Raw genomic sequence first — 225,825 nt, 5'->3', positions numbered from 1 at the left:
AATGGCTGAGCGTCGGTGTCGGCGGGCTGTCCGGCGAGTTGCATGTCACGGAACGCTTGCCGCTGCCGAAGCGACCGACTGTGGAGTCCGTCGGCAAGGTGTTCAGCGAAGCGCTGACATTGTTGCGCGACTGGACGCGGCGGCGGCGCATCAGGCTGGCGCAGATCGGCGTGACTGTTCCCGGCCTCGGACGCTTGAGCATCTCGGGCAATCCGATCATTCCCTGCGACGTCGACGACATCAGCGACATGCTCGGCGAGATGTTTGCCGGCGTGCCCGTCGAATTCACCAATTCGGTCGTGGGGCATGCCACGTTCCATCGCTGCCGAACGAAGGACTATCCGTTCAGTGGCGCGCATCTGTTCGTCTTTGTCGGGCAGGGCGTCGCGGGTGCATGGATGGACGATGCCGTCGAGGGCGATGCGCTACAGCCGATCGAACTCGGCCACATGGTGTTCGGCACGGAGGGGCCACGTTGCCGCTGCGGCCATCACGGCTGCGTCGAGGCTTATACGTCGCATCCGGCGTTGGCCGAGCTCCTTGGTGTTTCCGAAGCCAAATTGCTGCAGCTCGGCAACGACTGGGTGAACACAATTCGGATCTCGTCACCCGTGCGCGGGGAGTTGCGGCAACGGTTGTTCCGGCTGGGGCTTGCGATCGGGAATACGTTGAACGTGAAGCCATGCCGCGGCGTTGCCATCAGCGGCTGGCCGTCGCTGCTGTCCGAGGATGATCGGAACGCCGTGGTCGATGGGATCGATGCGTGCCTGCTGGGCGGGCGCAAGCTGGCGCAGGTGTCGCTCGCCTTCGTGCCGCCTTCGACCGGCAATGATCCAAACGCGGCGCTGGCCTTCGCCGCTTTCTGCCTCGCCAGCCGCGGCGGCATGCCGGCCGCGGCAACGGAGGCTGCCTGAGATAGCTGCGCGGCGCTCGCGCAAGATCGTTCACACCGGGAGGAACTTGCCATGCCAGTCACGACAACAAGGCGTCAACTGCTCGCTGGATCCGCTGCTGCGCTTGCACTGCCGGCCTTTGCCCGCGCCCAAAGCGCGGTCAAACCGCGCCTGACCGCGATCTCGCAATGGTCCGCAGGCAGCGATGGCGCGGCGATTACCGCGCTCGGCAAGAAATTCGAGGAGAAGGGTGGCGTCTGGCAGCATTCGCCCGTCCCCGGCTTCACCACCGAGATGATGAACAAGCTGCGCGCCCAGATCATCGCCGGCGATCCGCCGGCCTGTTCGCAACTCAAGGGGCCGGAGATCGCGGCCTGGTCGAAGATTGCCCCGACCGTCGATCTCGACGCGGTCGTTGCTGCCGCCGGTTACGAAAAGGTCGTCGCGCCGGATCTCGCAAAATTGCACAAGCCCGCGGGCAAGTGGATCGCGCTGCCGCTGCAGATCTATAGCACCAACATGCTGTTCCTCTCCAAGCGCGCGATGGACAAGGCCAAGGCTGACAAGATCCCCGTTACCTGGGCTGATTTCAACGAACTTGCCGAGAAGATGAAGGCGGGCGGCGTCGCCTATCCCGTCGCCAACGGCGGCACCCGCCCGGACGATGGGCAAAAGTTCGAGGCCGCGCTCGCCGGCATCAGCCCGACCGTGTACCGCACAGCGATCATGAACCTCGACACGAAGGCCCTGCAGGGTCCCGAGATCAAGGCTGCGTTCGCGCAGGTGCGCAAGATCGCCGACTGGATGGACCCCAACGTCGGCGCCCAACACTTTTCGACCAACCTGAAGCGCTTCATCGAGGCCGACATGGGCATGATGATCATGGGCGGCTGGGCGCAGGGTGTGTTGCGCAACGCCGGCTTCAAGTTCGAAGACTTCATCATTGCGCCTGGCCCGAGCGACAATGGCAAGCCGGTCTTCCTGTTGAATGCCGATGCCTTCATCTTCTGGCAGCGCAAGGAGGCTGATCTGCAAGCCGGCCAGACGCTGATGGCCCAGCTCGTGATGGATCCGGCGATCCAGACGATGTATTCGCAGATCACGGGGTCGATCCCCGTGCGCACCGATGTCGATCTGTCCGGTGAGGGCTGGTCGGACGGCCAACGGCGGACCGCAGCAGCCCTGAAGGACGCGATCGCCAGCAATCAGGCCGTCCTCAGCCTTGCGCACAACATGGCGCAGGAGAACGGTCTGACCGCAGCGATGATCGACGTGATCACCGAGTACGTGAAGAACAAGACGATCAAGCCGGAGCAGGCGGCCACACGCCTCGCCGAGGCCGTCGAGAGCGCACGGTGACCTTCGCCGTCTCGACAGCAACGCGGCCGGCGACCTCTGACATGGTCCGCCGGCTGCCCGAATATCTGATGATCTGGGTGCCGCTGCTGCTATCGGCCGCGCACCTCATTGCGTTTTCGCTCTGGACGATCTGGATATCGTTCACACCCTCCACGCTGGTCCCGGTCTCGGGCTGGGTGGGTTTGCGCAACTACAATGTGGTCATCGCGAGCCGGAACTGGCAGATCGCCTTCGACAACCTGCTGCTGTTCGGCAGCGCCTTCGTGCTGCTCAGTCTGGTGACCGGCCTCGTCCTCGCTATCCTGCTCGATCAGCGCATTCGCGGCGAGAACGTGCTGCGATCGATCTTTCTCTATCCCCTTGCGGTGTCGTTCGTCGTCACCGGCACGGTCTGGAGCTGGCTGCTCAATCCCGGCCTCGGAATCCAGAAGCTGGTCCACGATCTCGGCTGGATCTCCTTCCGGTTCGACTGGCTGATTGACCGCGACATGGCGATCTGGACGATCGTCATCGCTGCGATCTGGCAATCGTCCGGCTTTGCCATGGCTCTCTTCCTCGCCGGCCTTCGCTCCGTCGATGCCGACCTGATCAAGGCCGCGCAGATCGACGGCGCCGGACCGATCCGGATGTACCGGCGCGTCATCCTGCCGACGCTTTGGCCGATCACCATCACCGTCATCGTCATCCAGCTGCAGTTCGCGATTTCGACCTTCGACCTCGTCCGCGCGCTCACCAATGGCGGGCCCGGTATCGCGACCCAGCTGCCGGCGCTCGTCGTCTACGACCTGATGTTCCAGCGCAGCTTGCTCGGACGGGGAGCGGCAGCGGCAGTCCTCATGCTGCTCATTCTTCTCGCGGTGCTGCTGCCCTATGCAGCGTGGCGATACGTCCAGCGACGGCGGGCCATCCATGCGTGACCGCACCTTCGCACCAAGCCGGATCCTGATCTATCTCTTCGTGTCGCTGATCGCCGCAGCATGGCTCGCGCCACTGGCCGTTGTCGTGCTGAATTCGCTCCGCACCAACGAGGAGATCGCGCAGGGGTCGATGATCGGCTGGCCGCAACATGTGGCCTGGGGCAACTACGTCGCCGCCTGGAGTGGCTTTTGCGTCGCCGAGACCTGCGCCGGTATCCGCCCGTACATGCTGAACTCCGCGCTGGTGACGATTCCCGCGACTGTTTTCTCGACCCTGCTTGGTGCGGTCGCGGGTTACGCGGTGTCGCTCTGGCGCTTTCGCGGCGATAGCTGGATTTACGGGATCGTCACGCTCGGAATCTTTCTTCCGCAGCAGATGCGTTTGCTGCCCTGGACCATCGTGTTGCGCGACACCGGCCTGATGAACACGCTGACGGGCCTGGTCGTGATCCACACGATCCAGGGGCTGTCCTTTACCACCTTGTTCTGCCGAAACTACTACGTCGCCATTCCGCAGGAGTTGATCAGAGCCGCGCGCATCGATGGCGCAGGGTTCTTTCGCATCTTCTGGCGCATCATCCTGCCGCTCTCGCCGCCGATCCTGGTCGTCACCGTGATCTGGCAATTCACGCATATCTGGAACGAGTTCCTGTACGGCGTGACATTCACCACCGGCCAGCAGCAGCCGGTCACCGCGGCGCTGATCGCGCTCTCCGCCGCGGTCGCCGATATCCCGCAGCATGGCGTGCAGAGCGCCGCCGTGATGATCGCAGCGCTGCCCACCTTGCTGATCTACCTTCTCGGCGGCAGGTATTTTGTGCGCGGCCTGACCGCAGGAGCCGTGAAATGATGGGGTTACCATGGCCGCGTTGAGCATTCGCGCTTTGTCGAAGCGCTACGCCAATCTCGAGGTGCTGAAGGGCATCGATCTCGACATCGAGAGCGGCGAGTTCACCGTGCTGGTCGGGCCGTCCGGCTGCGGCAAGTCCACGCTGCTCAACATCGTGGCCGGGCTCGATCAGGCCAGCGCGGGCACGATCGAGATCGGTGGCCGCGTCGTCAACGACGTCCCGCCGAAGGATCGCGACATCGCGATGGTGTTCCAGTCCTACGCGCTCTATCCGTCGATGACGGTGCGGCAGAACATCACCTTCGGCATGGAGTGCCGACACGTGCCGAAAGCCGAGCAGGAGAAGGCGGTCGCGAATGTCGCACGCCTGCTGCAGATCGAGCCGCTGCTCGGACGCAAGCCGTCGCAGCTGTCCGGCGGCCAGCGCCAGCGCGTCGCGATGGGCCGCGCGCTGGTCCGCGATCCGCTGCTGTTCCTGTTCGACGAGCCGCTCTCCAATCTCGATGCCAAGCTGCGCGTGGAGATGCGGATGGAGATCAAGCGGCTGCATCAGCGCATCGGCTCGACCATCGTCTATGTCACCCACGACCAGATCGAGGCGATGACGATGGCAACAAGGATCGCGGTGATGCATCACGGCAGCGTGCAGCAATTCGCCGATCCCGACACGGTCTACCGCTATCCCGCCAACCTGTTCGTCGCGCGCTTCATGGGATCGCCGCCGATGAACACGATGAAGGCGCGGCTCGAAGCCGGCGATGGTGGACCGGTGGTCGTCATCGGCGCCGGACGGCCGGATGAGGTCCGGCTGCGTCTGCATGGATATGACGCGGCGGTTGGCCATGTTGGCCGCGAGGTGGTGATGGGCATCCGGCCGGAATGCGTCGTCGAAGGCGGCCGCGTGTTTTCCGGTGCGGCGGGGGCGCCGATCGTGGTCGACGCGCCGGTCGAGATGGTCGAGCCCACGGGTGCGGAGACCATCGTGTCGTTGCGGCTTGGCGGCGAGCCGGTGCTCGCCCGCATCTCGCCGGACATCCGCCCGACGCCGGGCGCCACTGCGCCGTTTGCGCTGGATACCCGCCGCATCTGCCTGTTCGATCCTGACACGGAGCGCCTGATCGCATGACCGAAACCAGCTATTCCGGCCTTGCCGGCAAGGTGGTGTTGATCACCGGCGGCGCCAGCGGCATCGGCGCAGCCTTCGTCCGCGCGTTCGCAGCGCAAGGGACGCGCGTCGGTTTCCTCGACATCGACGCCGAAGCCGGTGAGGCGCTGGTGAAGGAGGTCGCCGCCACGTCGGACACCGCGCCATTGTTCGTGCCCTGCGATCTGCTCGATATCGATGCGCTGCGCGCTGCGATCGCGACAGTCCACAAATCGCTGGGTGACGCGGCGGTCCTCGTCAACAACGCAGCCAACGATCAGCGCCAGGTGCTGGCCGAGGTGACGCCGGCCGAGTTCGACTGGATGATCGGCGTCAATTTCAAGCATGTATTCTTCGCCGCCCAGGCCGTGGTGCCGCAGATGCAGGCGCGCGGCGGCGGCTCGATCATCAACATGTCCTCGATCGCCTGGATGCGCGGCGCACCGGGGCTGCCGGCCTATGCGGCGGCGAAGGCGGCGATCGTCGGCTTCACGAACTCGCTCGCCCGCCTGGTCGGGCCCGACCGCATCCGCGTCAACGCCATTGCGCCGGGCATGGTGATCACCGAGCGGCAGCGCCGGCTGTGGTATCCGGACGAGAAGGCGATTGCCGAGCTGCGGACGCGGCAGATGATTCCCGACGCGGTGACGCCTGAGGATATCGCGCGCATGGCGCTGTTCCTGGCCTCCGATGACAGCCAGCGCATCACGCGGCAATGTTTTCAGGTCGATGCCGGGCTTGGCTAGCTAGCCGTCAATCATTAGGCTTCCCGAGAAGGCAAAAGGAACTTGGACAGCCCCATGGTCGAACCGTTTCCCCTGATCGAGATCTCCGGTACGCCGCACGAGCGCGGACGCCAGTATGGCCGCAAGGCCGCTGACCGCATCCGCAAGGGCACGTCGCATTACTTTGCGCAGCTGAAGGAGCTCTCGCTGGATGCGAAGGGCGTCGCCGAGCTGGTGCGGGATTATCTACCTGTCATCGAGGCGTTCGAGCCCACCTATATCGAGGAAATGCGCGGCATCGCGGAAGGAGCGGATATTCCGTTCGAGGATGTCGCGCTGCTCAACGCCCGTACCGAGATCATCAAGCTCGCCAAACCCGAGGTGCGTGCGCGGCTGAAGACGCCGGATGAGCCCGATGGTTGCACCGGCATCGTCGCACTGCCGAAGGCGACCGCCAGCGGCCGGCTGATCCACGCCCAGAACTGGGACTGGAAGCGTGAATGCGCGGAGACGGCGGTGGTGCTGAAGGTTCGGCGCGACGACGGCCCCGATCTCATGACCTTCACCGAGGCCGGCGCGCTCGGCCGCTGCGGCTTCAATGCGGTGGGCATTGCGATCACGGCAAACTATCTGCAAAGTGACCGCGACTATCGCCAGGTCGGGGTGCCACTGGCGCTGATCCGCCGCAAGGTGCTCGAGCAGGAGCACGTCGCGCTGGCCATGCGCGCGGTCTATTGCACCAAGAAATCTGCCGCCAACAATATGATCGTCAGCCACCGCGAAGGCGTCGCGATCGATTTCGAATGTGCGCCGGATGAGACCTTTCAGGTGCATCCGCAGAACGGCCTGCTGGTTCACGCCAATCACTTCGTCAGCCCGGTTGCGCTCGGCAAATTGAAGGACACGGGCGTTGCCGAGACGCCCGATAGTCTCTATCGCGACATCCGCGTGCGCGATCTCGTGCAGCCACATATCGGCGCCATCAGCTTCGATACGGTCAAGACCGCGCTGTTCGACGATTTCGCCTATCCCTGGTCGGTCTGCCGCCCGCCGCGCCGCAATCTCAGCAACAATCTCAGCGCCACCGTCGCGATGATCCTGATGGAGCCGGCGAGCGGCCTGATGGAAGTGGCGCCGCTGCCGGCGATCAATCGCGAGTTCACCAGCTATCGGCTGGACGTCGAGCCACGTCGCACGGCGTAAAGTTTCACAACGACGTCTGGTCCTTAAGCGCTGGCTCGATCCCGCAACGCGATGGCGCTGCCTCTCCGAGTTCTGTGCGGCGGGCATCGCGCGTCGAGGAGATCGAGGCGATGTATCGCGAGCGATGCCTGATCACGCTGACGCTGTATCCGTTCGTTTGAGCGTTCAGGCCTCTCGTTCGATGTGCGCGCGGATTGCATTCGCGCCATCGTCAATCCATCCGTGATCGCGTGCCTTTCGGACCATGTCGGCATAGGCCGTCTCCCATGCGCCCTCGGTGGGACGACCGGGCAGGGCCGGAACCAGCGCAATGGGAACGAGGGCGTTGCCGTCATCGACGACAATGATGTTGGTTTTCTTGAGTGAGTCGACGCTGGCTGCGCCCTTCAGCAGAACCTTGAACTTGCGGAAATCGTACGGCTCCGTCAGCCGCATATCGCCTTCCGCCGTACACTCGATGATCATTGCGCTCCATCCTTGCCGCGGTCAGGGCTGCGGCAACGTCCGCAGCGCGCCCTGGAAATTGACCAGGGGGCCGCCATCGCCGCCGCGCGTCGCCACGATCCGGCCGATGAACAGACCATGTGTGCCGACCATTTGGTGATGATGCAGCACGCATTCCATCGCGCCGATGCCGCTATCGAGCAGGGGCACGCCGAGCATGCCCTGATCCCAACTGGCTGTCGAGAAGCGCTCGAGGCCTTTGACGCCATCGCGGCCGGCGAAATGCAGGGCGAGATCCTGCTGTTCGCTGCCGAGCAGGCTGACGCCAAAACGGCCATTGGCGAGGATCGCGTCGTGCGTCTCCGATGTGGCGTTGATGCCGACCAGCAGGCAGGGCGGGTCCATGCACAGCGAGGTGACGGAGCTGACCGTCAAGCCCCGTCGCGCCGCGCCAACGCCGGTTGCCACGATGGCGACACCGCTGGCCAGGTTTCGCATGGCCTGGCGAAACTCTGCCGCCTCCACCGAACGGATTTCGGCCATTTGCGACGAATGGAAGCCCATGGCTTGTACCTCCGGCACGCGATGTCCGTACGTTGGCCTATGCCGACACGGCTTCGCCGGCCGCCCTGGATGCCGTGGGCCGGCTATCGCGCAATTCCTTCCGGATCGCCGGGATGATCTTGCTGCCCCACAGCTCGATCTGCTTGAGCATGGTGCGCTGGTCGAAATCGCCGAGCTGGGTCTGCATGGCGATGTGCGAGGGCTTGAGGATGCTGATCTCCTCCAGCATGCGGTCGATCACCTGGTTGACGCTGCCGACCGGCAGGTTCTTGCGCATCGTCTCCAGCGACATGTCGTTCGGTCCGGCCTCCTCCTTGATCAGGTAGCCGTCGTCGCTCTGGGCGCGCCGGAACTTCAGGCTCTCGGAGAGCCGGCGCTGGAAGCGCGCATTGTCGAGATAGGACGTAATCTCGTTTTCATTGTCGCTGGCATAGCCGCAGCGCAGGAAGCCGAAGCCGACGTCGTCGATCGATCGGCCTTCCTTGGCGGCGATGCCTTCGAGCCGCTCGCGCAGCGCCTTGATCGCGTCGGTGCCGTTGAGGAGCGCGGTCACGAACAGATTGTGGTTGTCGCGGATCGCCCGGCCGAGCGTCTCGGCATGTCCGGATGTGACCCAGATCGGCGGCATCGGCTTCTGCACGGTGCGCACGGCAATGGCCGTCGGCGGGATCTGCAGATGTTGGCCGGAATAGGAGAAGACATGCTCCTTCATGCCGGCCTCGAGGACGTCGTAGTATTCCGCGAACAGCGAATGCGAGTCCTTGAGATCGACGCCGAAGCGGTCGAACTCGAACTGCTGGTAGCCCGAGCCGATGCCGAGATCGAGCCGGCCGTTTGACACCGTATCCGCAAAGCCGATCTCGCCGAGCAGCCGCGCCGGATGATACAGCGGCAGCACGCAGACCGCGGTGCCGAGGCGGATGCGCTTGGTGAGGCCGGCGCAGTGCGCCACCATCATCAGCGGTGACGGGCACAGGCTGTAATTGTTGAAATGATGCTCGGCGTACCAGGCGGTATCGAAGCCGGCGGCTTCCGCGGTGACGGTCTGTTCGACCGCGTTGTTGATCACCTGCTGCGAGGTCTGATGATAGCCGCGCTGCTGCGCCAGGATGAAGACGCCGAATTCCATGGGATATGCCTCCGCCAGATTGACCGCTTTTGCCGGGCCGCGTTGAGCAGACGTTACGGCCTTGAGGTTTTTCGAACAATTGGCGTAATCTGAGCATCTCTTTTGCAAAATCTGAAAAGATCGATGAATCGCCTCCAGGCCATGGAATTGTTCGTCTCGACCGTCCGCGAGGGCAGTTTCTCCGCGGCCGGGCGCCGTGCCGGGCTCTCGCCGGCTTCGGTGTCGCGCTACATCGGCGAGCTCGAGACGCAGCTCGGCGTGCAGTTGTTCAACCGCAGCACCCGCCATCTCGGCCTGACCGAGGCCGGAAAGATCTTTTTCCAGCGCACCGAGCAGGTGCTGCACGGCATCGAGGATGCTGAGGCGGCGGCGCTCGCGCTGCAGAGCACGCCGCGTGGAACGCTGCGGGTGCATTCGCGAACGCTGTTCGGTATCAAGGTGCTGTCGCCGCTGATCCCGCAGTTCCAGAAGCTCTATCCGGAGCTGAAGGTCGAACTGCGGCTGTCGGAGCGGCGCGTCCAGCTGCGCGAAGAGGAATTCGACATCGATTTCCAGATCGCGGCGCCCAGGGATCCCGGCCTGATGCAGCGTCGGCTGGTGCGAAGCGAACGCATCCTGGTGGCGTCACGGGATTACGTTGCACGGATGCCCAAGCTGCGCGGGCCCGACGATCTCGCGGGCCACAATTGCCTGACCTACTGGATGGGGCCGGAGGACGTCGTCTGGAAGTTCATGCGCAACAGCCGGCTGCGCGAGATCGTCGTGCCGTCCTCGTTCAGCAGCAACAACGGCATCATTCTGTGCGACCTTGCGGTGCGCGGGCACGGCATCGCGCTGCTCGACGACTACACGGTCGCGGATGAGGTGAAGAGCGGGCGGCTGGTGCGGCTCTTGCCGGGCTTCCGCGTCACCAACTCGACGTTCGACGAGGGCATCTACGCCACGTTCCAGCAGAGCAGCTATCTGCCGGAAAAGATCAGGGTGTTCGTCGACTACATGGCCGAGAGCGTGCCGCGGCTGATCAAGCGATCCGCCTAGGTTCAGCGTGGGCCAAACCTGTGGGCCGGCAATCCCTTCACGCCGAGGTCCTCGATGGCGAACAATCCGCCGGCATCCGGGCTCTCGTCGAACAGATGCGTGCTGCGCGAGATCGACGTCACGTAGAGCACATCGAGGTCGGGGCCGCCGAAGGTCACGCTGGTGGGGTGGCGGACCGGCAGCTCGATGGTGCGGACTTTCGTTCCGTCGGGCGCAAGCCGGGCAATCGCGCCGATCCGCACCAGCACGGTCCAGAGATAACCTTCGGCATCGATCGTCGCGCCGTCGCCGCCCGAGCCATGCGCGTCCATCTCGGCGAAGACGCGCTTGTTCGTGAGCGGGCCGTCGCGGTGATAGTCGTAAGCCCAGATCATGCGCCGCGCGGTATCGGCGAGGTAGAAGGTCCTGCCGTCGGGACTGAAGCAGGGACCGTTGGTCACGACGAGATCGGACTCGATCTGCTCGATCGTATCAGCTGCGTCGATGCGGTAGAGGCCGCCGAGCGGCTTTTCGTCCTTGGCCAATCCGCCCTGCATGGTGCCGGCGAGAAAGCGCCCGAACGGATCGGCTTTGCCGTCGTTCAGGCGGAGCAGGGGATGATCGAGGCCGATCGAGGGACCCGTGCTCAGTTCCCGTGTGCTGAAATTGTAGTGCGCAAAGCCGTGACGCAGCGCCAGCACGGCGCTGTGGTCGCGCGCCAGCGCGAGCGATCCGATCGGTGCGGGTACCGGAAATTCCTCGATTGCCCCGGTCGCAGGCGACAGCTTTCGGATCAATCCCGCAAGCGAATCGATCCAGTAGAGCGACTGAGCCTGATCGTCCCAGACCGGGCTCTCGCCGAGCTGGTCGGTGGTCGTGCCGATCCGGCGGATGCGCGGCAGCGCGTTCATTGGAGCACCTCGTTGATCCCTTCAGAGCGGGCTTGACCGATTGGTAGGCGAAAACCTACGTTCATTTTGACATGATGCTCAGTATTCGGCCGGCGCAGGCGTCCGGCCAGATTTGCGGGTTCGATGGTTGAATTGTCGACGACACGGGACGGGGTCGCCAACCAGGCGGAGGCGTCCGATCGCGTCCTGCAGATCCTGGCCGAGGCCGGGCGGCTGTTCGCCACCAAGGGCTTTGACGGCACCTCGATGCGCGACATCGCGGTGGCCTGTGGCATCTCGAAATCGCTGCTCTATCATCACTTCTCCAACAAGGACGAGATCTACGCGCGGGTTGCGGTCGGCTCCACGCTGGAACTGTATCTGTTCGTGCGCGATCGGATTCCCGACGGGCCGCCGTCCGAGAGGATTCGCGCCTTCATGGTCGCCACCGCAGAGTATTTCCGGCGCTATCGCTGGGCGTGGATCGCCTCCACCACCGCGTTCTGGAACGATCCCGACCGTCACCGGCAGAAGGAGCGGATGACGCGTCGCGACCGGTTCGAGAATTTTCTGCGTGGGCTGATCCAGGAGGCGATCGACGCCGGGGAGATTCGGAACGTCGACGTTCCCATGACCGGGCGGTTGATCCTGTCGTCGCTGAACTGGATGCATCGCTGGTACAATCCCAACAAATCGGCGACCCCCGAGCAGATCGCCGACATCTTCTTTGACATGGTGTTCAACGGGCTGCGCAACGACGGCTCCGCGGGCCTGCCACCGACCGTCGAGACACCCAAGTCGCCCCGGCGAAAGGCGCGTTAGGCGCCTGTCGTCAGTCGAGCGCGATGTGCTGTGCCGTGATCACCGGCCCCCACAGCGCTGCGTCCTTGGTCAGCTGCGTATCCAGCAGTTGCGGCGGCCCGAGGTCGGCCTGCAGGCCGTCGATCTCGAGCTGCTTGGCGATCTCGGGCTTTTGCATCGCGGCGTTGGCGGCGGCATTCAGCCGCTCGATGGCGTCGCGCGGCGTGCCGGCCGGCGCGTGCAGTGCCGTCCAGAACGAGGCAGAAAGCTCCGGATAACCTGACTCGGCAAACGTCGGGACATCAGGCAGGTTCGGCATCCGCTTGTCGGAGGAGACAGCAAGCAGGCGCAGCTTGCCGGCCTTGACGTGCTCGATCACGGCGGCGGGGGTCGCAAAGTTGAGGTCGCATTCGCCCGACAGCAGTTCCATCACCGATGCCGGATTGTTGCGATAGGCGACGTCGGTGACGGCAAAACCCATCGATTTTCCCATCATGATCCCGAACAAATGTGTCACGCTGCCGGGCCCCAGCGTGGCATAGAACATCGGCTTGTCGCGGCCCTTGGCGTAGCTGACAAAGCTCTTCATGTCGGTGACCGGCATCTTCGCATTCACGGTCAGCGAGAGCGGGCCGTTGCAGAGCATCGCGACGGATGCGAAATCCGCAAGCTTGTAGGGCAGGTTCTTGCGCAGCAGCACGTTGAGCGAGATCGGGCCGGTGCCGCCGGCGAGCAGCACCGAGCCGTCCTTTGCCGCGCGCGCCACGTATTGCGATCCGACGATGCCGTTGGCGCCCGGCTTGTTGTCGACCAGCACGGGTTGATCCAGCGCCTCCGACATGCCCTTGGCGATCGAACGCATCATGCTGTCGATCGAGCCGCCGCTCGCATAGGGCACGATGATGAAGACGGTCTGCGACGAGCGCGCGCGCACGATCGCAGGTGCAGCAAACGGCGCGACGACGGCGCCGGCTGCGAGCGTCATCGCTTGACGTCGGCTGAGTGGGGCCATGGCAGTTCCTCCGGATATCTCTTGTCGAGTTGGCCGAAATCTATGTCCTGACCGATCGGTCAGTCAACAGGGCAAAATTCGCAGCTATTGCCAGATCACGAGCTTGGTGTTATCAGCGCATCGACTGACCGATCGGTCAGGCAGTCAGACGCCGTCGCACCGAGGTCGAAAACAGCAAGATCAAGCAAGAGCCAGGAGGAAGCCATGTCCGATGACATCGTGACGCTCGAAGTATCCGACCACATCGCAATCGTGACGCTGAATCGTCCTCCGGTGAACGCGCTCAATCGTGCGATGCGCGACCGCATCGTCGCCGTGTTCGATCATATTTCCGAGCGCAGCGATGTGCGCGTCGCGATCCTCACCGGCAACGGCAAGGTGTTCTGCAGCGGCGCCGACCTGAAGGATCGCCCCGACCCGTCGAAGGTCGGCGCATTCCACGATCACAACCGCATCACCCGCGAGACCGGCAATTGCATCCGCGAATGCTCCAAGCCGGTGATCGCCGCGATCAACGGCGTCGCGCTCGGTGCCGGCCTCGGCCTGATGGCGTCCTGCGACATCTTCTATGCGTCCGAAGAGGCCGTGTTCGGCATGCCCGAGATCAACGTCGGCCTCGCCGGTGGTGCGGCGATGCTCAACACGCTGTTCGGCAAGTCGCTGATGCGTCGCATGTTCTTCACCGGCGTGCGGATTCCCGCGGCCGAGCTCTACCGCCTCGGCATCATCGAGGCCTGCACCAGCAAGGAAGATCTCATGCCCGAGGCCATGAAGGTCGCGCGCGAGATCGCCGCCAAGAGCCCGATTGCGATGGAGTATGCCAAGAACGCGGCCAACATGGTCGAGCTGATGCCGCCGCGCGACGCCTATCGCTTCGAGCAGAACATTACCATGGCGCTGTCGAAGACCGAGGACGCCAAGGAAGCGCGCATGGCCTTCCTGGAGAAGCGTGCGCCGGTGTTCAAGGGGCGCTGACGATGCGGCCAGGAGAGGGTCTCGACGCGTTGATGGCGCCGCGTTCGATCGCGATCATCGGCGCGTCGCAGGATGCGACCAAGATCGGCGGCCGGCCGGTCGATCTGCTGCGGCGCTACGGCTATGCGGGCAAGATCTATCCCGTGAACCCGAAGGCGGAATTGGTTCAGGGGCTTCAGGCCTACGCGTCGGTGGGCGCGCTGCCTGAAGCGCCCGATCTTGCGATCATCGCCGTCGATGCCGAGCGGGCGCCAGAGGCGATCGAGCAGTGCGCCGATCGCGGCGTGCGCAGCGTCGTCGTGTTCTCCTCCGGCTTTGCCGAGCTAGGCGAGCAGGGCCGCGCCATGCAGGACCGGCTGCAGGCTGCCGCACGCCGCACCGGCATGCGGCTGCTCGGTCCGAACTGCCTCGGCGCCGTCAGCATTCCCGAAAAGGCCATCGCGACGTTCTCGATCGTGCTCGAGCACAGCATGCCAAAGGCAGGCTCGCTCGGCATCGTGTCGCAGAGCGGCAATCTCGGCAGCTACACCATGCGTATGGCGAGCGATCGCGGCGCCGGCATCAGCCGCTTCATGACGACGGGCAATGAATGCGACATCGACATTGCCGATGGCATTGCCTGGCTGGCCCAGGATCCCGCCACAAAAGTCATCCTGTGCTGCTTCGAGGCTTGCCGCGACGCCGGCCGGCTGATCGCCGCGCTGACTGAGGCGCGCGATGCCGGAAAGCCGGTAATTGCACTCAAGGTCGGCACCTCGGAGGCGGGGCAGGCCGCCGCCGCGTCCCACACCGGAGCCATGGCGGGATCGGACGCGGTGTTTGACGCGCTGTTGGCTCGTTACGGCGCGGTGCGGGTGCGCAGCATCGAGGAACTGATCGATCTCGGTCATGCCGCGTCCATCCTGTTGCCGGATCGGCTGCCGAAGGGGCCGCGCCTTGCGGTCGTGACGGCATCGGGCGGCTTTGGCGTGCTGCTGGCCGATGCCGCACAGGCTGTCGGGCTTTCGCTGCCGGAATTGAGCGAAGCGACCCAGCGCGCGATCCTCGAGCTGGTGCCATTCGCGTCCGCGCGCAATCCGGTCGATGCCACCGCGCAGATGTCGAGCCGGCCCGACATGCTGCAGAAGATATTGTCGGCGGTCGTCGCTGACGACCGCACCGATGTGATCGTGCTGCCGTTGCCGTTCTCGCTGCACATGCCGCGCTTGCGCTCCGTCTACATAGAAACGTTGCGGCATATCCGCGCGCAGTATCCCGACCGTCCCGTCATCCTCTGCGTCGAAGGCCCGCCGGACGCGCTCGCCGAACTGCACGCGATGGGTTATCCAACGATTCCGAGCTTCGACGGCTGCTGCGCCATCGTCGCATCGTTGGCGCGCTTGCAGGCGCTGGCGACTGCGCCGAGGGAGGCAAGTCAGTCTGTCATCGCGAAGGCCACGCCGCTCGCGGCCGATGCCTTCCGGCACGAGCTTGGTGCCAAACGCGCGCTGGCGGAAGCCGGCATCCCTGTGCTCGCCGAGCAACTGGTGTCGGATGCCGATGCCGCGGCGCATGCCGCGCGACAGATCGGCTTTCCCGTGGTGTTGAAGATCGCGTCGCCCGATCTGCCGCACAAGACGGAGGTCGGCGGTGTTGCCGTCGGCCTGCGCTCCGAGGACGAGGTGCGGCAGGCTCATGCCCAAATGCTGGCGCGTGTCGCCGACAAGGCGCCGCGCGCGGCGATCGATGGCGTGATCGTCGCGCCGATGGCGCAGGGCTTGTCCGAGCTGCTCCTCGGCAGCCGGATCGATCCGGTGTTCGGTCCGGTCGTGATGGTCGGCCTCGGCGGAATCTTTGCCGAGATCATGCAGGATACCGCCGTGCAAATGGCGCCGGTCAGCGAGACCCAGGCGATGGTAATGCTGAAATCGCTGAAGGCGTTCGCCGTCCTCGACGGAGCGCGCGGCCGGCGGCGCACCGACCTCAAGGTCGCTGCGCAGACGATTGCCGCGTTGTCGCGCTTTGCCGTCGCGCATGCCGATACCGTGTCGGAAATCGACATCAATCCGCTGCTGCTGAAGGCGGACGGCGAGGGCGCCGTCGCGCTCGACGCGCTGCTGATCCCGCACGCGGGCAAGGCACTTGAACACCACTGAAGACATCAACCAACAAGAACCGCGAAGCCGGCCTAACATTGCAGGAGGAACTCGTGACGAAGCTCAATAGAAGTCTGCTCAATATCGCCGTGATGCTGGGGGCACTGCTGGTTCTGGCAACGCCGCTGCGCGCGCAAGTGTCCGGCGACGTGATCAAGATCGGCATCATGAACGACCAGAACGGTCCCTATGCCGACAATTGCGGTCCGGGCGCGGTGGCCTCGGCGAAGCTCGCGGTCGCTGATTTCGGCGGCGCCGTCAACGGCAAGAAGATCGAGCTCGTCGTCGCCGACGACCAGAACAAGCCCGATGTCGGCGTCGCCATTGCGCTGCGCTGGCTCGACAACGAGGGCGTCGATGCCATCGTCGGCTGCTCGGCCTCGTCGATTGCGCTCGGCGTGCAGGACATCATGAAGCAGCGGAAGAAGCCTTACATGCTGGCGGGTACCGCAGGCTCGTTCTTCACCAACGACAAGTGCTCGCCGATGACCACGCAGTGGATGGTGGACACCTATGCGCAGCCGAAGGCGACGGTGAAGGCGCTATTGTCGCAGGGCGTCGACACCTGGTTCTTCCTGACCGTCGACTACGCCTTCGGCAAGGGCTGGCAGGCCGATGCGACGAACTTCATCAAGGCCGGCGGCGGCAAGGTGGTGGGATCGGTGCTGCATCCGCTCAACACGTCGGATTTCTCCTCGTTCCTGCTGACCGCGCAAGCGAGTGGTGCGAAGGCGATCGCGCTGGCCAATTCCGGTTCGGACTTCGGCAACGCGATCAAGCAGGCGCAGGAGTTCGGCCTGTCGCAGAAGCAACTGCTGGTGCCGCTGGGACTCATGATCAACCAGGCGCAGGGGATCGGGCTCCGCGACCTGCAGAACGTGCGCCTGACGACGCCCTTCTATTGGGACCTGAATCCCGAGACGCGCGCCTTCGCCAAGCGTTTCAGCGAAGCATCCAACGGCCAGATCCTCAATGAGGCCAAGTCCGCCACCTACAGCGCCATCACGCATTACCTGAAGGCGATCGCTGCGACCGGAACGGACGATGGCGAGGCCGTGATGAAGCAGATGAAGAAGACGCCGATCAACGATTTCGAGATGAAGGACGTCAGCATCCGCGCCGACGGACAGGTGATGCGACCGCTCCTTGTGGCCCGCATCAAGACGCCGGCCGAGTCGAAATACGCCTTCGACTATTACGAGATCACGGGAACCATTGCTCCCGAGGATGCGTGGCGTCCGGCTTCGGAGAGCGCCTGCGATCTGCTCAAGACGCAGTGATCGGAGAGAGAAGGGCGTCCGGCCGACGCATGGCCGGCGCCCACGATTCAGCCAAAGCGAGACATCGACGATGACAGTCATTGAAACAGAGGCGCCTGCAGCAGCCGCGGCCGGAGAGCTTTCCGGTGAGGCCTATCGGGTGACGATGCGTCGCTGGCTGCGTGCCAATCTGCCGGCGAGCTTCCGCAGCGACAGCGTGGCGTTCTCACAGCCAAGCCTGCAGGAGCAGATCGCCTGGGAGGCGGCGATGTATCGCGCTGGCCTTGCCGGCATCACCTGGCCGAAGGCCTATGGTGGCCACTGTCGCACCCTGCGCGAGCACCTGATCGCCAACCAGGAGATCGGCGCGCTCGCGATGCCCGAGAGCGTTAATTCGATCGGCAAGGAGCTTGCCGGTCCGATCATCCTCGCCGTCGGCACCGAGGAGCAGAAGCATCGCTTCCTGCCGGCGATCCTCGAGATGCGCGACATCTGGTGCCAGGGCTTTTCCGAGCCGGAGGCCGGCTCGGATTTGGCGGGCCTGCGGACCCGTGCGACACGCGACGGTGATGTCTGGCGGATCAACGGCCAGAAGATCTGGACCAGCGGTGCCTATCGCGCCCAGCGTTGCCTGGTGCTGGCGCGAACCGGTCCGCTGGAGGACCGCCATCGCGGCCTTGCGATGTTCGCGGTGCGCCTCGATGCCAAGGGCGTCCGCGTGCGCCCGATCAAGTCGATCGACGATCGCGAAAGCTTTTGCGAAGTGTTCTTCGACGACGTCGAGGTGCTGCAATCGGATACGCTCGGCGCGCCCGATGAAGGCTGGAACGCGGCGATCCGCGTGCTCGAGATCGAGCGGGCGACCAACCGCATGTATCGGTCGTGGCGGTTCGAGAACGAGCTGCGCCATTTGATCTCGGCCTGCAAGAGCGATCCGGCACTGGCGCAACTGGTCGCGAACCCGCGTTACGAGGCCAGGATCGGCGAGGTCGTGGTCGATATCGAGGTGCTGAAGGCGCATGTCGAGACCGCGGTCGACGCGCTGGCCAACGGCGACAAGATCGGTGCGCGCGGCAGTCTCGCGAAACTGCATTGGAGCGAGGCGCATCAGCGCTTTGCTGCGCTCGCGCTTGAGCTGTTGTCGCAAGCGTCGTTGCCGCACCTTCCGGCCGTGCAGGTGGCGCGACGCCGCTTCGAGGCGATCTATCTGGCGGCGCGTGCAGAGACGATCTATGCCGGCACCACTGAAATTCAGCTCGGCATCATCGCCGACCGAATCCTGCAGCTTTCGAAAGGCAAGTGATGACGACATTGATCGGCGAAGGGTTGCAGCCAGGCGAGTTCGCGGTCACCGCGTCGCGCGCGGTGGCGGATTGCGGAGCGTTGACGCCGCGCGAGCAGGCGAAACACCTCGCCAATGACGGATTGCTCGGCGTGATTGCCTCGCAGGAGGTCGGCGGACTGGATTTGCCGCTGGCCTTTGCCGTTCCGGTGGTCGCTGCCGCGGGCTCGGGCCTGCTCGGCTTTCCGCTGATGGAGGCGCTGCTGCTCGGGCAGGCGCTGCAGGACGCGCTGCCGCGCGCGGCGGAGGCCGTCGTGTCCGGCGACATGCTGGCGACGATCGCCTGGCAGGGCAGCGTGAGCGCCGAGCGCGAAGGTGAATCCATCGTGCTCAATGGCTGCGTCGCGCGTGCGGCCTGTGCCCGCGATGCGGATACGCTCCTGGTGCGGCTCAACACCGGCGGCGCAGTGCTGGTGCCGGCCGATAGCGAGGGGATGGTCATCGAAGATGCTGTGGGTCTCGATCTGACAGTGCCTGAACACCCGGTTCGCTTGCAGGGCGTGACCGTCGCGGCGGCAAGTGTGCTGCCTGAGAGCACCTGGACCGCTCTGTGCGCTGGCGCGAACGTGCTGCGCGCCGCCGCCATCCTCGGCTCGGCCGAGACGTGCCTCGCAATGGCGCAGGAACATGCCTCGACGCGCCGCCAGTTCGGCCGCGCGCTGTCCTACAACCAGGCTCTCCGTCATTCGCTGGCGCGGCAGAAGCTCGCGCTCGAAGGCATCAGGCATGCGATCACGCGCAGCGTCGGCGACGATGCTGGACCGCTCGAGCGCGATTCCGTGTTTCTCGCCGCGGCCACGTTTGGCTGCGCCATCAGCGAGGGCGCGCTGCAGGTTCACGGCGGCATGGGATTCACCTGGGACGTGCCCGTGCATCGCCATCTCCGCCGTGTCCGCGCCTTGCAGGCGCAGGGGAACGCCAGCGATATGCTGGCAGCGCTCGGCCGCCGCACCGTGGCTGCCATCGCTCCGGCAACTGATATTGCCGCGTCGGCATAGGGAAGGGAAACAACAATGACTGATGCCAAGGACAAGCCGCTCGCGGGTCGTGTCGCGCTGGTCACCGGCGCCGGCAATGGAATCGGGCGCGCGACCGCCATGCTGCTGGCCTCGCGCGGCGCCATCGTCGGCGTCAACGATCTCAAGCCCGAGTTCGTCGCCGGCACCGTCGACGCCATCACGGCGACCGGCGGCGAGGCCGTCGCGATCACACAGAATGTCGCGAGCCGCGACGGCATGCGGACGGCGGTGCTCGGCTTTGCCGAGCGGCAGGGGCGGCTCGACATCCTCGTCAACAACGCGGCCTGGGTCCGCTACCAGTCGGTGCCCGACATCGCGCCCGAGACCGTGGATCGAATGCTCGACATCGGCTTCAAGGCGATCATCTGGGGCATCCAGGCCGCGGCCGAGGCGATGGATGCCGAGCGCGGCGGCGCGATCGTCAACGTCGCGTCGGTCGCGGGATTGATCTCGGCAAAGAACAGCATCGTCTATAGCGGCATCAAGGCCGGCGTCATGGGCATTACGCGTGCCGCGGCGGCCGAGCTCGGCGAGCGCAAGATCCGTGTCAACGCGGTGGCGCCTTCGGCGATCCCGACCGAGGGCACGATGCGCAACCGCAACGCCGAGCTCGATGCGCGCCGCATCGCGCGCACGCCGCTCGGGCGGCTCGGCACGGTGGACGATATCGCAAGAGCAATCGCCTTCCTCGTCGGCGACGATAGCGGCTTCATCTCGGCACAGGTGCTGACGCTCGACGGCGGGATGATGCTGACCAACATCGCCTAGGCCGCATGGCGGGGACCGGTTGTGACGCGGGCGGAACGGCAGGCTGAACTGAGCGGATTTGTCGTCCTCATCACCGGAGCTGCAGCCGGGATTGGTTGGGCGGCCGCGCGGCGGTTCGCCGCGCAAGGCGCCCGGGTGCTGATCGCCGACATCGATGCCGACAAGGCGGCAAGCCGCGCGCGTGAGCTCGGCGCAGCCCATGCCTCCTTCGGCGTCGACATGGCGCAGCCGGAGCAGGTGGCCGAGATGGTGCGGGCCTGCGTCAGTCGCCTCGGCGGCCTCGACGTGCTCGTCAACAATGCCGGACGGACCGATACCGATGGGCTCGGCGTGGTGGACCAGCCGGTGTCCACCTTCGAAAATCTCGTCGCGGTCAATCTGCGCGGCAGCCTCAATGCCGCGGAGCAGGCGGCCGCGGTGATGCGGCGCTCCGGCGGTGGCGCCATCGTCAACGTCGCATCCGGCGCGGCATTGCGGCCGGTGCCGTTTCGCAACGGCTATAGCGCCTCCAAGGCGGGCGTGCTCGCGATGACGCGGCATCATGCCTGCGCCTGGGCGCGCGATGGGATCAGGGTCAATGCAGTTGCGCCCGGCTACACGCGCACCGAGCTCGTCGAAGCGCTGATCGGGCGTGGCCGCATCGACCCCGCCGCCGTAGCCCGACGCATTCCGCTTGGTCGCATGGCGGCGCCCGAGGAGATCGCGGCGGCCATCGCATTTCTCGCATCGCCTCGTATATCGTCGATCACCGGCGCGACGTTTCTCGTCGACGGCGGCTCGCTGCTTGGCAGCTTCGGCCCCACGGGAGAAACCAACAGTCGCGCGGCGCCGGCCGGCAAGCCGGCCTACGTCGTCATTGGCGCCTGCGGTCCGATCGGCCGGGCGATGGTCGAACGGCTGTCTGCGGAAGACGCGACGGTTGTGGCACTCGACGCCGATGGCAGGCAGATGGCGGCGCTTGCCGCCGAGGTGGCCGAATGCCACGCGCTCCCTGTCGATATCTTGGACGAGTACGCCATGGCGCAGGCGCTTGCCAATGTCGCGCGCCGCTTCGGTCGTATCGATGGTGTTGCAAATGCGGTGGGCGCCGACGCGGTGATCTCGGGCAAATCTGATGAAGCGCTGGCCGATCATCTGACGGGCGCAGTCCGTGTCGCAAGGACGGCCGGACCCATCCTTCGGCAGCAGGGGTTTGGCACGCTCGTCAATCTGACATCGATTGGCGGGGAGGTTGCCTTTGGCGACAACGTCGAGGCCGCAGCCAGTGCGGGGGCGGTCACGATGCTCACGCGCACATTGGCGTGTGAATGGAGTGGCCACGGCATTCGCGTCAACGCCATCGCGGCAGGACCGATCGACGCGACCGCACACGCGGTCCGCCGGATGCCGCTGGGCCGCGCCGTATCGGCGCAGGACATCGCCGAGACTGCGGCGTTTCTGCTCAGCGCCGAGGCCGGATATGTCACCGGCAGCGTGATCACCGTCGATGGTGGACTCAGCGTTCATGCGGGTCCCGATTGCTCCGTTGCAGGATATGCGACATGACCCTCACCGCCGAAGAGCAAGCCCTCAAGCAAGAGTTCATCCGCGCCCGCGGCTACTGGCGGCCATGGACGGAAGGGCTGCTGCGGCTCGATCCGGAATTCCTTGCGACCTATGCCCGCTATGGCGGCTATCCCGCCGAGACCGGGCCGCTGTCGCGCAAAATGTGCGAACTGATCTATGTGGCGCTGGATGGCTCGGCGACGCATCTGTTCCGCTCCGGGCTCGCGCTCCACATGCAACTGGCGCTTGAGCAGGGCGCGACCGCGCAAGAGATCGTCGACGTTCTCAGGCTCGCCACGGCGCAAGGGCTCGACGGCTGCAATCTCGGCATCGGCCTCCTCGCCGAGGAATTGGCGCTGGCGGGTGGGGATGCGGATCAGGCGCCGCTCTCGCGTGAACAGACCGCGCTTCGCGACGCCTATGTCGCGCTGTTCGGGGACTGGCCCGACTTCTGCGAGCTGTGGCTGCGCGCCGATCCCGGCTATTTCGCGGTGATGCTCGACCTCCTCACGGTGGGGGATAAGGCCGGCGGTCTCGACGAGCGGTCGCGCTGCCTGATCTCGCTGGCGCTGAATGGATGCTTCACCGCGCTCAATCCGCACGGCCTTCGCCTGCAGATCCGGCGCGCCTTGCGGCTTGGAATCGACAGGCGTGAGATCCTCCAGGTTCTGCAGATGACGGCGCATCTCGGCGTTCACGCCTGCTCCATCGGCGTGCCTGTCCTGATGGATGCGATCGATCCGGCGGCGGGCAAATCGGCTGCGGTCGGATAGCAGGGAGGCGAGGCGATGACGAAGCTCACCATCCGGGACCAGCGCGCCTTCGCTGCGGGTGCATTGTTTCTCGCCTTTGCGATCTTCTTCTTCGTGACGGCGTTGAACTATCCGGCCGGCAGTGCCGCGCGGATGGGGCCCGGTTATTTCCCGCGCCTGCTGGCGATTGTGCTCGCCGTCATCGGTCTCGCCGTGATGCTTGGGGCGGTGCGGCCCACGGCGCAGCGGCAAGCCTTGCAGCGTTGGGACATCAAAGGCCTCGCCTGGGTCACGGGCTCGGTGGCCCTGTTTGCCCTTCTGCTGTTTCCGCTCGGTCTGGTCGGCGCGCTGTTTGTCCTGATCGTGGTGTCGAGCAGGGCCAGCCCCGAATTCACCTGGACCGGCGCGCTCGTCAACGCGGCCGTCCTGATCGCACTGTGCCTCGTCGTGTTCGTCTACGGCCTCGGCCTGCAGCTTCCGGTCTGGCCGGCGCTGTTCAATTGAAGGCGTGATCCGATGGATCTGTTTCATAACCTGGCGATTGGATTCTCCACCGCGGCCCAACCGGCCAATCTGCTCTACGCTTTCTTCGGCTGCCTGCTGGGCACGCTGATCGGCGTGCTGCCGGGCCTCGGTCCGCTCGCCACCATCGCGATGCTGCTGCCCATCACCTACGCGCTGCAGCCGGACTCGGCGCTGATCATGCTCGCCGGCATCTATTACGGCGCGCAATATGGCGGCTCGACCACGGCCATCGTGGTCAATCTGCCCGGTGAGTCCTCCTCCGTCGTCACCACGATCGACGGCTACCAGATGGCGAAGCAGGGGAGGGCTGGCGTCGCGCTGTCGACGGCGGCGATCGGCTCGTTCTTTGCGGGATGCGTAGCGACGCTGGCGTTGGCGGCGCTGGCTGGGCCATTGACGGCTGCAGCGTTGCTGTTCGGACCGAAGGAATTCTTTGCGCTGATGATCCTCGGCCTCATCCTTGCATCGGTATTGTCCAGCGGGCCCTTCATCGAAGGCATCGGCATGGTCGTGCTTGGCATGCTGCTGAGCCTCGTCGGCACCGACCTCAGCACGGGGACGCAGCGCTTCGCGTTCGGCATTCCGCAACTGTTCGACGGTCTCGATTTTGTGCCGCTGGCGATGGGCATCTTTGGTTTCGCGGAGATCGTCAAGAACCTCGAGCAGGACGACAAGCTGTCGCTGGTGACGCAGAAGATCGCCAATCTGTTTCCGACGCGGGAGGATTTCCGGCGCATGGTCCCGGCCATGTTGCGCGGCACGGCGCTCGGCACGCTGCTGGGCGTGCTGCCCGGCGGCGGCGCGGTGCTGTCGTCGTTTGCCTCCTACACGCTGGAGAAGAAGCTGTCGAAGCACCCCGAGCAGTTCGGCAAGGGCGCGATCGAAGGCGTTGCCGGTCCGGAGTCCGCCAACAACGCGGGCGCGCAGACCTCCTTCATTCCGCTGCTCACGCTCGGCGTGCCCTCTAACGTCGTGATGGCGCTGATGGTCGGCGCGATGAACATCCACAACATCCAGCCGGGTCCGGAGGTGATGACCAAGAATCCGACCCTGTTCTGGGGCCTGATCGCTTCGATGTGGGTCGGCAATCTGATGCTCTTGATCCTCAACCTGCCGCTGGTCGGATTGTGGGTGAAACTGCTCACCATTCCCTATCGCTATCTGTTCCCGGCGATCATGGTGTTCTGCTCGATCGGCGTCTATTCGATCAATAGCGGGACGTTCGAGGTGTACGAGGCGGCGATCTTCTGCGTGTTCGGCTATGTCCTGATCAAGCTGCAATTGCCGGCCGCGCCGCTGCTGCTGGGCCTGGTGCTCGGGCCTGCGATCGAGGAGAATTTCCGCCGCGCCATGGTGCTGTCGCGCGGCGACGTCAGCGTGTTCCTGACCTCGCCCTTGTCGGCGGGGCTGCTGGCCGCAGCCGTGATCGCGATCGTCCTGATCATGCTGCCGACGATCCGGTCGCGGCGGGAGGAGGCGCTGCAGGAGTAGGCACCGCCCGTCGGGCGTCAGACCTCTGTGTCGCCCGCTTTGACCGACCTGGCAGCCTGCCGCAGCACATTCAGATAGCGGCTGGCGTTTTGCTTGATCCGTTCGGCGACGCCGCCAAGGCCGAGAGCGACGGGTTGATTCTGAATTGTGATCGGGAGCAGGACGCAGATCGTCGCCCCGCCGAGCATCGGGACGTTCTCCGCCGAGCAGTGGCCTTTGCCGCGGATCGCACGAATCTGCCGGATCATGTCCGCAGGCTTGACCCTGTCTGCGGCGTTCGGTGTCGCGATGTTGGCACGGCGTACGATGGTGTCGAGCTTGTCGTCGGACATCGTCGACATCAACAGCCAGCCAAGGGCCGATTGCGTCAGCGGCCGTAATGTTCCCTCGTCGACGTGGAAGCGCAGCGGTTGGGTCGACTGGATGATCTTGACGTATTGCAGATACACGTCGTTGGTCGTGCCGATTGAAACGGCTTCGCCGGTTGCGGCATGGACGTCCCGCATCGCCTCCAGCACGCGGCTGTTGCCGAACAGCGATTTCGGAATCCAGTCGCCGAGCGACGTCACCTTCGGGGTCGGGAAATACACCTTCGTCCTGCGGTCGAAATTCAGGTAGCCGAGGCCGACCAGCGTCTTGAGCAGAACCGTTGCGCTGGAGGGCGGATAGCCCAGCGCCTCGCCGATCTCCGACATTGCGCGCGGCTGCCGCTCGTGCATGAAGAATTCGAGGATTTCGATGGCGCGCAGCGCCGATTTCACGGTCGATCCGGCCGCGGAAATCGAGGCGGATGTCGTCAGCCGCGATGGCAATCGATCCTCCCTCTATTGCCCCTGGGCAGCCGCAAATTCACGGATGTGAAATTCAGCTTCACATATGAAGATTTGTTGGTTGCCTGCCACTGCACATGAGATGGTCGCCCTCGTCAAGGGAGGGCCGATCCGCCAATGGCGGATCGAGCCGGAGCTGCAAAGGGCTCTGAAATGACCATACCGCACGAGAAAGTCGCGGAGCTGCTCGATCGAGAGGCGATCCGCGATTGCATCTACCGCTATTGCCGCGGCGTCGATCGCGCCGATGAAGCCGCGCTGCGCGGCGCTTACTGGCCGGATGCCACCGACCAGCACGGTCCGTATTCGGGGCCGGTCGAAGGCTTCTTCGAATGGGCCAAGGGCATCTTCAAGACCGATGCGCGCAACGTCCACACGGTCGGCAATATCCTGATCGAATTCACCGCGCCCGCGGAAGCGGTCGTCGAAACCTACTTCTTCGCCTTGCAGCGCGGGCCTGGAAAGGACGGCCGCGTCCGCCAGTTCCTGATCGCCGGCCGCTACTGCGACGTCTTCCAGCAGCGCGGCGGCGAGTGGCGCGTGGCGCGCCGCATCGTCGCCTACGACTGGGTGGACGAGCAGGTGGCTGCGACCGAATCCGAGGCGGTTCGCTTTGGTCCGCGGCTGCCATTGGGCGGGCGATATCCCGACGATCCCATCTATCAATTTCTCCGCCGGAAATAGATCGAGCCACGAGGACATGCCGAGATGAGCAACGCAGATGTGAAGGGGAAGCGCCTCGACGTGGTCGTCGTCGGTGCCGGTTTTGGCGGTCTCTATGCCGTCTACAAGTTTCGCGAGATGGGCCTGAAGATCGCGGCTTTCGAAGCCGGCGGCGATGTCGGCGGCGTCTGGTACTGGAACCGCTATCCCGGCGCGCGGGTCGATCTGCCGAGCATCGACTACAGCTATTCGTTCTCGCCCGAGGTCGAGCAGGAATGGACCTGGTCGGAGGAGTTCGCCGCGCAGCCGGAGCTGCTCGCCTATTTCAACTTCGTCGCCGACCGCCTCGATCTGCGCAAGCACTATCAGTTCAACACGCGCATCGTGCGCGCCGTCTGGGACGAGACGCGCAAGCTCTGGAGCGTGACGACGGACCGCGGCGAGACGGTCGAGGCGACCTATTGCGTGATGGCGACCGGACCGCTCTCGGTGCCCCGGGATCCCGAGATTCCCGGCATCGAACGCTACGCCGGCGAGCTGCTGCGGGCCGGCCGCTGGCCGCATCATCCCGTCAGCTATGAAGGCAAGCGCGTCGGCGTGATCGGCACCGGATCGACCGGCATCCAGATCGTGCAGGAGGTCGGCCGGCAGGCGCGCGAGCTGTTCGTGTTCCAGCGCACGCCGAGCTTCACCATGCCGATGCGCAACCAGAAGCTCGATCCCGACTTCGTGGCTGAGGTCAAGCGCAACTATGTCGGCATCCGCGAGGCCGCGCGCAACAGTCCGAATGGCGGCGTGCGGCCGTGGACGACGCGTGCCTTCTTCAGCGTGACGCCGTCGCGCCGCCGCGACCTGCTCGAGGATGCCTGGAAGTCCGGCGGGCTCGCGATGCTCGGCACCTTCACCGATCTCCTGAGCAACGAAGAGGCCAATGGGCATGTTGCCGATTTCGTGCGTGGCAAGATCGACGAGGTCGTTGCGGATCCCGACACGGCGGAGAAGCTGAAGCCGCGCGACTATCCGATCTTTGCACGTCGCCCATGCCTGGACACCGGGTACTATGAGACATTCAACCAGCCGAATGTGCATCTGATGGATTGTACGACCGATCCGATCGTGGAGATCACGGCGCGTGGCGTGCGGACGGAGTCGGGCGAGACCGAGCTCGACATGCTGATCCTCGCGACCGGGTATGACGGGCTGACCGGTGCGCTGACGGCGTTCGACGTGGTTGGTCGGAACGGGCAGACGGTCAATGAGAAGTGGAGGGGAGGTGCACGGTCGTATCTCGGCCTGATGATGGAGGGGTTTCCGAACCTGTTCATGACCACCGGCCCCAACGGTCCCGCCGCGCTCGCCAACATCGTCCGGATCAGCGAGAACGACGTCGACTGGATTGCGCACACGATCACGGATATGGCCGACCGCGGCCTTGCCACCATCGAGCCGACGAAGCAGGCGGAAGACGACTGGATGGCGCTGGTGTTCAGGCTCGCGCAACGCTCGCTGCTGACCAAGGCCAAGACCTGGTACGTTGGCACCAACATCAAGGACAAGGCGCAGGGGCTGTCGCTGTTCACGGGCGGCTTCCCGAAGTATCGGGAATACTGCACGGCCGCGATCCAGAACGGATATCGCGACTTCGCCTTTGAGCGCGCGCGGGCATTGGCTGAGGCCTGACGTGTCTACCGCATCGTCGCGAGCTTGACGGCGAGCGCGCAGGCGCGGTCGTATTCGTCGAGATTGATCCACTCGTCTGTCGTGTGCACCTCGTTCTGGCCGGCGCCGAAGGTCACGGTCGGAACGCGGTGGCGAACCATCCAGTTCGCATCCAGCCCGCCATTCGCGGCGCGGATGGCCGGCGTTCCGCCGACCGCCGACACAGCCTCGATCGCGCGTTTGACCACCGGCTGGTTCTCCTTCATCCGGAACGGATAGTAATCGGTCTCGGCCTTGAACTTGACCTTGCCCGTCTTGCCGTCGCTGTTCTTGACGCGCTTGGCCGCCTTCTCGAACGCCGTCTTGTAGGCTTTCGTGATCTCCTTGAAGAATTTGTTGTCGTGGCTGCGGCATTCGCCGCGCACATGCACATAGTCGGTGACGACATTGGTGGCATCGCCTGCCGGGCGGCCCTCACCACCGGTGACGGGGCCGACATTGCTGGTGCCCTGGCGCTTGCCCTTCACCACCTTGCCGAACCAGCCGCCGGCCTTCACCTCGGCGAGCGCCAGCGCCAGGATCATGGTCGAGGAGATGCCGCGCTCGGGTGCGACGCCGGCGTGCGAGGCGCGGCCGAAGATCTCGACCTGCCAGCGGTCCGCACCGACGGCGCCGATCGTGACATTGGAGGCCGAGCCGCCGTCATAGTTGAAGGCCATCACCGGCGAGCCGAGCTCCTCGGTCTTGACGTGGCGCGCGCCGTAGAGGCCGCTCTCCTCGCGCACGCAGAACAGGAGCGTGATCGGCGGATGATCGAGCTTCTGCCTGGCGAGCTCGGCTGCCAGCGTGACCAGCACACCGCAGCCGCAGCGGTTGTCACCGCCGAGCGCGGTCTTCGCCTCGTTGACGATCTTGCGGCCTGACAGCTTCGGCTTGGCGCCGGCACAGAGCGGCACGGTGTCCATGTGGGTCATGAACATGATCCGCGGCTGATTGTGCATCGCGCCGCGGCCGGGCAGGTCGACGATGAGGTTGCCGGTTTCGGTCGGCACCGGAATGCGGGTGTTGGCGTCGTCGAGGCGGATCGCGCCGGCCGGTACGCCGCTCTCTTTCAGCGCCGCGGCGAGCTCGCGGCCGATCGCGGCTTCCTTTCCGGTGACGCCTTCGACGGCAAGGAAGCGCATCAGGCGTTCGGTGGCAGCTTGGGTGTCGACGGACATGGGGAATTCCTGTGATGAGAATGGCGTGCAATTATCCTCAGCAGAGTCGTGTTCCGCAAGGCGGAAGGTCGGGCAGCGCCTCAACGCAACTGGCGTGATGATTTCGCATGTGTCGCAGGCCGCTTCCTGCAGGCGCGGGCGGTTGCCTGCATAGGCAAAACGGTTTGTAATCGGCCTCAACAAAAGCAACGCGGAATTCCGGAGGACAAAATGCCGGGCGAGGCCAAAACCTACTCCGACAAGACCCATTACGAGGTGATCGTCGTCGGCGCCGGCGTCGCGGGCATCTACCAGATCAAGCGGCTGGTCGACCTCGGGATCGAGGCCACCGTGCTCGACTCCGCAGCCGACCTCGGCGGCACCTGGTACTGGAACCGTTATCCCGGTTGCCGCTTCGATTCCGAGAGCTACACCTACGGCTTCTCGTTCTCGCGCGAGCTGCTCGACGAATGGCACTGGAAGGAACGCTTCTCCGGCCAACCCGAGAATTTGCGCTACCTCAACTACGTCGCTGACAAGTTCGACCTGCGGAAGTACATGCAGTTCAACTGCAAGGTCGAGGCGATGCGCTTCGACGAGGTCAGCGATCTCTGGCATGTGAAGGTCGGAGACGGCCGCACGCTGACCTGCCGTTTCGTGGTGCTGGCGATCGGCCTGTTGTCCGCGCCGACGCTGCCGCGCGTGGAGGGCGTCGACGACTTCAAGGGCCGCTCGTTCCACACCTATTACTGGCCGCACGAGCCGGTCGATCTGGCCGGCAAGCGCGTCGCCGTGATCGGCACCGGCGCGACCGGCATTCAGCTGATCGGCGAGATCGCCGACAAGGTCGCTGACCTCACCGTGTTCCAGCGCCGGCCGAACTGGAGCGCGCCGCTCAACAACAGCGCGATCTCCGAAAGCGAGATGGCCGACATCCGCGCGCGCTACGACGAGATCTTCGCCGCCTGCGCGCTGACGCCGGGCAGCTTCGTGCACGGGCCGGACAGCCGCGGCTTCTACGAGGTGAGCCGCGAGGAGCGGCTGGCGCTGTGGGACAAGCTCTATGACGAGCCCGGCTTCGGCATCTGGCTGGCGAACTTCCGCGAGATTTTCATGGATGAAGCCGCCAACGCCGAATTGTCGGCCTATATCGCCGACCGTATCCGCCGCCGCGTCCGCGATCCCAAAACTGCCGAAAAGCTGATCCCGCGGGATCACGGCTTCGGCGTGCAGCGCCTGCCGCTGGAGACCAACTACTTCGAGGCCTACAACCGCGACAATGTCCATCTTGTCGATCTCGGCGAGACGCCGCTGGTGCGCGTCACCGAGACCGGCCTGCGGACCACGGCTGACGATTACGAATTCGACATCATCGTCTATGCCACCGGTTTCGATGCCATCACCGGCGCCTACGACCTGATCGACATCAGGGGGATCGGCGGCGAAAAGCTTGCCGACAAATGGAAGCAGGCGCCGTCGACCTTCCTCGGCATGCTCGTGCACGGCTTTCCGAATCTGCTGATGCCGACCGGACCGCAGAGCGCGTCCGCCTCGACCAATTTCCCGCGCGGCATCGAGAACGGCGTCAACTGGTGCATGGACCTGCTGCAGCATATCAGGAGCCACGGCTATGTCAGGGCCGACGCCACGCTCGAAGCGCAGCAGCGCTGGACCGCGCATGTCGCCAAGATGTACGAGATCATGCTGATGCGCAAAGCCAAGTCGTGGTTCACCGGCTACAATTCCAACGTCGCCGGCCATGAGGAGGGGACGGTGCGGTATTTCGTCTACAACGGCGGCACGCCGAAATTTCTCGGGATCATCAAGGACGTCGCGGCGAGGGGATATCCGGAGATTGCGTTCAGTGCGCCATCGCGTGCGGATGGAAAGGCGATGGCCGCGAGCGCGTGAAGCGACGCGGAAGGAGGCCGAAGTGGCGACGAAGTGAGGTGAGGGCAGGCTGCCTCCCACTGTCGTCCCGGCGAAGGCCGGGACCCATACGCCGCAGCAGAAGTCGTGTACGGGACTCGTCGTTCCAGTATAGCAAAACAATCAGCATTCGTGGTTATGGGTCCCGGCCTTCGCCGGGACGACACCGAAATTGTTGCGCTGTCGGCGGTCACACATCCGCATTCTCGCGACATGATTTGCCCGAGTCTTGCCGTTCGTTTCGCCCTCTCTCGATAGCGAGGGCGCAGGGAAGACCGGGTGCGCGCCGCACCCGCGGTCCCGTGCGCATTGTGCACAGAAGAAGTGCGCGCACGAGCATACAGGTTCGGCGGAGGCATCCGGCCTTCCCTGCGCGATGGTTTACGGCTTATACGTGCTCGCCCTGGTGAGACTCTGCTTTTGTGCCACCATCATCCGCGATCGGCTTTGGGCCTTTCGCGTGCTTGCCACCAACATCGGGGCGGCAGGCCCACACGACTTCACCGTCCGCCTTGCGCACACACGCCTGTTGCACGCTCAGCGGCCACCGCATCTGCACCCACGTTCGTGGCGTTCGCGAGCGCCCCTCGTGTCGGGTGAGACGGGTTAGTTTTAGCAGAAATAACGATGCCGGTAAACAGAAATATTTTTGCGCGTCCGGCTTGACAGGTTTTTCTGATTTGCCCGTCGTGTCGAATTTGCCACAGTCCGGGGGTGGGGCCCCGTCGTCGCATTGGCGCGACGGGCAATATCTACAGCGAGATCAGCCGGGCCGAAATCCCGATCAGCAGGACAATGCCGATGGCGAATGCGATGAGAGCGGCGTTGCCCATCATACGGTCGTCGATGCCAGAGGAACCTGGAACAGCTCGGTGTCCCGCTCGTCCCTCACGGAAATGAAGTTGCCGTCCCGCACCATCTCCGGCTTCTCGGTGCCGATGCGATGGGCGATGAAGCTGCCATGCGCCTCAGCTTCCCTGTCGTCGGTGCAGTCGTGGCCGAGCACGTCATGCGCAGCAATGTCGCCGGCCAGATGGAAGAAGTATTTGGGCATACGGCCCAACTGAAGGAGGCCCGGCTTGTTCCTCGACCGGCACGCGCGCGGCTGGGATCGGGGGCCGAGCGGCGGCTACACTTGCTGATCGACCGCGACCTGAAACGCCGCGTGGGAGCTCGTTGAGCTCATCGACGTCGCAAACGGCCCCGGCGCGAGAACGCACCGAAGGCCGCCAACCCGGGGAGGGTTTTCTCTCGGTGGGGCTTGGGGCTTGAGACCGAGAGCATGGAGTCGACGCCGGGGCGGGCTTCGAGTTCCTAACGCGGGGCTCGGCGCATAGGAACGGGGCCATTCGCCGGTGCGTTGTCTGTTGCCGGGCAGGCTCGTCAGGAGCCCCAATGGGTCGCAACCGTATCAAGCAGACAACGTCCCTCAACGAGCGTCTCAGGGCGCTGGCACAGGCGGCGCGCGACAAGGCTGAGCAGTTGTCGCCAGGCGACGAACGCGATCTGCTGTTGCAGCGGGCGAAGCATGCTGACCGGGCCATCGAGGTTCATGATTGGCTGCGCTCGCCCGGCTTGCCGCCGCCGGTCTAGCGCCGCTCGCCGCGCCAAAAGGAACATCACGCAAGACAGCGAATTGGTCGACGTCGCGGTCCTCGCGACAACCGCCGCAAAGTGGGCCCTGGCTTCTTCTCCCCCGGGAAGCTGGGGCCTCGCCGTCGCCAGAGCCGGGCGGAGATTTCAAGCGGCAGGTGTGCCGCGACCTGGTGCGGTCTCAGCAATCGCTTTCTCGACCTCGGCGGCCATGGTCGCGAGATGATCGGCCAGCCTGGTGAAGAGCTCCCGCTTCTTCAGGTCGGTCGCGAGATCGCGGATCAGCGCACACTCGGCTGCGTCGGCACGCAGCTTTTCCAGATGCAGCTGCATGTCTTTCATGGTGCGAACTCAGCGGGGCTCGCGGACGACCAGAAGCTCGCTCATGCGGCGAGCCTCGTCCATCTGCCGGGCTTTCCTCAGCATGGCATCCCGATCAGGAGTTGCCGACGGATGCCGTGCCTCTGCGCGAAGCCGCTCGGCCTCGCGCGCGAGCCGCTCGTCGAACGAGAGCTGATGTTTCACCCGGTTACGCTTCTTCTTTTCCATGACGCGGCCTATCGTCAATTTGGTGCCCGACGGGATCAGAATGCGCCCCCCGGGCAGGGCTTGCCGCAACGTAGGTTAATTGCGGCGAAGCAATATTTTTAGCGTGTTCCGGAACCATTGCCGCAGGCTCCACCAATGCGTACCCGTCGATTAGGAACGAATGCCGCTTGCACGGCATTCAGGCAATCATGACGCGCTACTTCTTCCACATTTCGAACGGCCAACCTTTTTCCGACCCCGGCGGCGAGGAATTGGCGGACGATCATGCTGCGTGGACGGAGGCGTTGAGAACGGTGCGGGATGTCGAAGCGACGCTCAGCCTCGAGCAGGCGCCGCGGTGGTCGCTTGAAGTCAAGCGCGGTGCGACGCCGATCTTCCGGATCGATGTCACAGCCCGCAAGCTTTGACCCTCTTCGTCCAGACTAGAGGCTGGGATCCTGATGCAGATAGGTCGGGTCGAAGCCGCCGATGTCGCTCATCTTGTCCATGTCCAGAATATGGTAATCGGCGCGATTGACTGCGAGGACGCCGTCTCGACGTAAGGTCTGTAGCACGCGATTGACGTGGACGGTCGACAGGCCAAGGCAGTCGGCCAGGTCCGCCTGGGTGATCGGAAACGCGAACTCGCCCTCGTGCGTCCGCCCGACCGCCTTCAGTCGCTGGTGCATCTCGACGAACAGGTGGGCCATCCGTGCGGTCGCCGACCTGCGGCCGACATTGACGATCCATTCCCGGAAGATGGCCGCATCGATCAAGCTTTCCCGCCAAAAAGCTGCAGCCACGCTCGGGCGCGCCGTGTTCAATGCTTTCAACGCATCATGGGCGATGAACCCGACCGTGCAAGGCGTCAGCGCCATCAAGTCGTGGTCCATGATATGAAGATGGAGGCTTTGCAGGTCAGGGACCTCGCCGGGAATGTGCAGCGAAAGAACCTGCCGGCTTCCGTCGATCGTGCTCTTGGCGCGGAAGGCAAATCCCTCGGCAATGAGACAGCAGTCCTCGGACTGCGCGCCATCGGCGATGATCATCTCCTGCGCCTGCAGATGGCGCAGCCGGATCGGGAGCCTGCTGATGGCCTGGACGTCCTCGCCATCCAGGCGGTTCGAGACGGTCAATTTGGTGAGAAGCGTGGCGGCAAGATTGGCTATCATCGGTCGGTCTCCTCCGTCGGAGAGTGCGCATCGAAAGACCGGAGTCTCGGTTCCAGCGCGAAAGGCGGGAGCGCGACACTCTCAGCCACCGGTGCCCAATGTTAGTTACCGATGATGCAAACTAACGCAGGGTAGGGAAGCCTGTTCCTGGACATCATTTGGGTGCGGTTTGCGCGAGCGGGCGTGCACGACAGCATGCACATAAGCGGGCTTGAATCGCATCTCAGGAGGTAAGCTCGTCCGGTTTTTTCCGCGGCTTGCCCGATTTGTTGCCTGGCCGAACAAAGCTGACGCCGATCTGGTCGCCGTTGACCCAGGCCAGCGAGCAGCGCCGATAGGCGACGCCGACGGACGAGAGCAGGAGGAAGAACTCCTTCAGCGCCAATCCCTGGATGGAGGAACTCATGGTGATCGTCGCTTCCGTTTCCGCGACATCGTTGACGAGGCATTCGCGCTGCCACGTCCCGTCGATCGCCATCATGCGCGCCGGCAGACCGCGTTCGAAGCGGACGCGGGTTTGATCCGAATTCCTGTCCTTGCGATCGGACATTCCATCCCTTGCTGCGCGGCCTCTTTCGGGCGTGCGTCGTCTGGTGCTTTGCCGCGGAAGACCTGCGCGCAGATTGCCAAATCGTCCCATTACATAGGTTAAGTTCGGAGCGTGAAACTGACGCAATCCTTAATGACCGGGAACGCTGCTCAAGTCCGGAACGAAACCTCGGGCGTCGCATTGGCCTGGTCAGGAGGAACTGCCTTGCCTGTTCGCGTCCGGAAAGGGATGCCGTCCACCAAGCTTGACCGCGCCGTGTTCGAACAGCGCATGAGGGCACGCTTTTCTGATCCCGCCTTTGAGCCCCTGCAAAACGAAATCGCAGCGCTGATCGCGGCCGCCTGGGACGGTTATGCGCATTCCCGCAAGGCGCCGCACACGCGAAAAGCCGGGCCTGGCTTTGCCGACCCCGATTACGATCTCGCCGTCGACTGGATCCGCGCGCGTGAGGCGATCCGGGAGGCGCAGCGTCGCCACGACGATGTCAGCGCGCAGAAGCACATTCTCCTCATCAACGGCTCGTCGCGCAGCGAGCACACATGCCCCGGCGAGATGTCGAAATCGTTTCGGCTCTGCAAGATCGCAGAGCCGGTGTTTGGCGAGCATGGCTATGCGGTCGATTGGCTCGACCTGTCGCGGCTGACGTCCGAACTTGGTCGCCACATCCATCCCTGCAAGTCCTGCGTCTCCACGGCGATGCCGCTGTGTCACTGGCCCTGCAGCTGCTACCCCAATTATTCGCTGCAGCAGACCGATGACTGGATGAACGAGATCTACCCGCTCTGGGTCGGCGCGCACGGCATCATGATCGTGACGCCGGTGAACTGGTATCAGGTCCCGGGTGGACTCAAGGCGATGATGGACCGGCTGGTCTGTGCCGATGGCGGCAATCCCGACCCGACCTCGACGCACGGCAAGAAGGCCGTTGAGGCCAAAGCGATCGAGCTGAAGGGGTGGGACTACCCCAAGCACCTTGCGGGCCGGCTGTTTTCGATCGTGGTGCATGGTGACAGCATCGGGACCGAGGGCGTCCGGCGCAATCTCGCCGATTGGCTGACCGACATGGAGTTGATCTCCGCGGGATCGATGGCCGAGAAGGACGGTTATGTCGGCTACAACAGGCCATATGCCGTCTCGCATGACGAACTCGACGGCGATGAGGCTTTTCAGCAGGATGTGCGCAGCGCGGCGATCACGCTGTGCCGGGCGATTGCGTTGCAGGCGGAGGGGCGGTTCGACGCGGCGGACACGGATTTGCGACCGGCGGTTCTCAAATAGGTCATTTCGACATTCGCACAGCGCGTCGCAGCGGCCACATCGAGACGGCGACGCCAAACCAGATCAGCGAGGCGACGAGCAGGCATAGCGCGCCGGGCCACTGCGACGCCTGCCTCCAGATGATCCATGCGAAGGCCATCAGGGCGATGCTGCCCCAGCCGGCGCCCGCGGCGTCGAGCGCGGCGGCGCCTTTGCCGCGTTGTTCGCCCGATAGCCCGTGTCGCTTCTTGCGCTCGCGCTCGTGCTTGTCGATGAGCGTGGCGCTGGCGCAGAAGATGGCGGGGAAGGCCAGCATCAGGCCGCCGGCCGCCGGCCCCCAGAAATCGGCAATCACGCCGGCTATCACTGTGGCGAGGCCGCCGAGCACGAAGCGCGCGACATACTCGTAGGGGTGTCCCTGGCTGAGCGCCGACATTTTGAGTTTGACGACCATGACGATCAGCCGGCCAGTTGCTTGAGGCCGACGGCAACCGCAATCCAGACGACAAGGGCCGATACCGTTGATTTCGACGCCGACAAGTCGGCGCGCATCAGAAGCTGACACACGATAAAGCTGTAGGCGGCCAGTGCCACCGCGCCGAGGATCATCGAGCGCGCTTCGGTCGCCGCGTAGTCTCCGCCATGCTTCCAGAAGGCGAGGCCGAGCGTTGCGATGGCGACCGATGGAGCTGCGCCGAACAGGCCGGCAAAACTCTTCGGTCGCAGCAGATCGCCGAGCAGCGCGAAGCAGGACACGACAGCGCCGCCGATCAGAAAGCGCCAGGCATAATCCATCGTGTCCGCTCCGCTTGCGCCGGCATTGACGCCATCTGGGCGGTGCCGGCGGCTCTTACGCCGCTTCGGCGTTGATGGCCGAGACCGCGAGCTTGGTCAGGGCGTCGTCGGTCTTCTTCTCTTCAGTCAGCGTCTGATCCAGCAGCTTGACCGCGTCTTTCATGCTGAGCTTGGTCGCCCACGCCTTCAGCGTGCCATAGCGGGAAATCTCGTAGTGCTCGACGGCCTGGGCGGCGGCGAGCAGACCGGGATCGAGCGCCGGCGTGTCGGCATACTCGTCCATGATCTCCTTGCCTTCGTCGATGATCCCTTCGATGGCATCGCATTTCTTGCCGCGCGCGGGCTTGCCGAGAAGTTCGAAGATCTGTTCCAGCCGTTCGATCTGCCCTTCGGTTTCGTCATGATGCTTCTCGAAAGCGGCGCGCAGTTGATCCGAAGCGGCTGCCTTGGCCATCTTCGGCAGTGCCTTGTAGATCTGCTTTTCCGCGTAATAGATGTCCTTCAGCGTGTCGAGGAAGAGGGCGCTGAGGTCTTTTTCCGGCATCGGTCTGCTCCATGCATGGTGTTGGTTCGCGCGATTCAAACACCGACGCCAATGCCCGGTTCCTAATCTTCACTCCGCTGCGGCGGTAGCCGATCGGCTCGCGTAGGACGAAGCCTTGCCATAACCGGTGAAGCGCCGGATCAGCCGTTCGAGGCCGGCGCCGATCGCAACCCCGCACACGACGTCGCTGAACCAATGCGCCAGCAGCACCACGCGGGTCGTCACCAGCATCGCGCCTGTCGCCCAGACCAGATTGCGCCATCGCGAGGACAGCACCGAGGCGGCCGAGCACAGCGCGCCGACATGGATGGCGTGACCGGAGGGAAACGCGTCCATCTTCTTGCCGGAGAAGGGCACGCCATGGAGATGTCCCCGCACCGTCAGGCGGTCAGGACGTTCCTGGTCGAACATGCCTTTCATGAGGTGAGGGAGGACGGCGCTTGCCAGCGTCGTCGCGAGGACATGCGTCCCCCCGGTGCGTTGCGCCGGCGACTTGTTGAGGGACCATAGCCAGTAGGCGATGGCAAGTGCGATCAGCACATGCTCGTCAGCGCCCCAGGTGAAGTCTCCGGCGATGCGTTCCGCGGCCGGGGTGGTATGCGCTGCGATGATGCGTGCGAGCTCACGATCGATGCTGGTCGGTCGTATGGTCACGCCCATTCGGCCGCTCCAAGGTCCGATTGCCCTCGCCAACGTCCGGATGGCCGGGATCGTTCCTCAAGCGCCCGCCGCCCGTCGATCACAGCATCGGTTCGAACTGGCAGTGCACGAGCAGTTCGGAGACCGAAGCGTTGTTCGGCAGCATTAGCGCGGTTTCGACCAACTGGGCGATGTCGCCGGGCTGGCTCATCTCGTGGCGCGGGATCTCGTCGTCGTTCAGCGTCATGTCGGTTGCGACATAGCCGGGGCAGATCACGGTGGCGCGGATGCCGGCGGCGCGGCCCTCGCGGCGGATGCCGTGGGTCAGCGCCACCACGGCATGCTTGGTCATGGCGTAGCCGACATTGCTGCCGACGCGCTTGCCGGAGAGTGATCCGAGATTGACCACCCGGCCGTGACCGCAGACCGCCAGATGCGGGAGGGTGGCCCTGACGAGGCGGAGCGGGCCCTTGACGTTGACCCGCCACATCTCGTCGAGCGCATCCTCGCCGTCGTCGGAGACGCGGACTCTTGGATTGATGCCGGCGGTGTTGACGAGAGCGTCGACGCCGCCCCAGCGCGCGACCGTCGCCTTGACCCATGCGATCGGGCTGTCGGTATCCTCCGCATCGTAGCGATGCGTCATCAACCGCTCGCTCTCCTTGAGCAGGCCGGGATCGCGCAGTCCCGCCGAGACACGGAAGCCTGACGCGATCAGCCGATCGACGACGGCGCGTCCGATGCCGCGCGAGGCGCCCGAGACCATCACGGTCCGATTGTCGACCTTCAACATGCGCGTCCGTCTCCGTGGAAGGGTTTCCCGCAGGAATGTACGGGGTGGGCCGCGAGGCGGGTTATCGGCGCTCCTTATGAGGGCAGACTGAATCCGTTCTATGCGCCTGCGCCGACGCGCAACTAGTGTCCGCCAACTCCGCTCAACCGGAAGAGAGCCGTGCGGACGGGATTTTCGGACTATCAAACGGCATTGGTGACGGGCGCATCCTCCGGGATCGGCGCCGCGACGGTTCGCCGCCTCTGCGCCGAAGGGATCGAGGTCCATGCGCTCGGCCGCGATACAGAGCGGCTGGCGGCGCTGTCGGCCGAGACCGGATGCCGCACTCTTGCGGTCGATCTGAATGACCTGGGCGTGCTGACGCGGCTGGCGGCCTCCGCCGAATTCGACATTCTCGTCAACAATGCTGGCCAATCGCGGCGCGGCACCATCCTGGAGATGGCGGCCGACGACGTCGACAGCCTCGTCGATATCAATCTGCGGGCGGTGCTGCATCTGGTGCGGTTGATCGTGCCTGATATGGTGCGGCGCGGCCGCGGCCATGTCGTCAACATCTCCTCGATCGCCGGCCATTATGCCTTCGGCGAGAACGCGACGACGTTCAATTCATCCGTCGCCTATCACGCCACCAAGGCCGGCATTCATTCGCTGTCGCAGCAATTGCGGGTCGATCTTTACGGCACCCCTGTGCGCGTCACCGAGATATCGCCGGGCCGGGTCGCGACCAGCATCTTCAAGAACCAGGTCGCCGCGGACAATCCGGATGCCCGTTTTGTCGGTGGCTTCGAGACGCTAGGGGCGGACGACATCGCGGATGCGATCGCATTCGCCGTGGGATCGCCTGATCGCATGAATGTCGCGATGCTTGAGATCGTTCCGACCTTCCAGGTGGTCGGAGATCTCAGATTCGCGCGCCGGACAGAGCTAAGTGGAGCTGATAATGCCTGAACTTGCCAACCGCCTGAAGACCGTCAAGGTGTCGGCCTCGGCGGCGATGACCGACAAGGCGCGTGAGCTCCGCGACGCGGGCGTCAAGATCGTCAGCCTGTCGTCGGGCGAGCCCGACTTTCCGACGCCGCCGCATGCGATCGATGCGGCACACCAGGCGGCGCTCAAGGGCGATACCAAATATCCCGCGCAGCCGGGAACCGTGGCGCTGCGGAAGGCCGTGCAGCGCAAGTTCAAGCGCGAGAACAATCTCGACTACGCCCTCGACGAGATCCTGATCGCCAATGGCGGCAAGCAGATCATCTTCAACGCGCTGTTCGCGACCTGCAATCCCGGCGACGAGGTCGTGATTCCGGCGCCGGGCTGGATCACCTATGCCGACATCGTCCTGCTCGCGGAAGCAACGCCGGTGGCGGTGCCGTGTCCGGAGAACAACCAGTTCAAGCTCCGTCCGGCCGATCTCGAGGCCGCGATCACGCCAAAGACAAAATGGCTGATCCTGAACTTCCCGAACAATCCGACCGGTGCAGCCTGCACCCGCGAGGAGATGCGCGGCATCGCCGACGTCATGCTGAAACATCCTGACGTCTGGATCCTGACCGACGACATCTACGAGCATCTCACCTATGACGGTTTCGAGTTCTGCACCATCGCAGAGGTTGAGCCGCGGCTGAAGGGTCGCGTCGTGACTGTCAATGGCGCGTCCAAGGCCTATGCCATGACCGGCTGGCGGGTCGGCTATTGTGGCGGGCCGCAGGAGCTGATCGCGGCCATGAACAACGTCCACGGCCAGGCCACCGGCGGCATCTGCACCCTGAGCCAGGCGGCAGCCGTGGCCGTGCTCGATGGTCCGCAGGATTATCTGAAGGAGCGCGCCGACATCTATCGCGGCCGCCGCGATCTCGTAGTGTCGCTGCTCAACCGGATTCCCGGGATCACCTGCCACAAGCCGGAGGGTGCGTTCTACGTCTTCCCGAACATCGCCGGCTGCATCGGCAAGACGACCAAGGGTGGACGGCGGCTCGACACCGATGCCGACTTCATCGCGGCGCTGCTGGAGGAACAACATGTCGCAGCTGTTCCCGGCGGCGCCTACGGCATGAGCCCATACTTTCGTATCTCCTACGCGACCGATACCGAATCGCTGAAGGAAGGCTGCCGCCGCATCGCGAATTTCTGCGAAGGCCTGCGCTGACGGGCTCAAGACGGCGGGGAGGCGATCTCCCGCCGTTGCAAACAACATCGCCGCTCACGATCGGGGCAGGGGTGCCGCTCCGATTGTCATAACCGTTTGCAATGGCCCTAAAGGAAGACAATCTTGGTTCCGCGGATTACCGCCGCATAAACTTTCATGAACGAGGGGGTGGCTTTTGTATCGCGCAGTCGAGGACGGCCAGCTATGACCACCAGCGACGACGTGGTGGCTGTCTTGAGCACCCAACCGGAGACCCGGAAGGGGTCGCGGTGGCGCCTCCGTTTGTCGGTCGTGATGCTGGCGATCCCGATGCTGGCGTTCCTGTCGTATTTCTTCTTCTACCCCGCGCTCGCGCTGTTGTTCTCCAGCCTGCTGACCCAGAACAGCCAGGGCATCATCGGACGTCCGTTCACGCTGGCGCACTTCATGCGGCTGGTCGACGTCGATCTCTATGCCCGCGTGTTCTGGACCACGCTTCGGATCAGCCTGATCACCTCTGCGCTCGCGACCGTGCTGGCCTATCCGGTCGCGCTCGTCATGGTGAAGAGCCGACCGCTGGTGACGCGGATCATCACCCTGATCGTGATCGCGCCGCTGGTCGTCAGTGTCGTCGTGCGCGGCTATGGCTGGCAGCTGATCCTGACCAACGGTCCGAAGGGGATGCTGAACTGGATCCTGATGACCCTGCACATCGTCGATGGGCCGGTGTCGATCCTCTACACCGAGAAGGCGGTGGTGATCGGCTCGCTGCACGTGTTCTTCCCGATGATGGTGCTGCCGCTGGCCTCGGCGCTGGGCAAGATCGATCCCAATCTGGAAGACGCCGCGCGCATGCTGGGCGCGCCATGGTGGAAGGTGTTCCTCCGCGTCACGCTTCCCTTGAGCATGCCCGGCTTTGTCGCGGGCTTTACGCTCGTATTCTCGCTGACCGCCGGCTCCTTCGTGATCCCGGCGATCCTCGGCGGCGCCTCGGCGGTGATGCTCGGCAATCTGATCGAGCAGCAAATCTTCGTCGTCTATGACTGGCCGTTTGGCGCGGCGATTGCCGTGGTGCTGGTCGGCGTGGTCTTTGCCGTCAACGGCCTGTCGATGTGGCTGCTCGAGGGCCGCCGTCTCAGGAGGTCGACATGACGGACGAGCATTTCTCCGGCGTCGGCGCCTTCATCCTCTATGCCGTCACGACGGCGATGATGATCTTCATCATGGCGCCGCTGCTGCTGGTCATGGCGGTGTCGGTCTCGGATTCCTACTTCGTCACCTTCCCGCCGCAGGGCTTCACCCTGAAATGGTACGCCAAGGTGCTGCAGGACCGCGACTTCCTCGAAGCGATGCGGCTCAGCATTCTGCTCGCGCTCGGCACCACCGCAGGCTCGCTGCTGCTCGGCGTGCCCGCGGCGTTCGCGCTGGTGCGCGGCAATTTCTTCGGCGTTGCGGCGATCAAGGGTTTCCTGCTGTCGCCGCTGATCTTCCCCGCGCTGGTGACGGGCCTCGCGCTGCTGCAAGTTCTGGCCAAGCTCGGCTCGCAGGATGCGCGGCTCAACCTCCTGATCGGGCACGTCGTGGTGACGTCGCCCTATGTCATCCGCACCGTCGTCACCAGCCTGCAGCTGGTCGACGAGAACCTGGAAGACGCCGCGCGCACGCTCGGCGCCAACCGCCTGACCACCTTCTGGCGCGTGACGCTGCCGCAGATCGCCTCGGGCGTCGCGGCCGGCGGACTGTTCGCCTTCATGGTGTCGTTCGACAATTATCCGGTGACGATGTGGCTGGCGAACTCCGAATATTCGCCGGTGCCGCTGGTGCTGATGCGGCAACTCGTCAACGTGTTCGATCCTTCCGTGCCCGCGATGTCGACGATCATCATCCTGATGGCGATGGTCGGCGTCCTCGTGCTGGAGAAGCTGGTCGGCCTGCGCCGCGCGCTCGCCGCCTGATGTGATTGTTCGTTCTTGAGGATGGAGATTGGATCATGAGCCTGACACGCAGAACTCTCATCAAGGCCGGCGCATCCGCCATTGCCTTGCCGACGATCATCAGCCGGTCGTGGGCGCAGGACGCCAAGCAACTGCATGTCGGCGTCTACAACTCCGCGCTGGGCAAGCTGATCCAGAAGGAGGTGATTCCGAAGTTCGAGGCCGAATACAAGTGCCGCATCTTCACCATCGAAGGCGCGACGCTGTCCAACATCGCAGCGCTCCGCGCCACCCGCGACACGCCGCGCTTCAGCGTCATGATGATGGACGACGTCGGCATTCCCCAGGCGAAGCAGGAGGGGTTGATCGACAAGCTCGATCCGGCCAAGATTCCCAATCTCGCCAAGGTCTATCCGCGCTATATCTTCGAGGACGGTTTTGGCGTCGGCTTCTCGATCTCGAGTGCTGCGATGTTCATCAATCCGCAGGTGACCAAGCCGCTGGAGAGCTATGAGCAGATCTTCGACGCCAAATATCGCAAGCAGATCCTGCTCAACACGCCGAAGAATACCCAGAGCGTGCTGATGCTGATCGTCGCCACCGCGCTGGTCACCGGCAAGCCGCTCAAGGAGGCGCAGTATCTGGTCGACGCCGGCTGGGACAAGCTGGCGACCTTGAAGCCGAACGTGCTGACGATCTACGACAGCGAGGCGCAGGTGCTGCAGGTGGCGCAGGGCCAGGCGACGATCGGCGGCATCGAATACTCCAAGGCGATCTACCCGCACACCGCCAAGGGCATGCCGCTCGACATGACCTTCCCCAAGGAAGGCGCGTTCACCGGCATCAACAGCATGACGCTGGTCAAGAACGCGCCCGAGCCGGAGCTCGGCGCCGCCTTCATCAACCGCGTTCTTGAACCGTCGGTCGCCAAGATGCTGTCCGAGCAGACGCTGAGCGCGCCCTCGGTCAGCGGCATCGACTTCAAGCCGGAGACCGCCAAGTTCCTCGCCTATCCCGACACCAAGGCGACCGATCTCGGGCTGTTCACGCCGGACTGGAACTTTATCGTTCCGCGCCGCGGGCCATGGCTGGAGCGTTACAATATGGTGTTCACGAGCTAAGGCAGGACCGCCATGAAGTCGTCTGAGGTCAGGCTTGATCGCCTCTGCAAGGAATATAACCGCACGGTGGCGGTCGACGACGTCTCGCTCACGATCGAGCCGGGCCACATGGTGGCGCTGCTCGGTCCGAGCGGATGCGGCAAGACCACCTGCCTTCGCATGATCGCGGGGCTGATCCGGCCGACCTCCGGCGACGTCTTCGTCAACGACAAGAAGATGACCGACGTGCCCGTGCATCGGCGCAACGTCGGCATGCTGTTCCAGAACTACGCGCTGTTCCCGCACCTCACGGTCGAGGAGAACATCGCCTTCGGCCTCGAGATGCGCGGCATCGCCAAGGCGGAGGCCGCCAGGAAAGTCGCGGCGGCGCTGAGCCTGGTGCAGTTGTCGAACTTCGGCAAGCGCTATCCGGCGCAGCTCTCCGGCGGCCAGCAGCAGCGCGTCGCGCTGGGGCGGGCGCTCGTCATCGAGCCTGCGATGCTGCTGCTCGACGAGCCGCTCGGTGCGCTCGACAAGGGCTTGCGCGAAAGCATGCAGGTCGAATTGCGCGCCCTGCAGCGCCGGCTGGGACTGACCACGATCATGGTCACCCACGACCAGGACGAGGCGCTGACCATGGCCGACAAGATCGTGGTGATGCGCGACGGCAAGCTGGAGCAGGTCGGCTCGGCGACCGAGATCTACCAGCGCCCGGCCTCGAAATTCGTCGCGCAGTTCATCGGTGCCTCCAACCTGTTCGAGGGGAAGGTCGAGGCACGCAATGGAAACGGCGCGGTGATCCGCGTGTCGGAGCATCTGAAGCTAGAGGTCGACCAGGTGCCGGCCTCGGCGGCTGATGTGATGGTCTCGATCCGCCCCGAGGCGATCATTGTCGAGCAGGCCGGCGAGAGGAGCGCCGCCGAGCAGCCGAATGCCGTAGCTGCACGGATCGACCAGGTGGTCTATCGCGGCTTCGTCAGCCATTACTACCTGAAGACCGCGAGCGGCGAGCAACTGATCGTGTTCGAGCAGAACCAGTCGCAGCAATCCGGGCTCCGTTATGCGGTCGGCCAGGACGTCGTTGCGCGCTGGACCACGCCGAGCAATCACCTGATCGCGCGTCACTGACGGGTTTTGATGCGCAGCTTCGCGAGCAATCGAGATCGACGATACCCGCAGAGCGACAAATTCTTGGATCGTATGTTGCCGGCTGACTAGATTGGACGGGACGGCCGCGCCGCGGCGCGTCGGATTCCGGGGTCTTGCGTGTCGATCAACCATCGTGCCTCTCCCTTCGTCGGCGTGCTCGAGAAGGACCCGAAGATCAGCCTGATCGGCACGCTGGCGATGCTGGTGGAGGCGCCGGGGGCGTTCGACCTGGTTCAGCAGGGGCGCATCTGGGCGCTCGCCGACGTGGTGTCGTCCTGGCCCAATGTCGAGGAAGCCGTGGTCGGCGTCACCAATGTCATGCTCACCTTCGAGCAGCCGCCGGATGACATCGGCGCGCTGACGGCTGAGCTCATCGAGCTCTGGCATCGGCTGAGCCCGCGCAATTCCGACGGCAAGCTGATCGAGATTCCCGTGATCTATGGCGGCGAGCTCGGCTTCGACCTTCCGGCGCTGGTCGCACGCTCCGGATTGTCGGCGCGGGACGTCATCAGGATCCATAGCGAGGGCGAGTACACGGTGTGTGCGATCGCGAGCTCGCCGGGCTTCGGCTATCTCCATGGCCTCGATCGCCGCATCTTCATGCCGCGCAAGACCGTGCCGTCGCTCAACATGCGCGCGGGCTCGGTGACCATCGGCGGTATGCAGACCGGCGTTGCGGCGCTCAGCAGCCCGAACGGCTGGAATGCGATCGGCTGGGCCTCGGTCCAGATGTTCGATCCGCAGCGCCAGCAACCCTCGCTGATGCTGCCGGGCGACCGCGTCAGGTTCAGGATCGATCGGATCGAGCTATGATCGAGATTTTGACCAGCCACGCCTTCAACACCGTCCAGGACATGGGGCGTCGGGGCGCGCGCCGTTTCGGCGTGAGCACATCAGGCGTGATGGATCCGGTCGCGCTCGCGGCCGGCAATGCACTGCTCGGCAACGCGGACGGCGCCGCCGGCATCGAGATCCAGACATTTCCGTTCCGCCTGCGCTTCCAGGCCGACGTCGCCTTTGCGCTCACCGGCGCCGATCACGAGGCGAGGCTGGCGGATGCGATCGTGCCGCCATGGTGGTGCGCGCAGGCGAGGGCGGGCGATGTCCTGACCATCGCCTCGCCGCGGCGCGGTGCGCGCGTCTTTTTGACCGTCGCGGGCGGTATCGATGTGCCCGCCGTGATGGGCTCGCGCAGCACGCATCTGCGTGCAGGATTTGGCGGGTACGACGGCCGTATTCTGCAGGCCGGTGATATCCTGCCGGTCGGTGCAGCGCCGGGCGCCGGGAGTGGCCGCGTCAACTTCGGTGCCGAGCCGGCCGATGTCGCAATTGCAGCCGCGCGGCCGGCTGACGACCGCGTGCTGCACCTGCGCGTGATGCGGGCCGGCGAGCATGATCTGTTTTCGAAAGCGATGCAGGCGACGTTCTGGTCGACGACCTGGAAGATCAGCGCGCAGAGCGATCGGGGCGGCTACCGCCTGACCGGCGGCAAGTTGACATTGGCCGCACCGGTCGAGATGCGCTCGCACGGCGTGGTGCCTGGCGTCGTGCAGGTGCCGCCCTCGGGCGAGCCGATCATCCAGATGAGTGATGCCAACACGGCGGGCGGCTATCCGAAGATGGCTGCGGTGATCCAGGCCGATCTCTGGCGGCTCGGCCAGGCGTCGCCGGGATCGCTGATCGCCTTCAGCGAGGTCAGCTACCAGGACGCGGTCGCGGCGATGACGCCGGTCAACGATTATCTCGCGAAGCTGCGTGCGACGGCGGAACTTTATCGAGCGCTTTGAGACGACAACAAACAAGAAAGGTGTGGAGACATGAAAGTCGGCATCAATTCGGACATGGGCGAAGGGTTCGGCAACTATTCGATCTGCGACGACGAGGCGCTGATGGGGATCGTCTCCTCGGCCAACGTCGCCTGCGGCTTCCACGCCGGCGATCCCATCATCATGGATCGCATGGTGCGGCTGGCGAAGGCGAAGGACGTCGAGGTCGGCGCGCATCCGGGCCTGCCGGACCTGCTCGGCTTCGGCCGTCGCGTGATCCAGATGGACGCGGCCGAGCTCGAGAAGCACATGGTCTACCAGATCGGCGCGCTGCAGGCGATCGCGACCAATGCCGGCCACAAGGTCACCCATGTCAGCTTCCATGCGGCGATGGGCAACATGGTGAATGCCGATCCTGAGATGGCGGACGTCGTCGCCCGTGCGATCGCGGCGATCAATCGCGACTTCATCGTGTTCTCGCAGCCGGACGCCGTGATCGTGCGCGCCGCCCGCAAGGCGGGCTTAAGGGTGCTGACGCTGTTCCTGGCCGACCGCGCCTATGACGAGAACGCCCACCTGGTCTCGCGCAAGCTTCCCAACTCGGTCATCACCTCGCCGGACGCGGTGGCCGAGCGGGTGCAGCGCTTCCTCGACAGCGGCACGGTGAAGACGATCGAAGGCAAGACCATCAAGGTCGACGCGCGCTCGATCCTGATCCACAGCGATACGCCGGGTTCGGTCGCGCTCGCCACCACGGTGCGGCGCGTGATCGAGCAGGGCGGCGGCGAGGTCGCGCCGGCGAGCGTGCTGGTGAACTGAGGTCAGGCGGCGACGGGGCGGATGCGTGCGACCGGCGAGCCGTAGCCGACCAGCGCACCCGTCTCCGCGATGACGGTATCGACAATGCCCGCAGCGGGCGCGACGACGGGCGCGTAGATCAGCCCGACCTTGACCAGGCCTATGATTGCGCCGGCCTCGATCCGCTGGCCGGGTTCGACGAACGGCTTTGCGCGCCATGGATGGGCCGCGAGGAAATGGCCGGCGATATCAGCCTTCGCTGTGACGGACGCATCATCGACGGCAGACGCCGAAGCGGCACGCGCCGGCGCTGCTGCGATCGGCCTGTCCATGACGAGCTTCAGCGATTGTCCGGCCTCCTCGATCTCGATCGCGGCGACGCCGGATCGTTCCAGCATCCCGGCCAGTCGTTCGATCGTGGGCAGGTCTATCGTCATGTCAGACACTCCTCGACAAGGCGGACGCTGGCTCTGATGCGATCGAGATAGGCCGACTTCTCGGTTTCGGCCGCGAGGGCGTCGGCGTAGCTGGTTTGCTCGAACCGCAGGCGGCTGCCGAGCCGCGCCTGGCCGACGCGCCAGAGGTCGGCCGAGATCACGGTGGCGATCTTCGGATAGCCGCCCGAGGTCTGCGCATCACGCATCTGGATGATCGGCTGACCGTTCGGCGGAATCTGGATCACGCCGGGCACGATGCCGTGCGAGCGCTTCTCGATCGGCACCGTCGGTTTCACCTCGGGGCCCTGCAGGCGGTAGCCGTAACGGTTGCTCTGCGGCGTGATCTTCCAACTGCTCTGCCAGAACAGTTGTTGCGTGGCGGCGTCGAAGCCATCGTATTCGCCGGCGATGACGACGCGGACCGTGGTCTCGTCTGCGGCTGCGCTGGACCGCGCGAGCGTGATCTCCGCCGGCTCGATTCCGAGATCGCGGATTGTGACGCTCCATGACGCGCAGGGCAGGATGTCGCCCACCTGCAGCGGCCGTCCGTGAAGACCGCCGAACTCGCCGCGAAACTGCGTGCTGCGCGATCCCAGCACGATGGGTACGTCGATGCCGCCGCTCACGGTGAGATAGCTGCGTGCGCCACGCGGCATTGCCTTGAGGGTGAGAACGTCGCCGGCGCGGGCTTGCGTGCGCCACCATGGCGGGATGGTGCGGCCGGCGATCTCGGCCTCGACGTCGGCGCCGGTGAGGGCAAAGGCCGTGTCGCGGCCGAAGCGGAGCTTGAACGGCGTCATCGGAATCTCGATGCCGGCGGCGTTTTCGTCATTGCCGAGCAGGATGTTGCCGGCGCGCAAGGCGACGTCATCCATCGCGCCCGATGTGCCGACCCCAAACCGAACCTGATCGAAGCGGCCGAGATCCTGGACGCTGGCCGGGCCGGTGACGGACAGGATTTCGATCACCGGATCACCCGTTCGATCTCGAAGCGGATGGTGTCGCCGGGCGCGAGTGCGGCCGGCGTCTGCCAGGATGGGTCGAAGAAGGTCCAGGTCGTATGTCCGATGGCGTGCCAGCCGCTGGGGCCAGGGGAGGCCGAGACACCGGTCTGCGATCCGCCGATCGACACCGAGCCGCCGGCGGAGCGCTGCAGCGGCGTCTGGCGCCGCGGCATGGTGATGCGCGGGTCCATGCCGCCGAGATAGCAATAGCCGGGGTGGCTGCCGAGCGCGAACACGGTGTAGAGTGGTGCGGCGTGGATCGACACGACGTCATCGACCGACAGGCCGGAATAATCGGCCACGTCCTGGAGACACAATCCGATCTCGCCGCCATAGATGACCGGCAGCCTGATCTCGCGGCCACCGATCATGAGTCCGTCCGCTTCATCCCAGCCGGCGTTGAGCGCGGCGATCAGGGAGTCGAGCTCGCGGGGCGGCGTTTCAAATGTCAGCATCAAATTAGTGATGCCAGGAATGGCCTCGCGGATTCCCGGCCATTTCGATGCGGTCGCCGCCAGCGACCAGATGCGCCGCTGATGCGGCAGATCGAACGCGCCGGGCGCCTCGAACAGCAGCGCCGATGTGCCGAGCAGGCTGATCCGTGGTCGGTCCGACGCCGTCATGCGCGAGCCGCCCGCGCATGCATCCAGTGTTCGAGATGGTGGATGTCGTAGCCGCCCTCGCAGAACGCCGGGTCGGCCAGAATGGCCTGATGCAGCGGCACATTGGTACGGATACCGTCGGTGCGCAGCTCGGACAGGGCGACGCGTGCACGCGCCAGCGCTTCGTCGCGGGTGGCGCCGTGCGCGATCAGCTTGCCGATCAGCGAGTCATAATGACGTGGGACGCTGGCGCCTGCCGCGATGTGGGAGTCGATGCGAATGCCGATGCCGCCGGGCACGTCCCAGCGCGTCACGGTGCCGGGCGACGGCGCAAAGCTGTTCGGATCTTCCGCGTTGATGCGGAGTTCGACGGCGTGGCCGCGGCGCACGATGTCGTTCTGCTTCATCGGCAATGGGTCGCCCTGCGCGATGCGGATCTGCTCCTTGACGATATCGATCCCCGTCGTCATCTCGGTGACGGGATGCTCGACCTGGACGCGGGTGTTCATCTCGATGAAGAAGAACTCGCCGTCTTCATAGAGAAATTCGAAGGTCCCGGCGCCGCGATAGCCGATGCGTCGGCAGGCTTCGACGCAGCTCGCCCCGACCCGCTCGACCAGCGCGCGATCGATGCCGGGGGCGGGGGCCTCCTCGACGACCTTCTGGTTCCTGCGCTGCATCGAGCAGTCGCGGTCGCCGAGCCAGAGATGATTGTCGTGCGCATCGCACAGCACCTGGATCTCGATATGGCGGGGCTTTTCGAGGAATTTCTCGATGTAGACTGCCGGGTTCTTGAAAGCCTGGCTCGCCTCCGCACGCGTCAGCGCGAGGGTATCGTCGAGCTCGCGCGCCTCGCGCACGATCCGCATGCCGCGCCCGCCGCCGCCGCCGGCGGCCTTGATGATCACGGGATAGCCGATCTCGCGCGCGATCGCGCGGACCTCGGCGGGATCATCGGGCAACGCGCTGTCGGGTCCGGGCACGCAGGGCACGCCGGCCGCGCGCATGGCGCGCTTGGCTGCGACCTTGTCGCCCATGGTGCGGATGCAGTCGGCGGGAGGGCCGATGAAGGTGAGGCCGGCGCGGGCGATCTGCTCGGCGAACGCAGCGCTCTCCGACAGGAAGCCATAGCCGGGGTGGATCGCCTGCGCGCCGCTGACTTCCGCCGCGAGCAAGATCGCCGCGGCATTGAGATAGGTGCGGCTGGCCGGCGCAGGTCCAATGCAGAGCGCCTGGTCGGCGAGCGCGACATAGCGCGCGTCACGGTCCGCCTCGGAGTGAATGGCGACGGTCTTGAGACCCATCGCCCGGCAGGCGCGCTGGATGCGAAGCGCAATCTCGCCGCGGTTGGCGATCAGGACCGTGTCGAACATCAGCGGGAATCCGCAGGGCCAATCCGGAACAGCGCCTGTCCGGCTTCGATCTCGTCACCATTCTCGGCCAGGATCGCAAGCACGACGCCGGATGTCTCGGCGGCGACGTCGATGAACGTCTTCATCGCCTCGATGATGCAGATCTTCTGCTCGGCCTCGATCCGGCTGCCGACCTCGACCAGCGGCGGCTCGTCCGGCGACGCGGCCCGATAGAACACGCCGTGCATCGGCGCCGGCACGACGGCGTCCTCGACGCTGGATTCGGCCGGCGATGGAAGCGGTTCGTGCCTCGTGATGCGACTCTCATCCGAACCGCGTGGGGCTGTTGGCGGCGCGGAGATATCAGCACGCGCCGCTCCGTCCTTCACGATCCGAACGCGGGTCCCGTCCTGGGTGAGCTCGAGCTCCGCGATACGGGATCGCGAGACGAGGTCAACGAGCTGTTCGATTTTGGCGAGATCCACGGTGATCGTTCCCTGCGTCGCGTCAGCTCGAGCTCTTCTGCTGACGCTGCGCGAAATTGAGTCCGCCCACGACCTGCTGGGTCGGCAGCACCTCCATGAAGGCGACGTTCATGCGTGCGGGCGAGCCGACCGCGAACGCGATCGAATTCGCAATGTCCTCGGGCTGCAGCGCTTCGTAGTCGTCGAAGAAGCGGCGCTTGGCCTCGGCGTGATCGCCGAGCAGCCGGCCGAACACTTCGGTCTCCACGCGCGCCGGCGAAATCTCGGTGACGCGTACGCGGGTGCCGTAGAGATCGACGCGCAGTTGCTGCGACAGCGAATGGATGCCCGCCTTGGTCGCGTGATAGACGGTGTTGCCGCCGGCGAAGGCGTAATGCCCGGCGATCGAGGAGATGTTGACGATATGGCCGCGGTCGCGCCGGGCCATGCCTGGTACGATCAGCCGCGTCAAATGCAGCACGGCGCGCAGATTGACGTTGATCAGCGCGTCGACATCCTCGGGCGTGGTATCGAGGATGTTGCCGCGCCGGGATTGGCCGGCATTGTTGATGAGCACGTCGAATTCGGCCGAGGTCGCAAGCTTCGTCAGCGCGTCGAGGTCGCCGATATCGACGGCGTGGACCCGGCAGCCGGTCTCGGTCGACAATGCCGCCAGCCGGTCGGCGTCGCGCGCCACCGCGTGAACCTGCAGCCCTTCCGCGCTCAAGCGGCGAACCGTCGCGGCGCCGATGCCTGAGGATGCGCCCGTCACCAATGCGGTGCGATAGTCCGAAAATCCCATGGCTGCGGCTCCTCTTGTCGAGCGTTAGCTATAGGCCCGGCCGGTTCCAGGTGGTAAGAACATTTCGTTCTGGTCCCATAGCTGCAGCGTATCGCTGTCGCCATCGGACGTCCTTGCCGGGAACCCCGTATTGGATACGCGTCGCCTCGAAGCCTTCGTCAAAGTCGTCGATCTCGGCAGCGTCTCGCGCGCTGCAAAATTGCTCAATATCGCCCAGCCCGCGCTGAGCCAGCAGATCGCGAGCCTGGAGGCGGACTTCAAGCGCAAGCTGCTGGACCGCAGCGCCCGGGGCGTCCGGCCGACCGACGCGGGCCAGATCCTCTACCGCTATGCGAAGTCGATCCAGCGCCAGATCGACGAGGCGCGGCGGACCATTCTGGAGAACCGATCGGGGCTGACCGGCAACGTCACGATCGGTCTCGCGCCATTGAGCTCGGCGGCGCTGCTCGCGACCCCGCTGCTGAAGGAGGTGCGCGAGCGCCATCCCGGCATCGTGCTGCACATCTACGACAGTTCCGGGATCATGCTGAGCGAAATGGTGCTGAAGGGCGGCATGGACATCGCCGTGCTCTACGGCGATCGTCCGGTGACCGGTCTCGATTACAAGCCGCTGATGCGGGAGCACTTCTATCTCGTCGCGCCGCGCAGCATGTATGCGGGGCAGGTGCCTGCAGAGGAGGCGACGGCGGCGGAGGTCGCGCAATTCGACCTGCTGCTGCCCTACCGCGAATCCTTCCTCCGACAAACGGTCGAGCGCGTCTGCGCCGAGGTCGGCCTGCGTCCGCGCATCGTCGCCGAGATCCATTCGCAATCGACGCTGTCTTCGGCGATTGCGGCCGGAATGGGGGCTTCGGTGCTGCCCCTGTCCATCGCAAAGGTATTGCCGAACCTGGACGAGCTCAGCATCCGGCGGATCGACGCGCCGTCGGCGTCGCAGCAGATGTCGCTCGGCATCCCCGATAACGCTGCCCTGTCCGATGCCGCATTCGCGGTCTACAAGATCCTGCTCGAGATCATCGTCAAGGACTGGGGACCGTTCGATTGGTCGTCCGGGGCCGCCGCCGCCCCACCGTCGCCTCTGGGAGTCCCCGAGGACGAGCCATAACGAAATACGATGCGGTAATCCCAGAATCTGAATTTCTCCGGCGCGACACGCTCCACTATTGGGGATGTAACGACAATAACGTCCGCCGGAGGCACCATGGTTCACGTCATCAGGACATTCGATCGGCCCGCCGCCGCGCTCGTCGAGCGCATCAAGCAATATCCGCCTTCGACGCTGCACGAAGCGCAGGGCCGCAGCGGGGCGCTGACGTCGCGGATCAAGCCGATCTATCCGGGCATGCGCGCCTGCGGGCCGGCGTTCACGGTCAGCTGCCACCCCGGCGACAACATGATGCTGATCACGGCGATTTCGCTCGCCAAGCCCGGCGACGTGCTGATCGTCAGCGCCGGCGATCATCCGGAGCAGGGTGGCTTCGGCGAGGTGCTGGCGACCGCCTGCGTCTCAAAGGGTCTCGCGGGCCTCGTCACTGACGCCGGCGTGCGTGACGGCCCGGCGATCCGCAACACCGGCTTCAACGTGTTCTCCCTCGGCCTGTGCATGAAGGGGACCGTGAAGGAGACGCTCGGATACATCAACCAGCCGATCGTGATCGGCGGCATCGCGGTCCGCCCCGGCGACATCGTCAGCGCCGACGATGACGGCGTGGTGATCGTACCGAAGGAGAACATCGCCGAGGTCTGCGACAAGTCGGCCGCGCGCGAGGACAAGGAAGCCGGCGTGATGAAGGCGCTCAAGGCCGGCGGCGACATCCTCGAATTGTCTGGTATCGGCAAGGTGCTCGAAGCCAAGGGCTGCACCTTCGCCTGAGGGGCACGGAAGCGTGAAGGCGATTCGCGCTTCTCATTCGTCCCTATAATCAAGGTCCGGGGCGACTGGCTCCGGACGGCTTCTTCGCGTATTGAGTGGCCAGTGACCGCATTCTGCGACTCTGGCACTACGATGGCGAAGCATTGAACAAGAGACAATCGACCGATGTGACCGGGACGGTTGCCGCAGCCAAACGGGCGCGCGGCGGCAACGGTCGCGTCAAGCTCGACGAGGTCGCGAAACGCGCCAATGTCTCGACCGCGACCGTCTCGCGGGTCTTCAATGAACCCGAGAAGGTCTCCGAGGAGGTCAGGCAGCGGGTCAAGGAAGCAGCCCGCGCGCTGAACTGGATTCCGAATGCCGCCGGACGGGCGCTCGCCTCGCGCCGGACGCACATCGCAGGCGCCATCATCCCCACATTGGACAACGAAATCTTCGCTCACCAGGTCAGCGGCATGCAGTCCGTGCTCAGCGACGGCGGCTTTACGCTGTTTCTGGGCTGTTCCAACTACGATCCGGATGAAGGGTTGCGGCAGGCGGACGCGATGCTCGCCAGGGGCGTGGAGGCGCTCGCCGTGGTCGGCGAAAATCATCCGCCCGAACTGTTTGAATCGCTCGACGCGCGACAGATTCCCTATGTGGTGACCTATTCCTACAGCAAGACATCGCCGCATCCCTGCATCGGCTTCGACAATCGCGCCGCCTTCAGCCGGATCACGGAGCATCTGCTGTCGCTCGGGCATCGCCGGTTTGCCGCGATCTTCCAGCCCGAGATCTCCAATGACCGTGTCAGGGAGCGGCTTGGCGGAGTGAGCGACGCGCTCGCATCGGCAGGGATCCGGATCGCCGCGAAGGATTTGCTGATCGGCCCGTCAACGCTGGAGTTCGGCGCGGCGAGCTTTGCGCAGCTGATGGCGCAGGGCACCAAGGCGCGGCCGACCGCGATCATCTGCGGCAACGACAACATCGCGCTCGGCGCGCTGATGGCCGCGCGCGAATTGGGACTGGACGCGCCGCGAGACTTTTCGATCACCGGCTTCGACGATCTCGCGATCTCCTCGCGGTTTTCTCCCAGGCTCACGACGATGAAGGTGGACAACCAGCAGATCGGAATCCTGGCTGCCAGTGAACTGCTCGCCGTGATCGCCGGCCGGCAGGCGCAGATCCAGTCCAAGGAGATTGTTCCGGTTCTGCACATCCGCGAAAGCACCGGCGCACCTGCCAAATAGGCCCCAACCAACCAGCCCAGGGCTGGCTCTTGACTCCCGTTATGTAAGCGCTTACATCAGCGGCAATTTCAACGGCTGGGAAAGCCAGCGGTCCACGCGGGTGGACCGAACGGGAGGATTATCGATGCGGATTGGCCTGATCGGGCGGTTCAGAAACACTGCGATTGCGGCTTCGCTGCTTGCAGGCCTGTTGGCGGCGCCCAGCGCCGCCAGCGCTCAGGAAAAGCTCGTCGTCTGGTGGAACAAGGGCTTCTACAAGGCCGAAGAGGACGCGCTGCTCGAAGCCATCAAGAAGTTCGAGGCCAAGACCGGGGTCAAGGTCGACCTGTCGCAATACGCGACGCAGGACATGATTCCGAAGACGGTGGCCGCGCTCGATTCCGGCGTGGTGCCCGATGTGGCCTATGCCGACACCTTCAACTTCCAGAGCGTCGGCAAATGGGCCTCCGAGGGCAAGCTCGAGGATGTCGGCTCCGTCCTCACGCCCATGAAGGATCAGTTCGACCGAAGCGCGCTCGAAACGGTCGTGCTGCCGAACGAGCAGACCAAGACCAAGGGCTACTACGCATTCCCGGTCAAGCAGGCGACGCTGCACCTTCACTACTGGAAGGACATGCTGGAGCAGGCGGACCTGAAGGAAGGCGACATCCCGAAGGACTGGAAGGGCTTCTGGTCGTTCTGGTGCGACAAGGCGCAGCCGGCGGTGCGGAAAGCCAGCGGCAAGCGGGTGTACGGCATCGGCCTGCCGATGGGTGTCGACAGCACCGACAGCTTCATCGGCTTTCTGACCTTCACCGAAGCCTACAATGTCGTGATGGTCGACGAGAACGGCCGGCTGAAGCTCGACGATCCCAAGGTGAAGGCGGGTCTCGTCGCCGCGCTGAAGGACTATACGGACCTCTACAACAAGGGTTGCGTGCCGTCGTCCGCGACCAGCTGGAAGGACGCGGACAACAACGTCGCCTTCCACAACAAGACGACGGTGATGACGTTCAACCCGACGATCTCGATCCCGGGCAAGTGGCTGGACGATTCCACCAACGCGACGCTGACCGCCGAGCAGCGGGATGAAGCCAGGAAGAACTACGACGAGAAGATCCGCACGGTCGGCTGGCCGAGCAAGCCAGACGGCACGCCGATGCGCACGCGCAGCTCGGTGGTGGTCGGCGTGGTCTTCCAGCAGGCCAAGAACAAGGCGCGGGCCAGGGAGTTCGTGCAGTTCCTGCTGCAGGACGAGAACCTGCAGCCCTATGTCGAAGGCGCGCTCGGCCGCTGGTTCCCGGTGAAGTCCGCCGCGCAGAAGTCTGCCTTCTGGGATGCGGATAGCCATCGCAAGGTGCTGCGCGACCAGTTTGCCGCCGGCGTCGGCGGCTACGAGATGAGCCGGAACTACAAGTTCACCGCCGTCAACAACGAGAACGTCTGGGCCAAGGCGGTGATCCGCGTGGTGCTCGACAAGGTGCCGGCCGAGCAGTCCGTCGACGAGATGATCGCGCGCATCAAGACGCTGGTGAGCGAGTAGAAGCTAGGAGATAAGACAAGCCTCCGACGGGCTCGCGGCCCGTCGGAGCGTGGATTTCGATTTGATCGTTCTGGGAGCTGGCCCGTGACCGTATCCATCCAAGGCATCATTCCGGTGATGCTGACACCGTTCACCGAAGCTGATGCGATTGACTATCCGGGGCTCGAGAAGCTCATTGAGTGGTATATCGCGAACGGCGCCGATGCCATGTTTGCCGTGGCGCAGTCGAGCGAGATGCAGTTCCTCAGCCTCGAGGAACGCGTTGAGCTGGCCCGTTTCGTGGCGCGAAAGGCGGCGGGCCGGGTGCCCGTCATCGCGTCCGGCCATGTGAGCGAAACGCGCGAGGATCAGTTGACCGAGCTCACCTCGATCGCTGCGACCGGCGTCGACGGCCTGGTGCTGGTGACGAACCGCCTCGATCCCAAGGGCGAGGGCAGTGCCGTCTTCATGGATCGTCTGCGCTGGCTGCTCGATCGGCTGCCGGCCGATCTGCCGCTTGGTCTTTACGAATGTCCGGCGCCGTTCCGCCGGCTGCTGACCGACGACGAGCTGACATTCTGCGCCGAGAGCGGACGGTTCGTGATCCTGAAGGACGTGTCCTGCGATCTCGCCACCGTGAAGCGTCGCGTCGCGCTGACGAAGGATTCGAAACTCGCCATCGTGAATGCCAATGCGGCAATCGCCTTCGACGCCATGAAGGCCGGCTCCGCCGGTTTCACCGGCGTGTTCACCAACTTCCACCCGGATCTCTACAAGTGGCTGATGACGCGCCATTCCGCCGATCCGGCGCTGGCGGACGAACTCTCCGTCTACCTGGCGCTCGCCGCAATGGCCGAACCGATGGGCTATCCCAAGCTGGCGAAGCTGTATCACCAGCGGCTTGGCACGTTCCCCTGCATCAAGAGCCGCGCTGTCGACTTCGACATCCACGAGCGCTTCTGGGCACTCGACGCGCTGCTCGACAAGATCATGCAGGGGCAGGCGAGCTTCCGCGCCAGGATCATAGCGGCGCGCTGAGCGTCGGCGGGCGTGGTTCCCGGGATGGCAGCCGCGCGGGCGTAGGAACCAATTAGGCCGTCCCGATTTGATCTGGATGGTTCAGATCAACGTCCTTGAGAGACCGGTCCAGCGGATCAGGGAAGCCTGCGAGCTGATGGGCCATGCGGAGCGCTTCGAGCGCGCGCTTCCCGAGCTCGAGACTTTTCTCGAGTCGAAGGTCGCCGACGGCGAGAGCAGCGAATCGATGCTCACCTCCGATGGGCTGCGCTATCTGAGGCGACGGTTTGCCAACTCCGGCACGACCTAAAGGACAGGCCATGGCATTCTCCGAACCGATGAACCGCTGCATCGAGACCTGTCTGTCCTGCTACAAGACCTGCCTCGCCACCGCGATGAACCACTGCCTGGTCAGCGGCGGAAAGCACACCGAGCCGGCGCATTTTCGTCTGATGATGGCGTGTGCCGAGATGTGCCGCACCTCGGCCCATTTCATGCTGATCAACACGCCGCACCACAAGCATACCTGCCGCGAATGCGCCGAGATCTGCGCCGAATGCGCCGCGGATTGCGAACGGGTCGGCGGCATGGACGCGTGCGTCGCGATGTGTCGTGCCTGCGCCGAGTCGTGCCGGGCCATGGCTGCTTGAATCACAGCCCTTTGGTTTCGTTGGCGGGACCTGTGAGATCGGCCTCCCAGCCGAACACGCTGCGGCCCCCGAGCAGGGCGGAGCCGGCGCGCTCCTTGGCGACGAATGCGTCGAAGGACGGACCCGTTGCGGTGCGCTCGAGTTTTCGTGCCTGGTCGTCGAGCCGCTTCAGCGCGCCGACCTGCGTGTCGCGGCCGAGCTTTGCCTGACTGACCGCGTCCTTCAGCACGCGGATGGTCTCGTCATAGACCTTGATCGGAACCGGATAGGGATGGCGGTCCTTGCCGCCATGCGCCAGCGAGAACCGCGCCGGATCGCGGAAACGATAGGGCGCGCCGTGCACGACCTCCGCAACCATCGCCAGCGACTGCACGGTGCGGGCGCCGACGCCCGGCGTCAGCAGCAACTCCGGGAAATCGACCGGGCCGCGCTCGGCGGCCGCGGCCAGCGTCCCGTGCAGTCGCCGCACAAAGACGTCGCTCGAGCGCACCTCGTGATGACCGGGCATCACGAGGTGCGGCAGCGACGGCTGGAACGCGGCCTGGTCTGTCAGCGCGATATATTGGTCGGTGACGCCGTCAGGCCCGAGCCTGGCGAGCAGATCGATCTGGGTGTCGCGCGAGAGCGCGGCGCGGTGATCGGTCAGATTGACGATCTCGCCCTGCGCCGGGCCGTCGATCGCGCTGTGTGGCTCGTCGACGAAGCTGCGCAGGTTCTCCGAATGCCAGTGATAGCGGCGCGCCTGCCGCTTGTCGCCGTTCATGCCCTGCTGCACCACCGTCCATTTGCCGTCACGCGTCACGAAGAAGCCGTGGAGATAGAGCTCAAAGCCGTCCTGCACGGCGGCGCTGTCGACCTTGGCCACGAGCCGGCTCGCCCGCGTCAATCCCTGTCCATCGACGCCGGTGCGTTCGCCGAGTTGCGTGAGCTCTTCCGGCGTGCGGCGCGAGTGCTTGCCGCGGCCGCCGCAGACGTAAATTCCGAGCTCGTTCTGCAGCGGCGCCAGGCCGCGTTTCAGCGCGCCGATCACGCTGGTGGTGATCCCGGACGAATGCCAGTCCATCCCCATGACGGCGCCGAACGACTGGAACCAGAACGGGTGCGACAGCCGTTGCAGGAACTCGTCGCGACCATAGTGGTGAACGATAGCCTCGGTGATGATCGCGCCCAGCTCGGACATCCGTTCGGCAAGCCATGGCGGAACGCGCCCGCCATGGAGGGGAAGATCCGCACTGCCGCTTCGTCTGGCCATCCTGGTCCGCTTACCTGAATCGCGCGCATTCTAGCAGCGCAGCGGTCAGTGCGTCGCCGGCTTTCTATCCTGTCCGCTTTCCAGGAACACTTGCCCGCAACAGCCATTGGAAATCCAGCAGGACGCGGAGACCGCCATGTTGGACCATCCCAAGCCGCCTTATCCCGACCAGAAGCAGCCGATGCCGGGCACCACGGCCAAAATGGATCCGCGTCCGGATCACGGCGAATCCAGCTATCGCGGCTCGGGCAAGCTCAAGGGCAAGAAGGCCGTGATCACGGGCGCCGACAGCGGCATCGGCCGCGCGGTCGCGCTCGCCTATGCGCGCGAGGGCGCCGATATCCTGATCTCCTATCTGAACGAGCACGACGACGCGCATGAGGTGAAAAAGCTGGTCGAGGCCGAAGGGCGCAAGGCCGTCCTGATCGATGGCGACCTGCGTAACCCCGACCATTGCCGATCAGTGATCTCTCGCGCCGTGCAGGACTTTGGACGGATCGACATCCTCGTCAACAACGCCGCGCATCAGGCCACGTTCAAGGACATTGCCGACATCAGCGACGAGGAATGGCAGCTGACCTTCGAGGTGAACATCTACGCCATGTTCTATCTCGCCAAGGCGGCGGTGCCGCACATGCCGCCGGGCAGCGCGATCATCAACACGGCGTCGATCAACTCGGACATGCCGAACCCGATCCTGCTGGCCTATGCGACCACCAAGGGCGCGATCCATAACTTCACCGGAGGGCTGGCGCAGATGCTGGCGCCCAAGGGCATTCGCGTGAATGCGGTGGCGCCGGGCCCGATCTGGACGCCGCTGATCTCATCGACGATGCCGGAAGACGCGGTGAAGAATTTCGGCAAGCAGGTGCCGCTGAAGCGCGCCGGGCAGCCTGCCGAACTGGCGACGGCCTATGTCATGCTGGCGGACCCGCTTTCGAGCTTTACGTCCGGTGCGACGGTCCCGGTGACCGGCGGCAAGCCGTTCTTGTAGGCGGTGTCAGTGGACTTCAGTCTCGCAGATGGAATTTCGATCTGCACGTTTGCGCGAGAGGAGGCGGCATGCCCAGGGAAAACGATCTCGAGGGACAGCAGGACCAGGGTGGCAAGCACGGCGGACAGAAGGGTATGCCGAAGCCGGAGCCAAAGCCGAAGGGTGAGCAGCCCGATCTGCTGAAGCGGCAAGGCTCGACACCGCCGCCGACACAGGAGTGATCAACCCGGCAGCAGGCCTTGCGTTGACGGTGTATCACTCCTTGCCGGGCAACACAGTCTCCAGCAACTGCCCGGTGCTTCGGGCGATCATCGCCGCAAGGCTCACGCAGCGCGCCGCTTGCGGGTTCGCGCGGCCTTCTTGGCGGACTTCGATCGCTCGGCGGCCGGGCGACGCGCCGCGGCCTTGCCGCCAAGCTTGCCGCCTTTTCGCGACGGCGAGTGGTCTTCCGCCTTGCCGCGGCCGGAGCCGCTCTTCTTGCCGCCATGGGTCTCCTTGTTCACCGTGGCCCAGGCCCTACGCTCCGCTTCGCCCTTGGAGACGCCGCGCTTCTCATAGCCTTCCTCGATGTGCTCGGCCTGGCGTTTCTGCTTGCCGGTGTAGCTCGATTTGTCGCCGCGGGGCATCGGCAGCCTCCTGTCGCTTGTTGTTCGTTCGGCCTGAATTGGTCGGCCGCTATCCGGTCGGGTCGCCGTCCGTGGCCTCGAGAACTTCAAATCGCGATTGGCTGAAGCAGCCGAGGCCGCTCAACTCGTAATAGCCGTCGCGCTCGAAATGCTTCGTCACCTCGTAAACCCGGCCCACAGAGAGCCGATCGCGTTGCAGCGTGTTGTCGACGCAACGGACTTGAAGGATCTTGCCGGTTTCAAGCATCTGGTCTCCTTGGGTGGGCGGCGCAAGCGTGCGTCGCACCACCCATACGCATGAGCTTGCAGAGCCAACATTTCGAAGAAGGTCAGGTTCCTATTGCGCCGCGTTGGCGTGTCGCGGGAACCCTCGTAACCGGTCCCAATTGCGTGCGTGAAGAACTCTGACCAGTGTTGCCGCTGCCGGGCAAAAATCAGGCGTGCTCGGCGACCTTCAGCGCTTCGGTACGGATTTCCTCGACGAGGCGCTCTTTCAACTGAACGAATTCCGGCGTGGTCTTGATCTTGTAGGAGCGCGGATGCGGCAGATCCACGGTGATCTCCGCCTTGATGCGGCCGGGCCGCGCGCTCATCACGACGACGCGGCTGCCGAGGAAGATCGCTTCCTCGATGTCGTGGGTGACGAACAGCACGGTCTTCTGGTCGCGCTCCCAGATCCCGAGCAACATCTCCTGCATCAGCGCGCGCGTCTGGTTGTCGAGTGCGCCGAAGGGCTCGTCGAGCAGCAGGATCTTGGGATCATTGGCGAGCGCGCGCGCGATCGCGGTGCGCTGCTGCATGCCGCCGGAGAGCTGCTTGGGCCAGTGGTTCTCGAAGCCCGAGAGTCCCACCTGGCGGATGAAGGCATCGGCGATCTTGTGGCGCTCCGCCTCGGACACGCCGCGTTCGCGCAGGCCGAAGGCGATGTTCTCGCGCACGGTCAGCCAGGGAAACAGCGTGTAGGACTGGAACACCATGCCGCGATCCGCGCCGGGGCCGGTGACCTCGCGCCCGTCGAGCTCGACGCGGCCGCTGGTCGGACGGTCGAGGCCGGCGACGATGCGAAGCAACGTGGACTTTCCGCAGCCGGAGGGTCCGAGGATGGTGACGAAGTCGTTGTTGCCGATCACAAGATCAGTCGGCTCCAGCGCTTTTGTCGGCACGTTGCCGTGGCGGGCGGGGAAGGTTCGCGAGACCTGGTCGATCCGGAGCGTGGTCATGCGAGCTTCCACGGGAATAGCCAGGCATTGAATGCCTTGAACAGGAAATCCGAGATCAGCCCGATCAGGCCGATCACGATGATGCCGAAGATGATCTGGCCGGTGTTGAGCAGCGCCTGGCTGTCGGTGATCATGTGGCCGATGCCCGAGGACGAGCCGATCAGCTCGGCGACGATGACGTAGGTCCAGGCCCAGCCCAGCACCAGCCGCAGGATTTCCGCGATGTCGGGTGCGGCAGAGGGCAGCAGCACGCGGCGGATGATGCCGCGATCGCTGGCGCCAAGTGTGTACGCCGCCTCGACCAGATCGCGCCGCGTCGCGCCGACCGTGACCGCAACCATCAGGATCAGCTGAAACACCGAGCCGATGAAGATCACGAGCAGCTTCTGCATCTCGCCGATGCCGGCCCACAGGATCAGTAGCGGGATGAAAGCCGAGGCCGGCAAATAGCGTGCAAAGGAGACGAAGGGTTCGAGGAAGGCCTCGATTGGCTTGTAGGCGCCCATCAGCACGCCGAGCGGCACCGCGATCACAGCGGCCAGCGCAAAGCCGCCGATGACGCGCCAGATCGTCATGCCGATGTCGTAGAGGAAGCCGTGCTTGATCAGGAGCTCGACGCCTTCCTGCACCATGGTCCAGGGATTGGCGAGGAAGGTCTTCGAGACATGCCCGCCGAACGTCGCCCACGACCAGAGCGCAACGAACAGCACGAAAAACGCGAGGCCGTAGGCCACGCGCTGCTTCGATGTCACGGGATCGAGGGGACGCATCGAGGATTGATCCGGGGCGATGTCGGAGGCGAGGTCGGACCCGCCTCGCGATGATGCGAGGCGGGTCTGTTACATCTGCTACTTGATGAAGCTGGCGTCGAAGAGATCCTCGACCTTCGGCGCCGCCTTGATGATGCCGATCTCCAGCAGGAGGTCTGCGGCCTCCTTGTTGAAGGTCAGGAATTCGCCGGCGAAGAATTTCTGGCTCGCGGCCTTGTCCTGCCAGCGCAGATATTTCGCCGAGTTGCCGAACTGCTCGCCGGACTGCTTCACGTCGGCGCCCATGATCTCGTAGGACTTGGCCTGATCCTTGGCGATCATCTCGAGCGCCTCGAAATAGCTGTTGGCCAGCGCCTGCGCCGCCTTCGGATTCTCGCTGAGGAACTTCGGCGTGCAGCCGAACGTGTCCATCACCATCGGATAGTCCAGCGTGGTCGCGATGATCTTGCCCTTGTCGGGGGCTGCGCGCACGGTCGACAGATACGGCTCATAGGTCATCGCCGCGTCGTTCTGGCCAGAGACGAAGGCCTGCGCGGCCGCGGCCGGCTCGAGATTGACGACGGTGACATCCTTCACGGAGAGGCCGTTCTGCTTGAGCATCCAGGCCAACGCGAAATAGGGCGAGGTGCCCGGCGCGGAAGCCGCGACGGTCTTGCCCTTCAGATCCTTGATCGCCGCGATGTCGTTGCGCACGGCCATGCCGTCGGCGCCGTAGCTCTTGTCGAGCTGGAAGATCTGCTTGGTGGCAACGCCGTTGGCGTTCCAGGAAATCCAGGTCTCCACCGTGGTCGCCGCGCACTGCACGTCGCCCGAAGCAATCGCCAGATGCCGGTCCTTCTGCGGGATCTTCTTGATCGTGACATCAAGGCCGTTCTTCTTGAAGATGCCGGCTTCCTTGGCGAGCGTCAGCGGCGCAAAGCCGGTCCATCCGGAGATGCCGATGCCGACCTTGACGTCGTCGGCGAGCGCGGGGCCGGTCGCCGCAAGGGCAATGATGGTCGCAAGTACGGTCGAACTACGCATGATGATCGTCCTCTTGTCGTTCGCTGGATTGACGTCCTGTTGATCTCTATGTGTCGATGGATCGTTGTTCGAATTGTTGCGTGGCGCGATGCACGATTTGTGCCGACATCCTCTCAGCCTCCCTTGAACCGGGCGACAAGGCGATGCGTGTCGCCGGGATAGAGCAGCCGCACCGCCGTGATCGTGCGCGCGCTGCGCCAGGTGTAGCGGTCGATCACCAGACAGGGCGCGCCGACGGCGATGTCGAGCGCTGCAGCCGTACGATCATCCGCGACAATGGCGCTGATCGTGTGCTCGGCTTCTGTCCATGGGACATGGTGAAGCAGCCATGAGCCGGGCGGCTCGTTGGCAAAGTCCGCGGTCGCGGCGTCCGGCACCGAGGAGAGATCGATCAGCCGGTCCTCGACGGCAAAGGGCATCCCGTCCGCGCTGTGTCGGCAGGCGATTGCGACGACCTTGCCCGCTTTCTTCACACCGAGCCTGATACGATCGGCGGCGGTCGCCGCGCGCAGCCGGCGATTGATCAACTCATAGCCGTAAGCGCGCCCGAGCGCGGTGATCTCCGCGCGGATATCGGCGATCTTGAGCACTGCCGACAGATGCTGCGGACGTCGCACGAACGAGCCGGCACGGCGGCGGCGCTCGATCAAATCAGCCTGCGCGAGCTCGGACAGCGCCTTGTTCACGGTCATGCGCGAGCAGCCGTACCGCACCATCAGCTGATGCTCGAACGGGATGCGATGCCCCGGCGGCCATTCGCCGGTCAGGATCCGCCTCTCGATGTCCTGCCGGATCTGCTTGTAGAGCGTCGGCTTGTCAGGGGCATCGGTGATAAGGCTCATGCGACGAGCCTCCGTACCGCTGCGTTGAACTTTTCGCGCGCGGCGTGGCGCAATTTGTGCCGTCCACCTTCGACCACCTTGTTGCCGCCAGCCCAGACGCAGTCGATCGCGTCACCGCTGGTCGCAAAGATCCAGCCGTCGATCACGGCGTTGCCACGGCGTCCCGCCAGTGACGGATGCGCCGCATCGAGCGTCACGATATCGGCGCGCGCGCCCGGGGCGAGGCCTGTGGTCGTCTGCGCCAGCGCCTGTGCGCCGCCCGACAGCACGTGATCGAACAGCGCGCGTCCGGTCGACGTGCCTGCGCCACCGGACAGCACGTTGCGCTCGCGATGCCTCAGCCGTTGGCCGTATTCGAGCTGGCGCAACTCGTCGGTGATGCCGACCAGCACGTTGGAATCCGTGCCGACGCCGAACCGGCCGCCGGCGGCGAGAAATTCGCGGGCAGGGAAGATGCCGTCGCCAAGACTTGCTTCCGTTACCGGGCAGAGGCCGGCTACGGCGCCGGTCTTTGCGAGTGCGAGTGTTTCCTCATCAATCATGTGGGTCGCATGAATGAGACACCAGCGCTGATCGACCGGCGCATGGTCGAGCAGCCACTGGACCGGCCGTTGTCCCGACCATTCCAGGCAATCCTCGACTTCCTTGACCTGCTCGGCGGCGTGAATGTGAATCGGTCCGCCCTTGGCGAGCGGGATGATCGCGGACAGTTCGTCGTGCGCCACCGCGCGCAAGCTGTGCGGCGCGATACCGATATTGGCGCCGGGGAGGCGGCTGACCGCCTCGCGGGAGGCGGCCATGAGGGCTGCAAACTGATCGACCGAGCAAATGAAGCGGCGCTGTCCCGCATGCGGCGGCGCGCCGCCGAACGAGCCGTGCGCATAGAAGCTCGGAAGTAGCGTGAGCCCGATGCCGGAGGCTTCGGAAGCCTGCGCGATGCGCTCTGCCATCTCGGCAAGATTGCGGTAGGGGACACCGTCGCGATCGTGATGGAGATAATGGAACTCGCCGACGCGGGTGAAGCCGCGTTCGAGCATCTCGACATAGAGCCATGTCGCAACCGCGGCGACATCATCCGGCGTCATGGCCAGCGCGAAGCGATACATCGTCTCGCGCCAGGTCCAGAACGTATCGGTGGAGTCGCCGCGCAGCTCGGCAAGCCCGGCCATGCCCCGCTGAAAGGCGTGGCTGTGCAGGCTCGCCAATCCCGGTATCGCAACGGCGTGACGTTCGTCGCCTGCAGCCGGCGCCGCACCCGCCGTCACCGACGTGATCGTGCCGGCGGTGACGACCACCTGCACGTCATCGGCCCAACCCGAGGGCAGCAGCGCGGAAGCGAAATGCAGTCGCGACATGTTTTCCAAGCCGGCTGGACAGAACCGCGCCACGATTATATGTCTAGACATATAAGTCAAGCATCCCACAGCGAAGGACAGCCGCATGGCAGAGCGCTTCGACCGGATCTGGCATAACGCCCGGCTCGCCACGCTGCGGGCCAACAGCCCCGATCTCGGGGAGATCGAGCGCGGCCTGATCGCCGCGCGGCAGGGGCGCATCGTCTATGCCGGCGCGCAGGCTGAATTCCCCACCGATGCCGATGCGACCGAGCGGATCGATTGCGAGGGACGCTGGATCACGCCGGGCCTCGTCGACTGCCACACCCATCTGGTCTATGGCGGCAACCGCGCGCATGAGTTCGAGCTGCGGCTCAAGGGCGTGAGCTACGAGGAGATCGCGCGTGCCGGCGGTGGCATCGTCTCGACGGTGGCGGCAACGCGCAAGGCCAGCGAGGCCGATCTCGTCGCGAGCGCATTGCCGCGTCTCGACGCGCTGATTGGCGAAGGCGTGACCACGCTCGAAATCAAGTCCGGCTACGGCCTCGACACCGAGACCGAGCTGCGGCAGCTCGCGGCCGCCCGCAGCCTCGGCCGGATGCGGCCGGTTGCGATCCGCACATCGTTTCTCGGCGCGCATGCGCTGCCGGTCGAGGCCGCCGGCGACAAGGATCGCTACATCGATGTTGTCTGCAGGGAGATGCTGCCGGCGGTGGCAAGGTCCGGCCTTGCCGACGCCGTCGACGCCTTCATGGAAGGTATCGCGTTCTCGGCCGAGCAGACGGCGCGGGTGTTCGAGGCGGCGAGGGCGCTGGGGCTGCCTGTGAAGCTGCATGCCGATCAATTGTCGAATCTGGGAGGCGCTGCGCTCGCCGCAAGGTTCTCCGCGCTGTCGGCCGATCATCTCGAGCACACCGATGAGGCGGGCGCGGTGGCGATGGCCAAGGTCGCAACGGTGGCGGTGCTGCTGCCCGGCGCATTCTATTTCATCCGCGAGACGCATAAGCCTCCCGTCGAGCTGTTCCGCAAGCACGGCGTCAACATGGCGCTCGCCACCGACTGCAATCCCGGCAGCTCGCCGCTGACCTCGCTGCTGCTCACGATGAACATGGGCGCGACACTGTTCCGCATGACCGTCGCCGAATGCCTCGCCGGCGTCACGCGCGAGGGCGCCCGCGCACTTGGTCTGCTTGATGAGACGGGCACCTTAGAGGCCGGCAAGTGGTGCGATCTTGCGATCTGGGACATCGAGCGGCCAGCTGAGCTGGTGTACCGCATCGGCTTCAACCCGCTGCATCGCCGCGTCTGGAGAGGCACATGACGGATTGGAGCGCGCCGATCGTTGTCGTGCCCGGCAAGGTCAGCCTCGATGATCTCTTGCAGGTGCTCGCGGGGCGCTCCGTCGTGCTCGATCCGGCGTTCTGGCCGCGCGTCGAAGCAGCGGCGCAGATTGTCGCGAAGGCCGCGCAAGCGGACACACCCGTCTACGGCATCAACACCGGGTTTGGAAAGCTCGCATCGACGCGGATTGCGCCCGACAAGACCGCGCTGCTCCAGCGCAATCTGATCGTCTCGCATTGCTGCGGCGTCGGGCCGGCAACGCCCGAGCCGATCGTGCGCCTGATGATGGCGCTGAAGATCATCTCGCTCGGGCGCGGCGCGTCCGGCGTGCGCCGCGAGGTCATCGTGCAGTTGCAGGACATGCTGGCGCGGCGCGTGTATCCGCTGGTGCCGCAGCAGGGCTCCGTCGGCGCGTCCGGCGATCTCGCGCCGCTCGCGCATATGACCGCGGTCATGATCGGTGAGGGGCAGGCGCTCGTCGATGGCAAGACGGTGTCCGGCAGCGAAGCGCTCGCCGCCGCCGGCCTCGCGCCGCTCATCCTGGGACCGAAGGAAGGGCTCGCGCTGATCAACGGAACGCAATTCTCGACCGCCTATGCGATCTCGGGCGTGCTGCGCGCGCATCGCCTGGCACGTGCGGCACTCGTGACGGGTGCCTTGTCGGTCGATGCGGCGATGGCGTCGACCGCGCCGTTCCGGCCAGAGATCCAGCAATTGCGCGGGCATGCGGGACAGATCGCGGCGGCCGCGACATTGATGGCGCTGCTTGACGGCAGCGACATCAGGCAGTCGCATCTCGAAGGCGACGAGCGCGTGCAGGATCCGTACTGCCTGCGCTGCCAGCCACAGGTGGCGGGCGCCGCGATCGACCTGATCACGCAGGCCGCACGGACGCTGACGGTCGAGGCCAATGCCGTCACCGACAATCCTCTGGTGCTGGTCGAGACCGGCGAGATCGTCTCCGGCGGCAACTTCCACGCCGAGCCGGTGGCCTTCGCCGCCGACGGAATCGCGCTTGCGTTGTCGGAGATCGGTGCGATCAGCGAGCGGCGGATCGCAACGCTGGTCGATCCCGCGCTGAACTTTGGCCTGCCGCCGTTCCTGACGCCGGATCCTGGCCTCAATTCCGGATTCATGATCGCGGAGGTGACGGCGGCTGCGCTCTATGCCGAGAACAAGCAGCGCGCATCGGCCTGCTCGATCGATTCGACGCCGACCAGCGCCAACCAGGAAGATCACGTCTCGATGGCCGCGCATGCCGCGCGGCGGCTGTCCGACATGGCGGATAACCTTGCCTCCATTCTCGGCATCGAGCTGCTGGTCGCTGCCCAAGGCATCACGCTGCGCGCGCCGCATACGACCAGCGCGCCGCTCCTTGCCGTGATCGCCAAGCTGCGCGAACAGGTGCCGGCGCTCGGTCCCGATCGCTACATGGCCGGCGATCTCGCGAGCGCCGCCGCGCTGATCGAAGCCGATGCGCTGCCCGCTGCCGCAGGCGCGGCGCTTCTGAATGATCCGTTCCCAAGACTTGATTGAAGGGGTTTTTCCATGAACCGCCGACTGGACAACGACCGCACCATCCGCGCGCCCCGCGGCAGCGAGATCAGTGCCAAGAGCTGGCTGACCGAAGCTCCCTTGCGCATGCTCATGAACAATCTCGACCCTGAAGTCGCGGAGCGTCCGAGCGAGCTCGTCGTCTATGGCGGCATCGGGCGCGCGGCGCGCGACTGGGAGAGCTTTGACCGGATCACGGCTTCGCTGCGCAAGCTCGAAGCCGATCAGACGCTGCTGGTCCAGTCCGGCAAGCCGGTCGGCATTTTCCGGACGCATGCGGATGCGCCGCGGGTGCTGATCGCCAACTCCAACATCGTGCCGCACTGGGCGACGCTCGATCATTTCAACGAGCTCGATCGCCAGGGCCTGATGATGTACGGCCAGATGACGGCGGGGTCCTGGATCTATATCGGTAGCCAGGGCATCGTGCAGGGCACCTACGAGACCTTTGTCGAGGTCGGACGTCGTCACTACGGCGGCAGCCTCGCGGGCAAATGGATTCTGACCGCTGGCCTCGGCGGCATGGGCGGCGCGCAGCCGCTGGCCGCGACCATGGCGGGTGCGTCGCTGCTCGCGGTCGAATGCCAGCCGAGCCGCATCGAGATGCGTCTGCGCACCGGCTATCTCGATCGACAGGCCGCGACGCTCGATGAAGCGCTGGCGATCATGGCCGAGGCCGCGACGACGAAGCAGGCGGTCTCGGTCGGCCTGCTCGGCAATGCCGCCGAGATTTTTCCTGAGTTGGTGCGCCGGGGCGTCAGGCCCGACATCGTGACCGACCAGACCAGCGCGCATGATCCGATCAATGGCTATTTGCCGAAGGGCTGGACGCTCGCCGATTGGGAAGCCAGGCGCGCGTCCGATCCGAAGGCCGTCGAGCAGGCGTCGAAGACATCGATGGTCGATCACGTCCGGGCGATGCTCGACTTCCATGCCCAGGGCATTCCGACGCTCGACTATGGCAACAACATTCGCCAGATGGCGAAGGATATGGGCCTGAACAACGCCTTCGATTTCCCGGGCTTCGTTCCCGCCTATATCCGTCCACTGTTCTGCCGCGGCGTCGGGCCGTTCCGCTGGGCTGCGTTGTCTGGCGATCCCGAGGACATCTTCAAGACCGATGCCAAGGTGAAGGAGCTGATGCCGAACGATAGACATCTGCACAACTGGCTCGACATGGCCAAGGCGCGGATCAAGTTCCAGGGCCTGCCGGCGCGGATCTGCTGGGTTGGGCTCGGCGATCGTCACCGGCTTGGCCTTGCCTTCAACGAGATGGTGGCGCGGGGCCAGCTGAAAGCGCCGGTTGTGATCGGCCGCGATCATCTCGACAGCGGTTCGGTGGCGAGCCCGAACCGTGAGACCGAGGCGATGAAGGACGGATCGGATGCCGTATCCGACTGGCCCTTGCTCAATGCGCTGTTGAATTGCGCGAGCGGCGCGACCTGGGTCTCGCTGCACCATGGCGGCGGCGTCGGCATCGGCTATTCGCAACACGCCGGCATGGTGATCGTCGCCGACGGCACGCCGGACGCCGCCAAGCGGATCGAGCGCGTGCTGTGGAATGATCCGGCGAGCGGCGTGATGCGTCACGCCGATGCAGGGTACGACTCCGCGATCGCGTGCGCACGCACATGCGGCCTCGAGCTTCCGAGTCTGCAGTAGAATGCGGATGTCACCTGGCGTTCCGGTTCAGCTCGATGGCGACCTGGGAGACCCAGGCGCCCGGTGCGTCCATCGCGAACGACTGGTGATCGCCCGCGGTCTTGATCGTCACCAGCGCGGCCACGGTGCTGCCCTCGATGCGTGCCTCGATCAGCCCATCCCTGTTGGTGCCGGTGACCTTGCCGCCCTGGCGGTATTCGCTTTCGAACCAGTTGCCGGACAGCTCGGTCCCGTTCTGATCGATGTTGGCTGACAGCACCATCTTGTAGGCATCGCTGGCGCAGCGCAGGTCGAGGCTCAGCGACCGGCCCGGCTTGGTGACGTTGTAGGCCACCTTGCAATGAACCTTTTCGCGCGCGCCGTCCTTTGGTTTCATGGAGCCCACGCCCATCCATGTCCCCGCCAGCTCGTCCAGCGTCGGTCCCGCATGCGAGGGACTTGATGCGGCCAGCATCAGGCAAGCCGCAGCAAGCAGCACCGACGACGTATTTGGGGACATCGCGTCCACCTCCGATTCATCAGGATCTGAATCGAAGCTACGTGCCGCGCGTCGTCGAATGGTGGCGAAGATGTTGAGAGATGTTGCCGAACTTTGGCGAAAAGTTGGGCGGGATCGATCCGCTGAACGTTCAGTAAAATGATTTAATAAACATCGTCCCAGGCAAGGCCTTTTTTGCGCGCCTGTTCGCGCAAGCGCAGGCCGCTTCGAAATGAGCTTCCAGGGACTATTTGCCGGGCTCGCAAAAACCGGCTTGACGCCTGCCGAAATTTAGTAATACGTTTAGTGTTACAGAAAAGATAAACATCGCGCATCGAGCCGGTGCGTGGGAGGAGCCCAAGCCATCCGGATCCCGTTTCCGGAAGCGCTCCGTCTCGCTCTCAGCATCGCTCATCAACTCGGTTTCAGGGTCTTGGCGTCGTCCCGGTAGGGCTGCGCCATCGGGTTAGGTGCTTCAACGATAGAGAGGAAACGGACATGCGACGAATGAATTGGCTACGCAGTACGGCGGCGTCTGTGGTTGTTGCGGCCGCAGCGCTCGGGGGGCTCGGCAGCAGCGAGGCCGCCGCCCAAGGCAAGCAGCTCACATTGTGCTGGGCGGCATGGGATCCGGCCAATGCGCTGGTGGAGCTCGGCAAGGACTTCACCAAGCAATCCGGCATCGAGATGAAATACGAGTTCGTCCCCTGGACGAGCTATGCGGATCGCTTCCTCAACGAGCTCAACTCCCACGGCAAGCTCTGCGACCTCATCATCGGCGACAGCCAGTGGATCGGCGGCGCCGCCGAGAACAAGTGGTACGTCAAGCTCAATGACTTCTTCGCCAAGGAGAAGATCTCGATGGACGACTTCGTCCCGGCGACGGTGGTCGGCTATTCGCAGTGGCCGAAGGGCTCACCAAATTATTGGGCGCTGCCGGCGATGGCCGATGCGGTGGGCTGGACCTATCGCAAGGACTGGTTCTCGCGGCCCGAGATCCAGTCGGCCTTCAAGGCCAAGTACGGCCGCGATCTGGCGCCGCCGAAGACCTATGACGAGCTGAAGCAGGTCGCGGAGTTCTTCCAGGGCCGCGAGATCGACGGCAAGAAGGTCTACGGCGCCTACATCTTCACCGAGCGCGGCTCCGAAGGCATCACCATGGGCGTGACCAACGTGCTCTACAATTACGGCTTCGGCTACGACAACCCGAAGAAGCCGTACCAGATGCAGGGCGTCGTCAACTCGGCCGAGGCGGCCAAGGGGCTCGAGTTCTACAAGGAGCTCTACAAGTGCTGCACCGCGCCGGGCATGACCAACGCCTACATGCAGGAAGGGCTCGACGCCTTCAAGTCCGGCCAGGTGGCGATGCAGATGAACTGGTTCGCCTTCTTCCCCGGCCTCTACAAGGATCCGAATGTCGGCGGCGACAAGATCGGCTTCTTCGTCAATCCGGCCGGCCCGGGCGGACATTTCACCCAGCTCGGCGGGCAGGGCGTCTCCGTGGTCGCGACCTCCGACCGCAAGGATGACGCGCTGGCCTACATCAAGTGGTTTGCGCAGCCCACCGTGCAGCAGCGCTGGTGGCAGCTCGGCGGCTACTCGGCGCTGAAGGCCGTGGTCGACGCGCCCGACTTCCCGAAGAGCGCGGCGTTCGCCCCGCAATTCCTGGAGTCGATGGGCATCGTCAAGGACTTCTGGGCCGAGCCGTCCTACGCGCAGCTGCTGCTCGACATGCAGAAGCGCGTGCATGACTACGTCGTCGCCGACAAGGGCACGTCGCAGCAGGCGCTCGATCTGCTGGTCAAGGACTGGACCAAGGTCTTCAAGGAGCAGGGCAAGCAGGTCGCGTCGCAATAAACGCTCGTATCAACCGAACTGGTTTCCCCGAGGGCACTCCTCGGGGAAACGACCCCAGCCAGCCGATGGACAAGATGACCACGATCTCTCAACCTGATGATGCCACGGTCGCCGGCATGGGCGAGCCCGCGAGGTCGCGGACCACGCGCCGCGTGCGCGGCCTGTCGGATCGCACCATCGCCTGGCTGTTCGTGGCGCCGACGATCGCGCTGCTGCTGGCGATCAACATCTTTCCGCTGGTGTGGATGATCCGGCTGTCCTTCACCAGCCTGAATCTCAGCATGTCCTATCTGCCGCTGCGCTTCGTCGGGCTCGACAATTTTACCGACATCCTCGGCGACGAGGATGTCTGGATGCGGCTGCAGACCACCGCGCAGTTCGTGATCTGGTCGGTCACGTTCCAGGTGATCATCGGATTTGGCCTGGCGCTCTTGATCAACCGCCAGTTCCGCGGCCACAGCTTCTGGACCACCATCATCCTGCTGCCGATGATGCTGTCGCCGGCGGTGGTCGGCAATTTCTGGACGCTGCTGCTGCAGCCCCAGATCGGACCGTTCAACTCTCTGATCAGCCTGTTCACCGGCGTGCCGCCGAGCGCGTTCAGCATGACCGGCCAGGTCTCGCTCGCACCCTGGACCATCGTGCTCGTCGACACCTGGATGTGGGCGCCTTACGTGATGCTGATCTGCCTCGCCGGGCTGCGCTCCATTCCCGACTACATCTATGAGGCGGCCGAAGTCGACCGTGCCTCGGCCTGGCGGCAGTTCTGGTCGATCACGCTGCCGATGACGGTGCCGTTCCTGATGCTGGCGGTGCTGTTCCGCGCGATCGAGAACTTCAAGATGTTCGACATGGTCAACCTCTTGACCTCGGGCGGACCGGGATCGACCACCGAACTGGTCTCGATCACGTTGAAGCGCGCGGCGTTCGAGAAGTGGCGCACCGGCTATTCCTCGGCGCTCGCCATCATCCTGTTTGTCACCGTGTTCGGTGCCGCCAACATCTACGTCAAAGCGCTCAACAAGGTGAAGCAACGATGACCGCCGCCACGTCCACCGCGCATTCCATCGTCGAGGCATCGCCCCGTTCGAAGGCCTTGGCCGGTGCTCTCGTGATCCTCTACGCCGTGATCACGATCCTGCCGCTGCTCTGGATCGTCGCCACCGCGTTCAAGTCGCAGAGCGACGCCATCGCCTATCCGCCCAAGGTGATCTTCGAGCCGACCCTCGAAGGCTATGTCAACCTGTTCACGGTGCGCACCCGGCAGACGCCGGATTTCATCGCCAAGCTGCCGCCGCCCGAGACCTGGTACGACAAGCTGGTGCGCCAGCGCGACATGGTGATTGCCGGACCGTCCAAGGTGGTGCCGCGCTTCGTCAATTCGCTGATCATCGGTTTCGGCTCGACGTTCCTCGCCGTCTTCCTCGGCACGCTCGCGGCCTACGCCTTCTCGCGCTTCCGCATTCCGCTCGCCGACGATCTGCTGTTCTTCATCCTGTCGACGCGGATGATGCCGCCGGTCGCAGTCGCGATCCCGATCTATCTGATGTACCGGCAGCTCAATCTGACCGACACCAGGCTCGGCATGATCCTGCTCTACACCGCCGTGAACGTCTCGCTCGCAGTCTGGCTGCTCAAGGGGTTCATTGACGAGATTCCGCGCGAGTACGAGGAGGCTGCGCTGGTCGACGGCTACACGCGGCTGCAGGCGCTGCGCAAGGTGGTGTTGCCGCAGGCGGTCACGGGAATTGCGGCCACCGCGATCTTCTGCCTGATCTTCTCGTGGAACGAATACGCCTTCGCCGTCCTGCTGACCAGCGGCGAGGCGCAGACCATGCCGCCCTTCATTCCCTTCATCATCGGCGAGGGCGGGCAGGACTGGCCGGCGGTTGCTGCCGCGACCACGCTGTTCGTCGTGCCGATCGTCCTGTTCACCGTGCTGCTCCGCAAGCATCTCTTGCGCGGCATCACCTTTGGAGCTGTGCGCAAATGAGCGGTTCTGTCCTTGCCAGGAGCGGATTGTCCCGCTGGTTCCGGCGCGGTCCCTGGGAGACCGTGACGATGACCCTGATCGGAGGCGGCATCATCATGCTGGTGCAGCCGCTGTCGATGGATCTCTACAGCTATTCCTTCGTCACGATCCTCGCCGGCACGGTCGGCTACGTCATCGTCAGCCATTTTCCGGAGTAGGGCGGTCACATGGCACAGATCCGCGTCGAGAACCTGCGCAAGTCGTTCGATCAGTTCACCGCCGTGCACGGTTCGAATTTCACCATCGATGACGGCGCCTTCTTTGCGATGCTCGGCCCGTCCGGCTGCGGCAAGACCACCACGCTGCGCATGATCGCGGGTCTCGAACTGCCGACCGAGGGCAAGATCCTGCTCGACGGTGAGGACGTCACCTTCGAGCGTGCATCGGCGCGCGATATCGCCTTCGTGTTCCAGCTGTTCGCGCTCTATCCGCACATGAACGTCGCCGAGAACATCGCCTTTCCGCTGAAGTGCCAGGGCATGGCGAAGCGCGAGATTTCGCAGCGGGTGCAGGAGACCGCGCGGCTCTTGCGGATCGAGCATCTGCTGTCGAGCAAGACGTCGAAACTGTCGGGCGGTGACCGCCAGCGTGTCGCGCTCGGCCGCGCCATGGTACGGCGGCCAAAGGCGTTCCTGATGGACGAGCCGCTCGGCGCGCTCGATGCCGAGTTTCGCCATCTGATGTGCAGCGAGCTCCGCGATTTGCACGACCGCATCGGCGCCACAACGGTCTATGTGACCCATGACCAGCTCGAGGCGATGTCGATGGCCGACCAGATCGCCGTCATGAACAAGGGGCGCGTCGAGCAGATCGGCTCGCCGCAGGAGATCTATGATCGGCCGGCGACCATGTTCGTCGCCGATTTCATCGGCTCGCCTTCGATGAACTTCCTGCGTTTCGAGGGCGGCCTCAAATCCGGTGATCGGGCCATCGCCTTCCACGATGCGCGCGTTGCGGTGCCGGAGATTCGCCAGGATCGTGCGCCCGCGCCGCTGGCGCTCGGGGTTCGCCCAGAGCATATCCGCTTCAGCGATGCGGCTGCCGTCCGCGGCGAGGTGTTCGGTGCGGAATATCTCGGCACGACGCAGATCGTCACCGTCGATACCGCGCACGGCCGCGTTGCGGCGCGGTTGCCGTCCAGCGCCGCGGTGCGGATCGGCGAGACGGTGGGCCTGGAATTCAGCTCGGAGAGGCTCGTGCTGTTCGATGTCGGCTCAGGCCTTGCGATCCGGACCGCCAATGATGGGAGCGCGCACCATGGCTGACGTCGCCCTACGCAACATCACCAAGCGCTTCGGTGCGGTGGAGGCGGTGCGCGAGCTTTCGCTGACGGTTGATGACGGCGAATTCCTGGTCCTGCTCGGGCCGAGCGGCGCCGGCAAGACCACGACCTTGCGGCTGATCACCGGGCTGGAGACGCCGGACACAGGCTCAGTCATGATCGACGGGCGCGATGTCACCCGTGACCCGCCCGGATCGCGCGACATCGCCTTCGTCTTCCAGCAATATTCGCTCTACCCGCATTTGACGGTCTACGACAATCTGGCCTTCCCGCTGCGCTCGCCCGCGCGGCGCGTGCCCGAGCCCGTCATCCGCAAGCGCGTCGAGCAGACGGCGGAGCTCCTGCATATCGCGAGCAAGCTGAACAACCGCGCGACCCGGCTGTCGGGTGGTGAGATGCAGCGGGTCGCGATCGGCCGCGCGCTGGTGCGCGATCCCTCGATCTATCTGATGGACGAGCCGCTGTCGTCGCTCGACGCCAAGCTCCGCTCCGAGCTCCGTCTCGAGCTCAAGCGAATCCAGCTCGAGCTCGGCGCCACCATCCTCTACGTGACCCACGACCAGGTCGAGGCCATGACCATGGCGTCGCGGATCGGCGTGATCAGGGACGGCCGGTTGCTTCAGGTCGGCACGCCGCGGGAGATCTACGAAAGCCCGTCCTCGAGCTACGTCGCCTCGCGGCTCGGTACGCCGCAGATCAATTTCCTTCCAGCCGGCCTGCTGTCCGACGTCCCGGTGCCATCGGGAACGGAGACGGTCGGCATCCGCACCGAGCACCTCAAGATCGGCGCACGCAATGGCGGGGCGATGGTCGGCCGCGTCCATCGGGTCGAGCACCTCGGCGAGCAGAATCATGTCCATCTGGACTATAAGGGTGAGACACTGGTGACGCTTGCGGATCCGCATCAGCCGCTGCAGGCCGGTCAGGAGGTCGAATTGCATCTGATGCATCCGCTCTGCTTCGATTCTGCAGGGCAGCGCGTTCCCGCGCCGGCCCATTGAGAGGATATTTCGCGATGTCGATGCAAGCCGAAACCTTCAAATCGCTGGTCAAGGTGGCCGCCGAGCAGGTCATCGCCAGCGCGCCGGAGCTGACCAGCCTGGACCAGGCGATCGGCGACGGCGATCACGGAACCAACATGAAGCGCGGCTGCGAGGCCGTGCTGGGCAAGCTCGATGCGATTTCGGCGCAGCCGCTCGACGAGGCGCTGAAGATGATCGGCAAGACGCTGGTGATGACGGTCGGGGGCGCCTCCGGGCCGCTCTATGGCAGCTTCTTTCTGGCCGCCGGCGAAGCGCTCTCGCACGACAAGCACCTGCCCGAGGATCTCGCCGACGTCTTCGGCAGCGCGGTCAACGCGGTCAGCGCGCGCGGCCGCTCGCATGCCGGGGAAAAGACCATGCTCGATGTGCTCGTTCCGGTGCTGGAAACGCTGAAGACGGCTGCCGGCGCACCGGACCTGATCGAACGTGTCAGGGCCACCGCGAATGAAGCCGTCGAGCGGACCGCGCCGATGCAGGCGACCAAGGGGCGGGCGTCGTTCCTCGGCGCGCGCAGCGTCGGGCATATCGATCCCGGCGCCCGTTCGAGCTGCGTTCTCGTGCAGGCGGTCTGCGCGAGCCTGGAGGGAAGACAAGATAATGAGTGACACCGTAGGCATCGTGATCGTCTCGCATTCGCGGGACATCGCCAAAGGCACCGCCGACATGGTGCGGCAGATGGTCGGCAGCGAGGTCAGGGTCGCCTTCTGCGGGGGCAATCCCGACGGCGGGCTGGGCACCAGCGTTCCCTCGATCATCGACGCCATCAATGATGCCTGGTCCGCCAAGGGTGTCGCGATCCTGGTCGATCTCGGCGGCGCCGAGACCAATAGCGAGATGGCGGTGGAAATGCTGGAGCCCGCGCGGCGCGACCACGTTGTCGTATGCAACGCGCCAATCGTTGAGGGCGCCGTGATGGCGGCAACCGAGGCGGCGGGGGGCAGCACACTGGCCCAGGTGAAAGCCGTGGCCGAGGAACTCTCTGCCGATTGAGACGTCGGCGAAGCGATGATGGAATATGACGATGTTGGACAAAGCGGACGGACAGATCTTCTCGGGCAACGTACGGCTGATTCACGCGGTGGGCATGCATGCGCGCCCGGCGGTCAAGCTGACCAAGCTCGCCAAGAAGTTCCAGGCCCAGATTTCCGTCCGGGTCGAAGGCGCAGCCGAGTGGATCAATGCCAAGAGCGTGGCCAAGATCATGGCGATGCGCGCGGCGCACGGCAGCACGATCGAGATCAAGGCCTCCGGCGGCAGTGACGCGGAAGCTGCGGTCGCCGCCCTGGTCAAGCTGATCGAAACCGACTTCCCCGACGAGGTGTCGTAAGATGCAGGGCGGCGCTCAGCACCTCGCCTACCGCGGCAGGACCGCCTCGATCGGCTTTGCCCATGGTCCGTTCGTCCGTGTCGATGCCGATACGAGCGGCGAGCGCGTTGCGGGCTCGCTGGTCGAGGAGGCGCTCGCGCTTCGCAAGGCCATCGACACGGCGAGCGGGCAGATCGCCGAGCTTGCGGCGATCGCCGGCGGCGAGGCCGCGCAGATTCTCGAATTCCAGGTCGCGCTGCTCGAAGACGAGGATTTCATCGAAGAGATCTTCGCGGCGATCGGCGAGGGCGATGCGGCCGACGTCGCGTGGCGGTCGGCGCTCGATGCGCAGATCGCGGACTACAATTCGGCCGAAGACGAATATCTGAAGGCGCGCTCTTCCGATCTCGCCGATCTGCGCGACCGCGTGATGACGATCCTGCGTGGCGGTGGCGCCGAGGCCCTGACGATCCCGAGCGGGGCCGTGGTCTGCGCCGACGATCTGCCGCCGTCGCGATTCCTGGAGATCGACTGGTCGGGCGGCGGCGGGCTGGCGCTGCTGCGCGGCAGTCCGACCAGCCACGTCGCGATGCTGGCGCGCGCGCGCGGCATTCCGATGGTGGTGCAGCTCGGCGCCGTCCCCGAGTTCGGAGCGACCGCCCTGCTCGACGGCGAGGGCGCCACGCTCGAGCTCGATCCGAATGCCGAACAGCTCCGCCTGTTCGAGAAGCGGCGCGACATCCATCGCAAGAGCCGGGCCTCTGCGCGTGCGATCCTGCGCCGGCCGACGGCCCTGTGGCGCGGCGAGCGTATCAAGCTGTTCATCAATATTCAGGGCGTCGGCGACCTCGCCCACGCCGACGCACAATATGCCGACGGCATCGGGCTGATGCGCACCGAGTTTCTGCTCAGCGAGCCGGGCGGCCTGCCCGACGAGGAGGCCCAGTTCGCGGCCTACGATGCGGTCCTGCGGTGGGCCGGGGAGCGTCCGGTCACCATCCGCACTTTCGACGCCGGCGGCGACAAGCCGGTGCCGGGATTTACGACCGACGGCGAAGCCAACCCCTTCCTCGGCGTTCGCGGCTTGCGGCTGTGCCTGGCGCGGCCCGAGATCTTCACCGTCCAGCTTCGTGCGCTGGCACGCGCGGCCGTGCGCGGCAATCTCAAGGTCATGTTCCCGATGGTCACCTCGGCCGACGAGCTCGAGGCAGGGCGGAAGCTGTTCGCCGACGTGGTGCAGCGCTTGCAGGCCGAGGGCATTGCCGCGATGCTGCCTGAGCTCGGAATCATGGTTGAGGTCCCGGCGGCGGCGCTTTCGGTCAACACCTTCAAGGCCGCCTTCTTCTCAATCGGCTCGAACGATCTCGCGCAATATGTCCTGGCCTGCGATCGTTCCAACGGAGCTCTAGCCCCCTTGATGGATCCCCTGCATCCGGCCGTGCTCGAACTGATCGCGCGGACCGCGGAGCACGGCCGACGCGCCGGTGTCAGCGTCAGCCTGTGCGGCGACATGGCAAGTGACCCGCGCTGCGTCCCTGCGCTGTTGAACTGCGGCCTGCGCGAGCTGTCCGTGACCACGTCGGCGCTGGCGCAGATCAAGCAGACCATCGACCGTTTGAGCGGCGGAGGCGGCCTTGGCTGACACGGCGACCGATGAACCGGCAGAGGCCGGCGCTGTTGCGGTCTACAAGCGCATCTTCAAGGAGGTGCTGGAGAGCCGCCCGTCGGGCATGCGGCTTCGCCTCGCGCATGCCATGGGCAAGAACCGCAGCTTCGTCAGCCAGATCAGCAATCCGGCCTATCCGGTGCCGATCCCGGTGCAGCATCTCAACACGATCTTCGACGTCTGCCACTTTCCGCCGCAGGCCAAGACCGCGTTCCTGCGCGCCTATGCGCGCGCGCATCCGCGCCGGATCGGCCGGCTGACCGAAGGCTCGCACGAACGGACCTTGACGCTGCATCTGCCGGATCTCGGCAGCGCAAAACGCAATGCCGAACTGGATGCGCTGCTGCAGGAGTTCGCACGGCGCCTTGTCGCCATCATGCGGGAAAAATAGCCGCGAGGCGCTGGGAGACGGAGAGGGGAGGAGACCATGAAAAAATTCATCAACTCGGTCGATCACGTGCTCGCGGAAAGCCTCGATGGTTTCGCGGCCGCGCATGCCGATCTCGTCACGCTCGGTGCGGAGCGGAAATTTGTGCGGCGCCGCGAGCTGGACCCACGGAAGGTCGCGCTGCTGTCGGGCGGCGGCAGCGGGCACGAGCCGCTGCATGCGGGCTTCGTTGGCTATGGCATGCTGGATGCCGCCTGTCCCGGCCAGGTCTTCACCTCGCCGACGCCGGACCAGATTGTCGAGGCCGCGCAGGCTGTAGCTAGCGAGGCCGGCGTGCTCTTCATCGTGAAGAACTATGCGGGCGACCGCATGAATTTCGAGATGGCAGCCGAGATCGCCGAGGGCCGCGTCGCCACCATCGTGACGGACGACGACGTCGCGGTCGAGAACTCGACCCACAGCATCGGGCGCCGCGGCGTCGCCGGCACGCTGGTCGTCGAGAAGATCGTCGGCGCCGCCGCCGAGAAGGGCCTCAACCTCGAAGGCTGCGTTGCGCTCGGCGAGCGCGTGAATGCGCGGACCCGCTCGATGGGCGTGGCGCTGACGAGCTGCACCGTGCCTGCCGCGGGCACGCCGACCTTTGCGCTCGCCGAGGACGAGATGGAGGTGGGCGTCGGCATTCACGGCGAGCCCGGCCGGCGCCGCGTCAAGCTGGAGCGGGCCGATGCGATCGCCCTCGAGATGACGACCGCGATTGCCGAGGATCTCGGCGCGCGCGAGGGCTCCGAGGCACTGCTGCTCGTCAACGGCTTTGGCGGCACGCCCACGATCGAGCTCTACCTGATGTACAACGCGGCGCGCCGAATGCTCGAGAAGCGCGGCCTGCGTATCGTCCGCTCGCTGGTTGGCAGCTACGTCACATCGCTCGACATGGCCGGCTGCTCGCTCACGCTGAGCCTGCTCGACGCCGAGACATCAGCGCTCTGGGATCATCCCGTGCGCACGGCTGCATTGAAATGGTGATCACGGTCGTGAGCGACGCTGATCCTTGCATTGCGTTGCCGGCCGACGACCGCCGGGGCCTCGGTTGAGGCCTGCACCGGACCTTCTCCCTCCCTGAAACTTGGCCGTGTCCGTCGGACACGGCTTTTTTGTGTCGACAGCTCCGGCGTTTTCTTCCGATCGATGACGACAAATGGGGATACGCAGGACGCTGCCGTCGGCCTTGTGTCACAAGCGCCATGGGTTGATGCGAAAGCCTGCCACTATCCATCGCGGACGGCGCCTTCGCCAGCTGCGTTTACCTTGTCCCGGAGGTAATCCCAAATTTCCCGGCGCGCTATCTTGGTCCGTGATTATAAATTGATCCCGTTGGCATCGCCAAATTCATCTCTAAAGAAGGAATTTTTCCATGCTGAAGTACTACATCAAGACCACGGAAGCTCTGAAGCGTCTGCGCACCGACCAGGACGGTGTGGTGTCGTTCGAGTACATCATCGTCGCTGCCTGCATCATCGGCGCAGTGGTTGCTGCGTTCGGCACCGGCACCGGCGGCGCGATCTCGAACGCGCTGACCGCTGGGATCACCGCCATCACCACCGCCTTCACCGCGGCCGTATAATTACGGGTATCATGCCCCGGAGGGGGGCAGCGGAATCTGGCCCCCCACTTTTTTGAGGCGTGCATTCAAGAACTGGATAGCTGCCGCAAGCTCTGAAAGTTCTGCCTTCGGGCAAAAGAAGGGTTCCTTCTATGTTGAGCTATCGCGTTAAGTCCAGGGACGCATTGAAGCGTCTGCGCACGGACGAAGGCGGCGTGGTGTCGTTCGAATACATTATTGTGGCGGCTTGCATCATCGGCGGAGTGACTGCTGCGTTCGGCACCGGAGCTACTGGTGGTATCGGGACGGCGCTGAGTGGCGCGCTGGCCGTTGTCACCGCCGCTTTCACTGCAGCCGTGTAATGCAGGCATCTTGCGCCTGAGGGGGCATCGGAATCTGCCTCCCATTGTTTTGAGGCATGTATTGAAACGTGCCCGCTTTTTTTAAGGCGTGCGTTTGATGAGTTGGATTGTTTCCATAACCTCGTTTCTCGAAATCCTGTTGCTGCTCTATGTCGCAACGATCGATGTTGCGACGCGATTGATCCGAAACGAGATCTGTTTGGTGCTGGCGCTCCTCGGGGTTGTCGGTCAACTCGCCATCCCGATGCAGCTCGTCGAATCCGTGATATCAGCGACGATCCTGTTCTTGCTGCTGTTCATGATCTACCAGTGGGGATGGATCGGCGGCGGCGACGTCAAGTTGCTGGTCGCTTTGGCGATCGGCCTCCCGCTGACCGGCGTGATTCAGTTGCTGACCATTACCGCGCTGGCCGGCGGCGTTCTTGCCATGGTGCATGTGATGATGCGCCTCCTGCCATATCCCAGGCTCGCGCCTGCCGGATCATCGCTCGTACGCCGCGTCTACGCCATCGAGCGTTGGCGCCATTTGCGACATGCGCCGCTCCCGTACGGGGTTGCCATAGCGTGCGGTGGCATCTGGACCATTTTCAGCAAAGGACTTTGACATGTCATCCGCTTTGCGCCTCTCGATCATCATGGTGTTCTTCTTCGCGGCAGTCGCCCTCGGGCTCATCGCCTACAACATGAACCTGCCGAAACAGACCCCGGTCGCACAGGTCACGGAAACCGCGCCGCCGCCGGCGCCTCCCACCGCCAGCTACTTCGTCGCGGCACACCCGCTGCCGAGGGGGACATTGGCCCGCGATGAAGATTTCACGGTACGCTCGGTGTCGCCGGACAGCGTTCCTGCGGGGGCAATCCTCGATACGCCCGACGCCAGGATCGGACTTCGCGGATCCCTGGTTCGTAACTTCCTCGACACCGGCGCTCCCGTGACGTCAAAGGACGTGGTGCGTCCGCGCGAACGGGGGTTCCTCGCCAGCGTGCTGGCACCGGATAGCCGGGCCATCAGCATCAACGTCGACGCCGCCTCCGGAGTTTCCGGTCTGGTCTGGCCGGGTGACTATGTCGATGTCGTGTTGACCCAGGAGTCGACGGCCGCGAGCGAAAAGCAGAATCCGGATCACCAGCATGGCACGCTGAGCGAAACCGTCGCTTCCAATGTTCGCATTGTCGCGATCGACCAGGAGATCGTGCAGGGCGGCTCGGCCGGCAACGCCTCGGCCGGCAAGGTGGCGCGTACCGTATCGTTGGAGCTCGCGCCGGAGCAGGTGAAGAAAGTCGTGGTCGCAGGGCAGCTCGGCAAGCTCTCCCTCGCCGTACGGTCGGCCGTCGATCGACAGGATTCGGAGGACAGCGACACGACGGTGGTGATCTACGCCCGCAATAGCGGCACGAAATACTCAGTCAGGAGAGATGACGCCGGCACACGCACGGCGTCGTCTGGCGATCTGTCGCCGGGAGCTGCCCGGTCAAAGTCGGTCGCGTCGGCCGAATCGTCACGTCGGTAAGGGTGGAGGCAGAAGTGATCGCTAACATTGCAGTGGTAAGTCCGGCTGAAGAATCCGCCTCTGTCGTCGCCCGCGACCGGATCGTCTGTTTCGTCAACGACGATCTCAGTGCCGCGGCTCTGCGCAAGGGCCTCGAAGGCAGCAATCTGTCGATCCGGCGCGGCACGATCCGCAATGCGATCAAGATGCTCGAAACCGATACCGAGATATCCGCGCTGGTGACGGACATCAGCGGAATCGATGATCCCTTCACCGAACTGGAAAGGCTGGCCGGCGTCTGTCCGCCCGACGTCCGGGTGGCTCTGATCGGTGAGAGCAGGGAGATCACCTTCTACCGCGAGCTGATGGAGATCGGCTTGACGGAGTATCTGCCGCGGCCGCTGACCCGGGACATGGTGCTGGACCAGCTGCGGCCGAAGCTGCTTGGCGATGTCGCGCCCAGCCCCGATCGCGGCGGGCATGTGGTCTCGATCTGCGGTGCGCAGGGTGGCGCCGGAGCAACGAGCATTGCCATCAACCTGGCGCTCCAGATCGCCGAGACCACGAAGGCGAAGGTCGCGCTGCTCGATCTTCATCTGCAGGGTGGCGAAACGGCCGTGATGTTGGGCGTGCAGCCCGGGCCGGGCTTGCGCATCGCCCTGGAAAACCCGATGCGGGCGGACACGCTGTTCCTCGAACGCGCGGCAATCGACGTCAACGAGCGGGTCTGCCTGATTTCCGCCGACGAGGAGCTGGACGCGCAGCTCGACATCACTGAAGCGGGCGTGAGGCACGTGCTCGGTCTGCTCCGGCAGCGGTTCAATTACATCGTCGTCGATGTGCCCGTCCCGTTCCCGCCCTCGATCCATCCGGTGATCACGCTCTCCCGCCACGTGCTGGTGTTGCTGGAGGCCGAAGTGACCGGACTTCGCAATGCCCATGCACTCCGCACCGCCGTCACCAATATCGCCGGCAAGGATCGGGTCTTTACCCTGCTCAACCGTGCCGATCGCGCCGGCGGCCTGCCCAGGGCAACGATGGTCAAGGCCCTGGGCGCAGAACCGGACATGGTGATCCCCGATCTCGGGAAGGGGATGACCCAGGCGGTCAATCTCGGAATTCCGGCTTTGAAGCACGTATCCGGGCTGCGGCGTCACCTCGCCCCGATCGTGCGGGAAATCACCGGTGTCGGCGCCGATCGGAAGGGCATGTTGAGAAGGCTGCTCGGGCTATGAAAAGGTTTGGTAGGCGCGAAGAAGACACACCGGCAACTCGTTTGCCTGCATTGACGCCAAGCTTGCCTGCGTCGACGCCGAGCTTGCCTGCAGCTCCGCCAAGGCGCGAGGACTCCGCGGTGCAGCGTCCGGTGATGCCGGCTTCGCTGCGCGAACGGGTCATCGAGCAGATTGAGCCGTCGGTGGCGGCGACCGTCACGCGCGATGTCCTCCGGCGGCAGATCGAGGAAATCATCCACGGCATCGCCAACGACGAACGGCTCGAGCTGTCGGGCCGCGAGCAGCTTCAGCTGGCGGACGAGATTGCGGACGACATGACCGGCTACGGGCCGCTCCGTCCGCTTCTGCTGGATCAATCGATCAACGACATCATGGTCAACGGGCCGAGCAATATCTACGTCGAGCGCAGCGGCAAGCTGGAGCGTGTCGCGGTGAGGTTCCGCGACAACGACCACATCGCGTCGGTCGCGCAGAAAATTGCTTCGCAGGTCGGGCGCCGCGTCGACGAATCCAGCCCGATGGTGGATTGCCGCTTGCCGGACGGCAGCCGCGTCAACATCATCTTCCCGCCGCTCGCGATCCACAGCCCCTGCATATCGATCCGAAAATTTCCGAGCCGCCGCTTGGACATGGCCGGGATGATCCAGAACGGCTCCGTGACTGCGGCGATGGGACAATTGCTGGAGATCGCCGCCCGATCCCGGCTGAATGTCCTGGTCTCCGGCGGTACCGGTTCAGGCAAGACGACGCTGCTCAACGCGCTGAGCCAGTTCATCGACCACAGTGAGCGCATCGTCACCATCGAAGACGCCGCCGAGCTGCAGCTTCAGCAGCCGCATGTGATCAGCCTGGAGACCCGGCCTCCCAGCCTGGAAGGGACGGGGCAGGTGACGCAGCGCGACCTGGTGTGGAATGCGCTGCGAATGCGTCCCGATCGGATCGTCGTCGGCGAAGTGCGCGGCGCCGAGGCGTTCGACATGCTGCAGGCGATGAACACCGGCCATGACGGTTCGATCTCCACGGTGCACGCCAACAGTGCCCGCGACGCAATGACGCGTATCGAGAACATGGTGCAGATGGGGCAGCCAAATCTGCCGCTGCGGGCGATCAGGTCCCAGATCGTCGCTGCGCTGGATCTCATCGTGCAAGTCGAGCGCATGCGCGATGGACAGCGTCGTGTCGTCCAGATTTCCGAGGTGATCGGGCTGGAAGGCGATGTGATCACGACCAACGACATCGCGGCGTTCGAGTACGAACAGGAGGATGTTCACGGGCGGATATCGGGCTCCTACAGGTCCACTCACGCGGTCCCGAAATTCAAGAGCCGTCTTGTCTATTTTGGGCTCGATCGGGCCTGGGCCGAAGCCATGAGGCAGCTGTAATGCCGGACTTCCTGACCACGATTGACCTGGTGCTGCTGGTCTGCTCGGCCGCCATCGCGCTGTGGCTCGACGCGGCACAGCGACGCATGGATCGGCAGGTCGCCAAAGCTCTGCCGGTCTCAGACCCGGCGGCATTGCCCAACATTCGTCGCCTGGAGGCCGGATCCCGCTGGCCGCTTTTCTTCCGCCTGATCGATTACAAGCCCGGGATCGCCTATGCCTTCCACCCCGCCTATGTGGTGTTTGCCGGCGCGATTGCTGCCGCTGCTATCCTGTATGCCAATAGCGTGCTGCAATTCTCCAACGTCTACGCGTATCCGGCGGCGGTCCTTGTCGGGTTCCTGATGGTGCGGGGCCTGTTCGGCTGGCAACGACGTCGTATCGCCAATCTCCTGTTTCGACAGCTGCCCGACACGATCCAGCTGGTGACAAGCACCGTTCGATCCGGGCTGCCCGTGACCGAAGCATTTCGCACCATTGCGCGCGAGATGCCGCAACCGACGGCCGGGCAGTTTGCCGTCGTATGCACCGAAGTCAGCCTGGGAAGACCTCCCGAGGAGGCCATCGAGGCGATCTATCGGCGAACCCAAGTGACGGAATACGGGATCTTCGCGGTCACCCTTGCGGTCCAGCTGAAGTCGGGCGGCAACCTGACCGAAACCTTGCAGACACTGGGCGATACGGTGAGGCAGCGCGTTGCGCTGGCTGCGCGCGCCAAGGCGCTGGCCGGTGAGGTGATCTTTTCCTCACGCGCGCTTTCGGTCTCGCCCGTCATTGTGGGTGGATTGCTGTACCTGATCAATCCGCAGACCGTCGATCTGCTGATCTATGACCCGACCGGAAACAGGCTGCTGGCCTACGCCGCAGCCTCCGTGATCATCGGGTCCCTCGTCATACGCTGGATGGTCAGAAGGGAAACTGAACTATGACCCTTGGTCTCAGTCTGGTCGCCCTCGCCATCGCACTTGCGGCCGTGACCGCGGCCCTGATGATCCGCGAGCTTCACATTCGTTCGTTGAACGTGCGGGTATCAAACGCCGTGCTCGGCGTTCCCAGTCGGTCGGCGCCCTTAGGGGATGTGACGGGCTGGCTTTCGTCGCTCGGCACGCGATATCGGCGCTTCTACTCCGCGGAAAATCTCGACCAGCTCAAGGCGATCGTTCAGTCGTCGGGTTTGAATCCTCATCGCACCATGTCGATCTGGATCGGCCTCAAGACCGTCTGCATGTTCGTGTTTCCGGTCACTGCCTTGCTCGTTGGGCAACTTCTCGGCAAGCCGCTGAGCGATGTGCTGATCTTCTGCCTCATCGGCGTGGTGATCGGCATCATGGGGCCGCGGTTGGTCCTGCTGGTGCTGAGGCGGCGCTTCAATGCGGCCATCCGGCAGGGCACGCCCGACATGATCGACTTGCTGGTCGTCTGCAGCGAAGCGGGAATGGGCCTGGAGAGCGCGCTGGAACGCGTGGCGGAAGAGATGAACCAGACCAATCCCGCCATGGCCCGGGTCCTGCACGGACTTCTTGATGACTTGCGGATTTTGCCAAATCGCAGCGAGGCGTTCGAGAAACTGGCGTTGACCTCGGAAGGACTCCGGCGGTTCGGCACAATGGTCAGCCAGAGCCTGCAATACGGCACGCCGCTGGGCCAGGCGCTGCGCAGTATCGCCATCGACCTCCGGCGAGAACGTATCACCAATCTGGAGGAAAGGGCGCACAAGCTCGGCGCCAAGCTGACCATTCCGATGGTGCTGTTCCTGCTTCCGGCCATGTTCGTCATCCTGGGCGGCAGTCCGTTTCTGCACCTCGTGCGCACATTCTCAAGCATTTCGGTGAAGTGAGCCATGAACACGCTGACCCTGTCGAAGAACCCGTCGCCGTCGAAGAGTCGGCCCTATGAGTGGACGATGCAATTGCTCGGCAGCATGTGGTTCATGTTGCTGGCGCTCTGCGTCGCCATCAGAATTGGATCATTTACCGATCCCTGGCCATCGCTGCTGTCGAGCGCTTGCCTTGCCATGTTCTACATGCTGCTGGCGCTGCTGATCCTGACGAGATCGCCGGCAAAGGCACATGCGGACGGGATCATGCCGAGAATAACAGCATTCGTCGGCTCCTATATGCCGTGGACGATCTCCTTCTTCGGCAAGACCGACGAGGCGTTGCCGAACCTGCTGTCGACCGCTTGCGTGCTGATCGGCCTGGTCTTGATGCTCGTCACGATCCGGCACCTGGGGCGGTCGTTCAGCCTGGTGCCGCAGGCGCGTTCAGTCGTGCAGACCGGCCCCTATCGATGGATCAAGCATCCGCTGTATTTCGCGGAAGAGATCGTGATCGTGGGTGTCGTGCTGCAATACCTGACGCCAGTCACGGTGCTCGTGCTGGTCCTGCATGTCGGCGTTCAGGTGTGCCGGATTCTCTACGAAGAGGATCTGCTGCGGCGCACTTGCCCGGAGTATTCCAGTTACGAAGCATCGCGCTGGAGATTGGTCCCTTACGTTTGGTGAGCGGCTATGCGTGGCCGAATTGATATCGTTCAAATTGCTCGCACTCGGAGTCGGCATCCGGACGTGCCAGGTGCCTGTCGAGGCGGGCGCGCGAGCAAAAAAAAATCTCTCGTCGCGGATCAACGCGGCGCCGTCGCGTTTGAGACAATGTTCGTCTACGCGTTGATCGTGGCGTTTCTGCTGATGCCGCTGGCCGACCTGGCCGCCGCGGGCCTCCGCTTCGTCGCCGCGTGGTCGGCGTTGCGTTCATTCGGGCAATACATCCAGTACAAGACCCCGCTCGGTGCCGACGGCTCAGTGAGCTGGGGGACAGGCTTCCAGACAACAGTCAATGGTTATACGATCAGCAATATCCGGGTTTGGTGCGGAAGCAGTTTGTGCTCCTCAGGCAATCTTACCCAGATCCCCAAGTACTTCACATTTTCAACGACCGTCACTCTGGCTCCGATTGTGTGGAGGCCGGTGCTGTGTCCCACCTCCTGTACGTACACGCTATCTCACTCAGAACGCTTCCAGTAGGTGTTGCCATGCGTAATCTGCTCCGCTCCGAACGAGGCGCCGCCGCATTCGCAACAGTCATCGCCCTCCTGCCGCTCATCGGAGCGGTCGCGCTCGGGGCTGAGGCCGGATCGTGGTACGTCACCAGGCAGCAGGGGCAGAACGCCGCCGATGCGGCGGCCTACGCGGGCGCCTTGCGGCTTTCGTGCACGATCGCCGGTGCGACCTGCGAGGCATCATCAGTGGATACGCGGAGCAGGGAATTCGCGGCGCAGAACACGTTCTGCAACGCCGGCGATTCCTATGCAGGCTGTGCGACCAGCCTTCCGAGCCAGATTTCGCGGGCCGTGCAGGTCGATATCGGCAATTACAGCGCGGGCTCGTTCACGACGCCGGCCGTGGGCACCGGTAACGCCGTTCGCGTCAGGGTCAGCCAGCAACAGCCGGCCTATTTGGCGGCGGTGTTGGGTGCGACCAACCCCGTCAACATCCCCGCCCAGGCCATTGCCATGGTTCAGAATCCGAGCAAAGTGTGCGGCCTGGCGCTTGGTCCTGATCCGAACGGTGGTGGTGGGGCGCTGAAAATTGCCGGCAACGTCACCAACAACGGAACGGGCTGCCCCCTGATGTCGGATGCGAGCGTCCAGCTCGCCAGCACGCCATCTTTCACCGGTGCGGGGTGGGGCATCTACGGTGCCACTGGCTGTGGTCCAACCGGCACCTGCAACGCTGTCAGCGTAACGCACAACTACTTCATGCCTCAAGCGACGGATCCTCTGCACGGACTGCAAACTGCGTCCTTCAACACGAGGACCGGCAACACCAACAGCAATTCTACAAAGGTGACATGCCCCGCCACCAACCCCCTCACCGGACAACCATACCCCAATGGCAGCAAGTGCTATAACCTCCCGCCCAACGACACCAGCGGCGCGTATAGCGGGAATTTCAACTGGGGCACCCAAGACTATGTGACGTTTACCGGGTCAGGGACGTATTTCTTTTACAATGCATCGATCAATATGACTGGCGCAACCGTCACGGGCACGGCTGTCAACATCGTGTTGCTCGGCAATTCGAGCCTCACGATCAATGGCGGCAACGTCAATCTCACCGCACTCGCCAACAACACGACATACCCCGCTCTGAGCGGGGTTCTGATTGACGATCAAACGACCGCGAACGTTAACATTGGCGGCAACGGCGTGATCAAGCTCGCGGGCGCGATGTACTTCCCTAAAGCAGATGTGTCGTACGGCGGGACGACTCAACCCACCAATTCGACCTGTTCGCAGGTGATCGCCAAGACCTTGACCATGACCGGTAGTGCGTACCTGAGCACGGATTCGTGTGTTCCGTCCACGATCGCCTACACCCAAGTCGTCGCGTTGGTGCAGTGATGAGAAAACTCAACAATCGCGGCATGGCGTCGTTCGAATTGATCTTTATCTTCGTGCCGCTTTTCACATTGATCTTCGCTATTTTCGATTTGGCGCGCTATGCGATCACAATGCAATCGTTGCGCACGCTCTCGAGCGCCGGCGCGCGGGCGATGATGATCCAGTGCTACACGCCTGCCATAACCGGTTTGACGCCTGGCACGTCGCCCTCGAGCTGCACCGGCGACTACCTCTCGGCCACGCAGAAGCAGACGGCTGCCCCCTTCCTGTACAGGAATGGTAGTTCCGCACCGACAGTCAGCACCACTTCGGGATCCGGCAAACTGACGGTGACGGCCTCCCAGGCCGGCTTCGCCATGGTGATGCCGATCTGGGGCGCATCATTGAACGCGCCGAGCGCCTCCACAGTCGTCCCGTTCTAGGAACATTGTCCTGGAATACCCGCCTTGCTCGAAGTCCGAAAATCCGTAGAAGCCGCGCCAGGCGGTGCGGCCGGTATGCTTATGCTGCAAGATAGTTCTCGTCAGGTCGACCAAGTGGTGCTCGCTGGCAACATCGCGAAACTTTCGCTGGCGCTGCGGCAAACTGGCGATGGTCGCGCCTTGCAAGGATGCGGCGCGAAGGAAATGATCTTGAGCGTTATTTGCGACCGTCGGAATCGGTGGAAGTTTTCTGCGGTGCCGAAAAACAGGAAGTAACGGATTTGTAGTGGGACCGACGTAAGCTCTCCGACGTGGCGCGCGAAGGAGAGCTTGTTCGGAAGTCCGATACGTAGATTTACGGGGACAGCTGCGGATTGCGGCGAGGGGGAATCGAAATGGGTGGCGGTCGCATTTCGAGATGGGAAGGAGCAAGGCTTTTCGCCCTGAGCGTGATGGCTCTTGGCCCGGCGCTTGTGCTGCTTGATTCCGTTGACACCGCGGCCGCGGCAGACCGCCGCACTTCCTCGGGCGGCGGCGTCTTCGTCAGCGAAATGAACGACGTCCAGCGGGTCAAGGTGGTCGTCAACAAGTCGCGTACGTTCAAGGTCGATGCGGCCTTTTCGACGATTGTCGCCGGCTCGCCTGATATCGTCGACGTGAAGTCGCTGAGCGATCACCTGATCTATATCCAGGGCAAGCAGACCGGCACCACCAACGTCATCCTGTTCGACAGTTCGATGAAGCAGATCGGGATTCTCGACGTCGAAGTCGTGATCGATACCGGCAATCTGCAGCAGAACATCCGGTCCGGCACCGGCATGCAGGGTATCCGCGTAGTGGCTTCCGAGGGGCAGGTGGTGCTCAGCGGAACCGCTGTTGACGCGGTGGCCGCCGAGCGAGCCATGACCATCGCCACCAACACCGTTGGCAAGGGAGGGACCGTCGTCAACGCGATGAGCGTCGCTGCGCCGCAACAGGTGATGCTGGAGGTGCGTTTCCTTGAGGTGAATCGGGACGCCGGTCGCAACCTGGGCGTCAACCTTTATGCGGCGAATGCCAATGGGACGAATGTGGGGAATACGGGGGTAGGCGGTGTGACCGCTGCAGGTCGAACACCGATTGGCGGTATCAACACCGCCAACGGTCCCCTCGGTGCTGGCGGGGGCGCCGTCGGCTCTCCCCCGACCGGTAGCCTTCCGGTGCTCGGAACGCTCGGGACGCTCGTTGGCGCCGCGGGTGGTGTGGCACCTGCGCCGTTCGGAAGCTTGTTGACCAGTATCGTCCGGACGTCCAGCGGCGGCTCAATCGACCTGTTGATCTCTGCTTTGGAAACCAAAGGATTGGCTCGCCGCTTAGCGGAGCCAAACTTGACCACGCTTTCCGGCGATGCCGCTCGCTTCCTGGCGGGCGGCGAGTTCCCAGTGCCGGTCGCCTCGACGGCGGTCGCGGGCGCTCTGCCGACCGTAACCATCGAATTCAAGAAGTTCGGCGTCGAGCTTGCGTTCGTGCCCACCGTTCTCTCGCGCGGCGTGATCAACCTTCGGGTCGAGCCGTCGGTCAGCGAGCTTGATTTCTCGAATGCGGTGCAGATTGCGGGGACGATCGTTCCGGCCTTGACCCGCCGCGACGCGCGCACCACGGTCGAGTTGCGCGACGGCCAGAGCTTTGCCATCGCAGGCCTGCTGCAGACCCGCAACCGGCAGGACGTTTCACAATTGCCTTGGATTGGCTCGGTGCCGGTGATCGGAACCTTGTTCAGCAGCAAGTCCTACCAGCAGCAGGAAACCGATCTCGTCATCATCGTGACGCCGCGCCTGGTCGCGCCGTCGGCGCCCGGCCAGCAACTGGCCTCGCCGCTCGACTCCCGTCTGCCGGCCAACGACGTTGATTTCTTCCTCAACGGCCAGATGGAAGTGCGCAAGCGCTACGACGATTACGTCAATTCCGGCGGCGACGTGAAGGGCCCGTACGGCCACATCATCGCGCCGAACGCCATCGTGCCCGTACCGGCGCCGGCGGTGGTATCCGATCAACCCGTCGTCAAAACCCTCAATTGAGGACGCGAGACATGACCAAGAGTTATCTGGCAATTCTCGCGGTGCTGCCGCTGGGGGGCTGTTATGGCCTCTATGGCCACGACGAGGTGGACCGCTACTTCCAACGCTCCGACACCCTCACGATGAGCGCCGGCGACGCCAAGCAGGTGAACGCCGTCACCCATACGATCCACCCATGGCCGCGAAATGTCGGTGATCGCCGGATTGCGTACGACGCTCGGCGCGTGGGCGCCGCCGTGACGCGCTATGGCACCACGAAACAGCCCGTGGATCAGCTTCCCGACATTAGCGAAGCGACGAAACAGCTGGGCGTGCGGCCTACCGCAACCCAGAACATCAACGTGGAAGGATTGCCGCCAGGAACAGCTTCTGGCGTGTCGGTGCCGGTCGGCGGTGCAGCAGCGGGTAGGTAAAGCAGCCAAGAGGCCGTATGAGCCGGGGCGGGGACAAGGGTTATGCGGCGTGTAGTTTTGATACTGACTTGTTGCTTGTTGGGGACGGGCCTTGCGGCATGTGACCAAACAACGCGGGATGCTGCGATCCTCGCTCCCGTGGATCCGGGTGGCCCGGACCCCGTGCAGGAGCCGACGGACGTCAAATATTATCCTTCGGACGAGCCCGTGCGGCTCGGGCTGGAGCATTTCAACCGCGGCAACTACGGAATCGCCCAGCGCTATTTCAAGGATGCTGTCGAGAAATCGCCGAAGGACGTGACCGCCTGGGTTGGACTGGCTGCGAGCTATGATCGGATCCGTCGGTTTGACCTGGCTGATCAGGCCTATGCGCAGGCGATCAAGCTGGGCGGCGAAACCGTTCAAATCCTGAACGACCAGGGATATTCCTACATGCTGCGCGGCAATCTGAGCGCGGCGCGGCGGAAGTTCGAGAAGGCCTATTCGCTCGATCCCGGCAACCCGGTGATCGCCAATAACCTCGAGCTTCTGAACGGTAGCCGGCGGTTCATTGAAAGGCCGCCGAACAATCAGCCGTGAAGCGTGGTCGATTGATCTTGTCGATGTAGGCTGGAAGGCGCGGCTTGGAATTCCAGACGAGTCAGGTGTGGTCTAATACGCCGGCAACACCGCGTCGACCTTGTCTTTCCTGACAATGATGATCGCCCCATTTCGGATCGCGAAGCGGGCGCCGGCCAATCTGGGCATCTTTTCCGTGAGCGCTGACGGCAGAGGGATTGTTCCTCCCGTGACGGGATCGCCGACGTTAACGGCTGGCGTCGCCGAGCCCGCAAACGGCGCAGGCTTGATGTACTCACGGATCAACTGAGCTTCCTCGCGCGAAAACGTGAGCGCTGCCGGTTTGGGCAGATTTTCGGCCAAGGCCTTTTCGGCGGCAGCCTTGATCTCCGCGACTCTGGCCTTCTCGGCCAGCTCGTAGCTCGCTAGCCGTTCCCTCAGGGGAAGCAATTCGCGCTGCAGCGAGGCGATTTCGGCTTTCAGCGATTTGATCTGAGTGAGTGCGACCACTCCGCCGGCGCAGATCGTGAGAACGAGCAAGGTCAGGAGCGCAAAGACCCCGCCGCCAATCCGCCCGGTTCTGCGCGAGGCCGTCATAGGCGGTGCATCGCGCTCCAGATGACTGTGCCAGATGTGCCGCAGTCGATCGAGCCTTGCGGCGATTGCCTCGAGCAGGCGTTGTCGGCGCGAAACCTCTGGCGTGTGCGGCTCGAGCCCGAAGCCCAAGTCGTGCGAACTCAAGTCTCGCGTCAGGAAAGCAGGCGCATCCGCGGCGCGACCGATCGCAATAGGCTGATTATTCTCGGAGGCGTTCTGATCCGGATCGGCTCGGTACGGAACCTGCGAACCGTCAGTTTGGTCGTCCGCGACGACTCTTCCATCAGGAGCTTTCAACAATCCGGCCTCCGTGGAATTGAGATTATCATGCCTGCTCAGTATTGGCGATTGCCTAACGCGGCGCCGGACTTTCAGAGGTCTGTTCCGGAACGGGCTAACCATCGATCGCGACCGCCCGATCTGCGATCGCTGCTGGCTTGACCTATGTCAAGCGAGGGCGCGGCGCCTGCCGTACGGCTGATCAACCATCATGATCCAACGCCAAGTTCGAGGAGCTCTCATGCCGCGTGGGCTTCGCACGGCTCGGACGAGGCACCCGACCGGGTGCGGCGTGGCGATCACGCTCATGTTGATGTCGACAAGCTGTCTCGCGATGGAGTTCTCGCGGATCATTGGCTGCCGCGGAGACGTCTTGAAGCTCAGCGGCGACATCGCAGACGGCGACTTTGTGAAGTTTCGCGCACGCGTCGGCAGCGAGCGCCGCATTATCGGCCTCGATCTCAATTCGGGCGGCGGCTCTCTCCATGAAGGTCTCCGCATCGCCATGCTGGCGCAGCGGCGGCAGATGGCGACTTATGTGTCCGGCGAATGCGACTCGGCCTGTGCCTTCATCTTCCTGGCGAGCCGGAAGCGCTACGCCGCGCCCGATGCCAAGATCGGTGTCCACTCGGTCGGCAACATGCAGGGCAACGAGGACAGCGGGACGCTGCGCGACACGATCAGGCTCGCGAGACTGTCGGCCAAGCTCGGCATTCCCACGTCTGCGATCGGCAAGATGGTGACGACCCCGCCGGGAAAGATCGCCTATCTCGGCAAGGAGGAGCTGGCCGCCCTCAAGGTTGCGATACGCAATCCCTTCGATCGCATGGCCCACTCGGCCAACACCGCTGCATGCGGTGTCGCCGTCTCGAAGGAGGAAAATGTCGCTCCCGGTGGTAACACTGCCAAAGGCAGCTGAGTCGTCACATGACCTCCGCGGCTGACAACGCCGTCAGCGGCACTGTTGCTGGCGCGGATGAATTGCCGCGTGGCCCATTTGGGTCAGGCGCCGTGCCGCGCATGATCGTGAGACTTCTGGCACAAACTGCACTGGTCAAGGCGATCCCGTGGTGACCTACAATCGCATCATGGGGTATGGCAGCGACGAATTTCGCGGAGCACAAGGAGCGGGTCGATCGCCCGTCTCGCGCAACTGGTTGCGTCCTTTGCTCGACATGATCGACGGCGATATCGCCTTTCGAACGATCGTCATGATGGCAGGGCTGCTGTCGAGCGCGGCGTTCGCCTTCGGATTGATGTGGCTCTGAGCCGGTTCCTGTTATCCAGAATTCAGTGCGCCGAGATCGGCGCCGTTGGGCGTCGAGGCTATCCCGCGGTTCGGTTTGGCATCGTCTCGGTAGCGATCCTTTTCGTGAGCACGCAGCCGGCGCCGGCCTTGCCGCTGACGCCGTTCCGCGATGAGGTCCAGGCCCAACGGCACTGTCCCGGTGACACCGTGGTCTGGCTCGATTTCCAGCGTGGGCGCTACTATCTGAAGGGACAGCAGCGATACGCCCGCGGCTTCAACGGCAGCTTCGTGTGCAGGAACGAAGCCCGCGACAGCGGATATCGGCGATCGCTGCTCGGCCTTCGGTGAGATCATCGAACGCCGCTAGCGCGCACCTCGTCGGTCGATCTACCAGCCGTAATAGCGCGGCCGAGCGTAATAGCCGTAGCCGCCATAGGCAGGCGGGCAATAATAGTCGGATGCGTAACCGTATCCGCCACCATATCCATAGCCGCCGCCGTAATAGGGATAGCCGTAGCCGCCATAGTAGGCTGAGCTCGCGATGGCACCGCCCACGATCGCGCCGGCCGTGGCCGCGCCCAGGCCCCAGCCACGATAGCCCCAGCCGCCACGATAGCCCCAGCCACCGCGATAGCCGCCCCAGCCACCACGATAGCCCCAGCGGACCTGCTGCACGGCGTCGTTGTCGACCATGGCTTTCATGGCGGCGACATCGGTCGGCAAGGGGGCTGCGTGGCTCGCGCCTACGCCGATCGTGGCAGCAAACAGGGTCGCGGCCAGCAATGCTTTGGTGATTTTCATGACATCCTCCGCCCTCGGGTGACACAAACGGTCCTGATCGAAACAGCGGCTGCTGATCACGACCAAATTCAACATCGTAACGCGGCAAGCGTGTCAGCGGCCAACGGGCGGGCCTTGATTTGAATCAAGGCGACCGCGTCCCGCGGGAAGGGCGGACGAACCTGCACCTTGGGACAATTGCCGCGGCCGACCGTGCACGCCTAAAGGGAGCTGCGATCGCGCATCGATCCTGGCCGTGATCGCACCTGGACGAGATGCGGCGCGACCTCGGTTCTTTACCCCCGAACCGGGGTCGTGTCGTTTGCGACGAGGGCCGCTTGATCTGAATCAAGCAGCGCATGGTGCCGCGATGGCACCGCTTGAGCACGTGCCTGCTGATGCTCAAGGGGAAGCGCGCACTTGAAAACCCTTCGCCAAATCGTGGCCGGAGACGACTTCATCCAGCTCGCCATTCGTCTCGGACTGCTGGCGCTGCTGATCTACTGGTCGTTCGTGCTGGTCCGCCCCTTCGTGCCGATCCTGGCCTGGAGCGTCGTGCTCGCGGTCGCGCTCTATCCTGTCTTCACCTGGTTGACCGGCGCGCTAGGTGGCCGCTCCGGCCTCGCAGCCATCATCCTGACATGCGTCGCGCTGGCAATCGTCATTGGCCCCGCGGCCTGGCTCGGCATTGGCGCCATCGAGGGCGTCAGGGGTATCGCGGATCAATTAAGTGACGGCCATGTCGCCGTGCCGTCGCCGCCGGAGGGGATCAAGGACTGGCCGCTGATCGGCGCGCCGCTCTATGAGTTCTGGGACCGTGCGTCGACCAATCTGCGCGCGGTGCTGCGCGAAGTGGTGCCGCATCTGAAGCCGCTGGCCGGCATCCTGTTCACCTTCGCAGGCAACGCCGGTGTCGGGATGCTGAAATTTCTCATGGCGGTCGCGCTGGCTGGCGTGCTGTTTCCCTACGGCTCGCAGCTGGCCGCGGCATGCCGCGGCTTCCTGTCCCGCATCGTGCCGGAGCAGAGCGAGCACTTCCTTGATTTGGCGGGTGCGACCATTCGTGCAGTCTCCCAGGGCGTCATCGGGGTGGCCGTGCTGCAATCCCTGCTGGCGGGCATCGGCTTCAAGCTGGCGGGGATTCCGAGCGCCGGGCTGCTGGCCTTCGCCGTGATGCTGCTGGCGATCGTGCAGATCGGCGCCGCGATCGTGCTGCTGCCCGTCATGATCTGGATCTGGTCGGCCAAGGATTTTACCACCGCGTTGTTGCTGACGCTGTTCTTCCTGATCGTCGGCGTGATGGACAATGTGCTGAAGCCGCTGGTGATGGGGCGTGGCCTGACAACGCCCACGCTCGTCATTTTCGTCGGCGTGATCGGCGGCACGCTGGCGCATGGCATCGTCGGCCTGTTCATCGGCCCGATCATTCTGGCGGTCGCATGGGAACTGACGACCGCCTGGATCCGCGACGACCGCGCCCCGCTGGCGAAGGAGCGATGATGTTGCTTCAGCTCCTGGTGGGATCGTCTGTGAGTGCGATCAATATCGCGATCCACTCATTGTGGACCGTCGCGGTGATCGGACTGGTGCGGGGGATCGCACTCGGCACGGCCGGACGGCCCGGCCTGCAGCTCAGTGGCGTGATGGTTGCGACCGCGCTGGTGCTGATGCTGGCCCACATGCTGGAAATCGTGGTGTGGTCGCTGGCCTATTGGGTGCTCGGCGCGGCGCCGCCCGGCAGCGATCTGCTCTATTTTGCTTTCGTGAACTACACCACGCTCGGCTATGGCGATGTCACGCCGGTCAAAGCGTGGTCGCTCACCGGTCCGATGGCCGCCATGAACGGTATCCTGATGTTCGGCTGGTCGACCGCGGTCCTGTTCGAGGTGCTGCAAAAGACCATCGAGCGTCAGACAGGCTTGCCGAAACCTTCCTGAACCTCAGGTGTCCAATGCGGCCAGCTGATCGCGATCGACCAGCATGATCTCGCGCTGGTTCGAACCGAGGAAGTTGAGCGCGCCATAGGCGTGCAGCTTGGAGAGCGCGCGCGAGACGGTCTCGAGCGTGAGGCCAAGATAGTCGGCGATGTCGCGCCGGCACATCGGTAGCGCAACGACGCCGACGCCGGTGAGCCGGCGATCCATTTCGAGCAGGAAGGCGGCGACCCGTTCCAGCGCCGTCTTGCGGCCGAGCAGCAGCATGTGGTCTTCGGCATGCTGCAAATTGCTGGTGGTCATGACCAGCAGATTGTGGGCGAGGGCGGAGTCGGCATGCGCCACGCGCTCCAGGCTCATCCGTTTGGTCAGCCGGACCGTCGTATCGACGATCGCTTCGGCGGTAAAGCGGTGCGTTTCTGCATTCTCCAGACCGAAGATGTCGCCGACCAGATGGAAGGCACCGATCTGACGGCGGCCGTCGGACAGAAGCTTGTAGCTGCGGACCGCCCCGGAGACGATCTGGTAGACGTACTCTGCTGGCTCCTTCTCGCCGTAGATCTCGGTACCTCTTCGGTAGTGGAATTCGCTGATGGCGAAGCTGGAGGGGGTGGCGGTCAATCCGCCAAGAATGCTGGGCACATTGGCCGGTCGTGCGTTGCCGTGAGCAAACATGGACCAACTCCCTGCTTGTACTGGACCGTCGGCGTCGGCAATGGGTCGAAATTCTGTTTCCGCGCGCTGTGGTCTACGATGGCTGCAGGTGCAATCTCTATTGATCTTGAGGTCATTGTCCTAAAGGACAGGGTGCGCAGAACGCGACAATTTGTTCGTAATTGGCGCGCGCCCTCTCAAGTTGCTTTCAGTTTTCACGGTTATGGCCAGGTGGTAGGCTTCCGCATCCGTTGGTCTCCGGCTCCGAACGCTATGGGCAAGGCAATTCGGCTCTCTGGACTGATCATCCTCCTGGTTGCGCTGCTCCCGCCGGTTGGCCTCCGGGCGCAAGAGATGCGGCCGCATTCCATGCTGGTGCTCGACCAGTCCGATCGGCGCGGGCCGTTCTACTATCAGATCTTCGCGGCGCTCAGGGCCGAGGTTGGCGCCCACGCGCACGCTCCGACGACGGTCTATTCGGAGAGCCTCGATCTCACCCGCTTCGGCGGCGAGGCCTACGAGGACAGCCTGCGGCAGTTTCTCGAGACGAAATACCGCGATCGGCCGATCGGCGTGGTCGTCGCAGTGGGGACTGCGGCGCTGGAACTCGTGCTGCGGTGGCGACCAAGCCTGTGGCCGCAAGCGCCGGTCGTCTTCGCCCTGGTCGAGGAAACGGAATTCGCCCGACTGCGCCCGCCGTCCTTCGTGACCGGCGGTATCGTGGCCACCAAATTCGCCGATGCCGTCAAGGCGGCGCGCGCCGTCGTCCCGAATCTGACGACGATCGCCCTGGTCGCCGAAGACTGGAAACGTCAGCTCGTCTTCCACAATTGGAAGGAAGAGGTCGAGGCCGGCGCCACCGACGTCCGCGTGATCGAGATCATCGGTCTCCCCATGGAGGAAGTGCTCGAACGGGTGTCAACACTCCCCGAGAACAGTGCGATCGTCTATTCCGGGCTCTATTCCGGTCGTACGGGCAGTTACCAGCCTCCCGCCGAAACGCTGCGGCTCGTTGCCGCAAAAGCCAATCGGCCGATCATCGTTGCCTCGGAGACCTTCATCGAGCCGGGCGGTATCGGCGGCTTCGTGCTTGTCCCGACAACCATCGGCACGGATGTGGCGAGGAGAGCTCTTCGTATCCTGGACGGCGAGATACCGGAGAGACTTCCGCCATCGGTTATCGACGCGGTGAAGCCGGTCTTCAATTGGCACCAGATGCAGCATTGGAACGTCAGCGAAGCCAGCCTGCCTGCCGGTAGCAGGATCGAGCTTCGCGAGCCGACCGTCCTCGAAAAATATCGCTGGCGCGCGGTTATGCTCGCCGCAGCGCTGCTGGTCCAAGCCGTGCTGATCGCCTTTCTGCTGCATGAACGGCACTTGCGGCGCAAAGCCGAGATCGAGGCCCGCAATCGCCTCTCGCAACTCGCCCATATCAACCGGCAGGCGACGGCCGGCGAGCTCTCGTCCTCGATCGCGCATGAGCTCAACCAGCCGCTTGGCTCGATCCTGACCAATGCCGAAACGGCCGAGTTGATCCTTGGCGGCGTGAAGCCCGACCTCGCCGAGGTGAGGGAAATCATCTCCGACATCAAGCGTGACGATCTGCGCGCCAGTGAGGTTATCCGCCGGATGCGCAGCCTGCTGAAGCGTGCACCATTTGAGACAAAGGAGATTGATCTCAACCTGACCATGCGCGAGGCGTTCGACTTCCTTGCGCTGCAGGCTTCGGCGCGCAACGTCGCCTTCTATCTGCAGACCTCGCCGCAGGCGCTGCGCGTCAAGGGCGATCCGGTCCAGCTGCAGCAGGTCATTCTCAACCTGATCGTCAACAGCATGGATGCGATGGCCAAGATGCCGTACGGACGCACCATCATCGGTCGCACCGAAGTCGATGGCGATGCTTCGGCCGTGATTTCGATCTCCGACTCCGGTCCCGGGATACCGCAAGACAAGCTCAACGATATTTTCGATCCGTTCTTCACGACAAAGGAGCAGGGAATGGGAATCGGCCTGTCGATCGCGCGGACCATCGTTCTGGCGCACAGCGGTCAGATCTGGGCGGAGAACCAGTCTGGTGGCGGAGCCGTATTCCACCTCTCGTTACCGCTCGCGGCGTGAGATGTTTCGTCGGACGGAACGCTTGGGATTAATACGAATGCAGGACTTCCCGGCAGCTTTCTTAAGGTTCATTTTAGCAAGTGGTTACGTCGGTCGATCGGCTCCATTGACGCTGTCGACCGGCGACCGATGATGGGACAGCGGCTTTCCTCCGAAGACAATTTTCGGACAAGCGCTGGCCGCAGCTAGCCGGCAACGCCGCCGCGGCTGCGCCCAAGAAAATTCATCGATAGCTGGTCCTGAGGTTAAGCCGTGAATCGTCTTTCCTTGCCGCCGGTCGCGTAGGAGAGAAAAGTGCCCGGCTTCGTTCACATCGTCGATGACGACGCATCGTTTCGTACGGCTCTTGAGCGCCGCCTCAGGCTGGCGGGCTATTGCGTCGCGACCTACGCATCGGCGCTGGAACTGCTCGATCGGCTGCCGGACAATGAAGCCCCCGGCTGCATCTTGCTCGATGTGCGCATTCCCGGCATGAGCGGTCCGGAGTTGCAGCGGCGACTTAACGAGTTGGGGTCGACGCTTCCGATCGTTTTCTTGACGGGGCACGCCGACACTGCGACCACCGTGCAGGCGATCAAGGCGGGCGCCGAGGATTTTCTGACCAAGCCGATCGCGTCGGAACAATTGATCGAGGCCATCAATCGCGGCATTGCGCGTCACGATGTGGCGCGCAGCCAGCGCACCCGGCTCGATGCGCTCCGGACGCTGTTGGCCAAATTGACCCCGCGCGAGCGGCAGGTGTTCGATCTGATCGTGCGCGGCAGGATCAACAAGCAGATCGCCTTTGAGCTTGGCACCACCGAGCGGACGGTCAAGGCGCATCGTCATCAGGTGATGGAGAAGATGCAGGTGCAGTCGCTTGCGGAGCTGGTTTCGATCGCAGAGCGGCTCGGCACGCGCGAGGCCGACGACAAGGAGCAGGGCTGACGGCCGGCCATGGCCGTCCTGTCCCATGGGACAATATGAAAGCTTCTTGACGGGGCATATCTGGAATCATCGGCCGCGTGACATCGAACGTTGCGGCTGGCGGCTGAGATCTTGCTCCCACCGGCAGATAGGAGCCTCGATACCTTGTCGACCGCGAAATCGATCTTCGTCGTGGATGATAATCCCTCGATGCTGCGCGGCATCGGACGGCTGCTCCGCGAATACGGTTTCGCATCCAGATTGTTCGAGACGGGCGGAGCCTTGCTGAGGCATGGCGGTTTCGAGGGCGCGCTGTGCCTGGTTCTCGACATCAACCTCAGCGACGGTTCTGGAATCGAGCTGCGGCATCGTCTGGCGGACCAAGGGGTCGATGTGCCCGTCATCTACATCACCGGAAACGACAATCCGACGACGCGCATGGCGGCCATGGCATCGGGATGCGTGGCCTATCTGACCAAACCATTCACGGCGAATTCGCTGATGGAGCCCATTGAGCAGGTCGTGGCTCGCGTCTCATAGCCGCGGCAGCCCGTGCTTATTCATCGATGGCTTGATCGAATGTCTGTGCCGCAGTTCCCTTGCGCACCGACGCAAAGTGGTCGAGCGACATCGACGTCGTCACCGTCAGGATATTGGTATCGACGACGGCCACCGACAGTGTCTTTCCGCCGTCCATGTCCTGAAGCAGTTTTGGATCGGCGACGTCGGCGGCAATGCACATGTTGGTCAGGCACCAGGTGTAGGGAAGACGAACGGCTTCGTTCTGATCAACCGACAGCTTGACGCCGGCCTGCAGATACATCCCCACCGGCAGGAACAGTTGTAGCCGCGCATTGCCGTCCTCACGTTCGATCAGATCGACGCGAATGGCGGTCTGCCCTGTGTTGAAACGTCCCGTGATCGTCGTCCGGCACAGGATCTTGGCACCGGCGGCGTGGAAGCAGAGCTTTCGCCAATCGCCATATTTGATGTCCCGCGCCGGGTGTTGCCCGCGCGGGGCGACCTCGGCGCCGTCCTTTGCCGGCGGCGGTGCCTGCTGGCTTCGCGCGGAAGCAACGCCGCATGCAAATAGCAGCAGGATCGCACAGGTGCCATATCGGGTCATGTTGGCTCTCCTGAGTCTAGCGGATGTTGTCCAGGAATCGCTCGACCAAAGGCGACCATGTCGGAATGGAATCGGGCGAGCCGACGAAATAATGCCCTTCGTCGCGCCATGGCGGCAGCAGATGATATTCGGCGCGGCCGCCGGCGCGTGTGAAGGCCTCGTGCATGCGCTTCGAGAGGTCCGGGCCGAAGAACGTATCGTTCTCGATGTAGAGCCACAGCATCGGCACCCGTGATGTTTGTCCGAACACCCCGGTCGCCTCGACCAGCTTGTCGGGGCCGCAATTGTTGTTGGGCTTGCCGTCGACGCGGCCGCCGCGGCCGGCTGCGAAGGTGATGATGGCCTTGACTTGCGGCGGATTGAGGCTCGACAGCGCGATCGAGGCCCAGCCGCCGGCTGACTGCCCGACGACGATGACGTCCTTCGGCACGATGCGTTTTTCAGCGGCCATGTAGTCGATGATCCAGAGATCGACTTGCGCCACGGCGAGGCCGGGATCGAGGAAATTTGGATTGGTGCATTTGCCGACCTTGGAGAAGAACGGGCCGTAGATGCCGCGCTCGGGGATATCGATGGCCGCAGCCCCATAACCGGTGCCGACCGGCGCCACCACGAGATAGCCGCGCTGCGCGAACCACATCGCGGCATCGCGGAATTCCACCAGCGGGAAGAAGCTGCGATCCCTGGCGTTCAGCGACACGCCGTGGTTCATGATCACAAGCGGGAAGGGGCCGTCGCCAATCGGACGGACCAGATAGGCGAACATCGGAAGCGGGAGCGGCAGCACCCAGATCTCTTCCTGGAGGCGTCGGGACGTGCCTTGATCGTCCGCGCGGACGAAGGCGGCCTGTGCAAGGAGCAGAAGTGCCGCGGCTGCAAGAATTCGTAAGCGCTGCATGTCACGCGCCTCCAGTGATCAGCCGACGAATGTGCGGAAAATCTCCGGCGCTGTGGAGACGATCCACCGGACGGTGTCCATGGTCGCCTTTCCCCGGCTCAGCAAGCGTTGCTGATTTCATCTCGCGGGCAGCGCGCCAAGCTTGATCCAGATCAAGCCTGGCAGTTGCGCGGCTGCGGCCTATGGCCCAACGCAGAACCTGCCGCGCCCGGCCTCTCGCCGATGAGCATGATCGATATCGCCGACAGCCCGCCGATCCGCTACGATGAGACGGTGCCGATCGCGCGCGTCGCGTTCGGCATTGGAGCTGCGGTCGGTGCCTTCGCCGCCAAGGGGAGTCCCGCTTTCGCGTTGGGAATTCCCGTTGCTGATCGTCCTGCTGGGCTGCGAGCTGCAGCGCGAGGCTTGATCTGAATCAAGCCGTTTCAGTGTGGCTGGCGCAAGGACATCCGAGCTCTCAACGGCGGATGTGATGTCAGTCCAGCAAACGAGTTGGATCTACCGGTTTCCACCGGCGAGCTGGCTTGCCGATTATCGCACCTCCTGGCTCGGCGGCGATGCGATTGCCGGCATCACGCTGGCCGCTTATGCGATCCCGGTGTCGCTGGCCTATGCGGGGCTCGCCGGTCTGCCGCCGCAGATCGGTGTCTATGGTTACCTGCTGGGCGGCATCGGCTACGCTTTGCTTGGCTCATCCCGCCAGCTCGCAGTCGGGCCGACGTCGGCGATCTCTCTGATGATCGCCAGCGCCGTCGGCGTGTTGGCCGCCGGTGATGCGATCCGCTATGGGCAGATCGCGAGCCTCGTTGCCTTCAGCGTCGCGTTGCTTTGCTTCATCGCCTGGCTGTTCAGGCTGAGCGTCCTGGTCCGGCTGATCAGCGACAGCATCCTGGTGGGCTTCAAGGCAGGCGCTGGGCTCACCATCATCATGAGCCAGCTGCCGAGCCTGTTCGGCGTGGCCGGCGGCGGTCACAATTTCTTCGACCGCGCGATCAAGCTGGCCGGCCAGCTCGGCGATACCAAGCCGCTGGTGCTCGGACTTGGTCTGGTGGCAACGCTGCTGCTCCTGCTCGGCGAGCGGAAATTGCCGGGAAGGCCCGTTGGCCTGGTGGTCGTTGCGCTCTCGATCCTGATCGCCTCGCTGTTCGGCCTTGCCAAACTCGGTGTGGCGGTGACCGGGGAAATCCCGACCGGATTGCCTGCGCTCTCGCTTCCGACATTTGGCCTGCTCGAGTTCGATGACCTGTTCCCGATCGCTGCCGGATGCCTGGTGCTGGCCTATGTGGAAGGCGTATCCGCCGCACGGAGCTTTGCGGCAAAGCACGGCTATCCGCTGGATGTCCGGCAGGAGTTTTTGGGACTCGGCGCCGCCAATCTCGCGGCAGCCTTTGGTCACGGTTATCCGGTCGCTGGGGGGCTTTCGCAATCCGCCGTCAACGACGCTGCCGGCGCACGGACGCCGCTGGCGCTGGTGTTCTGCTCGGTCACCCTTGCGCTGTGCCTGCTGTTCTTCACGGGCCTGCTGACCAATCTGCCGAAGGCGGTGCTCGCGGCGATCGTGTTTTCCGCCGTGTATAAGCTGGTCGATATCCCGGCGCTGATGCGGATGTGGCGGATCAGCCGGATCGATTTCTATGCAGCGATCATCGCGCTGGTCTCGGTGCTGTTCCTGGGGATCCTGCAAGGTGTGCTGCTGGCGGCCGTTGCCTCGATCGCCCTGCTGCTGCTGCGCGCGTCCAAGCCCAATATCGCCTTCCTCGGCCGGCTTCCCGGCACCGGCCGCTATTCGGACCGCACGCGGCATGAGGGCGTCGAGCCGCTGGTTGGGATCATTGCCTTCCGACCGGAAACATCTCTGCTTTATGTCAACGCCGAGACGGTCTTCGAAACCGTATTGGCGGCACTGCGGGCATCTCCCGGAATCAAGCTGGTGGCTTGTGACCTCTCGGCATCGCCCTTCATCGATCTGGCGGGATCGCGCATGCTGCACGATCTGCACGGGGAACTCGAATCGCGGCAGATCGCATTCTGCATCGTCGGCGCGCATGCGCAGCTCCGCGATCTCCTGCAGGCGGACGGCCTTGGCGACAAGACCGACAGCGGTGACTGGATGCGTACGCTCGACAGCGTGCTGGGCGACAGGACGCCGCAGCCGAACGGTTAGGGCGTCGCGACCGCTCGCATCGCGGCAAAGTTCGTCTCAACCCGACCCCGAAGCTTGACTTGGATCAAAGGGAGGAGAGGGCACAGCCCTAACCATCCCGCCGAGCCACGCCAAAATCGGGAGAGATCCATGGCCAAGGACGCGAAGCAGGCCCAGCAGCGCATCGACCAGTTCTTCAACGGACCCGGCGCGCGAGCCGACAATTGGCGCGACCTCGTCGAAGCCGCAAAGCTATGGAGCCGGGGCGGCGACCGCGCAGCGTATGACGCGGCGCTGTCGACGCTGGCGGTCACCGAGGAGTTCCATGGCTATCCAGGTTTGCGCCTGATGGCCGCGCTGAAGGAAGCCGCGGCCGCCGGCGACGCCGCCGGTTCGTTGGGCCTTGCGACCCGGATCATGCAGGCCCTGACCACGCGCTCGTTCCGGCAACACGCCGGCGACTGGAGCGCCAAGGACGACGGCGACGCAGAAGCAACCGACCTGCTGTCTCCGACCCTCGGCTCGCATGCGGCGCGCCGGCCCTACTTCGAGACGCTGATCGTCACGGGGCTCGCGTCCAACAACTGGCCGGCGCTGGCCGCCGAATGGCGCAAGCTTCGCCGTCCGGCCGACAGCTTCATCTACGAGCCGGTCATCGTCGGCAGCCTTGAAGACGCCTTCTGCGCGGCGATGGTCAATCCAAACCTCGCGGCCGTCGTCATCAACGAAGGTTTTGCCCTGCGCTCGCGCCACGATGCGCCCGTGCTCCGCAGCATGACGGCTGCGGCCGGCCTGAAAGACGAGTCCGATGCCTCGGCGCTCCGTCTCGCCCACATCATCAAGAAGGTGCGGCCCGAGCTCGATGTCTATCTGATGTCCAATCGCGACGTCGAGGAGATGGCGGGGAATCCCGAAGCCAGCGTCGTTCGCCGTATCTTCTACTCGATCGAGGAGCTGCTGGAGCTGCATCTGTCGATCCTCGAAGGTGTGCAGGATCGCTACGACGCGCCGTTCTTCGAGAACCTGAAGAAATACGCCCAGCGTCCGATCGGCACATTCCACGCGCTGCCGATCGCGCGCGGCAAGTCCATCTTCAAGTCGGACTGGATTCGCGACATGGGCGAATTCTACGGCCTGAACCTGTTCCTGGCCGAGAGCAGCGCGACCACCGGCGGCCTCGACAGCATGCTGGAGCCGACCGGCAACATCAAGAAGGCGCAGGAAAAAGCGGCGCGCGCGCTCGGCGCGGACCGCGTGTTCTTCGTGACCAACGGCACCTCGACCTCGAACAAGATGGCGGTGCAGGCGCTGCTGGCGCCCGGCGATCTCGCGATCGTCGATCGCAACTGCCATAAGTCGCATCACTACGGCATGGTGCTGGCAGGCGCCCAGCCGCTCTACGTCGAAGCCTTCCCGATGACGGAATATTCGATGTATGGCGCCGTACCGCTGAAGACGATCAAGCAGACGCTCCTGAGCGCGAAGGCCGACGGCCGGCTCGACCGCGTCAAGATGCTGGATCTCACCAACTGCACCTTCGACGGTCATATCTACAACACCCGCCGGGTGATGGAGGAATGCCTCGCCATCAAGCCCGATTTGATCTTCCTGTGGGACGAGGCCTGGTTCGGCTTCGCGCGCTTCTCGCCGTTCCTCAGGCGGCGCACCGCGATGGGGGCGGCGAACGAGATCGAAGCCTGGATGCACGATCCCAAATCGGTCGCGGCCTATGAGAAGCAGCAGGCTGAGCTCGGCAAGAACCCGTCGGAAGAGCTGCTGCTCAAGACCCGGCTGATCCCCGATCCGCGCCAGATCCGGCTACGGGTTTACCAGACCAACTCGACCCACAAGTCGATGTCGGCGATCCGGCAGGGCTCCATGCTCGCGGTCAAGGATGTCGAGTTCCACACGGTCGAGCAGCAGTTCAAGGAGGCGGTGTTCACGCACGCATCCACCAGCCCGAACCAGCAGCTGATCGCCAGCCTCGACGTCTCGCGGCGGCAGATGGAGCTGGAGGGTTATGGCCTCGTCGCTAATGCGATGGAAGTCGCCTTCGCGATCCGCCAGGCGGTCAACAATAGTCCGCTGATCTCGAAATACTTCCGCGTGCTCGGCGCCGACGTGATGGTGCCCGCGCAATATCGCCAGAGCGGTTTCACCGACTATCTGGCTGCCGGCGTGAACTGGGCGAACACGCTGAAGAGCCTGGACGAGGACGAGTTCTGCCTCGATCCGACCCGCATGACGCTGGTGTGCGGCATGGCCGGTTACGACGGCACGCAGTTCAAGGGCATCCTGGCGAACGAGTACAACATCCAGGTCAACAAGACCTCGCGCAACTCGGTGCTGATCCAGTCCAACATCAACAACACGCGCAGTGACGTCGCCCATCTGGTTCGCGTGCTGGCCGAGATTGCCGGCGAGGTCGACCGGGAGCTCGCGAAAGGCGGCGACAACGCGCGGCGGACCTTCGAGGCGCGGGTCAAGAGCCTGATGAAGGATGTGCCCGACTTGCCGAATTTCTCGCAGTTCCATCCGGCGTTCCGCGGCGATGCCGGCGCCAAGACCAACGAGGGCGACATCCGCAGCGGCTTCTACGCGGCCTATGACGCGGCGGGCTGCGAGTTCATTCGCCTCAACGATACCGAGATCGATCGCCGCCTGAAGGCGGGGCCTGAGCTCGTCTCCGCGAACTTCGTGATCCCGTATCCGCCGGGCTTCCCGATCATGGTGCCGGGTCAGCTCATTACCCAGGAGACCATCGACTTCATGCGCAAGCTCGATGTGAAGGAGATCCACGGCTACGACGCCAAGCAAGGGCTGAAGCTCGTGCGCACCGAAGCCCTGGCGAGGATCGGCCGGCCCAAGCCGGGCTCGCAGCCGAAGCTGAAGGCCGCCTCATAGGAGGACGAACATGCAGGGGTTTTTCCAGTTCTTGCAGCAGTATCCATATCTGCTGCTGTTCTTCGTCGTTGGCCTCGCTGTCTATATCGGCCGGGCCAGCATCAAGGGCTACGGCCTCGGCATGGTCGCCGGCGCGATCATCGTGGGTGCGGGGCTGTCGGTCTGGGCGTCAGTATACGGTGTGAAGCTCGAGCTGAACAATTTCGCGAAGAGCCTGTTCTACTATCTCTTCATGTACGGCGTCGGCCTGCGCGTCGGACCGTCGTTCATCAACAGCCTGAAAGGTGACGGTCTCAAGTTCTGCGTCCTTGCGGTCGTCTCCAGCGTCCTTGGTCTGACGCTCGTGGTCGTCGGTGCAAAAATGTTCGCCCTGCCGCCAGGTGCAGCCGGCGGCATGCTCGCGGGCTCGCAGACCATGTCGGCGGCGATCGGCTCCGCCGAACAGGCCGTCACTTCGGGTGTCGTGAAATTGCCTGAGGGCATGAAGCCGGAGGAAGCCTCCGGCATGATCGCACTGTCGTACGGGATCACCTATATCTGGGGCACCGTCGGCATCATCCTGATCTGCAAATACCTGCCGCGCTGGTGGGGTGTCGATGCCAGGGCGGCGGCGAAGAAGTATGAGGAAGAGTTCGGCGTCAAGGATCTCGAAGGCGGCGGGCTCACCGGCTATCGTCAGTTCGGTCTGCGCGCGTATCGGCTCGAGAACCAGGCTCAGGTCGGCATGACCATCGCCAAGTTCCGGGCGTTCAATCCGGAATATCGCATCGTGAACGTCTCCCGCGGCGGACAGTCGCTGGGCGCCGATCCCGACCTCGAATTGGCGAAAGGCGACGTCATCGCGCTCGGTGGCTCCACGGCGCACCTCACCGAGAAGATGGGCCTGATCGGCCCGGAGGTCTCCGACGCCAAGGCGCTGGGTATTCCCATGGACCAGGCGGATATTCTGGTCACCAACAAGGAGGTTGTGGGGAGAACCTTCGAGTCCTTCCGCGACACGGCGATCGCCGGCCAGTTGCAGGTGACGAAGGTCGAGCGCGGCGGCGTCCAGATTCCAGCCGGCCTGAAAACCCAGCTGGAGCGGATGGACATCGTTTCGGTGGTCGGCCTGAAGACTGCGGTCAACGAGCTCGGCGATCTCTGGGGCCGCATCGCGCGGACCAATACGTCGACCGATTTGCTGACCCTCTCAGTCGGCATGATCATCGGCTTCCTGATCGGCATGATCGAATTCCCAGCGTTCGGCGCCAAGGTTGGTCTCGGCAATGCCGGCGGCCTGTTGCTGTCGGGCGTGATCGTGTCCTCGATCGTGTCGCGGCTGCGGTTCTTCGGCAACACGCCGAACGCAGCCCGCAATGTGCTGGAAGATCTCGGCCTCGTCGTGTTCGTCGCTATCGTTGGCGTCAACGCCGGCGCGGGGCTGCTGGCTCAGCTGACCGGCGCGGTTGCGCTGAAGATCTTCATCGTCGGCTTCATCGCCTGCACGATCCCGCCGTTCATCGTCTGGGCGATCGGCTTCCACGTGTTCAAGATCAATCCGGCCGTGCTGATGGGCGGCGTGGCCGGTGCGCGGTCGCACTCCGGCCCGTGCCGCGAGGCCGCGGTCGAGATCCAGAGCTCGGTGCCCTGGATCGGCTTCCCGGTCGGCTACGCCGTCTCGGGAATCCTGCTCACCATCTTCGGCTATTTCGCGATGCTGCTCGCACAATAGAACGCAAACGATCACTGGAGGGACGTCATGAGGAAGGCAGGTCTGTTCGGAATTGTCGCCGCGCTGGCGGTGAGCTTGGCCGGTTTCAGCACCCCGTCGCAGGCTGAGACCGGTGCGGTCGCCGTCATCTTCACCAAGGGCGGCCTCATCGTGGGCGTGGGGGGTGGCGAGGGCGTGCTGACCCTTCGCGGCAAGCATTATCCGTTCACCGTCTCCGGCATGAGCGTCGGCTTCACGATCGGCGCCTCGACCACCAAGCTGGTCGGGCGCGCTTTCAATCTGAAGGGACCGGGCTCGATCGAAGGCTCTTACAGTGTCGCTGGTGCAGGCGGCGCGATCGCCGCGGGTGCCGGTGGCGTGCAGCTGCAGAACGGCAATGGCGTGATCCTGCAGCTCAGCGGTCCGAAGGTCGGAGCCGAATTGTCGGCCGCGGTGGGCGGTGTCACCATTCGCCTCAAATAGCCGCAGGAAAGACGCAAGCAAAAGGCCGGGCGTCGAGCCCGGCCTTTTTGCAAGATCGTTTCAGTAACGTTGCTCGACGAACTTCATCCCGCGCAGGCCGGCCTGATCGTTGTAGCGGCCCTTGTCGGAGCGCTTGGGCAGCTCGACCTTGTCGCGCTTGACCCGTCCGTAGGGGATGGTTTTCAGCAGATGTGAGATGCAATTCAGCCGCGCACGCCGCTTGTCGTCGGAGCGGATGATGCGCCATGGCGCATGCTTCGAGCTCGTCGCCTTGAACATCAGGTCGCGGGCGCGGGAGTAATCGTACCAGCGCCGAAAGGATTCAGTGTCCATCGGGCTGAGCTTCCACTGCCGCAGCGGATCATCGATCCGCGCGCGGAAGCGCCGCTCCTGCTCCTCCATGCCGACCTCGAGCCAGAGCTTGATCAGGATGATGCCGCCCTCGATGATGTATTGCTCCATCTGCGGGCACAACGAGAGGAAGCGCTTGTGCTCCGCGGCGGAGCAGAACCCCATCACATATTCGACGCCGGCGCGGTTGTACCAGCTGCGGTCGAAGATCACGATTTCACCGGCTGCCGGAAATTGCTGCATATAGCGCTGGATGAAGAGCTGCGACTTCTCGCGGTCGGACGGGGCGGGCAGGGCGACCACGCGAAACACGCGCGGGCTGACCTTCTCGGTGAGCGCCTTGATCGTGCCGCCCTTGCCGGCGGCGTCGCGTCCTTCGAACAGGACGATCACCCTGAGGCGTTTCTCCCTTACCCATTCCTGGAGATGGCAGAGCTCGACCTGCAGTTTGTGTAGCTCCTTCTCATAGTCCTTGCGCTTCATCTTTTCGGCGGGTTTGTCTTTCGCCATGGATGCCTATCCGTCGTTGGAGCCTGAGCTAGTCGGCCCAGGCAATGACGATGCCGATGTCGCCGGGCATGCCGCCGGGAAAATCGACGACCTGGTAGCGGATCCGATAACCGCGCGGCTGCAGGTAGTCGGCCCATAGCTGGTAGATCTCCTTCGGGATGCCGGTCAGCGTCTTTTCCCAGCCGGCCTCCATCTGGTTGATGGCACGCCCCTTGTCGGTGCAGAGCGAGTTGGGGAAGCGGTAGACCTGCACCTCTGACAATCCGTTGCGCACCGCACGCTGAATGACGGTCGCCGCCAGCTTGACTTTCTCGTCTTCGGTGAGCCCCGATGGCTTGCTCAGCCGCTCGATCAGGGCGCGCTTCTCCGCCTCGGCGGCCGCGGCGCGTTTGACGTGCTCGTCGGCTTTCTCGGCTTCCTTGAGCGCGGCCTGCTTCTGGATGTCGTTCGCCTTCGGGATCAACTCGTCGATTTTGTCTCGCATGGCTGCTGGCTCCTCAGACCCGATCGTCCTCCCTGCCAGTGAACGCTAGGGGCGGACTGACCAAGCCTCCTTGATCCAGATCAAGCGAGCGCGATAGGATGGCAGCCAGTGTGCGGGTCCGACGCCGCACGCTTTTGATTGCGGTTGGGAGATTTGGCTTGACCGAACAGCTTCATCCGCTTGCCCCGCACCATCTGCCGTTCTACCTCGCGCCGGCCCAGGGGACTGACGTGTTGATGGTGGTGATGGGAGTCTTTCTGGTTGGCACCGTGTTCTATGTCGGCGTTCTTTATTGGCGGCTACACAGCCTTCCCGAGCGGATGGCGCATAAATCGGAGAAGCTGCAGTTCGAGATCGTGGCGATCCTGGGCTTGATTTCGCTTTTCACCCATATTCATGCGTTCTGGGTCGCTGGCCTGCTGCTCGCACTGATCGATCTGCCTGATTTCGGCACGCCACTTCGCAGCATCGCAGGCTCGGTGGAGAAGATCGCCGGTGCTTCGGATGCGGGTGCAAGGCCCGAGGGAGATAGCGAACCGCCACAGCCGACCGTCGCCAGCGAGCCCAGCCCGAAGACGGTCGACGTCGCCAAGCGCGAGGTGCACAGTCATGCTTGAGCTGATGCTGTGTTCATTGTTCACGCTCTTGCCGGATTACCTCTATCGGCGCTACGTGCAGGGCAAGCGGTTCGGCAAGGAGATCACCTTCTATTCCGTCTGGTATGAGCTGCGCTGGGGCATCACCGGCTGCCTGATGCTGACGGTGGCGCTGATCACGACGATCTTCTATTTCCATCCCTCGACCACCAGCGCGGCGCTGTTCTTCCGCACGGTGCCGATCGTGCCGGAAGGATCGGGGCGCGTCGCGGAGGTCAATGTCGGCTTCAGCGCGTCGGTCAAGAAAGGCGACGTGCTGTTCCGGCTTGACAGTTCGAAGCAGGCGGCGGCACTCGAGACCGCCAAGCGCAAGGTTGCCGAGGTCGACGCCACCATGGTGTCGGCCGAGGCCGATGTCGCGAAGTCTGAGGCGCAAATCGGGGAGGCCAAGGCTGCCTATCAGCAGGCCAAGGATGAGCTAGAGGTCAAGAGCGAGCTGCAGCGCCGCAATCCCGGCATCGTGCCGCAGCGCGACATCGAAAAGCTGCAGGTGATGGTCGATCAGCGCCAGGCCGGCATCGATGCCGCCAATGCTGTCAACAAGTCCGCTACGTTGCGGGTCTCAACTCTGCTGCCGGCCGAGAAGGCGAGCGCCGAGGCCGCGCTGGCGCAGGCGCAGGTCGATCTCGACAAGACCGTTATCCGCGCGGGGGTGGACGGCAGGGTCGAGCAATTCCTGCTCCGCCCCGGCGACATCGTCAATCCGTTGATGCGCCCGGCCGGCGTCCTGATTCCGGAAGGGGCAGGACAACGGTCGCTGCAGGCCGGCTTCGGCCAGATCGAGGCCCAGGTCCTGAAGGAAGGAATGGTTGGGGAAGCGACTTGTGTTTCGAAGCCGTGGGTGATCATCCCGATGGTGATCACGTCCGTTCAGGACTACATCGCGTCCGGGCAATTCCGCGGCGGCGAGCAGTTGATCGATCCGCAGAACATCGCGCGGCCGGGCACCATCCTTGTGTTCATGGAGCCAATGTACAAGGGCGGTCTCGACGGCGTCACGGCGGGCAGCAACTGCATCGTCAATGCCTACACCAGCAATCACGAGGAAATCTCGGCCAAGGAGACCAGCGCGTGGCGAGGCTTCGTCCTGCATGCGATCGATACGGTGGGGCTGGTGCATGCGCTGCTGCTTCGCATCCAGGCGCTGCTGCTGCCGATCAAGACGCTGGTTCTGAGCGGACATTGAGCGGCGAATTCACCGCCAAGGAGAGGCTGGATGTCAGTGGGGAAATATTGCGCGGCTTTGATGGCCGGCGTGCTGGTCCTGCCGGACTGCGCCAGCGCATTCGATCTCATCGGCGCATGGGCGACGAGCAGCGCGCAATGCAACAAGGTGTTCGCGCGCAAGGGCCGGGCGAACCAGTTGACCTTCACCAACTTCTCCGGCGTCTATGGCGGCGGCTTCATCGCCGAAGCCGATCGCCTGAGGGGCAAGCACGAGAATTGCGTGATCAAGTCGCGCAAGGATGATGGCCAGAACATCAACATCGTCGTCGGCTGCGCCTCTGGTATCATGGTCTCGAGCGTGCAATTCTTCCTCAAGGCGGTCGACGACGACACGATCACCCGCCAGTTCCCGGGAATCGAGGGAATGGAGGTCAACTATCATCGCTGCAAGATCTAGCGACGCCTGCTCTCCGTGGTGGCCAAACGCGGCCTGCGGTCCGCTGGCTGATGCCGAACGCATCGGGTGACGCCGTGGACCCGAGCAGGCTGCCGAGATCGTTGCGCATTGCCCTGGTAGCCGGTGTCATCCTTTTGCTGGGCGGCGCAAGCTGGTTCGCCTATCGCTGGTATGTGCGGCCGACGACCCTGACGATTGCGGTCGGTTCGCTGGACGGCGAGGCGGGCAGGCTGGTCTCGGCGGTCGCCGGCAAGTTCGCGCAATCGAAGGCGCCGGTCCGTCTCAATATGGTTCAGACGGCGGGGCCGGTCGAGTCTGCCGCCGCGTTCGCGGCGGGTAAGGTCGACCTCGCCGTCGTACGCGGCGATGTCGGTGATCTCTCGCAGGCTCAGGCGGTTGTCGTGCTGGCCCATGCGGTCGTATTGCTAGTCGCGCCGCCCGGCGCCGCGATATCCGATGTCACCGAGCTGAAGCGGGCCACGATTGGCGTGATCGGCGCCGAGACCAATCAGAAGCTGATCAAGGTTTTGACCGACGAATACGACCTGACGCGGACGGGTGTGACGTTCAAGCCGATCGCGCCCGCGGAGGCCCGCAAGGCCCTCGACACCAAGGAGGTGCGCGCCATTCTCGTGGTGATGCCGCTGACGGAAAAGTACCTGTCGCTGCTGCGCGGCATCTTCCCGCACACTGCACGGACCGGCCCCGTCATGATCGCCGTCGAATCCGCAGGCGCGATTGCCGAGAAGGAAGGCGCATACGAGAGCTTTGACGTGCCGAAGGGCACGCTGCGCGGCTCGCCGCCGATTCCGGCCGATGATCTGACGACGCTGCGGACCAAGTTCTATCTGGTGGCGCAGAAAAAACTCGGCAACGACGTGATCGGCGACCTGGCGCAGTCGATCATGAATGCGCGCCGCGACCTGCTTGCCGAATTGCCGGCGCTGTCCCAGATCGCGACGCCGGATACCGATGCAGGCGCCTACATTCCGGTGCATCCCGGCGCTGCGGCGTTCTACGACGGGACGCGGGAAAGCTTTCTCGACCAGTGGGGCAATGCAATCTTCCTGGCACCGATGATCGCGGGGGCACTGGCTTCCGTGCTGGCGGCGGCCTGGAAATTCCTTCGTTCGCCCGAGACAAAGGCCCGCCAGGAGGCGCTCGACGCGCTCTACGCGCTGGGACCGCGTATCCGGCACGCCGGAAGCGTGGCTGAGCTGGAGGAGATCGAGCGCGAGATCGACCAGGTGCTGCGCGTGCAGCGCAGCCAGCCCGTTGACGACGAGAAGGCCGAGCGCGCCGTCACCGCGGTGAACGTGGCCGCGCACCGTCTTGAGAACCTGATCCACGACCGGCGCATCCATCTCGCGTCGCAGCAACCGGCTCCGGCGGGCAGCTAAGCAGACGGTCGCTTTCCTTGATCTTGATCAAAGGGCGGTCGGTCCCGTGCCCGATGTTGCAAGCCATCGATGTCGATGGAGGTTGCAATGTTCCGTTGGGGCAAGACCCTGCTTGCGGTTGTGCTATTGGCGGCGCCGGTGGCCGCAGGCGCCCAGAGTCCTGACAAGCCACCGGCCCAGGCCAGCCAGCCGCAACCGGCCGCTTCGCCAGCGACGCAGCCGACGGATCAGCTCCTCAAGCCCGAACAGCTGGAAGCGCTGGTGGCGCCGATCGCGCTGTACCCGGACTCGCTGCTCGCCAACGTGCTGGCGGCCTCAACCTATCCGCTCGAGGTCGTGCAGGCCGATCGCTGGCTCAAGGAACGCAAGTCCCTCAAGGGTGATGCCCTGAAGACCGAGGTCGACAAGCAGGCCTGGGACGACAGCGTCAAGGCGCTCACCAGCACCGGCGACGTGCTCTCGATGATGAGCGACAAGATCGACTGGACCAAGAATCTCGGCGACGCCGTGCTTGCCCAGCAGGCCGACGTGATGGATGCGATCCAGCGGCTGCGCTCCAAGGCGCAGGCCAACAACAAGCTGGTGACGACCAAGCAGCAGAAGGTCAGTGTCCAGACCCAGGAGAACAAGCAGGTCATCGTCATCGAGCAGACCGATCCGAACACGGTCTACGTTCCCTATTACGATCCCGCGACGGTCTATGGTTCGTGGCCCTATGCGGAGTATCCGCCATATTACTTCGGCTATCCCTCCTATATCGGCGCCGGCGTGATCGCGGCAGGCCTCGCCTTCGGTGCCGGCTGGGCGATCGGACGCTGGGGCAATTATTGGGGCGGCGGCTTCAACTGGGGCAATCGCAACGTCTATGTGAACCACCGCAGCAACAACATCAACTGGCAGCATAATTCGTTCCATCGCCAGGGCGTCCGCTACAACAACAGCAATGTGCAGCAGCGCTTCGGCAACAACGCCAATCGTGCCGGCGTCAGCGATCGCATGAACTATCGCGGCCGCGATGGTCAGCAGGTGCTCAATCCCGGCGATCGGGCAGGAGACCGTGCAGGCGACCGCGCCGGAGATCGCGCGAAGGGTGGCGATCGTGCTGGTGCGGCTGATCGTGCCAAGGGCGGCGACCGTGCGGGCGCCGGCAACAGGGCCAAGGGCGGCGGCGATCGTGCCAGGCCGAGCGGCGGCAGCCGTGATGCCGCGCGTGGTGGCGGCGGTCGTCGCGACGGCGCTCTCGGCAACGTCTCGTCCGGCCGGGCGGCGAACCTGCAGTCCGCACGGGGACGGGCGAGCCTCGGCGGACGTGGTGGCGGGGCTGCGAGCTTCGCTGGCCGCGGCGGCGGCGCCGCCGCATTCCGTGGTGGCGGCGGTGGCGGCTTCCGTGGTGGCGGCGGAGGCGGCGGATTCCGCGGTGGCGGTGGCGGCGGCCGGCGATCCGACATCGCGCTGAAGCACGACATCGAGCTGCTCGGTCATCTCGCCAATGGCCTCGGCTACTACCGCTTCAGCTATCTCGGCAGCAACAAGGCCTATGTCGGCGTGATGGCGCAGGAGGTCGAGCAGGTGATGCCGAAAGCCGTGACGCGTGGTGCCGACGGCTATCTCAGGGTCTACTACGACAAGCTCGGTCTCAAGATGCACAGCTATCGCGACTGGCTTGCCAATGGGGCGCTGATCCCTGGCCAATCGGAGGTGTCACGATGACCGGTTCCTTGTTTTCGCGATTGGATCGCATCGCCACCGTCAGCATTGCGGCAGCCGCAGCGCTTGGCTTGCTGCTGTCTCCGGCCAGTGCACAGCAAGGCTTTCCGAACCCGGAAGACGCGGCGGCCGCCCTCGCGGCAGCCGTCAAAACCGGCACGGACCGTGCCATGCTGAAGGTGCTGGGCCGTGATGCTGCCGACATCATCGAATCCGGCGACAGCGTTGCCGATGCCGAGACACGGCAACGCTTCCTGTCGGCCTACGATGCGAAGCATTCGATCAAGGCCGATGGCAACAAGAAAGCGACCCTGATCCTGGGGACGGATGATTTCCCGTTCCCGATTCCGCTGGTCAACAATCACGATGGCTGGAGTTTCGATTCAGCCGCAGGCCGCCGCGAGATCCTCTACCGCCGGATTGGGCGCAACGAGCTTGCAGCGATCCAGACCTGTCTCGCCTATGTCGATGCCCAGAACGAATATGCCGAGAAGGATCGCGGCGAGGGCGTGGGCGCCTACGCGCAGCGCATCGTCAGCCGGCCCGGCAAGACCGACGGATTGTTCTGGCGTGACGACCAGAATCCGAGCCCGCTCGGTGAGCTCGCCGCGCAAGCCGCCGCCGAAGGCTACAAGGTCCGCGACGAGGGCACAGCGCCGTACCACGGCTACTATTTCCGGATCCTGAAAGCGCAGGGCTCCGACGCGCCCGGCGGCGCGCTGAATTACGTCGTCAAAGGCAAGATGATCGGCGGGTTTGCGCTGGTCGCCTGGCCGGCCGAATACGGCAATTCCGGCGTCATGACCTTCCTGGTCAACCACACCGGCACGATCTACCAGAAGGATCTCGGCTCGCGCACCGAATTCCTGGCCCAGCGCATGATCGTGTTCGATCCGGATCAGACCTGGAAGAAGGTGGACCCGGCCAATCCGTAGAGGAGCGCCTCGATGACGCGAAGCATCATCCGTCTAGCTGTGCTGGCCGTGATTGCGTTTGGTCTTTCCGCCGCGCCATGCTTCGCCCAGGCCTCGGGCACGGTGCAGGTCAAGTTCGTCAAGGCCAGCCTGGTGGTCGGCGGGGGCGGCGGGCTCGGCGTCCTCAGCTATCGCGGGAAGAGCTACAAGTTCGTCATCTCGGGCCTCAGCCTGGGCGTGGCGGCAGGCGCCTCGGTCAGCCGGCTACGCGGGCAGGTGTCAGGCTTGCGCGAGATCGGTGACTTCGCCGGCACCTACGCGGCCGTCGGCGGTGGCGGTGCGCTTGTCGGCGGCGTCGGCGGGGTCATGCTGCGCAACGAGAAAGGCGTCGTGCTGACGCTGCAAGGCCCCAAGGCGGGGCTCGAGTTCGCAGCGAATCTCAGCAAGATCGATATCTCGCTGCGGTGAGGGCGGAGCACGCGGCGTCACGCCGCGCCGAGCCTTTGCCGCATCAGAGGCTGAGCGCCAGGTGAACGACTTGCGGGTCGTTTCCGCGACGCGGCTGAAAGCCGAACTTGCCGAAGACTTTTCGCATCGCGATGTTCTCCGGCAGGACCTCGGCGACCAGTTCCTTGAGCCCGGCCTTGCGCGCGACGATGGCCAGATGGCGCATCAGGAGCGTGCCGACACCCTGTCCATGATAGTCATCGACCACCATGAAGGCGATCTCGGCCTTGCCGGGTTCCATGACGACATAGCGGCCGCCGCCGACGATGACGTCTCTTCCGTCCTCGTTGGTTTGCGCGATCAGCGCAACGTGACCGGCGAAATCGATGTTCACAAAGAAGGCGATCTCCCGCTCCGAGAAGTGGCGCTTGGGGACGAAAAAGCGACGTTGCAAGGACTCGCTTCCGGTGCGGCTGATCGCGGCCAGCATGTCGTCCCTGTCGTCAGGCCGCAACGCGCGGACGTTGACGGCGCGGCCGTCGCGCAAGTGTTCGGTCGCCGCATAATCTTCCGGTCCCGGCATCGGCGAGGTCCTCCCGATGCGAGCAAGGGCGATGCGCGACGTTAGCGGCTTGACCTAAGTCAATCTTTCGCGACGGGAGCCTCGCAGTTTGGTCGTCAGGATCGTCCGAGGGGGAGGACCCGCCATGCGCAGGGCCGACGCCTGGTTGATGCGCCGCAAGGTCTCGTTAATCAGACTAGGTCAGGCTTGGGCATGACCGGATTGGATGCGTCGCAACGGACAAGGTCGCTACGATCGTTATCGTGGCGGCCTTTCGCGTTTGTGTCTTGAAGGAGACAACCGATGGAGTACGGCGCTTTCACCGATGCCAGCCTGAAAATGATGTACGAGGCTGTTCGCGGCGCGCTGCAGGCCGATGACGAGTTCGAGGCCAGCGGCGAGGAGCCGAAATTCCGGGTCCGGGCGACCTCAGAGTGGAGGCGGCACGCCGGCAATCTCGAAACCGAGATGCTGAAGCGGGGCCTGCAGGTCGACATCATCGATTGGACGAACGGGCAGGGAGAGCTGTCGTTCTAGGAAAGTTGCATGGCCAAGATGCCGGTTAGTACCGTCGCAGCAGGCCGCGCGCCAGGCTGGCATCGCCATATTCGGCGCAGGCCTCTTTCGGGTTCTTGATCAAATCCGCCCTGAGTCGCTTGAACGTTTTTGTAGCCGCGTCGGACACTTCGGGTCGGGATTTGCTCGGGTCATAGTCATTGCCGTCGTAGGCCTTGATGGCAGCGTCAAAGGCAGCGATCATCGCCATCGCTGCATCAGTGCTGCCGAGGAGCCTGGCACCGAGTTGAACGCCGCCGGCACCATTGCTTTCGTAGCCGATGCATCGTTGTTCCAGCACCGCGGCCGCGGTGACCAGTTGGTCGAGGAACGTCGCCTCGGCGTCGCTGAGCGTTGCGCTTCGCGCCTCTCCTGACACGATCATCGCGAGGAGTGCGACGGCTGGCGCTCTGATTCCCATTGTCCTGGTTCTCCCTGCGCTCTTGGACCGATCTACCCGTCGGATGCCGATGCGGTAAGTCCGGTCTGGATGACATCAGAGGACACGTCAGCTGTTGATCCATCGCAAGCTTTTGCTCCGTGCGCGTGATGGGCGCACCTGGAATTCGAAGACGCAATTCTCAACAGCGTTCGACAAGACGCTGCGCGCTTTGGATTGCGAAGGTCTCGATTGAGCGGGCACGAGCTGCCCTCTCGCGGCAGCGTCGAACGATTCAAGGTTCGCCCGCCCGCTCTAGGGGCTCTTGAAAGCCGGAGCGATCGAAAACGCATCGCCCATCAAGCCCAGGGATTGAAGGTCGGCGCTGTGCAAGTCCACTTCCAGTATGGCGAGGAGCAGCGCGAGCACGACGGCCGTAAAGATGAGGAGAGGCGAGGCTTCTCCCGCCGCCGGATCTGGGGACGTCATGGACACGCGCACGGCGCGTAGCCATGAGATCATCTGCAGCAATGGTCTCGATCGCCCCTGCATGCCGTCTTCCTTTGACGTGACGAGCAAAGACGTAACAAACCAAAGCTAGGACTCGCGCCGTCGGCATTCAACGGAATTCGCCGGGGATGGACGAACTGACGCAGTGCGAGCCGGGGACGGATGTCGAAGCCTCCTCGTTGAGGGCTGGAGCTCCAGGAAGGATTTCGCCGTGAAGGCACTGACATCCATCCTGTGTCTGGCAACGGTCGCGGCCTTCGATGGTGCGCTTGCCCAGTCTGGACAGACGGAGTGGTCTGCCGCACAGACCGCCCGGACTAACTGCAACCACAGGGCTGGGCGGGCCCGATCAATACGGGTTCGGGCAGGCGCGCCCGCCGAAAGTCGCAAGGCCAGAGCCTGCCTTCGCGCCGCCGCCGATCGACCGAATTGCTGTGTCATTGGAATATATTAGCTTGTCAGAAGCTTTCGCCGCGCTGCCAGCAGTGCGACGCTCGTTTCAAAATAGTTCGACGACTGCCCTTGACGGATTCGGAAATTTCTGTGCATACCGCTGCCCCACAAAACGCCGTCGAATTCGTCGGCGCTCTCTAAGGACCAAAACCGTGTTGCGATTGCGCTCACATCTCGTCGCGAATGCCGCCGCCGTGCTGCCGTTTATTCGGTCGTGCGATTGGTCGCGCATGTCCGTCACGGGACAGGGTCCAGGCTATCTGACGAAGCTCGAAAACCTCGAGACCAGCAGACTAGCAGGCAGAGCGTAACAGGCAGCGGGAATCCCCCCTCTGCCAATCAGGCGGAGGGCAACATGGCCCGCAACAGCACCACCAGGACAGGACTCGAGAACCGTAGCCGCGAGAGGATTTTCTCCTCGCCGGTCGTGCTTGCCTTCGTGCGCACCGTTGTGGCGCGCCGCGGGATCTCCGAGGCCGAAGCCCGCCAGATTTACCTCGACTACATCAACCGATCGTCGCGATCGGCGGATCACCGCGGCCGCCGCATGACGACGTGACGTGATGTCGACTCCAGGATGATCGCCCCTGCAAGGACATAAGGCGATCCGCTGACCGGTACCGGTCTCCTTCGGTGGAGCGGCAAACGGTGGTTTCAGGCAGCGCGTGTTTTTGTTGGCCGGAATGATCCCGGCCGTTTGTCAATTTCACGCCGGCGTAGCACAGCGGACGTGCAGGGTTTTTGTAAAGCCAAGGTCCAAGAGTTCGATCCTTTCCGCCGGCACCATCTCGCTCCACTAGCCCAACCGGTAGAGGCGACGGACCTAGACTCCGTGCGTTGGCGGTTCGAATCCGTCGTGGAGCACAAGCATTGCAATTTACCGGGCCTGCGTAGCCCAATTGGTAGAGGCGGCAGCCTTAAGCGCTGCACGGTGCAGGTTCGATCCCTGCCGCAGGCACCACTTAAAATTCAAGCATTCGCGCGCTTAGCTCAGCGGGAGAGCGCCTGTCTTACACGCAGGATGTCGGCCGTTCGATCCGGTCAGCGCGCACCAATTGCCTCTCCTAGCTCAGTGGCAGAGCAATCGCTTGATAAGCGATCGACGGATGTTCGATTCATCACGGGAGGACCAAATTGCACGGGCGGTTATCATGACCGCAACCGCCCGGTGCTTCCTCTCACGGACCTGTGCCCCCAGCGGCCAAGGGAGCGGATTCTTAATCCGTCGCGCAAGCATCGTCGGTTCGAGTCCGACCAGGTCCTCCATATCGAATTCGCGCTCGTGGCGAAACTGGTAGACGCGCCGTCTTGAGAGGGCGGTGGGAGACCATGCCGGTTCGATCCCGGCCGATCGCACCAATGGCCCATGTCCCCATCTGGCGAAGGGACCGGACTGTCGATCCGGGAAGGCGAGTTCGATCCTCGTCATGGGCGCCAATTCAAGAACGTCGTTTCGTATCGGTTGATATCCGGTGGCGCCCACCACCTAACGAGAGGAGAGGGCAATGTTCGCAGCAAACCCGGCTCTTGTCCTCAACGCGGACTTCCAGCCGCTCAGTTATTTTCCGTTGTCGCTGTTCAACTGGGAGGATGCCGTCAAGGCGGTGGTGAAGGGATCACACGTCGTCGTCGCCGAATACGACCAGGTGGTGCGCAGCCCGTCGACCGTGATGCGTCTTCCATCGGTCATCGCGCTGCGCGATTATGTGCGGCCGCCGGCTCGTGTCGCTTTCACGCGGTTCAACCTCTTTCTCCGCGATCGCTTCCGTTGCCAGTATTGCGGCGACCAGCAGCTGCGCGGCGAATTGACATTCGACCACGTGATCCCGCGCGCCGATGGCGGCCAGACGTCTTGGACCAACATCGTGGCGGCGTGCAGTCCCTGCAATACGCGCAAGGCCCGCTTCCATCTGAAGCCGCTGCGGAAGCCGTTCGAGCCGACGCAGCACGATCTGATGGCGGCCCAGCGTCTCTTTCCGCCAAATTTTCTGCATGAGACCTGGCGCGACTATCTGTACTGGGATGTCGAGCTCGAGAAGTAACAGCGCCGGCGGTGAGTTGTTGCCGCCGGCGCTCATCGTCATGGACATCAACCGGACGACCACGCCATAACGATCGCGCCAGGCCGGATGTACGCCGGCGCCGCCGGGGAGTTTGTAGCCTTGGCACCATCTGGGTAACGTCAAGTCTGGGGACTGAGCGGGCCTGTAAAGCCTGCGCCTTTGTGCCTGCCTGGTTCGATTCCAGGGTTACCTACCAAAGTCATTGCGGACGTAGCTGGAAGGTCGAGCACCTGAGTGCCACTCAGGAGATTTGGTTTCGATTACCGACGTCCGCGCCATTTCGCCCAGTTAGCAAATCTGGTGATTGCACGCGCTTGAAGAGCGCAGGAGGCCAGTTCGAATCTGGCGCTGGGCACCAGTTCGGGGCAAGCAGCGGACTGCGGTTGATCCTTGCACTGTCCGGAGTTCGACGCGTCCGTTGCTCCACCATCTCTCATTCCCGTCGAGCCATCTTGGCGAGGGCGCTCCGCTGTTAACGGAGGAAGGCACGTTCGAACCGTGCGGCGGGAGCCAATGCGATTGAAACAATGTGCTGCCATCGTCTAGCGGCAAGGATGCCCGGTTCTCAACCGGGCGGCGCGGGTTCGAGTCCCGCTGGCAGCACCATTCATCTTCCCGTAGCTCAACTGGATGAGCAGCGCGCTACGAACGCGAAGGCATGCAGGTTCGACTCCTGCCGGGAAGGCCAACCATGATGAGCGTGTAGGGGAGCCTGGTCGTCCCCACCTGCCTTGGAAGCAGGGGGTCGGTGGTTCGAATCCACCCACGCTGACCATCCCCAGCGCGCTCGACGAACTGGATGGTCAGGCGTCTTCTAAGTGGCCCGATGCTGGTTCGAGGCCAGCCGAATCTCCTGATTTCGTTCAATGGCAGGATGCTCGGTTGTGGACCGGGAGACGTGGAGTTCGATTCTCCCAATCAGGACCAGATCAATACCGGCTTAGTTCAGTGGCAGAACGCGGGCCTCCAAAACCCGATGTCGACTGTTCGATTCAGTCAGCCGGTGCCAATTTCTTCGCGTACCCTTGTCGATCTGATCGCCAACTCTAGGCCATTTCGAGAAATGAATGTGCCGCCAAAGCGACCTTAAGATCATTGCTTCAAAATTTTCGCGTTGACCGCGATCGCCGCTGCTGCGGTGCGATTCTCCACACCGAGCTTGGAATAGATCTGCTCGAGATGCTTGTCGACGGTCCGCGGGCTCAACCCCAGGATTTGCGCGATATCCCGGTTGGTCTTTCCCTTGGACAGCCAGGACAGCACTTCGCCTTCGCGCGTGGTCAGACCGAGCTCTTTTGAAAACTCCGCTGGCGCGTCGGCGCCGGAATCCTTGGCGAGGCGAAGCAGGAATTCGTTCGGACCGAGCTTGCCCATATACTGCAGCCGCAATTGCTCGTTGCCGGGGAGGGCGGACATGGTCGCGGTCTTCGCGGCGGATTTTCCCTTTTGCACCTGATCGAGCCATTGCGGTATCGGATCGGGCAGCACGAACGCGTCGATGGCGTCGTCGGCGAGCGTGTCCGCCAGAAGCTTCTGGACCTGCGGCGTCGCCCATAACAGTTTGCCATGGCTGTTGACCGCGAGCAGATAGCGGCCGGAGACGTCCAAGGCAGCGCGCGCGCTCTGGGTCATCCGCGCGTTGGCGAGGTGGACACGGATCCGCGCCAGCATCTCCTCGATAACGATCGGCTTCGTCACATAGTCGACGCCACCGGCCTCCAGGCCGCGCACGATATGCTCGGTCTCGGCGAGGCCCGTCATGAAGATGATCGGAATGCCGTCGAGGCCAGCGTGGCGCTTGAGCCGCCGGCAGGTCTCGAAGCCGTCCATGCCGGGCATGACTGCATCGAGCAGCACGATGTCGGGCGTGATCTGGTCGACGATCCGCATCGCAGACGCACCGTCGAGCGCGACCATCACGGTCATGCCGGCGCCGTCGAGCGCGTCGGTCAGGAGCCGCAACGTCTCCGGCGAGTCGTCGACGACGAGCGCGACATCGCGCTTCTTGGGATCAGTGATCATAGCCGTGCAATGTTTTCAGCGTCGCCATGTACTGGTCGAGATCGAAGCGGTCGACCAGCGCGCGCATGTGGGTGACGAAGTCGGCATGCTCCGGCAGTTCGGCGCCGATCTCGTCGAGCTTGAGCTGAATTGCCCGGACATAGCCGAGACGGCCGAGGCTGATCAACTCCTCGACATATTTCAGCGGTGGCCGCGAGCCGCTCTCCGGCTTCCACAGCGGCACCGGCGCCTGGTCGGCCTCGTACTGCCATTCGAGCTTGAGCAATTGGCGGATGGTCTCCAGCAGTCGCGGGATGTCGATCGGCTTCATCAGATAGCCGTCGTGGAACGGCTGCGCCAGCGGCGCGCCGTGCGCTTCGAGCGCGCTCGCAGACACCATCAGGATGCGCGCGGTGTGATGGCCGTTGGCGCGCAAGGTCTCTGCGACCGTCCAGCCGTCCATGCCGGCCATGGAGATATCGAGCAGGAACAGATCGGGTCGGCAGTGCTGCGCCAGCGCGAGGCAGCCAGGGCCATCCGGTGCGCTGAGCAGGATGAAGCCGAGCGGCGCCAGCACCTCGCGGAGGAGGTCGCGATGGGTCGGATCGTCGTCGGTGATCAGGATCGTCTTGCGCGGGCCGAGATAGCCGTGGACCGGCGCCTCCACCGGCGCGTCGCGCCGCGGGTTTGTCACTTCGGAGAGCAGGAGTTTCACGCGGAAGGTCGCGCCGGCGCCGACCGTGCTTGTCACCTTGATGTCGCCGCCCATCACGCCCGCGAGCAGGCGGCTGATGGTCAGTCCCAGACCGGTGCCGGTCTGCGGCTGCGCGACGCCGAGCGCACCACGCTCGAAAGGCGCGAAGATGCGTTCGAGGTCGTCCGGCTGGATGCCGGGGCCGGTATCGACCACCTCGAATTCGGCGACCGGGCTGCGATAATGCACGACGAATTTGACGCTGCCTACTTGCGTGAACTTGATCGCGTTCGACAGCAAATTGATCAGGATCTGCCGCAGCCGCTTCTCGTCGGCATAGACCACGACCGGCAGCACCGCTGGCCGCTTGAACACGAAGTCGATTCCCTTTGCCGCGGCTTGCAGGCGGAACATACCGACGAGCTGATCGAGGAAATCATTGAGACGGACCTCGTCGCGGGAGAGGTAGAGCCGCCCGGCCTCGATCTTTGAGATGTCCAGAATGCCGTCGATCAGGCCCGAGAGATGGTCGGCGCTGCGACGGACCACGCGGACCTGATCACGCGGTCGTGCCTGCAGGCTGTTGTCCTGCTCCAGCAACTGCGCATAGCCGGAGATTGCGTTCAGCGGCGAGCGCAGCTCGTGGCTCAAGCCCACGACATAGCGGCTCTTGGCGAGGTTGGCGGATTCGGCCACTTCCTTGGCGCGCTGCAATTCGGCATCGGTGCGCTTGTGTGCGTCGATCTCCTGGATCAGCAGCGTGGTCTGCCGCCGCGTCTCTTCTTCTGCGGCGCGCCGGCTCTGCTGCGCCAGCACGAACAGCCACGCGACAACGCCGATGATGATGATCAGCGCGAAGAAGACTTTCCAGAGCACGTCGGCCAACAGCGCATCGGCGTGCACGGTGGCCGAGGTCTGCAGATAGATCAGCCCGAGCACGAGCCCAACCAGGCCGGCCGACACCGCGAACACGCCGACATACTGGCCGAACTGCGAATTGATCCGAGCATGGATCGTCTCGGGCAGCATCTTGCCAAGCGCCGCCGATACCTGCGCGCCCGCCCGCGCATGCGGCTTGCAGAGATCGTGGCAGCGGGCATCGAGCGAGCAGCACAGCGAGCAGATCGGCCCGGCATACGCCGGGCAGGAGGCCATGTCCTCCGGCTCGAACGAATGCTCGCAGATACAGCACTGGATCGCCTCGACGTTCTGCCAGCTTCGTTTCGGCTTGCGGGCAATGTAGTATTTTCCGTCGGTGGCCCACGCGATCAGCGGCGCGGCGATGAAGGCCGCGGCGAGCGCGACGAAGGCCGACAGCGCTTTTGCGGTCGGCCCGAACAATCCGTAGAACGCCGAGATCGAGACGATGGTCGCGATCGTCATGGCACCGACGCCGACCGGATTGATGTCGTAGAGATGCGCGCGCTTGAACTCGATCTGCGGCGGGCGCAGGCCAAGCGGCTTGTTGATGACGAGATCGGCGACCAGCGCGCCGACCCAAGCGATCGCGACGTTGGAATAGAGCGCGAGCGTCTGCTCCAGCGCCTTGTAGACGCCGATCTCCATCAAGAGCAGCGCCACCATCACGTTGAACACCAGCCAGACCACGCGGCCGGGATGGCTGTGGGTCAGCCGCGAGAAGAAGTTCGACCAGGCGATCGAGCCGGCATAGGCGTTGGTGACGTTGATCTTGACCTGCGACAGGATGACGAAGGTGCCGGTCAGCGCCAGCGCCAGATCAGGCTGCGACAGCACGTAACGGAATGCTTCGAGATACATGTTGGCGGGCTCGGCCGCCTGTTCGAGCGCGACGCCGTGGCTCAGCGCGAAATAGGCGAGGAAGGAGCCGACCAGGAGCTTGAGCGCGCCGAAGATGATCCAGCCCGGACCGGCGCAGAGCAGCGCGATCCACCACGAGGTCTTCGACGTGCGACGGTCGCGTGGCAGGAAGCGCAGGAAGTCGACCTGTTCGCCGATCTGCGCCACCAATGAGAACACCACCGAGGCGGCGGTGCCGAACAGCAGCAGGTCGAGATGGCCGCTGGTGTCGCCATGCTCGCCGGCGAATTTCCGCCACTCCGTGAACGAATGCGGATTGGCCCAGGCGATCGCCACGAACGGGAGCAGATGCAGGACGACCCACAGCGGTTGCGTCCACAGCTGGAAGCGGCTGATCAGCGTGATGCCGTAGGTGACCAGCGGGATGATGACGATGGCGCTGATGAGATAGCCGAGCGGGCGGGGGATGCCGAAGCACATCTCCAGCGCGGCGGCCAGGATCACCGCTTCGAATGCGAAGAAGATGAAAGTGAAGGACGCGTAGATCAGTGAGGTGATGGTCGAGCCGATATAGCCGAAGCCGGCACCGCGGGTCAGCAGGTCGATGTCGATGCCGCATTTTGCGGCATAATAGGCGATCGGCAGGCCGCACAGGAAGATGATGACGCTGACGACCAGGATCGCTGCGGTCGCGTTGCTCGCGCCGTAGTTCAGCGTGATGGTGCCGCCGATCGCCTCCAGCGCGAGGAAGGAGATCGCCCCGAGTGCGGTATTGGCGACGCGGGCGGCGGACCAGCGCCGCGCGCTCTTGGCGGTGAAGCGCAGCGCGTAGTCTTCCAGCGTCTGGTTGGCGACCCATTGATTGTACTGGCGCCTGACGCGGTCTATCCGCTGCCGCCCTGCCACGTCCTTCAACTCCTGCCCGATTTGCTTTGCGTTGATCGCCAGCAAACCCCGTACCAAAACCTACGTCGTCATTTTGCGGTGCAGTATACGCAATCCCACGTATCTGTGCAGTGCACAATTCTGAGCAATCCTCGCCTCACCAATAAGCGCGTTCTCGAACCAATGGGGTGCTCATGTCAGACGAAACGAACAAGGGCCTGCAGTCGGCATTCCGCCGCAAGCTGCTGATGGGAATGGCGGCCATTCCCGCCATGACCATGCTGCCGCGCGCGTCTTTTGCGCAGACGCCGGCAACTTCCGCGATCAACACAACCGGTCTCGCGGTAACGGATACTGAAGTCACCGTCGGCATCTTGCACTCGGCGACCGGCACGATGGCGATCTCGGAGACCGGCTCGATTGAAGCCGAGAAGCTCGCGATCGAGCAGATCAACGCCATGGGCGGCGTGCTCGGCCGCAAGATCAAGGTCATCCAGGAAGACGGCGCCAGCGACTGGCCGACATTTGCTGAAAAGGCCAAGAAGCTGCTGGTCAACGACAAGGTCGCGGCGATCATGGGCTGCTGGACCTCAGCCTCGCGCAAGGCCGTGCTGCCGGTCGTCGAGCAGTACAACGGCATGCTCTACTACCCGACCTTCTATGAAGGCCTCGAGCAGTCCAAGAACGTCATCTACACCGGCCAGGAAGCCACCCAGCAGATCCTCGCCGGCCTGAACTGGATCGCCAAGGAGAAGGGCGCCAAATCGTTCTTCTTCGTCGGCTCGGATTACATCTGGCCGCGCACCTCGAACAAGATCGCGCGCAAGCACGTCGAGAACGTGCTGAAGGGCAAGGTCGTCGGCGAAGAGTACTATGCGCTCGGTAGCACCCAGTTCAATTCGGTGATCAACAAGATCAAGTTGACCAAGCCCGACGTGATCTTCACCGACGTGGTCGGCGGCTCCAACGTCGCCTTCTATAAGCAGCTCAAGGCGGCGGGCGTCGACCTGTCGAAGCAGGCGCTGCTGACGATCTCGGTGACGGAAGACGAGATCGACGGCATCGGCGGCGAGAACATCGCGGGCGCCTATGCCTGCATGAAGTACTTCCAGTCGCTCGACAATCCGAACAACAAGACCTTCGTGCCCGCGTTCAAGAAGATGTGGGGCGAGAAGACCGTGATCGGCGACGTGACGCAGGCTGCCTATCTCGGCCCGTGGCTGTGGAAGTTGACGGTCGAGAAGGCCGGCTCCTTCGACGTCGACAAGATCGCGGCGGCGTCGCCCGGCGTCGAGTTCAAGGGGGCGCCGGAAGGTTACGTGCGCATCCACGAGAACCATCACCTCTGGTCGAAGACCCGCGTCGGCCGCGCCAAGCTCGATGGCCAGTTCGAGCTGATCTACGAGACGGCTGACCTGGTCGAGCCCGATCCGTTCCCGAAGGGCTATCAGTAAGCCCTCCGCGATCTCGCCCCCGAGCAACAGCTCCCTGGCGCGGACCGTCAATCCGCGTCTCACGACCCCGCGTCGCGACACCACTCGCGACGCGGGACCCTGTCCCTCGGACGCGGGACGCTGTCCCGGCGGAGAACCCTCAGATGTTCGGCGACTATTCGATTGGCGACCTCGGCTCCATCTTCGTCATGCAGGGCTTTGCCGGCCTGATCCTGTTCTCCGTCTACGTGCTGATGGCGCTCGGCCTTGCGATCATCTTCGGCCAGATGGGCGTCATCAACATGGCACACGGCGAATTCATGATCCTGGGCGCCTATGTCACCTGGATGACGTCGAGTTTCTTCCAGTCCTATCTGCCGAGCCTGTTCAGCGGCTACTTCTTCCTCGCGATGATATTGGCTTTCTTCGCCTCCGGTGCGCTGGGAATGCTGGTGGAATGGGTGCTGATCCGGCACCTCTACAAGCGGCCGCTCGACACGCTGCTCGCGACCTGGGGCCTCAGCCTGATGTTGCAGCAGGCCTACCGCTCGATCTTCGGCGCGCGTGAGGTCGGCGTCGAGCTGCCGCAGTGGATGCTGGGCTCTCTGCACGTCACCGACTCCATCGAGGTGCCGATCAACGGCGTGTTCGTGATGGGCCTGACGGTGCTGATCACGATCGCGGTCGCCTACATCATGTACAAATCGCGCTGGGGCCGCCAGGTCCGCGCCGTCGTGCAGAACCGCATCATGGCGGGCGCCGTCGGCATCAACACCGCGAAGGTCGACCGCTACACTTTCGCGCTCGGCTGCGGCATCGCAGGCGTCGCCGGATCAGCCTTCACCATGATCGGCTCAACGGGGCCGACGTCGGGCCAGCTCTACATCGTCGACACCTTCCTGGTCGTCGTGTTCGGCGGCGCCGCCAGCCTGCTCGGCACCATCGCCTCCGCCTTCTCGATCTCGCAGACCCAGTCGACGCTCGAATTCTTCACGTCGGGCTCGATGGCGAAGGTGATGACGCTGCTCGCCGTGGTCGGAATTCTGATGCTGCGGCCGCAGGGTCTGTTCGCCCTCAAGGTCCGCAAATAACGAAAGTGCAGGGGGCTGAACCCATGAACGACAGTCGTTTTGCCACGCGTTCGGAGTTGATCGGCATCCTGGTGCTCGCCGCCTTGCTGGTGGTGGTGCTGCCGCTCTGTCTCGACGTCTTCCGCCTCAACCTAGTCGCCAAATATCTGACCTACGCCTTCGTCGCGCTGGGGCTGGTGATCTGCTGGGGCTATGGCGGCATCCTGAGCCTCGGGCAGGGCGTGTTCTTCGGCCTCGGCGGTTACTGCATGGCGATGTTCCTCAAGCTCGAGGCATCGAGCGTCGAGAACACCAAGATCCAGTCGACGCCGGGCATCCCTGATTTCATGGACTGGAACCAGATCACCGCGCTGCCGTTCTTCTGGAAGCCGTTCCACAGCCTGACCTTCACCATCGCCGCGGTGATCCTGGTGCCGGGCATCTTCGCCCTGATCATCGGTGCCGCGATGTTCAAGCGCCGCGTCGGCGGCACATATTTCGCGATCATCACCCAGGCGGTCGCCGCGATCCTGACCATCCTGATCGTCGGACAGCAGGGCTACACCGGCGGCATCAACGGCATGACCGACCTGCGCACGCTGAAGGGCTGGGACATCCGTCCCGACCACGCCAAGATCGTGCTCTACTTCTTCGAGGTGGGTCTGCTGTTCGCCTGCATCTTCATCGCGCAGTTCGTTCGCCACTCGAAGCTCGGTCGCATCCTGGTGGCAATGCGCGACCAGGAGGATCGTGTCAGGTTCTCCGGCTACAGCGTCGCCAATTTCAAGATCTTCGCCTTCTGCATCGCAGCGGTGTTTGCCGCGATCGGCGGCGCCATGTTCGCGCTGAACGTCGGCTTCATGTCGCCGTCCTTTGTCGGCATCGTGCCCTCGATCGAGATGGTGATCTACACCGCGGTCGGCGGCCGGCTGTCGATCCTGGGCGCGGTCTACGGAACGATCCTCGTCAACTTCGCCAAGACCAGCCTCTCCGAGTCGTTCCCCGAGCTCTGGCTGTTCGGCCTCGGCGGCCTGTTCATCGCCGTGGTGCTCGCATTCCCGAACGGCCTTGCCGGCATCTGGGGCGACTACATCCAGCCGCGGATCAGCAAACTGATCGGCGCGCGGAAGCCGAAGTCGGGCTGGACCGACAACTCGGTCGCCGACGGCGCACCGGCAGAGTGAGGAGGACATCATGCTTGTTGGTCACCCCGTTGCCGATGCCGCGCTGGTGGAATGAGGAGATAGATCATGCTCATCGGTCAACAGCCAAAACCCTTCCTGCTCTCGGTCGAAGGTCTCACCGTCTCCTTCGACGGCTTCAAGGCGGTCAACGATCTCTCCTTCTATGTCGAGGAGAACGAGATCCGCGTCATCATCGGTCCGAACGGCGCCGGCAAGACCACCGTGCTTGACCTGATCTGCGGCAAGACCAAGGCGACATCAGGCTCGATCGAATTCCGCGGCAAGGACCTGACCAAGCTGAAGGAGAACCAGATCGTCAAGGCCGGAGTCGGTCGCAAGTTCCAGACGCCGTCGATCTATGACGACCTCACGGTGTTCGAGAATCTGGAGATCTCCTATCCACGCGGCCGCACCGTGTTCGGCGCGCTGACGTTCACCCGTGACGCCGCCGTGCGCGACCGTGTTCACGAGGTCGCTGAGATGATCTTCCTGAAAGATCGCCTCAACATGAGCGCGGCGCTCCTCAGCCACGGCCAGAAGCAGTGGCTCGAGATCGGCATGCTGCTGATCCAGGACCCGGATTTGCTGATGCTCGACGAACCCGTCGCCGGCATGAGCGTGTCCGAGCGTGCCAAGACCGCCGAGCTGCTCAACCGCATCATCAAGGACCGCTCGGTGCTGGTGATCGAGCACGACATGAAGTTCGTCGAGGACATCGCCCACAAGGTCACGGTGCTGCACCAGGGCCAGATCCTCTCGGAGGGCACGATGGAGAAGGTGAAGAACGATCCGAAAGTGATCGAAGTTTACCTCGGACACTAGGAGTATCGCATGCTGGCAATCTCTGATCTTCACGTCGCCTACGGCCAGAGCGAGGTGCTGCACGGCCTCAACGTCTCGGTCGCGCCCAACGAGATCGTCGCGATCATGGGCCGCAACGGCATGGGCAAGACCACGCTGATGAAGTCGCTGATGGGGATCGTGCCGACCAAGAGCGGCAAGGTGACCATGGACGGCTCCGAGCTCGGTTCGCTGCCGAGCTACGACCGGGTCGCCAAGGGGCTCGCCTATGTGCCACAGGGGCGCATGATCTTCTCGACCATGACGGTGAAGGAGAACATCGAGACCGGCCTCGTCGTCTCCGGTGGCTCGGAAGTGCCTGAGGATATCTATGAGCTGTTTCCGGTGCTGCTGGAGATGAAGGGCCGCCGCGGCGGCAATCTCTCCGGTGGCCAACAGCAGCAGCTCGCGATCGCGCGCGCGCTCGCGACCAAGCCGAAGGTGCTGCTGCTGGATGAGCCGACCGAGGGCATCCAGCCGTCGATCATCAAGGAGATGGCGCGCACCTTGAAGCGCATCCGCGACGAGCGGGGGCTCTCGATCGTCGTCTCCGAGCAGGTCTTGAGCTTTGCGCTCGACATTGCCGACCGCGTGCTCGTCATCGAGAACGGCGAGATCGTCCGTGACGATCCGCGCGACAGCGTCGATGCCGCGCAGATCTCGAAATTCCTGTCCGTTTAACCAGTAACCAAGGGGAGCATCGCGATGCCTGATACACTGATCAAGGTCGACCTCAGCAAGTCCGCCTATGAGAACGACAAGATCCACAACCGCTGGCATCCGGAGGTTCCGATCGTCGAGTGGGTCAGCCCCGGCGACGACTTCATCATCGAGACCGTCGACTGGACCGGCGGCTTCATCAAGAACAACGATTCCGCGGATGACGTGCGCGACATCGACCTGTCGATCGTGCACTTCCTGTCCGGCCCGATCGGCGTCAAAGGCGCCGAGCCCGGCGACTTGCTCGTGGTCGACCTGCTCGACGTCGGTCCCTTGAAGGAGAGCCTGTGGGGCTTCAACGGCTTCTTCTCCAAGCAGAACGGTGGCGGCTTCCTGACCGATCATTTCCCGCTGGCGCAGAAGTCGATCTGGGACATCAAGGGCCTCTACACCTCGTCGCGTCACGTGCCCGGCGTCAATTTTGCCGGCCTGATCCATCCCGGCCTGATCGGCTGTCTGCCCGATGCCAAGATGCTCGCGGCCTGGAATGCGCGCGAAGCCGAGCTGATCGCAACCAACCCGACCCGGGTGCCGGGCCTTGCCAATCCGCCGTTCGCGCCGACCGCGCATGCCGGCCAGGCCAAGGGTGACGTCAAGGCCAAGATCGGTCTCGAGGGCGCCCGCACGGTGCCGCCGCGCGAGCATGGCGGCAACTGCGACATCAAGGATCTGTCGCGCGGCTCGAAGATCTATTTCCCGGTCTATGTGCCGGGCGGCGGCCTCTCGATGGGCGACCTGCATTTCAGCCAGGGCGACGGCGAGATCACCTTCTGCGGCGCGATCGAGATGGCCGGCTGGCTGCATCTCAAGGTCGACATCATCAAGGACGGCGTCGCCAAATACGGCATCAAGAATCCCGTGTTCAAGCCGTCGCCGATCACCCCGAACTACAAGGACTATCTGATCTTCGAGGGCATCTCGGTCGACGAGGCCGGCAAGCAGCATTACCTCGACGTCCACATCGCCTATCGTCAGGCCTGCCTGAACGCGATCGAGTATCTGAAGAAGTTCGGTTACTCCGGCGCGCAGGCCTATTCGATCCTCGGCACCGCGCCGTGCCAGGGCCACATCTCCGGCGTCGTCGACGTGCCCAACGCCTGCGCCACGCTGTGGCTGCCGACCGAGATATTCGACTTCGACGTGATGCCGTCGTCGGCAGGTCCGGTGAAGCACATCACGGGCGACGTCCAGATGCCGATCTCGCCGGACAAGTAACCCCGACGCGAAATGGATGCGGGGCGGTGAGCCCCGCATCCGACGTGCAATAGCGAAGGGAGCGACGATGCCCGTCTACGAATATCTCTGCAATGATTGCGGCCCGTTCACCGACATGCGGCCGATGGCCGAATGCGACCTGCCGCAGGACTGCCCGCAATGCGAGGTGGAATCGCCGCGCGTGATCCTGACCGCGCCGGCGTTCTTCTGCATGCCATCGGACAAGCGCAAGGCGCACGCCACCAACGAGTGCAGCAAGCACGCGCCGAAGACGCTCGACCAGTACAAGGCTGCGCATGGCCCGGGCTGCGGCTGTTGCGGGACCAGTAGCAAGAAGAAGCCGGGACGACTCGTCACGAAAAGCAAGAGTGGCGCCGTCGGCTTTCCGACCGCGCGGCCCTGGATGATCAGCCACTGACGCTGTGGACTGAAAAAACTCAAGCCAGAACAGAAGGGCGTTTCAAATGCTTCACGGTGACATCTCTTCCAGCAACGACGTGGTCGGCGTTGCCGTCGTCAATTACAAAATGCCGCGGCTGCACACCAAGGCCGAGGTGCTCGACAACGCCCGCAAGATCGCCGACATGGTCGTCGGCATGAAGCTCGGTCTGCCTGGCATGGATCTCGTGATCTTCCCGGAATATTCGACCCATGGCATCATGTACGACTCCAAGGAGATGTACGAGACCGCCTCTCAGGTGCCGGGCGAGGAGACCGCGATCTTCGCCGAAGCCTGCCGCAAGGCCAAGGTGTGGGGCGTGTTCTCGCTGACCGGCGAGCGCCATGAGGAGCATCCGCACAAGGCGCCCTACAACACACTGATCCTGATGAACGACAAGGGCGAGATCGTGCAGAAGTACCGCAAGATCATGCCCTGGGTGCCGATCGAGGGCTGGTATCCCGGCAAGTGCACCTATGTCTCGGAAGGCCCCAAGGGGCTGAAGATTAGCCTGATCATCTGCGACGACGGCAATTATCCGGAGATCTGGCGCGACTGCGCGATGAAGGGCGCCGAGCTGATCGTGCGCTGCCAGGGCTATATGTATCCGGCCAAGGAGCAGCAGGTCATGATCTCCAAGGCGATGGCCTGGGCCAACAACGTCTATGTCGCGGTCGCCAACGCCGCGGGCTTCGACGGCGTCTATTCCTATTTCGGCCACTCCGCGATCGTCGGCTTCGACGGTCGCACCTTGGGCGAGACCGGCGAGGAGGAATACGGCATCCAGTACGCCGGCCTGTCGAAGAGCCTGATCCGCGATGCGCGCCGCAACAACCAGTCGCAGAACCATCTCTTCAAGCTTCTGCATCGCGGCTACACCGGCATGATCAATTCCGGCGAGAGCGCGAAGGGCCTGGCGGCCTGTCCCTATGACTTCTATTCGAAATGGATCGCCGACCCGGAAGGCACGCGCGACATGATCGAGGCCATGACCCGCCCGACTGTCGGCACCGAGGAATGCCCGATCGACGGCATTCCAAACGAGAAGTCCGCGACGAATTACTAGTGCATGATCCGGAAACGCGTAAAGCTGTTTTCCCTCGCGACAAACGCCGAAGGCGTTTGGGCGGAGATCATACTCGAACCAACAGCCAAAGCGCGATGACGATTGATCCCAATCTCATCGCGCTTTCGTTCATCGCGTTGCGCCCCTCATCAACAGATCGCACGCCGAGGCAGTGCCGACGCCGCGCAGAATTTTCTGAAACGGTTGTCAGTTTTCTGGATCACTGAGGCCTGGACGGTATCGAGGCACAGTGCGCGCGTTGCAATGCGCGATCGCGGCGTCCCCAATGTGGATCAGAAAAGCCAAACAGGGGGTCAGAAAAAACGCCTTGCTAGAAGCGGGGTGAAATCGCTCATCTTGCGGCACAAGCAACAACCAATTTCGGGCGGGAACGATGATCGCGAGCGACACTCGCCGCCGCGCAGGAAGCAGCCGCCCGATCCAGACATGTGAGAGATCAGCGAGGTTATCCTGATGAAGGTCGGAATGATCGGCGTCGGCCTGATGGGCCATGGCATCGCGAAGAACGTCCTGGCGCAGGGCGGATTTCCGCTCGCGTTTCTCGATCATCCGGGCAACCAGCCGGTCGACGATCTCATCGCCCTCGGTGCCATCGCCTGCAAGACGCCCGGCGACGTGGCTGATGTGTCCGACGTCGTCATCCTCTGCGTGACCGGGTCTCCCCAGGTCGAGGCGATTCTCACTGGCGAGACCGGCGTGCTGGCGCGCCTGCGCAAGGGCACCATCATCGTCGATTGCTCGACTGCGCTGCCGGAATCGACCTTGCGGATGGCTGCTGCCGTCCGCGCGGCGGGTGGAGGCTTTCTCGATGCGCCCATGACGCGGACGGCGAAGCATGCGGAAGAGGGGACGCTGAACCTGCTGGTCGGCGGCGACGAGGCGGACTTCCAAAGCGTCCGCGCGGTGCTTGCCTCTTTCACTGAAGGCCTCGAGAGAGTGGGGCCTGTCAGTTTTGGTCATCGGCTCAAGCTGCTCCACAACTATGTCTCGATCGGATTCATGGCACTGCTCAGCGAGGCCGCTGCGCAGGCGGCCGATGCAGGCGTCGATCCCGCCGTGTTCGTCGATGTCCTTGCCAAGGGCGGCGGTGCCGGCGCGGCGCTGCAGCGGTTGACCCCGGCCATCGTGACTGATGACGTTGGCACGGTTCCATTCTTCATCGGCAACGCGTTGAAGGACATCGACTACTACCGGACCATGGCGAGCGCGTCGGGCGCATCCAAGGCGATCGCCGACGGCGTTGCCGGCGCGATCGCGGCGGTGGTCGAAAGCGGCCACGGCCAGGCCTATATTCCAGAACTGGCGCGCTTCCTGCGGAAGCAGCAGCCGGCGGCCTAGAGACCGTTGCCGAGGCGACGAATCGTTGCAATGAAGGCGCAAAATCAAACAAGGGCGGAGACCCAGAAACCGCCCGCTGAGACAGGAGTAGACCAATGACAAAAGCTGACATCCGATTCCCGATCGACGGCCGCACCCGCAAGATGTTCGTCGACGGTGCGTGGGTGGAAGCTCGCTCGGGGAAGGTCTTCGAGACGCGCAACCCTGCGACCGGCGAGGTGATCGGTCGGGTGCCGCGTGGCGACGCGGCCGATATCGGCCTTGCCGTCACCGCGGCCCGTCGCGCCTTCGAAGGACCGTGGAGTCGTTTCAAGCCGTTCGAGCGGCAGGCGCTGCTGTTGCGGATCGCCGACCTGTTCGAAAAGCACTGGGAGGAGATCAGCCAGTCCGATACGGCGGACATGGGAATGCCGATCGTCAGGACGCGGGCGAACAAGCAGCGCGTGCTCGGCATGCTCAGATACTACGCCGGCATGGCGACCGCGATCCACGGGCAGACGATCGATAACTCGCTGCCGGGCGACATCGTCTCGTTCACGCGGAAGGAGCCCGTCGGCGTCGTCGGCGCCATCATCCCCTGGAACGCACCCACGGCTGCGTCGGTCTGGAAGATCGGCCCTGCGCTTGCGACCGGCTGCACTATCGTGCTGAAACCCTCCGAAGAGGCGCCGCTGACGCCGTTGCTGATCGCGGACCTGATGAACGAAGCCGGCGTGCCTGCCGGCGTCGTCAACGTCGTGACCGGGACCGGCTCGGAGGCCGGCGCGCCGCTGGCCGAACATTCCGGTGTCGACAAGATCGTCTTCACCGGGTCCACCGCAACCGGGCAGGCGATCGTTCGCGCGTCGGCCGGCAACCTCAAGCGGGTTTCGCTCGAGCTCGGCGGAAAGTCTCCGGTGATCGTCTGCGCCGACGCGGATCTCGACAAGGCGGTGCCGATTGCGGCAATGGCTGCATTTGCCAATTCGGGCCAGATCTGCATCGCTGGCTCCCGTCTGTTCGTCGAGCGATCGATCCACGACGAGCTGGTGGAACGCCTCGGGAAGTTCGCCGCGGCCCTGAAGATCGGCGATGGCGCCGATCCCACCACCGAGATCGGACCGATCGTTTCCGAGCGCCAGCTCGACAAGGTCGAAGGCTTCCTGCGGAGCGGGCGCGACGAGGGCGCGAAGGTCGTGACTGGCGGCCGCAGACTGAAGGAGGGCGGCTTCGCGAAGGGCAATTTCGTCGAGCCGACCGTGTTCGCCGGTGTCTCCGACACCATGCAGATCGCCCGCGATGAAATCTTTGGCCCCGTCATTTCCGCGTTGCCTTTCGACACGCTCGATGAGGCCGTGACGCGCGCCAATGCGACGCCATACGGGCTGGCAGCGGGTGTGTTCACGCGTGACGTGAGCAAGGCCCACACCATCTCGCGCAGTCTCCGCGCGGGGTCGGTTTGGGTGAACACCTATCACGCCATCGATCCTGCATTGCCCTTCGGCGGCTACAAGATGAGCGGATATGGCCGTGAGGGCGGCACCGAACAGCTCGATGAATACCTCAACACCAAGGGGGTCTGGATCAAGCTGGATTGATCCAGACATTCGCCCGCCTGACGCCTGCGGGAGACGCGACTACCACAAGATAAAATGGGTCGAACGAGGACCATGAAGGACACTTACAAGATCGCCGTCGTCCATGGAGACGGTATTGGACCTGAAGTCGCTCGTGCGGCGGTCGCCGTCCTGCAGGCCGGCGTCCAGACCGGTGCGCTCCAGTTCGTGGAATATCCGGCCGGTGCCACGCACTTCCTCGAAACCGGGGATTCATTTCCGGCAACCTCGTTCGAAGGCTGCCGCACGGCCGACGCCATTCTCCATGGCGCCGCCGGCATTCCCGGTGTGGTTCATCGTGACGGAACCGAAGCCGGGCTGGATTTCACGCTATCGCTTCGCTTCAGGCTGGACCTGTACGCCAACGTGCGACCGATCAAGCTCTACAAGGGTGTGCCGTCCCCGCTCGGACGTCCGGGCTCGATCGATTACGTCATCGTCAGGGAGAACAGCGAGGGCCTCTATGCCGCGCGCGGCGCCGGCGCGTTGCTCAGGGAAGAAGTCGCCGTCGACACCCTGGTCCAGACCAGGAAGGGCATCGACCGCATCGTCCGGTTCGCGTTCGAACTGGCGAGGTCGCGGAACGGTTCTCCAAAGGATGGACGCCGCCGGGTGACCTGCTGCGACAAGGCGAATGTCTTGCGTACCTATGCGTTCTTCCGCGCGGTCTTCGACGAGGTTGCCAAGGACTATCCCGATATCGAAGCCGAGCATGTCCTCGTTGACGCGATGACGGTTCATCTCGTCAACAAGCCCTCGCACTTCGACGTCGTTGTCACCGAGAACATGTTTGGCGACATCATTTCCGATCTGGGCGCCGCGACTGTCGGCGGCATGGGCATGTCGCCGTCGGAAGAAGTCGGCGACGGCATCGGTTTCTTCCAGGCTTCGCACGGCTCGGCTCCGGACATCGCAGGAAAGGGCCTCGCCAATCCCTATGGAACGATCCTGGCGTCGATCCTGATGCTGCGGCGTCTGGACCGGCGCTATCGGGACAGCCGGCTGCAGCTCGGTGCCGACAGGATCGAAGCCGCGGTCCGCGCGGGGCTGGAGGACGCCGCCTTGAGGACGCGCGACATCGGTGGCAGCGCGACCACCGGTCAGGTCGTCGATGCGTTGTTGAAGCTGATCTGAGCGAGCGCGTCAGCGAAGCTGGGCCAGACTCGCGCGGATTAACGAGATCAGTTGCTCGGTGTTTGGACGCCGGACAGGGTTGCGCGTGGTGATCAAACCGATTTGACGAAGCTTGACGTGGTCGGCGATCGGGACCGTCCGAAACTGCTGCACGCCGGCCTGCACGAGAGCAACCCGCGGTACGATCGCGATGCCGAGGCCGGACGCTGCCAGGGCGAGCGCCGTCGTTGCGGCCTGAACTTCGAATTGTACATCGAGGCGGACGGAGAGGCTCTCTAGCGTCTCGTCGATCAGCCCCCGGACCGCCGTCGTCTTCGACAGCAGGATGACCGGCTGTTCGACGAGATCGGCAAAGCCGATGCTTGATTGCCCCTGGTCGAAAGCCGGCGGTACGCAGGCAACGAGAGGATCCTCGAGGATCGGCTCGAACTCATACTCCCCCATGTCCGGCACCTGTGGGCCAATGCCGAACTCGACGTCCTGCCGCTTCAGCAGTTCAAGCATGGGCGTCGTGGAGAGCTCCATGAGCTGCACCTGGCTCCGCGGATAGCGGACCTTGAACGTCGCCAGGATGTTGGGAAGCCATCCGGATGCCAGCGTCGGGACGCAGGCCATCCGGATGTGGCGGCTGCGGGACTGCGCCGATTCCGTCAGCAGATCCAGCCCGGACTGCACTTCCTGAAGTGCGCGCTTGGCCTGCTCGAACAGGATCCGGCCCTCCGGCGTCAGCAACACCTTCTGCGGCGTACGACGAAACAGCAGGACGCCGATCTGCTCCTCCAGATCGCGGATCTGCATGCTGATCGCAGACGGCGACCGGTTCGATTCTTCCGCCGCTTTCCGGAAGCTCTCGTGCTCGGCTGCGAGCAGGAAAGTATGGAGAAGCTTGAGATTGATGTTCGACAAGTCCGAATACCTCGTTCAGCGCCGATGCGCTCCACCCACGCAATAAAGCCGGCGCCGATCGACTGTATATCCGGCCAAGGAGGCGGCGGTCCCGGTCAAAACACAGCGTGTTTGCGTTGCAGCAAAATCCGGGATCCGTCGGGTCAAGACCGTGCTCGCCTGGCCCATACGTCAGCTGCCGTCCCGATCCGACATTTCGGGTGCGCCTCCAGCCGGCTTTTCCGGAGCCTCAGACAAGCTCTGGCCGATCGCACCGCTGAATAGATCGGCGCGCTCGACAATATCCAACAATATGAGCGACATGCGCACCGTCGGCGAGGCTTCGCGCTGTCTGGCATGAATGCTGCTAAGGCATCCTCCAAACGGGCGATAGCTCCAGAACAAGCAGCGTGAGGGGACGTTCAAATGTCAGCCGCCATTCAACTCATCACCTAAAGCGACAGGCGATACCGCCCGTACTACATTGCGAGTTCCGCATGGACGCGGAGCGCAATGAATGTTGATGCTTGAGTTTGGCCCGGCATGCAATGGAGAGGGTAATGACGGTGGGGAACGCGCACGATCTGGATCCGCAGGAAACCCAGGACTGGCTCGACGCCTTGTCCGCAGTTCAGGGCCATCGCGGCAATGAACGAGCCGAGTTTGTCGTCAATACGATGGTCGATGCCGCGCGCCGCGGCGGCCTCCAGATCGAGCAGTCGCTGACGACGCCTTACTGCAACACGATCCCGGTCAGCCAGCAGCCGCCGCTGCCCGGCGATCGCGCCATTGAACACAAGCTGCGCTCGCTGATCCGCTGGAACGCACTCGCGATCGTGCTGCGTGCCAACAAGGAGAGCTCCGAGCTCGGCGGCCATATTGCAAGCTTCCAGTCGGCGGCGACGCTCTACGACATCGGCTTCGGCCATTTCTGGCATGCGCCGACCGAGGGCCATGGCGGCGATCTGATCTTCGTTCAGGGCCATTGTTCGCCCGGTATCTACGCGCGAGCCTTCCTCGAAGGACGGCTGAGCGAGGAGCAACTGCTCGGCTTCCGCCAGGAGACCGGCGGCAAGGGCCTGTCGAGCTATCCGCATCCCTGGCTGATGCCGGACTTCTGGCAGTTCCCGACGGTGTCGATGGGGCTGGGGCCGCTGATGGCGATCTATCAGGCGCGCTTCCTGAAATATCTCGAGAACCGCCACCTGGCCGAGACTGCGAACCGCAAGGTCTGGGCGTTCATGGGCGACGGCGAAACCGACGAGCCGGAATCGCTCGGCGCGATCGCGCTCGCGGGCCGTGAGAATCTCGACAATCTGATCTTCGTCATCAATTGCAACCTGCAGCGGCTCGACGGTCCCGTTCGCGGCAACGGCAAGATCGTCCAGGAGCTCGAAAGCATCTTCCGCGGTGCGGGCTGGAACGTCATCAAGGTGCTGTGGGGCTCGGGCTGGGATCGCCTGCTTGAAAAGGACAAGAGCGGGCGGCTGCTCCAGCTCATGGACGAATGCGTCGACGGCGAATACCAGGACTTCAAGAGCAAGAGCGGCGCCTACATTCGCGAGCACTTCTTCGGCAAGTATGAGGAAACCAAGCAGCTCGTCGCCGACATGAGCGACGACGAGATCTGGCAGCTCGCGCGCGGCGGCCACGATCCCGAGAAGGTTTTCGCCGCCTACACCGCGGCGGTGAACCACAAGGGGCAGCCGACGGTCATTCTGCCGAAGACGGTCAAGGGTTACGGCATGGGCGAGTCCGGCGAAGGCCAGATGATCGCGCACCAGGCCAAGAAGATGACGCAGGACGCGCTGCGCGGCTTCCGCGACCGCTTCCAGGTGCCGGTCGCAGACGCGGATCTCGCCAAGGTGCCTTTCCTCAAGCTGCCGGACGATAGCCCGGAGATGAAGTACCACCGGGCGCAGCGCGAAAAGCTCGGCGGCTACCTGCCACAACGCCGGCAAAAATCCGAGTCGTTGCAAATTCCGCCGCTCTCGACGTTCCAGCGGCTGCTCGAAAACACCGGCGAGCGCGAAATCTCGACGACGATGGCGTTCGTGCAATTGCTCGGTGCGCTCGTGCGCGACAAGGTGATCGGCAAGCACATCGTGCCGATCGTGCCGGACGAATCCCGCACCTTCGGCATGGAGGGCATGTTCCGGCAACTCGGCATCTATTCGTCGGTCGGCCAGCTGTACCGGCCGCAGGATGCCGATCAGCTGATGTATTACCGCGAAGACAAGAGCGGGCAGGTCTTCCAGGAGGGCATCAACGAAGGCGGCGCGATGTCGAGCTGGATCGTCGCGGCGACGTCGTACAGCACGAACAACGTGCCGATGATCCCGTTCTACATCTACTATTCGATGTTCGGCCTGCAGCGCGTCGGCGATCTCGCCTGGCTCGCCGGCGACATGCGCGCACGCGGCTTCCTGCTCGGCGGCACCGCCGGCCGCACCACGCTGAATGGCGAAGGCCTGCAGCATGAGGACGGCCACAGCCACGTGCTGGCCGGCACCATCCCGAACTGCGTGTCCTACGATCCGACCTTCGCCTATGAGGTCGTGACCATTGTCCGCGAAGGCATGCGCCGCATGTATGAAGCGCAGGAGGACGTCTACTACTACATCACCCTGATGAACGAGAATTATCCGCATCCCGCGCTGGCCGACGCCGGCAAGGGCGCGGAGGAGGGCATTCTCAAGGGGATGTATCTTCTCAAAAACGGCGGCGAGACCGCGAAGAAAGGGCTGCGTGTCCAGCTCGTCGGCTCCGGCACGATCCTGCGCGAGGTGATCGCAGCGGCCGATCTGCTCAAGGCCGATTTCGGCGTCACCGCCGACGTCTGGAGTGCGACCAGCTTCAACGAGCTGCGCCGCGACGGCATGGCGGCGGAGCGCTGGAATCTGCTGCATCCGACCGAGCCGCGCCGCAAGAGCTGGGTTGAATCGCAGCTCGAAAATCATCCCGGGCCGGTCGTGGCGTCGACCGACTACATGCGCAACTATCCCGACCAGATCCGGGAACATGTCCACGCAGCCGGGCGCCGCTACACCGTGTTGGGCACGGACGGTTTTGGCCGCAGCGACTATCGCGTCAAGCTCCGCAAATTCTTCGAGGTCGACCGGCACTACGTGGTGGTCGCGGCGCTCAAGGCCCTGGCCGACGATGGTGCGATCAAGCCGGCGCTCGTCGCTGACGCAATTGCCAAATATCAAATCGACGCCGGGCGCGCTGCGCCCTGGACCCTGTGATCAGCGGAACCGAGGGTAGAGCGATGAGTGGTCTGATCGACATCAAGGTTCCCGACATCGGTGATTTCAAGGACGTTCCGGTCATCGAAGTCTTCGTCAAGCCGGGCGACAAGGTCAAAGCCGAGGACCCGCTGGTTGCATTGGAGTCCGACAAGGCGACCATGGAGGTGCCATCGCCACGCGATGGCGTCGTGAAGTCGGTCGTCGTCAAGGTCGGCGACAAGGTCAGCGAAGGTGCTGTCATCGTGCAGTTCGAGGGCGCGGGCGAGCACGCTGAAACCCGTCCCGTCGTCAGCGCGCCGCCGTCGCCGACCAGCGCTCCGGCCGGCGTTGCCGAAGTGCGCGTTCCTGATATCGGCGACTTCAAGGACGTGCCTGTCATCGAGATCTTCGTCAAACCCGGCGACAGCGTGAAGGCGGAAGATCCGCTGATTGCGCTCGAGTCGGACAAGGCGACGATGGAAGTGCCGGCGCCGCTTTCCGGCACCGTGCGCGAGATCAAGGTGAAGACCGGCGACAAGGTCAGCGAAGGCGCGATTATCCTTGTGCTTGCGACGGGGGGCGGGGGCGCGGCGTCCGCCCCGGTCGCCGCTGCGCGGGCACCCGTCGCAGCGGCACCTGCCGCAGCTCCCGCGGTGCAAGCCGGCGTGGTGGACGAAAAAGCCTTCGCGCTCGCCTATGCGGGCCCCGCGGTCCGCAAGCTGGCGCGTGAACTCGGCGTCGATCTCGGCAAGGTCAAGGGGTCAGGCAATCACGGCCGCATTCAGCGCGAGGATGTCGAGGCCTTCGCCAGGGGCGGTGGGGCTGCGGCGGCCAAACCGCAGGCTGCGGCGGCAAGTGGAGGCGGCGTCGGCGGCATCGATCTGTTGCCGTGGCCCAAGATCGACTTCGCAAAATTCGGTCCGGTCGAGCGCAAGGAGCTCGGCCGCATCAAGAAGATCTCCGCGGCCAATCTGCACCGCAACTGGGTCGTCATCCCGCACGTCACCACGCATGACGAGGCCGATATCACCGAGCTCGAGCAGTTCCGCGTGAAGATGAACAAGGAGCTGGAGAAGAGCGGCGTCAAGCTCTCGCTGCTGCCGTTCATGGTGAAGGCGGCTGTTGCGGCGCTGAAGAAGTTTCCGGAGTTCAACGCCAGCCTCGACGGCGACACGCTCGTCTACAAGAACTACTGGCACATCGGCTTCGCGGCGGATACGCCGAACGGCCTGATGGTGCCCGTGATCCGCGATGCCGACAAGAAGTCGATCCCGGACATCGCCAACGAGATGAATGCGCTCGCCAAGCTCGCGCGCGAGGGCAAGATCAAGCCGGACCAGATGCAGGGCGGCACTTTCTCGATCTCCTCGCTCGGCGGCATCGGCGGAATCTATTTCACGCCGATCATCAACGCGCCCGAGGTCGCGATCATGGGCGTCTGCAAGGGCTATTGGAAACAGCATTCGCCCGACGGCAAGACCTGGACATCGCGCCTGACCTTGCCGCTGTCGCTGTCCTGGGATCACCGCGTCATCGACGGCGCGGCGGCCGCGCGCTTCAACGTCTACTTCGCCAATGTGCTCGCCGATCTGCGGCGCGTGCTGTTCTGAGATCGGGGGAAAGCAGCATGGCCCAGCAGATCGAAGTCAAGGTTCCCGACATCGGCGACTTCAAGGACGTTGCGGTGATCGAGGTGATGGTGAAGCCCGGCGAGACGGTCGCGGTCGACACCAGCCTCATCATGGTCGAGTCCGACAAGGCGTCGATGGAGATTCCGTCGTCGCACGCCGGGACCGTCAAGGACGTCAAGGTCAAAGTCGACGACAAGGTCAGCGAAGGATCGGTGATCCTCGTGCTGGAGACGACGGGGGCTGCGGCTGCGCCGGCGCCCACGGCTGCTCCGGCTTCAAAACCGGCTGCTGCGCCGCCGCCGGTTGCGCCCGCCGCGGCGACCCACTCCGGCAAGGCGGATATCGAATGCGACATGCTGGTGCTCGGCGCCGGCCCCGGCGGTTACTCGGCCGCCTTCCGCGCCGCCGATCTCGGCATGAAGACGGTGCTGGTCGAGCGTTACGAGACGCTCGGCGGCGTCTGTCTCAATGTCGGCTGCATTCCGAGCAAGGCGCTGCTGCACACGGCGTCCGTGATCGACGAGGTCAAGCATCTGCCCGATCATGGCATCACTTTCGGCGCGCCGCAGCTCGACATCGACAAGCTGCGCGGATTCAAGGATGGCGTGATCAAAAAGCTGACCGGCGGCCTCGCCGGCATGGCGAAGGCCCGCAAGGTCGAGGTGGTGACCGGTGTCGGCGCCTTCCTCGATCCGCATCATCTCGAAGTTGTCACCGCCGGCGGCAAGAAGACGGTCAAGTTCAAGAACGCGATCATCGCCGCCGGCAGCCAGGCCGTGAAGCTGCCGTTCCTGCCCGAGGATCCCCGCATCGTCGACTCGACCGGCGCGCTGCTGCTGAAATCGATCCCCAAGCGTATGCTGGTGATCGGCGGCGGCATCATCGGGCTCGAAATGGCCACGGTCTATTCGACGCTCGGCGCGCGCATCGACGTCGTCGAAATGCTCGACGGCCTGATGCAGGGCGCTGATCGCGACCTGGTCAAAGTCTGGGAGAAGATGAACGCGAAGCGTTTCGACAAGGTGATGCTGAAGACCAAGACGGTGGCCGGAAAAGCGACCGCTGCCGGCATCGAGGTCAGCTTCGAAGGCGAGCAGGCGCCCGCCGGGCCGCAGGTCTATGACCTCGTCCTGGTCGCAGTCGGCCGCAGTCCAAATGGCAAGAAGATCGGCGCCGAGAAGGCCGGCATCGCGGTGACCGACCGCGGCTTCATCAACGTCGACAAGCAGATGCGCACCAATGTGGCGCACATCTTTGCGATCGGAGACATCATCGGGCAGCCGATGCTGGCGCACAAGGCCGTGCATGAAGGCCACGTCGCCGCGGAGGTCGCGCACGGCGAAAAGTCCTATTTCGACGCGCGCCAGATTCCATCCGTCGCCTATACCGATCCCGAAGTCGCCTGGGCCGGCAAAACCGAAGACCAGTGCAAGGCCGAGGGCATCAAGTTCGGCAAGTCGGTGTTCCCCTGGGCGGCATCGGGCCGCGCCATCGCCAACGGCCGCGACGAGGGGTTCACCAAATTGCTGTTCGACACCGCCACCCATCGCGTCATCGGCGGCGGCATCGTGGGCACACATGCGGGCGATCTCATCAGTGAGATCTGCCTCGCGGTCGAGATGGGCTGCGAGCCTGCCGATATCGGCAAGACCATTCATCCGCATCCGACGCTCGGCGAGTCCATCGGCATGGCAGCGGAGGTCTTTGAGGGCCACTGCACCGATCTGCCGCCGCAGAAGAAGAAATAGCGCGGCCTGCCAACGCAGGACGCAACGAGATCAGGGAGGGAGACACAATGTCTGGAGCTGCAACGGCGACGTCCGGAACGATAACTGCGCCGCAGAAGAAGCCGTTCTACCGGGTTCTCTACGTTCAGGTGCTTGCGGCGATCGTGCTCGGCGTGATTGTCGGCTGGCTTTGGCCGGATCTCGGCAAGAACGACTGGATCAAGGCGATGGGCGACGGCTTCGTCAAGCTCATCAAGATGGCGATTGCGCCGATCATCTTCTGCACGGTGGTCTCCGGCATCGCTCACATTTCCGAGGTCAAGAAAGTCGGCCGGGTTGCGATCAAGGCGCTGATCTACTTCGAGGTCGTTTCGACCTTCGCGCTGGCGCTGGGTCTGATCGTCGCCAATTTGCTGCACCCAGGCTCAGGTTTCCAGGGCCAGTCGAACGCCGCAGCCGTTGCCGGCTACGCCAAGCAGGCGAGCGAGATGAAGTCGGTGGACTTCGTCCTGCACATCATTCCCGACACGGTGGTCGGGGCGTTCGCGCAAGGCGAAATCCTGCAGGTCCTGCTGTTCGCCATCCTGTTCGGCTTTGCGCTGATGGGGCTCGGCGAACGGGCGCACACCGTCCGCTCGTTCGTGGATGATGTTGCGCATGCGATGTTCGGCGTGATCTCGATCGTGGTCAAGGTCGCGCCGATCGGTGCCTTTGGTGCGATGGCCTATACGATCGGTCGCTACGGTCCGCAGGCGCTCGGCAATCTCGCCGGCCTGATCGCGACCTTCTATCTCACGGCGTTCCTGTTCGTGATCGTCGGTCTCGGCATCATCGCCCGTATCGCCGGCTTCTCGATCTTCAAGTTCCTCAAATACATCAAGGACGAGCTGCTGATCGTGCTCGGCACCTCGTCCTCGGAGAGCGCGCTGCCGCAGATGATGGAGAAGCTGGAGAAGCTCGGCTGCTCCAAGTCCGTCGTCGGATTGGTGGTGCCGACCGGCTATTCCTTCAATCTCGACGGCACCAACATCTACATGACCCTGGCGACGCTGTTCATCGCCCAGGCGATGAACGTCGATCTCTCCTTCGGCGAGCAGATGACGATCCTCGTCGTGGCGATGCTGACCTCGAAGGGCGCCTCGGGCATCACGGGGGCGGGCTTCATCACGCTTGCAGGCACGCTTGCGGCTGTGAGGCCCGAGTTGCTGCCAGGGATGGCGATCGTGCTCGGCATCGACAAGTTCATGAGCGAATGCCGGGCGCTGACCAACCTCTGCGGCAACGGCGTCGCCTGCGTGGTGGTGGCATGGTGGGAGGGCGAGCTCGACCGCGAGAAACTGACTGCCGGGCTCGACCGGAATATCGATCCAACGGATATGGAGACGGCGATCACGACAGGCTGATCAACGCGATCCCATCAAGCCGCGTCGCGGAGTGCGGAAATAATAGGGCTGGTCGACATTGTCGATCAGCCCTTGCTGTTTCGGAGCTAGTGCCCGCCGAAGCGGTCGGCGCGATAGGGCGTGAGATCCACGACCGGCGTTTCGCCGCTCATGCATTCGGCGAGCAAACGTGCAGTCGCCGGGCCGAGCGTAAAGCCCTGGTGGCCGTGGCCGAAATTCATCCAGAGCCCGCGATGCCGCGGCGCGGGCCCGAGCACGGGCAACATGTCCGCCGTGCAGGGCCGCGTGCCGTACCACGGCTCGGGCTCGACGCGCGTGCCGATGTCGAGCAGGCCGCGCGCTGTGGCTTCGGCAGCGTCGAGCTGGACGGGCGTCGCTGGTGCATCCGGGCTCGTCAGCTCCGCGCCGGTCGTGATGCGGATGCCCCTGGACATCGGCGCCATCGCGTAGCCGTTGGCGGTATCGACCAGCGGCAGATCGAGCGAGCGGCCGCCGTGATAGTGCATGTGGTAGCCGCGCTTGCGCACCAGCGGAATGCGATAGCCGAAACGCAGCATCAAGTCGGGCGACCACGGGCCGAGCGCGATCACGACATTGGCGGCGTCGATGCGTCCCTCTGATGTCTCGACCGACCAGCCAGACGACGTCTCCGCCAGCGTGGACGCATCACCGGTAACGATGGTGCCGCCGAGTCGCTGGAACAGCCGCGCATAGGCCGCAACGAGGCCGCCGGGATCGGACACCGTCCACGGTCCGAGCCAGTGAATGGCGCCGGGAAGATCGTCGCGCAGCAGCGGCTCGGCCTTGGCGAGCTCGCGGCCGTCAAGCACGCGAAACTGCACGCCATAGTCGCGCCGGTTCTCCTCTGCGGTTGCGATCGCGAGCTCGAAGGCTGCGGGATCACGATGCAGCAGGCGATAGCCGGCGCGGCGCACCAGATTGTCGGCATGGGCTTCCTGAATGAAGATCTCATGCTCGGGCGTGGCGTAGGCGATCAGGCGCGCCCAGGCGGCGGTCGCTTGCTGATGCCGCTTCGGCGCTGAATTCCACCAGTAGCGCAGCAGCGGCTCGACATGCCGATGCAGCGATGCCAGGCGATAACGCACGTCGTTGGTCTGGCCGGCCGCGATCCGCGCCAGTGTCGCGAAATCGCGCGGCATCGGGTAGGGGCGCACTGCCTCGCTCTGGATGATGCCGGCGTTGCCGTAGCTCGTCTCCAGGCCCGGCTCCTTGCGGTCGACCAGCGTCACCGACCAGCCGCGCCGCTTCAGATGCAGCGCGGAGCTGACGCCCACCATGCCGCCGCCAAGAACGATCGCACTCTGCATCGGGAGACAACTTTCCGTCAGGCCGGGCTCGGTGCGAGCCTTGCTTGCGACGTGTTGATGGTTGTGGCCACGACGACCGACATCGCCGTCATCGCCACCAGGAAGCCGAAGGCGGATTCGAACGATCCCGTTCCGGATGCGATGAAGCCCATCACGGCGGGAGCGACGAAGCCTGCGCTCTGGCCGCCGAGATTGACCATGCCGACACCTGATCCGATCTGGTCGTCGCGCAGCAGTTTTGTAGGAAGGGCAATCACCGAGGCCAGCACGAAGGATTTGAAGAAGTAGACGATTGATTGATACACGATCAATGCCGTGATCGTCTCGGATTTGTACATCGCGTATAGGAAAATTCCCGTCAGCGCGGAACTGCCGATCAAGAGGTATTTTTCGCGCTCGGCGAAGAAGGTCGTCATCACCCAGCCGCCGATCGCGGTCGCGATCGTTGCCATCACGAACGGGATCGGCGCCACCATGCCGACGGTTTTCAGATCGAGGCCGCGGTGCTGCAGCAGATAGAGCGGCATCCAGGAGTCGAGACCCTTGTTGACGCAGCTGAGGCCGAACCAGACCACCATCAGCTGCCAGAGCAGCGGGTTCTTCATCAGCTCGCGCATCGGCGTGCGGCCGGCAGCCGGCGTTGGTGCCGCGGTCGCCGCAGCATCGACGGTGCGGACCATGTGCGGAACGAGGATGAAATAAACCACCGCAAAGGCGATGCCGGCGAAGCCGATGGCGTTGAAGGCGTGGCGCCAGCCGAGCCAGAGGATCAGTGGCGCCATGATCAGCGGCGCGATCATGCTGCCGGCGTAGTTCGACGACAGCAACAGCGCCGACATTTTCGGCCGGCTGTCCTTCTTGAACAGCTCGGAGACGGCGCGGATGCTCGCCGGCGGAAAGCCGCCCTCGGCAATGCCGAAGATGAAGCGGATTGCGATCAGCGAGGTCAGCGACCAGGCAAGGCTCGTGAACGCCGTGAACAGCGACCACATCACGATCGTCACGATCACCACATATTTCGAGCCGAAGCGGTCGGCGAGCCAACCGCCCGGCACCTGCATGATCGCATAGCCGAGGAAGAACGAGCTGATGACGATGCCGAGATCGGCGGCCTGCAGATTGAAGTCCTTGCCGATCTGCGCCAGCGCCAGCGAGATCGCGGCGCGATCGATGTAAGAGATGCAGAAGGCGATGTAGAGCAGGACGAAACCGACCCAGCCGGTTTTGGACTTCGACAACTCAGTCATGCGTCATCTCCAGTTCCGGCCGGGAGCCGGCGATTTGTTGGCGGCGTTGAGCTATTCCCAGGCAAGAAAGTTCGGGGCTGATGTCAGCGGTGGAGCGACCGCCAGGCGTGCGAGGTCGGGGATCGGCCGACACAAATCGGGCTTGTCGGCGAAGGCGGCCTCGAGCGCGGCCGCAACCGATAGAACGATGGCGTCACCACCGCGCGGGCCGACGATCTGAAGGCCGAACGGCAGCCCGGCGTCGTCGACGCCGAGCGGCAGGCTGAGTGCCGGATGACCGGCGAGCGTCACGCCATAGGCGAGCGCGAGCCAGTGGAAGTAGGATTTGGTCGGCTCACCGTCGATCTCGGCGGGATAAAGCTCGGACCATGGCCGCGGGCTCAGCGTGATGGTCGGGCTGATCAGCACGTCGCAGGTTTCGAAGAAGGTCTGGAAGTTGCGATAGATCCGCGTCTGTGTGGTCGCGGCGCGCGCATAGTCTTCGAGATCGTAGCCGAGGCCTTCCTCGACATTGGCCCGCACGTTGGGACCGAGCATGTCGGGACGCTCCTTGAAGTTCTTGCCATGCATGGCGAGGAACATCGCCGCGCGCAGGACTGCGAAGGTGTCGTCGGCGCCGGCGCAATCCGGTGTCCCCTCGCGGCATTCGGCAACCAGCGGTGCGATCCGTTCGACGCGGTGGCGGAAGACGCGGCGGATTGCCCGCTCGGTCGGCGCAAAACCAAAATCCTCGGTGAAGGCGACGCGCAGTTTTGCGAGTTCGATCGGGCGAACCGGAGACCAGCGATCGGTGCGTCCGCGCAAGGCTTCGCCGGGCAGGGTGTAGGCAAGCGGATCGCGCGCATCGTCGCTTGCCATCACCGACAGCATCAGCGCGGCGTCGGCGACGTTGCGGGCCATCGGGCCGTCGGTCGAGAGATTGGACCAGCCAAAGGCGCGCTTTTCGCTCGCCACGAGGCCGGAGGAGGGCCGCATGCCGACGATGCCGGAAAAGCCGGCGGGATTGCGCAGGGACCCGCCGGTGTCAGAGCCCGACGCGAGCGGCGCCATGCCGCAAGCGAGCGCCACCGCGGAGCCGCCGGAGGAACCGGCCGCGGAGCGCAGGGGATCGAAGGGATTGCCGGTCGCCCCGTGGACGGGATTGCGGGTGTTGCCGCCCGCCGCCCATTCCGGCGTGTTGGTCTTGCCGAAGATGATCGCACCCGCAGCGCGCAGCCGACCGACCGAAGCCTGGTCGGCGGCCGGCACGTGGGTGGCGAACAGCGGGCTGCCATAGGTGGTGCGCAGCCCGGCGGTGTCCTGGGTATCCTTGATGAGGATGGGCAGGCCATGCAGCGCGCCGTGGTCCTCGCCGCGGAGGATCGCAGCCTCGGCCGCCTTGGCTGCGGTGCGGGCACCGGCCTCGTCCAGGGTCACGACGGCGTTGACCGCCGGGTTGATCGCGGAAATCCGCGACAGGCAGGCGTCCAGCAGTTCCACCGGAGAAATTGCGCGGGTGGCGAGCAGGCGGCGCAGTTCGACGGCACTCGAATCGCAGAGATCGGTCATACCAGCCTCCCCAGGCCTTTGTCGCTTTGTGAAAATAATTTAGCATATAGGAAAATTATTTTCACGCATGAATGTGCGTCAAACCAGCCATTTTCCGCCTAGTTGTTACTCTTGCTGCTCAGGCGGCGGTCAGTTGGCCGCTGGAACAGGGAAAAATTAGACTGATCGAACAACGTTTTTTCCCTGTCGGGATTGCGTGGTAGGATGGGTCCATGAGCGAGATTTCCACGACCGAAGGTGCCAATTCCCAGCTCGGCCAGTGCCTCAGGGCCGCGCGCCAGGCCCGCGGTCTGACGCTGAAGCAGGTGGCGGAACGGACCGGAATGGCCTTGTCGACCCTGTCCAAGGTCGAGAACGGCCTGATGTCGCTGACCTATGACAAGCTGCTGCAGATCACGGCGGGCCTGAAGATGGACATCGCGGAGCTGTTCAGCCCGGCGATCCCGAAGCCCGATCCGGGCCGGCCGGTCACCGCCCGCCGCAGCGTCAGCCGGGCCGGGCAGGGCCAGACGATCACGACGCGCTTCTACACCAACAGCTATCAATGCACCGACCTGATCGGCAAACGCATGGTGCCGATCATGGCCGAGGTGCGGGCGCGCTCGCTGGACGAGTTCGGTCCGCTGCTGCGCCATTCCGGCGAGGAGTACTTCATGGTGACGCACGGCCGCGTCGCGGTACACACCGAGTTCTACGCGCCGGAGATCCTCAACGAGGGCGACGGCATCTATCTCGACAGCACCATGGGCCACGCCTATCTCAACGCCGGCGACGGACCGTCGGCCAAGGGCGTTTGCCTCTGCACGAGCGAGACGCCGGATCTCTACGATCAACTGCGCCGCATCGCCGCCAACGCCGCGCCGCCGCTCGACGACGACGAGCTGCCGCCGCTGTAATCGTCGCCGCGATGGCCCAAAATAAAAACCGCCCGGTGTGAGCCGGGCGGTTTTCGTTTTGCGTGGAAGCCTAGTTGCCGCCGCCGAAGCGTCGCGACCACCAGCCCTTCTTGGCTGGAGCCTCGGTCGTTGCGGCCGGCTCGGGCTCGGCTACCGGGGCGGGCTCGGGCATTGGCTGCACCGCGACGGGCGCCGGAGCCTCGGGGGCCGGGCTCGACATGAAGCTGACCTTTTCGCGCACCGTCGAACGGCGCCGCGCGGCACGATCGGAGTCAGGTTCGGCCGCGGCGTCCTCAACAGCTTCAACGGGAGGCGCGCTCGGTTCGACCGCGACCGGCTCACTGAGCTGCAATTCCGGCTGCGCGACCGGTTCGGGCTGCACCAGCGAGGGGGCGGGCTCTGCCGATCCGCCATCGAAGTCGGCGACGGCCTCGGCGGCTTCCGGTGCCGAAGTCGGTCCGAGCTCATCCGAGATCGATCCAGCGAGACCCTCGTCCTGACCGGCTCCGCCACGACGGCGGCGACCACCGCGACGCCCACGCCGGCGCGGACGGCGCTCGCCGTTGCCGTCCTGCTCGCTACGGGCAAAGCCTTGCTGCTCCTCGCCCTCGTCGTCCTCGCCCTCGGCATCTTCCGATGCCGCCGGCGCGGTGCCTTCCGGCATCACATGCATGAGGTCGCTGTCCTCGCGAGGCTGGCCGCCATTGCGCGCTTCGCCACCATCACGCGCTTCGCCGCCTTCGCGGGCCTCGCGCTCGCCACCGCGGCCGCGCCGACGCCGGCGCCGCCTGCGGCGCTGACCGTCGCCTTCGGCATCAGTGCCGGCTTCGCCGGCTGCCTGCTCCTCAGCGAGACCTTCGGTCTCCTCGGTTTCGACCTCGACCTCGTCCTCGAGGGACTCCTCGTCGTCATAGGCCTCTTCGGTCTGCGACGGCGCGGCGGCGGCCTGCGCCGCGAGCAGCGCCTTGGCGGCCTCGAGCGTGTGAACCTGCTCGCCGCGATCGATGATGTAGGACTGTTGGCCGGCGACGGTCGGGTCGGCACTGACGGCGAGCGACACCTTGAAGGCATTCTCGAGATCGCGCAGATGGCCGCGCTTGTGGTTCAGCACATAGAGCGCGACGTCGGTGCGGGTGCGCACCACGAGATTGTGGGTCGCGCCCTTCATCAGGATCTCTTCGATGCCGCGCAGCAGCTGCAGCGCCACCGACGAGACCGAACGGACGTGGCCGGAGCCGCCGCATTGCGGGCAGGGCTCGGTCGAGCTTTCCAGCACGCTGGCACGGATGCGCTGGCGCGACATCTCCAGGAGGCCGAAATGCGAGATGCGGCCGACCTGGATGCGCGCGCGATCCTGCCGGAGGCAGTCGGACAGCTTGCGCTCGACCGCGCGGTTGTTGCGCTTCTCGTCCATGTCGATGAAGTCGATGACGATCAGGCCGGCGAGGTCGCGCAGTCTGAGTTGCCTTGCGACTTCTTCCGCCGCCTCGAGGTTGGTCTTGAGCGCGGTGTCCTCGATGTGGTGCTCGCGCGTGGCGCGGCCCGAGTTGACGTCGATCGAGACCAGCGCCTCGGTCTGGTTGATCACGATGTAGCCGCCGGAGCGCAGCTGCACGGTCGGCGAGAACATCGCGTCGAGCTGGCTCTCGACGCCCATCCGCGAGAACAGCGGCTGGCCGTCGCGATACTGCCGCACCGCGCGGACGTTCGCCGGCATCAGCATCTTCATGAAGTCGCGGGCTTCGCGGTAGCCGGCTTCGCCCGCCACCTGGATCTCGTCGATCTCCTTGTTGTAAAGGTCGCGCAGCGAGCGCTTGATCAGCGAGCCTTCCTCGTAGACGAGGGTCGGCGCTTGCGACTTCAGCGTCAGGTCGCGCACCGTCTCCCACATCCGGATCAGATATTCGAAGTCGCGCTTGATCTCGGGCTTGGTCCGGGAAGCACCTGCCGTGCGCAGGATGATGCCCATGCCCTCGGGTACGTCGAGATCCTGCACCACTTCCTTCAGGCGCGAACGGTCCTGGGCGCTCGTGATCTTGCGGCTGATGCCGCCGCCGCGGGCGGTGTTCGGCATCAGCACGGCGTAACGGCCGGCGAGCGACAGATAGGTGGTCAGCGCCGCGCCCTTGTTGCCGCGCTCTTCCTTGACGACCTGCACCAGCATCACCTGGCGGCGCTTGATCACTTCCTGGATCTTGTACTGACGGCGCGGGCGGAACGGACGCTCCGGCACTTCCTCCAGCACGTCGTCACCGCCGACGGACTCGACGACTTCCTCTTCCTCGGTCTCGTCGCCGTCGTCTTCGTCATCCTCGGCTTCGTCGCCAAGCGGCGCGCGGGCTTCCTCCGACGAGGCGGTCTCGGTGGGGATCTCGTCGGCGACGAGATGGGCCGCTTCGCCATGTGATTCGTCATGGGTCTCGTCGGCGTGCTCGGCATGCGGCGCGTCATCGGCATGCGCGGCGTTTTCGGCGACCTGTTCCTCATGCGCCCGCTCGGGCTCGTGGTTGACCTCGACGGCCTCGGCAGTCTCCGGCGCAGCCGACGCGACGGAAGCTTCGACAGCGGCAACGACGGGATCGGGCTGTGTCTCGGCGGCCGGCGCCTCGCTCACGGCATGCGTGTGCGCGGGCTCGTCATGGTGGTGGTCGTGGTCATGATGATCATGATCGTGATGATGGTCATGATCGTGGTGATCATGGTCATGATGATCGTGACCGTGATCGTCATGATGCGCGTGATCATGGTGCTCACGATCGTGGTGCTCATGATCATGGGCCTCGTGATCGTGCCCTTCATGCTCGTGCGCCACGATCCCGTGGTGCTCGCCCTCGGCGTGATCCTCAAACGGCTGCGGCGCCTGGGCATCGGGCGCGGCGCCCTCGACCACCTCGCTCCGGACGCGGTCGCCATGGCCGCGACGGCGGGCATTGCGGTGGCGCGAAGAGCGGCGGCGATGGCCGCGGTTCTCGTGCTCTTCCTCGGCCTCGCGATGGGCGCGTTCGTCGGCCTCGATCAGCGCCTGACGGTCGGCGACCGGGATCTGGTAGTAGTCGGGATGGATTTCGCTGAAGGCCAGGAAGCCGTGGCGGTTGCCGCCATATTCGATGAAGGCGGCCTGCAGCGACGGCTCGACGCGCGTCACCTTGGCGAGATAAATGTTGCCGCGCAGTTGTTTGCGCTGGGCGGTCTCGAAATCAAATTCTTCGACGCGATTGCCGCGGACCACGACGACCCGGGTCTCTTCCGGGTGGGTGGCATCGATCAACATCTTGTTTGGCATTTTGGAGCTCTTGACGGCGGCGGGCGCGGTGTAGGGCGCGCGCGAGCTGCGCGGCCGGGTGACGCGACGGTCCACCTGATTCGGGGGTGAGGGGAAGGCCAAAACGCGTCTTGAGGCGCCGTGCCGAGCCGAATCCTGCCGGGACAAGGCGGCGGGCGAGGCGATTGCCTCGCGTCAGCGCGATCGTCCCGGGAATCTTGGTCGGCAACACAGTCTGGCGCATTAAGCGTCGGCCCGTCTAAACATTGTGGGCGGCAAGGGATCGCCGCCTTATTCTTTCGCTGAAAGCCCGGCGCGGCGCCGAAGCGCCAGCCGGCCATCGCATATCGAAGCCCAAAAGAAGGCCTGATAATCAGTTCTGCCGTGTCTCAAACCGTCCCTGGGGCGTAGAGTGTGCCTGGGACCGGACGCCGCTCGGGCTCGAAACCGTCTCTCCTTGTCAGCCGCGCGCAGCGCTGGCTGAGGAGAGGCCGGGAAAACACGCCGGAACCTGGACGTCAGGTTCCAACGCTGCACCGGGAGGCTGAACGCGACACAACCGGGAGTACTAGCCGTCAGCAATCCGTACATACGTGGATTGGCCGTTCCGTGCAAGGGAAGCGTCGCGGCCCGGCAACACTCGACTGATTTCGCATTCGCGTCATTAGGGTTCGATTAACCCTGTGGTTCTAATGCGGTAAGACGCTGCTCGGAGGCACCGAATCGTTGGCGAACCGCGCAAATCACCGTGTTTTGCTGGGATGTGGGCTTTTGTGCGCCGCAGCATTGCTGTGCGCCGAACCGATGGGCTCCGAGGCGGCTGAAGGGCCCCAGACCACCCCGACAGCGCCGGCTAGCGAGGCCAAGGCGACCGCTGACTTCCCGGTCGTGTCCGACGCCCGACTCGCGGGCGACAGCAAGCAAACCCGATTCATCCTCGACCTCGACAAGAAGATCGACTTCCGCGCCTTCGCGCTGGCCGATCCCTACCGGGTCGTCGTCGACATTCCCCAGGTCACTTTCCAGCTCGCACCCGGCACCGGAAGCGCGGGCAGGGGATTGGTGAAGTCATTCCGCTACGGCCTGGTGATGCCGGGCGGCTCCCGAATCGTGTTCGACCTGACGGGGCCAGCCAAGATTGCGAATTCCTACGTGCTCGACGCTGCCAACGGCCAGCCGCCGCGGCTGGTGCTTGAACTGGAGGAGGTCGACCGCACCGGCTTCGTGCAGTCGCTGGCGCCCGAGAATCGTCCCGAGCTGAAGCCGGCGGTCGCCGAAGCCAATGCCGCGGTCGTTGCACCCGACACGACGGCTGCGCTGAAGCCGTCGCAGGCGCCTGACGCACGGCCTTTGATCGTGATCGATCCCGGTCATGGCGGTGTCGACAACGGCACCCAGTCCGCCGGCGAGATGGAAAAGAATCTCGTGCTGAATTTCGGCCTGGCCCTGCGCGACAAGATCGAGCAGTCCGGCAAGTACCGCGTCGTGATGACGCGGACCGACGACACCTTCATTCCCCTGAACGACCGGGTGAAGGTGGCGCGCAGCCAGTCGGCGGCGCTGTTCGTCTCGATCCATGCCGACGCCCTGCCCAAGCATGAGGGCGATGCACAGGGCGCTACGATCTATACGCTTTCGGAGAAGGCCTCCGACGCCAAGGCCGAGCGGCTGGCCGAGGCGGAGAACAAGGCCGACGCGATCGGCGGCGTGAGCCTGGACGAACCGGCCGAAGTGGCTGACATTCTGATCGACCTCACCCAGCGCGAAACCAAAACCTTTTCCAACCGCTTCGCGCGGGTGTTGATGAACGAGATGAAGACGACGGTGCGGATGCACAAGCATCCCTTGAAGTCGGCCGGCTTCCGCGTCCTGAAGGCGCCTGATGTGCCCTCGGTGCTGGTCGAGCTCGGTTACGTCTCCAACAAGGGCGACCTCGAGCACCTCGTCTCCGAGAACTGGCGGAACAAGACCGTCGGCTCGATGGCGCAGGCGATCGACACGTTTTTCACCAAGCGGCTGGCAACGGTCGGGCCGACCAAGTGAGACGGACGCGGCCGGAGCAGGGGAAGCCCTAGTTTGGCCACAGCGGCGACGGAATAGAAAATACACCGCAGGGCCTCCGGAATCGGCCACATTGTCCCGGGGCTCTTGTATATTGCTTTGCGCAACGGCGGCCCTTGGACGTCCCCTTTGACGTCTCCTTGGGCCCCCAGGCTTCGTGTGTACGGGTTTTCGCTCGTGAGACAGGCGCTGCTGACCTGAGCGCCGCAGGGTTGGAACGGAACTTCGATAATGCGCTTGCTTGTGCGGTTCATGGGTTTCTTGTTCGCCGCCGGAACGGTCGTGTTCCTGGTCGGCGTCGCCGGCGTAGCGGGGGCGATCTGGCATTTCTCCAAGGACTTGCCGGATTATTCGCAGCTTCAGGATTATGAGCCGCCGGTGATGACGCGTGTGCACGCCTCCGACGGCGCGCTGCTCGGCGAATATTCCAAGGAGCGCCGGCTGTACCTGCCGATCCAGGCGGTGCCGAAGCTCGTCATCAACGCCTTCCTCGCCGCCGAAGACAAGAATTTCTACGAGCATGGCGGCATCGACTATCAGGGCATGGCGCGCGCCGCGGTCCTCTACGCGCAGAACTATGGCTCTGGCCGCCGCCCGCAGGGTGCCTCGACCATCACCCAGCAGGTCGCCAAGAATTTCCTGCTCACCAACGAGGTGTCGTTCGCCCGCAAGATCAAGGAAGCGCTGCTCGCGATGCGTATCGAGCGCGCCTATTCCAAGGATCGCATCCTCGAGCTCTATCTGAACGAGATCTATCTCGGCCTCGGCGCCTACGGCATCGCGGCGGCGTCGCTGGTCTATTTCGACAAGTCGGTCAATGAACTCTCGATCGCGGAAGCCGCCTATCTGGCGGCGATGCCGAAGGCGCCTGGCGCGCTGCATCCGGTGCGCAACCGCGACCGCGCGATCGAGCGCCGCAACTATGTGATCGATCGCCTGCTGGAGAACGGCTGGATCAAACAGGCCGACGCCGACAAGGCGCGCAAGGAGCCGCTGGTCGTGACCAACCGCGGCAACGGCGCCCACATCTTCGCCGGCGAATATTTTGCCGAGGAAGTCCGTCGCGACATCTTCGAGCGCTACGGCGAGAAGAAGCTGTATGAAGGCGGCCTGTCGGTCCGCACCACGCTGGACCCGAAGATCCAGGTGATGGCGCGCAAGGCCATGGTCGCCGGCCTCGTCAATTATGACGAGGCTCAGGGCTGGCGCGGTGCGCTGCAGAAGCTCGATGTGTCCGGCGACTGGGGCGTCAGGCTCGCCGACGTCAAATCGCTTGGCGATATCTCGCCGTGGCGGATGGGCGTGGTGCTGGAGACCGGCAATGACTCGGCGCGGATCGGCTTCCAGCCGGGCCGCGAACTGGGCGGCGCGGTCAGCAAGCAGCGCGAGACCGGCATCATCACGATGGACGGTGTCCGCTGGGCCAAGAGCAAGGGCAAGACGCCGACGGCGGTCGCGCAGGTGCTGCAGCCCGGCGACGTGATCTATGCCGATCCCTTGGTCAACAAGGACGGGACCAAGGTCGAAGGTCAGTACCGCCTGCGGCAGTTGCCGGAAGTCTCCGGCGCCATGGTGGTGATGGATCCCTGGACCGGTCGCGTGCTCGCGATGGTCGGCGGATTCTCGTTCGACCAGAGCCAGTTCAACCGCGCCACGCAGGCCTATCGGCAGCCCGGCTCGTCGTTCAAGCCGATCGTCTATTCCTCGGCGCTCGACAATGGCTATACGCCGTCGACCACCGTGATCGACGCGCCCATTGAAATCGACCAGGGGCAGGGCGCCGGCGTGTGGCGTCCGGAAAACTATTCGAGCGGCAAATATTATGGCCCGACCACGCTGCGCAACGCGCTGCAGCGTTCGCTCAACACCGTCACCGTGCGGCTGGCGCAGGATGTCGGCATGCCCCTGGTCGGCGAGTATGCGAAGCGGTTCGGCGTCTATGACGAACTGCCGAACTATCTGTCCTATGCGCTCGGCGCCGGCGAAACCACCGTCATGCGCATGGTCACGGCCTATTCGATGTTCGCCAATGGCGGGCGCCGCGTGAAGCCGACCCTGATCGACCGCATCCAGGACCGCTACGGACACACCATCTTCAAGCACGACCAGCGCGAATGCCGCGGCTGTGACGCACCCGGCGGCTGGAAGAACCAGCCCGAGCCGCAGCTCGTCGACCGCCGCGAGCAGGTGCTCGATCCGATGACCGCCTACCAGATCACCGAGATGATGGAAGGCGTGGTTCAGCGCGGCACTGCGACCGTGGTGAAGGAGGTCGGCAAGCCGATCGCCGGCAAGACCGGCACCACCAATGACGAGAAGGACGTCTGGTTCGTCGGCTTCTCGCCCGATATCGCGGTCGGCGTCTACATGGGCTACGACAAGCCGCGCAACATGGGGCGTGCGGCCACCGGCGGTCATATCGCAGCTCCCATCGCGCGCGACTTCCTCAAGCTGGCTCTCGCCGACAAGCCGCCGACCCCGTTCAAGGTGCCCGCCGGCATCAAGCTGATCCGCGTCGATGCCCGCACCGGCATGCGCGCCGGCCCCGGCGATGGCGGCAACACCATCCTCGAGGCCTTCAAGCCGGGCACGGCGCCGCCGGAGAATTATTCTGTGATCGGCGTCGCCGATGCCGACGGTCGCGCTCCGCCGCCGCCGGCGTCCATGCAGCAGGCACCCGATACCGGCCTGTTCGGACGTCCGGGAACCGGCGGATTGTACTAGCGGCAACGGATGCCAAATCACCGGGACAGTGCGGCCAAGCCGATTGCGCTTTGCCGCGCTGCTCGCTACATCCCTCGGACCTGTTTTACCCAACGTCTGAAAGACCATGCGCGCGGAAATCGAACGCCTCGTTGAAGAGATCAAGCAGTCAGTCGGGCTGCTGAGGAGGCATCTTTGACGTCGAACAATCGACGGCACGCCTCGCTGAGCTGAACAAGCTCGCTGAAGATCCCAATCTCTGGAACGATCCCCAGAAGGCCCAGCGGCTGATGCAGGAGCGCACCTCATTGGAGGATGCGCTCTCTGGCATCGGCAAGGTCGAGCGCGAGCTCGACGACAATGTCGGCATGATCGAGCTCGGCGAGGCCGAGAACGATGCCGGCGTCGTGGCCGAGGCCGAGAAGGCGCTGAAGGACCTCAAGAAGGAGGTGGCGCGGCGCGAGCTCGAGGCGCTGCTCTCCGGTGAGGCCGACAAGTTCGATTCCTATCTCGAAGTCCATGCCGGCGCCGGCGGCACCGAGAGCCAGGACTGGGCCCAGATGCTGCTGCGCATGTACACGCGCTGGGCCGAGAATCACGGCTTCAAGATCGAGTATCTCGAAGAGTCCCAGGGCGAAGAAGCCGGGATCAAATCCGCCACCATCCAGATCTCCGGCCACAATGCCTATGGCTGGCTGAAGACCGAGGCCGGCGTGCACCGCCTGGTGCGTATCTCGCCGTACGACTCGAACGCGCGCCGGCACACCTCGTTCTCGTCGGTGCAGATTTTTCCGGTCATCGACGACTCGATCAAGATCGACATCAAGGAATCCGACGTCCGCACCGACACGATGCGGTCGGGCGGCGCCGGCGGCCAGCACGTCAACAAGACCGAATCCGCGGTGCGGCTGACGCATATTCCAACCGGCGTTGCCGTGGTCTGTCAGGCCGGCCGCTCCCAGCACAAGAACCGTGCGCAGGCCTGGGACATGCTGCGGGCGCGGCTTTACGAGATCGAGCTGAAGAAGCGCGAGGATCAGGCTGCCGCCGATCAGGCCGCCAAGACCGACATCGGCTGGGGCCACCAGATCCGCTCCTACGTGCTGCAGCCCTATCAGATGGTGAAGGACCTGCGCACGGGCGTGCAGACCTCCGACACCTCGGGCGTGCTCGACGGCGATCTCGACGAGTTCATGGCCGCGACCCTGGCGCAGCGCGCCTTCGGCACCGGCCCCGGCAGTGTTGAAGACGTGGACTAAGCCATGCAGCGCGTTGCCTTCATCGGGTTGGGGCGAATGGGTCACGGGATGGCCGGCCGCTACCTCGATGCCGGCTTCAAGGTTGCGGTGTGGAATCGCAGCAAGGCCAAGGCCGAGGACCTGATCGCGCGCGGCGCGCAATGGGCGACCTCGCCGGAGGATGCCGCGATCGATGCCGACGCCGTCGTGACCATGGTTGCCGATGACGAGGCGTCGCGCGCGGTGTGGCTGGGCAAGGATGGCGCGGCGGCGACCATGAAGGCCGGCACGCTCGCGATCGAATGCTCCACGGTGTCGTACCAGCACGCCCTCGACATGTCGCGCGAACTGACCGCGCGCGGGTTGACCTATATCGATTGCCCCGTGACCGGTCTGCCGGATGCGGCCGCTGCCGGCAAGCTGACGCTGCTGGTCGGCGCCGATGCCGCCGATCTGGAGAAGGCACGGCCGTTCTTGACGCCGATCAGCACCACGATCCGCCATTTCGGCGCGGTCGGATCCGGCACCGTGTACAAGCTCATCAACAATCTGATGGGCGCGATCCAGATCGCCGGCATTGCCGAGGGACTGGCGATGGCCGAGCAGGCCGGGCTCGACATGAAGCTGGTGCTGGAGGCCGTCGAAACCGGCGTCGCAGCAAGCCCGCAGGTGATCAGGCATTCGAAGCGGATGGCGGCGCGGGACTTTGCCGGCGCGACCTTCACATCGTCGCTCCGCCACAAGGACGCGGCTTATGCCGTGCGCCTTGCCGAGAGCCTGCTGTCGGCCGCGCCGATCATGGGCCGCGCCGCGGTCGAGGCCTATGACCGAGCCAAGGCCCACGCGCCCGACGCCGACGAAGGCCAGATGATCGAGATCGTGTCGCAGCCGAAAAGCTAGATCGATATCGTCGGTGATTTGCGTCGTGGTCAGCTCCGCGATTTCGACCACTCCGCGAGCCACGCCTTGAAGCGGCCGCTGTCGCGCTCGCCGCCGTGCCAGGCGGCGTAGGTGGCGCCGTCGTCGGCGACCAGCACCACCACATCGAGTCCCTTGGAGCGGCGCAGCGTGTCCATCGCATGCGCAGGCGTCTGCGCGATGGGGCCGGCGACATTGAAAGATGTGTTGACTGAGATCTCGACGCCGACATGGCGGCCGAGCGCCTTCAAATAGGAATGGATCAGCGGATCATCCTCCGCGCCGACGACCTGGATGCGGCCGGTGCCGTCGGCATGGATCACCGCCGGAATCTTTTCACGCGCGTGCGGCTTCGAGTGCGCGGTGAGCACCATGTAATTGTAGGCGTTGTAGCCGGCGTCGGAGGCGCCGTCTTCCAGCATAAAATATTCCCGTGCCGCTTCCAACGTCGCCATCGGCGCGAGCGGGCGGATCGCCTCGCGATACTTCACGCGCTCGTTGAGCCGTTCGCGCACCTCGGGATCGCAGGGGTTGGCGAGGATCGAGCGATGGCCGAGCGCGCGCGGGCCGGTTTCGGCGGCGCCCTGGTAGATCGCGATCACGCCGCCTTGCGCCACCATATAGGCCATCAGATCGGCGACCGCGTCGCGGCCTGCCGGCGTCGCGACATTGCCGATCTCGGTGGAGGCAACGTCGGTCGCCTTGATCGCTTGCTCGATGTCGGCGCGCGCCGGCGGCAGCCCGCAATAGAAGGCATGCGACAGCGGTGCGCCGCGCGGCGCGCCGGCCATGTGCGCAAACAGCCAGGCGGCGCCGATGGGAACACCGGGATCGCCGGGCACCGGCGGCACCCACAGATGCAGGCGCGTCTTGCGGCCCTGCGCCTGTTCGAACCACGTTTCGTTGAAGTGTTCCAACAGGCGCATGTTGCCGAGCGCGTTCAGCGCGACGCCGCCGGTCAGCACGAGGCGATTGGTCCTGGTGATGCGCAGCAGATGATCGACGACATGGATCATCGCATCCTCGAACACCAGTTGCGTCGCCGCCGCCTTGTCGAGCCGGTCCTGCGTGTCCGGCCGGTGCTTGATATCCTCGACGCGCAGCACGGCATCGGGATTCCACAGCTGGTCGGGCCGCAGCGGCTCGCCAAGAATTTCGATCAACGGCGCCTTGTAGGGCTCGTAGTTGGGGTCGCGATACCAATTGGCCATCGCGCGGTTGAGATGCACCTCGCCATTGGGACCGAGCTGCAGCACCTCTTTCAGCCGCGCATAATAGGGATTGGTGGCGCGGTTCATGTCGCCCCAGGCGGCGGCGCCCATGTAGCGGCCTTCGCTGGAGAGCCAGGTCCAGCCGCCCTGGGTGGAGGAGATCACGCTGTAGAAGGCGCCGAGCGAGTCGAACAGGCTGTTGTTGCAGTACAGGGTCTTCATCTCGCCGTTCTCGGCGACATAGAGCGAGATCGAACCGATGTCGCCGGTGCCGTCGAGCACACCGATCGCCACCGGCTCCTTGTCGTCGGCAAAGGGCGAGGCCGCGAACGAGAACCAGGCGTGGTTGTCGTGGTGCGGCATGCAGATCAGCTGCACGGGCTCGGCGAGATCGAACTGATTGCGCAGCTTGCGCGACAGGCGCCGCACCTGGTCCATTTGCCGCAGGCTGATCGCGGGTGCGATCGGCGTTCCCAACAGCTTCAGGCTCGAGGGCGCTTCCTCGAACGCGGTGCGGATCAGCATCGAGATCAGCGCCGGATAGTCCCAGGTGGTGACGAAGGCCGCGATATCGCCGACGTCGCGGCCCATCCGCTTCAACACCGCGCGCATGTCGTCGAGCGATGCCTCAGGATATCGCGTCGTGTGCTTTTCGCCGGAGAAGCGCTCTTCCTCATTGTTGACGATCAGCCGCGGGCCGGCCTGCGTCACCTCGATCAGCGCGACGCCGGTGTTATGGGTGCCGGGACAGGCGAGGCCCGCGATGTAAACGGTTTCGCCGCGCGCGAGCCGCGCGCGAATCTCGGCGAGCTTCTGCCTGGCGAATTCGCTGTTGGCCTTGTGCAGGCCGCGTTGCGCCAGCGAGCGCTCGCTGAGGCGGCGCGTCAGCTCATAGCCCGCAGCCGCGAAGCGCGGATGCCGCGGACCGATACGAATGTCCGGCTTACCCAATCGACTTGCCTTGACTTGTTGAGTCCCCGATCGACTTCAAACACAAATAGCGCCAGGCAACAATGCCGTTTCGCTGGACGGAAAAACCCGGTGCTTGCCAGCACATGCGTGACTTGCGAAGCTTGCCGCCAACAAACGACAAAAAACGGGAGGAAACGATGCCGGCTCGTGTTCGATATAGTGTCGCGGTTGCGGCCTTCGCAAGTGCGGCGCTGCTCGCGACATCGGCTGTCGCGCAAAAGAAATATGACGCCGGCGCGACCGATACCGAGATCAAGATCGGCAACATCATGCCCTATTCGGGGCCGGCGTCGTCCTATGGCGTGATCGGCAAGACCGAAGCCGCCTTCTTCAAGATGGTCAACGAAGGAGGTGGCATCAACGGCCGCAAGATCAACTTCATCAGCTATGACGACGGCTACTCGCCGCCGAAGGCGATCGAGCAGGCGCGCAAGCTGGTCGAGAGTGACGAGGTGCTGCTGATCTTCCAGGCGCTCGGCACGCCCTCGAACTCGGCGATCATGAAGTACATGAATGCCAAGAAGGTGCCGCAGCTGTTCGTTGCCTCCGGCGGCACCAAGTTCGGCGATCCCAGGAATTTCCCGTGGACCATGGGTTTTCAGCCCAACTATCAGAGCGAGGGGCGGATCTACGCCAAATACATCCGTGATCATTTTCCCGACAGCAAGATTGCGGTGTTCTGGCAGAACGACGATGCCGGCAAGGATCAGTTCAAGGGCCTGAAGGACGGGCTTGGCGATAAGGCCAATATGATCATCGCCGACAAATCCTATGAGGTCAGCGATCCCTCGATCGACTCGCAGATCGTCGCGCTTCATGATTCCGGCGCCGACATCTTCTTCTCCTGGGCAGCACCAAAGGGCTCCGCGCAGGCGATCCGCAAGGTCGGCGAGCTCGGCTGGAAGCCAAAATTTTTCCTCGCCAACACAGCGACGTCGGTCGCGTCCGTGCTGAAGCCGGCGGGCCTCGACTATTCCAAGGGTATCATCTCGACCGCCTATCTGAAGGATCCGACCGATCCGACCTGGGACAAGGATCCGGCCGTCATCAAATGGCGCGCCTTCATGGACAAATATTATCCCGACGGTGACAAGACCAACGCCAACAATCTCTACGGCTATGTGCAGGGGGAGGCGATGCTGCAGGTGCTGAAGCAGTGCGGCGACAACCTCACCCGCGACAACGTCATGAAGCAGGCGGCGAGCCTGAAGAACTTCCACTCCGATTTGATGCTGCCCGGCATCATGGTCAACACCTCGGCTGACGATTATTTCCCGATCGAGCAGATGCAGCTGATGCGGTTCAACGGCGAGGCCTGGGAGCTGTTCGGCGAGGTCATTACGGGCGAGGTCGGGCACGAGATGACGCGGTAGGATGGAATTCAATTATCAAACAGCCAAACACGGTGTCATCGCCCGCGCATGCGGGTGATCCAGTATTCCAGAGACGGCTGCGGTTGATTCGAGAAGCCGCGGCGTACTGGATCGCCCGCATTCGCGGGCGACGACAGTTGAGGTATGCGTCCGCATTCTCGCGACATGATCTGTCCGAGTTTTCCATCTCGTTCCGCCCTCTCTCTTGAGTGAGGGCGCAGGGAAGACCGGGTGCACGCTGCACCCGCGGTCCCATGTGCCATGAGTAGAAAGTGTGGCGCACACGGGCATACAAATGCAGCGGAGGCACGCCGGCCTTCCCTGCGCGATGGCTTTACGGCTTATACGTGCTCGCCCTGGTGAGACTCTGCTTTTGTGCCACCATCGTCCGCGATCGGCTTTGGGCCTCTCACGGACTTGCCACCAGCATCGGGGCGGCAGGCCCACACGACTTCGCCGTACGCCTTGCGCGCGCATGTCTATCGCACGCTCGGCGTCCACCGCATCTCGACCCGCGTTCGTGACATTGCGCAACGCCCCTCGGAGGGTGAGACGGGCCACTGTTAGCATAATCAGAAGTTCGCGTAAACAAGATTATTTTTATCGGGTGCCCTTGACAGGTTTTCCACGTGCCCGCTGATTTGCCCGTCGTGTCGAATATGTCACAGGTCCGCAGTCGGATCGGCCTACCGTCGCGGTCGGCCCGGCCGCGTGTAGGTGCGTTGATAGCCGCATGCGCCGCGTTGCCCGCAGTAATAAGGCCGCAGCGGCGGCGCCACGTTGGTGAGAGGGTCCGAGAAGGTGCCGTATTGCTGGGTCGCGACCGGCCTGCCGGAGCGGCCGATCGGCTCCTCGGCGGCGCAGGGATACGCGCTTCCGAACAGTGTCAGAAGGGCGAGGGCTGTGAGTCGAATCAACATGGCTCGAGAACGCTCTCTGCGATGCGGTGGTTTCTCTCCGACATTTAAGCGGCAGTTGCGCTGATCGAAAGGCCGCATCGCGCCGCAGGCGATCGCGTGTCGCGACGACATTTCCATTCAAGAGCGCAGGGCGACCGATGATGGCACAGCGGCGCGCGAATTGCGCCGCGCGGCACGCTGCATCCGATCGCCCGCAATCATTGCTTTTTGTCCATCTTCGCTGCGCCACCACTACTTAAGTCGCCGTCCGCGCATGGCGATCTGCGCGCGGTTCCCCTTGCTGCAGATGATGTCGCAGCTATAGTTCTGACCAACTGCTCGATAAGAGGCCAATAAAAAGAAGGAGTGAAACAAGATGAGAAAAACATCCCCGTTGCGTTCATTCGCGTTGCAGCAATTCGTCGGCGTGGCTGCGTTGGGATTGGTGGCGACGGCCGGCCCTGCGTCGGCCGCAGATGCAATCAAGATCGGCGTGATCGCCGAAGCGCAGGCGATCGCAGGCGCATCGATCCCGCAGGCCGCCCAACTGGCGGCCGACGAGATCAATGCCAAGGGCGGCGTCGACGGCCGCAAGATCGAGATCGTCTCCTACGACAATCATTCCTCCTCGGCCGACTCGGTGCGCGCATTCCAGCGCGCGGTGAACGAGGACAAGGTCAATGTCGTCATCGCCAGCTACATCAGCGAGGTGGTGCTGGCGCTGGAGCCCTGGGCCTCGCGGCTGAAGACACCCTTTGTCACACCGGGTGCCGCTTCGAACGAGATCAGCAAAAGCGTTCACGCCGACTATGAGAAGAACAAGTACACCTTCCATGGCTACCTGACCTCGGCGGCGCTCGCGCTGTCGATCTGCGATGCCGCCAAGGATCTCCTCGTCGACCAGAAGCACATGAAGACCGCGGTCATCATGAGCGAGGACGCCGCCTGGACCAAGCCGCTCGACGTCGGCTACGAGGAGTGCCTGCCCAAGATCGGGCTGAAGGTCGTCGACCACATCCGCTTCTCGCCCGATACCACCGATTTCACGCCGATCTTCAACAAGATCGAGGGTGCGAAGCCCGACGTGATCATCACTGGCATCTCGCATGTCGGCGTGCAGCCGACGGTGCAGTGGAAGAACCAGCAGGTGCCGATCCCGATGTTCGGCATTTCCTCGCAGGCGACCAACGAAACCTTCGGCAAGGACACCAATGATGCCGCCGAAGGTGTGCTCTACCAGGGTGTCTCCGGCCCGAACGTCGCGGTGACGCCGAAATCGGTGCCGTTCGCCGACGACTTCAGGAAGAAGTACGGCAATTATCCGTCCTATGCGGGCTACACCGCCTATGACGAGGTCTACTACATCGCCGACGCCGTGAAGCGCGCCGGATCGACCGATGCCGACAAGCTGGTCGCGGCGCTTGAGAAGACCGATTGGGAAGGCACCATCGGCCGCGTCCAGTTCTACGGCAAGGATGATCCGTTCACCCACTCGATCAAATATGGCAAGGGCCTGATCACGGGCCTGATGCTGCAGTGGCAGAGCGGCAAGCAGGTCAGCGTCTGGCCGAAGGATGTGGCGAAGAGCGAGCTCAAGTTCCCGAGCTTCATCAAGGCCTCCACCAACTAGCAGGGGATGACATGCTCCCGGGACTTATCCCGGAAGCAGTCGCCTTCCGTCATCCCCAGAACAGGCAGCCCGGCTGTCAACGGCTCCTCATCCATGCGTCCTTTCCAGATCTTGATCGATGGCTTTGCCATCAGTGCTCTCTATGCTCTCGGCGCCACCGGCTTCACGCTGATCTTCGGCGTCTCCGGCGTGCTCAATCTCTCCCACGGCGCCATCATGGTGGCGGCAGCGGTGGCGGCCTGGGCCGCGGCCAGCGTGCTCCACATGGACACCTATTCCGGTGCGCTCGTCGGCGTCGTCGTCGCGCTGCTCATGGCGTTCGCGACCTACTTTGCAGTGGTCAAGCCGATCCAGAACTCGCGGCGGATTCCGAACGAGGAGAAGGAGATCTTCGTCCTCACCGGGACGCTGCTGTGGGGCATCATGATCCAGGAGCTGATCGCCTATTTCTTCACCAACAACGCCAAGACGGTGCTGCCGATCGTCGAGGGCGTGGTGGAAATCCTCGGTGTGCGCACGCCGCGCAACGAGATCTTCACCGCGATCGTCTGCTGCCTCGTGATCGGGCTGCTGTGGCTTCTGGTGAACCGCACGCGGACCGGCAAGGCGGTGCTGGCGGCCTCGATGAACCCGCGCGGCGTCACGCTGCTCGGGCTCGAGCTGACGCAGATCTATGTCGTGGTGTGGGGGATCTACGGCATCCTCGCCGGCATCGCCGGCGTGCTGCTCGGCATGTTCCTCGGCGTCAGTTCCTACAGCGTCGGTCCGCTGACCGCGAGCGCGTTCTCGATCGTGGTGCTCGGCGGTCTCGGCAGCGTCTCCGGCTCGCTGATCGCGGCTTTCGTCGTCGGTTACCTCGAAACGCTGACGGCCTACCTGGTGTCGCCGGCCTATCGCACCATTCCGGCGCTGCTGCTGCTGGTCTTCGTCATGTATATCCGGCCTCAAGGCCTGCTCGGGAGGCGCTGACATGGCCGGCTTCTTCACATCACGATTGTTCTTCATCTCGCTCGCCTGCGTCGTGTTCGCCGCGACGCTGCCGTTCTATGTCTCCGGCTACATCCTCGGGCTACTGACGGTCGCGTTCTATTTCGGCGTGTTCGCGATGGCCTGGGACCTGCTGTTCGGCTTCGCCGGCGAGGTCAATTTCGGCCCGACCTTCCTGATCGGCGTCGGCGCCTACACCGCGGGCATCCTCAACAACCAGTTCGGCTGGTCGGTCTATCTCTGCATCGTGCTCGGCGCGCTGGCCTCGGTGGTCGCGGGCTTCGTGCTGGCGCTGCCGGCGCTGCGGGTGAGGGGGCCGTATTTCGGGCTGACCACGCTGGTCGCGGTGCTGATGCTGCAGAACTTCATCGTGGTGTTCGCCGATCTCACCGGCGGCGAGATCGGCCTGACGATTCCCGACGTGATCACGATCGATGCCGGCGCCAACTACTGGATCGCGCTCGGCTTCATGACTGTGAGCGCGGCGATCCTCTACGGCCTGTCGCAATCGCCTGTTGGACTCGTGCTGCAGGCGAGCGGTCAGGACCCGGTGCAAGCCGGCGCGCTCGGCTTCAACATCGTCAAGCACAAGCTGGCCGCGTTCATCGTCAGCGCGTTCTTCTCCGGGCTGTCAGGGGCGCTTTTGGTCTTCTACTTCGGCACCGCCTCGGTCGGCACCGTGGTCGACGTCGCGGTCGGCGTGAACGTGATCGTGTCGGCCGTGCTCGGCGGACGGCGCACCGTGCTCGGCGCCGCGCTGGGCGCGATCTTCCTGATCGTCGCCGGCGAATTCCTGCGCCCAACCGGTGAGCTTGCGACCTTCATCGTCTCGGCGGTCGCATTGCTCGTCGTGCTGTTCTTCCCCGGCGGTTTCCTCGGAGCGGCCCTGCAACGCGAGGCGCGCTCCTGATGGACCAGACCGTGATCACGACGCCCGTCCTCACCGTCCGCGGGCTGACCAAGAAATTCGGCGGCCTCACCGCGGTGAAGAACCTCGCCTTCGAGCTGCGCCCCGGCGAGATCCTCGGCCTGATCGGGCCGAACGGCTCGGGCAAATCCACCGCGATGAAGAGCGTGATGGGCATCGAGCGTCCGACCGCGGGCGAGGTGAACTTCAACGGCGCAAACATCGCAGGCCTGCCGGCGCACAAGATCGCGCGGATGGGCTTTGGCATGGTGTTCCAGCACTCGCGGCCGCTGAACCGGCAGACCGTGCTTGAGAACATCATGGTCGCGTTGCTGCCGGACAGCCTGTTCATGCTGTTTCCCGACAAGGCGCTGACCGAGCGCGCCAAGTGGATCGCCGAACGCGTCGGCCTCGGTGCGGTCATGAACCGCCGGCCGCCGACCTTGCCTTTCGCCGATCTCAGGCGGCTGGAGCTCGCGAAAGCGATCGCGCGCGATCCGAAGGTCGTACTGGTCGACGAGCCCTTTGCCGGCCTGACGCGGGCCGAGGTCGACACGTTCTCGGAGCTGATCCGCAGCTTCCGCGACGAGGGGCGGGCGGTGATGCTGGTCGACCACAACGTGAAGAGCGTGGCGGCGCTGGTCGACCGCGTGCTCGCAATGTATCTCGGCGAGGAGATCATCACCGGCCGCGCTGAGGACGTGATGCGGAACGAGACCGTGCGGCGAGTGTATCTCGGCGGCGCGATCGAGACCCATGCGCGGCCCGAGACCTCATTCAAGGACAAGGTGCCGCTGCTGCAGGTCGATGATGTCAGCGTCCACTATGGCAAGGCGCAGGCGCTGGAGAACGTCTCGATCCACGTTCATGAGGGCGAGTTCGTCTCGATCGTCGGCCTCAACGGCGCCGGCAAGACCACGCTGTTCAACACCATCTCGGGCTTCCTGCCCTACACCGGCGAGATCAAGCGCGGCGGCGCGTCGCTGAAGGGGACGGGCCCGGCGAAGATCGCCCGCTCGGGCCTCGTGCAATGTCCGGAATCGCGCGAGCTGTTCGGCGAGATGAGCGTGCGCGAGAATCTCGATCTCGGCGGCCAGCATCTCGATGACGGCGCGCGGGCGAAGCAGCTGGCCTGGCTGTTCGAGCTGTTCCCGATCCTGAAGGAGCGGCAGGGCCAGATGGCGCAGACGCTGTCGGGCGGCGAGCAGCAGATGCTGGCGATCGGCCGCGCGCTGATGATGCAGCCACAGATCCTGATCCTCGACGAGCCGACGCTGGGCCTGGCGCCCGTCATCCTCGAGCTCTTGTCGAAGGCGTTGGAGAAATTGCGGCAGACCACGTCGATTACCGTGCTGCTCGGCGAGCAGAACGTGACCTTCGCGCTGCCGCATGCCGACCGTGTCTATGTGCTGGAGCACGCGCGGATCGTCTGGGAGGGCGATCCCGGCCGCTTCGCCGCGGAGGCCGGCGCCGACTTCCTGTAGTTCTCTGAGACTTCAAACAACAAAGCAAAGAAAGGGAGAATATGATGCCAAGACGAAACGCTGTGACCGCGATGGGCCGCCTGCTGCCGCTGGCCTCGGCGCTCGCGCTGTGCCTGGCAGCACCTGCCTATGCGCAGTCCAAGGACCCGATCAAGATCGGCGTGATCGCCGAGGTGCAGTCGATCGCGGGCGCGGCGACGCCGGGCGGCGCGCAGATCGCCGCCGACGAGATCAACGCCAAGGGCGGCATCATGGGCCGCAAGATCGAGATCGTCACCTACGACAACAAGAGCTCGTCGGCCGATTCGGTGCGCGCGTTCCAGCGCGCGGTGAGCGAGGACAAGGTCTCCGCCGTGATCGCGAGCTACATCAGCGAGGTCGTGCTGGCGCTGGAGCCGTGGGCGGCGCGGCTCAAGATGCCGCTGATCACGCCGGGCGCAGCCTCGAACGAGATCACCAAGGCGATCCACAACGACTATGAGAAGAACAAGTACACCTTCCACGGCTATCTGACGTCGGCAGCCCAGGCGCAGCTGGTCTGCGATGCCGCGAAGGATCTGCTGGTCGATCAGCTCAAGTTCAAGACGGTCGCGATCATGAGCGAGGACGCCGCCTGGACCAAGCCGCTCGACATCGGCTACGAGGCCTGCCTGCCCAAGGCGGGCTTGAAGGTGGTCGAGCATGTGCGCTTCTCGCCCGATACCACCGACTTCACGCCGATCTTCAACAACATGGAGAGCAAGAAGCCCGACGTGATTGTGACCGGCATCTCCCATGTCGGCGTGCAACCGACGGTGCAGTGGAAGAACCAGCAGGTACCGATCCCCATGTTCGGCATCAGCGCGCAGGCGCTGAGCCCGACCTTCTGGAAGGACACCAATGGCGCCGCCGAAGGCGTGCCGTCGCTGGCGGTGGCAACACCCGACGTCGCCGTGACGGCGAAGACGAAGCCGTTCGCGGCGGCGTTCAAGGCCAAGTTCGGCAGCCCGCCGGCCTATACCGGCTACACTGCCTATGACGAGGTCTACATCATCGCGGAAGCGATCCAGCGCGCCGGCTCGACCGATCCGGACAAGATGGTCGCCGAGATGGAGAAGACCGATTTCGAAGGCACGATCGGCAAGATCCAGTTCTACGGCAAGAACGACGAGTTCACCCACGGCATCAAGTCCGGCCCCGGCAGCGTGACCGGCCTGGTGTTCCAGTGGCAGGGCGAGAAGCAGGTCGTGGTCTGGCCCAAGGCGATCGCGGAAGGGCAGATGAAGTTTCCGAACTTCGTGAAGCTGTCGCAGTAGGGACGATACGCGAGAGCGAAGGGGCGGCGACTGCGGTCGCCGTCCGTTCTATTTTGCCCGTGTCAGGAAACGCGTGATCGCGCGGCCAAGCTTGTCGCTTTCAAGCGGCAGCGTGAGCGACTCCCGCGCCGATGCCACCAGGCCTGCCGGCGCATTGCCTCTGCTCTCAGCCACGTCGCAGCAGGCCAGCGCATAGCCGACGGTGAATTCCGGGTGCGGCTGCACCGAGAAGGTGGTGCCGCCGGCGTAGAGCAGCCCGGCATGTTCGGCGAAATCCGAGGACATGATCGTCCTCGCGCCCGGCGGCGGGGTGATGACCTGATCCTGGTGCGAGGCGGCGAGTGCGATTCTCGCGCCGTCGAGAAGGCCGTTGCCGGGGGCGACGTCGTAGACGTGCCGGCCGATGCCCCAGCCCTTCTCCGACTTGCGCACGATGCCGCCGAGCGCCTGCGCGATCAGCTGATGGCCGAAGCAGACGCCGACCATCGGCGCCTTCGCAGCATGGGCCTTGCGGACGAATTCCTCCAGCGGCGCGATCCAGTCGAGGGGATCGTAGACGCCGGCGGCCGAGCCCGTGATCAGGATCGCCTCGCACCTGTCTGCATCCGGCAGCGCCGCGCCGCTGACGTTGACGGTATCGAACGTGACGGAGCTGTCGGCAGAGCCGATCATCCGTTCGAACATGTCTGGATAGGAGCCGTGCGCGGCGCGGTATTTCGGGCTGACGAGACCGGTTTCGATGATGGTGATGTGGGGCATGAGGCCTATGATGCGGGTTATTTGCGTGTCGGTGGCGGCGTCTGGATCGTCGGTGCGGCGGCGTCGAGCAGCGCAGCGCGGTCGGAATTGCGCGGCGGATAGATGCGCAGGTGATTGATGGTCTGTTTTGTCACTTTCGCGGCAGCGCCTGAAGTGTGCACCTCGCGGTCCCAACCGGTGGTGTAGAGCGCGCCCCAGCGGCCGAGATCGAGCACGGTGACGTACCAGTCGATGCGCAGCGGCAGCATCGGCTCGCCATAGAGGTCGGCGACCACATTGTGTCCGGCGAACCGCCCCATCGGCCGCGCGAACTGGCAGGACATGACGGATGTGTGCTCGCCGTCGACCAGGCTCGCGGCGACATCGCCGGCGGCGAAGATGCCGGTGAGTCCCTTTGCGCGCATGAAGTCATCCACCATCAGGCGGCCGAGCGCATCGCGCTCCACCGGCAATGTCGCCACCAGCGGGCTCGCGCGCAGGCCGGCGCACCAGACCAGGGTTTTGGTCGGGATGATCTCGCCGGAGCTGAGCGTGACGCGATCGGCGTCGACCGACGTGACCCTGACCTCCAGCCGCGTCTCGACACCGAGCGCTGTCAGCGCCTCGTTGATCACGGGACGTCCATTCGCGCCGAACGTCGCGCCGACGACCGGATTGGGATCGACCAGGATGACACGCCGCGCGTCCGTGATGCCGGCGCGCGCCAGCTTGTCCGGCATTTCGGTCGCGACCTCGATGCCGGTGAAACCGGCGCCGACCACCACGACTGTCGCGCGCGCCGCCGACGATGGCTGCCGGCCGAGCGCCGCCAGATGATCGTCGAGCCGGCGCGCCGCGTCATAGGTGTCGACATCGTAGGCGTGGTCGGCGAGGCCTGATATTGCGGGACGCGGCAACTCGCTGCCGAGCGCCAGCACCAGCCGATCGTAGCCGAGCGTCTCGCGGCCAGCGTCTGTCGCCACAGTGACCTGCCGCTTCGCCGGATCAATCGCCTCGACGCCGGCCACGATGTGCTTCACCCCGACGGGATCGAGCAAGCCCGCCAGCGGCAGCGCGGCGTCGCTGAGATCGACCTCGTAATTGCGGACGCGGATGTTGTGATAGGCGTTGCGGTCGACGACCAGGATCTCGAGATCACTAGGCCGTGTGCCGAGCTCGTCGCGCTTGCGCGCTGCACCGAGGGCTGCCCACAGCCCGGCAAAGCCTGCTCCCAGCACCACAATGCGCGGCATCACTTTCTCCGATCATGCGAGAGTTGGCCAAAATCTCAGCTGTCGTCAATCGAGCTTCATCTCTGTCCCTTTGCCGCCGTTCAGCAGCCGCTTCAAATGATAGCTGGCGAGGGGATCATCGGGATGCATGCCGACCAGGGCCGCAAAGCTCGGCATGGCAGCGGCGGCATCCGACTGCAATTTTGCAAACGCCGTGGTGTAGAGTTCTCTGGCCGGCGCGTCGAACTCCGCCGCCGATAGCGGCTCGTGCGCGCGCAAGGGCTCGCTGCGCCCGCGCAGCACGAGATCGCCGACCGGCCGTCCGGTGAACCCCTGCGCTGCACGCGCGACCGCATCGCTGACGCAAATCCGCGTGCCCAGCGCCTTGTTGGCGGCTTCGAGCCGGGCGGCGGTGTTGATGGTATCGCCATAGGCGGTGTAGTCGAAAAAGCGATCGCCGCCGAAATTGCCGACCAGCGCGGGACCGGCGTGCACGCCGATGCGGGTGACGCCGAAATCGACGCCTTTGGTTTTCCAGCGCGCGCGGAACGCCTCGGCCCATTGATCGAGCGCCTGTGCGCAGGCAATCGCGCGATCGGCGTAGTCGGGCTGGTCGCCCGGCGCATTGAACAGCACCTGGATGGCATCGCCGATCACCTTGGCGACGGTCCCCTCGTGGGCGAAGACGACGTCGGTCAGGCCGCCGACATACTCATGCAGCAATTCCGCCAGCACGTCCGGATCGGCGCTCTCGACCAGCGACGTGAAGCCGGTGATGTCGGTGAAGATCACGGCGATGTCACGCCAGCGCACCTGCATGTCGTTGCCTTCGTCGCCGGCGGCAAGGCGCTTGGCGAGCTCGGGCGAGAAATACCGTGACAGCGATGCATGCGCGCGCTCGGCCTCCGCTTGGCGGCGCCGCGCCTCGCGCAGCTCCTCGATGTGACGCAGCGTCTTCTGGATCGTGGTCTCGAGATCGGCGAAATCGATCGGCTTGGTCAGGAAGTCGAACGCGCCCCGGTTCATCGCGGTCCGGATGTTGCTCATGTCGCCATAGGCGGACACGATGATGGTCGACTTCTTGTCCTCCTGTTCCTGCAGCCTGGCCAGCAGCGAGAGCCCATCCATGCGCGGCATGTTGATGTCGGCGACCAGGAGATCGACATGGGGATGCTGCTCGATCGACTGCAGCGCTTCCAGGCCGTCATGTGCGAACACGAAGCTGATGGTGCCTTCGCGGATCTGTTTGCGGAATTTTTGCAGGACCAGGGCCTCGAGGTCCGGCTCGTCGTCGACCACGAGGATGGTGGCGGTCATGCGGCCTGTTCCAGTCTGGCCTCGATCTCCTGGCGAAGCTGGCCGAAATCGATCGGCTTGGTCAAGAGACGCTCGGCTCCGCGTTCCAGCGCCGTCTTGCTGGTTTCGGCATCGCCATAGGCCGTGATCATGATGACGGGTACCTCGGGCCGGATTTCCTTCGCCTTCGGCAGCATGTCGAGCCCGGTCATGCCGGGCATATTGATATCAGACAGGATCAGGATCAGCGACTGCTCGATCGTCGCGGTGATCCGCGCCAGCGCTTCCGCCGCCGAATGGGCGAACTCCAGCACGAAGCGCCGAGCGCGCAAATCCTTGCGGAATTGCTGGCGAAACAGTGCCTCGATGTCGGGTTCGTCATCCACGACCAGTACCAGAATGCTCACGTCGTTCCTCAATTACTTGGTCCGCGGCAGGACAATGCGGAATTCGGTGAATTGCCCGGGCTCGGTCGCGACGTCAATCGTGCCATTGTGCTGTTTCACGATGATGTCGTGGCTCATCGACAGGCCAAGCCCGGTGCCTTCGCCGGCCGGCTTGGTCGTGAAAAACGGATTGAACATCTTCTCCCTCACCTCGGGCGGAATGCCGGTGCCATTGTCGCGGATCCGGATCTCGACGCCATCGCCGAGATCGCGGGTCGTCGCGAGCAGCACCGGATCGAAGCCGTCCGCACCATCAGTTTCGCGGCGCTTGGTCATGGCATAGAAGCCGTTGGTGACCAGATTGAGGATCACGCGGGTGATCTCCTGCGGGAACACGTCGATCATGCCGGCCGCGGGATCGAAATCGCGCTTGAGCGTGGCGTTGAAGTTCGGCCGTTCGGCCCGCGCGCCATGATAGGCGAGGTTGAGGCTTTCCTCGACCAGCGCGTTGATGTCGGTCGGCCGGTGCTCGCCCGAGCCTTCGCGCGAATGCAGCAGCATGTTCTTGACGATGGAATCGGCGCGCTTGCCGTGCTGGACCACCTTCTGCAGATTGTCCCTGAGCATCCCCGAGAGCTCATCGACGTCGTCGCGGACGGCGGCTGCGACTTCAGTGGTCTTCAACAGGTCGTTCAACTCCTCGATCAGCTCGCTCGACAGCGCCGCAAAATTGTTGACGAAATTGAGCGGGTTCTTGATCTCGTGCGCGATGCCGGCGGTGAGCTGGCCGAGCGAGGCCAGCTTCTCGGTCTGCACCAGCCGGTCCTGCGCGGTACGGAGGTCGTCGAGCGATTTCGAAAGCTCGCGAGTGCGCTGCTGCACCTCGTCGAACAGCCGCGCGTTCTCTATCGCGATCACGGCCTGGTCGGCGAAGGTCGAGAGCAGTTCAATCTGACTGTCGGAAAACGGCCGTATGACCGATCGGGTCAATGTCAGGGCGCCGATCGGGGTGCCCTCGCGCAGCAACGGCACGCCAAGAAAGGTGCGAGGATTGCCGCTGAGTTGCTGCCCCTCGAAATCATACTCGGGATCGGCGAGAACGTCGTGCACGTGAACGATGCGTCCCTCGAGCAGCGTCCTCCCGGTGATGGTGCGTCGTTCGGGCTTGACTGGCGTGGACCTGGCGTAATCGGCGAACTCACGCGGGAATCCGTATGAGCCGGCCCTGTAAAAGGCCTCGCCACTTTTTCGGGTGATGGCGGCCATGTCGGCTTCGCAGAGACGCGCCGCCGATTCGACGAGCGTATCCAGCACGACCTGCAGGTCGAACGCCGATCGGCTGATCACCTTGAGCACGTCGGCCGTCGCAGTTTGCTGTTGCAGCGCCTCGGTCAGATCTCGGGTCTTGGCCTGGACCTCCTCGAACATGCGGACGTTGCCGAGCGCGATCACGGCCTGGTCGGCGAAGGTCTGCAGCAGCGCGATCTGCTTTTCGGTGAAAGGGCGCACCTCGGTGCGGCGGAGCACGATGACGCCGATGCTTTCACTTTCGCGCAGCAAGGGCACGCACAGCACGGTGCGCACGTTGGTCGTGACAGAGAACGCCCTGGCGCGGGGAAACCGGTCCCCCTCGGACGAGCGCAGATCGTGCACATGCACCGGCACGCGATCGAGCACAGCAGCCCCGGCCGCGCCGTCGCGATCGATCGGCTGCCGCTGCCACACCACGGGGATCGAGCCGTGCTGCGCGTTGAACACCAGCTCGTCGCCGTCTCGCAGACTGACCAGCGCGTCGTCGGCCTCGCAGAGCTCGCAGGCGCTCTCCACGATCGAACGCAGCACCGGCTCGACGTCGGTCGGCGACGAGGCGATGACCTTGAGGATGTTGGCGCTGCCCGTCTGGTGGGTCAGCGCTTCCGAAAGATCGCGCGCCTTTGCCTGAACCTCGCTGAACAGCCGCACATTCTCGATGGCGATCACGGCCTGGTCGGCGAAGGTGGCGACGAGATCGATCTGCTTCGGCGTGAACGGTTCGACGCGCTGGCGTGCCAGCACGATCGTGCCGATCGGCTCGTTTTCACGCAACAGCGGCACGCCAAGCGCGGTATGCTGGCCGGCGAGGCGGGTCGTTTCCCGAAGCGTGTACTCCGGGTCGGCCTCGACGTCGGCGATCTGCACCGGGCGCTTCTCGATCACGGCGCGTCCGGTCACCGTGCCGCGATTGACCTTCAGCGGGTGAGCCCTGAGGAATTCGATATAGGCCTGGGTGTAGCCGACCGCGGCGCCCGCGCGGTACTCGTCACCCTCGCGGCGCATGATGAAGGCCATTTCGGCGTCGCACAGCCGCGCGGCAGTCGCCACCAGCGTATCGAGCACCGGCTGCAAATCGAACGTCGACCGGCTGATGGTCTTGAGCACGTCGCCGACCGCAGTTTGCTGCTGCAGGGATTCGCCGAGATCGACCGTGCGCTGCCGGACCTCATTGAACAGCCGCGTGTTCTCGATCGCGATCACGGCCTGGTCGGCGAACATCTGCAGCAGGCGGACGTGGTGCTCGCCGAAATGGCCGGTGGCACGCCGCGTGACGATGATGATGCCGGTGGCTTGGCCCGCGCTCATCAGCGGCGCGAACAGCATGCTGCGATAGCCGCGGGCGCGTGCGACGTCGCGCGCGGCAGGCTCGAGCTCGGTGTCGGGAAGCTGCGCCGCGCTGCCGTCGGCGACCAGCGCGTAGGGCGGAAATTGCGCAAACGGCACCGGGAAGGCGGCCTGCAGCGCGCGGTCGCCGGCAGGCTCCGTCGGCGTGAAGGCGGCCAGATGCGCCGAGCCGTCGACGTAGCGCAGCACCGCGGTAGAGAAGCCGCCGATCAGCCGGTTGGCTTGCGCAGCGATGGCGTCGAAAACCGGCTGCACGTCCGACGGGGATGCGGCCATGACCTTGAGGATATCAGCGGTCGCGGTCTGCCGCTCCAGCGCCTCGCGCGTCTCGTTGAACTGCCGCGCGTTCTCGATTGCGATCACGGCCTGGTCGGCGAAGGTCTGCAGCAGCTGGACGTGGTGGGCAGCAAACGCGCCGGGCTCGGCCCGCGTCACACTGATCATGCCGACCGGCGCGCCCTGGTTCATCAGCGGCGTGAACAGCACGCTGCGGAAACCGCGCAGCCGCGCCAGCTCGCGGTTCAGCTCCGGGACGGAGGCCGCCTCGCTGTCGGGAAATTGCACGGTCTCTCCGTCGCGCACCAGCGCGAAGGTCGGGAAGTCGGCGATCTGGCGCGGGAACGAGGCCTGCAAGCCTTCGTCGGCCTCCGGGGTGGTCGGCGTGAACGCCACCAGGTGCAGCTCGTCGCCGATGAAACGCAGCACGGTGGCCGAGAAGCCGCCGAGCAGGCGCTTGGCGCTGGATGCGATCGCCTCGAAGACCGGCCGCGCGTCGGACGGGGAGGCCGCGATCACCTTCAGGATGTCAGCCGTCGCGGTCTGCCGCTCCAGCAGGTCGCGCGCCTCCATGCGCAGTCGCGCATTCTCGCGTTCGAGTTCGGCCAGCCGCGCCGTCGCCGCGTCGCGTTCGGCGAGGCTGGATTCGATCCGCGACTCCACATGCGTGATGGCCGTTTCCAGCTCATCGATCATGTGCCTGAGGCCGTCGGGCACATCCTCGGGAGGTGTCGCCATTCAGATCCATCCAGCGGGCTGACGGGCCGGACCCGAAATTGGCCGCAGGTCCCATCTCTTGATGGACCCATTATTTCATCCCGGCGCGATCGGGGCCAGCATCCCGGACCCGATTTGTCCGGCATGATCAATGAAATATTTGCGGCTTCGCGTCCTCAACTGCCCGGCCGCGACACCTCGGTCTCCTTGCTCGTGATGAACTCGAGCAGCACCGGAATGCCTTCCTGCGTCTTCTGGATGCCGCGCTTGATGGCGGGGATGATGTCTTCCGGCTTTTCCACGCGCTCGCCATAGCCGCCGAAGGCGCGGGCCATTGCGGCGTAGTCGCCTGAGATGTCGGTCGAGCGGTATTTCTCGGTCGAGATCGGCATCACCTTGAGCTCGATCGCCATCGAGAAATTGTTGAGCAGGATCGACATGATGGGAATCCGCTCGCGCACCGCAGTCTCGAAATCCATGCCGGTGAAACCGATCGCGGCATCGCCCCAGACGTTGATGCAGAGCTTTTCCGGCTTCGCCAGCTTGGCGCCCATCGCAAGCCCAAGGCCGTAGCCGAGCTGCGTGGTCTTGCCCCAGCCGAGATAGGACAGGGGCTCGACCGCCTTCCAGAACGGCGACAGCTGGTCGCGGGGACTGCCGGCATCATGGGTAATGATGGTGTTCTTGATGTCGACGGTGTGCTGCAGATCCCAGAGCACGCGGTAGGGATTGAGCGGCGCATCGTTGTGGGTCAGCTTCGGCATCCATTTGGCGAGCCATTCCTTGTGAGATGCCGCGATCTCCTCGGCGACGGCGCTGGCGTTGCGGTCGGACGTCACGGTCTTGCCGATCTCCTCCAGGAGCGCGTCGAGCACCAGCGCGGCGTCGCCGACGAGACCGACCTTGGCCTCGACATCCTTGTTGAGATGGTTCGGATCGAGCGTCGAATGGATGATGGTCTTGCCCTTGGGCATCGCGATGCCGAAGGACGTTTCGGTGAAGGAGCAGCCGATGCCGAAGATCACGTCGGCCTCGCTGAGAAACTTCGGCACCGCGCGCGGCACGGCGAGGCCGCCGGAGCCGAGCGACAGCGGATGCGTCTCGGGGAAGGCCGACTTGCCGCCAAGGCTCGTCGTGACGGGGATCGCCAGCCGCTCGGCGAGCCGCTTCAGCTGCGGCCAGGCCTGCGCGTAGTGCACGCCCTGGCCGGCATAGATCACCGGACGCCTGGCATTGACGAGCAGGGCGGCCGCTTCCTTGATGTGCACGGGATCGGCGCCGTAGCGGGTGCGCAGCACCGGCGTGTAGTTGAGCGGTTCCGGCACCTCCTCGTTCCACATGTCGGCGGGGATCTCGACGATCACGGGGCCGCCGCGGCCATTCTTCAATTTGGTGAAGGCGCGGCGGAAGATGTTGCCGACCTCAGTCGCGATGTTGATCGGCTCGGAGGATTTCGAGAACGCCTTCATCGCCTGGCTGGAATTGAAGTTCGGATCGATGTTGGCGAGCCGGCGCGCATAGCCCATCGGCAGCACCAGCACGGGCACGGATTCGCCGTAGCATTGCGCGACGCCGCCCATTGCGTTCTCCGCGCCGGGACCATGCTGCATGCAGAAGGCGCCGATCGAGCGACCCGAGGTCACGCGCGAGATCGCATCCGCCATATGGATGCCGATGCGCTCCTGGCGCACCATGACGGGGCGGATGTCGGCGGCGGCTGCGTGCTCGATCAGATGGTTGACGGGGTAGCCGGTGAGGATCTCGATGCCCTCCCGCTTCATGATTTCCGCAATGGCGGTGCCGAGCTTCATGACGGTCTCTCCCTTGATGGCGATCGGTTTGGCCCGACCTCGTTCCTGTTAGTTGGAACAGGAATTCGCCGACCGGTAAAGCGCGGCCGGCGCACGTCCCGGAAATGCTGTTATGCGTTTCGGAGCTTTGCACGGCTGGAGTGGGGGAGCATTGCGCTGTTTCCTAGCTCTTTGCCGGGCCCATCAGGCCGCGCTGCTCGGCCACGGTGAAGGCGTCGTCGAGCGCCGCGGTGAGAGCATCCATCAATTCGTCGATCTCGGCTTTCGAGATGATCAGCGGCGGGCAGACGAACACCGCATCCGGACCGGCGCGGAGGATGACGCCGCGCGCCATGGCGCGCTCCTGGATCAACGGGCCGATACCCTCGGTGGGCGGCAGCGGCCGCCGTGTCGCCTTGTCCGCCACCAGTTGCAGCGCGCCGATCAGGCCGACGCCGCGCGCTTCGCCGACCAGCGGATGCGAGGCGAGCGCCCGCAGCCGCGATTGCAGATGCGGCGCGACTGATTTCACCTGGGCGACGATGTCGCGCTCCTTGTAGATGCGCAGCGTTTCGAGTGCGACAGCGGCAGCGACGGGATGACCGGCATAGGTGAAGCCGTGCGCGAAATTGCCGAGCTTGCCGGCATGGCTGGAGATGGTCGCAGCGATCTTGTCGCTGATCACGGTGGCCGAGATCGGCATGTAGGCCGAGGACAGCGCCTTCGCCACCGTCATGATATCGGGCTCGATACCGAACGTGTCGCAGCCGAACATCTCGCCGGTGCGGCCAAACCCGCAGATCACCTCGTCGGCGATCATCAGGATGTCGTGGCGACGCAGCACCTGCTGGATGCGCGGAAAATAGTCGGCGGGCGGCACGATGACGCCGCCGGCCCCATTGACGGGTTCCGCGATGAAGGCGCCGATCGTGTCCGGCCCCTCGCGCATGATCAGGTCTTCGAGATTGGCGACCAGACGGTCGACGAACTCCGCCTCGCTCTCGCCGGGACGGCCGAACAGATAGTGACTCGGGCAATCGGTGCGCAGCACGCCGCCGATCGGCAGATCCCATTCGACATGGTTGGCAGGTAGCCCGGTCATGCTGCCGGAAAACACCGTGATGCCGTGATAGCCGCGCACGCGGCCGATGATGCGCTTCTTGCGGGGCCGGCCGAGCGCGTTGTTGTAGAACCAGACCACTTTCGCCGCCTGGTCGTTGGCCTCCGAGCCGGAATTGGCGAACAGCACCTTGCCGAGCCCCTTCGGCACGATCTTCAGCAGTTCCTCGGCCGCCTCGATGCTGGGCTCGGTCGAGCGGCTGTTGAAGATGTGGTAGGTCGGCAACTGCTCCATCTGGCGGCGTGCCGCCTCGACGAGGCGCTTTTCGCTGAAGCCGAGCGAGGTGCTCCACAACCCGGCCATGCCTTCGAGATAGCGGTTGCCGGCTTCGTCATAGACATAGACGCCGTCGCCACGCGCGATCACCAGCGGACCGTCGGCCTTGTGCTTCTCGAGGTTGGTATAGGGATGGATCAGGGCGGCGATGTCGCGCGCTGCGAGCGAGTTGGGCCTGTCTGTCATCGGGATCGTGCTCCTGATATCGTTGGGGCGGACCGTGACGCCTTGGCGTCCATCGATTGGCATGTTAGCTCAGGCGCCGCGCGTCGACAGGAATCCGTTGAGGAAGCTGCCCAGATTGCGCCGCAGGGCGTCGACGGCGTAACCGCCTTCCTGGACGATGACGGTCGGCCATTTCTGTGCGCCGATCCGCGCACCGATGGCGCCGAAGCCCGCGGTGGTGACGCGCATCATCTCCGATGAATCCTCCTCATAGGCGTCGAGGCCGAGGGCGATGACGCAAGCCTCGGGGTCGAACGCCCTGATGGCGGCGAGCGCATGGTCCAGCGCCGCCAGATAGGGCGCGTCGGTGGTGCCGAGCGGCAGCGGCAGATTGAGGTTCTTGCCGAGCCCTTCGCCTTCGCCGCGTTCCTCGGCATAGCCCACCTGCCAGGGATAACCGGTGTTGGGATCGCCATGGATCGAGACGGTCAGCACGTCGCCGCGTTCCCAGAAAATGCTCTGCGTGCCGTTGCCGTGGTGGACGTCGACGTCGAGCACGGCAACGCGGGCGAAGCGGCCGCGCAAATGCTGGGTGGCGAGGGCGGTGTTGTTCAGGAAGCAGTAGCCGCCGGCGAGATCGGCATAGGCATGGTGGCCGGGCGGACGACAAAGCGCGTAGCTTTCGGCGGCACCGCCGCGCACCGTGTCGGCGGCTTCCAATGCGCAGTTCGCCGACGAGGCGATCGAACGCCAGCTCTGCGGCCCGATCGGCACCGAGTTGCCCGACAGGAAGAAACCGAGTTGCCCTTCGAAGCTGGTCGGCAGCGTCTTCATCTGCCGCATCGCATAGCTGTTGGCCAAGACCATCGGGCCGCGTGGCTGCGGCAAGGTCTGCCAATTGTCGTAGGCGTTGGCGAGGAAGTCGATATAGCGCGGGTCGTGGACGCTGAGCAGGGCGTCGCGGCCGAAATCGCGCGGCGCACGGATCACGTGTCCGCCGTCGCGCAGCGCCGCCTGCAACTGGACGACACGCTCCGGCGATTCCCGTACTGCGATCTGCACGCCCCGCGAAATGAAGTGGTCGGGATCATGGAGTGTGTTGTCGTCGGAATAGACGGCCAGCATCGTCGCGAAGACTCCTCGCATGCTTGCGCCGCTCCGGCGCCCGCAGTCGGAGCCAGTTGCGGTCGGCGCATCATTGATCGATTGGGGAGACCAGGCCGGTCGAGCCCGACCTCGTTGAGTCCAATTGGAACAGGATTTCCCGCGATCGGTAAAGCGTGCGGTGCGCGCGCCTCGCGAAGTGCTGATATGCGTTTTTGATTTGCGCGACAGCATCTGCCTGGCGGTTGGCCAATGGCCGCCATCTCGCGCACACCAGCGAAATCTCGATCCCGTCACACATTCAGGATCGGCCGCAGCCGGTGGATCGGGGCCGATTACCGGGGTTTGCTGCCGCGTTTCAGCATTGCCGCCATCAGGTCGCGGACATAGTCGCTCATGCGGGCCTGATCGGTCGCGTTGGCTATTGTCGTAGCGCGTGACTCCTCAGCCTCATTAGTCAACAGGCCGATATAGTTCTTCCGTGTGTCGTGCTTCTGCGCGGGCATCTGGCTCACTCCAGGGCCTTCAATTCCAAAGGCAGCCGATCGGTGGCCGACCATGCAGACGCCAGGGACAACAGATCGTAAATTTCCCGCCCCGGGCGAATACCGATGCAATGTGAACGACCAGCTTAAAGGAACGTTCATCCTGTCCGTCAAGGGGGTGTCAACCCTTGTGGCCTAGCGTGCCACAGATATGACGGAGCGGAAGAAAGTCCGCGGGTCCGCGCCGACAGGAGTTTTTCTGATGCGATCGTTGCTTGCGAGATTTGTCCGCGATGAGGCCGCGACGACGGCGATCGAATATGCGATCATCGGATGCGGGATCAGCATCGTGGTCCTGGCCGCCGTCAACGGCATCGGCACCAACCTGTCCGGCAAGTTCGCCGCCGTTAGCACATCGCTCAAGTAAGAGTCATTTTTTTGAGCATGATCTGATCGGAAAACCGGTTCCCACTTTTCCGGATCATGCTCGTGCGTCGTCGCCGTTCAGCGCCCGCAGCAGCGCAATCTCCGCAAACGTCATCCATCCGCCGCCGATCTCCGCAGCCTTGATCAGATGCGCGATCGCGACCTGCCAGCGCTCGCGCTGCTGGTCGGCTTCAGGCAGTTTCATGATGTAGTCGGCGGCCTCTTGCAGCGTCGTCAGCTGGCGGCCGCCGGCCAGGCGGATCGGCGTATCGAGCGGGTCGACCAGGGCATGTCAGGCGGCGCGCGCGATGATCACACGGTGCTGGCGCCCTTGATCAGCCCGCCTTCTTCCGCGCCGTGGTCGAGGCGCGCACCGGCTTCTCGGCCTTCTTCGGCTCCGCTTTTGCAACCTCTTTCGCCTCGCGCTTGCCGCCGCCGGAGATCGGCAGCAGCATCTCGCGCTGGCCTTCGACCCGCTTCTTCGGCTTCTTGCCTTTGGCTTTGTCTTGGGCCTTTGCAGCGGGAGCCGCCTGCTTCTCGTTGGCGAGGCTCTTCTTCAGCGCGTCCATCAGGTTGATGACGTTGCCATCGGCCTTCGCCGCCGGCTTGGCCGCGACCTTGACGCCGTTGCGCTTCTGGTTGATCAGGTCGATTAACGCCTGCTCGTAGCGATCCTCGAAGTCTTCAGGATCGAAGGCGGCGGACTTCTGCTCGACGATGTGCTTGGCGAGATCGAGCATGTCCTTGGTGATCTTCACGTCCTGGATGTCGTCGAAATAGTCCTTCTCGCTGCGCACCTCGTAGGGGTAGCGCAGCAGTGTGCCCATCAGGCCGTTGTCGAGCGGCTCCAGCGCGATGACGTGCTCGCGATTGGTCAGCACCACGCGGCCGATCGCGACCTTGTTCAGGCTGCGGATGGTCTCGCGGATCACGGCGAAGGCGTCGTGGCCGACCTTGCCGTCGGGCACGAGGTAATAGGGGCGGATCACATAGCGGCTGTCGATATCGGAGCGCGGCACGAACTCGTCGATCTCGATGGTGCGGGTGGATTCCAGCGCAAGCTCGTCGAGCTCGTCCTTGGTGATCTCGATGTAGGTGTCGGTGTCGACCTTGTAGCCCTTCATGATGTCGTCGGAGGAGACTTCCTCGCCGGTCTCCGCGTCGACCTTCGCATATTTGATGCGATGCCCGGTCTTGCGGTTGATCTGGTTGAACGAGACTTTCTCGGTGTCCGACGTCGCCGGATAGAGGGCGACCGGACAGGTCACGAGCGACAGGCGCAGAAAGCCTTTCCAGTTGGCGCGGGGGGCCATGGGATACTCCGATAACGCAACCGACGGAACAATCAGGATACCACCGGGGAACCTGGTTTGAAACATGATGCCCCGGGAATCTCTCAACGGCGTTAACCCTGGCCGGGTCCAAGGGCCGGGCTGCGGCGATTTGCGCCCCGCCGCCGGCGACCGCCGCTTCACCGGCCGCTCGGAACATCGGGGATGATGAGGCGTTGGCCCCACGCATTGGAGAGGCAAAGCCCGCGAGTTACGAGGCACTTACGCGAAGACGAGGTTCACCATGGCAACGGAGCGACACGGCCAGATCGTAGAAACTCCCACCGAGGCGCGGCAAGCGGAGCCAGGCCCCTCCGTTCTCGCGCTCCTGGCGGTCTCGACCGGACTTGCGGTCCTGATCCTCGGCATCGTGTGGTTCGCGTTCTTCCGGGTGTGAGGAGTTTTTGCAACGCGTGACCCGTCATTGCGGTCGTGATGATGGTCACGCGTTGCGCGGCAGGTTTGTTCGATCGTGCCGCGCGAGAGAACGAGACCAATCATCAATTGACGTCGTGCCGCAAATCAGCGCATGCGTGGGCAACGATTTCGCGTGTGCACGTCACGAGATTATCGAAATTGATTGTTAGTTGATTTGCCGGGATCGCAGTCGAGCTTTGAGATGTTCTACCAGCCGGAAAAAATCTCGCTGTTGGCACGACTCAAGGAAAGGAGCTTCTCCGGCGTCTTCGTCGGTCTGACGCTGCTGGCGATGGTCGGCTGGGTCTATCTGTTGAGCTCGCTGTTCCTGAAATTCCTGCTATGGTATTTTTCCTGAGCTGGACGTGTGAGCGGGCTGGGCTTTGCATTGTCCTTGATGGCGCCGCTCGGCCGCCGGGCGTGGGCGGGTTTTACCTTTTCTTAACCACGGCGGGGCGACTCTGGGAGTCGCTCCTGAGTTGGTCGCTGCTGAGTTAGCCTGGACCGGAAGACGCAGATGTTTCAGCTGTTTTTGCGCGCTCGTACGCGCGACGAGGGGTTTCGGGCGCGTTCGCCGGAGCGCGACGCCGAAACCGACAGGAACAGGATTGGCGCGATCGTGGCCGCGATCGAAACCGCGTTGCATGAGGCCGAGCACGAGCAATCCGGCCTTGCCCGCCGCGTCGACGACGTGCTGGCGCGCGCCGCGGTGACCATCGGCAACGGCACCGACGAATATCTCGAGCGCGAGGCGCTCGACAATCATCACCAGGACCTGTTCGACGCCGAGATCCTCAACGGCCAGCGCCGCCTGAAAGAGCTCGCGACCGAGATCGCGCACTTCAAGTTCATGAAAGCCGCGGTGCTGAGCCGGTTTCCCGAGTTCAAGCCGGCCGCGAACGTCTAGTCCCACGGAGCTTTTGCGCCGAGACAAGAGCCGGTTTCGATCAAAATCGGAACGGGCTCTTGATTTTGCTGAGACGCGTTTTCTTCACGCGAACCGGTGCCCGCTTCGCTGGAAAACGCTCTAGATCCCATGTCCGTTCTGTGAACTGCGTCCGATGCTTTCGTACCGGAAGCCTTCGGCGATGACCTCTTCCGACCGGTAGACGTTGCGGAGGTCGACGATCACGGGGCATGCCATCTCGCGCTTCAGCCGCGGCAGGTCGAGCGCGCGGAACTGCTCCCATTCGGTGACGATCACAAGCGCGTCCGCGCCTTCGGCGCAGGCGTAAGGTCCGTCGCAATAAGTGACGTCTGACAGTTCGCCGCGGGCCTGCTCCATCCCGGCCGGGTCATAGGCTTTGACGGAAGCGCCGAGATCCTGCAGCGCCGTCACCAGCGGGATCGCGGGCGCCTCGCGCATGTCGTCGGTGTTCGGCTTGAAGGTCAGCCCGAGCAGCGCGATGGTCTTGCCGCGCAGCGAGCCGCCGAACGCCGCCGCGACCTTGCGCGCCATCGCGCGCTTGCGGGTCTCGTTGACGGCGATCACGGCCTCGACGACGCGGACCGGCGCCTCAAAGTCCTGCGCGGTCTTGATCAGCGCGCGCGTGTCCTTGGGAAAGCAGGAGCCGCCGAAGCCGGGACCGGCGTGCAGGAACTTTGTGCCGATCCGGTTGTCGAGACCGATGCCGCGCGCGATCTCCTGGACGTCGGCGCCGACCTTTTCAGCCAAATCCGCGATCTCGTTGATGAAGGTGATCTTGGTGGCGAGGAACGCGTTCGCCGCGTATTTGATCAGCTCGGCGGTGCGCCGTCCCGTGAACATGATCGGGGCCTGGTTGAGATAGAGCGGCCGGTAGATCTCGGTGAGGGCTTTCTTCGCCCGCGGCTCGTTGACGCCGACCACGATGCGGTCCGGATGCTTGAAGTCCCTGATCGCCGCGCCCTCGCGCAGGAATTCGGGATTGGAGGCGACGGCAACGTCGGCCGACGGATTGGCCTCGCGAATGAGCCGCTCGACCTCGTCGCCGGTGCCGACCGGAACCGTCGACTTGGTGATGACGACGGTGAAGCCTTGCAGGCTCGTCGCGATCTCGCGCGCGGCGGCGTAGACGTAGCTGAGATCGGCATGGCCATCGCCGCGCCGCGACGGTGTTCCGACCGCGATGAAGACCGCATCGGATTTCGCGACGGGCTCGGCGAGGTCGGTCGTGAAGGCGAGGCGGCCGGCGCGCGCGTTGCTCTCGACCAGACGATCGAGATCCGGCTCGTAGATCGGAATCTCGCCGCGACGGAGCGCTGCGATCTTGTCGACGTTCTTGTCGACGCAGGTGACCTGGTGGCCGAAATCCGCAAAGCAGGCGCCGGAGACGAGGCCGACATAGCCCGTCCCAACCATCGTGATGTGCATAAGGGTTCCCCGAGATGTCGCTTTTGGAGAGTTGTGCGAAGCCGATCAGTGGGAACTGAGGTCCTTGCTTCGCCAGGATTGTCGCGGACGTTACGCAACCGATTCCACGGCGGCAAGCCAATGCGGACGCGAGAGAAATGATTGCGTATTGTCGCCGTCGTGCCGCCATGTTGCGACCGAGCAATTGACGCAACCGCTGCGACAAGCGGCATATTGTCTGCAGGGATTGCCGTTCCTGCCCGTCTGTTTGGCAGAGCGACGAGGCTTGCCGCGGTGTCTCAGGATGGGTTACGTCAGTGAACGGCGGCACAGTTGTGCGCGTCGCGGCGAGGGGGATCGGACGGAATGACTGTCATTGCAGGCAATCTCCTGGTCACGGGCTGCGCGGGCTTCGTCGGCTTCCATCTCGCCGAGCATCTGCTGCGAGCTGGGCAGCCGGTGATCGGAATCGACAATCTCAACGACTACTACGATCCCGCGCTGAAGCGCGCGCGCCTCGATCTGCTGGCGCAGCATCAAAACTTCACCTTCCTCCAGCTCGATCTCGCCGACCGCGACGGAATGAAGGAGCTGTTCGCGCGCCACCGGTTCGAGGTGGTGGTCCATCTCGCCGCACAGGCCGGCGTCCGCTACTCGCTGCAGAACCCGCACGCCTATGCCGACGCCAATCTGGAAGGTTTTCTCAACGTGCTCGAGGGCTGCCGGCACAATGCCTGCAAGCACCTGCTGTTCGCGTCATCCTCGTCGGTCTATGGCGCGAATACGAAACTGCCGTTCTCGGTGCACGACAATGTCGATCATCCGGTCAGCCTGTATGCGGCGACCAAGAAGGCGAACGAGTTGCTGGCGCATTCCTACAGCCATCTCTATCGGCTGCCGACCACGGGCTTGCGCTTCTTCACGGTGTACGGGCCGTGGTACCGGCCGGACATGGCGCTCTATCTGTTCGCCGACGCGATCACCAAGGGGCAGCCGATCAACCTGTTCAACAACGGCAACATGCGGCGCGACTTCACCTATGTCGACGACGTGGTGGAAGCGATGGCGCGGCTGATCAGCCATGCGCCGCAGGGCGATCCGTCATGGTCAGGCGACCATCCCGACCCGAGCGCGAGCAAGGCGCCGTGGCGGGTCTACAATATCGGCAACAACAAGCCGGAAGAGCTGATGCATGTGGTGACGCTGCTGGAGCAGGGGTTCGGCCGGCCAGCGGAGAAGAAGCTGATGCCGATGCAGCCCGGCGACGTCCTGGAGACATTCGCCGACGTCAGCGATCTCGCGCGCGACATCGGCTTCCGGCCGCAGACCCGGATCGAGGACGGGGTGGCCAAATTCGTCGCGTGGTACCGGGAGTATCACCGGGTCTAAAGCGCGATGAGATCGGGCGGTTGCGTCATGAACGACATGACGTCGTAACGAGGCGATATCGTCGTCACGGACAGGGGCACCTTCATGTTCCGGGGAACCGGACAGGATGAGCGCGTGCCCGACGATTTTGTTCCGTTACGCAGGCCTGACGAACGCCGCTAAATTCTGTCGCGCTTTCGCCAATCACATCACGATATCGCCTCTTTTGTTTGCGCAATATCACACACACGCAGTGCGTTTGCTGCGGTAGAATACCACTTGTCCGGACGATGCGTCAGCGCAGCTCCGGAATGTCGATTGCCCCATCAATTTGTCCGATGAAACCGTGCTGGTCCGGTGTGGAACGGCAATCGATAGAGTTCGGGGTTGCGCTATGACGATATGCAGGAATCCGGTGATCAACATTCCTGTCGGAAGAGTCTTGTCCAACATCGTTGCGTGCGCAGCCCAATTAACTGCGTTCCCTAAGGTTAAGCCGAACCTGTCATTGTAATTTCAATCACATCGCTCATAGCCAAGAGGAACATAACGAGGGGCGTGATGAAACAGCGTAAGGTTCGGTCTCCACAAGATCGCGTGGAGGAGGCGTTGCGTGCGGCGAATCGTTCACTGCGCGATGAGGTCGTTGCGCTGATGCTGGACATCGCGGCGCTGCGCGAACTGACCGAACGCCTGCCGGCGTCGCAGCCGCGCTGCCAGGCTGACACGATCGGCCGTGCACCGTCGCGTCGCATGCACGGCTAGGTTGGCCGCCGATCGCGGCCTTGCGGGCCGGATCACGGAAGCATCAGCAATCGGAAGGGTCACGCCCGCGAGCGGGCGTTCGTCAATGCTTCTGACGGATGAACTCACGCGTGGTGACGCCGGACAGGCGCTCGCGCAGGATCGACGTCTGCAACGCCAGTTCGACCGCGGTTTGTCGCAGCTCGACGTTCTCGGCGATCAGGCTTTCCAGTGAGTCCTCGGTCTTGCCGTAGGCCGATTGCTTGATTTCAAACGTCTTGATTTGCCCCATAATGATCCGTTCCTCGAAAAAAAGGCCTGGTGAAATGACGTGCTGTGAAATAGCGGCGCGTATTTGTAGGTGTGGCAGATAATACTTGGTACGCAGGAAATTTCGTGCCTCGGCACGAAACGGCGTTTTCGTACTGCCGCAGGGACCTTTCCGCAAGCACCGGAAGCCGAAAACGGCCAAGTTGCCAAAAGATTAAATTGCGAAAAGGCGACGATATCCCGGCTTGACTTCGCCACCGACGGGGCCGGAGTGGGGCCCCGCCCCGCGATCCCCGTGCCAGGACGCGACGGCTTCAACCCGGAAGGTGGGAGTGCTTGAGCCCAGCCACGGCGGGCCGTCCGCGACCGGTCGTGGCCCGCGTTCCGATACTCCGCGGGCATCCCGGGATTGTTTCGTGGGTACCCCTAATGCGCGCTGGGAGGCCGCAAGAGTCTTGTTTTGGAATTTTCTGAATAAATCTACGATAGGGTTGTTATGACATAGAATCACCACCGGCAGGATTCTCCCGGAACCGGAGGTATCATTGACCCCGACTGCGGGGGAGTTGCCGACATCACAGTGTGGGCCGATGTTCGCAACGATGAATGCGTCCCATATAACTACGGGCCTGTATTTACTTGCTAATTGGGCCGTGCGATGATTGTTAACGTTGAGTTAATCGGATGACAGGATGAGGCGTCATTCTGCGGACGAAATTGCTTCCAAGGTCAAGCAGGCCGAGGAGCTTATGGCGCGTGGGCAGTCGCAGGCCCAAGCGTGCAAGGTGCTGGGCGTCAGCGTCATGACGTTTCATCGCTGGCGCAAGCAGGAAGCTGCGCGCGGCGTGCACCCCGCTCCTGCCGCGGACGGCCTCGTCGAGGTCGATGGCAGCGGTGCGACCGCAACTGACCCCGATCGCAGTCGTATGGACGAATTGCGGCTGGAAAATGAACGGCTGCGCCGGATTGTGACCGATCTGTTGCTCGAGAAGATGAAGATCGAGGAGAAGCTCGCCCTGGAATCGGGGGGAACGCTGCCCCGCCGGGGCGGAATCCAGAGCTGAACGAGCACCGGCGTGCGCGCCGCACTCCCGCGGTGAGGCCGGGACCGCACCGGCGCGACGGTGTTCTGGACTTGCGGGTCGAACCGCTTCACGGTCGCCGGTGTTCAGTCCATCAAGCGTTCACACGAGACGTATCTGGCTTGTCTTTGCATCTCATCCGACGTGATTCGCGTGAATTCGCAGTTGCGTAGCATGACGTTCTTCAAGGGGAATGCGAGATCACCCGCGGACGGGCGGCCGGCCTGGTTTGGCGTTCGCGCTGACGTGTTCATTGCAACGGATCCACGCCCGCGCACACCGTCGAACAGGATGCCGTTCTGGATTCCCTTGTAGAACCAGATCAGGTGATGGTCGCCTTCGCCGGGCGAGCCGATCAGCGTGCAATCGCGGACCGTAACGTTCCGAACCTCGCCGCCGGCATAATCATTGTGAAGGACGAATCCATGGTTGAAGCTGTTGGTCGCCTCAAGCGTTTCGACGCGCACATTCGATAATGTGAGGCCGAGCCGATTGAGCTGATAGGCGGCGGGGTCGTATGAGAAGTAATCGAGAACCTTGTCGATCTTTCTGGCCGTCACGTCGATATTCTCGATCTGATGGCCGCCACTCATGACCTGGAAGACAAGACCGAGCTCGGTGCCCGCCGCGGCCACCCGGATGTTGCGCAGCAGTGTGCGCCTGGAGAACTCCTGGCAGTAGAACAGCGGATATCTCGCGCTCTCGGGGACATTGCCCGAGAGATAGACATCGATGTCGTGGAAGTTGGCGCGGACCGAGCCGGTTTCGATCTCGAACAGCGAGGCGGACGCGCCGCTTTCGCTCCACATCACCGTCGCATTGATGTCGTGGGCCATGCTGCGGGTGAAGGCGTTGAAGCAGGCGAGGGCGAAGCCGCGGGTCCAGCAGTTCCGGATGACGCTCTTGTAGCTGCCCTGGATAAAGAACGGATAGCCCGCGTCGCACTCGATGCGCAGGTCGTGAATGCTGTAGCCCTGCGCAACGTGATGCGTGACATTGGCTGCGATCAGGCCGCTCCAGCCGTCGTCGATGGCATCCTCCAGTTCGAGGCGGTTGCCGGCAACGCCGACGACCCTGTTCATCTCGACATAATAGGGAAGCACGTCTCCCGGGGTGACGATCGCATTCGTCGAGCGGGCGATGACAATGTCGCCGGGCTGGAATTTCGCGGCGTCGGACGGATTGGCGAGCTCGAGAAAGCGGTCTCCGGCCTTGATGTCCCGGATCGGCAGATAGGCGTAGGATCCATAGGCGCTGCGTCCGAACGCTGCGCCTTGCGGGCTGATGAAAGCCGCGTTGGTCCCCAGGATCACCGAACTGTGGCCGTCGCCGAAATACTCGATATTGCTCCGGACCGTGATGTTCCGGCCGGTGCCGGACAGGCGGTATCGCCCGCTCGGGAAATACATCCGCCCGCCACCGAGCCGCTCCAGATAGAGACCGGCATTTTCGATGGCCGACCAGTCGTCGGTCGTCCCGTCGCCGGCCGCTCCGAAGTCGCGTCGGACGTCGATCTGGCGCAACTGACCCGCTCTCGGCGCGGCGCTGGCTGGCTCCGTTGCGCCAGCAGCCGACAGCAAAACCGTCGAACCGCCCGCAATCAGGTCTCTGCGACGTATGGTCATTGGCAAGGCCCGGTCATCCGGTCCTTAAAGCTGCCGATACGGAGGACCTCGGCGACGTTGATACCAAGGCGCGCTGGGGGATCAAGAGAGAACGCCCCGCCATTGCCGCGATGGCGGACCTGCACGGCCGTCCGGAAGAAGCCGCCGACCTCGGAAAAGAGTTACCGACCTGTTCTGGCGAAGGAGCGGCGGCGTCGATGCAGGGCGCCGGGCAAAACCCGTCGGGTCGCGGTTTAGGCCCACGCTCCGCAGGTTTTCGTGGCCGCGCGCGCCCAGCATTAAATTTGTCCTAAAGGGGCGAACCGACTTTGAGCTAAATGCGCCCTCCACACCGAACGCGATTCTAATTTGTCGTCGCTACTCCTGTCCCCAACAAACGGGGAGTACGGGGTCATGCGTCAAGTCGTTCGGGCGTGCCTGGGGGCGGCACTCGCTATCGCAATCGGTGTTGGTCAAACCGCGCAGGCGGCAATGATCGGCATGCCGCTCAACCTGAAATACCAGATCGAACGCATCAAGTTCGATGGGCCGGTGCTGCCGCCGATGGCGCACATCAAGTTCTGCATGGCCTATCCGTCGGATTGCAAGACGAGCAAGACCAAGATCGTGTTCCGCGGCGGCGGGGTCAAGCTGACGCCGGAGCGCTATGCCGACCTGGTCGCCGTCAATGCGGAGGTCAATCGCTCGATCGTGCCGACGCGCAATGAGCGCGGTGTGGTCGGCGAGGAATGGATCGTCGCGCCGTCGCGTGGCGACTGCAACGACTACGCCGTCACCAAGCGGCACGAGTTGCTGGCACGGGGCTTTCCCTCACGCGCGCTGTTGCTGGCCGAGGTGAAGACAAGCTGGGGCGAGGGGCACCTCATCCTGGTGGTGAGGACCCGCAACGGCGATCTGGTGGTCGACAACCTCAACGCCAACGTCCGCCCCTGGAGCAAGACCAACTACAAATGGGTGCGGATGCAGTCGCCGGAAGATCCGCGCTTCTGGTCCAAGGTCGCGGGTCCGGCCGCCGCGTAAGCGTGACGGTCGGTCAGCGGACCGAGGAGTCGCGCTGCGCCAGCCCGACGGCGACGGCGATCATGACGACCGCCTGGATGGAGGCCTCCGCCCAACTCGCGTCGAACAGGCCTTCGATCGCCCCGACGAAGGCGATCGCCGCCGCCGCCGCGCAGAAGTAACGGTCGCGATTGCGGCGAAACGCGCCGGCAAGCAATTCGAACGCGATTGCAAACCAGAGGAACGCCAGAATGAGCGTTCCGACCCGTCCGTATTCGACCGCAAATTTGGCGAGCAGCGTGGGAGCCAGGACGCCGTCGCCGGCGCTCGGGTTGTAGATCCGTGCGAGCGATGAAAACGTGCCCGCGCCGGTCCCCAGCGGCGGCGCGTCCGAAAGCATTCTCTCGACCGACGCCGGCACGACGACATCGGCGGCGCGCGGCTGCTGCAGTGAAAATTCGTGCATCCATCGCGGCGAAAAGCTCGCTGCGGCAAGCAGGAGCGCGAGAACCGCCGCCATCGCGATCGGGAGCCGCCGGTTGAATTTGATCACCGGCAGCCAACAGGTCGCGGCCATCAGGCAGGCGCCGCCAAGCGCCAGAACAATGATGGGAGCATGTCGCCCGGTCACCAGCGCAATGGCTGATAGAGCCAGGGTGGCCGCTCCCAACGCCAGATCGATGGCCCCGTCGCGCCCGCGGGCCTCGCTGTCGCGCCCGCGCCAATGCAGGATCAGTGAGGCGCCGATGATCAGGGCGATCGGCCCCAGCGCATCCAGCATGGTGCTCGCGGCCAGGTTCGCCAGATTGAATTGCCTCGCGCCGAGGAGGCAGATGCACAGCAGACCGACGCCGAGCGCCATCAGCCGATAGATGATCCGGGCCTTGAGGCGATCGATCGAGATTGCCGCCAGCGCAAACAGGCCGGCCATCAGGAACAGGACGTTCAGCAGGCCTTGGAGGGTGGCGCTGGGATCGAGGCTGATCGAGTTGCCGAGATCGGCGCCCAGTGCGTCCGCAGCGCTCTTCCAGATCGGGTAGGTGAGGGCGAGCGGCGCCAGCGGCATGATCTGCAGCAGGAGGAGCAGGAGGGTCACGGTGCTGGCCAGCATGGCCGGGCGGCACCTGGCGACGGCTTGCCGCAGTGCGCCCGCGTCCGGCATCCAGATCATCACGGCGCAAACGGCGCCGGTCAGGGCGACAAGCGTCCAGTAGGCGATCTCGTTGAGCAGAAGCACCGGCGCCAACGGCACGAGCAACAGCGCGAAGCGGAGCATGCGGATCACAGCCGGTTTTGTCCGCTCGTCGCGGGCCGATTCGGATTTCGTCAGAGCATGATCCGGAAAAGTGTGAAGCGGTGTTCCGAAAAGATCATGCTCAAAACAAAGAGCTAAAGCGCGATGACGATTCAACCTCATCTCATCGCGCTTTAGTTCCTACGCCAGGTGGAAGGTCGAGGGCTAGCGCGGATCGGGGGCACCTGCCGGCGCGTCGTCCCGGAGTTCGGCGGTTAACGTTCTCTCGCATGTGAAGCATGCAGAACGCGCTCGGCGTTGACGTCGAGGCCGTCTTCAATGCCCTGCCGACCCCGGCTCCGGAGAGTCCTCTTAACGGTTCCGATCATTCATAACTTAATAATATGTTAAGTAGGCAGGGTGCTGAAATCAGTGGCAGAAGAAAGATAAATTCCATTATTAACAATAGGATAAGGCGGTGTTGCGCAATTGCAGCACTCGTGACTTAACCAATGTCGCCCCTATTTGAATACCTCATAATAGCTACCCACCCCTGACTTGTCGTGATACCGCTTGAGGCCAGTGGGGCTTTCAATGAATTTTCACACGCTGGCGCGCATATTTCTGATCGCGGTTGCGACATACCTGTCTGCGGGCTGCTCGATCATGCCCACAAACGGCCCCAACAGCACTGATGTGCGGTATTCGGGACAAGGCAGCGAGAACAGCCTGCCCTATGCCCTGGTCAGGATCACGCCTGAGATCGAGGCGGTCCTCGCCTCCTACGCGCCGCGTCTGTCCAATCAGAACACACAACCGTTCAAGCGCCCGCCGACCGAAATCCGCTTTGGCATTGGCGACGTCGTCAGTGTCACGATCTTCGAAGCCGCAGCCGGCGGCCTGTTCATTCCGCTGGAGGCCGGCGTCCGGCCCGGCAATTTCGTCACGATTCCCAACCAGAACGTCGACAGCAACGGCTTCATCACCGTTCCCTATGCCGGCCAGATTCGTGCCAAGGGGCGCACGCCGGCCGAGGTCCAGGTTGAGATCGTCAACGCGCTGAAGAACAGGGCGATCGAGCCGCAAGCGGTGGTCGCCCTGATCGACCAGCGCACCTCGCTGATCTCCGTGCTGGGTGAGGTGAACACGCCGTCGCGCTTCCCGGCGAATGCCGCGGGCGAGCATATCCTCGACGCGATCACGCGGGCCGGCGGACCCAAGGGCCAGGGCTTCGATACCTGGGTGATGCTCGAACGCGGTGGCCGCCGCACGACGATTCCGTTTGGCCAGCTGGTGTACGAGCCGCAAGACAACATCTTCGTGCAGCCGAACGACACGATCTACGTCTATCGCGAGCCGCAGAACTTCATCGCATTCGGCGCGTCGGGAGCCCAGGGCCAGTTCAATTTCGAGGCCTGGCGCATTTCGCTGGCGGAAGGTGTCGCCAAGGCGGGTGGTCTCAACGACCTCATGGCAGACCCGGCGTCGGTCTTCCTCTATCGCGGCGAGACGCGTGAAGTGGCCGAGCGCCTCGGCATCGACACCGCGCGCTTCCCCGGGCCGGTCGTTCCTGTCGTCTACAACGTCAACTTCCGCGATCCGAGCGGCTATTTCCTCGCGACCAAGTTCCAGATGCGCGCCAAGGACGTGATCTACGTGTCCAACGCGGCTGCGGTGGAAGCTGCCAAGATCATGCAGTTCATCCGCCTGGTCACGGCGACGGTCAACGATCCGGTGGTCGCAGCCTCGAACATCAAGGGGCTGTCGTCGGGGGCGACTGGAGCGTCGGCGACGACACCGTAATTCGGTGCGCGTGTGACCGGCGCGGGGCCCATTTCAGGCCGATCGATGTGAGCGAATCCTCGCAAGGATTGCCGGACCCAGCACGGGTGAGCGAGAATCGCGTTGCGACATGGCTTCTTGCAGCGATCGTCGCCGCCGCTCCGCTGATCTACGGGCTGACCGATCCGGCTCCTCTGAGCGTTTTCGTTGCCATGCTTGCGGTCGCCTTGCTGTGCTGCAAGCCGGCGCTTCGCGGCACGGGAGACTGGTTGCTCGCAGGCAGCCTCGTGGCGATTGGCGCGGGCTATGCCCTCGTCCTGTGGCAACAGCTCAGCCCCGATTTCTGGCCGGGGATTCAGCCCGACGTCGTCTGGAAGCAGATGGCGGATCTGCTCAAGGATGGGACCGCAAACGGGCCTCGCATCTCGGTCGCACGGAATCAGCCGCTGTTTGCGCTCGGAAATGTGCTGGCGTGCCTTGCTGCGGTGACCTGCGCATTCTTTGTCGCGCGCAACAAGCGCAATGCGGAGCTGTTGCTCAAGGTCGTCGCGTGGTCGGGCACAGCTTATGCGGTCTACGGCATCTGCGCCTTCGTGCTGTATCCGGAGTTCGTGCTGTTCCGCGAGAAGGTGCTTTATCGCAACGTGCTGACGGCGACCTTCATGAACCGCAACACGGCGGCGCTTTACTTCGGGACCTGCGCGGTTCTCTGGGCTCTGGTCCTTGCGCGCGAAGCGCGTCGACGCGATGTGGTGCGCAACGGCGCCTGGCAGTTCGGCAAATTGCGATGGGACTGGAAACTCGGGGCGCGCTGCGCCGGTTTCCTGATCTGCGTCCTTGCCATGATGCTGACGGGCTCGCGCGCCGGCGTCGCGATCTCCTTTGCCGGAATCATCGCAGCCGTGCTCGTGCTGCTGCGACGCGAGCTCAATTCAAGGCGTGCCAGGCGCTGGACGTTGGGTTCGATCGTGGTCGGCGCAGGATTGCTGCTGCTGCTGCTCGGTGGCCAGGTGACCGAGCGGTTGAGCGAGCACGGGCTGACGGGTGGCGGCCGGTGGGAAGCCTATCAATCGACGGTGAGAATGATTGCCGATCACCCGGTTGTTGGGACCGGGATTGGCACGTTCGTCTTCATCTTTCCCCGCTATCGCAGCGGCGACGTCGCGATCTGGGGGATCTGGGACAAGGCTCACAACACGCTGCTCGAACTGGCGGCCGAGGCAGGCCTGCCGCTGGCGATCGTCATCACACTGGCGTGGGTCATTGCCCTGGCCCTGATGTTACAGGGAATGTTACGACGTCGCCGCGGGACCATCTATCCGACCGCAGGCCTGATCTGCGGCGCAATGGCGCTGTTCCATTCGATGATCGATTTCTCGTTCCAGATTCCCGGTTTTGCGATCACGGCCATGGTTTTGGTGGGGGTCGGGCTGGGCCAGCGCGAGCCGGATGCCAGGCGGGGGGAGGCCGCTTCGAGCCCTCCGGCGTCAAGGTTAACTGCTTGATAAGGCCCAATTCCGGGAGACGGCCGAGGCATTTGCCTTGGCGCTGCGTCGATCGACATGGTATGGATATGTTAACATTTTGTAGGAGGCCATTATGCCCGCGTCCGGGTTCTCATTCTTGCGTCGTACGCTGTTTGCTCTGACTCTCACGGTGATTTCAGCCCCGGTTCTGGTCACTGGCGCCTCGGCTCAGCAGGCCCAGCAGAACATCGTGCAGCAGTTCCTGCAGAATCCAAAGCAGACCCTTGAGCAGTACCCGAGCGGCGGCCCCGCGATGACCTCGCTGGTCCGCGAGCTCGCGATCGCGGATCCGAAGACGCTGGAAGTCATCCTCGGGCTACTGCCGAACGCCAACAAGGATCAGAAGACGGCGATTGGCTCCGGTCTGGGGCAGGCCGCCAAGGTCGTCGTCAGGACCAATCAGGCTTTCGCCACCCAGATTGTTCAGGCCATCGCCGAGACCAAGGATCAGGACGTCTTCCTGGCCTATTCCGGGGTGAGCCCCGACCAGGGCACCGCGGCGGCCGGCGGCGGCGGCGCGGGTGCAGGCGGCGGTGGCGGAGTCGGCGGCCAGACCAACGGCCTGGCTGGTGCGGCGACGAGCACCGGCGGTGCACAGGGGATCGGCGGCGGCAGCGATCCGACCTCGGGCTTCACCTATTCGCCGAGCACGTCGGGTGCCAACAACACGATCACATCGACCGTCAGTCAGTAATTTTAACGGGTCTCACGTAATCCAAGGGGCGGCGGCATTTTTGAGCGAAAGCGCTAGGACACTCACGGCACTCTCCTGATGAACGTACTTCCCAATCTCGATCGTGCCGTGGTCGCCACCGTCCCCGCGACCACCGATCCGGCTGCGTCGTCGGCAGCCTTGCTGACGTATCTGGTCGGCTTCCTGCAGCGGCAATACCGGCTGATCCTTGCGATCATCGCCGGATGTCTCTGCCTCGGCCTCGTTTACATGATCGCGACGCCGTCGAGCTACACGGCGACCGCCAGCCTGATCATCGACACGCGCAAGAACCAGCTGTTCCAGCAGCAGTCCGTGCTCGGCGATATCCCGATCGACAGCGCGGCCGTCGAAAGCCAGGTTCAGATCCTGAAATCGGAAACCATCGCGCTCGCGGTGATCAGGGATCTTCACCTGACCGAGGATCCCGAGTTCGCCGGGGCCAAGGGCATCCTGACGTCGCTGGTGGAGTGGGGCGGCTGGCTGTTCGGCAGCGACACCCGCCGTAGCGAGTTCGACACGCTGAGGCGCACGGCCGAATCCTTTGCCAACCGCCTGACGGTGCGGCGCGTCGGCCTGACCTACATCATCGATATCAGCTTCCGCTCGCTCTCGCCCGACCGCGCCGCGCAGATCGCCAACGCGGTCGCTGACGCCTATGTCGTCGACCAGCTGGACGCAAAATACACCGCGACCAAGCGCGCCAGCGCCTGGCTGCAGGATCGCATCAAGGAGCTGCGCGATCAGGCCTCGAGCGCCGAGCGCGCCGTGGTCGCCTTCAAGGCCGCCAACAACATCGTCGAGTCCGGCGGCCGGCTCATGAACGAGCAGCAGCTCGCCGAGCTGAACAGCGAGCTCGTCGCGGCAAACTCGAAGGTCTCCGACGCCAAGGCGCGGCTTGATCGAATCCAGGCGGTGCTGCTGTCCGACACGCCTGATACCACCGTCGATGCGACGGTGACGGATACCCTGAACAACCAGGTCGTCACCAAGCTGCGCTCGCAATATCTGGAGCTTGCGACCCGCGAGGCCGATTGGTCTGCGCGTTACGGGCGCAACCATCTGGCCGCGGTCAATCTGCGCAATCAGATGCAGGGCATCCGCGTCGCGATCATGGACGAGCTCCGTCGCCTCGCCGAGACCTACAAGAGTGATCTGGAGATCGCCAAGCAGCGCCAGGCGAGCGTCGAGAAGCAGTTGTCGCAGACCGTCTCGGCATCGCAAGCGACCAACCAGGCCCAGGTCTCGCTGCGCGACCTGGAGAGCTCCTCGCAGAGCTATCGTGCGCTGTATGACAACTTCCTGCAGCGCTACATGGAATCGGTGCAGCAGCAATCGTTCCCGATCACCGAGGCCCGCATCATCACCCAGGCTTCCCGCCCGCTGAAGCCGAGCGCGCCGAAGCTGAGCTTCGTGTTGGCGATCGCGGGGGCCGCCGGCATGCTGCTCGGCCTTGCCGTCGCGCGGCTCCGCGACCTGTCCGACCATGTGTTCAGGACCACCGACGAGATCGAGTCGATCCTGAATGCGGATTGCGTGGCGATCCTGCCGCGGATCGAGCCGCAGCGAAACGCCTTGCAGATCGCAGCCGCGCCGCGCGGACCGCGGACCATCGAGCGGGACGGCAGCCTGTACTGGCACGTCGTCAACGAGCCGTTCTCGCGCTTCACCGAATCCGTCCGCTCGATCCGGATCGCCGCCGATCTCGCGATCCGCTCCAGTTCCGGCAAGATCATCGGCTTCACCTCGTCGCTGCCCAACGAGGGCAAGTCGACGGTTGCGACCGGCTTCGCCGAATTGCTCGCCCTGAGCGGCGCGCGCACCATCCTGATCGACGGCGACCTGCGCAATCCGTCATTGACGCGGGGACTTGCGCCCAACGCGGAAGACGGCCTGATGGAGGTGCTGTCCGGCCGCGATCTTTCGCAGCTGGTGTGGAAGGATCCCGCCAGCGGTCTCGAATTCCTGCCCGCCGTGATCGGCGCGCGAACCGCGCATACCAGCGAGATCCTCGGCTCGGCGGCGATGAAGTCATTGGTCGACGATCTGCGCAAGCGCTACGATTACGTGGTGGTCGACCTGTCGCCGCTGGCGCCCGTGGTGGACGTCCGGACCACGACGCAGCTGATCGATTCCTACGTGTTCGTGGTCGAATGGGGGCGGACCAAGATCGACGTCGTTCAGCACGCGCTCAATGTCGCCAGCAATCTGCGCGAACATATCCTCGGCGTCGTGCTCAACAAGGCCGACCTCAAGCAGATGTCCCGCTACGGCTATCACGGCTACTACAAGAACGAATATTATCGCCGCTACGGATATTCGGAGTAGATGAAACGGTCAGGTCTTCTCCGACTGGCGACTGTGGGCGCGGGTTGCGTCCTGCTGGGATGGACGATCCTCACCTTTCCGATCCTCTCGCGCACAGCTCCCGCCGAGCGTCTCGCCGGCCGCCTGATTTCGGGTGTGCCGGCCAAGGCTGACGTGATCGAGGGCCGGCTGGCGGAGATCGAGGCGACGGGCTCGTTTGATCCGGGTCGTGCCGCGACCAAGCGCGCAGAAGCGATCATGCGGCTGGTGCTCTATGAAGAGGCGGCTGCGTCCACCCGAACCGACCTTGCCGATGCAAGGCTGACGTCGCTCCGGCAAAGCTTGCGCGAGGCGCTGCATTTCATTCCGTCCGACCCGTACCTCTGGCTGGTGCTGTTCTCGATCGAGAACGCCGCGGTGGGGTACAAGTCCGATCATCTCGAATATCTGCGCATGTCGTATCGCCTCGGTCCGCACGAGGGCTGGATCTCGCTCAAGCGCAATCCCGTGACGCTGGCGATGCTGCCGGCGCTGGACGCCGAGCTCGCGGACGACGTGCTCGATGAATTCGCAGCACTGGTCGAGAACGACCTCCATCAGGAGGCGGCGGCGATCTTTGCCAACACCAACCCGGCGAACCGGGATCGGATCCTGGCGCGGCTTGCATCGGTGTCCGAGCCTAACCGGCGGCGGTTCTCGCAGGAGCTCGCGATTCGTTTGCCGTATGTCGCCGTGCCCGGCATCCCGCGCGAGGATCAGCGGCCGTGGAAGCGATGATTCCGGGCGCGAAGGGCACCTCGCTGCTCGTCGTCGCGCACCGCTTCTCGCTGGGCTTCGGCGGCGTGCCCGAGAGCATCCTGTTGCTCGCGCGCGAGCTGGACAAGCTTGGCATCCGCCTCGACGTCTTCAGCAGGGACGGCTTTGTGCCCGATGCGGGCGCATTGCAGGCGTTGCCCGCTGCGCCGGCGCCCGGCCGGCCGGAGATCGGCGCCCTTGATGTCGCGGCCTATGACTGCGTTCTGATCGCGGGCGCCTGGAATCGCACCGCCTGGCTGATCGGCGCGCAAGCCCGCCGGAAGGGCGTGCGGCTGGTCTATACGCCCAAGGGCAATCTTGCCCGTGCGGAGTTCAAGCGGTGGCGGGACCTGAAGAAATTTCCCTATCTCGTGACCGCGGAACTGTCGCTGCTGGCGATGAGCGACCAGATCGTGTTTTCCTCGGACCTGGAGCGACGCGCCTCGCTGCTGGCGCCGCTGTTCGATCGGAAGGCGATCGTGATCCCGGAGCCGTTTCTGGGGCCCCAACTTGGTCCCGCCGCGGCACCGCGGTCCGGCCCGATCCGGTTCGGCTTCATGGCCGAGATCGCTCCCCGCAAGGGGCTCGCAGACCTCGTGGCCGCGTTCACGGCCTGGCAGGCCAAAGGTAACCTCGAGGCCGAACTTCACATTGCCGGCGAGCCTCGGCCGGGGTCTGAGCGGTATCATGCGCGGGTTTTGCGCATGGCTGCCATATCCCCCAGGCCCGAGAAGATCGTCTTCCTCGGGCCGCTACGCGGCCAGAAACGGGACGATTTCTACGAGCAAATCGACGTTTTTGCCTGTCCCACCAGGTTCGAATCCTTTGGCTTGACGCCGCTCGAGGCGCTTTGGCATGGGAAGCCTGTTATGGTTACCAAAAACTTGGGTATACTTGAATTTGTTACAGACGTGAGCTCTATGATAAGTCTTGGTGAAGGAACGTTAGACGAGATTGAGAACGCGTTGGGGACTGTGGCGGCAGCACGAAGCGGCTATCTGGCGGCGGCGGGGCGTTGGCGAATGTGCCCAAATCCACGCCTGTCGGGTGATCGGCTTGCGGTCGCATTTGCCCGGGTGATTGGAATGAAGGACGCGGCGAGGCGTGTGTAGGGAATGAAAATGGGGCCCTCTCTGCAAACCCAAGTGCCGATCGCGGCGATTGTGATCGTCAATTATTTCAAGGCGCCCCGTCTTCTGGACGGCCTGCGCAGCCTTGCGCGTCAGAGCGCGGCTGCGGCGGCTGCGACCGTGGTGGTCGAGAACTCGGTCGACGCTGGTGAGCGGCGGCTCCTCGCCGAGGCGGCCGGCAAGGTTCTGCTGGTCGAGCCCGCGTCCAACCTTGGCTACACCAAGGGCTGCAATCTCGGCGTTCGTTCGCTTCCCCGCACGCGATACGTCGTGCTGTGCAATCCCGACATCATCTGGGACCAGGCGGACACGCTCGAGAAGCTGATTGCCATTGCCGACGCCGATCCCTCGATCGGCGTGCTGGCGCCCTTGCAGTTCAGTGACGACGGAACGCCGGTGGAAACCGCGCGCAGCTTCCCGACCTTGCTCGAACAGGTCGACCGGCGCCTCCGGCAGGGGCCGGCGAAGGAGCCTCACATCGCCGAAACGCTCGTTCGAAGCGCGCAGGGATCCGTCGATATCGACTGGGTCCAATCGTCTTGCGTCCTCATTCGACGAACGCTGTGGGATCAGATCGAGGGGCTGGACGAGCGCTACTTCCTGTTCATGTCCGATGTCGAGCTGGGACGCGCCACGTGGGCTGCGGGCCTGCGGGTTTGTCTCACCTCCGCGGCGCGTGTGCGGGCGGATGGCAAGCGCGCGAGCGCCGGCGGCTTCGCGGCATTGCTGACCAGCCCAGCGCAGCGAAACCATCTGGTGGACGCGATCAAGTACTACCTCAGCAACGGCGTACGCCGGCTGCTGCGTCCGCGACGTGGCGCCAAATCGTTGGCGGGCAGCTCCGCGACGCGGGCCGGCACGGTGCGCGGGATCGGTGAGGCGTTTCCCAGCGAAGTCACCAAGGCGCGCGATCCGGCTGTGCTGTAGCTCTTTGTTTGAGCATGATCTCCGCGCAAACGCGTTCCGCGTTTGTTGCGAGGGAAACCGCTTCACACTTTTCCGGATCATGCTCTCAAAGCGCAATCACAGTGCGCTCGGATTTCATCGCGCCTTCGGCGCCTTGAACGGAAGGTCGTGACGGGCCGGCGATGTGAAGGAGCCGGTCATGGTCTCGATGATCCAGAGAACCGGAAGCAGGACCGCGAGGTTGCGCAGCGGCACCAGATATTCATCGAGCGTCAGTTCGGGCTTCAGCGTCATGTGGATGATGGCGAAGATGCCGAACATTACCGTGATCGGCGCGCTCACCTTCTGAATGGCCCAGATCGAGCCGCGCAACACCAGCACGATCGCTGCGGCGTAAAGCACCGCGCCGGCAATGCCGAAGTCGGTCATCCCGTCGGTCAGAATTGTGTTGGCCTGGTCGATGACGGGAAGGCCGAGCTTGGGATGGACAAGGCTCTCCATCATTTGATAGGCGAGGATTTGATCCTTCCCCGGATCGAGGATCGAGGGAATCCCCAGGCGCACATAATAGAGCAGCGCCTCGCCGTAGAGCGGCGCGGATTTGCCGACGGCTTCCATCAGGTCCGCGAGGTATCCGAGGACAAAGGTGCGTTCGCGAACGTTGTCGTAGAACAGCGTCGTGAAGCGTTCCTGCAGCGAGGGCGAGAACATGAACTCCGCGCCAAGTCCAAGCTGATCGAGCAATGGCGCGTTATTCCCAAGCTCCCATCCCGCCAGGCGTAACGCAAAGAAGAACGAGCTCATCACATAGGCAAACGCGCCGCCTGCGAGAACGCCGATCACCTTCTGCGACAGCGTCAGCCGCCGCAAGCCGCCGCCGAACGCAAATCCGAGGGTGGCAACGAGCAGGATCAGGATGATGGCGCGGCGGCCGGCCGGAACCACCGCAAGCGCCAGCAGCACGACGACGATGGCGTAGAACGGGCGGGTCACCGGCCGGCGGCCGCGTGCGACCATGTAGCCGGCGATGCCTGCGAGAGGGCCTTCAATCAGATTGGCCGCCGCACCCAACACCGAGATGCGGCCCGCTGCGTCGGTTTGAATGCCCATGTATCCGAGGTCGCCGACCAGATAGGCCGCAGCAATCAGCGCCAGCCCCGCCAAGGTCAGCGCGAGCGAAAACCACCCCTCGGTCGTCGTTTCACCGATCGTGCGCACCGCGGAGCTTTCGAAGCGGCCGGCGATGAGCAGCAGGCCGCAGATTACATTCGCCAGGGCGAGCGCCGCCGAGATCAGCTCGATCGGACGGTCCTTGGCCATGATCGCGAAGTCTTCGGCCGAACTCGCATTCAGGTACGTCGAAACCGATCCGCCGTCATAGGCGAACAACAGGCTCGCCGCGAGAATCCAGGAAATGCGCACGGCATCGCGATTGTCGACGGCCGCGTAGAGCACGGCCAACCCGATCAGAAAGCCGAGGCACGCCACCGCGACGAAGACGGGAAGTGTTGGCCAGAAGGTCAGCACGAGGCCGCTGAGCAGCAGCGTCACGCCAAGCCTTGGAATGATCTCCAGCAGCTTCATGCCGCGCGATCCTCGGCCCGCATCGCACCGAGCCCCGCGACATAGCCGGAATATTGTTTTGCGATCGCGTCCTCGGAAAACAGCCGCGCATGGGCGCGCGCGGCGTCCGACTGCGCCATCAACCACGACCAGCGCCCAGCGATGGTCTGCGCCGCCGTCTCGGGCTGCGTGGGATCGATCAGCAGCGACGCCGGGCCGGCCACGCTGCGCATCGGCTCGCGATCGGACGTGATGACCGGGCAGCCGCACGCCTGGGCCTCGATGATCGGCCAGCCGAACCCCTCATCGAGGGACGGGAACAGCATGGCCTGGGCGCGCACGTAGAGCGCCTCGATCAGCTCCGGCGACGGCTCGTTGATCATGACAAGATTCTCTCGCCAGTCCTGCGCTTCGGCAATCACTGTCTCAGGCAAGGGTGGACCCGCGCAGATCATCAAGGCATCTGGAACCGCCTCGGCCCATTCGCGGTTCCGGCGAAGCAGGCCGAACAGGCGGACGACGCCACTACGATTCTTGTACCAGAGATTGCTGCCGATATGGAACAGAAAGGCGCGATCCGTGGGCAGGCCGGCCTGTTTCAACACATCGGCCGCCTGATCCTTCGTCATGGTGCCAAAGCCGATCACGGGATTGGCGATGACGGCCTCGGACCCGGCCGGCTGCCCGATCAGGCGGTGGAAATCCCCGCGGGTTGCTTCCGAGACATGGATCACGTGCTTGATCCGCTTCAACGCGAAGCGAACGAGCCGCTGCAAAAGTCGTCCGGTCAGGGGCAGCGACTGCCCTGCGATCTCGCCGGTCAGCACCTTGATGGGGATCAGATCGTGGCAGGTCAGACTGACGCGGCGACCGCCTAGCGCCAGCGCGTAGGGCGCGTTGGTGTGATCGCAGATGTGGATCAGATCGTAGTGCGGCGCGATCTTTCGCAAAGCGGACGTGAACAGGATGAACTTGTCGACGAGACCGAGCCATTTGCGAGCCGTAGCGCCCGCTGCGCGCCGCCGCAGTCGTACCGGCGGCGCCACGACGTCGACGTCGTAACCGCGCGACTGCAATGCTGCGGCCAGCCAGTCGGCATAGCGCAACATCGAATGCTGACGATCGGGCTCGTAATTGCCCACCAGCAGAATACGCGGCAAACGGCTCATGGAGTGATCTTGAGGGCTTACGGCAACGCGCCGTGCGGGTCATTTCTAGCCGAAATCGCAGGCACGGGGAGGCCACAAAACAGCTAGCGGTTAAGCCCACAAAAATTAACGTAAAGGATCGCCGACCCGCGACCTTCGCTCGAATCTTGGCTAAAAAGCGGGCTTATGAGGTCCCAAATGAACGTTCGAGGCGTCCCGTCCCGTTGGGCCGCAGATCCATGTCCGGCTTGACGCGTCGACTGACGGTCGGGCTCGTCGGGCAGGGGCTTTGGCGCGTCGCGGTGGCACTCAATGCGGTGCTGCTGGTGCCGGTCTTGATCGCCAAATGGGGGGTCGAGCTCTACGGCCAATGGATGACGATGGCCGCGCTCGTCTCCTACCTCGCCTACGCCAATCTTGGCCTGGTGGCGACCGCCAGCAACGATCTGATCATGGCCGGCGGTGCGCAGGATCTGGCGCGCGCGCAGCGCAGCTTTCAGATGTCGTACAATCTCGCGCTGTTACCGTTTCCCGCGATCCTGGCCGCGCTGGTGGGCATCGCGGCACTGTTGCCGTTCGGTGGCTGGCTCAATCTGACGGATATTCCGCATTCCAGCCTGTTGCTGATCCTTGGCTTGGGCGCCTTGCAGCTCACGTTCGAAACCTTGCGCGGCTTCACGGCGGCTGTCCTGTATTGCACCGGCAGTTATGGCATCGCCTACAACATCGCGGCGGGGGCCAAGCTGATCGAGCTCGCATCCGCCATCCTTGCCGTCGGTGTCCTCGGCGCAGGTCCCGTGCAACTGGCGGCGCTGGGCGCGGCCGTCGCATTTCTCGATCTCTCTGTCGTCACCTGGCAGGCGCGCAAGGCAGCGCCATGGGCGCGACTTGACCTGCGGGCCTGGGATTGGCGTTGGCTGCGCGATCAGATGAAGCCGGCGCTGGGCTTCAGCTGCTATAATTTTGCAACCCAGGGCGTGTTGCTGCAGGGACCTCGCCTGGTGCTCGGCGCGTTCCTCGGCGGCTCCGCGGTTGCGATCTATGCCGTCTACGCAACCGCGATGCGGCTGGTCGATCAACTGTTCCTCAGCCTGATGGCGCCGGTCGGGGTGGAGATCAGCCATGCGGCGGGGCGCGGCGATTCCGGCCAGGTGCTGCGCCTGTTGGCCGTCGTGACCCAGCTCTCGCTGCTGGCTCTGCTCTGTGTCACCTTGCTATTGCTCGGGCTCGGGCCGATCATCTTCGATATCTGGACGCATCAGCGGATCGAATTTCTCCACGGATTGATGGCCCTTTATCTCCTGATGTCTGCTGCCAGTCTGCCCGGCCGGATCGCCGCTCAGGTCCTGATCAGCGTCAACGCGATGCGCTCGATCGCGGTGGCGACGCTCGCGATCGCGCTGGCGGCCATCACGCTCGCCGCGGGGCTCGTGCAATCGTTCGGTCTGCCGGGCGTGCTGATCGGCGGCATCATCGGGGACGCCGCGATCTCGATCCTGGTCATCGTCGCGCTCAATCGCTGGCTGGGCCTGTCATTCAATCGATTGGCGCGTGAGATCGGCAATATCAGAGCCTCCGCCACGCAAGTGCTGGCCCATGCGCGCGTCCTGCTTGGTCGCCAGGAGGGCCGAACGTGAAACGGCCCTCCATCCTCCATATCGGCGACGATGATCCGGGCACGACCGCACGCGATCGTGCCGATGCGCTGGCGCAATTGGGCGCCGAGGTCACCCGCCTGCCGCCGGCGCGGCTTCGGGGGTGGGCAGGGCGGATCGATTGGCAGTTGCGCGCGCGTCTACAGATCGGCCCCGCGATCGCGCGCACCAATGCGGCGATCCGGTCAGCTTGCGCCGAGCGTTCTTACGATGTGCTCTGGATCGACAAGGGCTGGATGGTTCAGCCCGCAACGCTCCGCGCAGTGAGGGATCGGGCGAAGGCCGTCGTGCTCTTCAACAACGACAATCCCTGGGGCGAGCACGAGCGAGGGCTCTGGCGACTGCACCGGGGCATCATTCCCCTGGTCGACGAGGTGATGACGCCCAAATATGGCGTCGTGCGGCCGTACGAACTGGCCGGTGCGCGCCGGGTCTCGATTGTCGATTTCGGTTTCGCGCCGGCGCGGCACTTCCCGTCGCCGCAACCGGTGGAACCGCAATATGATCTCAGCTTCATCGGAACGGCGCTGAAAGATGGTGGCGGCATCAGGCCGCATCGGACCGAACTCGTGCTGGAGCTGGCCCGGCGTCTGCCCGGCCGCATCAGCCTGTTCGGCCACGGCTGGAAACGCGCAGTGCGCGGCCATGAAGGTCTCTTTCAGGTGATCGAGGACGGTGCGTGGGATGATCTCTATCGCACCACGATCTGGGCTTCGAAGGTGAGCCTCTCCTTCATCACCAAGGACAATTGGGAAGAGCTGTCACATCGCGCCTTCGAGATCACGGCTTGCGGTGGTTGCCTGCTGGCCGAACGCGCCTCGCGACTGGAGCAGAGCTTTCGCGAAGATGTCGAGGCGGTCTATTTCTCTGATATCGCCGAGCTCGCGGCAAAGGCAGCCGCATTGTTGGCGGATCAGGCGGGGCGGCAGCGCATTGCCGCGGCCGGGCTCTCGCGCGCGCAAAGCTCGGGTTACGACAACGCCGCGCGGCTCAAGGAAGCGATCGCGCGCAGTCCGGTTCTGCGTCCCCAGTTTCCTCACCTAAGCGAAGTGGAGCCGGCCAGTCCTGCCTCCTTCACACCAACGCACGCAAATGAGCTCTCATGACGGAAGCCTCGCCGCCAACGGCGCCTGACCAGGACGCCAACAGCTTCATGTATGCGCGCTACGTCTCGTCAGGCGGCTTCGGCGCGGAGCCGGTGACCGAGGCCGATCTGGCGCCGCGTCTCGTCATCATGCGCGACCTCGTGCGTCGGTTCTTCCCGCACGATCGCAACGCGGCCGTTCTCGACCTTGGTTGCGGCAACGGCGTGCTGTTGCTCGCGGCGCGACAGGCAGGCTACCTCCGGCTCGAAGGCGTCGACGGTTCGGCTGAACAGGTCGCGATCGCGCACCGGCTCGGTATCGCCGGGGTGGAACAGGGAGATCTCTTCGGAAAGCTTGCCGAGAAGGAAGCCGGGAGCCTCGACGTGGTCGTGACCTACGACGTCATCGAGCATTTGACGAAGCAGGATCTGCTGCGCCTGATGGCCGAGGTCAGCCGCGTCCTGAAGGCGGGCGGTCGATGGATCATCCACGCGCCCAACGCCGAATCTCCGTTCTTCGGCCGCATCCGCTACGGCGACTTCACCCACGAACAGGCGTTTACGCGTCAATCGCTCGCCGCGGTGCTGCGCGCCGGTGGATTTGCGCGGGTAGCCTGCTTCGAGGATGCGCCCGTCGTTCACGGGACGAAGAGCGCCATTCGTCTTGCGCTCTGGAAGCTGATGCGCCTCGGCTTGCGTTTCTTTATCGCGGTCGAGACCGGCGAGACCGCGGACGGGATCTACAGCCAGAATTTTCTGACTGTCGCGGACCGCTAAAGCGCGATGAGATTAGGCTGAATCGTCATCGCGCTTTAGCTCTTTGTTTGAGCACGATCTCCGCGCAAACGCCTTCGGCGTTTGTCGCGAGGGAAAACCGCTTCACACTTTTCCGGATCATGCTGTAGGTCGATTCGCAAAAGCAAGCCCGGGGCGCCGCCCGCGGCTTGCACGTCAACGATGGCGCTGACGTCAGTAGCTGTTCTGATAGTTCTTCGGCGAGAGGAGCAACAGCGCGGTCAGGACCACGATCTTGATATCGAGGTAGAACGACCAGTTGTCGATGTAGAACAGATCAAACTCGACCCGCTTCTGCATCTTCTCCAGCGTGTCGGTCTCGCCGCGAAGCAGGTGGACCTGCGCCCAGCCGGTGATGCCGGGTTTCACGTTGTGCCGCCTTGAGAGCGGCGGGATGCGTTCCTCGAACATCTTGTTGTGCGCGAGCGCATGCGGTCTCGGGCCGACCAGGGACATCTCGCCGCGCAGCACGTTGAAGAGCTGCGGCAGCTCGTCAATGCTCAAGGCGCGCAGCCAGCCTCCGATCCAGGTGACGCGCTGATCGTTTCGGGTGGTCTGGCGGAAGCCGCCCTCGTTGCCCTCGACCCGCATCGTCCGGAACTTGAGCACGGTGATCGCCTGGTTGTTGTAACCGTGGCGTGTCTGACGAAACAGGATCGGTCCACGACTGGTCAGTTTGACCAGGACGGCTGCGCCCAGCATGAACGGGGACGCCACCACCAGCAGGGCGCTCGCGAAGATCACGTCGAAGCTGCGCTTCAAGAGCTCGTCGAGCGCAGACAGGGGCCGGCCCTGAATCTGCATACTCGTCACGTCGCCGAATTCGAGGATTTCGGCGGCCGACAGCAGTCCGTCGAAACCCGGCACGAGGACGTGCACCGCAACGGGAAGCTGCGAGAGCTGATCCGTCAGCGTCTTGATGCGCCTGAGCTGGCCAGGTTTGGGCAGGATGAAGATATCGTCGGCGCAAAGGCCGCGGCACGCGTCGATCAGCCTGCGACCGTCTTCACCGTCCGGACCACTCTCGAGCAAGTCGAAGGGAAATTGCGCCACGGTGACTATGCCGCTCGCACGGAGCCGCTGTGAGAGCCCCGTTGCTTCGACGGGATCGCCGACCAGGAAGGCGCGGCGCATCGCCAGCCGCCCGGTTTCCAGCGCCCGCTGTTGCCGGCCGATCAAAGCGCCACGGAGCGCAAGGCTTGCAATACAGATCGCGGCGAACTGCGCGATGAACGCACCGCGGGAATACTCGTCGGAAATCTTGAGCAGGAACATTCCGGAGACGAGGAATGCGAAGGCCAGTACGGACGCGCGCACGGCATTCCACAACAGGCGCTGGCGCCGGAAATTCTGCAGATGCCCGAAATCGCCCAGCCAGAGGGTCGCGCCGCAATAGAGTGCCGCCAGCAGCAGCGCCGCGCCCCAATACTGGGTGGCCACCGTTGCATCAGGCACCACCAGCCGGTGATACAGTTCGCTGGTCGTGTAGGCCGTGGTCGCTACTGTCGCAAATTCGAGGCTCAGGAGCTTCGCTGCGGAGGCTGCACCTTTCTGGAGACCGAACAGGCGACCGGCGCCTGCGTCCGACTCCAACGGCCTGATGTCCTGGGTGATGGCGGGTGTACCCGAACCCAACAGCCGATGCACATTGGCGCCGGCGTTCGCATTCAGATCTCGTAAATTCTCGTCTCGTAACGGCCTGTTGGCGCCGGCTTTCCGTTGCGCGGATGCGAAGGCGGCGCCTGACCTTACCTCATGGAGCATTCCGCCGGTCCCAATACCTTAACAATTAACGCAAGGTTATTAACATTCGTCAGTTTAACTGTTTATTTACTATTCGCAACGCCGAACTTGCCATAGGACGATCGGGCGCCGCGGCTGCGCGTCGAAATGGTGATCACAATGATAGGGTTGGTAACGCGAGCGGCGCGGTTGGTGGCTGCAATGGCTGTGCTTGCCGCGGAGATCGTCGTGCTCGCCGGCGTCGCTGGCTCAGCGTTTGGTCAAACCGCCACAGACCCGCTAACCGGCTATGGCAGGCGTCCTGAGGTCGGAGGGACGCGGCCCGGGTCGGTCCAGACGCCCCTGATCCGCAGCAGCAGCGATGTCGAGATCCTGCGTCATCGCGACTTCGCGGGCAAACCGTGCCTGAGCGTCGGCGGATTTGCCCGCCCGTTCACCACGAATCCCAACCTGTTCGACCACGTGATCAGCACGGAAAACAACTGCCCCAAGGCGATCAAGCTGCAGGTCTGCTACTACAAGGCCACCGATTGCGTGCCGCTGGAAGTGCCGGGTTACGGCCGCAAGGAAGCCGTGCTCGGGACGATGCCTGCGCAGAAGGACTTTCGCTTCGAATTCAGGGAGAAGTTCTGACGCTTGGGACAGCGATTCGGGCCGTCGACCGACCGATGCGCCATCGTTGTGCGTTTGGCTTTCGATCTTGGAATGGGCCTATTGCGTGCTTTGCATGGCACGCACTTATTTTGTGATTCTTCGAGCGCCGAGAGCCTTCTCTACCACGTCCGTCAACGCCCGAATCTCGAGATCCGCAGGCGCGTTTGGGGCGAATGTCGCCACCGATTGCCCGACAGCGAAGGCGCGCACGAAGGCCGAACGATTGGTGATCGCGGGCGCGATGTTTTCCTCGAATTGCTTCAGTTCATCCACCAGCTGACGTCCCTCCAGGCTGCGTCGGTCGACCCTGTTTGGCACCAGCAGAACCCTGATCGGCTCGGCGCGCCGTTTGCGAACCGCGTCAATGATTCCAATGGTATGGACGGTGGCTTCGATATCGAGGCCCGACGCGGTGCAGGGGACGAGCATCACGTTCGCGATCGCGATCGAGGCGCCCATTTCACGCTCATTCGGCGCCGTATCGACGACGACGATGTCGGCCTTAACATTCTTCACATCTCGTGCCCAGCGTGCGACCGGTTCGCTGCCTAATCCGATCTCATAGACAGGGAATTCGAGGTTGCCGAGCTCAGCCCATTGGCAGGCAGACCGCTGTGGATCCCCATCAACCAGGGCGACACGGTGGCCGCGGCGGGCCAACTCAGCCGTCATGCAAATCGCAATCGTGGTCTTGCCGACCCCGCCTTTTCTTTGAGCGACTGTGATGATGGGCATTGAGCTAGGGTGACGGATGGCTGCGGCAGAATTGTCTTAACTAGCTGAAAGATATTAAGGATTCGTGATTCGCTCTGTGGGCCGGTTTGTGTCGGCGGCTTCGCCGAGATGAGTAGATTGCAAGTTTGGCCCGGGATCAATTCTCAAATCTTGAGTTAGTGAACACGTTAAAAAAGTGTTGCGTCTGCCTTCAATTTAACCACAATATGACATTGCCTTTGAATTGAGTTATCAAAGTCCAAATTCCTTTCTTGACTTGGTGTGCAGTGCAGTTAACATTGGGCTAACAAAGCGCACGTGAGGCATCACATTGGTTTCGATGTCTCGCGGGGGCTAGCCAGAAATCTCTTGGCCGGTTCGTCGGCCGTGAATTGATTAGCAGGGGGTACCATGAGCGTCAGCTATTTGACGAAGACCGAACTGAACGCCGACCTTACTGCGAGTGGTCATCTGGATGCTTCCGTACAGGCTGCGTTGTTGAACGCTCTGCAAAGTGACGGGACGTATAATCCTGGTGCCGAGGACGGCAAGAAGGCTTGGGTCGAGCAGGGTGCCTATAGCGGCGGCCCGCTGTCGCCGGTGATTCAGGTTCTGGATGTCACCAACTCGACGACGGTTCAGACCACATCGACGCTGAAGGCCATCATCATGGATGATGCCGGCGGCAACCATCTCACGGTGACCGACACCCAGAACGCAGGCAACAGCATCTTCATTGCGATGGGGTCGGGCAACGATACGCTCAACCTGTACGACAGCGGCAATGATACGGTTTATGGCGGCGGCGGTAACGACGTCATCGGCGGCGGCACGGGCGCAGACTCCATCCTCGGCGGCGACGGCAACGACAGCCTCTATGGCGGCAGCGGCGCCGACACCCTGATCGGCGGCGCAGGCGACAATTTCATCCAGGTCGGCACGGGTGCGCATCAGCTCGCCGAGTCCGGCGGCAGCGGCAACAACACCATTCGCGACGTGTCATCGGGCACGAGCACGCTGGTCGCGGGCACCGGCAACGACACGATCTGGGGCTACGGCTCCGATACGCTCATCGGCGGCTCCGGCCACACCGAGCTGCATGGCGGCACCAACTCGCTGCTCATCTCGGGCAGCGGCTCCGGCGGCTACAACATTCTCGGCTCGGGCAGCACGCAGAACGGCGAAGCCAACATCATGCAGGGCGGCGCGGGTGCCGACAGCCTGTATGGCGGCGCCGGCAACGACACGCTCTATGGCGGCAGCGGCAGCAACTTCATCGTTGCGGGCACGGGCACGCATCAGCTGCTGCAGGCCGGCACCGGCAATACCTATCTTTACGACTCTGGTTCGAATGGTCTTGCCGGCACCGACACGCTCACGGGCGGCTCCGGCAACGACACCATCATCGGTCAGCAGGGCGACTACTTCCAGGATACGGGCGCTGCGGGCTCGAACAACGAGTTCTGGGTCTATGGCGGAACGGGTGCCAGCTCGACCCTGCAGGGTGGCGCGGGCGACGACACGTTCCACATCGAAACCAAGATCGGCAACGACACCATCATCGGCGGTGGCGGCGACGACGTGGTCGGCTTCAAGGATCGTGCGTTCAGCGATGTCAACTCGCTCACCTACGACTCGGGAACGAACTCGTACAACCTCGTGTTCAACGATGGTCAGCACATCAACGTGTCCGGCGTTTCGGACCTGTACTTCACCGATCAGGTGGTCAAGCTCTCCTAGAGCTGAAATCGCCGATCTCACCCTTGGAAAGCCCCGCTTCGGCGGGGCTTTTTGCTTTGTGCGAGGGGCTTTGGGTTGGGATCGCTGGCGTCGATTTACCTTCTTGTGCAAGCCGGCTCCCGCGGTTCTGGTGGAATAGCCGCCCGGTTGGTAAGGTCGGCCGGTACGAACGGGGCGCCCTGTTCGCCAGCCGAAAGGGTTAGATTTGGTCTTCGAGCTCAAACGCATGCTCAACGCAGGTTCCGGTCCAGGGCCGGCGCGTCGCATTGCCCGGATGATCGCCGAACAGCATTGGGAAGAGCTGCGCCTCGACATCGATCCGGAGGTCAACCCGGATGTCGTGGGGTCCGTCACCGAGCTCGATCACTCATTCGCCCCGCAATCCTTCGATGCGGTGTGGTCCTCGCATATGCTCGAGCACCTTTATGCGCATGAGGTCTATCCGGTGCTGCGTCAATTCCACCGCGTGCTGAAGCCCGATGGATTTGCGCTGGTGATGAGTCCCGACCTGGAGGCGGTTGCCGAATTCATCACCAAGCACGGGATCGCCACCATTGCCTACAATTCCCCGGCCGGCCCGATTCGGCCGCTCGACATGCTCTATGGTCACTCCCGCGCGATCGAGCAGGGGCATCATTACATGGCCCATCGCACCGGCTTCACGGCCGAGCGCATGGGAAGCCTGCTGCTCAGCGCAGGATTTTCCGAGGTCTCGACGCGAACCGAGAATTTCGAGATCGTGGCGCTTGCATTGATGCCTGAAGCAGACGGCGAATCGATACTGGCCGAGCTGGATCGATCGGGTTTCAATTTCAGGGAAGAAGTTGCTTGAGAGAATGGGTGAGGATCAGCGCTAGAGCATGATCCGGAAAAGTGTGGAGCGGTTTTCCCTCGCGACAAACGCCGAAGGCGTTTGCGCGGAGATCATGCTCAAACAATGAGCTAAAGCGCGATGACGATTCGACCTGATCTCATCGCGCTTTAGCCTCATGAGCGAAGGCCCGAGCGCCTCGATTTTTTGTCTTTTTGTGAATGATTGCTGGCAATCGCAGAGAGTCGCAACTGCGCGCGAGGTTCCTGGATTGGGAACAGCCGTTCGTTGCATGCCTGATTGAACGCGCGCCGGTGGCGTTAATCACATTGCGTCAAGTTACGAGAGTAACATTGGTCTTTTCCAGCCGAATGCGGCATAACTCTCAGCAGCTTACGATTTTTGCTGCGAGTGCTAACAGCGCTGGTGTATAACACACCGCAGGTTCAAGCACCGACCGTTTCAGGCAAGTTAGGGGTAAAGATGAGCGTTGACCTCTCTTCGGTTGAGACCGGCGTTGTCGATACAAAAGAGCCGTCCGGTCTCGGCTGCCTCGTCATTGTTGCGCGTCAACACGGCTTGCATCTCACAACTTCGCAACTCATTCACGAGAACGTCCTGGGCGGCGATGAGGTCACGACCTCCGAGATCCTCAAATGCGCCAACAATTCGGGGATGCGCGCCAAGGCCGTTCATCTCGACTGGGACGGGCTCAGCCATCTGAAGAAGGCGCTGCCTGCGATCGTCTGCCTCAAGGACGACAGCAAGATGGTGCTGCTGCGCTTGGAGGGCGATGAGAACAATCCGCGTGTGGTGCTTCGTGACCCGAATGTCGGCGAAGACGCGCTACTCGTCATCGATCGCATCCGGTTCGAAGACATCTGGACCGGCGAAGTCGTGTTGGCCAAACGCGACTATGAAATCTCGGACGAGAACCAGCCGTTCGGCTTCGGCTTCATCACCGCGCTGATCTTCCGCGAGCGTCGCATCGTGCGCGACGTCGCGGTCGCGGCGCTCGTGCTCGGCCTTCTGGGCCTGGCGCCGATCATGTTCTGGCGGCTCTTGTCCGACAAGGTGATGTACTACAAGGCGTTCAACACCTTCTACGTGCTGTGCCTTGCGATGCTGGTGATCATCGCGTTCGAGACGATGTTCTTCTTCCTGCGCCAGTATCTGGTCCACAATCTGACGGCGCGGCTGGACGTCAAGCTCTCGACTTACGTCTTCGAGAGGGTCCTCAACCTCCCGATCGACTATTTCGAGCGCAACCAGATCGGCCTGATTGCACGCGACATGCGCGAGATATTCAGGGTTCGGTCCTTCCTGATCGGCCAGTTGTTCGGGGCCATCCTGGACTCGACGACACTGCTCTTCTTTCTACCGGTGATGTTCTTCTTCAGCCCGCTCTTGACGTTCATCGTGCTCGGGCTCTCCGCTCTGATTGCGGCGTGGCTCATTCTGATGCTGCCTTACTATCGCAAGAAGTCGACGGCCGTGCTGGCCGCAGAAGGTGCTCAAGGCGCATTCATGGTGCAGAACCTGAACGGCATCCGGACCATCAAGTCGCTGGCGCTTGATGCGCGGCAAAAGCACATGTGGGATGTTCATGTTGCTCGCGTCGCGAAGGCAAGACTGGCGGAAGGCATCGCCGGAGTGACGATCCAGGCCGTTGTGCGCCCGCTCGAGCGACTGACTGTCAGCGGATCCTATGCGGTTGGTGTCTATCTGGCGATATCCACTTCGGATCCCGTCTACATTGGAGCGTTGTTCGCATTCCTGATGCTGTCCCAGCGTGTGGCTGCCCCGCTCATGCAGATGGCGCAGCTGGTCAATCAGCTCGACGAAGCGCGAATGGCCGTCGGCATTGTGGGCAACCTGGTCAACCATGAGGCGGAGGAGGGGCGGTCCGGGCATGGCGTTCAGGTGCCGCTGCAAGGCCATGTCGAATTCTCCAGCGTCTTATTCAAGTACAAGGGCGCGGTGTCGCCGGCGCTGAACGGCGTATCTTTTGAAATCCCGACCGGCACGACCCTCGGCGTCATGGGCAAGAGCGGCTCGGGCAAGACCACGATTACCCGGCTTCTGCAGCGGCTGCACTCCGACTATGGCGGGCTGATCAAGATCGATGGCATCGACGTTCGCGAGTATGACGTCGATCATTTGCGCCGCAACACCGGCGTGGTGCTGCAGGAAAACTTCCTGTTCAGCGGCACGATCCGCGAGAATATCGCCGCCGCCAAGCCGGACGCGACTTTCGACGAAATCGTGCAGGCGGCCCGCATGGCGGGCGCGGAAGAGTTCATCGACAAGCTGCCGCGTGGCTATGAGACCTATATCTACGAAGGTTCGCCGAACCTGTCGGGCGGCCAGCGTCAGCGGCTTGCGATCGCGCGCGCTTTGATCGTCAACCCGCCGATTCTCATTCTGGACGAGGCAACCAGCGCGCTCGATGCGGAGAGTGAGGCGATCGTGAACGCGAATATCTCGCGGATCGCACGTGGGCGGACCCTGATCATCATCTCGCACCGGTTGTCGTCGCTGGTCGATTGCGACGCGATCCTGGTGCTGAATCGCGGCGTCGTCGACGACATCGGTCGGCACGAGGAGTTGCTGGCGCGGAACGAGATTTACGGAAGCCTGTGGCACCAGCAGAACAGCCACGCCATGCCGACGCGCCGGCCGCGCGCGAATTTCGGAGGGCCGACCCTTGTCTCGTAATTCCCCGGCTCTGACCACCGTCCGTCAGTTCCAGTCCGAGACGGAT

General features: G+C 64.0%; 217 protein-coding genes and 16 tRNA genes (2 of these 233 only partly in view). 163 read left to right on the top strand and 70 right to left on the bottom strand.

Translation table 11 applies throughout. From position 1 onward, the window contains the following. The 7 genes in view from JQ604_RS02130 to JQ604_RS02100 are tightly spaced (at most 54 nt apart) and all read left to right on the top strand, a layout consistent with a single transcriptional unit that may run on beyond the window. A protein-coding gene (locus JQ604_RS02130; RefSeq protein WP_212352471.1) for an ROK family transcriptional regulator crosses the window boundary here: on the top strand, positions 1 to 914 show its 3' portion. Its footprint begins 259 nt before the window's first position; 914 of the gene's 1,173 nt are visible here — the last part of the coding sequence; its start codon lies off the left edge, out of view; it ends in the stop codon at positions 912 to 914. 51 nt (positions 915 to 965) lie between these two features. Next, positions 966 to 2,252, top strand: a complete 1,287-nt coding sequence (locus JQ604_RS02125) for an ABC transporter substrate-binding protein (protein WP_212352470.1) — start codon at positions 966 to 968, stop codon at positions 2,250 to 2,252. After that, on the top strand, positions 2,249 to 3,169 hold the full coding sequence (locus JQ604_RS02120) for a carbohydrate ABC transporter permease (protein ID WP_212352469.1): 921 nt from the start codon (positions 2,249 to 2,251) through the stop codon (positions 3,167 to 3,169). The genes JQ604_RS02125 and JQ604_RS02120 overlap by 4 nt, the downstream gene beginning before the upstream one ends. Further along, the gene (locus JQ604_RS02115; protein WP_212352468.1) at positions 3,162 to 4,019 is read left to right on the top strand and encodes a carbohydrate ABC transporter permease; all 858 of its coding nucleotides are present in this window, start codon (positions 3,162 to 3,164) and stop codon (positions 4,017 to 4,019) included. Before JQ604_RS02120 ends, JQ604_RS02115 begins: the two co-directional genes overlap by 8 nt. A 10-nt stretch (positions 4,020 to 4,029) precedes the next feature. Next, positions 4,030 to 5,145 (top strand): ABC transporter ATP-binding protein, encoded by a 1,116-nt coding sequence (locus tag JQ604_RS02110; RefSeq protein ID WP_212352467.1) that lies wholly within the window; start codon positions 4,030 to 4,032, stop codon positions 5,143 to 5,145. After that, positions 5,142 to 5,909, top strand: a complete 768-nt coding sequence (locus JQ604_RS02105; RefSeq protein ID WP_212352466.1) for an SDR family NAD(P)-dependent oxidoreductase — start codon at positions 5,142 to 5,144, stop codon at positions 5,907 to 5,909. The genes JQ604_RS02110 and JQ604_RS02105 overlap by 4 nt, the downstream gene beginning before the upstream one ends. Before the next feature lie 54 nt (positions 5,910 to 5,963). Beyond that, positions 5,964 to 7,091 carry a C45 family autoproteolytic acyltransferase/hydolase gene (locus tag JQ604_RS02100; protein WP_212352465.1) on the top strand — a complete coding sequence of 376 codons (1,128 nt, stop codon included), beginning with the start codon at positions 5,964 to 5,966 and terminating at the stop codon, positions 7,089 to 7,091. Between the two features lie 165 nt (positions 7,092 to 7,256). Here JQ604_RS02100 and JQ604_RS02095 read toward each other — a convergent pair whose 3' ends face one another. From JQ604_RS02095 to JQ604_RS02085, 3 genes are read right to left on the bottom strand one after another with little or no spacing between them, the layout of a single operon-like run. Beyond that, positions 7,257 to 7,526: a hypothetical protein gene (locus tag JQ604_RS02095; protein WP_249157916.1), complete on the bottom strand. Its 270-nt coding sequence runs from the start codon at positions 7,524 to 7,526 to the stop codon at positions 7,257 to 7,259. A 51-nt stretch (positions 7,527 to 7,577) separates the two neighbouring features. Continuing rightward, complete coding sequence (locus JQ604_RS02090) at positions 7,578 to 8,078, bottom strand: flavin reductase family protein (protein ID WP_212352461.1); 501 nt, start codon at positions 8,076 to 8,078, stop codon at positions 7,578 to 7,580. Positions 8,079 to 8,136: 58 nt separating this feature from the next. Then, entirely contained in the window at positions 8,137 to 9,228 is a 1,092-nt protein-coding gene (locus JQ604_RS02085) for an LLM class flavin-dependent oxidoreductase (RefSeq protein ID WP_212352459.1), read from the bottom strand. A gap of 123 nt (positions 9,229 to 9,351) precedes the next feature. On the opposite strand from JQ604_RS02085, the gene JQ604_RS02080 reads away from it, so the two are divergent. Continuing rightward, a complete protein-coding gene (locus tag JQ604_RS02080; protein WP_212352457.1) occupies positions 9,352 to 10,266 on the top strand; it encodes a LysR family transcriptional regulator in 915 nt (304 codons plus the stop codon). 2 nt (positions 10,267 to 10,268) lie between these two features. Here JQ604_RS02080 and JQ604_RS02075 read toward each other — a convergent pair whose 3' ends face one another. Beyond that, complete coding sequence (locus JQ604_RS02075; protein WP_212352455.1) at positions 10,269 to 11,156, bottom strand: SMP-30/gluconolactonase/LRE family protein; 888 nt, start codon at positions 11,154 to 11,156, stop codon at positions 10,269 to 10,271. A gap of 123 nt (positions 11,157 to 11,279) precedes the next feature. On the opposite strand from JQ604_RS02075, the gene JQ604_RS02070 reads away from it, so the two are divergent. After that, entirely contained in the window at positions 11,280 to 11,957 is a 678-nt protein-coding gene (locus JQ604_RS02070) for a TetR/AcrR family transcriptional regulator (protein ID WP_212352454.1), read from the top strand. A 10-nt stretch (positions 11,958 to 11,967) separates the two neighbouring features. Here the strand turns inward: JQ604_RS02070 and JQ604_RS02065 are convergent, their stop codons facing one another. Next, positions 11,968 to 12,948 carry a tripartite tricarboxylate transporter substrate binding protein gene (locus JQ604_RS02065; protein ID WP_212352452.1) on the bottom strand — a complete coding sequence of 327 codons (981 nt, stop codon included), beginning with the start codon at positions 12,946 to 12,948 and terminating at the stop codon, positions 11,968 to 11,970. Between the two features lie 204 nt (positions 12,949 to 13,152). Here JQ604_RS02065 and JQ604_RS02060 point away from each other — a divergent pair, with 204 nt between their 5' ends. The 10 genes from JQ604_RS02060 to JQ604_RS02015 all read left to right on the top strand — a co-directional run bounded on the left by JQ604_RS02060 (position 13,153) and on the right by JQ604_RS02015 (position 24,759). After that, complete coding sequence (locus JQ604_RS02060) at positions 13,153 to 13,923, top strand: enoyl-CoA hydratase/isomerase family protein (RefSeq protein ID WP_212352450.1); 771 nt, start codon at positions 13,153 to 13,155, stop codon at positions 13,921 to 13,923. Positions 13,924 to 13,925: 2 nt separating this feature from the next. After that, positions 13,926 to 16,058 carry an acetate--CoA ligase family protein gene (locus JQ604_RS02055; RefSeq protein WP_212352448.1) on the top strand — a complete coding sequence of 711 codons (2,133 nt, stop codon included), beginning with the start codon at positions 13,926 to 13,928 and terminating at the stop codon, positions 16,056 to 16,058. A gap of 53 nt (positions 16,059 to 16,111) precedes the next feature. Beyond that, a complete protein-coding gene (locus JQ604_RS02050) occupies positions 16,112 to 17,338 on the top strand; it encodes an ABC transporter substrate-binding protein (protein WP_349631036.1) in 1,227 nt (408 codons plus the stop codon). 70 nt (positions 17,339 to 17,408) lie between these two features. After that, positions 17,409 to 18,620, top strand: a complete 1,212-nt coding sequence (locus JQ604_RS02045) for an acyl-CoA dehydrogenase (RefSeq protein WP_212352446.1) — start codon at positions 17,409 to 17,411, stop codon at positions 18,618 to 18,620. Next, positions 18,620 to 19,657: an acyl-CoA dehydrogenase family protein gene (locus JQ604_RS02040; RefSeq protein WP_212352444.1), complete on the top strand. Its 1,038-nt coding sequence runs from the start codon at positions 18,620 to 18,622 to the stop codon at positions 19,655 to 19,657. Before JQ604_RS02045 ends, JQ604_RS02040 begins: the two co-directional genes overlap by 1 nt. 15 nt (positions 19,658 to 19,672) lie before the next feature. Next, on the top strand, positions 19,673 to 20,446 hold the full coding sequence (locus tag JQ604_RS02035) for an SDR family NAD(P)-dependent oxidoreductase (RefSeq protein WP_212352442.1): 774 nt from the start codon (positions 19,673 to 19,675) through the stop codon (positions 20,444 to 20,446). A 21-nt stretch (positions 20,447 to 20,467) separates the two neighbouring features. Continuing rightward, positions 20,468 to 21,991, top strand: coding sequence for an SDR family oxidoreductase (locus JQ604_RS02030; RefSeq protein ID WP_212352441.1), 1,524 nt, complete (start codon positions 20,468 to 20,470; stop codon positions 21,989 to 21,991). Continuing rightward, positions 21,988 to 22,764: a carboxymuconolactone decarboxylase family protein gene (locus tag JQ604_RS02025; protein ID WP_212352439.1), complete on the top strand. Its 777-nt coding sequence runs from the start codon at positions 21,988 to 21,990 to the stop codon at positions 22,762 to 22,764. The genes JQ604_RS02030 and JQ604_RS02025 overlap by 4 nt, the downstream gene beginning before the upstream one ends. A 15-nt stretch (positions 22,765 to 22,779) precedes the next feature. Further along, positions 22,780 to 23,247, top strand: a complete 468-nt coding sequence (locus tag JQ604_RS02020) for a tripartite tricarboxylate transporter TctB family protein (protein ID WP_212352437.1) — start codon at positions 22,780 to 22,782, stop codon at positions 23,245 to 23,247. Between the two features lie 12 nt (positions 23,248 to 23,259). Then, positions 23,260 to 24,759, top strand: coding sequence for a tripartite tricarboxylate transporter permease (locus tag JQ604_RS02015; RefSeq protein WP_212352435.1), 1,500 nt, complete (start codon positions 23,260 to 23,262; stop codon positions 24,757 to 24,759). A gap of 17 nt (positions 24,760 to 24,776) precedes the next feature. Here the strand turns inward: JQ604_RS02015 and JQ604_RS02010 are convergent, their stop codons facing one another. Continuing rightward, positions 24,777 to 25,571 (bottom strand): IclR family transcriptional regulator, encoded by a 795-nt coding sequence (locus JQ604_RS02010; protein ID WP_212352433.1) that lies wholly within the window; start codon positions 25,569 to 25,571, stop codon positions 24,777 to 24,779. Positions 25,572 to 25,742: 171 nt separating this feature from the next. Between JQ604_RS02010 and JQ604_RS02005 the strand changes: the two genes are divergently transcribed. Both JQ604_RS02005 and JQ604_RS02000 read left to right on the top strand, forming a co-directional pair. After that, positions 25,743 to 26,273 (top strand): nuclear transport factor 2 family protein, encoded by a 531-nt coding sequence (locus tag JQ604_RS02005; protein WP_249157915.1) that lies wholly within the window; start codon positions 25,743 to 25,745, stop codon positions 26,271 to 26,273. Positions 26,274 to 26,297: 24 nt separating this feature from the next. Continuing rightward, positions 26,298 to 27,932, top strand: coding sequence for a flavin-containing monooxygenase (locus JQ604_RS02000; protein WP_212352431.1), 1,635 nt, complete (start codon positions 26,298 to 26,300; stop codon positions 27,930 to 27,932). A gap of 5 nt (positions 27,933 to 27,937) precedes the next feature. Here JQ604_RS02000 and JQ604_RS01995 read toward each other — a convergent pair whose 3' ends face one another. Next, positions 27,938 to 29,131 (bottom strand): M20/M25/M40 family metallo-hydrolase, encoded by a 1,194-nt coding sequence (locus JQ604_RS01995; protein WP_212352429.1) that lies wholly within the window; start codon positions 29,129 to 29,131, stop codon positions 27,938 to 27,940. 210 nt (positions 29,132 to 29,341) lie between these two features. On the opposite strand from JQ604_RS01995, the gene JQ604_RS01990 reads away from it, so the two are divergent. Beyond that, positions 29,342 to 31,021 (top strand): flavin-containing monooxygenase, encoded by a 1,680-nt coding sequence (locus JQ604_RS01990; RefSeq protein ID WP_212352428.1) that lies wholly within the window; start codon positions 29,342 to 29,344, stop codon positions 31,019 to 31,021. An 850-nt stretch (positions 31,022 to 31,871) separates the two neighbouring features. Here the strand turns inward: JQ604_RS01990 and JQ604_RS01985 are convergent. After that, positions 31,872 to 32,093 (bottom strand): DUF6894 family protein, encoded by a 222-nt coding sequence (locus JQ604_RS01985; RefSeq protein WP_212352427.1) that lies wholly within the window; start codon positions 32,091 to 32,093, stop codon positions 31,872 to 31,874. Positions 32,094 to 32,434: 341 nt separating this feature from the next. Between JQ604_RS01985 and JQ604_RS01980 the strand changes: the two genes are divergently transcribed. Further along, positions 32,435 to 32,632, top strand: a complete 198-nt coding sequence (locus JQ604_RS01980; protein WP_212352426.1) for a hypothetical protein — start codon at positions 32,435 to 32,437, stop codon at positions 32,630 to 32,632. 147 nt (positions 32,633 to 32,779) lie between these two features. Here the strand turns inward: JQ604_RS01980 and JQ604_RS01975 are convergent, their stop codons facing one another. Both JQ604_RS01975 and JQ604_RS01970 read right to left on the bottom strand, forming a co-directional pair. After that, positions 32,780 to 32,974 carry a hypothetical protein gene (locus JQ604_RS01975; RefSeq protein ID WP_212352425.1) on the bottom strand — a complete coding sequence of 65 codons (195 nt, stop codon included), beginning with the start codon at positions 32,972 to 32,974 and terminating at the stop codon, positions 32,780 to 32,782. Between the two features lie 9 nt (positions 32,975 to 32,983). Further along, complete coding sequence (locus JQ604_RS01970) at positions 32,984 to 33,181, bottom strand: hypothetical protein (protein WP_212352424.1); 198 nt, start codon at positions 33,179 to 33,181, stop codon at positions 32,984 to 32,986. Positions 33,182 to 33,369: 188 nt separating this feature from the next. Between JQ604_RS01970 and JQ604_RS01965 the strand changes: the two genes are divergently transcribed. Continuing rightward, complete coding sequence (locus JQ604_RS01965; protein ID WP_212352423.1) at positions 33,370 to 33,588, top strand: DUF6894 family protein; 219 nt, start codon at positions 33,370 to 33,372, stop codon at positions 33,586 to 33,588. 15 nt (positions 33,589 to 33,603) lie between these two features. Here the strand turns inward: JQ604_RS01965 and JQ604_RS01960 are convergent, their stop codons facing one another. Then, a complete protein-coding gene (locus JQ604_RS01960; protein WP_212352422.1) occupies positions 33,604 to 34,332 on the bottom strand; it encodes a Crp/Fnr family transcriptional regulator in 729 nt (242 codons plus the stop codon). Between the two features lie 223 nt (positions 34,333 to 34,555). Beyond that, entirely contained in the window at positions 34,556 to 34,813 is a 258-nt protein-coding gene (locus tag JQ604_RS01955) for a PilZ domain-containing protein (RefSeq protein WP_433996216.1), read from the bottom strand. 297 nt (positions 34,814 to 35,110) lie between these two features. On the opposite strand from JQ604_RS01955, the gene JQ604_RS01950 reads away from it, so the two are divergent. Further along, complete coding sequence (locus JQ604_RS01950) at positions 35,111 to 36,160, top strand: flavodoxin family protein (RefSeq protein ID WP_249157951.1); 1,050 nt, start codon at positions 35,111 to 35,113, stop codon at positions 36,158 to 36,160. Between the two features lies 1 nt (position 36,161). Here JQ604_RS01950 and JQ604_RS01945 read toward each other — a convergent pair whose 3' ends face one another. From JQ604_RS01945 to JQ604_RS01925, 5 genes are all read right to left on the bottom strand, one after another. Next, on the bottom strand, positions 36,162 to 36,593 hold the full coding sequence (locus JQ604_RS01945) for a hypothetical protein (protein ID WP_212352417.1): 432 nt from the start codon (positions 36,591 to 36,593) through the stop codon (positions 36,162 to 36,164). A gap of 5 nt (positions 36,594 to 36,598) precedes the next feature. Beyond that, positions 36,599 to 36,934, bottom strand: coding sequence for a DUF3147 family protein (locus tag JQ604_RS01940; RefSeq protein ID WP_212352415.1), 336 nt, complete (start codon positions 36,932 to 36,934; stop codon positions 36,599 to 36,601). A 55-nt stretch (positions 36,935 to 36,989) separates the two neighbouring features. Next, the gene (locus tag JQ604_RS01935; RefSeq protein WP_212352414.1) at positions 36,990 to 37,478 is read right to left on the bottom strand and encodes a ferritin-like domain-containing protein; all 489 of its coding nucleotides are present in this window, start codon (positions 37,476 to 37,478) and stop codon (positions 36,990 to 36,992) included. Between the two features lie 69 nt (positions 37,479 to 37,547). Continuing rightward, positions 37,548 to 38,138 carry a phosphatase PAP2 family protein gene (locus JQ604_RS01930; RefSeq protein WP_212352413.1) on the bottom strand — a complete coding sequence of 197 codons (591 nt, stop codon included), beginning with the start codon at positions 38,136 to 38,138 and terminating at the stop codon, positions 37,548 to 37,550. Positions 38,139 to 38,217: 79 nt separating this feature from the next. Then, the gene (locus JQ604_RS01925) at positions 38,218 to 38,910 is read right to left on the bottom strand and encodes an SDR family NAD(P)-dependent oxidoreductase (RefSeq protein WP_212352412.1); all 693 of its coding nucleotides are present in this window, start codon (positions 38,908 to 38,910) and stop codon (positions 38,218 to 38,220) included. A gap of 159 nt (positions 38,911 to 39,069) precedes the next feature. On the opposite strand from JQ604_RS01925, the gene JQ604_RS01920 reads away from it, so the two are divergent. From JQ604_RS01920 to JQ604_RS01880, 9 genes are all read left to right on the top strand, one after another. Then, a complete protein-coding gene (locus JQ604_RS01920; RefSeq protein ID WP_212352411.1) occupies positions 39,070 to 39,858 on the top strand; it encodes an SDR family oxidoreductase in 789 nt (262 codons plus the stop codon). Beyond that, positions 39,851 to 41,053, top strand: a complete 1,203-nt coding sequence (locus JQ604_RS01915) for a pyridoxal phosphate-dependent aminotransferase (RefSeq protein ID WP_212352410.1) — start codon at positions 39,851 to 39,853, stop codon at positions 41,051 to 41,053. Before JQ604_RS01920 ends, JQ604_RS01915 begins: the two co-directional genes overlap by 8 nt. A 204-nt stretch (positions 41,054 to 41,257) precedes the next feature. Then, a complete protein-coding gene (locus JQ604_RS01910) occupies positions 41,258 to 42,184 on the top strand; it encodes an ABC transporter permease (RefSeq protein ID WP_212352409.1) in 927 nt (308 codons plus the stop codon). Continuing rightward, positions 42,181 to 42,987, top strand: coding sequence for an ABC transporter permease (locus JQ604_RS01905; RefSeq protein ID WP_212352407.1), 807 nt, complete (start codon positions 42,181 to 42,183; stop codon positions 42,985 to 42,987). The genes JQ604_RS01910 and JQ604_RS01905 overlap by 4 nt, the downstream gene beginning before the upstream one ends. Positions 42,988 to 43,022: 35 nt before the next feature. Beyond that, positions 43,023 to 44,087 (top strand): extracellular solute-binding protein, encoded by a 1,065-nt coding sequence (locus JQ604_RS01900; RefSeq protein WP_212352405.1) that lies wholly within the window; start codon positions 43,023 to 43,025, stop codon positions 44,085 to 44,087. A gap of 12 nt (positions 44,088 to 44,099) precedes the next feature. Then, a complete protein-coding gene (locus JQ604_RS01895) occupies positions 44,100 to 45,194 on the top strand; it encodes an ABC transporter ATP-binding protein (RefSeq protein WP_212352403.1) in 1,095 nt (364 codons plus the stop codon). 138 nt (positions 45,195 to 45,332) lie between these two features. Then, entirely contained in the window at positions 45,333 to 46,028 is a 696-nt protein-coding gene (gene pxpB, locus JQ604_RS01890) for a 5-oxoprolinase subunit PxpB (RefSeq protein ID WP_349631035.1), read from the top strand. Beyond that, a complete protein-coding gene (locus JQ604_RS01885; protein WP_212352401.1) occupies positions 46,025 to 47,002 on the top strand; it encodes a biotin-dependent carboxyltransferase family protein in 978 nt (325 codons plus the stop codon). The genes pxpB (JQ604_RS01890) and JQ604_RS01885 overlap by 4 nt, the downstream gene beginning before the upstream one ends. A gap of 30 nt (positions 47,003 to 47,032) precedes the next feature. Then, positions 47,033 to 47,800 (top strand): LamB/YcsF family protein, encoded by a 768-nt coding sequence (locus JQ604_RS01880; protein WP_212352399.1) that lies wholly within the window; start codon positions 47,033 to 47,035, stop codon positions 47,798 to 47,800. Between the two features lie 2 nt (positions 47,801 to 47,802). Here JQ604_RS01880 and JQ604_RS01875 read toward each other — a convergent pair whose 3' ends face one another. The 6 genes from JQ604_RS01875 to JQ604_RS01850 are packed head-to-tail and all read right to left on the bottom strand — an operon-like array spanning position 47,803 to position 52,440. Continuing rightward, on the bottom strand, positions 47,803 to 48,216 hold the full coding sequence (locus tag JQ604_RS01875; protein ID WP_212352397.1) for an acetyl-CoA carboxylase biotin carboxyl carrier protein: 414 nt from the start codon (positions 48,214 to 48,216) through the stop codon (positions 47,803 to 47,805). After that, positions 48,213 to 49,184: a biotin-dependent carboxyltransferase family protein gene (locus tag JQ604_RS01870; protein WP_212352395.1), complete on the bottom strand. Its 972-nt coding sequence runs from the start codon at positions 49,182 to 49,184 to the stop codon at positions 48,213 to 48,215. The genes JQ604_RS01875 and JQ604_RS01870 overlap by 4 nt, the downstream gene beginning before the upstream one ends. Beyond that, positions 49,181 to 49,843 (bottom strand): 5-oxoprolinase subunit PxpB, encoded by a 663-nt coding sequence (pxpB, locus tag JQ604_RS01865; protein ID WP_212352394.1) that lies wholly within the window; start codon positions 49,841 to 49,843, stop codon positions 49,181 to 49,183. The genes JQ604_RS01870 and pxpB (JQ604_RS01865) overlap by 4 nt, the downstream gene beginning before the upstream one ends. Then, the gene (gene accC / locus JQ604_RS01860) at positions 49,840 to 51,195 is read right to left on the bottom strand and encodes an acetyl-CoA carboxylase biotin carboxylase subunit (RefSeq protein ID WP_212352393.1); all 1,356 of its coding nucleotides are present in this window, start codon (positions 51,193 to 51,195) and stop codon (positions 49,840 to 49,842) included. The genes pxpB (JQ604_RS01865) and accC overlap by 4 nt, the downstream gene beginning before the upstream one ends. Next, on the bottom strand, positions 51,195 to 51,659 hold the full coding sequence (locus tag JQ604_RS41990; protein ID WP_212352392.1) for an acetyl-CoA carboxylase biotin carboxyl carrier protein: 465 nt from the start codon (positions 51,657 to 51,659) through the stop codon (positions 51,195 to 51,197). Before JQ604_RS41990 ends, accC begins: the two co-directional genes overlap by 1 nt. 22 nt (positions 51,660 to 51,681) lie before the next feature. Next, positions 51,682 to 52,440, bottom strand: coding sequence for an SDR family oxidoreductase (locus JQ604_RS01850; RefSeq protein WP_212352391.1), 759 nt, complete (start codon positions 52,438 to 52,440; stop codon positions 51,682 to 51,684). A gap of 130 nt (positions 52,441 to 52,570) precedes the next feature. Between JQ604_RS01850 and JQ604_RS01845 the strand changes: the two genes are divergently transcribed. The 7 genes from JQ604_RS01845 (at position 52,571) to JQ604_RS01815 (ending at position 58,710) form a co-directional block, all read left to right on the top strand. Beyond that, on the top strand, positions 52,571 to 53,545 hold the full coding sequence (locus tag JQ604_RS01845; protein WP_212352390.1) for a LysR substrate-binding domain-containing protein: 975 nt from the start codon (positions 52,571 to 52,573) through the stop codon (positions 53,543 to 53,545). Positions 53,546 to 53,641: 96 nt separating this feature from the next. Next, positions 53,642 to 54,313, top strand: a complete 672-nt coding sequence (locus JQ604_RS01840; RefSeq protein ID WP_212352389.1) for a 4-carboxy-4-hydroxy-2-oxoadipate aldolase/oxaloacetate decarboxylase — start codon at positions 53,642 to 53,644, stop codon at positions 54,311 to 54,313. Between the two features lie 143 nt (positions 54,314 to 54,456). Then, on the top strand, positions 54,457 to 55,542 hold the full coding sequence (locus JQ604_RS01835) for a LacI family DNA-binding transcriptional regulator (RefSeq protein ID WP_249157914.1): 1,086 nt from the start codon (positions 54,457 to 54,459) through the stop codon (positions 55,540 to 55,542). Positions 55,543 to 55,666: 124 nt separating this feature from the next. Next, positions 55,667 to 57,064, top strand: coding sequence for an ABC transporter substrate-binding protein (locus JQ604_RS01830; protein WP_212352388.1), 1,398 nt, complete (start codon positions 55,667 to 55,669; stop codon positions 57,062 to 57,064). An 84-nt stretch (positions 57,065 to 57,148) separates the two neighbouring features. Then, complete coding sequence (locus JQ604_RS01825; RefSeq protein ID WP_212352387.1) at positions 57,149 to 58,081, top strand: dihydrodipicolinate synthase family protein; 933 nt, start codon at positions 57,149 to 57,151, stop codon at positions 58,079 to 58,081. Positions 58,082 to 58,157: 76 nt separating this feature from the next. Continuing rightward, complete coding sequence (locus tag JQ604_RS01820) at positions 58,158 to 58,370, top strand: hypothetical protein (protein ID WP_212352386.1); 213 nt, start codon at positions 58,158 to 58,160, stop codon at positions 58,368 to 58,370. Between the two features lie 10 nt (positions 58,371 to 58,380). Next, complete coding sequence (locus JQ604_RS01815) at positions 58,381 to 58,710, top strand: four-helix bundle copper-binding protein (protein ID WP_212352385.1); 330 nt, start codon at positions 58,381 to 58,383, stop codon at positions 58,708 to 58,710. 1 nt (position 58,711) lies between these two features. Here the strand turns inward: JQ604_RS01815 and JQ604_RS01810 are convergent, their stop codons facing one another. Further along, positions 58,712 to 59,962 carry a DUF763 domain-containing protein gene (locus JQ604_RS01810; protein WP_212352384.1) on the bottom strand — a complete coding sequence of 417 codons (1,251 nt, stop codon included), beginning with the start codon at positions 59,960 to 59,962 and terminating at the stop codon, positions 58,712 to 58,714. 136 nt (positions 59,963 to 60,098) lie between these two features. Here JQ604_RS01810 and JQ604_RS01805 point away from each other — a divergent pair, with 136 nt between their 5' ends. After that, positions 60,099 to 60,956: an SDR family oxidoreductase gene (locus JQ604_RS01805; RefSeq protein WP_212352383.1), complete on the top strand. Its 858-nt coding sequence runs from the start codon at positions 60,099 to 60,101 to the stop codon at positions 60,954 to 60,956. Between the two features lie 68 nt (positions 60,957 to 61,024). Further along, positions 61,025 to 61,177: a hypothetical protein gene (locus JQ604_RS01800; RefSeq protein WP_212352382.1), complete on the top strand. Its 153-nt coding sequence runs from the start codon at positions 61,025 to 61,027 to the stop codon at positions 61,175 to 61,177. 102 nt (positions 61,178 to 61,279) lie between these two features. On the opposite strand, the gene JQ604_RS01795 is transcribed toward JQ604_RS01800, so the two are convergent. From JQ604_RS01795 to JQ604_RS01765, 7 genes are all read right to left on the bottom strand, one after another. Continuing rightward, complete coding sequence (locus tag JQ604_RS01795) at positions 61,280 to 61,582, bottom strand: plasmid stabilization protein (protein ID WP_212352380.1); 303 nt, start codon at positions 61,580 to 61,582, stop codon at positions 61,280 to 61,282. Positions 61,583 to 61,631: 49 nt separating this feature from the next. Beyond that, on the bottom strand, positions 61,632 to 61,829 hold the full coding sequence (locus JQ604_RS01790; RefSeq protein WP_212352378.1) for a hypothetical protein: 198 nt from the start codon (positions 61,827 to 61,829) through the stop codon (positions 61,632 to 61,634). Between the two features lie 187 nt (positions 61,830 to 62,016). Further along, positions 62,017 to 62,802: an ABC transporter ATP-binding protein gene (locus JQ604_RS01785; RefSeq protein WP_212352376.1), complete on the bottom strand. Its 786-nt coding sequence runs from the start codon at positions 62,800 to 62,802 to the stop codon at positions 62,017 to 62,019. Further along, positions 62,799 to 63,572 carry an ABC transporter permease gene (locus JQ604_RS01780; RefSeq protein WP_212352375.1) on the bottom strand — a complete coding sequence of 258 codons (774 nt, stop codon included), beginning with the start codon at positions 63,570 to 63,572 and terminating at the stop codon, positions 62,799 to 62,801. Before JQ604_RS01780 ends, JQ604_RS01785 begins: the two co-directional genes overlap by 4 nt. 78 nt (positions 63,573 to 63,650) lie before the next feature. Next, positions 63,651 to 64,595, bottom strand: coding sequence for an ABC transporter substrate-binding protein (locus JQ604_RS01775; protein WP_212352374.1), 945 nt, complete (start codon positions 64,593 to 64,595; stop codon positions 63,651 to 63,653). Between the two features lie 113 nt (positions 64,596 to 64,708). Next, positions 64,709 to 65,437 carry a histidine utilization repressor gene (gene hutC, locus JQ604_RS01770; RefSeq protein WP_212352365.1) on the bottom strand — a complete coding sequence of 243 codons (729 nt, stop codon included), beginning with the start codon at positions 65,435 to 65,437 and terminating at the stop codon, positions 64,709 to 64,711. Next, complete coding sequence (locus JQ604_RS01765; RefSeq protein ID WP_212352363.1) at positions 65,434 to 66,792, bottom strand: formimidoylglutamate deiminase; 1,359 nt, start codon at positions 66,790 to 66,792, stop codon at positions 65,434 to 65,436. The genes hutC and JQ604_RS01765 overlap by 4 nt, the downstream gene beginning before the upstream one ends. 85 nt (positions 66,793 to 66,877) lie before the next feature. Between JQ604_RS01765 and hutI the strand changes: the two genes are divergently transcribed. The 3 genes from hutI to hutU are packed head-to-tail and all read left to right on the top strand — an operon-like array spanning position 66,878 to position 71,328. After that, complete coding sequence (gene hutI, locus JQ604_RS01760) at positions 66,878 to 68,092, top strand: imidazolonepropionase (RefSeq protein ID WP_212352362.1); 1,215 nt, start codon at positions 66,878 to 66,880, stop codon at positions 68,090 to 68,092. Next, positions 68,089 to 69,648 carry a histidine ammonia-lyase gene (hutH, locus tag JQ604_RS01755; RefSeq protein ID WP_212352361.1) on the top strand — a complete coding sequence of 520 codons (1,560 nt, stop codon included), beginning with the start codon at positions 68,089 to 68,091 and terminating at the stop codon, positions 69,646 to 69,648. Before hutI ends, hutH begins: the two co-directional genes overlap by 4 nt. A 12-nt stretch (positions 69,649 to 69,660) precedes the next feature. Beyond that, entirely contained in the window at positions 69,661 to 71,328 is a 1,668-nt protein-coding gene (hutU, locus tag JQ604_RS01750; protein ID WP_212352357.1) for a urocanate hydratase, read from the top strand. A 10-nt stretch (positions 71,329 to 71,338) separates the two neighbouring features. Here the strand turns inward: hutU and JQ604_RS01745 are convergent, their stop codons facing one another. Next, positions 71,339 to 71,827 carry a hypothetical protein gene (locus JQ604_RS01745; RefSeq protein WP_212352355.1) on the bottom strand — a complete coding sequence of 163 codons (489 nt, stop codon included), beginning with the start codon at positions 71,825 to 71,827 and terminating at the stop codon, positions 71,339 to 71,341. A gap of 477 nt (positions 71,828 to 72,304) precedes the next feature. On the opposite strand from JQ604_RS01745, the gene JQ604_RS01740 reads away from it, so the two are divergent. The 28 genes from JQ604_RS01740 (at position 72,305) to JQ604_RS01605 (ending at position 95,321) form a co-directional block, all read left to right on the top strand. Next, the gene (locus JQ604_RS01740) at positions 72,305 to 73,663 is read left to right on the top strand and encodes an ABC transporter substrate-binding protein (protein ID WP_212352353.1); all 1,359 of its coding nucleotides are present in this window, start codon (positions 72,305 to 72,307) and stop codon (positions 73,661 to 73,663) included. A 116-nt stretch (positions 73,664 to 73,779) separates the two neighbouring features. Beyond that, positions 73,780 to 74,703: a carbohydrate ABC transporter permease gene (locus JQ604_RS01735; RefSeq protein ID WP_249157945.1), complete on the top strand. Its 924-nt coding sequence runs from the start codon at positions 73,780 to 73,782 to the stop codon at positions 74,701 to 74,703. Further along, entirely contained in the window at positions 74,700 to 75,656 is a 957-nt protein-coding gene (locus JQ604_RS01730; RefSeq protein WP_212352350.1) for a carbohydrate ABC transporter permease, read from the top strand. Before JQ604_RS01735 ends, JQ604_RS01730 begins: the two co-directional genes overlap by 4 nt. Then, positions 75,653 to 75,853: a hypothetical protein gene (locus JQ604_RS01725; RefSeq protein WP_212352348.1), complete on the top strand. Its 201-nt coding sequence runs from the start codon at positions 75,653 to 75,655 to the stop codon at positions 75,851 to 75,853. The genes JQ604_RS01730 and JQ604_RS01725 overlap by 4 nt, the downstream gene beginning before the upstream one ends. A gap of 9 nt (positions 75,854 to 75,862) precedes the next feature. Beyond that, on the top strand, positions 75,863 to 76,960 hold the full coding sequence (locus JQ604_RS01720) for an ABC transporter ATP-binding protein (protein WP_212352346.1): 1,098 nt from the start codon (positions 75,863 to 75,865) through the stop codon (positions 76,958 to 76,960). Continuing rightward, positions 76,953 to 77,978, top strand: coding sequence for an ABC transporter ATP-binding protein (locus tag JQ604_RS01715; RefSeq protein ID WP_212352344.1), 1,026 nt, complete (start codon positions 76,953 to 76,955; stop codon positions 77,976 to 77,978). The genes JQ604_RS01720 and JQ604_RS01715 overlap by 8 nt, the downstream gene beginning before the upstream one ends. A 14-nt stretch (positions 77,979 to 77,992) precedes the next feature. Further along, complete coding sequence (gene dhaL / locus JQ604_RS01710) at positions 77,993 to 78,625, top strand: dihydroxyacetone kinase subunit DhaL (RefSeq protein ID WP_212352342.1); 633 nt, start codon at positions 77,993 to 77,995, stop codon at positions 78,623 to 78,625. Continuing rightward, the gene (gene dhaM, locus JQ604_RS01705; RefSeq protein WP_212352340.1) at positions 78,618 to 79,010 is read left to right on the top strand and encodes a dihydroxyacetone kinase phosphoryl donor subunit DhaM; all 393 of its coding nucleotides are present in this window, start codon (positions 78,618 to 78,620) and stop codon (positions 79,008 to 79,010) included. The genes dhaL and dhaM overlap by 8 nt, the downstream gene beginning before the upstream one ends. Positions 79,011 to 79,041: 31 nt before the next feature. After that, complete coding sequence (locus JQ604_RS01700) at positions 79,042 to 79,347, top strand: HPr family phosphocarrier protein (RefSeq protein ID WP_249157913.1); 306 nt, start codon at positions 79,042 to 79,044, stop codon at positions 79,345 to 79,347. A gap of 1 nt (position 79,348) precedes the next feature. Then, a complete protein-coding gene (ptsP, locus tag JQ604_RS01695) occupies positions 79,349 to 80,968 on the top strand; it encodes a phosphoenolpyruvate--protein phosphotransferase (protein WP_212352336.1) in 1,620 nt (539 codons plus the stop codon). Further along, positions 80,961 to 81,383, top strand: a complete 423-nt coding sequence (locus JQ604_RS01690; protein ID WP_212352334.1) for a hypothetical protein — start codon at positions 80,961 to 80,963, stop codon at positions 81,381 to 81,383. The genes ptsP and JQ604_RS01690 overlap by 8 nt, the downstream gene beginning before the upstream one ends. A 36-nt stretch (positions 81,384 to 81,419) precedes the next feature. Further along, on the top strand, positions 81,420 to 82,403 hold the full coding sequence (dhaK, locus tag JQ604_RS01685; RefSeq protein ID WP_212352332.1) for a dihydroxyacetone kinase subunit DhaK: 984 nt from the start codon (positions 81,420 to 81,422) through the stop codon (positions 82,401 to 82,403). A gap of 388 nt (positions 82,404 to 82,791) precedes the next feature. Beyond that, positions 82,792 to 83,001: a Flp family type IVb pilin gene (locus tag JQ604_RS01680; protein WP_212352330.1), complete on the top strand. Its 210-nt coding sequence runs from the start codon at positions 82,792 to 82,794 to the stop codon at positions 82,999 to 83,001. 131 nt (positions 83,002 to 83,132) lie between these two features. After that, the gene (locus JQ604_RS01675) at positions 83,133 to 83,342 is read left to right on the top strand and encodes a hypothetical protein (protein WP_212352328.1); all 210 of its coding nucleotides are present in this window, start codon (positions 83,133 to 83,135) and stop codon (positions 83,340 to 83,342) included. A gap of 97 nt (positions 83,343 to 83,439) precedes the next feature. Next, entirely contained in the window at positions 83,440 to 83,946 is a 507-nt protein-coding gene (locus tag JQ604_RS01670; protein WP_212352326.1) for an A24 family peptidase, read from the top strand. Positions 83,947 to 83,959: 13 nt separating this feature from the next. Beyond that, positions 83,960 to 84,853 (top strand): Flp pilus assembly protein CpaB, encoded by an 894-nt coding sequence (gene cpaB / locus JQ604_RS01665; RefSeq protein ID WP_249157912.1) that lies wholly within the window; start codon positions 83,960 to 83,962, stop codon positions 84,851 to 84,853. A 14-nt stretch (positions 84,854 to 84,867) separates the two neighbouring features. Beyond that, positions 84,868 to 86,067 (top strand): AAA family ATPase, encoded by a 1,200-nt coding sequence (locus JQ604_RS01660; protein WP_349631034.1) that lies wholly within the window; start codon positions 84,868 to 84,870, stop codon positions 86,065 to 86,067. Beyond that, positions 86,064 to 87,449: a CpaF family protein gene (locus JQ604_RS01655; protein WP_212352323.1), complete on the top strand. Its 1,386-nt coding sequence runs from the start codon at positions 86,064 to 86,066 to the stop codon at positions 87,447 to 87,449. The genes JQ604_RS01660 and JQ604_RS01655 overlap by 4 nt, the downstream gene beginning before the upstream one ends. Beyond that, the gene (locus JQ604_RS01650; RefSeq protein WP_212352321.1) at positions 87,449 to 88,378 is read left to right on the top strand and encodes a type II secretion system F family protein; all 930 of its coding nucleotides are present in this window, start codon (positions 87,449 to 87,451) and stop codon (positions 88,376 to 88,378) included. The genes JQ604_RS01655 and JQ604_RS01650 overlap by 1 nt, the downstream gene beginning before the upstream one ends. Continuing rightward, the gene (locus JQ604_RS01645; RefSeq protein ID WP_212352319.1) at positions 88,375 to 89,286 is read left to right on the top strand and encodes a type II secretion system F family protein; all 912 of its coding nucleotides are present in this window, start codon (positions 88,375 to 88,377) and stop codon (positions 89,284 to 89,286) included. Before JQ604_RS01650 ends, JQ604_RS01645 begins: the two co-directional genes overlap by 4 nt. Before the next feature lie 3 nt (positions 89,287 to 89,289). Then, positions 89,290 to 89,952, top strand: coding sequence for a methyltransferase family protein (locus JQ604_RS01640; RefSeq protein WP_212352317.1), 663 nt, complete (start codon positions 89,290 to 89,292; stop codon positions 89,950 to 89,952). A 147-nt stretch (positions 89,953 to 90,099) separates the two neighbouring features. Continuing rightward, entirely contained in the window at positions 90,100 to 90,471 is a 372-nt protein-coding gene (locus JQ604_RS01635) for a hypothetical protein (protein ID WP_249157911.1), read from the top strand. An 8-nt stretch (positions 90,472 to 90,479) separates the two neighbouring features. Beyond that, the gene (locus JQ604_RS01630) at positions 90,480 to 91,850 is read left to right on the top strand and encodes a pilus assembly protein TadG-related protein (protein WP_212352316.1); all 1,371 of its coding nucleotides are present in this window, start codon (positions 90,480 to 90,482) and stop codon (positions 91,848 to 91,850) included. Next, positions 91,850 to 92,272: a TadE/TadG family type IV pilus assembly protein gene (locus tag JQ604_RS01625; RefSeq protein WP_249157910.1), complete on the top strand. Its 423-nt coding sequence runs from the start codon at positions 91,850 to 91,852 to the stop codon at positions 92,270 to 92,272. The genes JQ604_RS01630 and JQ604_RS01625 overlap by 1 nt, the downstream gene beginning before the upstream one ends. Before the next feature lie 24 nt (positions 92,273 to 92,296). Continuing rightward, positions 92,297 to 92,548 carry a hypothetical protein gene (locus JQ604_RS01620; protein WP_212352313.1) on the top strand — a complete coding sequence of 84 codons (252 nt, stop codon included), beginning with the start codon at positions 92,297 to 92,299 and terminating at the stop codon, positions 92,546 to 92,548. A 119-nt stretch (positions 92,549 to 92,667) separates the two neighbouring features. Further along, the gene (locus tag JQ604_RS01615) at positions 92,668 to 94,329 is read left to right on the top strand and encodes a type II and III secretion system protein family protein (protein ID WP_212352312.1); all 1,662 of its coding nucleotides are present in this window, start codon (positions 92,668 to 92,670) and stop codon (positions 94,327 to 94,329) included. A gap of 11 nt (positions 94,330 to 94,340) precedes the next feature. After that, the gene (locus JQ604_RS01610; protein WP_212352311.1) at positions 94,341 to 94,742 is read left to right on the top strand and encodes a hypothetical protein; all 402 of its coding nucleotides are present in this window, start codon (positions 94,341 to 94,343) and stop codon (positions 94,740 to 94,742) included. A 42-nt stretch (positions 94,743 to 94,784) separates the two neighbouring features. After that, the gene (locus JQ604_RS01605; protein ID WP_212352310.1) at positions 94,785 to 95,321 is read left to right on the top strand and encodes a tetratricopeptide repeat protein; all 537 of its coding nucleotides are present in this window, start codon (positions 94,785 to 94,787) and stop codon (positions 95,319 to 95,321) included. 72 nt (positions 95,322 to 95,393) lie between these two features. On the opposite strand, the gene JQ604_RS01600 is transcribed toward JQ604_RS01605, so the two are convergent. Continuing rightward, on the bottom strand, positions 95,394 to 96,197 hold the full coding sequence (locus tag JQ604_RS01600) for a hypothetical protein (protein ID WP_249157909.1): 804 nt from the start codon (positions 96,195 to 96,197) through the stop codon (positions 95,394 to 95,396). Between the two features lie 286 nt (positions 96,198 to 96,483). Here JQ604_RS01600 and JQ604_RS01595 point away from each other — a divergent pair, with 286 nt between their 5' ends. The 3 genes from JQ604_RS01595 to JQ604_RS01585 all read left to right on the top strand — a co-directional run bounded on the left by JQ604_RS01595 (position 96,484) and on the right by JQ604_RS01585 (position 97,773). Continuing rightward, complete coding sequence (locus JQ604_RS01595) at positions 96,484 to 97,095, top strand: ATP-dependent Clp protease proteolytic subunit (RefSeq protein WP_212352309.1); 612 nt, start codon at positions 96,484 to 96,486, stop codon at positions 97,093 to 97,095. Between the two features lie 151 nt (positions 97,096 to 97,246). Further along, positions 97,247 to 97,444, top strand: coding sequence for a hypothetical protein (locus JQ604_RS01590; protein WP_212352307.1), 198 nt, complete (start codon positions 97,247 to 97,249; stop codon positions 97,442 to 97,444). 80 nt (positions 97,445 to 97,524) lie between these two features. Further along, the gene (locus JQ604_RS01585; protein ID WP_349631040.1) at positions 97,525 to 97,773 is read left to right on the top strand and encodes a hypothetical protein; all 249 of its coding nucleotides are present in this window, start codon (positions 97,525 to 97,527) and stop codon (positions 97,771 to 97,773) included. Positions 97,774 to 97,812: 39 nt separating this feature from the next. Here the strand turns inward: JQ604_RS01585 and JQ604_RS01580 are convergent, their stop codons facing one another. After that, positions 97,813 to 98,226 carry a hypothetical protein gene (locus tag JQ604_RS01580; RefSeq protein ID WP_212352305.1) on the bottom strand — a complete coding sequence of 138 codons (414 nt, stop codon included), beginning with the start codon at positions 98,224 to 98,226 and terminating at the stop codon, positions 97,813 to 97,815. A 399-nt stretch (positions 98,227 to 98,625) separates the two neighbouring features. Between JQ604_RS01580 and JQ604_RS01575 the strand changes: the two genes are divergently transcribed. Continuing rightward, the gene (locus tag JQ604_RS01575; protein WP_212352303.1) at positions 98,626 to 99,705 is read left to right on the top strand and encodes an AI-2E family transporter; all 1,080 of its coding nucleotides are present in this window, start codon (positions 98,626 to 98,628) and stop codon (positions 99,703 to 99,705) included. Then, on the top strand, positions 99,705 to 100,142 hold the full coding sequence (locus JQ604_RS01570; RefSeq protein ID WP_212352301.1) for a potassium channel family protein: 438 nt from the start codon (positions 99,705 to 99,707) through the stop codon (positions 100,140 to 100,142). The genes JQ604_RS01575 and JQ604_RS01570 overlap by 1 nt, the downstream gene beginning before the upstream one ends. 3 nt (positions 100,143 to 100,145) lie before the next feature. Here the strand turns inward: JQ604_RS01570 and JQ604_RS01565 are convergent, their stop codons facing one another. Further along, the gene (locus JQ604_RS01565; protein ID WP_212352299.1) at positions 100,146 to 100,814 is read right to left on the bottom strand and encodes a helix-turn-helix domain-containing protein; all 669 of its coding nucleotides are present in this window, start codon (positions 100,812 to 100,814) and stop codon (positions 100,146 to 100,148) included. A gap of 15 nt (positions 100,815 to 100,829) precedes the next feature. Here JQ604_RS01565 and JQ604_RS01560 point away from each other — a divergent pair, with 15 nt between their 5' ends. The 3 genes from JQ604_RS01560 (at position 100,830) to JQ604_RS01550 (ending at position 104,357) form a co-directional block, all read left to right on the top strand. Beyond that, positions 100,830 to 102,911, top strand: a complete 2,082-nt coding sequence (locus tag JQ604_RS01560) for a sensor histidine kinase (protein WP_249157908.1) — start codon at positions 100,830 to 100,832, stop codon at positions 102,909 to 102,911. 294 nt (positions 102,912 to 103,205) lie between these two features. Beyond that, on the top strand, positions 103,206 to 103,838 hold the full coding sequence (locus JQ604_RS01555) for a response regulator transcription factor (RefSeq protein ID WP_212352297.1): 633 nt from the start codon (positions 103,206 to 103,208) through the stop codon (positions 103,836 to 103,838). Between the two features lie 144 nt (positions 103,839 to 103,982). Further along, positions 103,983 to 104,357, top strand: coding sequence for a response regulator transcription factor (locus JQ604_RS01550; RefSeq protein ID WP_212352295.1), 375 nt, complete (start codon positions 103,983 to 103,985; stop codon positions 104,355 to 104,357). Between the two features lie 16 nt (positions 104,358 to 104,373). Here the strand turns inward: JQ604_RS01550 and JQ604_RS01545 are convergent, their stop codons facing one another. After that, positions 104,374 to 104,943: an invasion associated locus B family protein gene (locus JQ604_RS01545; RefSeq protein WP_212352293.1), complete on the bottom strand. Its 570-nt coding sequence runs from the start codon at positions 104,941 to 104,943 to the stop codon at positions 104,374 to 104,376. A gap of 16 nt (positions 104,944 to 104,959) precedes the next feature. Beyond that, complete coding sequence (locus JQ604_RS01540; protein ID WP_212352291.1) at positions 104,960 to 105,841, bottom strand: alpha/beta hydrolase family protein; 882 nt, start codon at positions 105,839 to 105,841, stop codon at positions 104,960 to 104,962. A gap of 222 nt (positions 105,842 to 106,063) precedes the next feature. On the opposite strand from JQ604_RS01540, the gene JQ604_RS01535 reads away from it, so the two are divergent. The 5 genes from JQ604_RS01535 to JQ604_RS01515 all read left to right on the top strand — a co-directional run bounded on the left by JQ604_RS01535 (position 106,064) and on the right by JQ604_RS01515 (position 113,061). After that, a complete protein-coding gene (locus tag JQ604_RS01535) occupies positions 106,064 to 106,255 on the top strand; it encodes a hypothetical protein (RefSeq protein WP_212352289.1) in 192 nt (63 codons plus the stop codon). 58 nt (positions 106,256 to 106,313) lie between these two features. After that, positions 106,314 to 108,005, top strand: a complete 1,692-nt coding sequence (locus tag JQ604_RS01530) for a SulP family inorganic anion transporter (protein ID WP_212352287.1) — start codon at positions 106,314 to 106,316, stop codon at positions 108,003 to 108,005. A 129-nt stretch (positions 108,006 to 108,134) separates the two neighbouring features. Beyond that, positions 108,135 to 110,888, top strand: coding sequence for a decarboxylase (locus tag JQ604_RS01525; protein WP_212352285.1), 2,754 nt, complete (start codon positions 108,135 to 108,137; stop codon positions 110,886 to 110,888). Between the two features lie 10 nt (positions 110,889 to 110,898). Further along, on the top strand, positions 110,899 to 112,599 hold the full coding sequence (locus JQ604_RS01520; RefSeq protein WP_212352283.1) for an aspartate:alanine exchanger family transporter: 1,701 nt from the start codon (positions 110,899 to 110,901) through the stop codon (positions 112,597 to 112,599). A 27-nt stretch (positions 112,600 to 112,626) separates the two neighbouring features. After that, on the top strand, positions 112,627 to 113,061 hold the full coding sequence (locus JQ604_RS01515; RefSeq protein ID WP_212352282.1) for a hypothetical protein: 435 nt from the start codon (positions 112,627 to 112,629) through the stop codon (positions 113,059 to 113,061). A 60-nt stretch (positions 113,062 to 113,121) separates the two neighbouring features. On the opposite strand, the gene ppk2 is transcribed toward JQ604_RS01515, so the two are convergent. Beyond that, positions 113,122 to 113,922 carry a polyphosphate kinase 2 gene (gene ppk2, locus JQ604_RS01510; RefSeq protein WP_212352280.1) on the bottom strand — a complete coding sequence of 267 codons (801 nt, stop codon included), beginning with the start codon at positions 113,920 to 113,922 and terminating at the stop codon, positions 113,122 to 113,124. Positions 113,923 to 113,950: 28 nt separating this feature from the next. After that, positions 113,951 to 114,406 (bottom strand): hypothetical protein, encoded by a 456-nt coding sequence (locus tag JQ604_RS01505; RefSeq protein ID WP_212352278.1) that lies wholly within the window; start codon positions 114,404 to 114,406, stop codon positions 113,951 to 113,953. Between the two features lie 158 nt (positions 114,407 to 114,564). On the opposite strand from JQ604_RS01505, the gene JQ604_RS01500 reads away from it, so the two are divergent. The 7 genes from JQ604_RS01500 (at position 114,565) to JQ604_RS01470 (ending at position 121,175) form a co-directional block, all read left to right on the top strand. Further along, positions 114,565 to 115,023, top strand: coding sequence for a hypothetical protein (locus JQ604_RS01500; protein WP_212352276.1), 459 nt, complete (start codon positions 114,565 to 114,567; stop codon positions 115,021 to 115,023). Then, a complete protein-coding gene (locus JQ604_RS01495; protein ID WP_212352274.1) occupies positions 115,016 to 116,248 on the top strand; it encodes an HlyD family secretion protein in 1,233 nt (410 codons plus the stop codon). Before JQ604_RS01500 ends, JQ604_RS01495 begins: the two co-directional genes overlap by 8 nt. Positions 116,249 to 116,278: 30 nt before the next feature. Beyond that, on the top strand, positions 116,279 to 116,686 hold the full coding sequence (locus JQ604_RS01490; protein ID WP_249157907.1) for a hypothetical protein: 408 nt from the start codon (positions 116,279 to 116,281) through the stop codon (positions 116,684 to 116,686). Positions 116,687 to 116,736: 50 nt separating this feature from the next. Continuing rightward, positions 116,737 to 118,086: a TAXI family TRAP transporter solute-binding subunit gene (locus tag JQ604_RS01485; RefSeq protein ID WP_212352272.1), complete on the top strand. Its 1,350-nt coding sequence runs from the start codon at positions 116,737 to 116,739 to the stop codon at positions 118,084 to 118,086. Positions 118,087 to 118,173: 87 nt separating this feature from the next. Beyond that, a complete protein-coding gene (locus tag JQ604_RS01480; protein WP_212352270.1) occupies positions 118,174 to 119,796 on the top strand; it encodes a DUF3300 domain-containing protein in 1,623 nt (540 codons plus the stop codon). Further along, positions 119,793 to 120,728, top strand: a complete 936-nt coding sequence (locus JQ604_RS01475; protein WP_212352268.1) for a DUF2950 domain-containing protein — start codon at positions 119,793 to 119,795, stop codon at positions 120,726 to 120,728. Before JQ604_RS01480 ends, JQ604_RS01475 begins: the two co-directional genes overlap by 4 nt. A 12-nt stretch (positions 120,729 to 120,740) precedes the next feature. Next, the gene (locus tag JQ604_RS01470; RefSeq protein WP_212352266.1) at positions 120,741 to 121,175 is read left to right on the top strand and encodes a hypothetical protein; all 435 of its coding nucleotides are present in this window, start codon (positions 120,741 to 120,743) and stop codon (positions 121,173 to 121,175) included. A gap of 43 nt (positions 121,176 to 121,218) precedes the next feature. Here the strand turns inward: JQ604_RS01470 and JQ604_RS01465 are convergent, their stop codons facing one another. Then, entirely contained in the window at positions 121,219 to 121,737 is a 519-nt protein-coding gene (locus tag JQ604_RS01465; RefSeq protein WP_212352264.1) for a GNAT family N-acetyltransferase, read from the bottom strand. A 282-nt stretch (positions 121,738 to 122,019) separates the two neighbouring features. Here JQ604_RS01465 and JQ604_RS01460 point away from each other — a divergent pair, with 282 nt between their 5' ends. Beyond that, complete coding sequence (locus JQ604_RS01460) at positions 122,020 to 122,253, top strand: hypothetical protein (RefSeq protein WP_212352262.1); 234 nt, start codon at positions 122,020 to 122,022, stop codon at positions 122,251 to 122,253. Between the two features lie 25 nt (positions 122,254 to 122,278). On the opposite strand, the gene JQ604_RS01455 is transcribed toward JQ604_RS01460, so the two are convergent. Then, positions 122,279 to 122,692, bottom strand: a complete 414-nt coding sequence (locus tag JQ604_RS01455) for a hypothetical protein (protein ID WP_212352260.1) — start codon at positions 122,690 to 122,692, stop codon at positions 122,279 to 122,281. A 273-nt stretch (positions 122,693 to 122,965) separates the two neighbouring features. After that, positions 122,966 to 123,172 (bottom strand): hypothetical protein, encoded by a 207-nt coding sequence (locus tag JQ604_RS01450; RefSeq protein WP_249157942.1) that lies wholly within the window; start codon positions 123,170 to 123,172, stop codon positions 122,966 to 122,968. Between the two features lie 796 nt (positions 123,173 to 123,968). Between JQ604_RS01450 and JQ604_RS01445 the strand changes: the two genes are divergently transcribed. From JQ604_RS01445 to JQ604_RS01360, 18 genes are all read left to right on the top strand, one after another. Then, positions 123,969 to 124,172 carry a hypothetical protein gene (locus JQ604_RS01445; protein ID WP_212352764.1) on the top strand — a complete coding sequence of 68 codons (204 nt, stop codon included), beginning with the start codon at positions 123,969 to 123,971 and terminating at the stop codon, positions 124,170 to 124,172. Between the two features lie 151 nt (positions 124,173 to 124,323). Next, positions 124,324 to 124,399: transfer RNA gene (locus JQ604_RS01440), tRNA-Thr, on the top strand. 4 nt (positions 124,400 to 124,403) lie between these two features. Beyond that, positions 124,404 to 124,477: transfer RNA gene (locus JQ604_RS01435), tRNA-Leu, on the top strand. 20 nt (positions 124,478 to 124,497) lie between these two features. After that, positions 124,498 to 124,574: transfer RNA gene (locus tag JQ604_RS01430), tRNA-Leu, on the top strand. An 18-nt stretch (positions 124,575 to 124,592) separates the two neighbouring features. Then, positions 124,593 to 124,667 (top strand) — tRNA-Val (locus tag JQ604_RS01425). A 9-nt stretch (positions 124,668 to 124,676) separates the two neighbouring features. After that, a tRNA-Ile gene (locus JQ604_RS01420) sits at positions 124,677 to 124,745 on the top strand. Positions 124,746 to 124,795: 50 nt separating this feature from the next. Beyond that, positions 124,796 to 124,879, top strand: a tRNA-Lys gene (locus JQ604_RS01415). 10 nt (positions 124,880 to 124,889) lie between these two features. Further along, positions 124,890 to 124,972, top strand: a tRNA-Leu gene (locus JQ604_RS01410). 3 nt (positions 124,973 to 124,975) lie between these two features. Further along, a tRNA-Asp gene (locus JQ604_RS01405) sits at positions 124,976 to 125,050 on the top strand. A gap of 68 nt (positions 125,051 to 125,118) precedes the next feature. Then, complete coding sequence (locus JQ604_RS01400) at positions 125,119 to 125,655, top strand: HNH endonuclease (protein ID WP_212352256.1); 537 nt, start codon at positions 125,119 to 125,121, stop codon at positions 125,653 to 125,655. 225 nt (positions 125,656 to 125,880) lie between these two features. Next, a tRNA-Gly gene (locus JQ604_RS01395) sits at positions 125,881 to 125,954 on the top strand. Positions 125,955 to 125,958: 4 nt separating this feature from the next. Continuing rightward, positions 125,959 to 126,034 (top strand) — tRNA-Phe (locus JQ604_RS01390). 79 nt (positions 126,035 to 126,113) lie between these two features. Continuing rightward, positions 126,114 to 126,189, top strand: a tRNA-Asn gene (locus JQ604_RS01385). Between the two features lie 18 nt (positions 126,190 to 126,207). Next, a tRNA-Glu gene (locus tag JQ604_RS01380) sits at positions 126,208 to 126,282 on the top strand. A 5-nt stretch (positions 126,283 to 126,287) separates the two neighbouring features. Further along, a tRNA-Arg gene (locus JQ604_RS01375) sits at positions 126,288 to 126,364 on the top strand. 8 nt (positions 126,365 to 126,372) lie between these two features. Next, positions 126,373 to 126,451, top strand: a tRNA-Pro gene (locus JQ604_RS01370). 77 nt (positions 126,452 to 126,528) lie between these two features. Next, a tRNA-His gene (locus JQ604_RS01365) sits at positions 126,529 to 126,603 on the top strand. Positions 126,604 to 126,610: 7 nt separating this feature from the next. After that, positions 126,611 to 126,685: transfer RNA gene (locus tag JQ604_RS01360), tRNA-Trp, on the top strand. Between the two features lie 83 nt (positions 126,686 to 126,768). Here the strand turns inward: JQ604_RS01360 and JQ604_RS01355 are convergent. Both JQ604_RS01355 and JQ604_RS01350 read right to left on the bottom strand, forming a co-directional pair. Further along, positions 126,769 to 127,698 (bottom strand): response regulator, encoded by a 930-nt coding sequence (locus JQ604_RS01355; protein ID WP_212352254.1) that lies wholly within the window; start codon positions 127,696 to 127,698, stop codon positions 126,769 to 126,771. After that, complete coding sequence (locus JQ604_RS01350; RefSeq protein WP_212352252.1) at positions 127,688 to 131,056, bottom strand: hybrid sensor histidine kinase/response regulator; 3,369 nt, start codon at positions 131,054 to 131,056, stop codon at positions 127,688 to 127,690. Before JQ604_RS01350 ends, JQ604_RS01355 begins: the two co-directional genes overlap by 11 nt. Before the next feature lie 173 nt (positions 131,057 to 131,229). Here JQ604_RS01350 and urtA point away from each other — a divergent pair, with 173 nt between their 5' ends. From urtA to JQ604_RS01295, 11 genes are all read left to right on the top strand, one after another. Next, positions 131,230 to 132,489, top strand: a complete 1,260-nt coding sequence (gene urtA / locus JQ604_RS01345) for an urea ABC transporter substrate-binding protein (RefSeq protein WP_212352251.1) — start codon at positions 131,230 to 131,232, stop codon at positions 132,487 to 132,489. A 143-nt stretch (positions 132,490 to 132,632) separates the two neighbouring features. After that, positions 132,633 to 133,559, top strand: a complete 927-nt coding sequence (gene urtB / locus JQ604_RS01340) for an urea ABC transporter permease subunit UrtB (protein ID WP_212352249.1) — start codon at positions 132,633 to 132,635, stop codon at positions 133,557 to 133,559. Positions 133,560 to 133,582: 23 nt separating this feature from the next. Continuing rightward, the gene (gene urtC, locus JQ604_RS01335; RefSeq protein WP_212352246.1) at positions 133,583 to 134,722 is read left to right on the top strand and encodes an urea ABC transporter permease subunit UrtC; all 1,140 of its coding nucleotides are present in this window, start codon (positions 133,583 to 133,585) and stop codon (positions 134,720 to 134,722) included. A gap of 66 nt (positions 134,723 to 134,788) precedes the next feature. Then, positions 134,789 to 135,544: an urea ABC transporter ATP-binding protein UrtD gene (gene urtD / locus JQ604_RS01330; protein WP_212352245.1), complete on the top strand. Its 756-nt coding sequence runs from the start codon at positions 134,789 to 134,791 to the stop codon at positions 135,542 to 135,544. Positions 135,545 to 135,553: 9 nt separating this feature from the next. Continuing rightward, a complete protein-coding gene (urtE, locus tag JQ604_RS01325) occupies positions 135,554 to 136,243 on the top strand; it encodes an urea ABC transporter ATP-binding subunit UrtE (RefSeq protein ID WP_212352244.1) in 690 nt (229 codons plus the stop codon). 24 nt (positions 136,244 to 136,267) lie between these two features. Next, complete coding sequence (gene fmdA / locus JQ604_RS01320; RefSeq protein ID WP_212352242.1) at positions 136,268 to 137,497, top strand: formamidase; 1,230 nt, start codon at positions 136,268 to 136,270, stop codon at positions 137,495 to 137,497. Between the two features lie 67 nt (positions 137,498 to 137,564). Then, entirely contained in the window at positions 137,565 to 137,915 is a 351-nt protein-coding gene (locus JQ604_RS01315) for an FmdB family zinc ribbon protein (RefSeq protein ID WP_212352240.1), read from the top strand. A gap of 46 nt (positions 137,916 to 137,961) precedes the next feature. Beyond that, the gene (locus JQ604_RS01310) at positions 137,962 to 139,002 is read left to right on the top strand and encodes an aliphatic amidase (RefSeq protein WP_212352238.1); all 1,041 of its coding nucleotides are present in this window, start codon (positions 137,962 to 137,964) and stop codon (positions 139,000 to 139,002) included. A gap of 474 nt (positions 139,003 to 139,476) precedes the next feature. After that, positions 139,477 to 140,361 (top strand): NAD(P)-dependent oxidoreductase, encoded by an 885-nt coding sequence (locus JQ604_RS01305; RefSeq protein WP_249157906.1) that lies wholly within the window; start codon positions 139,477 to 139,479, stop codon positions 140,359 to 140,361. Between the two features lie 95 nt (positions 140,362 to 140,456). Continuing rightward, positions 140,457 to 141,938, top strand: a complete 1,482-nt coding sequence (locus JQ604_RS01300; protein WP_212352236.1) for an aldehyde dehydrogenase family protein — start codon at positions 140,457 to 140,459, stop codon at positions 141,936 to 141,938. Between the two features lie 72 nt (positions 141,939 to 142,010). Then, a complete protein-coding gene (locus JQ604_RS01295; protein ID WP_212352234.1) occupies positions 142,011 to 143,090 on the top strand; it encodes an isocitrate/isopropylmalate dehydrogenase family protein in 1,080 nt (359 codons plus the stop codon). A 9-nt stretch (positions 143,091 to 143,099) separates the two neighbouring features. On the opposite strand, the gene JQ604_RS01290 is transcribed toward JQ604_RS01295, so the two are convergent. Next, positions 143,100 to 143,996 (bottom strand): LysR family transcriptional regulator, encoded by an 897-nt coding sequence (locus JQ604_RS01290; RefSeq protein ID WP_212352225.1) that lies wholly within the window; start codon positions 143,994 to 143,996, stop codon positions 143,100 to 143,102. A gap of 539 nt (positions 143,997 to 144,535) precedes the next feature. Between JQ604_RS01290 and aceE the strand changes: the two genes are divergently transcribed. The 4 genes from aceE to JQ604_RS01270 are packed head-to-tail and all read left to right on the top strand — an operon-like array spanning position 144,536 to position 151,966. Next, the gene (gene aceE / locus JQ604_RS01285) at positions 144,536 to 147,223 is read left to right on the top strand and encodes a pyruvate dehydrogenase (acetyl-transferring), homodimeric type (RefSeq protein WP_212352223.1); all 2,688 of its coding nucleotides are present in this window, start codon (positions 144,536 to 144,538) and stop codon (positions 147,221 to 147,223) included. A gap of 23 nt (positions 147,224 to 147,246) precedes the next feature. Continuing rightward, positions 147,247 to 148,815: a dihydrolipoyllysine-residue acetyltransferase gene (locus JQ604_RS01280; protein WP_212352221.1), complete on the top strand. Its 1,569-nt coding sequence runs from the start codon at positions 147,247 to 147,249 to the stop codon at positions 148,813 to 148,815. Positions 148,816 to 148,832: 17 nt separating this feature from the next. Beyond that, positions 148,833 to 150,584 (top strand): dihydrolipoyl dehydrogenase, encoded by a 1,752-nt coding sequence (gene lpdA / locus JQ604_RS01275; protein ID WP_212352220.1) that lies wholly within the window; start codon positions 148,833 to 148,835, stop codon positions 150,582 to 150,584. Between the two features lie 47 nt (positions 150,585 to 150,631). Continuing rightward, the gene (locus JQ604_RS01270; RefSeq protein WP_212352219.1) at positions 150,632 to 151,966 is read left to right on the top strand and encodes a dicarboxylate/amino acid:cation symporter; all 1,335 of its coding nucleotides are present in this window, start codon (positions 150,632 to 150,634) and stop codon (positions 151,964 to 151,966) included. 86 nt (positions 151,967 to 152,052) lie between these two features. Here the strand turns inward: JQ604_RS01270 and JQ604_RS01265 are convergent, their stop codons facing one another. The 3 genes from JQ604_RS01265 to JQ604_RS01255 are packed head-to-tail and all read right to left on the bottom strand — an operon-like array spanning position 152,053 to position 156,089. Then, positions 152,053 to 153,294, bottom strand: coding sequence for an NAD(P)/FAD-dependent oxidoreductase (locus JQ604_RS01265; RefSeq protein ID WP_212352218.1), 1,242 nt, complete (start codon positions 153,292 to 153,294; stop codon positions 152,053 to 152,055). A gap of 17 nt (positions 153,295 to 153,311) precedes the next feature. Further along, positions 153,312 to 154,541 (bottom strand): MFS transporter, encoded by a 1,230-nt coding sequence (locus JQ604_RS01260; protein ID WP_212352217.1) that lies wholly within the window; start codon positions 154,539 to 154,541, stop codon positions 153,312 to 153,314. Positions 154,542 to 154,592: 51 nt separating this feature from the next. After that, positions 154,593 to 156,089 (bottom strand): amidase, encoded by a 1,497-nt coding sequence (locus tag JQ604_RS01255; RefSeq protein WP_212352216.1) that lies wholly within the window; start codon positions 156,087 to 156,089, stop codon positions 154,593 to 154,595. Positions 156,090 to 156,301: 212 nt separating this feature from the next. On the opposite strand from JQ604_RS01255, the gene JQ604_RS01250 reads away from it, so the two are divergent. After that, complete coding sequence (locus tag JQ604_RS01250; RefSeq protein ID WP_212352215.1) at positions 156,302 to 156,985, top strand: helix-turn-helix domain-containing protein; 684 nt, start codon at positions 156,302 to 156,304, stop codon at positions 156,983 to 156,985. Positions 156,986 to 157,055: 70 nt separating this feature from the next. Here JQ604_RS01250 and JQ604_RS01245 read toward each other — a convergent pair whose 3' ends face one another. Next, positions 157,056 to 159,599, bottom strand: coding sequence for an Rne/Rng family ribonuclease (locus JQ604_RS01245; RefSeq protein WP_349631033.1), 2,544 nt, complete (start codon positions 159,597 to 159,599; stop codon positions 157,056 to 157,058). Positions 159,600 to 159,623: 24 nt separating this feature from the next. On the opposite strand from JQ604_RS01245, the gene JQ604_RS41985 reads away from it, so the two are divergent. The 5 genes from JQ604_RS41985 to JQ604_RS01225 all read left to right on the top strand — a co-directional run bounded on the left by JQ604_RS41985 (position 159,624) and on the right by JQ604_RS01225 (position 167,149). After that, the gene (locus JQ604_RS41985) at positions 159,624 to 160,358 is read left to right on the top strand and encodes a hypothetical protein (RefSeq protein ID WP_349631032.1); all 735 of its coding nucleotides are present in this window, start codon (positions 159,624 to 159,626) and stop codon (positions 160,356 to 160,358) included. 615 nt (positions 160,359 to 160,973) lie between these two features. Beyond that, positions 160,974 to 162,290, top strand: a complete 1,317-nt coding sequence (locus JQ604_RS01240) for an N-acetylmuramoyl-L-alanine amidase (RefSeq protein WP_212352213.1) — start codon at positions 160,974 to 160,976, stop codon at positions 162,288 to 162,290. A gap of 249 nt (positions 162,291 to 162,539) precedes the next feature. Beyond that, the gene (locus JQ604_RS01235) at positions 162,540 to 165,032 is read left to right on the top strand and encodes a penicillin-binding protein 1A (protein WP_212352211.1); all 2,493 of its coding nucleotides are present in this window, start codon (positions 162,540 to 162,542) and stop codon (positions 165,030 to 165,032) included. 106 nt (positions 165,033 to 165,138) lie between these two features. Beyond that, positions 165,139 to 166,270 (top strand): peptide chain release factor 2 gene (gene prfB, locus JQ604_RS01230; RefSeq protein ID WP_212352209.1). Its coding sequence is split into 2 segments (ribosomal slippage): positions 165,139 to 165,207 and positions 165,209 to 166,270, totalling 1,131 coding nucleotides; the frame shifts between segments, so codons are not numbered across the junction. Between the two features lie 3 nt (positions 166,271 to 166,273). Next, positions 166,274 to 167,149, top strand: a complete 876-nt coding sequence (locus JQ604_RS01225; protein ID WP_212352208.1) for an NAD(P)-dependent oxidoreductase — start codon at positions 166,274 to 166,276, stop codon at positions 167,147 to 167,149. A gap of 29 nt (positions 167,150 to 167,178) precedes the next feature. On the opposite strand, the gene JQ604_RS01220 is transcribed toward JQ604_RS01225, so the two are convergent. Then, positions 167,179 to 169,329, bottom strand: coding sequence for a carbamoyltransferase C-terminal domain-containing protein (locus tag JQ604_RS01220; RefSeq protein ID WP_212352206.1), 2,151 nt, complete (start codon positions 169,327 to 169,329; stop codon positions 167,179 to 167,181). Between the two features lie 158 nt (positions 169,330 to 169,487). On the opposite strand from JQ604_RS01220, the gene JQ604_RS01215 reads away from it, so the two are divergent. Continuing rightward, positions 169,488 to 170,723, top strand: a complete 1,236-nt coding sequence (locus JQ604_RS01215; protein WP_212352204.1) for an ABC transporter substrate-binding protein — start codon at positions 169,488 to 169,490, stop codon at positions 170,721 to 170,723. A 686-nt stretch (positions 170,724 to 171,409) separates the two neighbouring features. Here JQ604_RS01215 and JQ604_RS01210 read toward each other — a convergent pair. Beyond that, the gene (locus JQ604_RS01210; RefSeq protein ID WP_212352202.1) at positions 171,410 to 171,643 is read right to left on the bottom strand and encodes a hypothetical protein; all 234 of its coding nucleotides are present in this window, start codon (positions 171,641 to 171,643) and stop codon (positions 171,410 to 171,412) included. Between the two features lie 355 nt (positions 171,644 to 171,998). Here JQ604_RS01210 and JQ604_RS01205 point away from each other — a divergent pair, with 355 nt between their 5' ends. The 5 genes from JQ604_RS01205 (at position 171,999) to JQ604_RS01185 (ending at position 177,925) form a co-directional block, all read left to right on the top strand. After that, entirely contained in the window at positions 171,999 to 173,252 is a 1,254-nt protein-coding gene (locus JQ604_RS01205; protein ID WP_212352200.1) for an ABC transporter substrate-binding protein, read from the top strand. Between the two features lie 93 nt (positions 173,253 to 173,345). After that, positions 173,346 to 174,221: a branched-chain amino acid ABC transporter permease gene (locus JQ604_RS01200; RefSeq protein ID WP_212352198.1), complete on the top strand. Its 876-nt coding sequence runs from the start codon at positions 173,346 to 173,348 to the stop codon at positions 174,219 to 174,221. A 1-nt stretch (position 174,222) separates the two neighbouring features. Continuing rightward, on the top strand, positions 174,223 to 175,149 hold the full coding sequence (locus tag JQ604_RS01195; RefSeq protein ID WP_212352196.1) for a branched-chain amino acid ABC transporter permease: 927 nt from the start codon (positions 174,223 to 174,225) through the stop codon (positions 175,147 to 175,149). Next, a complete protein-coding gene (locus tag JQ604_RS01190) occupies positions 175,149 to 176,630 on the top strand; it encodes an ATP-binding cassette domain-containing protein (RefSeq protein WP_212352194.1) in 1,482 nt (493 codons plus the stop codon). Before JQ604_RS01195 ends, JQ604_RS01190 begins: the two co-directional genes overlap by 1 nt. A gap of 44 nt (positions 176,631 to 176,674) precedes the next feature. Beyond that, positions 176,675 to 177,925, top strand: a complete 1,251-nt coding sequence (locus tag JQ604_RS01185) for an ABC transporter substrate-binding protein (protein ID WP_433996215.1) — start codon at positions 176,675 to 176,677, stop codon at positions 177,923 to 177,925. Positions 177,926 to 177,973: 48 nt separating this feature from the next. Here JQ604_RS01185 and JQ604_RS01180 read toward each other — a convergent pair whose 3' ends face one another. From JQ604_RS01180 to JQ604_RS01140, 9 genes are all read right to left on the bottom strand, one after another. Beyond that, positions 177,974 to 178,684 (bottom strand): type 1 glutamine amidotransferase, encoded by a 711-nt coding sequence (locus JQ604_RS01180; protein ID WP_212352192.1) that lies wholly within the window; start codon positions 178,682 to 178,684, stop codon positions 177,974 to 177,976. A 17-nt stretch (positions 178,685 to 178,701) separates the two neighbouring features. Further along, a complete protein-coding gene (locus JQ604_RS01175) occupies positions 178,702 to 179,916 on the bottom strand; it encodes an NAD(P)/FAD-dependent oxidoreductase (RefSeq protein ID WP_212352190.1) in 1,215 nt (404 codons plus the stop codon). Between the two features lie 45 nt (positions 179,917 to 179,961). After that, positions 179,962 to 181,212 (bottom strand): adenylate/guanylate cyclase domain-containing protein, encoded by a 1,251-nt coding sequence (locus JQ604_RS01170; protein WP_212352188.1) that lies wholly within the window; start codon positions 181,210 to 181,212, stop codon positions 179,962 to 179,964. After that, positions 181,209 to 181,598, bottom strand: a complete 390-nt coding sequence (locus JQ604_RS01165; protein WP_212352186.1) for a response regulator — start codon at positions 181,596 to 181,598, stop codon at positions 181,209 to 181,211. Before JQ604_RS01165 ends, JQ604_RS01170 begins: the two co-directional genes overlap by 4 nt. A gap of 12 nt (positions 181,599 to 181,610) precedes the next feature. Continuing rightward, a complete protein-coding gene (locus tag JQ604_RS01160) occupies positions 181,611 to 185,084 on the bottom strand; it encodes a GAF domain-containing protein (protein WP_212352716.1) in 3,474 nt (1,157 codons plus the stop codon). Positions 185,085 to 185,404: 320 nt separating this feature from the next. Then, the gene (locus tag JQ604_RS01155; protein ID WP_212352184.1) at positions 185,405 to 187,039 is read right to left on the bottom strand and encodes a thiamine pyrophosphate-requiring protein; all 1,635 of its coding nucleotides are present in this window, start codon (positions 187,037 to 187,039) and stop codon (positions 185,405 to 185,407) included. Between the two features lie 163 nt (positions 187,040 to 187,202). Further along, positions 187,203 to 188,600, bottom strand: coding sequence for an aspartate aminotransferase family protein (locus JQ604_RS01150; protein WP_212352182.1), 1,398 nt, complete (start codon positions 188,598 to 188,600; stop codon positions 187,203 to 187,205). A gap of 69 nt (positions 188,601 to 188,669) precedes the next feature. Continuing rightward, positions 188,670 to 189,725 (bottom strand): histone deacetylase family protein, encoded by a 1,056-nt coding sequence (locus JQ604_RS01145; protein ID WP_249157904.1) that lies wholly within the window; start codon positions 189,723 to 189,725, stop codon positions 188,670 to 188,672. A 293-nt stretch (positions 189,726 to 190,018) separates the two neighbouring features. Continuing rightward, positions 190,019 to 190,189, bottom strand: a complete 171-nt coding sequence (locus tag JQ604_RS01140; protein ID WP_212352180.1) for a hypothetical protein — start codon at positions 190,187 to 190,189, stop codon at positions 190,019 to 190,021. Between the two features lie 241 nt (positions 190,190 to 190,430). Between JQ604_RS01140 and JQ604_RS01135 the strand changes: the two genes are divergently transcribed. Continuing rightward, a complete protein-coding gene (locus tag JQ604_RS01135) occupies positions 190,431 to 190,595 on the top strand; it encodes a Flp family type IVb pilin (RefSeq protein ID WP_212352178.1) in 165 nt (54 codons plus the stop codon). A gap of 54 nt (positions 190,596 to 190,649) precedes the next feature. On the opposite strand, the gene JQ604_RS41980 is transcribed toward JQ604_RS01135, so the two are convergent. Then, positions 190,650 to 190,799, bottom strand: coding sequence for a hypothetical protein (locus JQ604_RS41980; RefSeq protein ID WP_349631031.1), 150 nt, complete (start codon positions 190,797 to 190,799; stop codon positions 190,650 to 190,652). Between the two features lie 130 nt (positions 190,800 to 190,929). Next, a complete protein-coding gene (locus tag JQ604_RS01125; RefSeq protein ID WP_212352176.1) occupies positions 190,930 to 191,907 on the bottom strand; it encodes a Ku protein in 978 nt (325 codons plus the stop codon). A gap of 262 nt (positions 191,908 to 192,169) precedes the next feature. Between JQ604_RS01125 and JQ604_RS01120 the strand changes: the two genes are divergently transcribed. The 3 genes from JQ604_RS01120 (at position 192,170) to JQ604_RS01110 (ending at position 193,249) form a co-directional block, all read left to right on the top strand. Beyond that, positions 192,170 to 192,322: a hypothetical protein gene (locus JQ604_RS01120; RefSeq protein WP_212352174.1), complete on the top strand. Its 153-nt coding sequence runs from the start codon at positions 192,170 to 192,172 to the stop codon at positions 192,320 to 192,322. A gap of 222 nt (positions 192,323 to 192,544) precedes the next feature. Next, positions 192,545 to 192,700: a hypothetical protein gene (locus JQ604_RS01115; RefSeq protein ID WP_212352172.1), complete on the top strand. Its 156-nt coding sequence runs from the start codon at positions 192,545 to 192,547 to the stop codon at positions 192,698 to 192,700. 159 nt (positions 192,701 to 192,859) lie between these two features. Further along, complete coding sequence (locus JQ604_RS01110; protein WP_212352171.1) at positions 192,860 to 193,249, top strand: hypothetical protein; 390 nt, start codon at positions 192,860 to 192,862, stop codon at positions 193,247 to 193,249. A 120-nt stretch (positions 193,250 to 193,369) separates the two neighbouring features. Here the strand turns inward: JQ604_RS01110 and JQ604_RS01105 are convergent, their stop codons facing one another. After that, positions 193,370 to 194,695 carry a UDP-glucose dehydrogenase family protein gene (locus JQ604_RS01105; RefSeq protein WP_212352169.1) on the bottom strand — a complete coding sequence of 442 codons (1,326 nt, stop codon included), beginning with the start codon at positions 194,693 to 194,695 and terminating at the stop codon, positions 193,370 to 193,372. Positions 194,696 to 195,040: 345 nt separating this feature from the next. On the opposite strand from JQ604_RS01105, the gene JQ604_RS01100 reads away from it, so the two are divergent. Both JQ604_RS01100 and JQ604_RS01095 read left to right on the top strand, forming a co-directional pair. After that, positions 195,041 to 196,063 (top strand): NAD-dependent epimerase, encoded by a 1,023-nt coding sequence (locus JQ604_RS01100; RefSeq protein ID WP_212352167.1) that lies wholly within the window; start codon positions 195,041 to 195,043, stop codon positions 196,061 to 196,063. Positions 196,064 to 196,603: 540 nt separating this feature from the next. Further along, positions 196,604 to 196,807, top strand: a complete 204-nt coding sequence (locus JQ604_RS01095; RefSeq protein WP_212352165.1) for a hypothetical protein — start codon at positions 196,604 to 196,606, stop codon at positions 196,805 to 196,807. Between the two features lie 82 nt (positions 196,808 to 196,889). Here JQ604_RS01095 and JQ604_RS01090 read toward each other — a convergent pair whose 3' ends face one another. Further along, a complete protein-coding gene (locus tag JQ604_RS01090; protein ID WP_212352163.1) occupies positions 196,890 to 197,078 on the bottom strand; it encodes a hypothetical protein in 189 nt (62 codons plus the stop codon). 670 nt (positions 197,079 to 197,748) lie between these two features. Here JQ604_RS01090 and JQ604_RS01085 point away from each other — a divergent pair. Then, a complete protein-coding gene (locus JQ604_RS01085) occupies positions 197,749 to 198,120 on the top strand; it encodes a helix-turn-helix domain-containing protein (protein ID WP_212352161.1) in 372 nt (123 codons plus the stop codon). Between the two features lie 104 nt (positions 198,121 to 198,224). On the opposite strand, the gene JQ604_RS01080 is transcribed toward JQ604_RS01085, so the two are convergent. Next, the gene (locus JQ604_RS01080) at positions 198,225 to 199,661 is read right to left on the bottom strand and encodes a glycoside hydrolase family 55 protein (protein ID WP_249157903.1); all 1,437 of its coding nucleotides are present in this window, start codon (positions 199,659 to 199,661) and stop codon (positions 198,225 to 198,227) included. A 495-nt stretch (positions 199,662 to 200,156) separates the two neighbouring features. On the opposite strand from JQ604_RS01080, the gene JQ604_RS01075 reads away from it, so the two are divergent. Then, complete coding sequence (locus JQ604_RS01075) at positions 200,157 to 200,783, top strand: transglutaminase-like cysteine peptidase (protein ID WP_212352157.1); 627 nt, start codon at positions 200,157 to 200,159, stop codon at positions 200,781 to 200,783. Positions 200,784 to 200,796: 13 nt separating this feature from the next. On the opposite strand, the gene JQ604_RS01070 is transcribed toward JQ604_RS01075, so the two are convergent. Then, positions 200,797 to 202,173 carry a hypothetical protein gene (locus tag JQ604_RS01070; protein ID WP_212352155.1) on the bottom strand — a complete coding sequence of 459 codons (1,377 nt, stop codon included), beginning with the start codon at positions 202,171 to 202,173 and terminating at the stop codon, positions 200,797 to 200,799. Positions 202,174 to 202,590: 417 nt separating this feature from the next. Here JQ604_RS01070 and JQ604_RS01065 point away from each other — a divergent pair, with 417 nt between their 5' ends. The 7 genes from JQ604_RS01065 (at position 202,591) to JQ604_RS01035 (ending at position 211,175) form a co-directional block, all read left to right on the top strand. After that, complete coding sequence (locus tag JQ604_RS01065; RefSeq protein ID WP_212352153.1) at positions 202,591 to 203,799, top strand: polysaccharide biosynthesis/export family protein; 1,209 nt, start codon at positions 202,591 to 202,593, stop codon at positions 203,797 to 203,799. 86 nt (positions 203,800 to 203,885) lie between these two features. Further along, entirely contained in the window at positions 203,886 to 205,283 is a 1,398-nt protein-coding gene (locus tag JQ604_RS01060) for an O-antigen ligase family protein (RefSeq protein ID WP_349631030.1), read from the top strand. Between the two features lie 151 nt (positions 205,284 to 205,434). Next, a complete protein-coding gene (locus tag JQ604_RS01055) occupies positions 205,435 to 205,998 on the top strand; it encodes a hypothetical protein (protein WP_212352151.1) in 564 nt (187 codons plus the stop codon). Positions 205,999 to 206,076: 78 nt separating this feature from the next. Then, positions 206,077 to 208,344, top strand: coding sequence for a polysaccharide biosynthesis tyrosine autokinase (locus JQ604_RS01050; RefSeq protein WP_212352149.1), 2,268 nt, complete (start codon positions 206,077 to 206,079; stop codon positions 208,342 to 208,344). Then, complete coding sequence (locus tag JQ604_RS01045; protein WP_212352147.1) at positions 208,345 to 209,100, top strand: hypothetical protein; 756 nt, start codon at positions 208,345 to 208,347, stop codon at positions 209,098 to 209,100. After that, positions 209,097 to 210,230, top strand: a complete 1,134-nt coding sequence (locus JQ604_RS01040) for a glycosyltransferase family 4 protein (protein ID WP_249157937.1) — start codon at positions 209,097 to 209,099, stop codon at positions 210,228 to 210,230. The genes JQ604_RS01045 and JQ604_RS01040 overlap by 4 nt, the downstream gene beginning before the upstream one ends. Positions 210,231 to 210,239: 9 nt before the next feature. Then, positions 210,240 to 211,175: a glycosyltransferase gene (locus tag JQ604_RS01035; protein WP_212352143.1), complete on the top strand. Its 936-nt coding sequence runs from the start codon at positions 210,240 to 210,242 to the stop codon at positions 211,173 to 211,175. 114 nt (positions 211,176 to 211,289) lie between these two features. Here the strand turns inward: JQ604_RS01035 and JQ604_RS01030 are convergent, their stop codons facing one another. Further along, positions 211,290 to 212,738 (bottom strand): hypothetical protein, encoded by a 1,449-nt coding sequence (locus JQ604_RS01030; RefSeq protein WP_212352141.1) that lies wholly within the window; start codon positions 212,736 to 212,738, stop codon positions 211,290 to 211,292. Next, positions 212,735 to 213,886, bottom strand: coding sequence for a glycosyltransferase (locus JQ604_RS01025; RefSeq protein ID WP_212352139.1), 1,152 nt, complete (start codon positions 213,884 to 213,886; stop codon positions 212,735 to 212,737). The genes JQ604_RS01030 and JQ604_RS01025 overlap by 4 nt, the downstream gene beginning before the upstream one ends. Before the next feature lie 218 nt (positions 213,887 to 214,104). Between JQ604_RS01025 and JQ604_RS01020 the strand changes: the two genes are divergently transcribed. Genes JQ604_RS01020 through JQ604_RS01010 form a run of 3 tightly spaced genes read left to right on the top strand, consistent with a single transcriptional unit; the run spans position 214,105 to position 217,381 of the window. Next, complete coding sequence (locus JQ604_RS01020) at positions 214,105 to 215,502, top strand: hypothetical protein (RefSeq protein ID WP_212352137.1); 1,398 nt, start codon at positions 214,105 to 214,107, stop codon at positions 215,500 to 215,502. After that, complete coding sequence (locus JQ604_RS41975) at positions 215,499 to 216,626, top strand: glycosyltransferase family protein (protein ID WP_212352128.1); 1,128 nt, start codon at positions 215,499 to 215,501, stop codon at positions 216,624 to 216,626. The genes JQ604_RS01020 and JQ604_RS41975 overlap by 4 nt, the downstream gene beginning before the upstream one ends. 47 nt (positions 216,627 to 216,673) lie before the next feature. Then, positions 216,674 to 217,381, top strand: a complete 708-nt coding sequence (locus tag JQ604_RS01010; RefSeq protein WP_249157902.1) for a class I SAM-dependent methyltransferase — start codon at positions 216,674 to 216,676, stop codon at positions 217,379 to 217,381. A gap of 192 nt (positions 217,382 to 217,573) precedes the next feature. On the opposite strand, the gene JQ604_RS01005 is transcribed toward JQ604_RS01010, so the two are convergent. Continuing rightward, positions 217,574 to 218,992 carry an exopolysaccharide biosynthesis polyprenyl glycosylphosphotransferase gene (locus tag JQ604_RS01005; protein ID WP_249157901.1) on the bottom strand — a complete coding sequence of 473 codons (1,419 nt, stop codon included), beginning with the start codon at positions 218,990 to 218,992 and terminating at the stop codon, positions 217,574 to 217,576. 351 nt (positions 218,993 to 219,343) lie between these two features. Between JQ604_RS01005 and JQ604_RS01000 the strand changes: the two genes are divergently transcribed. After that, positions 219,344 to 219,775: a hypothetical protein gene (locus tag JQ604_RS01000; protein WP_249157900.1), complete on the top strand. Its 432-nt coding sequence runs from the start codon at positions 219,344 to 219,346 to the stop codon at positions 219,773 to 219,775. A gap of 105 nt (positions 219,776 to 219,880) precedes the next feature. On the opposite strand, the gene JQ604_RS00995 is transcribed toward JQ604_RS01000, so the two are convergent. Continuing rightward, positions 219,881 to 220,531, bottom strand: coding sequence for a ParA family protein (locus tag JQ604_RS00995; RefSeq protein ID WP_212352119.1), 651 nt, complete (start codon positions 220,529 to 220,531; stop codon positions 219,881 to 219,883). Between the two features lie 390 nt (positions 220,532 to 220,921). On the opposite strand from JQ604_RS00995, the gene JQ604_RS00990 reads away from it, so the two are divergent. The 4 genes from JQ604_RS00990 to JQ604_RS00975 form a co-directional block, all read left to right on the top strand. Then, complete coding sequence (locus JQ604_RS00990) at positions 220,922 to 222,250, top strand: calcium-binding protein (protein ID WP_212352117.1); 1,329 nt, start codon at positions 220,922 to 220,924, stop codon at positions 222,248 to 222,250. Positions 222,251 to 222,476: 226 nt separating this feature from the next. After that, positions 222,477 to 223,082, top strand: coding sequence for a class I SAM-dependent methyltransferase (locus JQ604_RS00985; protein ID WP_212352115.1), 606 nt, complete (start codon positions 222,477 to 222,479; stop codon positions 223,080 to 223,082). Between the two features lie 462 nt (positions 223,083 to 223,544). Further along, entirely contained in the window at positions 223,545 to 225,779 is a 2,235-nt protein-coding gene (locus tag JQ604_RS00980) for a peptidase domain-containing ABC transporter (protein ID WP_212352114.1), read from the top strand. After that, on the top strand, positions 225,769 to 225,825 hold the 5' portion of the coding sequence (locus JQ604_RS00975) for an HlyD family type I secretion periplasmic adaptor subunit (RefSeq protein ID WP_212352112.1). It continues 1,293 nt past the right edge of the window; 57 of the gene's 1,350 nt are visible here — the first part of the coding sequence; the start codon lies at positions 225,769 to 225,771; its stop codon lies beyond the right edge, outside the window. Before JQ604_RS00980 ends, JQ604_RS00975 begins: the two co-directional genes overlap by 11 nt.

Origin of the sequence: Bradyrhizobium jicamae (assembly GCF_018130695.1) — a bacterium.
Lineage (GTDB): Bacteria > Pseudomonadota > Alphaproteobacteria > Rhizobiales > Xanthobacteraceae > Bradyrhizobium > Bradyrhizobium jicamae_B.
The sequence above is the reverse complement of the archived record's forward strand: the minus strand, read 5'-3'. Positions and strand labels throughout refer to the sequence as shown.

Bases quoted from the DNA above. Each gene is read 5' to 3' on its own strand.
- JQ604_RS01455 (WP_212352260.1), bottom strand. From the start codon at position 122,692: ATGGGAATCAGAGCGCCAGCCGTCGCACTCCTCGCGATGATCGTGTCA.
- JQ604_RS02035 (WP_212352442.1), top strand. From the start codon at position 19,673: ATGACTGATGCCAAGGACAAGCCGCTCGCGGGTCGTGTCGCGCTGGTC.
- JQ604_RS01570 (WP_212352301.1), top strand. From the start codon at position 99,705: ATGTTGCTTCAGCTCCTGGTGGGATCGTCTGTGAGTGCGATCAATATC.
- JQ604_RS01970 (WP_212352424.1), bottom strand. From the start codon at position 33,181: ATGGAAAAGAAGAAGCGTAACCGGGTGAAACATCAGCTCTCGTTCGAC.
- JQ604_RS01445 (WP_212352764.1), top strand. From the start codon at position 123,969: ATGGCCCGCAACAGCACCACCAGGACAGGACTCGAGAACCGTAGCCGC.
- JQ604_RS01075 (WP_212352157.1), top strand. From the start codon at position 200,157: ATGCGTCAAGTCGTTCGGGCGTGCCTGGGGGCGGCACTCGCTATCGCA.
- JQ604_RS01725 (WP_212352348.1), top strand. From the start codon at position 75,653: ATGAGCGGTTCTGTCCTTGCCAGGAGCGGATTGTCCCGCTGGTTCCGG.
- JQ604_RS01065 (WP_212352153.1), top strand. From the start codon at position 202,591: ATGAATTTTCACACGCTGGCGCGCATATTTCTGATCGCGGTTGCGACA.
- JQ604_RS01990 (WP_212352428.1), top strand. From the start codon at position 29,342: ATGCCGGGCGAGGCCAAAACCTACTCCGACAAGACCCATTACGAGGTG.
- JQ604_RS01745 (WP_212352355.1), bottom strand. From the start codon at position 71,827: ATGTCCCCAAATACGTCGTCGGTGCTGCTTGCTGCGGCTTGCCTGATG.
- JQ604_RS01145 (WP_249157904.1), bottom strand. From the start codon at position 189,725: ATGCGAGGAGTCTTCGCGACGATGCTGGCCGTCTATTCCGACGACAAC.
- JQ604_RS02110 (WP_212352467.1), top strand. From the start codon at position 4,030: ATGGCCGCGTTGAGCATTCGCGCTTTGTCGAAGCGCTACGCCAATCTC.
- JQ604_RS01050 (WP_212352149.1), top strand. From the start codon at position 206,077: ATGAACGTACTTCCCAATCTCGATCGTGCCGTGGTCGCCACCGTCCCC.
- dhaK (WP_212352332.1), top strand. From the start codon at position 81,420: ATGAAAAAATTCATCAACTCGGTCGATCACGTGCTCGCGGAAAGCCTC.
- JQ604_RS02045 (WP_212352446.1), top strand. From the start codon at position 17,409: ATGACAGTCATTGAAACAGAGGCGCCTGCAGCAGCCGCGGCCGGAGAG.
- JQ604_RS02095 (WP_249157916.1), bottom strand. From the start codon at position 7,526: ATGCGGCTGACGGAGCCGTACGATTTCCGCAAGTTCAAGGTTCTGCTG.
- JQ604_RS01995 (WP_212352429.1), bottom strand. From the start codon at position 29,131: ATGTCCGTCGACACCCAAGCTGCCACCGAACGCCTGATGCGCTTCCTT.
- JQ604_RS01175 (WP_212352190.1), bottom strand. From the start codon at position 179,916: ATGCCGCGCATTGTGGTGCTGGGAGCAGGCTTTGCCGGGCTGTGGGCA.
- lpdA (WP_212352220.1), top strand. From the start codon at position 148,833: ATGGCCCAGCAGATCGAAGTCAAGGTTCCCGACATCGGCGACTTCAAG.
- JQ604_RS01605 (WP_212352310.1), top strand. From the start codon at position 94,785: ATGCGGCGTGTAGTTTTGATACTGACTTGTTGCTTGTTGGGGACGGGC.
- JQ604_RS01400 (WP_212352256.1), top strand. From the start codon at position 125,119: ATGTTCGCAGCAAACCCGGCTCTTGTCCTCAACGCGGACTTCCAGCCG.
- JQ604_RS01085 (WP_212352161.1), top strand. From the start codon at position 197,749: ATGAGGCGTCATTCTGCGGACGAAATTGCTTCCAAGGTCAAGCAGGCC.
- JQ604_RS02005 (WP_249157915.1), top strand. From the start codon at position 25,743: ATGACCATACCGCACGAGAAAGTCGCGGAGCTGCTCGATCGAGAGGCG.
- fmdA (WP_212352242.1), top strand. From the start codon at position 136,268: ATGCCTGATACACTGATCAAGGTCGACCTCAGCAAGTCCGCCTATGAG.
- JQ604_RS01125 (WP_212352176.1), bottom strand. From the start codon at position 191,907: ATGGCCCCCCGCGCCAACTGGAAAGGCTTTCTGCGCCTGTCGCTCGTG.
- JQ604_RS01515 (WP_212352282.1), top strand. From the start codon at position 112,627: ATGAGGAAGGCAGGTCTGTTCGGAATTGTCGCCGCGCTGGCGGTGAGC.
- JQ604_RS00980 (WP_212352114.1), top strand. From the start codon at position 223,545: ATGAGCGTTGACCTCTCTTCGGTTGAGACCGGCGTTGTCGATACAAAA.
- JQ604_RS01565 (WP_212352299.1), bottom strand. From the start codon at position 100,814: ATGTTTGCTCACGGCAACGCACGACCGGCCAATGTGCCCAGCATTCTT.
- JQ604_RS01780 (WP_212352375.1), bottom strand. From the start codon at position 63,572: ATGCGTCCCCTCGATCCCGTGACATCGAAGCAGCGCGTGGCCTACGGC.
- JQ604_RS01160 (WP_212352716.1), bottom strand. From the start codon at position 185,084: ATGGAGGCGCGCGACCTGCTGGAGCGGCAGACCGCGACGGCTGACATC.
- JQ604_RS01280 (WP_212352221.1), top strand. From the start codon at position 147,247: ATGAGTGGTCTGATCGACATCAAGGTTCCCGACATCGGTGATTTCAAG.
- JQ604_RS01495 (WP_212352274.1), top strand. From the start codon at position 115,016: ATGCTTGAGCTGATGCTGTGTTCATTGTTCACGCTCTTGCCGGATTAC.
- pxpB (WP_212352394.1), bottom strand. From the start codon at position 49,843: ATGACGGCGTCGGACCGACCACGGATCAGCCTGCTCGGCACATCGGCG.
- JQ604_RS01580 (WP_212352305.1), bottom strand. From the start codon at position 98,226: ATGAAAATCACCAAAGCATTGCTGGCCGCGACCCTGTTTGCTGCCACG.
- JQ604_RS02000 (WP_212352431.1), top strand. From the start codon at position 26,298: ATGAGCAACGCAGATGTGAAGGGGAAGCGCCTCGACGTGGTCGTCGTC.
- JQ604_RS01040 (WP_249157937.1), top strand. From the start codon at position 209,097: ATGATTCCGGGCGCGAAGGGCACCTCGCTGCTCGTCGTCGCGCACCGC.
- JQ604_RS01950 (WP_249157951.1), top strand. From the start codon at position 35,111: ATGCCGTCCACCAAGCTTGACCGCGCCGTGTTCGAACAGCGCATGAGG.
- JQ604_RS01110 (WP_212352171.1), top strand. From the start codon at position 192,860: ATGTTTCAGCTGTTTTTGCGCGCTCGTACGCGCGACGAGGGGTTTCGG.
- JQ604_RS01945 (WP_212352417.1), bottom strand. From the start codon at position 36,593: ATGGTCGTCAAACTCAAAATGTCGGCGCTCAGCCAGGGACACCCCTAC.
- JQ604_RS02090 (WP_212352461.1), bottom strand. From the start codon at position 8,078: ATGGCCGAAATCCGTTCGGTGGAGGCGGCAGAGTTTCGCCAGGCCATG.
- JQ604_RS01170 (WP_212352188.1), bottom strand. From the start codon at position 181,212: ATGACCGCCACCATCCTCGTGGTCGACGACGAGCCGGACCTCGAGGCC.
- JQ604_RS01315 (WP_212352240.1), top strand. From the start codon at position 137,565: ATGCCCGTCTACGAATATCTCTGCAATGATTGCGGCCCGTTCACCGAC.
- JQ604_RS01670 (WP_212352326.1), top strand. From the start codon at position 83,440: ATGAGTTGGATTGTTTCCATAACCTCGTTTCTCGAAATCCTGTTGCTG.
- JQ604_RS02070 (WP_212352454.1), top strand. From the start codon at position 11,280: ATGGTTGAATTGTCGACGACACGGGACGGGGTCGCCAACCAGGCGGAG.
- JQ604_RS01775 (WP_212352374.1), bottom strand. From the start codon at position 64,595: ATGCGTAGTTCGACCGTACTTGCGACCATCATTGCCCTTGCGGCGACC.
- JQ604_RS02055 (WP_212352448.1), top strand. From the start codon at position 13,926: ATGCGGCCAGGAGAGGGTCTCGACGCGTTGATGGCGCCGCGTTCGATC.
- JQ604_RS01185 (WP_433996215.1), top strand. From the start codon at position 176,675: ATGCCAAGACGAAACGCTGTGACCGCGATGGGCCGCCTGCTGCCGCTG.
- JQ604_RS01505 (WP_212352278.1), bottom strand. From the start codon at position 114,406: ATGCGAGACAAAATCGACGAGTTGATCCCGAAGGCGAACGACATCCAG.
- JQ604_RS01300 (WP_212352236.1), top strand. From the start codon at position 140,457: ATGACAAAAGCTGACATCCGATTCCCGATCGACGGCCGCACCCGCAAG.
- JQ604_RS01520 (WP_212352283.1), top strand. From the start codon at position 110,899: ATGCAGGGGTTTTTCCAGTTCTTGCAGCAGTATCCATATCTGCTGCTG.
- JQ604_RS01190 (WP_212352194.1), top strand. From the start codon at position 175,149: ATGGACCAGACCGTGATCACGACGCCCGTCCTCACCGTCCGCGGGCTG.
- JQ604_RS02085 (WP_212352459.1), bottom strand. From the start codon at position 9,228: ATGGAATTCGGCGTCTTCATCCTGGCGCAGCAGCGCGGCTATCATCAG.
- JQ604_RS01680 (WP_212352330.1), top strand. From the start codon at position 82,792: ATGCTGAAGTACTACATCAAGACCACGGAAGCTCTGAAGCGTCTGCGC.
- JQ604_RS01105 (WP_212352169.1), bottom strand. From the start codon at position 194,695: ATGCACATCACGATGGTTGGGACGGGCTATGTCGGCCTCGTCTCCGGC.
- JQ604_RS02115 (WP_212352468.1), top strand. From the start codon at position 3,162: ATGCGTGACCGCACCTTCGCACCAAGCCGGATCCTGATCTATCTCTTC.
- JQ604_RS01915 (WP_212352410.1), top strand. From the start codon at position 39,851: ATGCCTGAACTTGCCAACCGCCTGAAGACCGTCAAGGTGTCGGCCTCG.
- JQ604_RS01000 (WP_249157900.1), top strand. From the start codon at position 219,344: ATGGCTGTGCTTGCCGCGGAGATCGTCGTGCTCGCCGGCGTCGCTGGC.
- urtB (WP_212352249.1), top strand. From the start codon at position 132,633: ATGTTCGGCGACTATTCGATTGGCGACCTCGGCTCCATCTTCGTCATG.
- JQ604_RS01215 (WP_212352204.1), top strand. From the start codon at position 169,488: ATGCCGGCTCGTGTTCGATATAGTGTCGCGGTTGCGGCCTTCGCAAGT.
- JQ604_RS01535 (WP_212352289.1), top strand. From the start codon at position 106,064: ATGAGCATGATCGATATCGCCGACAGCCCGCCGATCCGCTACGATGAG.
- JQ604_RS01650 (WP_212352321.1), top strand. From the start codon at position 87,449: ATGCCGGACTTCCTGACCACGATTGACCTGGTGCTGCTGGTCTGCTCG.
- JQ604_RS01310 (WP_212352238.1), top strand. From the start codon at position 137,962: ATGCTTCACGGTGACATCTCTTCCAGCAACGACGTGGTCGGCGTTGCC.
- JQ604_RS01715 (WP_212352344.1), top strand. From the start codon at position 76,953: ATGGCTGACGTCGCCCTACGCAACATCACCAAGCGCTTCGGTGCGGTG.
- JQ604_RS01820 (WP_212352386.1), top strand. From the start codon at position 58,158: ATGGTTCAGATCAACGTCCTTGAGAGACCGGTCCAGCGGATCAGGGAA.
- hutI (WP_212352362.1), top strand. From the start codon at position 66,878: ATGGCAGAGCGCTTCGACCGGATCTGGCATAACGCCCGGCTCGCCACG.
- JQ604_RS01525 (WP_212352285.1), top strand. From the start codon at position 108,135: ATGGCCAAGGACGCGAAGCAGGCCCAGCAGCGCATCGACCAGTTCTTC.
- JQ604_RS01635 (WP_249157911.1), top strand. From the start codon at position 90,100: ATGTTCGTCTACGCGTTGATCGTGGCGTTTCTGCTGATGCCGCTGGCC.
- JQ604_RS01610 (WP_212352311.1), top strand. From the start codon at position 94,341: ATGACCAAGAGTTATCTGGCAATTCTCGCGGTGCTGCCGCTGGGGGGC.
- JQ604_RS01975 (WP_212352425.1), bottom strand. From the start codon at position 32,974: ATGAAAGACATGCAGCTGCATCTGGAAAAGCTGCGTGCCGACGCAGCC.
- JQ604_RS01225 (WP_212352208.1), top strand. From the start codon at position 166,274: ATGCAGCGCGTTGCCTTCATCGGGTTGGGGCGAATGGGTCACGGGATG.
- JQ604_RS01830 (WP_212352388.1), top strand. From the start codon at position 55,667: ATGCGGATTGGCCTGATCGGGCGGTTCAGAAACACTGCGATTGCGGCT.
- JQ604_RS01180 (WP_212352192.1), bottom strand. From the start codon at position 178,684: ATGCCCCACATCACCATCATCGAAACCGGTCTCGTCAGCCCGAAATAC.
- JQ604_RS01490 (WP_249157907.1), top strand. From the start codon at position 116,279: ATGTCAGTGGGGAAATATTGCGCGGCTTTGATGGCCGGCGTGCTGGTC.
- JQ604_RS01910 (WP_212352409.1), top strand. From the start codon at position 41,258: ATGACCACCAGCGACGACGTGGTGGCTGTCTTGAGCACCCAACCGGAG.
- JQ604_RS01450 (WP_249157942.1), bottom strand. From the start codon at position 123,172: ATGATCTCATGGCTACGCGCCGTGCGCGTGTCCATGACGTCCCCAGAT.
- JQ604_RS01135 (WP_212352178.1), top strand. From the start codon at position 190,431: ATGCGATCGTTGCTTGCGAGATTTGTCCGCGATGAGGCCGCGACGACG.
- JQ604_RS01905 (WP_212352407.1), top strand. From the start codon at position 42,181: ATGACGGACGAGCATTTCTCCGGCGTCGGCGCCTTCATCCTCTATGCC.
- JQ604_RS01630 (WP_212352316.1), top strand. From the start codon at position 90,480: ATGCGTAATCTGCTCCGCTCCGAACGAGGCGCCGCCGCATTCGCAACA.
- JQ604_RS01030 (WP_212352141.1), bottom strand. From the start codon at position 212,738: ATGAAGCTGCTGGAGATCATTCCAAGGCTTGGCGTGACGCTGCTGCTC.
- JQ604_RS01640 (WP_212352317.1), top strand. From the start codon at position 89,290: ATGAACACGCTGACCCTGTCGAAGAACCCGTCGCCGTCGAAGAGTCGG.
- JQ604_RS01465 (WP_212352264.1), bottom strand. From the start codon at position 121,737: ATGCCGGGACCGGAAGATTATGCGGCGACCGAACACTTGCGCGACGGC.
- JQ604_RS01045 (WP_212352147.1), top strand. From the start codon at position 208,345: ATGAAACGGTCAGGTCTTCTCCGACTGGCGACTGTGGGCGCGGGTTGC.
- JQ604_RS01115 (WP_212352172.1), top strand. From the start codon at position 192,545: ATGTTCTACCAGCCGGAAAAAATCTCGCTGTTGGCACGACTCAAGGAA.
- JQ604_RS01955 (WP_433996216.1), bottom strand. From the start codon at position 34,813: ATGATGGCGATCGACGGGACGTGGCAGCGCGAATGCCTCGTCAACGAT.
- JQ604_RS01895 (WP_212352403.1), top strand. From the start codon at position 44,100: ATGAAGTCGTCTGAGGTCAGGCTTGATCGCCTCTGCAAGGAATATAAC.
- JQ604_RS01875 (WP_212352397.1), bottom strand. From the start codon at position 48,216: ATGACGATAGACCTGCCCACGATCGAACGACTGGCCGGGATGCTGGAA.
- JQ604_RS01900 (WP_212352405.1), top strand. From the start codon at position 43,023: ATGAGCCTGACACGCAGAACTCTCATCAAGGCCGGCGCATCCGCCATT.
- JQ604_RS01540 (WP_212352291.1), bottom strand. From the start codon at position 105,841: ATGCAGCGCTTACGAATTCTTGCAGCCGCGGCACTTCTGCTCCTTGCA.
- JQ604_RS01200 (WP_212352198.1), top strand. From the start codon at position 173,346: ATGCGTCCTTTCCAGATCTTGATCGATGGCTTTGCCATCAGTGCTCTC.
- JQ604_RS02060 (WP_212352450.1), top strand. From the start codon at position 13,153: ATGTCCGATGACATCGTGACGCTCGAAGTATCCGACCACATCGCAATC.
- JQ604_RS01985 (WP_212352427.1), bottom strand. From the start codon at position 32,093: ATGCCCAAATACTTCTTCCATCTGGCCGGCGACATTGCTGCGCATGAC.
- JQ604_RS01655 (WP_212352323.1), top strand. From the start codon at position 86,064: ATGAAAAGGTTTGGTAGGCGCGAAGAAGACACACCGGCAACTCGTTTG.
- JQ604_RS01790 (WP_212352378.1), bottom strand. From the start codon at position 61,829: ATGCTTGAAACCGGCAAGATCCTTCAAGTCCGTTGCGTCGACAACACG.
- JQ604_RS02075 (WP_212352455.1), bottom strand. From the start codon at position 11,156: ATGAACGCGCTGCCGCGCATCCGCCGGATCGGCACGACCACCGACCAG.
- JQ604_RS02040 (WP_212352444.1), top strand. From the start codon at position 18,620: ATGACGACATTGATCGGCGAAGGGTTGCAGCCAGGCGAGTTCGCGGTC.
- JQ604_RS01140 (WP_212352180.1), bottom strand. From the start codon at position 190,189: ATGCCCGCGCAGAAGCACGACACACGGAAGAACTATATCGGCCTGTTG.
- JQ604_RS01210 (WP_212352202.1), bottom strand. From the start codon at position 171,643: ATGTTGATTCGACTCACAGCCCTCGCCCTTCTGACACTGTTCGGAAGC.
- JQ604_RS41985 (WP_349631032.1), top strand. From the start codon at position 159,624: ATGGTGGTGGTCGTGGTCATGATGATCATGATCGTGATGATGGTCATG.
- JQ604_RS01850 (WP_212352391.1), bottom strand. From the start codon at position 52,440: ATGGGATTTTCGGACTATCGCACCGCATTGGTGACGGGCGCATCCTCA.
- JQ604_RS01530 (WP_212352287.1), top strand. From the start codon at position 106,314: ATGTCAGTCCAGCAAACGAGTTGGATCTACCGGTTTCCACCGGCGAGC.
- JQ604_RS01595 (WP_212352309.1), top strand. From the start codon at position 96,484: ATGTTGATGTCGACAAGCTGTCTCGCGATGGAGTTCTCGCGGATCATT.
- JQ604_RS01805 (WP_212352383.1), top strand. From the start codon at position 60,099: ATGTTGGACCATCCCAAGCCGCCTTATCCCGACCAGAAGCAGCCGATG.
- JQ604_RS01645 (WP_212352319.1), top strand. From the start codon at position 88,375: ATGACCCTTGGTCTCAGTCTGGTCGCCCTCGCCATCGCACTTGCGGCC.
- dhaL (WP_212352342.1), top strand. From the start codon at position 77,993: ATGTCGATGCAAGCCGAAACCTTCAAATCGCTGGTCAAGGTGGCCGCC.
- JQ604_RS02065 (WP_212352452.1), bottom strand. From the start codon at position 12,948: ATGGCCCCACTCAGCCGACGTCAAGCGATGACGCTCGCAGCCGGCGCC.
- dhaM (WP_212352340.1), top strand. From the start codon at position 78,618: ATGAGTGACACCGTAGGCATCGTGATCGTCTCGCATTCGCGGGACATC.
- JQ604_RS02020 (WP_212352437.1), top strand. From the start codon at position 22,780: ATGACGAAGCTCACCATCCGGGACCAGCGCGCCTTCGCTGCGGGTGCA.
- JQ604_RS00995 (WP_212352119.1), bottom strand. From the start codon at position 220,531: ATGCCCATCATCACAGTCGCTCAAAGAAAAGGCGGGGTCGGCAAGACC.
- JQ604_RS01100 (WP_212352167.1), top strand. From the start codon at position 195,041: ATGACTGTCATTGCAGGCAATCTCCTGGTCACGGGCTGCGCGGGCTTC.
- hutH (WP_212352361.1), top strand. From the start codon at position 68,089: ATGACGGATTGGAGCGCGCCGATCGTTGTCGTGCCCGGCAAGGTCAGC.
- JQ604_RS01925 (WP_212352412.1), bottom strand. From the start codon at position 38,910: ATGTTGAAGGTCGACAATCGGACCGTGATGGTCTCGGGCGCCTCGCGC.
- JQ604_RS01155 (WP_212352184.1), bottom strand. From the start codon at position 187,039: ATGAAGCTCGGCACCGCCATTGCGGAAATCATGAAGCGGGAGGGCATC.
- JQ604_RS01930 (WP_212352413.1), bottom strand. From the start codon at position 38,138: ATGGGCGTGACCATACGACCGACCAGCATCGATCGTGAGCTCGCACGC.
- JQ604_RS02015 (WP_212352435.1), top strand. From the start codon at position 23,260: ATGGATCTGTTTCATAACCTGGCGATTGGATTCTCCACCGCGGCCCAA.
- ppk2 (WP_212352280.1), bottom strand. From the start codon at position 113,922: ATGGCGAAAGACAAACCCGCCGAAAAGATGAAGCGCAAGGACTATGAG.
- JQ604_RS02125 (WP_212352470.1), top strand. From the start codon at position 966: ATGCCAGTCACGACAACAAGGCGTCAACTGCTCGCTGGATCCGCTGCT.
- JQ604_RS01675 (WP_212352328.1), top strand. From the start codon at position 83,133: ATGTTGAGCTATCGCGTTAAGTCCAGGGACGCATTGAAGCGTCTGCGC.
- JQ604_RS01840 (WP_212352389.1), top strand. From the start codon at position 53,642: ATGGTTCACGTCATCAGGACATTCGATCGGCCCGCCGCCGCGCTCGTC.
- urtE (WP_212352244.1), top strand. From the start codon at position 135,554: ATGCTGGCAATCTCTGATCTTCACGTCGCCTACGGCCAGAGCGAGGTG.
- JQ604_RS01720 (WP_212352346.1), top strand. From the start codon at position 75,863: ATGGCACAGATCCGCGTCGAGAACCTGCGCAAGTCGTTCGATCAGTTC.
- JQ604_RS01960 (WP_212352422.1), bottom strand. From the start codon at position 34,332: ATGATAGCCAATCTTGCCGCCACGCTTCTCACCAAATTGACCGTCTCG.
- JQ604_RS41980 (WP_349631031.1), bottom strand. From the start codon at position 190,799: ATGAAACTGCCTGAAGCCGACCAGCAGCGCGAGCGCTGGCAGGTCGCG.
- JQ604_RS01700 (WP_249157913.1), top strand. From the start codon at position 79,042: ATGTTGGACAAAGCGGACGGACAGATCTTCTCGGGCAACGTACGGCTG.
- JQ604_RS01795 (WP_212352380.1), bottom strand. From the start codon at position 61,582: ATGCCCCGCGGCGACAAATCGAGCTACACCGGCAAGCAGAAACGCCAG.
- urtA (WP_212352251.1), top strand. From the start codon at position 131,230: ATGTCAGACGAAACGAACAAGGGCCTGCAGTCGGCATTCCGCCGCAAG.
- JQ604_RS02100 (WP_212352465.1), top strand. From the start codon at position 5,964: ATGGTCGAACCGTTTCCCCTGATCGAGATCTCCGGTACGCCGCACGAG.
- JQ604_RS01250 (WP_212352215.1), top strand. From the start codon at position 156,302: ATGAGCGAGATTTCCACGACCGAAGGTGCCAATTCCCAGCTCGGCCAG.
- JQ604_RS01235 (WP_212352211.1), top strand. From the start codon at position 162,540: ATGCGCTTGCTTGTGCGGTTCATGGGTTTCTTGTTCGCCGCCGGAACG.
- JQ604_RS01625 (WP_249157910.1), top strand. From the start codon at position 91,850: ATGAGAAAACTCAACAATCGCGGCATGGCGTCGTTCGAATTGATCTTT.
- JQ604_RS01260 (WP_212352217.1), bottom strand. From the start codon at position 154,541: ATGACTGAGTTGTCGAAGTCCAAAACCGGCTGGGTCGGTTTCGTCCTG.
- hutU (WP_212352357.1), top strand. From the start codon at position 69,661: ATGAACCGCCGACTGGACAACGACCGCACCATCCGCGCGCCCCGCGGC.
- JQ604_RS02025 (WP_212352439.1), top strand. From the start codon at position 21,988: ATGACCCTCACCGCCGAAGAGCAAGCCCTCAAGCAAGAGTTCATCCGC.
- JQ604_RS01265 (WP_212352218.1), bottom strand. From the start codon at position 153,294: ATGCAGAGTGCGATCGTTCTTGGCGGCGGCATGGTGGGCGTCAGCTCC.
- JQ604_RS01150 (WP_212352182.1), bottom strand. From the start codon at position 188,600: ATGACAGACAGGCCCAACTCGCTCGCAGCGCGCGACATCGCCGCCCTG.
- JQ604_RS01470 (WP_212352266.1), top strand. From the start codon at position 120,741: ATGACGCGAAGCATCATCCGTCTAGCTGTGCTGGCCGTGATTGCGTTT.
- JQ604_RS01730 (WP_212352350.1), top strand. From the start codon at position 74,700: ATGACCGCCGCCACGTCCACCGCGCATTCCATCGTCGAGGCATCGCCC.
- JQ604_RS01475 (WP_212352268.1), top strand. From the start codon at position 119,793: ATGACCGGTTCCTTGTTTTCGCGATTGGATCGCATCGCCACCGTCAGC.
- JQ604_RS01295 (WP_212352234.1), top strand. From the start codon at position 142,011: ATGAAGGACACTTACAAGATCGCCGTCGTCCATGGAGACGGTATTGGA.
- JQ604_RS01740 (WP_212352353.1), top strand. From the start codon at position 72,305: ATGCGACGAATGAATTGGCTACGCAGTACGGCGGCGTCTGTGGTTGTT.
- JQ604_RS01765 (WP_212352363.1), bottom strand. From the start codon at position 66,792: ATGTCGCGACTGCATTTCGCTTCCGCGCTGCTGCCCTCGGGTTGGGCC.
- JQ604_RS01965 (WP_212352423.1), top strand. From the start codon at position 33,370: ATGACGCGCTACTTCTTCCACATTTCGAACGGCCAACCTTTTTCCGAC.
- JQ604_RS02105 (WP_212352466.1), top strand. From the start codon at position 5,142: ATGACCGAAACCAGCTATTCCGGCCTTGCCGGCAAGGTGGTGTTGATC.
- JQ604_RS01815 (WP_212352385.1), top strand. From the start codon at position 58,381: ATGGCATTCTCCGAACCGATGAACCGCTGCATCGAGACCTGTCTGTCC.
- urtD (WP_212352245.1), top strand. From the start codon at position 134,789: ATGCTCATCGGTCAACAGCCAAAACCCTTCCTGCTCTCGGTCGAAGGT.
- JQ604_RS01090 (WP_212352163.1), bottom strand. From the start codon at position 197,078: ATGGGGCAAATCAAGACGTTTGAAATCAAGCAATCGGCCTACGGCAAG.
- JQ604_RS01270 (WP_212352219.1), top strand. From the start codon at position 150,632: ATGTCTGGAGCTGCAACGGCGACGTCCGGAACGATAACTGCGCCGCAG.
- JQ604_RS01785 (WP_212352376.1), bottom strand. From the start codon at position 62,802: ATGACCACGCTCCGGATCGACCAGGTCTCGCGAACCTTCCCCGCCCGC.
- JQ604_RS01255 (WP_212352216.1), bottom strand. From the start codon at position 156,089: ATGACCGATCTCTGCGATTCGAGTGCCGTCGAACTGCGCCGCCTGCTC.
- urtC (WP_212352246.1), top strand. From the start codon at position 133,583: ATGAACGACAGTCGTTTTGCCACGCGTTCGGAGTTGATCGGCATCCTG.
- JQ604_RS01880 (WP_212352399.1), top strand. From the start codon at position 47,033: ATGAAAGTCGGCATCAATTCGGACATGGGCGAAGGGTTCGGCAACTAT.
- JQ604_RS01940 (WP_212352415.1), bottom strand. From the start codon at position 36,934: ATGGATTATGCCTGGCGCTTTCTGATCGGCGGCGCTGTCGTGTCCTGC.
- JQ604_RS01195 (WP_212352196.1), top strand. From the start codon at position 174,223: ATGGCCGGCTTCTTCACATCACGATTGTTCTTCATCTCGCTCGCCTGC.
- accC (WP_212352393.1), bottom strand. From the start codon at position 51,195: ATGTTCGACACGGTCCTGATCGCCAACCGCGGCGAGATTGCGCTTCGC.
- JQ604_RS01305 (WP_249157906.1), top strand. From the start codon at position 139,477: ATGAAGGTCGGAATGATCGGCGTCGGCCTGATGGGCCATGGCATCGCG.
- JQ604_RS01980 (WP_212352426.1), top strand. From the start codon at position 32,435: ATGGGTCGCAACCGTATCAAGCAGACAACGTCCCTCAACGAGCGTCTC.
- JQ604_RS01010 (WP_249157902.1), top strand. From the start codon at position 216,674: ATGTATGCGCGCTACGTCTCGTCAGGCGGCTTCGGCGCGGAGCCGGTG.
- JQ604_RS01025 (WP_212352139.1), bottom strand. From the start codon at position 213,886: ATGAGCCGTTTGCCGCGTATTCTGCTGGTGGGCAATTACGAGCCCGAT.
- JQ604_RS01095 (WP_212352165.1), top strand. From the start codon at position 196,604: ATGAAACAGCGTAAGGTTCGGTCTCCACAAGATCGCGTGGAGGAGGCG.
- JQ604_RS01120 (WP_212352174.1), top strand. From the start codon at position 192,170: ATGGCAACGGAGCGACACGGCCAGATCGTAGAAACTCCCACCGAGGCG.
- JQ604_RS01545 (WP_212352293.1), bottom strand. From the start codon at position 104,943: ATGACCCGATATGGCACCTGTGCGATCCTGCTGCTATTTGCATGCGGC.
- JQ604_RS01485 (WP_212352272.1), top strand. From the start codon at position 116,737: ATGCCGAACGCATCGGGTGACGCCGTGGACCCGAGCAGGCTGCCGAGA.
- JQ604_RS02080 (WP_212352457.1), top strand. From the start codon at position 9,352: ATGAATCGCCTCCAGGCCATGGAATTGTTCGTCTCGACCGTCCGCGAG.
- JQ604_RS01935 (WP_212352414.1), bottom strand. From the start codon at position 37,478: ATGCCGGAAAAAGACCTCAGCGCCCTCTTCCTCGACACGCTGAAGGAC.
- JQ604_RS01885 (WP_212352401.1), top strand. From the start codon at position 46,025: ATGATCGAGATTTTGACCAGCCACGCCTTCAACACCGTCCAGGACATG.
- aceE (WP_212352223.1), top strand. From the start codon at position 144,536: ATGACGGTGGGGAACGCGCACGATCTGGATCCGCAGGAAACCCAGGAC.
- JQ604_RS00990 (WP_212352117.1), top strand. From the start codon at position 220,922: ATGAGCGTCAGCTATTTGACGAAGACCGAACTGAACGCCGACCTTACT.
- JQ604_RS01020 (WP_212352137.1), top strand. From the start codon at position 214,105: ATGTCCGGCTTGACGCGTCGACTGACGGTCGGGCTCGTCGGGCAGGGG.
- hutC (WP_212352365.1), bottom strand. From the start codon at position 65,437: ATGAGCCTTATCACCGATGCCCCTGACAAGCCGACGCTCTACAAGCAG.
- JQ604_RS01480 (WP_212352270.1), top strand. From the start codon at position 118,174: ATGTTCCGTTGGGGCAAGACCCTGCTTGCGGTTGTGCTATTGGCGGCG.
- JQ604_RS01205 (WP_212352200.1), top strand. From the start codon at position 171,999: ATGAGAAAAACATCCCCGTTGCGTTCATTCGCGTTGCAGCAATTCGTC.
- JQ604_RS01035 (WP_212352143.1), top strand. From the start codon at position 210,240: ATGGGGCCCTCTCTGCAAACCCAAGTGCCGATCGCGGCGATTGTGATC.
- JQ604_RS01460 (WP_212352262.1), top strand. From the start codon at position 122,020: ATGGAGTACGGCGCTTTCACCGATGCCAGCCTGAAAATGATGTACGAG.
- JQ604_RS01800 (WP_212352382.1), top strand. From the start codon at position 61,025: ATGCCCAGGGAAAACGATCTCGAGGGACAGCAGGACCAGGGTGGCAAG.
- JQ604_RS01810 (WP_212352384.1), bottom strand. From the start codon at position 59,962: ATGGCCAGACGAAGCGGCAGTGCGGATCTTCCCCTCCATGGCGGGCGC.
- JQ604_RS01735 (WP_249157945.1), top strand. From the start codon at position 73,780: ATGGGCGAGCCCGCGAGGTCGCGGACCACGCGCCGCGTGCGCGGCCTG.
- JQ604_RS00985 (WP_212352115.1), top strand. From the start codon at position 222,477: ATGCTCAACGCAGGTTCCGGTCCAGGGCCGGCGCGTCGCATTGCCCGG.
- JQ604_RS01355 (WP_212352254.1), bottom strand. From the start codon at position 127,698: ATGATCACTGATCCCAAGAAGCGCGATGTCGCGCTCGTCGTCGACGAC.
- JQ604_RS01615 (WP_212352312.1), top strand. From the start codon at position 92,668: ATGGGTGGCGGTCGCATTTCGAGATGGGAAGGAGCAAGGCTTTTCGCC.
- ptsP (WP_212352336.1), top strand. From the start codon at position 79,349: ATGCAGGGCGGCGCTCAGCACCTCGCCTACCGCGGCAGGACCGCCTCG.